The 230686-nt window shown below is 62.6% G+C and carries 184 protein-coding genes and 1 tRNA gene (2 of these 185 running past the window's edge); 62 read left to right on the plus strand and 123 right to left on the minus strand.

The features are described from left to right. The 4 genes in view from RHP72_RS16060 to RHP72_RS16075 are tightly spaced (at most 5 nt apart) and all read left to right on the plus strand, a layout consistent with a single transcriptional unit that may run on beyond the window. Positions 1-1304, plus strand: partial view of a branched-chain amino acid ABC transporter permease gene (locus RHP72_RS16060; RefSeq protein WP_037126618.1) — the 3' portion only. It extends 7 nt beyond the left edge of the window; only the last 1304 of its 1311 coding nucleotides appear in the window; its start codon lies off the left edge, out of view; the stop codon is at positions 1302-1304. Positions 1305-1309: 5 nt separating this feature from the next. Then, positions 1310-2299, plus strand: coding sequence for a branched-chain amino acid ABC transporter permease (locus RHP72_RS16065; RefSeq protein WP_283306880.1), 990 nt, complete (start codon positions 1310-1312; stop codon positions 2297-2299). Continuing rightward, positions 2292-3320 carry an ABC transporter ATP-binding protein gene (locus RHP72_RS16070; protein ID WP_054781295.1) on the plus strand — a complete coding sequence of 343 codons (1029 nt, stop codon included), beginning with the start codon at positions 2292-2294 and terminating at the stop codon, positions 3318-3320. Before RHP72_RS16065 ends, RHP72_RS16070 begins: the two co-directional genes overlap by 8 nt. Beyond that, complete coding sequence (locus tag RHP72_RS16075) at positions 3317-4123, plus strand: ABC transporter ATP-binding protein (RefSeq protein WP_007728720.1); 807 nt, start codon at positions 3317-3319, stop codon at positions 4121-4123. Before RHP72_RS16070 ends, RHP72_RS16075 begins: the two co-directional genes overlap by 4 nt. Positions 4124-4194: 71 nt before the next feature. Here RHP72_RS16075 and RHP72_RS16080 read toward each other — a convergent pair whose 3' ends face one another. Continuing rightward, a complete protein-coding gene (locus RHP72_RS16080; protein ID WP_003944031.1) occupies positions 4195-5526 on the minus strand; it encodes an ABC transporter substrate-binding protein in 1332 nt (443 codons plus the stop codon). Positions 5527-5734: 208 nt separating this feature from the next. After that, positions 5735-6352: an ANTAR domain-containing response regulator gene (locus RHP72_RS16085; protein WP_003944029.1), complete on the minus strand. Its 618-nt coding sequence runs from the start codon at positions 6350-6352 to the stop codon at positions 5735-5737. A 107-nt stretch (positions 6353-6459) separates the two neighbouring features. On the opposite strand from RHP72_RS16085, the gene RHP72_RS16090 reads away from it, so the two are divergent. Further along, a tRNA-Leu gene (locus tag RHP72_RS16090) sits at positions 6460-6536 on the plus strand. Positions 6537-6611: 75 nt separating this feature from the next. Next, entirely contained in the window at positions 6612-7244 is a 633-nt protein-coding gene (locus RHP72_RS16095; protein ID WP_007728715.1) for a hypothetical protein, read from the plus strand. Between the two features lie 111 nt (positions 7245-7355). On the opposite strand, the gene RHP72_RS16100 is transcribed toward RHP72_RS16095, so the two are convergent. Next, positions 7356-8327: a bifunctional 5,10-methylenetetrahydrofolate dehydrogenase/5,10-methenyltetrahydrofolate cyclohydrolase gene (locus tag RHP72_RS16100; protein ID WP_058037523.1), complete on the minus strand. Its 972-nt coding sequence runs from the start codon at positions 8325-8327 to the stop codon at positions 7356-7358. Between the two features lie 277 nt (positions 8328-8604). Between RHP72_RS16100 and RHP72_RS16105 the strand changes: the two genes are divergently transcribed. Continuing rightward, a complete protein-coding gene (locus RHP72_RS16105) occupies positions 8605-9108 on the plus strand; it encodes an SRPBCC domain-containing protein (RefSeq protein ID WP_042923025.1) in 504 nt (167 codons plus the stop codon). Positions 9109-9141: 33 nt separating this feature from the next. Here the strand turns inward: RHP72_RS16105 and RHP72_RS16110 are convergent, their stop codons facing one another. The 12 genes from RHP72_RS16110 to RHP72_RS16165 form a co-directional block, all read right to left on the minus strand. After that, entirely contained in the window at positions 9142-10023 is an 882-nt protein-coding gene (locus tag RHP72_RS16110) for an acyl-CoA thioesterase II (RefSeq protein ID WP_003944096.1), read from the minus strand. Further along, a complete protein-coding gene (gene pyk / locus RHP72_RS16115) occupies positions 10024-11442 on the minus strand; it encodes a pyruvate kinase (protein ID WP_003944038.1) in 1419 nt (472 codons plus the stop codon). It lies immediately after the preceding gene. An 82-nt stretch (positions 11443-11524) separates the two neighbouring features. Beyond that, positions 11525-13027, minus strand: coding sequence for a glutamate synthase subunit beta (locus RHP72_RS16120; RefSeq protein ID WP_058037524.1), 1503 nt, complete (start codon positions 13025-13027; stop codon positions 11525-11527). Next, a complete protein-coding gene (gene gltB, locus RHP72_RS16125) occupies positions 13020-17519 on the minus strand; it encodes a glutamate synthase large subunit (RefSeq protein WP_311093588.1) in 4500 nt (1499 codons plus the stop codon). Before gltB ends, RHP72_RS16120 begins: the two co-directional genes overlap by 8 nt. 133 nt (positions 17520-17652) lie before the next feature. After that, positions 17653-18480 carry a TM2 domain-containing protein gene (locus tag RHP72_RS16130; protein WP_047272252.1) on the minus strand — a complete coding sequence of 276 codons (828 nt, stop codon included), beginning with the start codon at positions 18478-18480 and terminating at the stop codon, positions 17653-17655. 125 nt (positions 18481-18605) lie between these two features. Further along, complete coding sequence (locus RHP72_RS16135; RefSeq protein ID WP_030536756.1) at positions 18606-19031, minus strand: TM2 domain-containing protein; 426 nt, start codon at positions 19029-19031, stop codon at positions 18606-18608. Continuing rightward, positions 19028-20101: a prolipoprotein diacylglyceryl transferase gene (gene lgt / locus RHP72_RS16140; RefSeq protein ID WP_180279703.1), complete on the minus strand. Its 1074-nt coding sequence runs from the start codon at positions 20099-20101 to the stop codon at positions 19028-19030. Before lgt ends, RHP72_RS16135 begins: the two co-directional genes overlap by 4 nt. Further along, a complete protein-coding gene (trpA, locus tag RHP72_RS16145; RefSeq protein WP_003944010.1) occupies positions 20098-20901 on the minus strand; it encodes a tryptophan synthase subunit alpha in 804 nt (267 codons plus the stop codon). Before trpA ends, lgt begins: the two co-directional genes overlap by 4 nt. Beyond that, on the minus strand, positions 20898-22247 hold the full coding sequence (gene trpB / locus RHP72_RS16150) for a tryptophan synthase subunit beta (protein WP_007728699.1): 1350 nt from the start codon (positions 22245-22247) through the stop codon (positions 20898-20900). The genes trpA and trpB overlap by 4 nt, the downstream gene beginning before the upstream one ends. 74 nt (positions 22248-22321) lie before the next feature. Beyond that, positions 22322-23131, minus strand: a complete 810-nt coding sequence (trpC, locus tag RHP72_RS16155; protein ID WP_003944016.1) for an indole-3-glycerol phosphate synthase TrpC — start codon at positions 23129-23131, stop codon at positions 22322-22324. A gap of 125 nt (positions 23132-23256) precedes the next feature. Further along, positions 23257-23961, minus strand: coding sequence for a TIGR02234 family membrane protein (locus RHP72_RS16160; protein WP_162114712.1), 705 nt, complete (start codon positions 23959-23961; stop codon positions 23257-23259). Then, a complete protein-coding gene (locus tag RHP72_RS16165) occupies positions 23958-25544 on the minus strand; it encodes an anthranilate synthase component I (RefSeq protein ID WP_058227001.1) in 1587 nt (528 codons plus the stop codon). Before RHP72_RS16165 ends, RHP72_RS16160 begins: the two co-directional genes overlap by 4 nt. Before the next feature lie 57 nt (positions 25545-25601). On the opposite strand from RHP72_RS16165, the gene RHP72_RS16170 reads away from it, so the two are divergent. Further along, positions 25602-26060, plus strand: coding sequence for a peroxiredoxin (locus RHP72_RS16170; protein WP_007728696.1), 459 nt, complete (start codon positions 25602-25604; stop codon positions 26058-26060). 40 nt (positions 26061-26100) lie between these two features. Here the strand turns inward: RHP72_RS16170 and RHP72_RS16175 are convergent, their stop codons facing one another. Further along, on the minus strand, positions 26101-26883 hold the full coding sequence (locus RHP72_RS16175) for a dioxygenase (RefSeq protein WP_003944012.1): 783 nt from the start codon (positions 26881-26883) through the stop codon (positions 26101-26103). A gap of 174 nt (positions 26884-27057) precedes the next feature. On the opposite strand from RHP72_RS16175, the gene RHP72_RS16180 reads away from it, so the two are divergent. Next, the gene (locus tag RHP72_RS16180) at positions 27058-27567 is read left to right on the plus strand and encodes a MarR family winged helix-turn-helix transcriptional regulator (RefSeq protein WP_030536759.1); all 510 of its coding nucleotides are present in this window, start codon (positions 27058-27060) and stop codon (positions 27565-27567) included. Positions 27568-27595: 28 nt separating this feature from the next. On the opposite strand, the gene RHP72_RS16185 is transcribed toward RHP72_RS16180, so the two are convergent. After that, on the minus strand, positions 27596-29134 hold the full coding sequence (locus RHP72_RS16185) for an FAD-binding protein (RefSeq protein ID WP_064689623.1): 1539 nt from the start codon (positions 29132-29134) through the stop codon (positions 27596-27598). Between the two features lie 209 nt (positions 29135-29343). On the opposite strand from RHP72_RS16185, the gene RHP72_RS16190 reads away from it, so the two are divergent. After that, complete coding sequence (locus RHP72_RS16190) at positions 29344-29934, plus strand: TetR/AcrR family transcriptional regulator (protein ID WP_003943994.1); 591 nt, start codon at positions 29344-29346, stop codon at positions 29932-29934. Here the strand turns inward: RHP72_RS16190 and RHP72_RS16195 are convergent. The 20 genes from RHP72_RS16195 to RHP72_RS16290 all read right to left on the minus strand — a co-directional run bounded on the left by RHP72_RS16195 (position 29931) and on the right by RHP72_RS16290 (position 49433). Continuing rightward, on the minus strand, positions 29931-30398 hold the full coding sequence (locus RHP72_RS16195) for a hypothetical protein (RefSeq protein WP_311093590.1): 468 nt from the start codon (positions 30396-30398) through the stop codon (positions 29931-29933). The two genes, RHP72_RS16190 and RHP72_RS16195, sit on opposite strands and share 4 nt — an antisense overlap. Further along, complete coding sequence (locus RHP72_RS16200) at positions 30395-30931, minus strand: hypothetical protein (protein ID WP_234552473.1); 537 nt, start codon at positions 30929-30931, stop codon at positions 30395-30397. The genes RHP72_RS16195 and RHP72_RS16200 overlap by 4 nt, the downstream gene beginning before the upstream one ends. Continuing rightward, positions 30898-32217: an MlaD family protein gene (locus tag RHP72_RS16205; RefSeq protein WP_311093591.1), complete on the minus strand. Its 1320-nt coding sequence runs from the start codon at positions 32215-32217 to the stop codon at positions 30898-30900. Before RHP72_RS16205 ends, RHP72_RS16200 begins: the two co-directional genes overlap by 34 nt. Next, positions 32214-33347, minus strand: coding sequence for an MCE family protein (locus tag RHP72_RS16210; protein ID WP_225320043.1), 1134 nt, complete (start codon positions 33345-33347; stop codon positions 32214-32216). The genes RHP72_RS16205 and RHP72_RS16210 overlap by 4 nt, the downstream gene beginning before the upstream one ends. Continuing rightward, positions 33344-34606, minus strand: a complete 1263-nt coding sequence (locus RHP72_RS16215) for an MCE family protein (protein WP_047272239.1) — start codon at positions 34604-34606, stop codon at positions 33344-33346. The genes RHP72_RS16210 and RHP72_RS16215 overlap by 4 nt, the downstream gene beginning before the upstream one ends. Then, positions 34606-35628 (minus strand): MCE family protein, encoded by a 1023-nt coding sequence (locus tag RHP72_RS16220; RefSeq protein WP_030536766.1) that lies wholly within the window; start codon positions 35626-35628, stop codon positions 34606-34608. The genes RHP72_RS16215 and RHP72_RS16220 overlap by 1 nt, the downstream gene beginning before the upstream one ends. Next, positions 35625-36647 carry an MlaD family protein gene (locus RHP72_RS16225; RefSeq protein ID WP_311093593.1) on the minus strand — a complete coding sequence of 341 codons (1023 nt, stop codon included), beginning with the start codon at positions 36645-36647 and terminating at the stop codon, positions 35625-35627. Before RHP72_RS16225 ends, RHP72_RS16220 begins: the two co-directional genes overlap by 4 nt. After that, the gene (locus RHP72_RS16230; RefSeq protein ID WP_311093594.1) at positions 36644-37813 is read right to left on the minus strand and encodes an MCE family protein; all 1170 of its coding nucleotides are present in this window, start codon (positions 37811-37813) and stop codon (positions 36644-36646) included. Before RHP72_RS16230 ends, RHP72_RS16225 begins: the two co-directional genes overlap by 4 nt. A 9-nt stretch (positions 37814-37822) precedes the next feature. Continuing rightward, positions 37823-38695 carry an ABC transporter permease gene (locus RHP72_RS16235; protein WP_003944051.1) on the minus strand — a complete coding sequence of 291 codons (873 nt, stop codon included), beginning with the start codon at positions 38693-38695 and terminating at the stop codon, positions 37823-37825. Then, a complete protein-coding gene (locus RHP72_RS16240; protein WP_030536769.1) occupies positions 38692-39432 on the minus strand; it encodes an ABC transporter permease in 741 nt (246 codons plus the stop codon). Before RHP72_RS16240 ends, RHP72_RS16235 begins: the two co-directional genes overlap by 4 nt. A gap of 34 nt (positions 39433-39466) precedes the next feature. Continuing rightward, positions 39467-40720: a cytochrome P450 gene (locus RHP72_RS16245; RefSeq protein ID WP_030536770.1), complete on the minus strand. Its 1254-nt coding sequence runs from the start codon at positions 40718-40720 to the stop codon at positions 39467-39469. Between the two features lie 53 nt (positions 40721-40773). Next, on the minus strand, positions 40774-42411 hold the full coding sequence (locus RHP72_RS16250; RefSeq protein ID WP_030536771.1) for an acyl-CoA synthetase: 1638 nt from the start codon (positions 42409-42411) through the stop codon (positions 40774-40776). A gap of 26 nt (positions 42412-42437) precedes the next feature. Beyond that, the gene (locus RHP72_RS16255) at positions 42438-43685 is read right to left on the minus strand and encodes a hypothetical protein (RefSeq protein ID WP_081557939.1); all 1248 of its coding nucleotides are present in this window, start codon (positions 43683-43685) and stop codon (positions 42438-42440) included. A 5-nt stretch (positions 43686-43690) separates the two neighbouring features. Then, on the minus strand, positions 43691-44242 hold the full coding sequence (locus RHP72_RS16260; RefSeq protein WP_007728648.1) for a hypothetical protein: 552 nt from the start codon (positions 44240-44242) through the stop codon (positions 43691-43693). Positions 44243-44279: 37 nt separating this feature from the next. Then, the gene (locus tag RHP72_RS16265; RefSeq protein ID WP_020907945.1) at positions 44280-44471 is read right to left on the minus strand and encodes a ferredoxin; all 192 of its coding nucleotides are present in this window, start codon (positions 44469-44471) and stop codon (positions 44280-44282) included. Between the two features lie 2 nt (positions 44472-44473). Further along, positions 44474-45868, minus strand: coding sequence for a cytochrome P450 (locus RHP72_RS16270; RefSeq protein ID WP_058037532.1), 1395 nt, complete (start codon positions 45866-45868; stop codon positions 44474-44476). Continuing rightward, positions 45865-46671 (minus strand): SDR family oxidoreductase, encoded by an 807-nt coding sequence (locus tag RHP72_RS16275; protein WP_003944110.1) that lies wholly within the window; start codon positions 46669-46671, stop codon positions 45865-45867. The genes RHP72_RS16270 and RHP72_RS16275 overlap by 4 nt, the downstream gene beginning before the upstream one ends. Beyond that, the gene (locus tag RHP72_RS16280; RefSeq protein ID WP_003944019.1) at positions 46671-47876 is read right to left on the minus strand and encodes a cytochrome P450; all 1206 of its coding nucleotides are present in this window, start codon (positions 47874-47876) and stop codon (positions 46671-46673) included. Before RHP72_RS16280 ends, RHP72_RS16275 begins: the two co-directional genes overlap by 1 nt. Continuing rightward, positions 47873-48439 (minus strand): helix-turn-helix domain-containing protein, encoded by a 567-nt coding sequence (locus tag RHP72_RS16285; protein ID WP_311094869.1) that lies wholly within the window; start codon positions 48437-48439, stop codon positions 47873-47875. Before RHP72_RS16285 ends, RHP72_RS16280 begins: the two co-directional genes overlap by 4 nt. 136 nt (positions 48440-48575) lie before the next feature. After that, positions 48576-49433: a mycofactocin-coupled SDR family oxidoreductase gene (locus RHP72_RS16290; RefSeq protein WP_047272231.1), complete on the minus strand. Its 858-nt coding sequence runs from the start codon at positions 49431-49433 to the stop codon at positions 48576-48578. A 217-nt stretch (positions 49434-49650) separates the two neighbouring features. On the opposite strand from RHP72_RS16290, the gene RHP72_RS16295 reads away from it, so the two are divergent. The 5 genes from RHP72_RS16295 (at position 49651) to RHP72_RS16315 (ending at position 54871) form a co-directional block, all read left to right on the plus strand. Next, complete coding sequence (locus RHP72_RS16295; protein ID WP_311093595.1) at positions 49651-51117, plus strand: aldehyde dehydrogenase; 1467 nt, start codon at positions 49651-49653, stop codon at positions 51115-51117. Positions 51118-51177: 60 nt separating this feature from the next. After that, entirely contained in the window at positions 51178-51927 is a 750-nt protein-coding gene (locus RHP72_RS16300) for an SDR family oxidoreductase (protein ID WP_007728639.1), read from the plus strand. After that, positions 51924-52859, plus strand: a complete 936-nt coding sequence (locus RHP72_RS16305) for an NAD(P)-dependent oxidoreductase (RefSeq protein ID WP_007728637.1) — start codon at positions 51924-51926, stop codon at positions 52857-52859. Before RHP72_RS16300 ends, RHP72_RS16305 begins: the two co-directional genes overlap by 4 nt. After that, positions 52856-53317, plus strand: a complete 462-nt coding sequence (locus tag RHP72_RS16310; protein ID WP_003944075.1) for a carboxymuconolactone decarboxylase family protein — start codon at positions 52856-52858, stop codon at positions 53315-53317. The genes RHP72_RS16305 and RHP72_RS16310 overlap by 4 nt, the downstream gene beginning before the upstream one ends. An 87-nt stretch (positions 53318-53404) precedes the next feature. Continuing rightward, positions 53405-54871, plus strand: coding sequence for an FAD-dependent oxidoreductase (locus RHP72_RS16315; RefSeq protein ID WP_058037534.1), 1467 nt, complete (start codon positions 53405-53407; stop codon positions 54869-54871). Positions 54872-54881: 10 nt separating this feature from the next. Here RHP72_RS16315 and RHP72_RS16320 read toward each other — a convergent pair whose 3' ends face one another. From RHP72_RS16320 to RHP72_RS16330, 3 genes are all read right to left on the minus strand, one after another. Beyond that, complete coding sequence (locus RHP72_RS16320) at positions 54882-55703, minus strand: GNAT family N-acetyltransferase (RefSeq protein ID WP_311093597.1); 822 nt, start codon at positions 55701-55703, stop codon at positions 54882-54884. A gap of 102 nt (positions 55704-55805) precedes the next feature. Then, a complete protein-coding gene (locus RHP72_RS16325; protein ID WP_311093598.1) occupies positions 55806-56828 on the minus strand; it encodes an alpha/beta hydrolase family protein in 1023 nt (340 codons plus the stop codon). Positions 56829-56914: 86 nt separating this feature from the next. Further along, entirely contained in the window at positions 56915-83707 is a 26793-nt protein-coding gene (locus RHP72_RS16330; protein ID WP_311093599.1) for a non-ribosomal peptide synthase/polyketide synthase, read from the minus strand. A gap of 259 nt (positions 83708-83966) precedes the next feature. On the opposite strand from RHP72_RS16330, the gene RHP72_RS16335 reads away from it, so the two are divergent. The 3 genes from RHP72_RS16335 to RHP72_RS16345 are packed head-to-tail and all read left to right on the plus strand — an operon-like array spanning position 83967 to position 88449. Next, positions 83967-84791 carry an FAD binding domain-containing protein gene (locus RHP72_RS16335; RefSeq protein ID WP_311093600.1) on the plus strand — a complete coding sequence of 275 codons (825 nt, stop codon included), beginning with the start codon at positions 83967-83969 and terminating at the stop codon, positions 84789-84791. Further along, on the plus strand, positions 84788-87481 hold the full coding sequence (locus RHP72_RS16340) for a molybdopterin-dependent oxidoreductase (RefSeq protein ID WP_054828039.1): 2694 nt from the start codon (positions 84788-84790) through the stop codon (positions 87479-87481). Before RHP72_RS16335 ends, RHP72_RS16340 begins: the two co-directional genes overlap by 4 nt. Continuing rightward, positions 87478-88449 (plus strand): antibiotic biosynthesis monooxygenase, encoded by a 972-nt coding sequence (locus RHP72_RS16345; RefSeq protein ID WP_311093601.1) that lies wholly within the window; start codon positions 87478-87480, stop codon positions 88447-88449. Before RHP72_RS16340 ends, RHP72_RS16345 begins: the two co-directional genes overlap by 4 nt. A gap of 85 nt (positions 88450-88534) precedes the next feature. On the opposite strand, the gene RHP72_RS16350 is transcribed toward RHP72_RS16345, so the two are convergent. Together RHP72_RS16350 and RHP72_RS16355 are read right to left on the minus strand one after the other, a co-directional pair. Next, positions 88535-89773 (minus strand): DUF222 domain-containing protein, encoded by a 1239-nt coding sequence (locus tag RHP72_RS16350; RefSeq protein WP_311093602.1) that lies wholly within the window; start codon positions 89771-89773, stop codon positions 88535-88537. Between the two features lie 117 nt (positions 89774-89890). Continuing rightward, entirely contained in the window at positions 89891-92995 is a 3105-nt protein-coding gene (locus RHP72_RS16355) for a multicopper oxidase domain-containing protein (protein WP_311094870.1), read from the minus strand. Positions 92996-93312: 317 nt separating this feature from the next. Here RHP72_RS16355 and RHP72_RS16360 point away from each other — a divergent pair, with 317 nt between their 5' ends. Further along, a complete protein-coding gene (locus tag RHP72_RS16360; RefSeq protein WP_021333651.1) occupies positions 93313-93924 on the plus strand; it encodes a glyoxalase in 612 nt (203 codons plus the stop codon). A 34-nt stretch (positions 93925-93958) separates the two neighbouring features. Here the strand turns inward: RHP72_RS16360 and RHP72_RS16365 are convergent, their stop codons facing one another. Together RHP72_RS16365 and RHP72_RS16370 are read right to left on the minus strand one after the other, a co-directional pair. Beyond that, complete coding sequence (locus tag RHP72_RS16365; RefSeq protein WP_007732228.1) at positions 93959-94972, minus strand: cation diffusion facilitator family transporter; 1014 nt, start codon at positions 94970-94972, stop codon at positions 93959-93961. Continuing rightward, complete coding sequence (locus RHP72_RS16370; protein ID WP_003942406.1) at positions 94969-95391, minus strand: metalloregulator ArsR/SmtB family transcription factor; 423 nt, start codon at positions 95389-95391, stop codon at positions 94969-94971. The genes RHP72_RS16365 and RHP72_RS16370 overlap by 4 nt, the downstream gene beginning before the upstream one ends. 109 nt (positions 95392-95500) lie before the next feature. Between RHP72_RS16370 and RHP72_RS16375 the strand changes: the two genes are divergently transcribed. Next, a complete protein-coding gene (locus RHP72_RS16375; RefSeq protein ID WP_029255500.1) occupies positions 95501-95926 on the plus strand; it encodes a nitroreductase/quinone reductase family protein in 426 nt (141 codons plus the stop codon). 60 nt (positions 95927-95986) lie between these two features. Here RHP72_RS16375 and RHP72_RS16380 read toward each other — a convergent pair whose 3' ends face one another. From RHP72_RS16380 to hisI, 4 genes are all read right to left on the minus strand, one after another. Further along, positions 95987-96373 carry a DUF2784 domain-containing protein gene (locus RHP72_RS16380; protein WP_003942402.1) on the minus strand — a complete coding sequence of 129 codons (387 nt, stop codon included), beginning with the start codon at positions 96371-96373 and terminating at the stop codon, positions 95987-95989. A gap of 73 nt (positions 96374-96446) precedes the next feature. Next, the gene (locus tag RHP72_RS16385; protein WP_228232681.1) at positions 96447-96707 is read right to left on the minus strand and encodes a hypothetical protein; all 261 of its coding nucleotides are present in this window, start codon (positions 96705-96707) and stop codon (positions 96447-96449) included. Between the two features lie 62 nt (positions 96708-96769). Beyond that, complete coding sequence (locus tag RHP72_RS16390) at positions 96770-97063, minus strand: DUF1905 domain-containing protein (protein WP_042449548.1); 294 nt, start codon at positions 97061-97063, stop codon at positions 96770-96772. Positions 97064-97069: 6 nt separating this feature from the next. Beyond that, on the minus strand, positions 97070-97417 hold the full coding sequence (hisI, locus tag RHP72_RS16395; protein WP_003942390.1) for a phosphoribosyl-AMP cyclohydrolase: 348 nt from the start codon (positions 97415-97417) through the stop codon (positions 97070-97072). A 289-nt stretch (positions 97418-97706) separates the two neighbouring features. Between hisI and RHP72_RS16400 the strand changes: the two genes are divergently transcribed. Next, positions 97707-98039, plus strand: coding sequence for a universal stress protein (locus RHP72_RS16400; RefSeq protein ID WP_311094871.1), 333 nt, complete (start codon positions 97707-97709; stop codon positions 98037-98039). A 21-nt stretch (positions 98040-98060) separates the two neighbouring features. Here the strand turns inward: RHP72_RS16400 and RHP72_RS16405 are convergent, their stop codons facing one another. Beyond that, a complete protein-coding gene (locus RHP72_RS16405) occupies positions 98061-99542 on the minus strand; it encodes an NAD(P)/FAD-dependent oxidoreductase (protein ID WP_166502356.1) in 1482 nt (493 codons plus the stop codon). Between the two features lie 104 nt (positions 99543-99646). Between RHP72_RS16405 and RHP72_RS16410 the strand changes: the two genes are divergently transcribed. Beyond that, positions 99647-100264, plus strand: coding sequence for a TetR/AcrR family transcriptional regulator (locus RHP72_RS16410; protein ID WP_030537064.1), 618 nt, complete (start codon positions 99647-99649; stop codon positions 100262-100264). Here RHP72_RS16410 and hisF read toward each other — a convergent pair. From hisF to RHP72_RS16465, 11 genes are all read right to left on the minus strand, one after another. After that, positions 100261-101034 carry an imidazole glycerol phosphate synthase subunit HisF gene (hisF, locus tag RHP72_RS16415; RefSeq protein WP_003942380.1) on the minus strand — a complete coding sequence of 258 codons (774 nt, stop codon included), beginning with the start codon at positions 101032-101034 and terminating at the stop codon, positions 100261-100263. The genes RHP72_RS16410 and hisF overlap by 4 nt on opposite strands. Further along, complete coding sequence (locus RHP72_RS16420; RefSeq protein WP_003942414.1) at positions 101031-101864, minus strand: inositol monophosphatase family protein; 834 nt, start codon at positions 101862-101864, stop codon at positions 101031-101033. Before RHP72_RS16420 ends, hisF begins: the two co-directional genes overlap by 4 nt. Positions 101865-101873: 9 nt before the next feature. Then, positions 101874-102608, minus strand: a complete 735-nt coding sequence (priA, locus tag RHP72_RS16425; protein WP_003942371.1) for a bifunctional 1-(5-phosphoribosyl)-5-((5-phosphoribosylamino)methylideneamino)imidazole-4-carboxamide isomerase/phosphoribosylanthranilate isomerase PriA — start codon at positions 102606-102608, stop codon at positions 101874-101876. A gap of 19 nt (positions 102609-102627) precedes the next feature. After that, positions 102628-102879 (minus strand): hypothetical protein, encoded by a 252-nt coding sequence (locus RHP72_RS16430; RefSeq protein ID WP_042449550.1) that lies wholly within the window; start codon positions 102877-102879, stop codon positions 102628-102630. Further along, positions 102876-103511 carry an imidazole glycerol phosphate synthase subunit HisH gene (gene hisH, locus RHP72_RS16435; RefSeq protein WP_003942389.1) on the minus strand — a complete coding sequence of 212 codons (636 nt, stop codon included), beginning with the start codon at positions 103509-103511 and terminating at the stop codon, positions 102876-102878. The genes RHP72_RS16430 and hisH overlap by 4 nt, the downstream gene beginning before the upstream one ends. 9 nt (positions 103512-103520) lie before the next feature. Continuing rightward, positions 103521-104642 carry an MFS transporter gene (locus RHP72_RS16440; RefSeq protein WP_042923080.1) on the minus strand — a complete coding sequence of 374 codons (1122 nt, stop codon included), beginning with the start codon at positions 104640-104642 and terminating at the stop codon, positions 103521-103523. A 92-nt stretch (positions 104643-104734) separates the two neighbouring features. After that, complete coding sequence (locus tag RHP72_RS16445; RefSeq protein ID WP_007732248.1) at positions 104735-104884, minus strand: hypothetical protein; 150 nt, start codon at positions 104882-104884, stop codon at positions 104735-104737. Beyond that, positions 104881-105495, minus strand: a complete 615-nt coding sequence (hisB, locus tag RHP72_RS16450; protein ID WP_209447507.1) for an imidazoleglycerol-phosphate dehydratase HisB — start codon at positions 105493-105495, stop codon at positions 104881-104883. The genes RHP72_RS16445 and hisB overlap by 4 nt, the downstream gene beginning before the upstream one ends. Next, on the minus strand, positions 105492-106634 hold the full coding sequence (locus RHP72_RS16455; RefSeq protein ID WP_311093604.1) for a histidinol-phosphate transaminase: 1143 nt from the start codon (positions 106632-106634) through the stop codon (positions 105492-105494). The genes hisB and RHP72_RS16455 overlap by 4 nt, the downstream gene beginning before the upstream one ends. Further along, positions 106631-107953: a histidinol dehydrogenase gene (gene hisD / locus RHP72_RS16460; protein WP_007732254.1), complete on the minus strand. Its 1323-nt coding sequence runs from the start codon at positions 107951-107953 to the stop codon at positions 106631-106633. Before hisD ends, RHP72_RS16455 begins: the two co-directional genes overlap by 4 nt. A gap of 153 nt (positions 107954-108106) precedes the next feature. After that, positions 108107-108589 carry a hypothetical protein gene (locus RHP72_RS16465; protein WP_231917356.1) on the minus strand — a complete coding sequence of 161 codons (483 nt, stop codon included), beginning with the start codon at positions 108587-108589 and terminating at the stop codon, positions 108107-108109. Between the two features lie 117 nt (positions 108590-108706). On the opposite strand from RHP72_RS16465, the gene RHP72_RS16470 reads away from it, so the two are divergent. From RHP72_RS16470 to RHP72_RS16480, 3 genes are all read left to right on the plus strand, one after another. Next, positions 108707-111976 (plus strand): arabinosyltransferase domain-containing protein, encoded by a 3270-nt coding sequence (locus RHP72_RS16470; protein WP_397517590.1) that lies wholly within the window; start codon positions 108707-108709, stop codon positions 111974-111976. 140 nt (positions 111977-112116) lie between these two features. Then, positions 112117-113370, plus strand: coding sequence for a glycoside hydrolase family 1 protein (locus RHP72_RS16475; RefSeq protein WP_082920640.1), 1254 nt, complete (start codon positions 112117-112119; stop codon positions 113368-113370). A 46-nt stretch (positions 113371-113416) separates the two neighbouring features. Beyond that, positions 113417-113866, plus strand: a complete 450-nt coding sequence (locus RHP72_RS16480; RefSeq protein WP_125051204.1) for a hypothetical protein — start codon at positions 113417-113419, stop codon at positions 113864-113866. Here RHP72_RS16480 and RHP72_RS16485 read toward each other — a convergent pair. After that, entirely contained in the window at positions 113844-114647 is an 804-nt protein-coding gene (locus RHP72_RS16485) for a helix-turn-helix domain-containing protein (RefSeq protein ID WP_064075678.1), read from the minus strand. The genes RHP72_RS16480 and RHP72_RS16485 overlap by 23 nt on opposite strands. Positions 114648-114739: 92 nt before the next feature. On the opposite strand from RHP72_RS16485, the gene RHP72_RS16490 reads away from it, so the two are divergent. Further along, complete coding sequence (locus RHP72_RS16490; protein WP_311093605.1) at positions 114740-115543, plus strand: sulfite exporter TauE/SafE family protein; 804 nt, start codon at positions 114740-114742, stop codon at positions 115541-115543. Here RHP72_RS16490 and RHP72_RS16495 read toward each other — a convergent pair. Next, positions 115540-116145, minus strand: a complete 606-nt coding sequence (locus RHP72_RS16495) for a dihydrofolate reductase family protein (RefSeq protein WP_030537073.1) — start codon at positions 116143-116145, stop codon at positions 115540-115542. The genes RHP72_RS16490 and RHP72_RS16495 overlap by 4 nt on opposite strands. Further along, positions 116139-116795: a nitroreductase family protein gene (locus RHP72_RS16500; RefSeq protein ID WP_003942413.1), complete on the minus strand. Its 657-nt coding sequence runs from the start codon at positions 116793-116795 to the stop codon at positions 116139-116141. The genes RHP72_RS16495 and RHP72_RS16500 overlap by 7 nt, the downstream gene beginning before the upstream one ends. 110 nt (positions 116796-116905) lie before the next feature. Here RHP72_RS16500 and RHP72_RS16505 point away from each other — a divergent pair, with 110 nt between their 5' ends. Continuing rightward, positions 116906-117535, plus strand: coding sequence for a LysE family transporter (locus RHP72_RS16505; protein ID WP_037130153.1), 630 nt, complete (start codon positions 116906-116908; stop codon positions 117533-117535). Between the two features lie 21 nt (positions 117536-117556). Here the strand turns inward: RHP72_RS16505 and RHP72_RS16510 are convergent, their stop codons facing one another. The 5 genes from RHP72_RS16510 to RHP72_RS16530 all read right to left on the minus strand — a co-directional run bounded on the left by RHP72_RS16510 (position 117557) and on the right by RHP72_RS16530 (position 124032). Next, positions 117557-118228, minus strand: a complete 672-nt coding sequence (locus RHP72_RS16510) for a DUF1345 domain-containing protein (RefSeq protein WP_030537075.1) — start codon at positions 118226-118228, stop codon at positions 117557-117559. Positions 118229-118281: 53 nt separating this feature from the next. Continuing rightward, positions 118282-119601 (minus strand): lipase family protein, encoded by a 1320-nt coding sequence (locus RHP72_RS16515; protein WP_311093606.1) that lies wholly within the window; start codon positions 119599-119601, stop codon positions 118282-118284. 20 nt (positions 119602-119621) lie between these two features. Then, the gene (locus RHP72_RS16520; protein ID WP_054187182.1) at positions 119622-120953 is read right to left on the minus strand and encodes a cyclopropane-fatty-acyl-phospholipid synthase family protein; all 1332 of its coding nucleotides are present in this window, start codon (positions 120951-120953) and stop codon (positions 119622-119624) included. A 127-nt stretch (positions 120954-121080) separates the two neighbouring features. After that, positions 121081-122637 carry an aminotransferase class V-fold PLP-dependent enzyme gene (locus tag RHP72_RS16525; protein WP_007732275.1) on the minus strand — a complete coding sequence of 519 codons (1557 nt, stop codon included), beginning with the start codon at positions 122635-122637 and terminating at the stop codon, positions 121081-121083. A 3-nt stretch (positions 122638-122640) separates the two neighbouring features. Continuing rightward, entirely contained in the window at positions 122641-124032 is a 1392-nt protein-coding gene (locus RHP72_RS16530; RefSeq protein WP_311093607.1) for an MFS transporter, read from the minus strand. Between the two features lie 124 nt (positions 124033-124156). On the opposite strand from RHP72_RS16530, the gene RHP72_RS16535 reads away from it, so the two are divergent. Next, positions 124157-124810, plus strand: a complete 654-nt coding sequence (locus RHP72_RS16535) for a GNAT family protein (protein ID WP_311093608.1) — start codon at positions 124157-124159, stop codon at positions 124808-124810. A 95-nt stretch (positions 124811-124905) separates the two neighbouring features. Continuing rightward, positions 124906-125475: a DUF5655 domain-containing protein gene (locus tag RHP72_RS16540; RefSeq protein WP_073513049.1), complete on the plus strand. Its 570-nt coding sequence runs from the start codon at positions 124906-124908 to the stop codon at positions 125473-125475. Positions 125476-125825: 350 nt separating this feature from the next. Here RHP72_RS16540 and RHP72_RS16545 read toward each other — a convergent pair whose 3' ends face one another. Continuing rightward, entirely contained in the window at positions 125826-142052 is a 16227-nt protein-coding gene (locus tag RHP72_RS16545) for a non-ribosomal peptide synthetase (protein WP_311093609.1), read from the minus strand. Between the two features lie 192 nt (positions 142053-142244). On the opposite strand from RHP72_RS16545, the gene RHP72_RS16550 reads away from it, so the two are divergent. Both RHP72_RS16550 and RHP72_RS16555 read left to right on the plus strand, forming a co-directional pair. After that, on the plus strand, positions 142245-144104 hold the full coding sequence (locus tag RHP72_RS16550) for a DUF4012 domain-containing protein (RefSeq protein WP_311093610.1): 1860 nt from the start codon (positions 142245-142247) through the stop codon (positions 144102-144104). Between the two features lie 182 nt (positions 144105-144286). After that, on the plus strand, positions 144287-145318 hold the full coding sequence (locus RHP72_RS16555; RefSeq protein WP_311093611.1) for an iron-siderophore ABC transporter substrate-binding protein: 1032 nt from the start codon (positions 144287-144289) through the stop codon (positions 145316-145318). A gap of 36 nt (positions 145319-145354) precedes the next feature. Here the strand turns inward: RHP72_RS16555 and RHP72_RS16560 are convergent, their stop codons facing one another. The 6 genes from RHP72_RS16560 to RHP72_RS16585 form a co-directional block, all read right to left on the minus strand. Beyond that, complete coding sequence (locus RHP72_RS16560) at positions 145355-145858, minus strand: GbsR/MarR family transcriptional regulator (protein ID WP_003942377.1); 504 nt, start codon at positions 145856-145858, stop codon at positions 145355-145357. 61 nt (positions 145859-145919) lie between these two features. Beyond that, positions 145920-147176, minus strand: coding sequence for a hypothetical protein (locus tag RHP72_RS16565; protein ID WP_311093612.1), 1257 nt, complete (start codon positions 147174-147176; stop codon positions 145920-145922). Between the two features lie 34 nt (positions 147177-147210). Then, positions 147211-149202, minus strand: a complete 1992-nt coding sequence (locus RHP72_RS16570) for a glycosyltransferase family 39 protein (protein WP_311093613.1) — start codon at positions 149200-149202, stop codon at positions 147211-147213. A gap of 93 nt (positions 149203-149295) precedes the next feature. After that, entirely contained in the window at positions 149296-149808 is a 513-nt protein-coding gene (locus RHP72_RS16575) for a GNAT family N-acetyltransferase (protein ID WP_311093614.1), read from the minus strand. Positions 149809-149931: 123 nt separating this feature from the next. Further along, positions 149932-151248, minus strand: coding sequence for a DUF222 domain-containing protein (locus tag RHP72_RS16580; RefSeq protein WP_311093615.1), 1317 nt, complete (start codon positions 151246-151248; stop codon positions 149932-149934). Between the two features lie 48 nt (positions 151249-151296). Continuing rightward, positions 151297-152190, minus strand: a complete 894-nt coding sequence (locus tag RHP72_RS16585; RefSeq protein WP_311093616.1) for a dihydrodipicolinate synthase family protein — start codon at positions 152188-152190, stop codon at positions 151297-151299. A gap of 71 nt (positions 152191-152261) precedes the next feature. Here RHP72_RS16585 and RHP72_RS16590 point away from each other — a divergent pair, with 71 nt between their 5' ends. Next, entirely contained in the window at positions 152262-153170 is a 909-nt protein-coding gene (locus tag RHP72_RS16590; protein WP_070160579.1) for a LysR substrate-binding domain-containing protein, read from the plus strand. Between the two features lie 6 nt (positions 153171-153176). Here RHP72_RS16590 and nadC read toward each other — a convergent pair whose 3' ends face one another. The 3 genes from nadC to nadA are packed head-to-tail and all read right to left on the minus strand — an operon-like array spanning position 153177 to position 156654. Continuing rightward, the gene (gene nadC / locus RHP72_RS16595) at positions 153177-154049 is read right to left on the minus strand and encodes a carboxylating nicotinate-nucleotide diphosphorylase (protein WP_003941805.1); all 873 of its coding nucleotides are present in this window, start codon (positions 154047-154049) and stop codon (positions 153177-153179) included. Then, positions 154049-155620 carry an L-aspartate oxidase gene (locus RHP72_RS16600; protein WP_311093617.1) on the minus strand — a complete coding sequence of 524 codons (1572 nt, stop codon included), beginning with the start codon at positions 155618-155620 and terminating at the stop codon, positions 154049-154051. Before RHP72_RS16600 ends, nadC begins: the two co-directional genes overlap by 1 nt. Then, positions 155617-156654, minus strand: a complete 1038-nt coding sequence (gene nadA, locus RHP72_RS16605) for a quinolinate synthase NadA (protein ID WP_003941702.1) — start codon at positions 156652-156654, stop codon at positions 155617-155619. Before nadA ends, RHP72_RS16600 begins: the two co-directional genes overlap by 4 nt. Positions 156655-156756: 102 nt before the next feature. On the opposite strand from nadA, the gene RHP72_RS16610 reads away from it, so the two are divergent. Continuing rightward, positions 156757-157485 carry an NUDIX domain-containing protein gene (locus RHP72_RS16610; protein WP_007733069.1) on the plus strand — a complete coding sequence of 243 codons (729 nt, stop codon included), beginning with the start codon at positions 156757-156759 and terminating at the stop codon, positions 157483-157485. Between the two features lie 14 nt (positions 157486-157499). Here the strand turns inward: RHP72_RS16610 and RHP72_RS16615 are convergent, their stop codons facing one another. Continuing rightward, on the minus strand, positions 157500-157832 hold the full coding sequence (locus RHP72_RS16615) for a hypothetical protein (protein WP_003941794.1): 333 nt from the start codon (positions 157830-157832) through the stop codon (positions 157500-157502). Positions 157833-157941: 109 nt separating this feature from the next. Beyond that, the gene (locus tag RHP72_RS16620) at positions 157942-158544 is read right to left on the minus strand and encodes a TetR/AcrR family transcriptional regulator (protein WP_193595233.1); all 603 of its coding nucleotides are present in this window, start codon (positions 158542-158544) and stop codon (positions 157942-157944) included. An 83-nt stretch (positions 158545-158627) separates the two neighbouring features. Here RHP72_RS16620 and RHP72_RS16625 point away from each other — a divergent pair, with 83 nt between their 5' ends. Further along, positions 158628-159458 carry an SDR family oxidoreductase gene (locus tag RHP72_RS16625; protein ID WP_311093618.1) on the plus strand — a complete coding sequence of 277 codons (831 nt, stop codon included), beginning with the start codon at positions 158628-158630 and terminating at the stop codon, positions 159456-159458. A gap of 11 nt (positions 159459-159469) precedes the next feature. On the opposite strand, the gene RHP72_RS16630 is transcribed toward RHP72_RS16625, so the two are convergent. Genes RHP72_RS16630 through bioB form a run of 3 tightly spaced genes read right to left on the minus strand, consistent with a single transcriptional unit; the run spans position 159470 to position 161306 of the window. After that, positions 159470-160060: a DUF2567 domain-containing protein gene (locus tag RHP72_RS16630; protein WP_058226961.1), complete on the minus strand. Its 591-nt coding sequence runs from the start codon at positions 160058-160060 to the stop codon at positions 159470-159472. An 11-nt stretch (positions 160061-160071) separates the two neighbouring features. Continuing rightward, entirely contained in the window at positions 160072-160296 is a 225-nt protein-coding gene (locus tag RHP72_RS16635) for a hypothetical protein (RefSeq protein WP_054186694.1), read from the minus strand. Continuing rightward, positions 160293-161306 carry a biotin synthase BioB gene (gene bioB / locus RHP72_RS16640; RefSeq protein WP_218694920.1) on the minus strand — a complete coding sequence of 338 codons (1014 nt, stop codon included), beginning with the start codon at positions 161304-161306 and terminating at the stop codon, positions 160293-160295. The genes RHP72_RS16635 and bioB overlap by 4 nt, the downstream gene beginning before the upstream one ends. A gap of 164 nt (positions 161307-161470) precedes the next feature. Here bioB and RHP72_RS16645 point away from each other — a divergent pair, with 164 nt between their 5' ends. After that, positions 161471-162127: a TetR/AcrR family transcriptional regulator C-terminal domain-containing protein gene (locus tag RHP72_RS16645; RefSeq protein ID WP_007733086.1), complete on the plus strand. Its 657-nt coding sequence runs from the start codon at positions 161471-161473 to the stop codon at positions 162125-162127. On the opposite strand, the gene RHP72_RS16650 is transcribed toward RHP72_RS16645, so the two are convergent. Both RHP72_RS16650 and RHP72_RS16655 read right to left on the minus strand, forming a co-directional pair. Next, a complete protein-coding gene (locus RHP72_RS16650; RefSeq protein ID WP_007733089.1) occupies positions 162113-162433 on the minus strand; it encodes an AzlD domain-containing protein in 321 nt (106 codons plus the stop codon). The genes RHP72_RS16645 and RHP72_RS16650 overlap by 15 nt on opposite strands. Then, complete coding sequence (locus RHP72_RS16655; protein ID WP_311093619.1) at positions 162430-163143, minus strand: AzlC family ABC transporter permease; 714 nt, start codon at positions 163141-163143, stop codon at positions 162430-162432. The genes RHP72_RS16650 and RHP72_RS16655 overlap by 4 nt, the downstream gene beginning before the upstream one ends. 64 nt (positions 163144-163207) lie before the next feature. Between RHP72_RS16655 and RHP72_RS16660 the strand changes: the two genes are divergently transcribed. From RHP72_RS16660 to RHP72_RS16670, 3 genes are all read left to right on the plus strand, one after another. Beyond that, positions 163208-163780: a helix-turn-helix domain-containing protein gene (locus RHP72_RS16660; protein ID WP_047270126.1), complete on the plus strand. Its 573-nt coding sequence runs from the start codon at positions 163208-163210 to the stop codon at positions 163778-163780. A 101-nt stretch (positions 163781-163881) separates the two neighbouring features. Further along, complete coding sequence (locus tag RHP72_RS16665; RefSeq protein WP_003941719.1) at positions 163882-164295, plus strand: VOC family protein; 414 nt, start codon at positions 163882-163884, stop codon at positions 164293-164295. A 29-nt stretch (positions 164296-164324) separates the two neighbouring features. Next, entirely contained in the window at positions 164325-164699 is a 375-nt protein-coding gene (locus RHP72_RS16670; protein ID WP_030537100.1) for a VOC family protein, read from the plus strand. A 5-nt stretch (positions 164700-164704) separates the two neighbouring features. On the opposite strand, the gene RHP72_RS16675 is transcribed toward RHP72_RS16670, so the two are convergent. After that, complete coding sequence (locus RHP72_RS16675) at positions 164705-164869, minus strand: hypothetical protein (protein ID WP_003941708.1); 165 nt, start codon at positions 164867-164869, stop codon at positions 164705-164707. A gap of 288 nt (positions 164870-165157) precedes the next feature. On the opposite strand from RHP72_RS16675, the gene RHP72_RS16680 reads away from it, so the two are divergent. The 7 genes from RHP72_RS16680 to RHP72_RS16710 all read left to right on the plus strand — a co-directional run bounded on the left by RHP72_RS16680 (position 165158) and on the right by RHP72_RS16710 (position 172089). Continuing rightward, positions 165158-165286, plus strand: a complete 129-nt coding sequence (locus RHP72_RS16680) for a hypothetical protein (protein WP_003941742.1) — start codon at positions 165158-165160, stop codon at positions 165284-165286. 46 nt (positions 165287-165332) lie between these two features. After that, a complete protein-coding gene (locus tag RHP72_RS16685) occupies positions 165333-165785 on the plus strand; it encodes a tail fiber domain-containing protein (RefSeq protein WP_311093620.1) in 453 nt (150 codons plus the stop codon). A 10-nt stretch (positions 165786-165795) separates the two neighbouring features. After that, a complete protein-coding gene (locus RHP72_RS16690; RefSeq protein WP_311093621.1) occupies positions 165796-167769 on the plus strand; it encodes a GAF domain-containing protein in 1974 nt (657 codons plus the stop codon). Between the two features lie 106 nt (positions 167770-167875). After that, complete coding sequence (locus tag RHP72_RS16695; protein WP_311093622.1) at positions 167876-169168, plus strand: hydroxymethylglutaryl-CoA reductase, degradative; 1293 nt, start codon at positions 167876-167878, stop codon at positions 169166-169168. A 5-nt stretch (positions 169169-169173) separates the two neighbouring features. Then, positions 169174-170142 (plus strand): hydroxymethylglutaryl-CoA lyase, encoded by a 969-nt coding sequence (locus RHP72_RS16700; protein WP_082931393.1) that lies wholly within the window; start codon positions 169174-169176, stop codon positions 170140-170142. 76 nt (positions 170143-170218) lie between these two features. Continuing rightward, positions 170219-170710 (plus strand): hypothetical protein, encoded by a 492-nt coding sequence (locus RHP72_RS16705; protein ID WP_003941716.1) that lies wholly within the window; start codon positions 170219-170221, stop codon positions 170708-170710. After that, complete coding sequence (locus tag RHP72_RS16710; RefSeq protein ID WP_047270124.1) at positions 170707-172089, plus strand: tripartite tricarboxylate transporter permease; 1383 nt, start codon at positions 170707-170709, stop codon at positions 172087-172089. Before RHP72_RS16705 ends, RHP72_RS16710 begins: the two co-directional genes overlap by 4 nt. Before the next feature lie 61 nt (positions 172090-172150). Here the strand turns inward: RHP72_RS16710 and RHP72_RS16715 are convergent, their stop codons facing one another. The 3 genes from RHP72_RS16715 to RHP72_RS16725 all read right to left on the minus strand — a co-directional run bounded on the left by RHP72_RS16715 (position 172151) and on the right by RHP72_RS16725 (position 175576). Next, positions 172151-173563 carry a diguanylate cyclase gene (locus tag RHP72_RS16715; protein WP_311093623.1) on the minus strand — a complete coding sequence of 471 codons (1413 nt, stop codon included), beginning with the start codon at positions 173561-173563 and terminating at the stop codon, positions 172151-172153. A gap of 187 nt (positions 173564-173750) precedes the next feature. Further along, positions 173751-174434 carry a dethiobiotin synthase gene (gene bioD / locus RHP72_RS16720; protein ID WP_007733117.1) on the minus strand — a complete coding sequence of 228 codons (684 nt, stop codon included), beginning with the start codon at positions 174432-174434 and terminating at the stop codon, positions 173751-173753. Beyond that, positions 174431-175576, minus strand: coding sequence for an 8-amino-7-oxononanoate synthase (locus RHP72_RS16725; protein WP_007733119.1), 1146 nt, complete (start codon positions 175574-175576; stop codon positions 174431-174433). Before RHP72_RS16725 ends, bioD begins: the two co-directional genes overlap by 4 nt. A gap of 38 nt (positions 175577-175614) precedes the next feature. On the opposite strand from RHP72_RS16725, the gene RHP72_RS16730 reads away from it, so the two are divergent. The 5 genes from RHP72_RS16730 to RHP72_RS16750 all read left to right on the plus strand — a co-directional run bounded on the left by RHP72_RS16730 (position 175615) and on the right by RHP72_RS16750 (position 183587). Then, complete coding sequence (locus RHP72_RS16730) at positions 175615-176907, plus strand: adenosylmethionine--8-amino-7-oxononanoate transaminase (protein WP_311093624.1); 1293 nt, start codon at positions 175615-175617, stop codon at positions 176905-176907. A 57-nt stretch (positions 176908-176964) separates the two neighbouring features. Continuing rightward, positions 176965-179304, plus strand: a complete 2340-nt coding sequence (gene glgX, locus RHP72_RS16735; RefSeq protein ID WP_003941662.1) for a glycogen debranching protein GlgX — start codon at positions 176965-176967, stop codon at positions 179302-179304. A 13-nt stretch (positions 179305-179317) separates the two neighbouring features. Next, positions 179318-181684 (plus strand): malto-oligosyltrehalose synthase, encoded by a 2367-nt coding sequence (treY, locus tag RHP72_RS16740; protein WP_311093625.1) that lies wholly within the window; start codon positions 179318-179320, stop codon positions 181682-181684. A 94-nt stretch (positions 181685-181778) separates the two neighbouring features. Continuing rightward, on the plus strand, positions 181779-182591 hold the full coding sequence (locus tag RHP72_RS16745) for a mycofactocin-coupled SDR family oxidoreductase (RefSeq protein WP_007733124.1): 813 nt from the start codon (positions 181779-181781) through the stop codon (positions 182589-182591). 66 nt (positions 182592-182657) lie between these two features. Further along, positions 182658-183587 carry an NADP-dependent oxidoreductase gene (locus RHP72_RS16750; protein ID WP_285182773.1) on the plus strand — a complete coding sequence of 310 codons (930 nt, stop codon included), beginning with the start codon at positions 182658-182660 and terminating at the stop codon, positions 183585-183587. A gap of 18 nt (positions 183588-183605) precedes the next feature. On the opposite strand, the gene RHP72_RS16755 is transcribed toward RHP72_RS16750, so the two are convergent. Beyond that, the gene (locus RHP72_RS16755; RefSeq protein WP_230587613.1) at positions 183606-184025 is read right to left on the minus strand and encodes a PaaI family thioesterase; all 420 of its coding nucleotides are present in this window, start codon (positions 184023-184025) and stop codon (positions 183606-183608) included. A 55-nt stretch (positions 184026-184080) separates the two neighbouring features. Between RHP72_RS16755 and RHP72_RS16760 the strand changes: the two genes are divergently transcribed. After that, on the plus strand, positions 184081-184674 hold the full coding sequence (locus RHP72_RS16760) for a TetR/AcrR family transcriptional regulator (RefSeq protein ID WP_003941729.1): 594 nt from the start codon (positions 184081-184083) through the stop codon (positions 184672-184674). 34 nt (positions 184675-184708) lie between these two features. On the opposite strand, the gene RHP72_RS16765 is transcribed toward RHP72_RS16760, so the two are convergent. Then, the gene (locus RHP72_RS16765; protein ID WP_064689172.1) at positions 184709-185617 is read right to left on the minus strand and encodes a DMT family transporter; all 909 of its coding nucleotides are present in this window, start codon (positions 185615-185617) and stop codon (positions 184709-184711) included. Positions 185618-185700: 83 nt separating this feature from the next. Here RHP72_RS16765 and RHP72_RS16770 point away from each other — a divergent pair, with 83 nt between their 5' ends. Further along, entirely contained in the window at positions 185701-186591 is an 891-nt protein-coding gene (locus tag RHP72_RS16770) for a LysR family transcriptional regulator (RefSeq protein WP_042921818.1), read from the plus strand. Position 186592: 1 nt separating this feature from the next. Here RHP72_RS16770 and RHP72_RS16775 read toward each other — a convergent pair whose 3' ends face one another. The 3 genes from RHP72_RS16775 to RHP72_RS16785 are packed head-to-tail and all read right to left on the minus strand — an operon-like array spanning position 186593 to position 187882. Beyond that, on the minus strand, positions 186593-186949 hold the full coding sequence (locus RHP72_RS16775) for a PLD nuclease N-terminal domain-containing protein (RefSeq protein WP_003941757.1): 357 nt from the start codon (positions 186947-186949) through the stop codon (positions 186593-186595). 57 nt (positions 186950-187006) lie between these two features. Next, positions 187007-187630 (minus strand): TetR/AcrR family transcriptional regulator, encoded by a 624-nt coding sequence (locus RHP72_RS16780; protein WP_311093626.1) that lies wholly within the window; start codon positions 187628-187630, stop codon positions 187007-187009. Between the two features lie 57 nt (positions 187631-187687). After that, a complete protein-coding gene (locus RHP72_RS16785; RefSeq protein ID WP_003941743.1) occupies positions 187688-187882 on the minus strand; it encodes a DUF1918 domain-containing protein in 195 nt (64 codons plus the stop codon). A gap of 179 nt (positions 187883-188061) precedes the next feature. Between RHP72_RS16785 and RHP72_RS16790 the strand changes: the two genes are divergently transcribed. The 3 genes from RHP72_RS16790 to RHP72_RS16800 are packed head-to-tail and all read left to right on the plus strand — an operon-like array spanning position 188062 to position 190851. After that, complete coding sequence (locus tag RHP72_RS16790) at positions 188062-190074, plus strand: MFS transporter (protein ID WP_165638794.1); 2013 nt, start codon at positions 188062-188064, stop codon at positions 190072-190074. A 58-nt stretch (positions 190075-190132) separates the two neighbouring features. Beyond that, positions 190133-190723 carry a TetR/AcrR family transcriptional regulator gene (locus RHP72_RS16795; RefSeq protein ID WP_003941800.1) on the plus strand — a complete coding sequence of 197 codons (591 nt, stop codon included), beginning with the start codon at positions 190133-190135 and terminating at the stop codon, positions 190721-190723. Then, positions 190720-190851 (plus strand): hypothetical protein, encoded by a 132-nt coding sequence (locus tag RHP72_RS16800; RefSeq protein WP_256519392.1) that lies wholly within the window; start codon positions 190720-190722, stop codon positions 190849-190851. The genes RHP72_RS16795 and RHP72_RS16800 overlap by 4 nt, the downstream gene beginning before the upstream one ends. Before the next feature lie 21 nt (positions 190852-190872). Here the strand turns inward: RHP72_RS16800 and RHP72_RS16805 are convergent, their stop codons facing one another. From RHP72_RS16805 to RHP72_RS16820, 4 genes are all read right to left on the minus strand, one after another. Further along, positions 190873-191286: an arsenate reductase ArsC gene (locus RHP72_RS16805; RefSeq protein ID WP_007733138.1), complete on the minus strand. Its 414-nt coding sequence runs from the start codon at positions 191284-191286 to the stop codon at positions 190873-190875. After that, entirely contained in the window at positions 191283-192386 is a 1104-nt protein-coding gene (arsB, locus tag RHP72_RS16810) for an ACR3 family arsenite efflux transporter (protein WP_165638795.1), read from the minus strand. The genes RHP72_RS16805 and arsB overlap by 4 nt, the downstream gene beginning before the upstream one ends. Next, on the minus strand, positions 192383-192769 hold the full coding sequence (locus tag RHP72_RS16815; RefSeq protein ID WP_165638796.1) for a metalloregulator ArsR/SmtB family transcription factor: 387 nt from the start codon (positions 192767-192769) through the stop codon (positions 192383-192385). The genes arsB and RHP72_RS16815 overlap by 4 nt, the downstream gene beginning before the upstream one ends. 64 nt (positions 192770-192833) lie before the next feature. Continuing rightward, complete coding sequence (locus RHP72_RS16820; RefSeq protein ID WP_054187266.1) at positions 192834-193718, minus strand: metalloregulator ArsR/SmtB family transcription factor; 885 nt, start codon at positions 193716-193718, stop codon at positions 192834-192836. A 96-nt stretch (positions 193719-193814) separates the two neighbouring features. Between RHP72_RS16820 and RHP72_RS16825 the strand changes: the two genes are divergently transcribed. Together RHP72_RS16825 and treZ are read left to right on the plus strand one after the other, a co-directional pair. After that, the gene (locus RHP72_RS16825; RefSeq protein WP_165638797.1) at positions 193815-195176 is read left to right on the plus strand and encodes an NAD(P)-binding domain-containing protein; all 1362 of its coding nucleotides are present in this window, start codon (positions 193815-193817) and stop codon (positions 195174-195176) included. A gap of 69 nt (positions 195177-195245) precedes the next feature. After that, positions 195246-196967 (plus strand): malto-oligosyltrehalose trehalohydrolase, encoded by a 1722-nt coding sequence (gene treZ / locus RHP72_RS16830; protein ID WP_311093627.1) that lies wholly within the window; start codon positions 195246-195248, stop codon positions 196965-196967. Positions 196968-196988: 21 nt separating this feature from the next. Here treZ and RHP72_RS16835 read toward each other — a convergent pair whose 3' ends face one another. Next, positions 196989-198533 (minus strand): MFS transporter, encoded by a 1545-nt coding sequence (locus RHP72_RS16835; RefSeq protein WP_311093628.1) that lies wholly within the window; start codon positions 198531-198533, stop codon positions 196989-196991. 128 nt (positions 198534-198661) lie between these two features. Between RHP72_RS16835 and RHP72_RS16840 the strand changes: the two genes are divergently transcribed. Further along, positions 198662-199183, plus strand: a complete 522-nt coding sequence (locus RHP72_RS16840) for a TetR/AcrR family transcriptional regulator (protein ID WP_007733148.1) — start codon at positions 198662-198664, stop codon at positions 199181-199183. A gap of 13 nt (positions 199184-199196) precedes the next feature. Here the strand turns inward: RHP72_RS16840 and ilvA are convergent, their stop codons facing one another. The 3 genes from ilvA to RHP72_RS16855 all read right to left on the minus strand — a co-directional run bounded on the left by ilvA (position 199197) and on the right by RHP72_RS16855 (position 202938). Continuing rightward, entirely contained in the window at positions 199197-200552 is a 1356-nt protein-coding gene (ilvA, locus tag RHP72_RS16845) for a threonine ammonia-lyase IlvA (protein WP_007733150.1), read from the minus strand. A 78-nt stretch (positions 200553-200630) separates the two neighbouring features. Then, positions 200631-202406 carry a pyruvate dehydrogenase gene (locus tag RHP72_RS16850; RefSeq protein ID WP_042452851.1) on the minus strand — a complete coding sequence of 592 codons (1776 nt, stop codon included), beginning with the start codon at positions 202404-202406 and terminating at the stop codon, positions 200631-200633. Positions 202407-202503: 97 nt separating this feature from the next. Then, on the minus strand, positions 202504-202938 hold the full coding sequence (locus RHP72_RS16855) for a nitroreductase family deazaflavin-dependent oxidoreductase (protein ID WP_003941666.1): 435 nt from the start codon (positions 202936-202938) through the stop codon (positions 202504-202506). 186 nt (positions 202939-203124) lie between these two features. On the opposite strand from RHP72_RS16855, the gene RHP72_RS16860 reads away from it, so the two are divergent. Further along, positions 203125-203358 carry a hypothetical protein gene (locus RHP72_RS16860; RefSeq protein ID WP_003941759.1) on the plus strand — a complete coding sequence of 78 codons (234 nt, stop codon included), beginning with the start codon at positions 203125-203127 and terminating at the stop codon, positions 203356-203358. A 92-nt stretch (positions 203359-203450) separates the two neighbouring features. Here RHP72_RS16860 and dnaE read toward each other — a convergent pair whose 3' ends face one another. From dnaE to lspA, 5 genes are all read right to left on the minus strand, one after another. Beyond that, positions 203451-206987, minus strand: a complete 3537-nt coding sequence (dnaE, locus tag RHP72_RS16865; RefSeq protein WP_007733155.1) for a DNA polymerase III subunit alpha — start codon at positions 206985-206987, stop codon at positions 203451-203453. 99 nt (positions 206988-207086) lie between these two features. Further along, complete coding sequence (gene rarD, locus RHP72_RS16870) at positions 207087-208025, minus strand: EamA family transporter RarD (RefSeq protein ID WP_042453573.1); 939 nt, start codon at positions 208023-208025, stop codon at positions 207087-207089. A gap of 11 nt (positions 208026-208036) precedes the next feature. Further along, positions 208037-208720 (minus strand): hypothetical protein, encoded by a 684-nt coding sequence (locus RHP72_RS16875; protein WP_054828008.1) that lies wholly within the window; start codon positions 208718-208720, stop codon positions 208037-208039. Beyond that, entirely contained in the window at positions 208717-209643 is a 927-nt protein-coding gene (locus RHP72_RS16880) for an RluA family pseudouridine synthase (protein WP_007733161.1), read from the minus strand. The genes RHP72_RS16875 and RHP72_RS16880 overlap by 4 nt, the downstream gene beginning before the upstream one ends. Next, a complete protein-coding gene (gene lspA, locus RHP72_RS16885) occupies positions 209640-210326 on the minus strand; it encodes a signal peptidase II (RefSeq protein ID WP_003941684.1) in 687 nt (228 codons plus the stop codon). The genes RHP72_RS16880 and lspA overlap by 4 nt, the downstream gene beginning before the upstream one ends. A 68-nt stretch (positions 210327-210394) precedes the next feature. Between lspA and RHP72_RS16890 the strand changes: the two genes are divergently transcribed. From RHP72_RS16890 to RHP72_RS16900, 3 genes are all read left to right on the plus strand, one after another. Further along, positions 210395-211321, plus strand: coding sequence for a hypothetical protein (locus tag RHP72_RS16890; protein WP_003941753.1), 927 nt, complete (start codon positions 210395-210397; stop codon positions 211319-211321). Next, positions 211318-212085 carry a sensor domain-containing protein gene (locus RHP72_RS16895; RefSeq protein WP_228401058.1) on the plus strand — a complete coding sequence of 256 codons (768 nt, stop codon included), beginning with the start codon at positions 211318-211320 and terminating at the stop codon, positions 212083-212085. The genes RHP72_RS16890 and RHP72_RS16895 overlap by 4 nt, the downstream gene beginning before the upstream one ends. 142 nt (positions 212086-212227) lie before the next feature. Further along, a complete protein-coding gene (locus RHP72_RS16900) occupies positions 212228-213619 on the plus strand; it encodes a glutamate decarboxylase (protein WP_042921836.1) in 1392 nt (463 codons plus the stop codon). 83 nt (positions 213620-213702) lie between these two features. Here RHP72_RS16900 and RHP72_RS16905 read toward each other — a convergent pair whose 3' ends face one another. From RHP72_RS16905 to murD, 16 genes are all read right to left on the minus strand, one after another. Then, entirely contained in the window at positions 213703-214194 is a 492-nt protein-coding gene (locus tag RHP72_RS16905; protein WP_245361455.1) for a hypothetical protein, read from the minus strand. Positions 214195-214325: 131 nt separating this feature from the next. Then, a complete protein-coding gene (locus RHP72_RS16910) occupies positions 214326-215654 on the minus strand; it encodes a DNA polymerase IV (RefSeq protein WP_397517615.1) in 1329 nt (442 codons plus the stop codon). Between the two features lie 72 nt (positions 215655-215726). Then, positions 215727-216065, minus strand: coding sequence for a TfoX/Sxy family protein (locus RHP72_RS16915; RefSeq protein ID WP_073512221.1), 339 nt, complete (start codon positions 216063-216065; stop codon positions 215727-215729). Between the two features lie 68 nt (positions 216066-216133). Continuing rightward, positions 216134-219247, minus strand: coding sequence for an isoleucine--tRNA ligase (gene ileS / locus RHP72_RS16920; protein ID WP_073512233.1), 3114 nt, complete (start codon positions 219245-219247; stop codon positions 216134-216136). A 281-nt stretch (positions 219248-219528) separates the two neighbouring features. Further along, on the minus strand, positions 219529-219843 hold the full coding sequence (locus RHP72_RS16925; protein ID WP_007733197.1) for a hypothetical protein: 315 nt from the start codon (positions 219841-219843) through the stop codon (positions 219529-219531). A gap of 49 nt (positions 219844-219892) precedes the next feature. Further along, complete coding sequence (locus tag RHP72_RS16930) at positions 219893-220720, minus strand: DivIVA domain-containing protein (RefSeq protein WP_003941722.1); 828 nt, start codon at positions 220718-220720, stop codon at positions 219893-219895. A gap of 141 nt (positions 220721-220861) precedes the next feature. Further along, complete coding sequence (locus RHP72_RS16935) at positions 220862-221140, minus strand: YggT family protein (protein ID WP_003941780.1); 279 nt, start codon at positions 221138-221140, stop codon at positions 220862-220864. 189 nt (positions 221141-221329) lie between these two features. After that, entirely contained in the window at positions 221330-221980 is a 651-nt protein-coding gene (locus RHP72_RS16940; protein ID WP_003941752.1) for a cell division protein SepF, read from the minus strand. A gap of 85 nt (positions 221981-222065) precedes the next feature. Further along, positions 222066-222815, minus strand: coding sequence for a YggS family pyridoxal phosphate-dependent enzyme (locus tag RHP72_RS16945; RefSeq protein ID WP_073512220.1), 750 nt, complete (start codon positions 222813-222815; stop codon positions 222066-222068). 6 nt (positions 222816-222821) lie between these two features. Then, entirely contained in the window at positions 222822-223589 is a 768-nt protein-coding gene (gene pgeF, locus RHP72_RS16950; protein WP_051649556.1) for a peptidoglycan editing factor PgeF, read from the minus strand. Positions 223590-223697: 108 nt separating this feature from the next. Next, positions 223698-224885: a cell division protein FtsZ gene (gene ftsZ / locus RHP72_RS16955; protein WP_003941788.1), complete on the minus strand. Its 1188-nt coding sequence runs from the start codon at positions 224883-224885 to the stop codon at positions 223698-223700. 239 nt (positions 224886-225124) lie between these two features. Beyond that, positions 225125-225763, minus strand: a complete 639-nt coding sequence (locus RHP72_RS16960) for a cell division protein FtsQ/DivIB (protein WP_007733212.1) — start codon at positions 225761-225763, stop codon at positions 225125-225127. Between the two features lie 164 nt (positions 225764-225927). Further along, complete coding sequence (gene murC, locus RHP72_RS16965; protein WP_030537033.1) at positions 225928-227436, minus strand: UDP-N-acetylmuramate--L-alanine ligase; 1509 nt, start codon at positions 227434-227436, stop codon at positions 225928-225930. Then, positions 227433-228602: an undecaprenyldiphospho-muramoylpentapeptide beta-N-acetylglucosaminyltransferase gene (gene murG / locus RHP72_RS16970; protein ID WP_003941767.1), complete on the minus strand. Its 1170-nt coding sequence runs from the start codon at positions 228600-228602 to the stop codon at positions 227433-227435. Before murG ends, murC begins: the two co-directional genes overlap by 4 nt. Beyond that, entirely contained in the window at positions 228599-230077 is a 1479-nt protein-coding gene (gene ftsW, locus RHP72_RS16975) for a putative lipid II flippase FtsW (RefSeq protein WP_007730088.1), read from the minus strand. Before ftsW ends, murG begins: the two co-directional genes overlap by 4 nt. Further along, positions 230074-230686, minus strand: the final stretch of a protein-coding gene (murD, locus tag RHP72_RS16980; RefSeq protein ID WP_047270101.1) for a UDP-N-acetylmuramoyl-L-alanine--D-glutamate ligase. Its footprint extends 911 nt past the window's final position; only the last 613 of its 1524 coding nucleotides appear in the window; its start codon lies off the right edge, out of view; the stop codon is at positions 230074-230076. Before murD ends, ftsW begins: the two co-directional genes overlap by 4 nt.

A 230686-nucleotide genomic window follows, 5' to 3' on the forward strand; every position in this document is an offset into this window, starting at 1 on the left:
TTGCATTACTGACGTTCTTCGCATTACTCAGCCTGGCCGGAATTGCTTCGGCTCAGGAACCGACCACTTCCCCTACACCGCCGACCCCGACAGCATCCGCAACACCGACAGCACCGGTTCCCGACAACGCTGTCCCCGTCAGCGGCAATCTCAACAACGGCGGCACACGCCTCGAGGGCGTCACCGTCCGTGCACTCGATTCTTCCGGCACGGAAGTCGCCACCGGAGAATCGGCATCGAACGGCCGTTGGGAACTGGCCGTGGCACCGGGCACCTACACCTTCGAGATCGTTGCCGACACACTTCCCGACGGGGTCAGTGTGCAAGCCGCTGTCGAACGCGAGGTGGTGGCCGGCCGCGCGAACACCGTGATCTTCTCGTTCGGCGAGGTACGTACCGCCTCGAATGTCAGCTTCGGCGAGAAGCTGATCCGCACGACGGTCGACGGTCTGCGGTTCGGCCTCGTGATCGCGATCGCCGGTGTGGGTTTGAGCCTGATCTACGGCACCACTGGCCTGACCAACTTCGCTCACGGCGAGATGGTGACGTTGGGAGCCGTTGCTGCCTGGGTGATCAACACGTCCTTCGGCGTTCCGCTGATTCCCGCCACGATCCTCGCGATCTTCGTCGGCATCGGCATCGGCCTGCTGACCAACGGAATCGTCTGGAAACCACTGCGTAAGCGCAAGACCGGGTTGATCGCGCAATTGGTGGTCTCGATCGGTCTCGCGATTTCATTGCGCTACTTGATCCTGATCTTCTTCTCCGACCGCGCCGAACCGTTCGACGACTACCAGGGCCAGGTCGAGAAGAACTGGGGCCCGATCGCACTGACCGACGCCAACGCGATAGTCATGATCGTCAGTCTGGTCGTCCTGGTCGGCGTCGCACTGCTTCTGCAGAAGACTCGCATCGGAAAGGCCATGCGTGCCGTCTCCGACAATCGTGACCTCGCCGCTTCGTCCGGTATCAACGTCGAGCGCGTGATCATGTTCGTCTGGGGTCTCGGCGGCGGATTGGCCGCCCTCGGCGGTGTGCTGTTCGGTATCTCCGAGCTCGGCGGACGCGTCCAGTGGGAAATGGGCTTCAAACTGTTGCTGCTCATGTTCGCCGGAATCACCCTCGGTGGTCTGGGAACCGCGTACGGGGCGCTACTCGGCTGCGTCATCGTCGGACTTCTGGTCCAACTCTCGACGCTCATCATCAACCCAGACCTCAAATACATCGGCGGACTTCTCGTCTTGATCGTGATCCTCGTGGTTCGCCCCCAGGGCATCCTCGGATCCAGACAAAGGATCGGGTGACGAACATGGACATCATGGGAGCTTTCCAGGTTTCCTTCGCCCAGCTGATCGGGCCGTCGGCAATCTTCTACGCACTGTTGGCAATCGGGTTGAACCTGCACTTCGGCTACGCCGGACTGCTCAATTTCGGTCAGATCGGTTTTGCCCTTCTCGGCGGCTACGGCGTCGGCATCATGACCGTGACCTACGACCAGCCGCTCTGGCTCGGCATCCTCGTCGGACTCGCCGCAGCCGGGCTCCTCGCGCTCGTGCTCGGTATCCCGACGCTGCGTCTGCGCGCCGACTATCTCGCCATCGTGACCATCGCCGCTTCGGAGATCTTGCGTCTGATCTTCCGCTCGACCGCGTCGGATTCGGTGACCGGTTCCACTAATGGCCTGTTCGGTTTCGCAGACCCGTTCACCGCACTGAGCCCCTTCGACTCGGCCAAGCAGTACTCATTTCTCGGCGTGAAGTTCTACGGAGACGACCTCTGGTCGATGGTCGTGGGGTGGACGCTGGTCTTGATCTTGTGCGGATTTGTCTACCTGTTGACGCATAGTCCGTGGGGGCGCGTCCTCAAGGCGGTTCGCGAAGACGAGGACGCAGCGCGATCGTTGGGCAAGAACGTGTTCGTGTACAAGATGCAGGCGCTGGTTCTCGGCGGCGTGATCGGTGGTCTGGCCGGGGTGTTCAACGCTTTGCAGACCAAGTCCATCAACCCGGACTTCTACTCGACCGCGCAGACGTTCTTCGCGTTCGGCGCACTGATTCTGGGCGGGGCGGCAACGGTATTCGGCCCGGTGGTCGGCGCAATGTTGTTCTGGTTCCTCCTCGCCATCCCTGATGCCTTGCTGCGTCAGGCGATCTCCGGCGAGAATCCGCTGCTCTCGCTGACCGAACAACAGGTCGGGGCCACCAGGTACGTCCTGCTCGGATTGATGATTGCTCTCCTGATGGTCTTCAGACCGCAGGGAATACTGGGTAACAAGCGGGAGGTGCAACTCAATGCTTGACGCCGATACCAGAGCACAGATCTTTGCCGACGTTCCTCACCTTCCCGGATCGGCGAAACCCGACCCGGTGTTGGTCGCTGACAACGTCTCGCGGACGTTCGGCGGTCTCAAGGCCGTCGACGTCGATCACCTCGAGATTCAACGAGGGTGCATCACGGGTCTGATCGGTCCAAACGGTGCCGGAAAAACGACGCTCTTCAACCTCCTTACCGGATTCGACCGGCCGGACACCGGTACGTGGTCGATGGACGGTCAATCGCTGGGCCGCATGTATCCCCACCAGGTAGCCAGGAAAGGAGTGGTACGGACGTTCCAGTTGACCAAGGCGCTCTCCAAACTCACCGTGCTGGACAACGTACGTCTCGGTGCCACCGGCCAACGTGGTGAACGCATTTTTGCATCTCTCGTCCCGTGGATCTGGAAAGGCCAGGAACGCGAGATCACCGAACGCGCCAACGAACTCCTCGCACGATTCAAACTCGACACCAAGGCCGACGACCTCGCCGGTTCACTCTCCGGTGGGCAGCGCAAACTGCTCGAAATGGCTCGCGCACTCATGACCTCGCCCTCGGTGGTGATGCTGGACGAACCGATGGCGGGGGTCAATCCTGCTCTGACGCAAAGCCTGCTCGGACACATCAAGTCATTGCGCGACGACGGAATGACCGTCGTGTTCGTCGAGCACGACATGGACGTGATCCGAGACATCAGCGATTGGGTGGTGGTCATGGCGCAGGGCAGCGTCATCGCCGAATCCACCCCGGACGAACTCTCGTCCAATACAGCCGTCGTCGACGCATATCTGGGCAGCCACCATGACCAGGCCCTCGAGTTCGACGACAACGGAAATCCGGTGGGCGAGACGGCCGTTCTGGCCGCCGCCCTGGCTGAAGCCGAGGTCGAAACCCTCGAGACGGGCGGGGACCTGTCGGAACCCGACATCGACAACCTTCCGGCCGATCTCGCCGCGACGCTGGAATCGAGTCCCGAGGAACCGCGCGGAAGGCACGAGAAGCCATGAGCGAGAACCACGCACGTTCACTCACGCCTGCAGAGTTCGCCGCGACGGCCGAGGAGCATCAGCGACTGTCGGCAGGTGCCCTGCTCCGCGCCGACAGCCTCGTCGCGGGCTACATTCCCGGCGTCAACATCCTGCGTGAATGCAACTTCTTCCTGAAGGAAGGGGAAATCGTCGGGATCATCGGACCGAACGGCGCAGGCAAATCGACACTCCTGAAATCACTGTTCGGACTGATACCGGTACGCGAAGGGTCGGTCACCCTACGCGAGGACAACATCACGTCTGCGCCCGCTCACGTCCTCGTTCAGAAGGGAGTCGGGTACGTCCCTCAGACACAGAACGTCTTTCAGACTCTGACCATCGAAGAAAACCTCGAAATGGGCATTTATCTGCGGCCCAAGGCATTCGCGGAACGATTCGCCTTCGTGAGTGAACTGTTCCCTCTTCTGAGTGAACGACGAAAGGTGAAGGCCGGCGCACTCTCCGGCGGCGAACGCCAGATGGTCGCGATGGGCCGGGCCCTGATGATGGATCCGTCGGTGCTGCTGCTCGACGAACCGTCCGCGGGCCTGTCCCCCATGTTCCAGGACGAGGTGTTCATCCGCTGCAAGAAGATCAATGCTGCCGGTGTCTCGGTCATCATGGTCGAGCAGAACGCGCGCCGCTGCCTTCAGATCTGCGACCGCGGTTACGTACTCGATCAGGGTAAGAACGCGTACACCGACACCGGCGCCAATCTGATGAACGACCCCAAGGTGATCGAGTTGTACTTGGGAACGCTCGCTGGAAGCAAAGAGAAGTAGGACAGACACGAGAATGGGCCAGGGTCGCGAGACCCTGGCCCATTCTCGTTGGCTGCTTACCTGCCCACGACTTACTTGCCCACCACCACGAATCCTTCTGTGGTCAGGGTGTTCTCAGGGCCGAACTTGAGCTTTCCGTACGAACCGATGGACGGCTCCCCCGAATCGTTGAAGTCCAACTCACCGGTGATGCCGTCGTAGTCAATGTCGGTTCCCGCCTTCACCAACGGCAGGCACTCGACGTAGGACGTGCACTTGGTGCCGCCTTCGGTGACGCTGTTGATGTTGGCCGCGATGTCGGTACCGGCCGTCGACTTCGCCTGCTCGGCAGCGAGCGCTGAGATCACCACCGCGTCGTATGACTCTCCGGCGTAGTTGAAGTCGATCAGAGAGGGGTTCACAGCCTTCAGACGATCCTGGAAGGCAGCTCCGACGTCCGTCAGGGGCGTCGTTCCCTGCATGGTGTCGAGCAACGGCTTCGCCACGGATTCGCCGAGAGCGTTACCCATGTTGCCGTCGACGCCGTACATCGCCATTCCGTCCGACGGGCCGATGCCCACTTCGTGCATGCGCGTGATGATCTTCGCCGACTCTTCGAAGCCCACCAGTGCCACTGCATCCGGATTGAAGTTCTTGACTTGATCGACTTCGGAGTTGAACGACTGCGCGTTCGGGTCGTAGATGATCTTCTCGATCTGATCGGAGGGGACACCCGAATCGATCAGATTCTTTTCGATGTTGTCCGCCAGACCCGTCCCGTACGGGTCGTTGAGGGCCATGATCGCTACGCGCTGACCACCGTCGTCCGAAATGAGCTGTGCGACGGCCTGAGCCTGCAGTACGTCCGTCGGAGCGGTGCGGAAGTACATGCCCTTGTCTGGGTAGCAGACGAATTGGTCCGAGGTGTTGGCAGGCGAGAACATCACGACGCCTGCGCTGGCGATCTTGTCGATCACCTTGAGCGAGACCGAAGACGACGCGGCGCCGACGATGACCTGAGTGCCTGCAGCCAATTCGCGGTCGACGGTGGTATTGGCGGTGTCCGTTGTGGTGTCACCCGAATCGCCGGGAATCAGCTGGACCGGTTGGCCGAGAACACCTCCGGCTGCATTGACGTCGTTGACTCCCAGCTGGGTGCCCGCGACCATCGGCGGCCCGAGGAACGACAAGCTGCCTGTATCGGGAAGAAGCGTGCCGATGCGCAGCGCTTCCGTGGACGGGGTGGCGCCGGCCTTGGCCTGCTCCGGGGTGCAATCAGTCGTGACGGATGTCGTCGCGGCAGAAGCGCCGGACGTAGAGCCACTCGAAGACGAGTCATCCGACTTGTCCGAGCTACAGCCTGCAAGTGCCAGTGATGCCGCGCCGAGAACTGCAGCAGTACGCACAAGTGTTCGTCTAGCCATCCCACGCTCCTAAGATCAGCCGGTGCTCGCGCCACCCGAACTGGCGCTCGCTGTGGGATCAGACGCTAGACCTTGGAACCGTTTCGCGATCCTTCAAGAAAGCCCTGTGACCTGACTGTTATCTGAAGGTGCACAGTGTTTACACGGCTGTAGCGCTGCGCGACGTTTCGACGGTCGACGCAGCAACCGGGTAACCCGGACACTTTGCTCAAGCGTCCGGTTCACCGCCCAGAGTTTCCAGTACGACCTGTGCGACCGCCTTCATCGTGGAGCGCCGATCCATCGCGGCGCGCTGAATCCACTTGAACGCCTCAGGTTCGGTGAGCGCTTGGCGAACCATCAGAACACTCTTGGCTCGCTCGATCAGCTTGCGTGCTTCGAGCCGGTCCGAAAGATCAGCGACCTCACGCTCGAGCGCCGTCACCTCGCGGAAACGACTGACCGCCAATTCGACAGCGGGAACGAGGTCACTGATCGAGAACGGCTTGACCAAGTAAGCCATGGCGCCGGCATCGCGTGCGCGCTCGACCAACTCGCGCTGACTGAACGCTGTGAGAATGACAACAGGAGCGATGCGTTTGGCGGCAATCTCCGAAGCGGCGTCGATGCCGTCTCTCCTGGGCATTTTCACGTCCATGATGACCAGATCAGGCTTGAGCGACTCGGCCAACTCCACCGCGACCTGCCCGTCACCGGCCTCACCGACGACGTCGTAGCCCTCTTCGCGGAGCATCTCGACCAGATCCATGCGGATCAACGCCTCGTCTTCAGCGACGACAACACGACGGGGTGCGAGCTGATTGCCTTGCGGCTGCGGCGAATTCATGGCCACCATCCTCCTCCATCGAACCGCCCCGACACGAGACGCGAACGATTAGAGGGTACCGGTGTTTGACATTGAAATCGCATCTTCTAATGTAGTCATCGCAACAAGCCCTCGTATCCCAATTGGCAGAGGAAACGGATTCAAAACCCGTCCAGTGTGAGTTCGAGTCTCACCGAGGGCACCACCTGCCGCAGCTGGCCGCACCGCAAGGTTTCGGCATTCGGCTGTACCCCAGATCGACCGCCGTTAGATTCGATCCATGAACGGTCACCGGCTGATTGCTCTGCTCGGAGCCATATCGATTCTCGCGCTGCTCACCGGGTGTCAAACAGACGGCCAATCCAATACTGCCGGCGAATCCAGCACTGCCGGCGAATCTTCCACCCAGGCCGCGCTCGATGCTGCAACACAGACCGGCACCCTTCAGGTCGGCTCTCCCCCTGTCGATGCCCCATCCACCGAGATCTCCATGCCTCCCCCGTTCCCGAACGACACGGAGGTCCCTTCACCGACTCCGCGCGTCGATGTGACCGAGATCGACGTGATCGATCACGATGGTTTCACCCGCATCACCTATCGCTTCGACGGAAGCGGATCTGTGTTCTGGAAAACCGAATACGTCAGTGAAGCAATCCGAGCGGGTGACAGCACAGTCGTGGACGTCGGAAGTCGATCGATACTTCAAGTCGACCTGATGGGAGTCCAATCGGATTCGTCGCTCAACTCCGTATCTCACGAGGGCGAAAACATCACGCGCATAGACAGTGCAGCCAGGAACAGTGCGATCCTGCAGTCGTTTGTCGGCACGGTCGACATCCGTCCGGCATACACCGTATCGACATCCGATTCACCGTCCCAGTTGACGATCGACATCCCCAAGGCAGACAGCTGACTGTCGAATACCCAATTGCGCGCTCAGCTCAGCCATTCCAGCGCAGCGGTGCTCGACGCGGTAATTCGGTTATCGCGGGGCGGATGAATACTCCGTCTCGAAACCGAGGTCTCACAATCGATCCGAGGCGATTGCGGGGTCCGGTTCAACACGACTGTCATGATTCTCACTGCATGCCCGAACGTCCGCTGCTCGAACTGCTGCTGCCAGTGTTTGTTCCAGCAGGACTGCCACCGTCATGGGGCCGACGCCACCCGGCACCGGTGTGATCGCACCGGCATGTGGGAGCGCAGCGGCGTACTCCACATCTCCGACGTTGCCCTCGTTGTACCCCGCATCGATCACCACTGCCCCAGGCTTGATCCACGTCCCTTTGATCAGTTCCGGAACACCGACGGCCGCGATGACGACGTCTGCCGAGGCGACGTGTGCGGCCAGGTCGACGGTGCGCGAATGGCAGTATGTCACCGTTGCGCCTCGACGCAGGAGGAGCATTCCCATCGGCAATCCGAGTATCGGGCTTCGGCCGACCACGACGGCATGCTTTCCGGAGAGTTCGACGCCTGTGGCGTCGAGGAGGCGCAGGATGCCACTCGGTGTACATGATTCGAATCCCCCACCGGTCAACGCCATTGCCGCGAACGCTGCCGAGGTAACGCCGTCAACGTCTTTGTCGGCCGAGATGGCATCGAACGCGGCCCGTTCGTCGATGTGGCCTGGCACCGGGTGTTGCAGCAGTATGCCGTCGATCGAAGGGTCCGCCGACAACGCTCTCAGCACGTCGACCAGTTCTTCGGTGGTTGTACTCACCGGGAGTTCGACCGTCCGCGACGTCATTCCGACGGCGACAGATCGTTTGGCCTTCATCTGTACATACGCCTTCGAGGCCGGGTCCGCTCCCACGATGACGGCGGCCAGGCAAGGAACGTGCCCCGCCTCATCACGAAACTGCCTGGTGCGCACCGACAGGTCCGCGAGCGCAGCATCGGCAATTGCGCGTCCGTCGATTATTCGAGCGGCCACGTTCTGGCTGGGCAGATTTTCGGTAGACAGATTTTCGGTGGGCCGATTCTCGATAGACATGGATCCCCTTCACACAAGATGTGTGAAGCACCCAGGCGGTCGATGCCTCGCGATGTGCACTCCCCGGTGGTAATTCCCACCCGCGCCAGTCGTGCGTGGTCAGCGTACCGCGCGGTTGCTTCACCGCCACGAAACGCGTCGAGAACGCCACTCACAAAACGAGACAAATCGACATAACCTATCAATAGGTAACGATCTGACCTGCAGTTATTCCATCCTGTGCAATTAGATGGCACGATGGGGGCAACCGCACGGGCACCAAGCATTGGAGGCACCGATGGACAACGGCAAGATAAACCTGACCTATGACGGTCGGGTGTCACTGAGCTTCCAACTGGCGATTCCGCACGCACCGGACAAGGTCTGGAAAGTGATAACGGAACGCGAGTACCTCGACGCCTGGTTTCCGGCGGACGTCGATTTCGATCTCACTCCCGGCGCGGATCTACTGTTCAAGGTGACACCGGAACAAGTCGAGCGTTTCGGACTGCCCGCAGATCACGTGACGCGCGGGACGGTCATCAGCGTCCACCCGCACCGAATTCTCGAATTCCTCTGGGACGCAGACACTCTTCATTGGGAACTGGCACCGGACGGCACCGGCGGCTGTTGGCTGACTCTCACCCACACGATGGAGGACGAGGAGTCCGCGTACGCGCACGCCGCCGGTTGGCACGCGGGCTTGGAAGTTGTTGCGGCCCAACTCGATGGACGCGAAGTCGACTGGTCTCCGTGGGACCGCGCCGACGAACTCTCACCGCAATATCGCAAGTCTGCTTGATTCTGGGCCCGAGTTCGGTCTCGGGCCCGCATCTCATTCCCCTTTACGCGGGAAATGCCTGATCATTCCTTCTTGGACCACCGTCGCCAACAGCAGTCCTTCCACCGAGAAGTACCGTCCGGTTGCCAGACCGCGCGAACCTGCGGCGACCGGCGATTCGGTGGCGTACAGGACCCAGTCGGTGAACCGGAACGGGCGATGGAACCAGATCGAATGATTGACCGTCGCCGCGACGATACGATCATGACCCCAGGACAAACCATGAGTGGTCAGAATCGAATCGAGCACGGTGGTGTCGGACGAATATGCCAGCGTCGCAGCGTGAATGAGCGAATCGTCCGGCAGATCACCGTCGGGGCGCATCCACACCCGATTGTGGTTGAGTTTCTCGCCGGTGCCCTTGAGGATCCACGCCGGATCGTTGGCGTACCGCATGTCGATCGGCTTGAGCGCCGCACTGAAATGCGGCAGTTTTTCCTCGTACCCCACCAGATGATCGCCGATGGGAGGCAACGACTCCGGAAGTGGAACATCCGGGATCTCGACAGCATGGTCGAGCCCCTTGCCGGAGTCCTGGAACGCCGCGAGCATCACGAACAATTCGTTCTCACCCTGATAGGCAGTCACCTGACGGTTGGCGAACGCCCGCCCGTCGCGATGACGATCCACCCGATACTCGATGGGCGCCTTGACATCTCCGCCGCGAATGAAATGGGCATTCACCGCATGGATGGGGCGATCACCGTCGACGGTCCGCCCGGCGGCCATCAGTGCCTGAGACACCAACTGACCGCCGAACGTCCGCGAACCTACCTGTTTCGGGTGGTATCCACGGAACGCGTCTTCACCGATCTGCTCCAGATCCAACAAACCGAGGAGAGTACCGAGGTCGGTGGACGCGTTCGCGTGGGTCACTCAGTGGTCCTCTTCACCGATGCGGTGGACGTGAATGAGGTTGGTGGAACCGACAGTTCCCGGAGGGGACCCGGCAACGATGACCACGAGGTCGCCCTTGACGTACCGCCCGAGGGAGAGCAACGCACTGTCCACCTGACGCACCATCTCGTCGGTGGTGGCCACCGCATCGACCAGGAACGTCTCGGTTCCCCACGTCAGCGTCAGCTGACTGCGCACCGCGGGCAGCGGTGTGAAGGCGAGCAACGGCAGCGGCGTGTGCAGACGAGCCAGTCGACGCACCGTGTCACCGGACTGAGTGAACGCAACCAAGGCCTTGGCGTCGAGACGTTCGCCGATGTCGCGTGCTGCGTACGAGATGACACCGCGCTTGGTGCGCGGGACGTGGGTCAACGGTGGGACACGGGTCGATTCGTTCTCGACGGCCTCGACGATGCGGGCCATGGTGCGAACGGTTTCCATGACGTACTTGCCCACCGAAGTCTCGCCCGAGAGCATGACTGCGTCGGCGCCGTCGAGAACGGCGTTGGCGACATCGGATGCCTCTGCGCGAGTGGGACGTGAGTTCTCGATCATCGACTCGAGCATCTGCGTCGCGACGATGACCGGCTTCGCGTTCTCACGAGCAATCTGGATTGCGCGCTTCTGAACGAGCGGGACCTGCTCGAGCGGCAACTCGACACCGAGGTCACCGCGGGCGACCATGACGGCGTCGAACGCGAGCACGATGGCTTCGAGATTGTCGATGGCCTCGGGCTTCTCGAGCTTCGCGATGACGGGAACGCGGCGCCCGACTCGATCCATGATGGCGTGAACCAATTCGACGTCCGCCGGTGAGCGAACGAAGGAGAGTGCAATGAAGTCGACACCCAGCTTGAGAGCGAACTCGAGGTCGGCGATGTCCTTGCCCGACAGGGCTGGAACGGAGACGTTCATACCGGGCAGTGAGAGGCCCTTGTTGTTGCTGACCGGACCGCCTTCGGTGACCCGACAGACGACGTCGTTGCCGTCGATGGACGTGACGACCAGGCCGACCTTTCCGTCGTCGACCAGCAGTCGATCGCCGGCCTTGGCGTCGCGCGCCAATTCCTTGTACGTGGTCCCGACGCGATCGTGCGTTCCCTCGACGTCGTCGACGGTGATACGAACCTCTTCACCGTTGGCCCAGGTGGTCCGCTCGTCCTTGAATCGGCCGAGGCGAATCTTGGGCCCCTGAAGGTCGGCGAGAACACCGACGGCCTTTCCGGTGGCGTCCGACGCGGCGCGGACGCGAATGTAGTTTTCTTCGTGATCGGCATGCTCGCCGTGGCTGAAGTTGAGGCGCGCCACGTCCATGCCGCTCTCCACGAGCTCACGGATGCGGTCGCCAGAAGCTGTCGCAGGTCCAAGTGTGCATACAATTTTTGTCCGTCGGTTCACGGCTCGAGCCTAGTCGCTACCCCACCGCACTTCTATCCGGCATTTGCGACCTGCACTTTCTGTACTTACTCGATTCAGTTGGTCAGCTCACGAACAGCGGAAATGCCTTTGGATGAACCGGAGCCGGAAGCGCCGACTCGCCTGTGAGAAACATGTCGACGGCACGTGCGGCCGACCGTCCCTCGGCAATCGCCCACACGACCAGCGACGCCCCGCGATGCGCGTCGCCGCAGACGAATACGCCGGGTGTCCGGGTCTGCCACCCGACATCACACTCGATTCTGCCGAGTGGATCGGTGCCGACATCAAGGTCGGTGAGCAGCGGGGCGGTTTCGACGCCGTCGAAACCCAGAGCGAGCAGGACCATCTCGCACACGAGATCGATCGTGTCTCCAGTCTCCACCAAGGTTCGTTGTCCGTTCTTCGCTCGTGACACGGCTACCGGAACCATCCGGATTGCACGGACCGCACCCTTACCGTCGTCGAGAAATTCCTGCGCAGCCCATCGGAACCGTTTGTCACTGCCCTCCTCATCCGCCGGCGAGCTGCGTAGGACCCGCGGCCACAACGGCCATGGGTCGCGATCTCGATCGCGGTGTGCCGGAGGTGGGACGTGGTAATCCAACTCCGTCACTGCGTGCGCACCCTGGCGATGCACCGTGCCGAGGCAGTCGGCGGCCGTGTCGCCGCCACCGATGATCACGACGTTCTTACCTCGCGCCGAGATGCTCGACGCACCATCACCCTCGCATTCGTGGTTGGCCGCACGCAGGTACGTCATCGCACGATGGATTCCGCGAAGACTACGACCCGGTACGTCGGTGTCTCTGGCACGATCAGCCCCGACCGCCAGGACTACCGCCTCGAAATCCGTCGAGAGGTCGTGCGCGCTCACGTTCACTCCGACGGCGCAGTCAGTGACGAATCTGGTCCCCTCGGCGGTCAGTTGGTCCAGCCGCCGGTTGATGAGGGCCTTGGGCAACTTGAATTCCGGAATTCCGTAGCGAAGCAGTCCCCCGATCCGATCGCTCCGCTCGAACACCGTGACACTGTGTCCGGCTCGTGTCAGTTGTTGAGCCGCGGCCAGCCCCGCCGGTCCCGAACCGACAACCGCAACACGGTTTCCGCTGTGAACTACCGGTGCCTGCGGCCCCAACCAACCCGATTCCCAGGCGTTGTCGACGATCGCCTGTTCGATGCGCTTGATGGTGACACCCCCCGACGTGTGCTCGTCGTCGAGTGCGAGAACGCAGGCCGTTTCGCACGGTGCGGGGCACAGATGTCCGGTGAACTCGGGGAAATTGTTGGTGGAATGCAAATTCTCCGAGGCTTCGGACCACCGTCCACGCCGAACCAGGTCGTTCCATTCCGGAATGAGATTGCCGAGCGGACACCCCACGTCGGCCGAATGGCAGTACGGCACAGCGCAGTCCATGCAACGCGAGGCCTGTGCAGATACGTCTCGATTTCGCACGACGGGATCCAGCGACTCGTATACCGACGCCCAGTCGCCGACACGCACATCGGTCGATCTGGTCGGTGAGCCGGATCGTTTCACGTTGAGGAACCCGCGTGCGTCAGGCATGAGCCGGCTCCACCAGTTCGTTCTCTTCCACGACCTTCCGGTAGTCGACAGGCAAAACTTTGGTGAATCTCGGACTCTGGCCAACCCAGTCGTCGAGAAGTTTTGCCGCCACCGGCGAGCCGGTCGCAGCCAAATGCTCGCCGAGAATTTCGACCAGCTGACTGCAGTCTTCCGCCGAAGGCCGCTCCAGAACGACCATGTCGCCGTTGACCTTCTCTGCCTTCACGTCGAGTACGAAGGCAATTCCGCCCGACATTCCCGCAGCAAGGTTCCTACCAGTTGGGCCGATGATGACGACGCGACCCCCGGTCATGTACTCGCACGCATGGTCGCCGACGCCTTCCACCACAGCGACCGCGCCCGAGTTGCGCACCGCGAATCGTTCCCCGACACGCCCCCTGGCATAGAGCGCACCGCTCGTAGCGCCGTACAGCAGCGTATTGCCGGCAATCACCTGATCCTCCGCCACGAAGGGCGCGTCCTCACTCGGCCGAAGCACAATTCGTCCACCGGAGAGCCCCTTCCCCACGTAATCGTTTGCATCGCCGACGACGACCAGCGAGATGCCGGGCGGCAGGAACGCACCGAGTGACTGGCCTGCCGTTCCACGGAGCACGACGTCGATGGTGCCTTGAGGTAGCCCGACGGCGCCGTAGCGTCTGGTCACCTCTGCGCCCAGCCTCGTCCCCACCGCCCGATCCGTATTGTGTACTGGCAGTTCGATATGCACGGGTCGAGCGTCCTCGAGTGAGTTCGCGGCGCACTCGATCAGGGTGCGTTCGAGTTCGCTCGAAACAGGTACACACGGCGGGTAGGCCGCGCCGGTCGGCGCGGCCGGAACGTCGAAGAGTGGTGAGAGGTCCAACGTGCGGCTCTTCCAATGCGCCACCGCCGGAGACATTTCCAATACGTCTGCGTGCCCCAGCGCATCGTCGATACTTCGAAACCCCAGTTCTGCCAACAACCGTCGTACGTCGGCGGCGATGAAGCGAAAGAAGTTCTCGACGTACTCGGGCCGGCCGGTGAATCGCTCGCGCAGTTCGGGATTCTGCGTCGCTACTCCGACGGGGCAGGTGTCGAGGTGACATACCCGCATCATGACGCACCCGGCCGCGATGAGTGGCGCCGTGGAAAACCCGTACTCCTGCGCCCCCAGCAACGCGGCGACGACGACGTCCCGCGCCGTGCGCACACCCCCGTCACACTGGACGACGATCCGATCGCGTAACCCGTTGAGCACCAGGGTCTGCTGAGTTTCGGCCAGCCCGATCTCCCACGGCGTACCCGCGTGGTGGATGGACGAGAGTGCCGCAGCACCCGTCCCACCGTCGTGACCGGAGATCAGCACCACGTCGGCGTGCGCTTTGGCCACACCTGCCGCAACAGTCCCGACTCCGACTGCGCTGACCAATTTCACGTGTATCCGCGCACGATCGTTTGCGCATCTGAGGTCATAGATCAATTGGGCGAGATCCTCGATCGAATAGATGTCGTGGTGCGGGGGCGGAGAAATGAGCCCGACCCCAGGCGTCGAGTACCGGGTTTCCGCGATCCACGGGTACACCTTGGACCCCGGAAGCTGCCCTCCTTCACCGGGCTTGGCACCTTGGGCCATCTTGATCTGAATGTCGGTGGCATTGACCAGGTAATCGCTGGTCACCCCGAAGCGCCCACTCGCGACCTGCTTGACTGCGCTTCGACGCTTGTCGTCACGCAACCGCTCCGGCGACTCTCCGCCCTCACCGGTGTTGGAACGCCCGCCGAGAGCATTCATCGCAACCGCCATCGTCTCGTGCGCCTCCGCAGAGAGGGAACCGTAGCTCATCGCACCGGTGTTGAATCGAGCGAGAATCATCTCGATGGGTTCGACCTGATCGAGCGGAATCGGCGGACGAACCTCACACCGAAATCGAAACAATCCCCGCGGTGTTCCGCCCTGCGCGCTCAGTCGATCGACTTCATCGCTGTAGCGGCGAAAGATTTCACTTCGCCCCGTCCGGGTCGCATGCTGAAGGAAGAACACGGATTCGGGTGTGAACACATGCAATTCACCATCGCGGCGATACCGGTACTGTCCGCTGTCGGTCAACTGACGATTGTCGAACTGACGATGCTGCACTGCGGACGACGAGAACGCAGCCGTGTGGCGCATCAGAACTTCGCGCGCGACTTCGGTGATACCGATCCCGCCGATCCGGCTCCGTGTGTTGCAGAAGTATTCGTCGACCAACTCTCGACCCAAGCCCACGGCCTCGAATACCTGTGCGCCCGTGTAGGAGTGAACCGTAGCGATTCCCATCTTCGACATCACTTTGAGCACGCCGAAATTTGTTGCTCTCAGGTAGTTGTCCGACGCAGTCTTCGGATCTATCCCGGGAAGTTCGTCCTGCTCGCTGAGGGCTTGGACAGATTCGAGAGCAAGATACGGGTGGACAGCCGCCGCACCGTAGCCGATCAGCAGCGCGATGTGATGAACTTCGCGCGCGTCACCCGAGTCGACGACAAGGGAAACCTTGGTCCGCAGGCCATGACGAACCAGATCGTGGTGCACGGCTGATACTGCGAGCAATGACGGAATGGGAGCCTGCTCAGGGCCTGATCCACGGTCGGAGATCACCAGAATCTCGATTCCGGCTGCGGCGGCTGTTCGGGCGGACTCACGAAGCCTCTCGACGCCTTCGGTGAGACTGCCCCTCGGATCGAAACCTGCGCGAAGGACAGCGCTTCTCGGAGTTCTTGCGCCGTATAGTTCGGCAACCTTCGCCATCTTCCCCGGTCCGATCACCGGTTTGTCGAGAACAATCCTTCGGCACGACAGCGCCGACGCTTCGAACAAGTTCTGCTCAGCGCCGAGGGTGACACCAAGCGTAGTGACGACTTCCTCGCGAATCGCGTCCAAAGGCGGGTTGGTCACCTGAGCAAAGAGCTGAATAAAGTAGTCGTACAACAGCTTCGGCCGATCCGAAAGAACGGCGAGAGGCGTGTCGACACCCATCGATCCCAACGGCTCCGATCCTGAGCTTGCCATCGGGACAAGAATGTCCCGCACGTCCTCGGCGTGGTATCCGAAGAGCAACTGCCGTTGCAACAGCGGAGCCGGATCGCCTCGGGCAGGCGCAGTCTCGGGGATTTCCTCGAGGTCGACCAATCCCCCGTCGACCCAGTCCCGGTAGGGGGCTGTGCTCGCGAGTTCGGACTTGATCTCCGCATCGGAAACGATCCGATGGCGAGCGGTGTCCACGAGAAACATGCGTCCCGGTTCGAGGCGCCCCTTCTCCAACACCTCGGACGTGGGAGCGTCGAACACACCGCTCTCACTGGCCAACACGATACGGTCGTTCTTCATCCGCCACCATCGCCCTGGGCGAAGACCGTTGCGATCCAACACGGCCCCGACAACAATGCCGTCGCTGAACGTCACGGACGCCGGACCGTCCCACGGTTCCATCAGACAACCGTGAAATTGGTAGAAGGCCTTTATCTCGTCGGGCATCGAAGAATCGTTCTCCCAGGCTCCGGGAATCATCATCGCGATGGCGTGTTGCACACTGCGGCCCCCGAGCGTCAAAAACTCCAGTACTTCGTCGAACGACGAAGAGTCGGATCCTCCCGGGGTGCAGATCGGAAACAGGCGATCGATGTCCCCACCTAAAAGTGTGCTCCGCAGCATCGGCTCGCGAGCGCGCATCCAATTCCTGTTTCCCACAATCGTATTGATCTCGCCGTTGTGGGCGATGCAGCGATACGGCTGAGCGAGTGGCCACGACGGAAATGTGTTCGTGGAGTATCGACTGTGCACGACTGCCAACGCAGTTCGCATTCGGTCGTCGCGTAGGTCGGTGAAGTAACCGGATAACTGCGTCGGCGTCAGCATGCCCTTGTACACGATGGTTCGGGCGGACAACGAGGGGAAATACACTGCAGTGTTGGCACAGTGAATCCGCTCGACCTGTCTCCTGAGCGCAAACACTCGTCTGTCCAAGGCAATTCCGCCCACACTACGATCTCGCGACTCGGCGCACGTCACAAAACACTGACTGACGTGCGGAGCGCACTGCGCGGCAACGGTTCCGACGCAGTCTCGGTCGACCGGCACCTCTCGCCACCCGATAATCCGCAGTCCTTCTGCCGCTGCGTACCGGTGTATCCGAACTACCGCGCGCCAACGTGCTTCCTGATCCACCGGGAGAAAGCAGTTTCCGGCCGCGTAGGTGTTCTCACCCATCGCGTTGGGTGGTGGAAGCTCGAACCCGGTCACCGCGTCGAAGAACTCCGTCGGCAGCTGAATCAGAATGCCCGCGCCGTCTCCGCTGTTGGATTCGCGCCCAACTGCGCCGCGATGGGAGAGATTGCCCAGGACCGCGAGCGCATCGTCGACAATGGAATGCAGGTGGCGTCCAGAGGTGTCTGCTACCACGGCTACACCACACGAATCGGTTTCCTGATCGGGGTCGTACAGGCCCCGAGGTTCAGGTATTCGAGAAAACAGCACTCGGCGACCTCCACGCGGACATGCAGCCGACGTGCGCTAGTTTATCAGCCCATAACCGCAGGTCGCGAGAGCAAAACGGTGACCCCCTGATACCGAGGCATCAGGGGGTCACACTTGCCGACGGTCGTTTCGATCAGCTACGCAAAGGGCGGTTGTACTGATCGCGCACACTGCCGGTCAACATCATGATTCCGTCGATGAGCGGCCAGATGCCACCGATTCCACACGTCAACCAAGTGACCGCGATCTGTGCGACAGCCATGCCGGGCTGGTTGAGATAAAAACGTCCTGCACCGAATCCGCCGAGCAGAATGCCCAGCAATCCGGCAGTCGTCTTCGACTTGTCCGAGTACGGTTCACCGGTCATCGGGTCACGTCCGTATGGTGCGGACGGGTCGACCAGGCCGTAGCCAGGCTGAGGATAACCCTGAGCTTGTGGGTACCCCTGAGGCTGACCGTAACCCGGCTGTGAGTATCCCGGCTGGGGGTAGCCCTGCGGCGGAGCCGCGTAGGGATTCGGAGTCTGATCTGCCGGTGCACCGTAGACGGGACCGTCCGTCGGGGTTTGGGTCGGGCTCGAGTAGTCAGGCGCCGGATAGTCGGTCGCCGGATAGTTCTGGGCGGCGTAGCTTTCCTGCGACGTGTACGGCGCTGTCGGCTGATTCGGGGTGGAATCAGAATCGGCAGCGGGAAACGCTGTGGTCGATTCGGTTCCGGTCGGCGGCGGGTAGATGGGGTGGTTTCCCCACCCCGGACCGTTTCCGACTCCCGAATACGTGTCCCAGCCTGGACCGGTGCCGGTGGTCTCCGTCGACGGCGTCTTTTCGGTGGGTGCCGAGGTTTCCGTCAACGACGCATCCGCCGTCGCGTCGTAGTCGAACGGCGACCCGAACTGCGGTGGAACCGGCGGCTGTGATCCAGACGAGTCCCCCGACTCGGAAGGTTCCGGATTCTTGTTCAAGTTAGGCAACGTACTTTCCTTCGATTCGACGACGGTACGTAATAGCTTTTGTATCGGACTTCGAGAAGGTTCGACCTTCTCGAGGCCAGTCCCCCACACATGTTTCCTCGGTTCGCGCTCGCGACTCATCCTCGCAATGGCCGGCGAGCACCGTCCCGCGCATTGCCCGAAAGTATCACGATGCCGTCGACGAACGCCCAGATCCAGATTCCGATCGCAAATGGAATTCCGATGAGGAACGCCGACATGAACAGCGCGAAGAACATGCCGAGCAGTTGGCACAATCCGATGCCGACACTTCCGATATAGAGGCGCCCGACTCCACAGATTCCGAAGAAGCCCAGCAAGATCTGCAACAGTCCAGCGGTGGCCTTCGACTTGTCGGAATACGGTTCCCCGGTTACCGGGTGCCGACCGTACGGGGCGTAGGGATCTCCGAACCCGTACATCGATGGAGGCGGCAATGGCTGCTGATATCCGTACGGATTGGGCGCGCCGTAGACCGGTCCCTGATCCTCGGGGAATCCCCCCTGCGAATAGGGACCTGTCACGGCTTGTCTTTCTTCGACAGCTTCACCGCGTCCGACGACTCATCCGACGCTGCCGTGGAGGCGCTTGCCTCACTGGAAGCGGATTCAGCAGCATCGGATTCAGAATCTTCAGCGTCGGCGACTTTCGCGTCGGCCTTCGCCGAATCAGTTTCGGTAACTGGCGCCGCGACTCCTGCTTCGCCGGCAGCTACCGCAGCGACGTAGTCCTTCGACTTCAAATCAGCCGGATCCTCACGACCCTTCTTCGCCAGGAAGAAGTAAGCCAGTGCGGCGAAGAACACGATCCCCGAAGTGAATGTGTTGACGCGAATGCCGGCGATCTCGTAGGCGAAATCGTCGCGCATCAGTTCGACGACGAACCGGCCCAGGCAATAGCCCGCGACGTACAGAGCAAACAGGCGTCCGTGGCCGATCTTGAATCGGCGGTCGACGAGGACCAGCAGGATCACGATCAGGACGTTCCACACAGCTTCGTAGAGGAACGTCGGGTGAACGACCCGAATGACTTCTCCGTTGGAGACACCTGCCAGTTGATCGAGCTGGCCGGAAGAGTTCACACGCTCGAAGATCTCGAGGCCCCATGGGACGGTGGTCTCGCGACCGTACAACTCCTGGTTGAAGTAGTTGCCGATACGACCGATGGCCTGCGCGAGCAAGATTCCGGGCGCAATCGCATCACCGAGCGCGGACACCGGAATGCCGCGTCGACGGCAGCCGATCCACGCACCGATGCCGCCGAGGAACACTGCTCCCCAGATTCCGAGGCCTCCCTGCCACACCTTGAGTGCGTCGAGTGGCTGACCGTTCTCGCCGAAATAGGCGGGCCAGTCGGTCAAAACGTGGTAGAGCCTGCCACCGATCAGACCGAAGGGAACGGCCCAGATCGCGATGTCGAGAACGGTCCCCTTCTCGCCGCCGCGGGCGACCCAACGACGATCTCCCCACACGATCGCGACGATGATGCCGAGGATGATGAAGAGCGCGTAGGCGCGAAGCGCCACCGGTCCGACGTACCAGACGCCTTGGGGCGGGCTGGGGATATAGGCCAGCAGGTCCACAGTTGAGGTCACGACGCCACGGTAGCCGAGCGGACGCCCTCGGCGAGTTCTTCGGTGAGCGAGCGAACCGCTCCCAGGCCGTTCTCGACCGCGGAGACCAGAGCCGAGCCGACGATGACGGCATCGGCGTATGCCGCGATTTCGGCAGCCTGTGCGCCGGAGCGAACTCCCAATCCGACGCCGACGGGAATGTCGGAATGCGCGCGGATTCGTGCGGTCAGTTCCGGAGCCATCGAAGACACGGCGTCGCGAGCGCCGGTGACACCCATCGTCGAGGCCGCGTAGATGAATCCACTACTCGCATCGAGTGTCATCGCGAGTCGTTCTTCCGTCGAGGACGGAGCGACAAGGAAGATCCGGTCGAGGTGGTGCTCCTCGGATGCTTCCATCCAGGCGCCAGCTTCTTCCGGAATGAGGTTGGGGGTGATCAGTCCGAGCCCGCCGGCGGAAGCGAGGTCTCGTGCGAACTTGTCGACGCCGTACTGCAGTACCGGGTTCCAGTACGTCATCACGACGGCCTTGCCGCCGACCGAACTGATCTGCTCGATCACGGTGAAGATGTCGCGAAGGCGAACGCCGTTGGTGAGTGCAGTTTCGGCTGCACGCTGGATGGTCGGACCGTCCATGACCGGATCGGAATACGCGACACCGACTTCGATGATGTCGCAGCCACCGTCGACCATCGCCTTGAACACGTCGATCGATTCGGGAACGGTCGGATAACCGGCAGGCAGGTAACCGACGAGGGCGGCACGCTTGTCAGCCTTGCAGGCGGCAAAGGTGGGTGCGAGGCGTGATGGTCGTTCGCTCACTTGTCCGAGCCTTCCGTGTTGTCGTTCTCGTCTGCTGCATCATCCGGAGCGGCTGCCTGACCTGAGGCGCCGTCGAAAAGACCGAACCAGCTTGCGGCGGTGTCCATGTCCTTGTCACCGCGACCGGAGAGATTGACGACGATGATCGCGCCCTCACCGAGTTCTTTGCCCAGTCGGAGTGCGCCGGCGACGGCGTGGGCCGATTCGATGGCCGGGATGATGCCCTCGCGGCGCGAGAGCAGCAGCAGCGCATCCATGGCTTCACTGTCGGTGACGGGTTCGTAGGTCGCACGCCCGATATCGCTCAGGTAAGCGTGCTCGGGTCCGACGCCCGGGTAGTCCAGACCAGCAGAGATCGAGTGCGATTCGATGGTCTGACCGTCTTCGTCCTGGAGGAGGTAGGAGTAGGCACCCTGGAATGCACCAGGGGTACCGCCGGCGAACGTTGCTGCATGCCTTCCGGTTTCGACACCGTCGCCGGCCGCTTCGTAGCCAACCAGCCGTACCGACAGATCGTCGATGAACGGGTGGAAGATTCCGATTGCGTTGGAGCCGCCTCCGACGCAGGCTGTGACTGCATCGGGCAGGCGGCCGGTCAGTGCCTGAACCTGGACGCGTGTTTCGAGGCCGACCACTCGCTGGAAGTCCCGAACGATGGTGGGGAACGGGTGCGGGCCTGCCGCGGTACCGAAGCAGTAATAGGTGTTGTCCGCGTGGGAAACCCAGTCGCGCAAGGCTTCGTTGATCGCGTCCTTGAGCGTGCGCGAACCGGTCTCGACCGAAACGACCTCCGCGCCGAGCAGGCGCATGCGTGCGACGTTCAGTGCTTGACGTTCGGTGTCGACAGCACCCATGTAGATGACGCACTCGAGACCGAGCAGTGCACAGGCGGTTGCCGATGCCACACCGTGCTGGCCCGCTCCGGTCTCGGCGATGATGCGGGTCTTGCCCATACGCTTTGCCAGCAGAACCTGACCGAGAACGTTGTTGATCTTGTGAGAACCGGTGTGGTTCAGATCTTCACGCTTGAGAAGGATGCGCGCACCGCCGGCGAACTCGCTCATTCGCGTTGCCTCGAAAATCGGCGACGGGCGCCCGGTGTAATCGCGCTGCAAGCGGTCGAGTTCGTTCAAGAACGTGTCGTCCGCTCGAGCCTTTTCGTACTCCGCAGTGACTTCGTCGATAACCGCCATGAGGGCTTCCGGCACATGCCGTCCGCCGTAGACGCCGAAATGGCCTCCGGCGTCGGGATCGTGGGAGCGCTCGGTGAGTCCCGCGCTGGCCGGCGGCAGATTGCCGCCCTTGAATATTGCACCGGAGCCTGGTTCCTGAGTACGTGAAGTCACCCCACCAGTCTGCCCCAACGGTGTCGCTGGTCACCGCCCGGGTGCATCAAAGCACGCCGGGCGGGTGAAGCGATTTATCGAGACGGTTTGGGGCAGGACGGGTGCGCACCTGCATTGACCAGATCTGCGACGGCCTTGCGAGGGTCGCCGCTGGTCACGAGGCCTTCACCGACGAGCACTGCGTCGGCGCCCGCCCCGGCGTACGCCAACAGATCGGCAGTTCCGCGAACACCGGACTCGGCAATCTTGATCGTCTCGGTCGGAAGACCGGGAGCGATGCGACCGAAGGTGTTCTTGTCCACCTCGAGAGTCTTGAGATTGCGGGCGTTCACACCGATCACCTTGGCGCCGGCTTCGAGCGCGCGGTTGGCTTCTTCCTCCGTGTGCACCTCGACGAGGGCAGTCATTCCCAGAGATTCGGTGCGATCGATCAACGAGGCGAGCGCCTGCTGCTCGAGTGCCGCGACGATCAGCAAGATGACGTCGGCGCCGTGAGCGCGAGCCTCGTGAATCTGGTACGGCCCCACGATGAAGTCCTTGCGGAGCACCGGAATGGTGACCGCTTTACGGACTGCGTCCAGGTCGGCCAACGAGCCGTGAAAACGGCGCTCTTCGGTGAGAACACTGATGATGCGTGCGCCACCGGCTTGGTACGCCGCGGCAAGCTCAGCGGGATCGGCAATGTCGGCCAACGCACCCTTTGACGGGCTCGCTCGCTTGACCTCGGCGATGACGCCGATGCTCGATTCCAGAAGTGCTGCTGCAGCATCGAGTGCAGGCGGTGCAGCGGCCGCAGCAGCCTTGACTGCAGCGAAGTCGAGTACGGCTTCGCGGGCGGCGACATCAGCGCGCACCCCGTCGAGAATCGAGTCGAGTACGGTCATCGTGGCCCGAATCCTTTCTGGGCAAGAGCCCGATGTGAGATACGTCATCAGGGTGGTCTCAGCCTAGTGGGACGAAATTTTGCTACTCCGTCGGGGTACCCACGCAGGTGAGGGTTCAGTCTTACTCAGTGGGACGACCCCGGTTTCGCGCCGTTGTCTCCCCCAACTCCGTCGTCCCCGTCAGTCGCTGTCGGGTCCTCTCCGGCGTCGAGCGCATCCCACAACATCCGTTGTGTCACAGGCTCGTCCGATGCGGGTTTGTCTCCCTGACCGAGCTTGGCTGCGGCCTCGCGGCGCGCGGCAGGGTTGTCGTATTTCGACGACAACCCGCCTCGCACTGGAGGTTTGCGCATCAGAAGTACCGCCGCGCCGAGCGCCGCCACCGCTCCGACCAACGCAAGCAAGGCAGGCAATACCGAAACAGTCGTCGAGAGATCTTCCGGGTGACCGGACAACTCGGCCAAGTCCACCGCTCGGTCCGCAGAGGCTCCGGACACCAACAACTGCACTGCCGGAACCGCTACCGCGATGGCGACGAGGGCAACCAACAGTCCGACTACCCGAAGTGCCCAACCTCGCACCGCAAACGACGCCGCGATCGCCGCCAGAAGCGCGAGCGCGAGCGGAGTCATCGCCGCCGCCCAGGTGCTGCCGTCGAGATCCGTCGTCCTCTCCAGCGTCTTGCCGTCGCTCGAGGTCAGATGAACCCACGTCATTCGTGAGCTGCCCCACAGAGCTGCTGCCGACAACGCCAGCAGAAGCGTTCTCGGCACGGCGGTGCCACGAGAAACGCTTGTAGGCTCCGCTGCACTCGACTCGTTCTCACTCACTGATCGTCACCTCCGATGGTGCGCAGGGTGTGCGCCGACGCAATCGCGCTCAGCACTGCCATCGCCTTGTTGCGGGCCTCGGTGTCCTCGTAGACCGGATCCGAGTCGGCGACGACGCCGGCGCCCGCCTGGACGTATCCGATCCCGTCCTTGATCAATGCCGTTCGGATCGCGATCGCGGTGTCGGCGTCGCCGGCGAAGTCGAGGTAGCCGACGATGCCGCCGTAGATACCGCGCCTGGTCGGTTCCAGTTCTTCGATCAGCTGCATCGCTCGGACCTTGGGTGCCCCCGAGAGGGTTCCAGCGGGGAAGCATGCGGTGACGGCGTCGAGAGCGTGCTTTCCCTCGGCCAGATGTCCGGTGACCGTCGATACGAGATGCATCACGTGGCTGTACCGCTCGATGTGCCGGTAGTCGTGCACCTTCACCGTGCCCGGGCGACAGACACGACCCAGATCGTTTCGCCCCAGATCGACGAGCATGAGGTGCTCGGAGTTTTCCTTCTCGTCGGCGAGGAGGTCCTTCTCGAGCAGGATGTCGTCCTCCTCTGTGGCACCGCGCCATCTGGTTCCAGCGATCGGGTGTGTTGTCGCGACGCCCTCGGCGACGGTTACCAGTGCCTCAGGGCTCGAACCGACGATCGAAAACGCCGTCTCTCCATCACCGTTCGGCACGTTGAGCAGATACATGTACGGGCTGGGGTTCGACGCTCGCAGCATCCGGTACACGTCGATCGGTGCTGCAGTGCAATCGATCTCGAATCGCTGCGAGAGAACTACCTGGAATGCCTCGCCCGCTTCGATGTCGCCGATCAACTTGTCGACATCGACACCGAAGCTCTCGGTGGTGCGCTGACGACGGTAGTTCGGAGTCGCTTTCGAAAATGTCGACACCGTCGATTTCGCCGGCGCCGCGAGAGCACGAGTCATCGCGTCCAACCTGGCGACTGCGTCGTCGTACGCCGTGTCGACGCGCTCGTCCGTGCCGTCCCAGTTGACGGCATTGGCGATGAGGGTGATCGCCCCTTCGTGGTGATCGACTGCGGCGATGTCGGCGGCAAGCAGCATGACCATTTCGGGGATCTGCAGGTCGTCGACCGCGGAGTCACCCAATCTCTCGAGGCGCCGCACCGCGTCGTAGCCGAGGAATCCGACCATTCCGCCGGTCAGCGGGGGCAGGTCGGGCAGCCGCTCCGAACGAAGCAGCTCGAGGGTGGCACCGAGCGCGTCGATCGGGTCGCCGCCGGCCGGAGCGCCGGCCGGAACGTTGCCGTACCAGGCCGCCTCTCCGTCCACGACGGTCAGTGCAGCCGGACTCCCGACGCCGATGAACGACCACCGCGACCACGAACGACCGTTCTCGGCCGACTCGAGCAAGAAGGTGCCGGGACGATTGCCGGCCAACTTCTCGTACGCCGAGAGCGGAGTTTCGGAGTCCGCCAACACTTTCCGAGTGACCGGAACGACCCGGTGCTCAGCTGCGAGAGCTCGGAACTGCTCCCGGGTCGTGGTGGAATCGGACGCGTCACCGACGATCGCGGTGTCGGACGACCGTGCGGACATGGAGGTGGGCTCGCCGTGCATGCCTCCATCATCCCAGGCTCCCCCACACGGTCGTCGTGCGCGGGTAACCTCGGCCGAATGAAACCAGGCCAACTCGCTCCCGATTTCTCACTGCCCGACCAGGACGGGACTCCGCGCTCGCTGACGAGCCTGCTCGAGAACGGACCCCTGGTCCTCTTCTTCTACCCGGCAGCCTCGACGCCGGTGTGCACCGCCGAGGCGTGCCACTTCCGTGACCTCGGCAGCGAATTCGCCGCGGTGGGCGCTTCGCGAGCGGGCATCAGCACCGATACGGTCGAAGCTCAGTCCACCTTTGCCACCGCACAATCCTTCGACTACCCCCTACTCGCCGACACCGACGGCAAGGTAGCCGAACAGTTCGGCGTCAAGCGCGGACTCCTGGGCAAGTTGGCTCCGGTCAAACGCTCGACCTTCGTGATCGACACCGACCGCACCGTCCTCAAAGTCATCTCGAGTGAACTACGCGCCAACACCCACGGCGACCAGGCGCTCGAGTTCCTTCGCAATCGAAGCTGACCCACCTGGGCGACCTGATTCTCTGCGCGATTTGAAATCTCTAGGCGACCTGAATCGAGCGCTTCGCAAGCCCCATCCAGAATCCGTCGATCACCTGGGTGGGCACCTGTTCCGGATCGGATGACGCACCGAGCGTGACGAACAACGGGGCGAAGTGCTCGATGGTCGGATGCGCGTACGGCATCCCGGGAGCTTGAGCGCGGAAGTCGATCAAGGAATCGACGTCACCGGCAGCGAACCTCTCCCCTGCCCACGCGTCGAATTCCGCCGACCATCCCGGGGCCTGCGCCTCCGGTGACGGATCGCGCAGGAACGGTAGCCCGTGCGTGGTGAATCCGGATCCCACGATCAGTACACCTTGCTCACGGAGTGGCCGTAGGCGCTGTCCGAGATGGAGCAAACGCTCGGGATCGAGGGTGGGCAGCGAAATTTGCAGTACCGGGATATCTGCGTCCGGGTACATCACCGTGAGCGGCACGTAGGCACCGTGATCCAGGCCTCGATTCGGCTGCTGAACCACGCGTTCGTTGTCCGGCATCAACGCGGCAACCTGGGCGGCGAGTTCCGGAGCGCCGGGAGAGTTGTACTTCGCGCGGTAGAACCTCTCGGGAAAACCACCGAAGTCGTAGATGAGCGGGGTGCCCGTGGTCGTCGATCCGATCGTCAGCGGTGCTGATTCCCAGTGCGCCGATACGACGAGGATTGCCGTCGGCCGCGGAAGGTCGCCGGCCCACGCCCCCAACTGGTCGACCCACAACGCGCTGTCCACCAGCGGCGGAGCACCGTGGCTGAGATACAGCGCAGGCATGGTTGTGGTGGACATACGGACTCCTCGGGATAGACATTCGTCGCAAGTTGAAGATTCAACCTAATATAGAACTCAACACTTGCGTCCCGCAACTATTCCCCGCAGGATTCTTCTGGACATGCGTCTGAGACGCTGTACACAAGCACGCTCCGTGCACGAAGAATGCTCGACCCGAAGGAGAAGTCACCGATGAGTGAACCGACCGCGCAGCCCGACGCGCAGTCTCAGACGAAGTGGCTCACAGCCGAGCAGCAAGAAGCATGGCTGACACTGATCGCTCTCGTGACACGGTTGCCTGCCGCACTCGACACTCAACTACAACGCGATTCGGCACTCACACACTTCGAATACTTCGTACTCGCGGCACTCTCGGACGCCCCCGACCACAAGCTCCAGTTGTCGGTACTGGCCCAGCGCGCGAACGCGTCCCTGTCCCGCCTCTCGCACGTGATCACGAAGATGGAGAAGGCCGGCTGGGTGAAACGGGAAGTCATTCGTGGCAGCCGCGGCTCCAACGCAGTGCTCACCGATGAGGGAATGGCAAAGGTGGTCGCGGCCGCACCGCCGCACGTCGCCTCAGTTCAAGGTCTCCTCTTCGAGGGCCTCGACGATCGCCAGGTCGCCCAGCTTTCGTCGTTGGGTACAGCAATGCTCACCCAACTGGACAAGGGAATCGCCGCCGGACTCGGCAAGGCCTGACCACATCCCCGAGACGAGCGACTGATGATCAAGACGGCAGCTTCGCGAGGTCGAGTGCAGCCAAGTGACTGAACAGCATGCTCGCTCCGATCGGGTTTCCACCGCCGGGGTACGTAGTCCCGCTGGCCGCTGCCATCGTGTTCCCCGCCGCGTACAACCCGGCAATCGCCGTACCGTCGGCTTTGAGCACCCTCCCGGTCGCGTCGGTCCGTAGACCACCTTTGGTCCCGAGGTCGGAGATGCCGAAAGCGGCAGCGTGAAACGGCCCTTGATCGATCGGTACGAGCGGCGAAGCCCCCTCAGAGAAGGCGCGGTCGTACGCAGTGTCTCCTCGACCGAAGTCCGTGTCGACGCCAGTCGCCGCAAACGCGTTGAATCGCTTCACGGTCTCCACCAGTTCCGCTGCGGGAACATCGATCTGGGCAGCGAGGTCTTCGAGTGTCTGTGCACTCTTCCACAACCCCGCAGCCACATACTGCTCCGTCTGTGCCATGGGTACGTTGGGTGCCTTCACCGGCGGCACTGCGCCTTCTCTGTTGTCGTAGATCATCCAGTACGGCGTGGTTACTTTCCCTGCCCGCATGTGTTCGATGACAGCGCGACCCAAGCGGTCGTACGGCGCTGATTCGTTGACGAATCGACGACCGTCGTCGTCCACGAAGATTCCGCCGGTGAACCACAGCGCAAACGCGGAGCGCCCATCTGGATGGGTGAGTCCCGGCGACCACCAGGCCTCGCCCATCAGGTCGGTGTCGGCACCCGCGGCGACCGCCGCCTGGTGCGCCTTCCCGAGGTTGCCGGGGCAGCCCATCGTGTCGAGAGCGGATCCGGGGACACCGAATTCGGCACGCATGGTCTCGTTCTGCTCGAATCCACCGGCGGCGAGGATCACTCCTCTGCGTGCCTGAATGGTTCGACGCCGACCATCTCGGTCGACGACGGCTCCGACCACCACTCCGTCCTCGACAACCAGTTCCTCGAGAGTGGTCTTCAGGTGCATGGTGGCGTTCGGGAGTTCCGCAAGAGCCAACAGGAATCGACCGATCAACGACTGGCCGCCGACGAGGTACTTCGGCAACTCCTCCCCCAGCCGTTCCGTCGCCAGCGGCGGACGAAGCGAATCACGAAGGGCACCCAGCTTGTTCGCGTTCATCGGCTTGGGAACAATGTGCCGTCCACTCGCTCGAGCCTTGGGCTCTTCACCGAAGTAGTCGGGCCACGGCAGTATCTGAAACTCGAAGTTCGAGTCCTCTTCGAGGTAGTCGATCAACCCGGCGCCACCTCGAACGTAGGCTTCCTGAACGTCGGCGGGCGTACGATCACCCACCACTGATCGGTAGTACTCCAGCGCATCCTCGATGGTGTCGTCGTCCCCGCCCCGACGAAGAACGGCGTTGCACGGGAACCACATTCCGCCGCCGCCCGAGTACGCCGTTGTTCCGCCGTACTTGTCGGTTGCTTCGATCGCAATGACGTCGAGGCCTTCGCGGGCTGCCGTGTACGCGCCGGTGAGTCCGCCGCCTGATCCCACAGCGAGTACGTCGCACGTCTCGTCCCACTTCGTCATCGTCAGCCTCTCTGATTCTGGGCACAGTTTCCGAACATGTTCTAGAAATCGTTCTAACACATGGACTTAGCGATCGCGGGGGTTCGAAATTCTGTCCCACCGAGCGGGAGCGAGACATGACGCCGAGCGGGAGCGAGAACGAGAACGAGAACGAGCAGCGATAGCGCACACTTTGCTCGCACGGGTCCGATCCCGTAGTGTCTGGACACATGTCTGGTAAGACCAAGTTCGAGTCCACTCGTCGACGGCTCACACAGCAGCAAGCCGAAACCGTCGATCGATTGACCGCGGCAGCGATCACGGTCCTGCGCGACAAAGGGTTTGCGGATCTGACCGTGCGGATGGTGGCAGCGGAAGCCGGTGTCGCCGCGGCTACGGCGTACACCTATTTCTCGTCCAAGAGTCACCTTGTGGCAGAACTGTTCTGGCGCCGACTCGACGCGGTACCGCACGAGCCCTCCCCCGAGGCGGAACGAGAAGCGCAGGTCTGCTCGGTCCTTCGAAGCGTCGCACTCCTCGTTTCCGACGAACCGGAGCTGGCCGCGGCCGTGACCACGGCGATGATGGGCAACGATCCCGACGTCGAACACCTTCGGGGACGTATCGGCAAGAACATCCGCGAGCGGCTCATCGAGGCGCTGGGGCCGTCATACGATCCCGACGTACTCGAAGCACTCGAAATCTCCTGGTCCGGAGCGCTTGTCCGAGCCGGCATGGGTTACGAGTCCTATTCGCAGATCGCAGACCGGCTCGAAGTCACTGCCAGGCTGATCATGGCGGGCCGCGACAACCTTCACTAGATGGGGGTCATGGCACTCACCAGCCATGTGCCGTCGACTCGATCGAGTGTCACCTCGACTCGGCTCGACGTCGACGCTGGTGCCGGCCGCGCGATACTCGTCGTGATCTGATCGACGAACAGGACCAATTCCGCTCGGTCTGCAGCAGCGGAGAGCACTCCGACATCGACTACTCGCGCCTTCGTGCTGATTCCTTGCTCCTTCGACTGGGGCGCAACGGTTTTCGATCCGAATTCAGCGAAGCGGTCCTGAAATGTTCCACTTGCGCCCTCGGCAGCATGTGCAAGATCCTCGTCCACCGTGTCGCTGTTGTAGCTCAAGAGATTCTCGACGAGCATCGGCGCCACACCGATCACCTCGGCACGTGCGGTTTCGGCGGCTGCCGAACGGTGGTGACTCCAGAGCAGAGTCCCGCCGGCTCCCACCAAGATCAGCACTGCAAACGCCAAGACCACGCGCTTCACGGGACGAACTCCACACTCGACATCAGTATCCGCCCGCCAACTTCATCGACACCGACGCGAAGACGGTAGGTTCGCGCCGAAGACTCTCCCGCCGAATTGCCGACCTGAGCCGATGCCGCGATCAGTACCACCCCCGAGGTTCCGGATTCCGATGCCAGGGCTGCGGTGTCGACACGACCGTCGGAATCGACGGCGAAATCACGGATCGATGCGACGAACGCAGATTCACCGGACTTCAGTTCGTCTGCAAAAGTCCCCGTAGTCAGCGACTTCAGCGCCGCGAGATCCTCGTCGAGCGTGGCAGAGTGAACGTCGATCAGAGCAAGGGTTCCTGCGACAGCACCGTCGACGAAGTCTTGACGCTGGGTCTCGCGCGCCCGGTCGGATCGAACTGCCAGAGCACCGAAGACCACAACGACGCTCAGAGCCGCGAGTGCAATCCAGACCAGGGCAGTGAGTACACCGCGCTTCCCTCCGACCGGATCCAGCACCTCACCTCTCAGCGATTCGTCGGCGTCAGCAACTGTTGCCACGGCTCACCCTCCCCCGGACCGGAGTCAGCCGGAGCCAACTCCGTGTGTTGATAGTCGACTCCGTCAGGCCCGGTGTACAACTCGCCGGGCGCATTGGTCCCCGACGGCACGTACGCTTCGGGGCTCCGGCAGATCTCCGGGCTCGGTGCTCGTTTGCCCGGTACCTCCATGCAGGGAATGTTCCGAGATCCACGAACGGCGAAGACCGAGTTCTGTGGCACTTTGCAGTACAGATCAGCCGGGGTGTCCGGCACACTCATCTGGGTCGGGTCCCGTCGCTGATCGGCCGGAAGGTAACCGGTCGAGCACGCCGCAGGGTCCTGCGCTTGGAGATGGAAATTGACATTCGCGGCGCCGTCCACCTGCCCGCGTTGTACGACGGTTTCCTGTGCCGCGACCAGTGGCGGCAAGATGACGAGCACCTGCTCCAACCCGGCGTTGTACGTCAAAGCCACCTGAGCGGTGCTGGTGAAATTGGCAAGCAGCACAGGCAAAGTGGGTTTGAGGCCTTGAAACAGCAAGTCGGCCTCGGTCGCAAGGCCCGGTCCGGTCTCGAGGATATTGCGCACGGACCCGTCGGCGACCTCCAACTGTCCACTGAGTTGAGCGACACTGGACGCCCACCGGCGAATCTGATCGCCCGTCACCACCTGTGTCTGCAGGAGCGGATCCAACTGCTGTACGAGCGTCGTAGCCGGCGTTGTGGCAGCGGACATCTGATCGACGAACGAAGTGGTCGAATCCAGCAGACGAGCCAGATCCTCTCCCCTGCCTCCGAAAGCTGCCGCGGACTCGTCGATCACCGATCGCAACTTGTCCTGCGGTACGGATGCGAGCATCGCCTGCGCCTGATCGAGGACCGGTCCGATCTCGGTCGGGATCGTGACAGCGTCGGGGCCGATCACGTCTCCGTCGGTCAGAAACGGTCCGTCCGCGGTGCTCGGTTGCATGTCGACGTATTGCTCGCCAATGGCCGACACGCTTCGCACCGCTACTGCGAGCCCGCTGGAGGGAACGGGAACCGCACTCTCCAAAGATAATTCGGCGCGTACCACTCCCGGAGACAGACGCACCGACCTGACCTGACCGATGGTGTCGCCGCGATAGGTCACGTTCGCGTTCCGATACAGGCCGCCGGCGTCCGGCAGTTCGACTGTCACCGAGTAGCGCCCGATGCCGAGCACGGTCGGAACTCTCAGGTACGAGATAGCCGCTGCGCTCATGCCTATCACCGCCAGGATCGCGAAGATCGTCAATTGCCTTCGCACCAACTTCGTGAGAATCATCGTCCACCTCCCTGGGCGGGTTGCGCTGTGCCAGGTGGGCCGGGCTGCCCTGTGCCGAGTGGGGCGGTCAAGGGATCGACCAGTACTCCGTTCTCCACGGGGGTTTGCGGCGCCCCGAACGGAGTGCCGAAGCCGAGCCCCGACTGGAGACGATTACTCGTGAGGTCGATCAGCGCCCACAGATTGGTGTAATCGCCGCGCATTCCGTCGTCGATGGTCGTCTGAGGGAAGGGAAAGGTACTCAGGTTGCCCAAATTGTTGATCAGGTCCGGCCCCGTTTCGACCACCTTCTGCAGCGTCGATTCCAAGGAGCTCAAATTGGCTTTCAGATCGTCGCGGGTCCGATCGACCAGATCGGTCCCGATGTCCCCGAACCTACCGACCGCATCGAGCGCGGTGGTCAGGCTCACGCGCTGGGCGCTCAGTTCCGCCAAGGCAGGATCGAGCATCTCCAAGGCCTGACCGAGAACATCTCTCTGGGCCGTGATTTCACCGGCGAAGACGTCGAGATTCTCCATGGTCGTGACCATCGCATCACGTTGGCGGTCGAGTGTTTCGGTCACGGTATCCATCTGACTCAGCAGGTCGCGCGCCGCGTCGGTCCGTCCGCCGAGCGCCGTGTTCAGCTCCGTGGTGATGCTGTGAATCTGAGCGAGCCCGCCGCCGTTGAGGACCAATGACAGTGCCGTCAACGCTTCCTCGGTGGTGGGATAGACGCCGGCCGACGCGAGGGGGATCACCGATCCCTCCGACAACCGCCCTTCCGGCGCAACATCGGTAGGCGGCGCAAGCGCAACGTGTTTGGACCCGAGCAGACTGGTTTGGCCGATCTTGGCAGTCGCGTTGGCGGGCAGCGACACCGAGCCGTCGAGCGCAACCGTCACTCGTGCGTGCCAGTTGTCGGTCTCGATCGCACTGATACTCCCGACTGTCACGTCGTTGACCATGACCGGAGAGTTCGGACTGATCGACGTGACGTCCGGCATCTCGATCACGACCGAGAAACTTCCCTCACCGCGGCCGGCCGCGCCTGGCAGCGACACCGAATTCAGCCCGCTCCATTGACAACCCGTCAGAACGAGCACGGCGCTCGCCGCCACACACACTGTGCCCCACCAGCGGGCAGTCATCGTGATCCTGTCGACGGCATGATCAGTCCGGTCAGACTCGACGCAACCGGTACCGTCGGAAAGCCCAAGGCGCCAGTCGGTTCCAGATCAGGCTCGCTGTACACCAGTTGGTCCGGAAGAGCGCCGAGCGCCCGGGTCGGATTGATGCTCAGGTCCGGGTAGTTGGCCTTGATCGTGTTGAGCAACGGGCCGAGGTATTCGATGCACAAATCCGCGCCCTTCTTCGAGGTGTCGTTGGCCAGGCCGGCGATTCCGCCGCAGATCAAGTCGATCGGGTTGCCGACGTTCTGGAATGCGGGCACACCCACCATCGCTCCTTGGGCCGGCCGGTAGACGTTGTAGTAGTTCGACAACGCTGTCGGAGCCAGATGCAGTACCTTCTCGAGACCTGCGCGCTTGTCGACCAATACCTGGGACACGTCGGCCAACTTCGCGATCTGCTCCGTCAAGCCGGTTCGGTTCTGTTCGACGAACCGCTGTACGTCGACGACGGCGGCGTCCAGATCGGCGAGAGCCGGAGCCAATTGCGTCCGGCTCTCGGCGAGCACACTCGAGACATTTGCCAGTCGTCCTTGGAACTGAACGATCTGTTCGTCGCTTGCGGCGAGTGCGGTCGTGAAGGTCTGCAGGCCGCGGATGGTGCCGAACAGATCGGCTCCGCCTTCGTCGAGTGTGCTCATAGCCTCCGAGAGTTCGGTCACCGAGCGCCCCAGCGCTTCCCCGTTGCCAGCCAGTGCGGATCCGGCACCGTCGAGGAAGTTGGCGGCGGGACCGCGATCGTCCCCGACGGGGCCCAAAGCGTCGGCAGCCCGGCCCAGCTGTTCCTTGATCTGGTCCCACTCGACCGGGACGGCCGTTCTGTCGAGTGGGATCTCCGCACCGTCATTCAGTGCGTCGGCGCCGTCCGTCACCGCCGGCGTCAACTGCACGAAGCGGGCCGAGACCAGCGACTGGGCAACGATCACCGCTTTCGCGTCCTCGGCGACGGGAACCTCGCGCGCCAATTTCAGTTCGACGCGCATTCGATCTCCCTGTGGGGCGATCGCGGTGACGCGGCCGACGTCGACTCCCACGACACGAACGTCGTCACCGACATACAGACCGGTCGTCGAGGTGAAGTAGGCCGTCACGTTGTAGTAGCGCAGATGTTGCACCGCAAGGTATCCCGACACGACGACGATCGCCGCACCGATGACGCTTCCACCAACGACGGCGATTCGACGCCAGTTCACCGGTTTGCGAACTCGTAAGGCACCCATCATCGAACCTCCGGAATCGGTAGCGGCGCAGGTGGTAGCCCGAACATCGCGTTGATCAACGGTTGGGTGTATTGCGCTGGCACCAGGTTCTGGACGTAGGCGTAGTAGAAGGGGCCGCTGGCCACGGTGTCACCGAGCGTGCCCACGTACGTACCGAGACCGTCGATTCCCTGAGAAAGGTTGTCCTTGTTGTTCTGCAGAATTCCGACAACCGTGTCGAGTTTGCCGAGGACCGGCTGCAATTGCGCCTCGTTGTCGTGGACGAGTCCGCTCAGCTGGGTCGACAACGCCGAGATGTTCGTGATCACTTCCCCCAGCGCCGCCTGTCGCCGATCCAGTTCTCCCAACAAGGCGTTGCCGTCGACGAGTAGCGCGTTGACCTGTGGTCCACGCTCGGCCAGCGTCCCGGCGACGTCGTTTGCATCGGACAGCAAGGTGCGCAACATGTCGTCGCGTCTATTGACGCTGTCGGAGATCCGTGCGACACCGTCCAGCGCCGGCCTCAGGTTCGGCGCACTGTCGGACATCACCTGCCCCACTGCGTCGAGCGATTCGGAGAGTTGGTCGAGATCGATGTCCTCGACCGTCGTGGTGAGGTCACCGAGCACGTCGGGCAGCGAGTACGCCGATCTTGTTCGCTCGACCGGGATCTCGCCGCCGACCGCGATCCTTCCCGGACCGTCCAGATCGAGCGATACCGCTCGCTTGCCGAGCAACGACATCGTGGTGACGGCCGCCGATGTGCTTTCTCCCAAACCGATCGAGCCTTCCAGTGTGAAATCCACGCGCGCGAGTCCGTGCTCGACCTCGATCCGATCCACCGTTCCGATCTTCACTCCGGCGGCGTTGACTTCGTCTCCCGGCGCGAGACCGCTGGCGTCGGCGAACACCGCGCTGTACCCGACACCCGATTTCAGGAACTGCAGATTCTGATACTGGAGCGATGCCAATACGACGGCGGCCGTGACGACCAATCCCACGACCCCCACGCGTACGGCCTGGCTCTGTGCCATCTCTCTCATCGTGGTGCGCACCTTCCGGTCGTCTGATCCACCAGGTCGACAGTGAGCGGCGTACCGTCGGCACCGTCGACCTTCAGTGCGATTCCGCACAGATAGAAGTTGAAGAACGACCCGTACGAGCCGACTCGGATCAGCTGCTTGTAGTTCGAGGGCATGGACGCGAGAATCCGATCGAGCTCACTTTGTTGCTCGATCAGCGGATTCAGGCTTGCGTCCAGCTTCGACAGGTTTCCCGCGATGTCCGGGCGAACTCCGGCGAGGAGATCGGCGAAGGTGCCTGATGCGGCGTTCACACTCTCGACGGCAGTCCCGATCATCTCCCGGTCCGCCGCGAGCCCGCTGACCAGCTGTTGTAGGTGATCGAGAGTGTCACTGAACTGACCACCGCGGCTGCGCAATTCGCTGAGCACACCGTCGAGGTTGCCGATCACTCGACCGATCAGTTGGTCGCGGTCTGCGAGAGTGTTCGTAATCGATCCGGTGTGCGCCAGCACCGATGCCACAGTTCCGGACTGGCCTTGAAACACCTCGAGCAAGGACATCGACAACGCGTTGACCTGCTCCGGGTGCAGGGCTTGAAACAGCGGCTTGAAACCACCGAGTAGCGCATCGAGGTCGAGTGCCGGTGCGGTGCGATCGACAGGGATGCTCTCGCCCTCCGGTTGCGGTTCCGCGATCCCCGGATCGTCGAGCAATTCGAGGTATCGATTACCCACCAGATCCTGATATCGAACAGCGGCTCTGGTCGATACGGTCACGGTGTCACCCGTATCCACACTGAAACTCACGTGGGCACGGTGATTCCCACCGAATTCGACGGAGCCGACAGAACCGACCGGCACACCGGCGATGCGCACCTTGTCGCCGGCTCTGAGCCCGGAGGCGTTGACGAACTCCGCCGAGTACGACCTCGCCTCGCCACCTCGCATCTGGCCGAACACGAGGATCAGCCCGGCGTTGACGAGGATCATCACCAGAACAAAAATTCCGAACTTGACGGTGTACCCACGAACTTTCATCGGATCTCCGTCCCGAACAGGTAGCTCATCAGATCCGGAACCGTGTTCATCGGTTGCCCACCATTCGGCTGACGCTCGGGCGCAAACGGATTCACCCCGGTATCGGTCACCAGGTACGGCGCATTGATGTTCGGGTCGCGCAGTGGAAGGCCCATACACTGCGGGCCACCGGTTGCCGCGACCTTCGGGAGGTCGTCGGGATATCGGTACGGTTCGGTTCCGGCGATCAGACCGATCGACATCTTGATTCCTGGTTGTCCGTTGTAGGCGCCGTCGCCGATCTTCTTGCTCTCCTGAAGTCCGTGGAACATGCAGGGAATCACCGGGGAGTATTCCTCGAGCAGTGCGGTGGTCGGCCGCAGTAACGACAGAACGGTGTCGATACCGTCGGCGTTTTCTCCCAGTACGTCTTCTCCGGTGCGGGCGACCCCGATCACGTTGAGCAAGAGGAGATCAAGATTCTGCTGCTCGTCGAGAACAGTGGTTCCCGTAGTCGTGAGCGAGTCGAGGGTGTCCATCAAGTCGAGAACAGCGTCGCGGTAGGTCTGCGTGACGGCTGGCAGGTCAGTCAACACGTGATCGAGAGCCTCACGTGCAGTGTTGAATTCGAGCAAGGAGGAATCTGCTTGTTCGAGTGCGACCCCGAGCCGTTCGCCGCGTCCTTGCAGAGCAGTCGAGAGGGCACCCAATGTCGAATCGAGTTTGCCCGGGTCCACCGTCCGGAGCACGGCGGTGAGTTTCTCGAACACCGTGTTCAGCTCGACAGTAACCCGGGATGCGTCGATCGTCGCCCCGGCGGCAAGTCGCGCGCTGCTCGGCTGCTCCGGCGAGGACAGGCTGACGACCTTCGCGCCGAAGGCCGTGTTCGACGTGATCGCCACATCCACGTTTGACGGAATCGATTCGAGCGCTTCGGGATCGATCGACAACGACAGTTGTGCGGTGGCGTCGTCAGTCGGCGTGATGGACTCCACCGAGCCCACGGTCACCCCGGCCATCTTCACCCGCGCGCCCGGATCCATCACGAGCCCCACGCGCTCCGCGATCACCGTGATCGGGACGCGAGCGACAAACACCTGGTTGAAAGACGCGACCGACAAAGCGATGACCCCGACGATCGCCGCAGCCAAGCCCAGAGCAGCCAACTTGTAGCCGTATCTGTGCACGCAGTCCCCCTAACCGGACAGATTGAAGTTGCCGGAACCGCCGTAGAGCGCGAGTGAGACGAGCAGGGTCACCGCCACGACGCAGATCAGCGAGAGCCGAACCCCGCGGCCCACTGCAGTTCCCACGCCCGACGGTCCCCCGGACGCGTTGTATCCGTAGTACGTGTGGATCAGCATCACCAGTAGTGCCATCACGAGCACTTGAACGAAGGACCATGCGACGTCGACCGGATCGAGGAACGTCGTGAAGTAGTGGTCGTAAAGACCGGAGGACTGACCGAACAGCACGACCGTGGTGAATCGTCCGGCCAGAAAAGATCCTACGAGCGCCAATGAGTACAGCGGCAAGATCGCGATCATCCCTGCGGTGACGCGGGTGCTGACGACGTACGGGACCGAACTGATCGCCATCGATTCGAGGGCGTCGATTTCCTCACTGATGCGCATGGCACCGATCTGCGCGGTCGAACCTGCGCCGATCGTGGCCGACAGGCCGATTCCCGCGATGACCGGCGCAGCGATACGAACATTGATGAAGGCGGAGAAGAATCCGGTGAGCGCTTCGACTCCGATATTTCCCAGTGAGCTGAAACCTTGGATCGCAATGGTGCCGCCCGAGGCGAGAGTCAAAAATCCTACGACCGCAACCGTGCCGCCGATCACTGCCAAAGCTCCGGTGCCCATGCTGATCTCGGCTACCAGCCTCAACACTTCTTTCGGGTGTTTGCGAATTGCCCACGGGATGTGAGCGATGGCGCGCGCGAAGAAGACAGCTTGTCGCCCGACGTCGTCGATCGAGCGTGACGTTCGAGCCACCCGCGCCCGCGTGCGTCCGAACTTGCCGATTTGTGCCAGCGAATCCGACAGCGTCACCTCGATCACCCCGCCGTCAATCGGATGCCGACCGCGGTGACGATGGTGTTGACGACGAACAACGCCATGAATGCGTACACCACCGTTTCGTTGACGGCCTCCCCCACGCCTTTCGGCCCACCCCGTACCGACAGTCCGCGATAGCAGGCCACCAATCCCGCCAGCATCCCGAACAGTGCAGCTTTGACCATCGACAACGCCACCTCGGGCAGGCCGGTCAGCAACGTGATTCCCTCGACGAAGGCGCCAGGGTTCACGCCCTGGAGAAACACCGAGAAGGCGTAACCGCCGGCGATGCCGATGACGCAGACGAGTCCGTTGAGCAGCAAAGCCACCACGGTCGACGCGACCACCCGAGGAATCACCAGCCGAGTGATCGGATCGATCCCGAGCACCTCCATGGCGTCGATCTCTTCACGAATCGTTCTCGATCCCAGATCGGCGGCGATGGCAGTCGCGCCCGCACCTGCCACGATCAGCACCGTCACCACCGGACCGACCTGAGTCACGGCGCCGAGCGCGGCCCCGGCGCCGCTGAGGTCGGCGGCACCGATCTCACGGAGCAGGATGTTGAGCGTGAAACTCACCAGGACCGTGAACGGCACGGCCACCAATACGGTCGGCACGATCGACACCCGGGCGATCATCCAACTCTGCTCGAGAAACTCCTGCACCTGAAAGCGGGTGCGGAACAAGCCCACTGCGACATCGGCGCCCATCCGGTAGAACTGGCCGAGTTCGCGCATCGGGCCCGCAAGTGCAACTCTTCCGCTGTACACGTCAATGCCCCGAAGGACATGACGTGGAGTTGCCGTAGTCGACCTTGAATTCCTTGATCCCGTTGAGCCAACCGGACGAGAGCCTGCTCGGATCGCCGAGCTTGCTGATGTCGGGCATGTGATCGGCGATCTTGCCGAAGATCAGATCGACCTCCATTCTGGCCAGGTTGGCGCCGACGCAGTAGTGCGGCCCGGTTCCTCCGAACGCGAGGTGCGGGTTCGGGTCTCGGGTGATGTCGAAGACGTCGGGGTTCCCGAAGACGGTTTCGTCGAAGTTCGCCGAGCCGTAGAGCAGTACGACGCGCTGCCCCTTCGCAATCGCAGTGCCGGCAATCTGTGTGTCCACCACTGCTGTTCGTTGCATCGACGTCAGTGGCGAAGCCCAGCGGATGATCTCGTCCGCGGCGGTGCGCGGACGCTCGCGCTTGTACAGTTCCCACTGATCCGGATGCTCGAGAAATGCCATCATGCCGAGTGTCGTTGCGTTTCGCGTCGTTTCGTTGCCCGCGACAGCCAACATGATGACGAAGAAACCGAACTGTTCCGGGGTGAGTTTCTGCCCGTCGATGTCGGCATGCACCAAGCGCGAGATGATGTCGTCGAGCGGTTCCTCCCGTCTCGCCTCAGCCAGTTGATAGGCGTAGCCCAATATCTGCGCCGACGCCATCCGAGACTCGCCGGCGAGTGACTCGTCGTCGTATCCCGTCATCTGATTCGACCATTCGTACAGCTGACGGCGCCCGTCCTGCGGTACACCGATCAGCTCCGAGATCGCCTGCATGGGTAACTCGCTGGCGACCTGGCTGACAAAATCACCGCTACCTTCCGCCACGGCAGCCGACGCTATGTCTTCTGCCCGCGCTTCCAACCCGGCCCGCATCGCTTCCACCGACCGCGGAGTGAACAAGCGTGCCACCAACTTGCGCAGCTGTGTGTGCTCAGGGGCGTCCTTGTTGATGAGGACGTGTTTTGTCGCCTCCAACTCCTCCGCCGAGATGTTGTCTTCATGCCGCGGAATGCAGCCGTTGACGTTGCTCGAGAACTCCTCGCTGCGCAACGAGACGTCGCGGACGTCTGCGTGGCGGGAGACAACCCAACAACCACCGTCGTGAAATCCGCCGGTACCCGGTTCCTGGGCGTTCCACCAGACCGGAGCGCATCGTCGTAGTTCGGCGAACTCGGCAAGCGGGACGCGCTCGCCGTACAGATGTGGGTCGGTCACGTCGAACCCGTCGGGAAGGTCGATCTCAGGCATTGCAGATGCTCCTTTACGGATGGGTGCCGGGTGCCGGGTGTTGCGTGTGAGCGCTAGTCGATCCGGTGGACCGGGTCGCTGTTCTGTGAGAACTCCTTGGCCCAGCGGTAGTCCGGCTTGCCGCTCGGCGCTCGAACGACCTCGTCGGCGATCCAGAAGGAACGCGGAATCTTGTAGCCGGCGAGGTGACTGCGGGCGTGCTTCTCGATGGATTCGAAATCCGGTTCCACACCGTCGCGGATGCGAAGCACTGCCGCCACCCGATTGCCCCACCGCTCGTCCGGAACACCGATCACTGTCGCGTCGTAGATGTCGGGATGGGCCTTCACCACGGCTTCGACTTCTTCCACGAAGACCTTCTCGCCGCCGGTGTTGACCACCATGTTTCCCCGTCCGAGGAGGGTGACCGAGCCGTCGTCCTCGATCCGCGCCCGGTCTCCGGTCACCACTGCCCGTGCGCCGTTCACCTCGCGGAATATCTCGGCCGACTTCACCGGATCCTTGTAGTAGCCGAGTGGAACGTTTCCGAGTTTCGCCAGCCATCCTTCGGCGCCCGAGCCCGGCTCCAACACACGGTTGTCGTCGTCGACGACGACCGTGAATCTGTTGGCACCCACTTTGGGTCCGCCACGCTGCTCGAGCCCTTTGGTTGCGAATCCGATTCCGCCGAAGCCTGTTTCGGACGATCCAACCGAATCGGAGATCATCAGATTCGGAAAGACGTCGAAGAACGCATCTTTGACCGATCCGGAGAAGAGCGCAGCGCCAGAGGCGAGCACAGCCAGGCTCGACCCATCCGGTTGCAATTCGTGATGGGCTTCGACCAGTGGACGGCCCATGGCGTCGCCGGTGATGACCATGACCTGCGGCCGATACTCGGCGACGACTTTCCAGACCTGTGCCGCATCGAACTTCGGTTCGAAGATGACGGTGTTTCCGGAGAACAGAGCGTTGAACGTCGGCATCAGTGCCGAGGTGTGGATCAGCGGTGGAAGCATGCACCACCGCATCGGTTCGGCTGCCGCGGCGCCACCGCGCGACTGCTGGTACTCGTCGGCGATCGGCTCACCCGAATAGAAGTCGTAACCGCCGGCCAATACGCGCCAGATGTCTTCCTGCCGCCAGACGACGCCTTTCGGTCGTCCGGTTGTTCCGCCGGTGTAGAGAACGTAGACGTCATCGCCGGAACGCTCGGGAAATGCATGTTCACCTGTGCGAAGCGAGGATTGGTTGCCGAGCGCATCCTCGTACGCCACTGCCCCCGGAATCGACGGTTCGTTCCCGAGAGCGAGTTCGTCCGCCGCCTCGATCACGTACTTGACCCGCGGCGTGGCCACCAAGGCCTCGGCGACCCGCTCAGCGAAACCACGATGGAAAACCAACGCCGTGAGATCCGCGTTCTCGTACAGATAAACCAATTCGTCGCTCGTGTAGCGGTAGTTCACCGTGATGGGAACGCCGCGGATCTTGAAGGCCGCGAGGACAGCAACCATCGCCTCGATCGAGTTGTGCAGCTGAATACCGATGTGCGAACCGACACCCAACCCGACGGACTGGAAGTAATGCGCCAATCGGTTGGCCCGCTCGTCGAGCTCACGGTATGTCACCTCCTCGCCGGAAACGATCAGCGCGAGGCGATCGGGCATCACATCGACGGAATGCTCGAACAGGTCTGCAAACGTGTACGCCATAGGTTGAGTCCTTCGGGTTCGGCCGGTCAGACGACGAAGAGAGGCAAGGGGATTCCGCGATCTTCGAATACGAATGCCGCGCCGGTACTGACCTTCGTGATGGCGACTTCGACGCATTCCGGAGCGGGAGCTTCGGTGATGTCGACGGCCAGAAGAAGCCCCGCGGCATCTTCGGCCACCACTCTCACGGTGAAGTGCGGATTCACGCCGCGGACCAAAGCTTGGAGAGGATCGAGGTGCTCGCTGCCGAGCAAGGTCGGCCAACCGCCGTCGCGGTCGACAAGAGCTTCTCGCGAGATCCGCAGCTCCAGAGCACCGCCGTCCTGTCGAATCTCGCTCTCCACATACTGCTTCGGATTCAGCAAGGGATGCACGGACAGGACCAATGCCAACGATTCCAGCGTCGAAGGAAGCCCGAGCGCATCTCGAATACGCTGTGCCGCAACTCCCGCGATTCCGGTCAATTGCTTTCGCGTGATCTCGCGAGCCTTGTCTTCGTCGGCACGGCGGCGAACCGCTGCCAGAAAGCCCAACGCCAACAGATGATGCTGCACGCAGATCTCCTCTGCGATACGAACCAAGGCTGATCGCGAGAAGTCGGAAAACCTCAGGTCGGACAACAACGGACCCGAGTAGTCCGCCCTACCGTCCCCACCGTGATCGATCGGGCTCAGCTCGACCGTCACCGCGGCGGTGCTTCCGATCTGCTCGGTGTGCGCGGTCATCACGGGAGGCGTGTGCGACGGGTCGATGGACACGGTCCAGGCGCAGTGCGGATGTCGGTCGGCGGGCCTGCGCGGTGGTCGGTGAATCGGCCGGATCTGGGCGCGCGGGTTGGTCGCGATGGCCGTTGCATCGAAAGTCGGATCCTCGATGTCGTGACACATCGAGGTCACGAACTCATCGCCCAACGGCTCGACGTCCATGAGTGCTCCGCAATGGTCGAGCCAGAATTCACCGTGCAGCGGATCGTCGACCCGGTATCGGAAGTCCATGAACTGTGGAGGAGCGCCGATGTCGAGTTGTAATCCTTTGAAGATCGTCACGACGTCGTCGCCCTCGTATCCGAGAGCCTTCTGCATGCGGCGGGTGTACCAGGGGCTGGCCGACTCCCACTCCTCGACGGCCACCTGTGCCATACCCTCGCGTCCGAATTCGACGATCAGATGCGCCATGCCCGAGCGATCGATCAGCTGCCCGCACAGGAGCAACTCGGGCACCAGCACGGCAAGGTCGCGCTGCGAGAGTGCCTCGAAGGAATCGCGCACCGACATCGGACTCACCACAGCGAAACCGGCGCGGTGCCCACCGGATACCAGCCCGGTAGCGGGTCGCCCGAGATCGATCGCTGGATCCGGCCCTGCATCCCCTTCGAGAGAGCGTTGTTGCCGATCATCTCCATGAACAGTGCCGACACGTTCCCGAAGTCGAAGAAGTCACGCTGCCACGACCATTGGAAATCCCCGCCGTAGCGGAACCAACTACCACCGATACCGTAGACGGAGTAGTTGCTACCGTCCTCACGCTTGGCATCGGAAATCTGCTTCCACAAGCCGATCACGTTTCCGCTACGGTCGTCGATCACAAAGTCTTGATACGGATACTCCCAGCCTTCGAGGCCCTTCATCTCGAGACCGAGCGCGACTTCGCGAATCTCCTCGCGCCCCACCGCCATGAAATCCTGCTTGGGGCCGTAGTTCCACCCGTACGTGGCGTCCTCGGTATACATGTCCGCCAACGGTTTCCAATCGCCGGCGGCTTCGGCCTTTTTGTTCGCCTCGATCCAGCGTTGGACCATCTCGTCGAGCTCTGCGCGGTCGAAACCCGTCATCTGAACTTCCTCCCTCGAGCACATGAATTCGCTGCAATCAATCGACAATTCTCAGGGCGCCGGTCGGGCAGTACCTGACCGCCATCTCGGCTTCACCGCGGAGCGACTCGGGTGGGTCCGAGTCCAGAAGACTGACCTTCCCCCGCTTCGGGACGACAAAGATCTCCGGTGCCTCCAGCTCACACGCCGCATGGCCTTGGCACAGGTCGAGGTCGACTTCGACGTGCATGATCACCCCTCACGCCCGGGACGTGTTCGGCGCCGGTACCTCACCGCGCACGGCTGCTGCAACTGGACGACCATCTTGCTGTGGTCGTTTCGGTAGGATTCCGACGGCTGCGCCATCTCGAACTCGAAGTCCCGCAGCAGGATCGAGAAGATCGCTTTGAGCTGCATCTGGGCGAACGCAGCGCCGACGCAGCGATGCCGGCCGGCTCCGAACGGAATCCACGTCCAGCGGTTGACGATGTCCTCTTGATTCGGGTCGATGTACCTCCCGGGATCGAAGGTGTCCGGCCGGGGAAAGTCCTCGGCGATTCGATTGGAGATCGCGGGTGTCGCGGCGACAAGATGGCCCTCTCGGATCTCGAAGCCGCCCACTTCGAAATCTCCACGTGCCACCCGCAACAGGATGATCAACGGCGGATGCAGTCGAAGGGTTTCCTTGACCACAGCCTCGAGAACCGGAATCTGGCGCAGGGCATGAAAACTGATGTCGGCGCCGTCGGAGTACAGATTGTCGAGTTCGTCGACGACGTCCGTCATGGTGTCGGGATGCCGCAACATCTCGATCAGCGACCACGCTGCCGTGCCGGAAGTCGTATGGTGGCCGGCGAACATCATCGAGATGAAGATTCCGGTGATCTCGTCGGCACTGAACCGGAGGTCGCCGTTCTCGTCCTTGACCGAGACCAACACGTCCAACATGTCGCGGTCATCCTTGCCATGCGGAGGATTCGCGATGCGCCCGTTCATGATGTCCTGTACCAGAGCGACCAACGCCAACCGGGCCTCGTCGCGGCGGCGGAAACTATCGATCGGCGCGTACGGATCCACGAAAGCCAATGCATCCGTTCCCTGTTCGAGCTCGTGATACAGCTTGGCGAAGCTATCATCCAGTTCGTCGCGGAACTTCTTGCCGATCAGGCACGCCGACGAGGTATAGATGGTCAGCTCGGCGAAGAAGTCGAGCAGATCGATCTCGCCTTCGTCTCCCCACTGCGCGACCATCGCCTCGACTTCGCGGCCGATCGTGGCGGCGTGCCCGCGCATCTGTTCGCCGCGCAGAGCCGAGTTGTGCAGCATCTCTTTACGCCGCTCCGGGCTGGCGTCGAAGACGACGCCTTCACCGAATATCGGCTTCATGAAGGGGTAAGCCGCTTGTTGGTCGAGATCCTCGTCGGTGGAGCGGAAGAAGAACTCGTTTGCCTCGGCTCCGGACAGCAAGATCACTGTGCGGTCGGCAAGTTGAAAGGCGCCGACGTCACCACATTCCTCACGCACCCGGCGCATGAGCGCTATCGGGTCGGTTCGCAGTTCCTCGAGATGCCCGTGCGGGAGATCCCCGCCGGACACCCGCGGCGGCTCTGGCAGTGTTCGCGACGTCTCTTGCACTCCGTGCGTCATGTCGTCTCCTGTGAGTTCGCAGTGGGAAGTTTGTCCAGTGGCGCCTCGGGCTGAACTTCGACGAGCACGATGTGTGCTCCTCGCGGCGCCGACACAACGGCGACGATGGCATTGGCGATGTCCGAGGCGCGCAGAAAGTAACCATGGCGGGCGAACCCCCACTTGCTCCACGATTCCCCGACCGGTCCGATGATCTCCGGCGTCGTGTCCATCCCCATGCCGGTCAGTGTCGGCCCGGGTCGCACGATCGACGCGCGAATGCCTGTTCCCTCGAGCTCCATTCGCATCTGACGCCCCATTGCCTCGAGCCCGGCCTTCGCCGCGTCGTACGCACCCATGAGTGGACGCTGGCGCTCGGCACAATCCGAGCCGATCAGTACGAAGTCACCGCGCTGTCGTTGCCTCATGCCGGGGAGTACGCGATGCGCCAATCGCTGCGCACCGACGAGGTGAACTTGGATCTGCCGTAGAAACGCCTCAGGATTCATCTCGTCTGCAGCCCCGAATTCGAGGTCTCCGGCACCGGAGACGACGATTTCCGCGGGGCCGTGGACTGCCTCTGCGGCCGAGACGAACCCGTCGACCGAATCACCGTCCGTGACGTCGAGGAAGTGGGCGAACGCTTCACCACCGTTGCTGCGGATCTTCTCGGCGATGGCTTCGCATTCGGCGACTCGACGCGCACCGAGTGCAACCGGATGCCCGAGTTCGGCCAGGGCATACGCGGTGGCTGTGCCGATTCCCGACGACGCACCACTGATCAGTGCCGGCCGGCGAACAGGATTGGGTTCGAAACGAGGCATCAGCGCACCTGCACTTTCACCGGCAGGGCCGCAAAGCCCCGGACATTTGTCGAATGAACACGCTCGATTCCGGACTCGACGACTTCGTAGTCGCTGACCCGACGCCCGAACTCCGCCAGGGCGATCTTGGCTTCGAGCTTGGCAAGGTGGGCACCGAGGCAGAAGTGCACGCCACCACCGAAACTCGCGAGTTTTCCCGACGAACTCCGGCCGATCTGGAAGCTGTCGGCATCGTCGAAGACGTCGGCGTCTCGGTTGGCCGATCCGATCAGGAGCAGGACCTTCTCCCCCGCTGGAATGGTGCGCCCGTGGTATTCGAGGTCGACAACCGAAGTCCGAGCCACGATCTGACTCGACGTGTCGTAGCGAAGAGTCTCTTCCACCCATTCCGAGGCTCGTTCGGGATCGTCGAGGACCGGTGCGATCTGCTCCCGGTGGTGCGAACCCCAGTACAGAGCGTTTCCGAGAAGCTTGGTCGTGGTCTCGTTTCCGGCCACGACCATCAGAAACATGAATCCGAGGATCTCCTGGTCCGAAAGCTTGTCTCCGTCGATCTCGGCGTCGAGCAAGGCCGAGGTCAGATCGTCCGTCCGCGATCGGCGACGCTGCGCGATCATCTCCTTGTAGTAGCCCATCAAACTGATCGAAGCCTCCACCGCAGGTTGCGGCACGTCGAGAACACCCGCCTCTCGATGCACCACCAGATCCGCCTTGCGCCGCAGTTCGGCTCGGTCGGGTTCGGGGACACCCATGAGTTCGGAGATGACGTCCATCGGCAGCTTTCCCGCCACCTCCGTAATCCAGTCGAACTCCCCCGCGCCCAGCGCGGGTATCAGATGTTGCTTCGTCAGTTCGAGTATCCGGCCGTCGAGCTCCGCAACACGCCGCGGTGTGAATCCGCGAGAAACCAACTGGCGCAACCGCATATGGCGGGGATCATCCATAGCGAGAAACGACATCACATAATGCGCGTGTGGACCGTATGCAGCGGGGTCGAGTGATACTCCGTTTGCGCTCGACAGACGCTTGTTGTCCTTGAATCCGTCGACCACGTCCGCATATCGCGACAATGCCCAAAAGCCCACGTCCGGATTGTGATACAGGGGTGATTCTTCGCGCAGACGCTTGTACGTCGGATACGGATCGTCGTGAAAGTGGTAGTCGTACGGATTGAAGACCACCGGATCGATCAAAGCTTCTGTCATGATTTCTCCAGGATCAGTAGAGCTGAGGCCTCGAGGCGTCCAGCGATTTGCGCGTAGGTTCCGTAGCCGATCCCTGCCCGCAGAAGCGCCCCGGCATAAAGCATTTCGAGCGCTTCCAACACTTCGGGTTCGCCACTCGGATCCAACGCCGAGGCGAGTCGTTGATGGATCTCGAGCCCGATCCGGCCGCGAAGATGTTCCACTTCAGGGTCGGATCCGAGCAGTGCATTGGTCACGGCGGCCGATACCTCCGGTTCGTCCGCGAGAAGCAGCGCGATATTTCGAAGTACAGACAGCACGTGCGCGGTGCGATCCAACCCTGAGCCATCAGGCGCCGACGAGTTCTGAAGTCTTCGCCAGAAAACCTCTGCGACGAGATGCTCCTTGGACGCGAAATACGTGTAGGCGGTCGCAGTTCCTACGCCCGCTTCGGCCGCAACCGAACGGACAGTCAGTCCGGAAAACTCTTGTTTGCGTAGAACTTTCACTGTTGCTTCGGCAAGCCTGGCCACAGTTTCCGCCTGTTTGCCCGTGAGGCGCCTGCGAGTGGATTCGTAGACAATCGATCCCCCGCCACTTGAATCGCCCCGTTTTCTGGACACGTGTCTGGACGTTACTACAGCGTCCTGTCCAGGGCAACGAAATGGGGAAACTTGGAAAATTCACCACGAACAGGCAGCAGCGACGCGAAAAGTTCTACTACAGACCGATCTTCATCCCGGCACCAGCGTCCACGCGCAGTTGCTGGCCGGTGACGAATCGCGACTCGTCCGAGGACAGGTACACGACTGCATGCGAGATGTCCGCGGGTTCGACCCACGGGATCGGCATCGCCTGCATGAACGGGAACGTCACAGCCGCATCCTCGGCGGTCGGATTCTCGAGGTCGGGACGGAACGTCCGGTACATCGGCATGCTCTGCAACATGTCGGTGTTCACATTGGTCGGATGAATCGCGTTGACGCGAATGGAACTCGGCCCGAGGGTCAGCGCCAACGAACTGGTGTAGGCCTGAATCAGCTTCTTGGCCAGGCCGTATCCGTCGCCACCCGGACCCTGGAGCGCCTGTTGCCCGTTGAATCCGGTCTGCGGCACCAGACCGGCAACAGAGCCGATCGCGATGATCGAACCCCCTTCGCCGAGGTATTCCATCGACGCGTGCACTGTATTGACGACACCGAGAAAGTTCACATCGAAGGCGTCGACGAAACCGGCGGTCGACACGTGTTTGCCCAGCGGACAGATACCGGCGTTCGCCACGACGACATGCAATCCGCCCAACTGCCCTACCGCCTCGGCAAGTGCTGTTTCAAGTCCGGCGCGATCACGGACGTCGACACGCGCCGTCACCACCTGCTGCCCGGCCTCCTTTACCAGGCGAGCGGTTTCCTCCAGATCGGCTGGACTGGCGAGCGGGTATTCGTTGCTGGCGATGTCTGCGCACAGATCGAAGGCGATGATGTGCGCGCCCTCCTGCGCGAGACGGACGGCGTGGCTGCGCCCCTGACCTCGAGCAGCGCCGGTCACCAACACCACTTTTCCGTCAACTCTGTTCATTTCGACCTCTCTCCTGTGGATGTGAAGACGTGGTTGTGAATGTGCGGTGAACCGTAGCGGCGCCGCACCGGACACGAGGCGCTTTTCGTCGAAGCAGATCCGAGACCCTCTCGAGACCGCTGGGCTCTCGAAATCTCTTATGCCCCAAAAACCATTGCCTCAACCACAAGTGTGAACTAGAGTCCAGACACATGTCCAGAAAGAGAGGGTTTGCGCTATGACGCTTCGACCCGCAGACAGTTCTGCACTTCTCGTCGACGGAAAACTGGTTCCCGGATCCGGCGGAACCTTCGAAGTTTTCAACCCGGCGACCGAGGAACTGATCGGCCGTGCGGCCGAAGGCACCGCCGCGGACATGGACGCGGCCATCGCCGCTGCGCGCCGTGCGTTCGACGACACCGAATGGGCACGCGATCACGGGTTTCGCGCTCACTGCCTGCGCCAACTGTGCGATGCACTCCAGTCCCACATCGAGGAGTTGCGTGAGATCACCGTCGCCGAGGTCGGCGCACCGGTCATGCTGACGAGCGGTCCGCAGCTCGAAGGCCCGATCGAAGATCTTCGCTACTGGGCCGATCTGATCGAAACCTATTCGTGGGAACAAGATCTCGGGCACGCGTCTCCCATGGGGATTCCGACCCATCGCCGACTTCTCAAGGAAGCCGTCGGCGTCGTCGGCGCAATCACACCGTGGAACTTTCCGCACCAGATCAATTTCGCCAAGCTCGGTCCCGCCCTCGCAGCCGGCAACACCATCGTTCTCAAACCCGCGCCGGACACGCCCTGGTGCGCCGCGCTGGTCGCCAAGGTGATTGCAGAAGAGACCGAGATCCCGGCCGGCGTAGTCAACGTCGTGACGTCGACGGATCACTCCCTAGGCGCGCAGCTGTGCAGCGATCCGCGCGTCGATCTCGTGTCCTTCACCGGTTCCACCGCCACCGGACGCACAGTGATGGCCACGGCCGCGCAAACTCTCAAGAAGGTCTTCCTCGAACTCGGGGGTAAGTCCGCATTCATCGTCCTCGACGATGCGGACATCAAAGGTGCATGCTCGGTTGCCGCGTTCTCCGTCTGCGTTCATGCCGGTCAGGGATGCGCGCTCAGTACCAGACTTCTGGTGCCGCGCGCTCGGTACGACGATGCTCTGGCCGCGGCATCTGCCGCGATGGCGGGTATCCGAGCCGGCGACCCCAGCGCGCGCGGAACGGTGTGTGGCCCGGTCATCTCGGCGCGCCAGCGCGCCAGGGTGGAGAGCTACCTCGCCCTCGCGGTCGAAGAGGGCGGCACGATCGTGACGGGTGGGGGCCGTCCCGACGATCGCGAGAGGGGTTTCTTCGTCGAACCCACTCTCATTGCCGGGCTGGACAACTCGTCTCGCGTAGCGCAGGAGGAGATTTTCGGGCCCGTCCTCGTGATCCTTCCGTACGACAACGACGACGACGCTATCCGGATTGCCAACGATTCCCCCTACGGCCTGTCCGGGTCGGTGTGGGGCACCGATCCCGATCGCGTCGCGCACGTCGTTGCCGGTGTCAGAACCGGAACGCTGAGCGTCAACGGCGGCGTCTGGTATTCGGCCGACGCACCGTTCGGCGGCTACAAACAATCCGGGATCGGCCGCGAAATGGGCCTCGCGGGTTTCGAGGAATACCTCGAAACCAAGCTCGTCGCTTCACCTTCCTGACATTCCACACCCTCACCCCACACCCTCACCACAGAATGATCACCACGAAAGTAGGTCGACATGGGACGTTTCGACGGTCGCACCGCGATAGTCACCGGAGCAGCGCAGGGTATCGGAGAGGCGTATGCCCGCGCTCTGGCCGCGGAGGGGGCCAACGTGGTCGTGGCGGACCTCAATCGCGAACTCGGTGAAGCTGTCGCCAAGCAGATCACGGCAGACGGTGGAAGTGCCGTGTTCAAGGACGTCGACGTCGCCGACGGGGAGTCGACTGCGGCACTTGCCGACTTCACGATCGAGCAGTTCGGCAGCATCGAGCATCTGGTGAACAACGCTGCCATCTACGGCGGAATGAAGATCGATTCCCTGTTGACGGTGGACTGGGACTACTACCGAAAGTTCATGAGCGTCAACATGGACGGCGCACTGCACGTGTGCCGGGCGGTCGTACCTCATATGCGAGCGAAGGGCGGTTCAATCGTCAACCAGTCCTCCACAGCAGCCTGGCTGTACTCGAACTACTACGGACTCGCGAAAGCCGGTGTCAACAGCCTGACACAACAACTCGCGACCGAACTCGGCTGGTCGAACATCCGGATCAACGCCATCGCTCCCGGTCCCATCGACACGGAGGCGACTCGAACCGTCACCCCCGGCAACATCGTCAAGGACATGGTGAAGCGAATCCCGTTGCAGCGCATGGGAACGCCGGAGGATCTCGTCGGCATGTGCCTGTTCCTTCTCTCCGACGACGCAGGCTGGGTGACCGGGCAGATCTTCAACGTCGACGGAGGCCAGGTGTACCGGTCATGACGCAATCGGCGCCGAAAGCCAGCGCTTCGAAAACCAGACTGGGATACATCGGCCTAGGCAACATGGGCGCGCCGATGGCGCAGCGCCTCCTGGACTGGCCGGGCGGACTGGTGGTGTGTGATGCCCGCGCAGAAGCGCTCGAACCGTTCACCGCTGCGGGCGCGAGCGCAGCATCGACGCCCGCCGACGTTGCAGCGCAGGCGAGCATCATCTCCGTCACGGTGCTCGACGACGCGCAGGTACGCGAGGTTGTGTGCGGGCCGCACGGGATTCTGTCGACCGCACAGCCAGGCACTGTCGTCGCGATTCACTCCACTATCTCGGACACCACGGCGGTGGAACTCGCTGACATCTGTCAACAGCGTGGTGTTCTGCTGGTCGACGCGCCGATCAGTGGCGGTGCCGGCGGCGCAGCGCAGGGCAGGCTGGCAGTGATGATCGGCGGCTCCGACGAGGCGTTCGAAGCCGTCCGCGAGCCCTTCGGATCCTGGGCCGAGCTGGTGGTTCACGCCGGTGACGTCGGCGCTGGAACGCGAATGAAGCTCGCACGCAACCTTCTTCACTTCGTCTCGTTCACCGCCACGACCGAGGCCGCGCGACTCGCCGAAGCAGCAGGACTCGATCTCCGCACGCTCGGAAAGGTCGTCAGGCACACCGATGCGATCACTGGTGGCGCGGGCGCGATCATGCTCCGCGACACCACCGCACCGGTCTCGGAGGACGACCCGTGGTTCTCGATACTGCGGCATGTTCGCAATCTCGGGGAGAAGGACTTGGCCTTGGCCATCGACCTCGGTGATCGGCTGAATCTCGACCTGCCGCTCGCGCACCTTGCGCTCGCCGGACTCGGTGCCGGTCTGGGCGTCGGGAATGACAGCGAAGACAGGCCGGCCGAACCTTCAACGGCATCTACTACTCGGGAGCACGCATGACCGACACCACTCACATGACCGATGCCGGTGGAACCGACGAAAGCCGCATCTCCGAGGCCCGTGCTCGTGGCGTCGCGAAGATGAACGAGGTGTACGGCTGGGAGCTTCCCGCCGACGTTCCCGGCGACTTCTTCGCGGTCACCGCCGACCACCTCTTTGCCGACATCTGGACGCGACCGGGACTGTCGGTACGTGATCGACGACTACTCCTGATCGGTGCCATCACCGCCCAGGGGCAGAACGATGTGGCGAAGATCCAGATCAACGCTGCTCTCCACAACGAGGAGTTGACCGAGCAGCAGTTCGAAGAGGCCGCAATCTTCCTGTGCCACTACGTCGGCTGGCCGCTGGCCACCGGGCTCAACAATGCGCTGATCGCCGTGAAGGCCGACAGACGTAAGGCCGCGCGCGCCAAGGAGAAGGCCGCGGCCGATTCCGCGAAAACGGACACCGACTGACTTTCGGTCGAGATACTGCCATCAGGGCATCGATCACACCCACCGATTCCCCCACCAACCAACCAGAAGAACGAAGGATCCGAATCCATGGCCGAGGCCAGCTCAATCCGTCCGCAGTCCTCCGCAAACATCGAGCAGTGGCACTTCGAGGCTGACGTCGTCGTCGCCGGCTACGGCATTGCCGGAGTGAGTGCTTCGATCGAGGCCGCGCGAGCGGGCGCCGACGTGTTGGTGCTCGAGCGCACGAGCGGCTGGGGCGGCGCTGCGGCGCTGGCAGGCGGATTCATCTATCTGGGCGGCGGGACCCCGTTGCAGCAGGCACTCGGGTTCGAGGACTCCCCCGCCAACATGAAATCGTTCATGATGGCCGCACTCGGTCCCGGCGCCGACGAGGAGAAGATCACCGACTACTGCGAAGGCAGCGTCGAGCACTACAACTGGCTCGTCGACAACGGTGTGCCGTTCAAGGAGAGTTTCTACGGCCAACCCGGCTGGGAAACACCCTTCGACGACGGACTCATGTATTCCGGCGGCGAGAACTCGGCACCGTTCAACACGATCGCGACACCGGCCCCTCGCGGGCACGTTCCACAGATGAGCGGCAAGCGCACCGGGGAGAAGGGCGGTGGTTTCATGTTGATGAAGCCACTGATCGAGACGGCCGAAAGCCTCGGCGTACGAGCAGAATACGACATGCGAGTCCAGCGCCTGGTCGTCGACGGAGATCGAGTGGTCGGCATCATCGCCAAGCAGTACGGCAAGGAAGTGGCAGTTCGAGCACGCACGGGTGTCGTACTGGCGACGGGAAGCTTCGCCTACAACGAAGCGATGATCCAGTCGTACGCCCCACGGCTGATCGGGCGCCCCGGTGCGGCTATCGAAGAGCACGACGGAAAGTCCATCCAGATGGCGCAGGCTCTCGGGGCCGACCTCGCGCACATGGACGCCACCGAGGTCGCATTCTTCGGCGACCCCCAGTTGATGATCCGCGGCATTCTCGTCAACGGACGCGGCCAGCGCTACGTCAACGAGGACACGTACCCGGGAAGAATCGGCCAGGAGACGCTGCTGCGCAACGAGAATCAGGCCTACCTGATCATCGACGAAGCTTCCTACGAAGAGGGCTGCGCCGCCGACAGTTCCACACCGTTCTTCAGATTCCAGCCCAAGTGGGTGGCCGAGACCGTCGAGGAACTCGAATCCGACATGGGTCTGCCGGAAGGCACCCTCCAGTCGACCGTAGAGGTCTACAACCGCCACGCCGCCCGTGGTGAGGACCCGGTACTGGGAAAGAAGAAGGAGTGGGTCAAGCCGATCGGCTCACCCGTCGCTGCGCTCGATCTTCGCAATTTCACCGCCGGATTCACGCTCGGCGGTCTGCGCACGTCGATCAACTCGGAGGTCATGCACGTCTCCGGCGAACCGATCCCGGGTCTGTTTGCCGCTGGACGATGCACCGCCGGTGTCTGCGCTGGAGGGTATGCCTCCGGAACGTCCCTCGGAGACGGCAGCTTCTACGGGCGACGCGCCGGAATCAGCGCTGCCAAGGGCTGAGCGTCTCTTCTCAGATGTCAGCGTCCTCGCTGCGACGTTCGAGGAACAACGTGTCACGCCACCGCCCACCCAGTTGAGCGATGCGCGAGCGAGTGCCGACGACTCGGAATCCGACGGCCTGGTGCAAGGCGACGCTTGCCCGGTTCTCCGGGAAAATCGACGACTGCACTGTCCAGATCTCACTGGCGTCGGCGGCTTGCACCTGTCGGCGAAGCAGCAGCTTGCCCACGCCGCGCCCGCGAGCGCCGCTACCGATGTAGATGGAGTTCTCGGCGACCCCGCGGTAGCAGTCTCGCGAGGACACCGGGCTGAGGCTCGCCCAGCCTTCGACGCGGCCGTCGATCTCGGCCACCCATCGATGATCGGGTAACCATTGCGCGTCGAGCTTCTCGGCGGATGGCACCGAGGTGGTGAACGTCGCGGTTCCGGTGTCGATTCCTTCGCGGTAGATCGAGCGGACGGCATCCCAGTCGCCGGATTCCATGCGGCGCACCACCACGTCATCGGGAAGAACTCCCAGTGTGTCTTCGACCGGACCACGAGCAGCCACGACGGCGGCCGCTGCCATCAGATCGGAGTATGCCGTTCCGGCAACACTGACAACCGAAGTGCCTTCACGCACCGAAGCCTCGACAAAACCGACCTCGATCAAGGCCTCGAGGTGGGCACGCAACGCCGACGGCTCGAGTGATGCGGCGTGTGCAATCGTGTCGACGTCGATCGGACCGCCGGCAGCAAGTCGGAGCACTCGCAGCCGCGTCGGATCACCCAGGCACGCAAACCTGCGCGCAAGTACGTCGGTGTCGAGGGGAGCGAGTGTTTCTGAACTCATGAGGCGACTATAACGCCGCTGACCTGCAGTTCGGTCGGCTAGGTTCGGCAAGAGTGTCCCGGAGTGAGAAACAACTCAGCCACCGACCCCAGGGTTCGCCGGCTAACGCGCACCGATCGACGCGGCAATCATCGACCACGAGTTGTGAAGATCGTCCTGCCAGTAACCCCAAGAGTGAGTGCCAGTTGCCCGGAAATCATAGGTGGCCGGGATGCCCAAGGAGTCGAGCCGCTCGGCCAAACGCTGGGTGCACTGGTTCGTCCCAGCCTCGATGACTCCACCCACGATCACCTGGTTCGCCAGAACGCCGAGGTCGCCGTCGACCATCGGTCCGCCCAGATTCTCGTGTGGGCCGGGCAGGCCCGATCCATTGCTGATGTAGAGGTCGACCCCCCGCAATCTCTCGGCGTTGACCACAGGATCGTTGGCTACCCAGCCCGGACCGCCGGGAGGACCCCACATGTTGTCCACGTTGCCGCCGCGGAATCCGACCACGAATCTCACGTAGTCCTGACCGGGTTGAGTACTCGTCTCGGCACACCCGCTGAAAGCACCGACGGCACGGTAAACGGATGGCGCCGCCTCGGCCAGGCTCAGAACCGAGGTACCTGCCATCGACAATCCGGCAACGGCATTCGTACCCGTAGTCCCGAGCGTGGCATCGACGATCGGTGGCAACTCCTGGGTGAGAAATGTGGTCCACTTGTTCAGTCCGAGAACAGGATCGGGCTTCTCCCAGTCGGTGTAGTAGCTGTAGGCACCGCCGATCGGGTTGACGACGTTGACGTTCTTGTCGCCGAAGAAGTCGACGACGTCTGTCCGTGTCTGCCACGTCGCCGTGTCCTCGCCTCCGCCGGCGCCATTGAGTAGATAGAGGGTCGGCCGGGGCGCACTTGTGTCTGCCGGCCGAATCACCTCGAGCGGAATCACCTTGTCCATCGCAGCCGAGTAGACGTACATAGTCAGCTGACGGGCGTTGATCTCCTCGACGTGATCGAGAGCTGAACCGCCTGAAGGGGATGTCGGGGCCGGGTCAGCCGAGGCCAACGCTGATTCGCCGAACAGTCCCGTCCACGCGACGAGGGCGACGACAAGCATTGCCCGAGTACGTCCGATTCTTCTCATTGCCGCTCCTCGTGCTCGATTGCGGTGCCCGGCAACAGCTCGGTGGCGCTCGCTTCGCGGGCGTGCGGCTTGGTGGCTTGAAGTTGTCATGCCCGTTCGGGGTATCCGGAAAACATCGAGAGCACCCGGGCGAACTCCGGTCCGATGACCGCCATGGCCGGAGGTTCGATCATCTCGTTGTGTTCGCAGCGCACGGGCACCTCCACGATCCGGCCCGTCACGAGTGGGCTCCATTCCTGCGGCGACCTGTCGCGCGGAATTGTGTCGTCTTCTCCGGATGCCAGGAAGATCAGCAGATCTCCTTCGTAGACCTGGGGAACGAACTGGTGCGTGATTCTCTGTGAAGTCTCGTACCCTCGGGCAATCCGTTCGAGGTCCCGACCGTCGACTCCCGTCTCGGGCCCGAGCCTCCGGGCCAACACGGCCGCCGCCTCGTCGAAGGTCAGATCTCGGTCGGTCTGGGGTTCGAGGCCGAGTCCTCGCAGTAGGTCTCGGACGTCGAGTTCGGCTGACGCAGGGGCATCGCCGTTGTCGGGGTAGCTGTCCATCATCGCCAGTGTGGCGACGTCGCGGCCGGACGATTGCAATTCGACGGCCATGGCGTGCGCGATGACTCCGCCGAGGGACCAACCGAGCAAGTCGTACGGCCCGTCCGGCGAAACGGCCTCCATCTCTTCGACGTAGCGATGGGCTAACTGTTCGATCGACTGATAGTCACCGTCGTCGCTGAGTGCGGGGAGCTGAAGTCCGTACACCGGTCGGTCCTCGGGCAGATACCGCACCAAGCCGGCGTACCCCCAGGACAGGCCGATACCGGGGTGCACACAGAACAGCGGTCGCCCAGTCCCTTTCGTCCGCAGTGGAACAACCACGGCGAGAAGCTCTTCCATACCGGCGTCGGCTGTCGGCATGTCGAGGCGTCGAGCGATTCCAGCGGGTGTCGGGTCGAGGAACATCCACTGAAGCGGGATTCTCCGTTGGAAACGAGAGTGCAGTGCGCTGACGATTCGGGTGGCCACCAGGGAGGACCCGCCCAGGTCGAAGAAGCTGTCGGTAGTGCTCACCCGGCTGACACCCAGAACCTCGACGAACGAGTCGACCACGGCACGCTCGGTGTCGGTGACCGGCTCGCGGAACTCGGCTGCAGCCGAACCGAATTCGGGTTCCGGTAAGGCCTTTCGGTCGAGCTTGCCCACCGGTGTCATCGGAATCCGCTCGAGAAGCACCACTGCCGACGGAACCATGTGCGAGGGTAGTCGGTCGGCTGCGTACGCCCGTATCTCGTCAGTGCCGGTGGCGTCGGCAGCTGACGCACGCACGTACGACACCAGGACCGTTTCACCCGACGGTCCCGTGTGGCCGACAGTCGCGGCGAAGTCCACCGACGGATGGCGTGAGAGAACTGCATCGATTTCCCCGAGTTCGATCCGAAAACCACGGACCTTGACCTGGAAGTCGCTGCGCCCGATGTATTCGAGCGTGTGATGCACTCCATCGCCGGAGCCAACGATTTTGGCACTGTCACCGCCGGATTCACGCCAACGCACGACATCTCCGGTGCGGTACATCCGGCGCCCCGGCGACCCGTACGAGCACGCGACAAATCGTTCCGACGTGAGCGACGCCCGATTATGGTACCCACGTGCCATACCTGGACCGATGATGTACAACTCCCCCGGCACGCCCACCGGGACGGGCTGCAAACGCTCGTCCAGCACCAGGAAGCCGAAGCCCACTGCCGGCGAGCCGATATTCACTCCCGCACCGGGTTTCATCGAATCGCTGACGCTCGCCTGCACGGTGGTTTCAGTCGGGCCGTAGCCGTTGTGCAGCCTCCGACCCGGCGCCCATTGCGCGACGACCTCCGGCGGGCAGGCCTCGCCCACCAGATCGAGAACACGGAGCGCCTCGAAACCGTTGTCACCCAACGCCGCCAGCGCGGTCGGTGTAATGGTGGCATGAGTGACCTGCTCGCGCCGGAAAACATCGGCCAATTCGGCGCCACCGTACACAGCAGGCGGAACGATCACGACTTGCGCCGAGGCGCTGAATGCCATCGTCAACTCGAAGATGGAAGCGTCGAAACTCGGCGATGCCAACTGAGAGACATGAGAGTCGTGAGTGACCTCGAACCTCTCACGAGTTTCGGCCGTGAAGCTCGCCAAACCTCGATGAGTAATGTTCACTCCCTTGGGTTTCCCGGTAGATCCCGAGGTGTAGATCAGGTAGGCCGGATGATCGAGGTTCAGTTCACCGGTTCGATCGTCATCGGTGATCGGTTCCGGCGACAGCGCGGCTACCCGCCGGGCGAAGTGTGGGTCGTCGAGTTCCAGCCAGGGAACAACGTCGGGTAGGTGAGTTCGGCTGGTCTGAACAGTCAAACCGAGCGAGGCTCGGCAATCGGCGAGCATGTATTCGACGCGCTCGCGCGGATAGGCCGGATCGACAGGCACAAAAGCCGCTCCGGCTTTGGTCACCGACCAGATCGCCACCACCGATTCGATCGAGCGAGGCATTCCCAGTGCCACGAAGGTCTCCGGGCCCACACCGCGACCGCACAACTCCCGGGCAACACGATTCGACCACTCGTCCAGGTCGCGATAACTGAGCTGCCGGTTCTCGAGCGACAGGGCCACCGAGTCAGGATCGATCGCCACGGCGTCCGCCAACAACTCAGGCCACAATTTCGGAGGTACTTCGGGGAGCCCATGCGCCGGCGTCAACTCGCGACGTTCGAGATCGCCGAGTAGGTCGATGTCACCGATCGGTACCTGCGGATTCCGGGTCACGGCCTCGAGCACACGAACGAACATGTCGGCAAAACCGCCGACCGTACCGGGGTCGAAGAGATCAGTGGCAAAGTCGACGGCTCCGCTCATCCCTCCCGGTTCACCGCGATCGTCGTACTCCTCGGCCAGAAGGAATTCCAGGTCTACCTTCACTACCTCGAGTTCAGGGTCGATCCCGCGGACTTCCAGTCCCGGTAGCTTCAGAATCGGTCGTTTGTTGTTCTGGAATTCCAGCGACACCGAGGAAATCGGTGCATAAGCGCTCGACCGTTTCGGCCCGACCGCGTCCACTACCCGCTCGAAGGGCACGTCGGAATAAGCGAACGCGGCGAGGTCGACTTCGCGGCAATGCTCAACCAACTCGCGGAACGATCGAGCCGGATCCACCTGTGTGCGCAGTGCGAGCGTGCCGACGAACATGCCGACCAGATCATCGAGGGCACGATCTCCCCGGCCGGCGATCGGCGTGCCGATCACGATGTCGTCGGTGCTGCCCAAACGTGCCAGCAAGAGCGCGAGCGCTGCATGCACAGTCATGAATGCAGTGGACTCGTGCTGCCGCGACACGTTCAGAATACGGCGGTGAAGATCACTGCTGATCGAGAAGTGAATCCGCGAGCCGTGAAAACTCTGTTGCGTCGGCCGGTCTCGATCGAGCGGAAGTTCCAAGAGGTCGGGAGCACCTGACAATGCACGTCGCCAGTAAGCCAACTGCTCACTGATCACCGACCCGGGGTCGTCGACTGAGCCCAGAATCTCCCGTTGCCAGAGCGCAAAGTCGGCGTACTGGACTGGAAGCGGCGTCCACTGGGGATCCCCGCCGTACGCGTGGGCCTCGTATGCAATCATCACGTCTCGGGTCAACGGAGACATCGAGAAGCCGTCAGCCGAGATGTGGTGCACCACTACGGCAAGCACGTGTTCGCGCTCATCGATGGTGAACAACGCTGCCCGCAGGGGAATTCGTGCGGCGACGTCGAAACCGGCCGAGACCATCCGGGCAAGCTCGTCACGGAGATGATGTTCGTCGGTCACCGATGTCTCGGTCAGTTGCGGCAGCTCGGCGCTCTCGGTGGGCAGGATGTGCTGGACCGGTCCGTCACCGTGGACCGGGAACATCGTTCGCAGCGATTCGTGGCGGGCGATGACATCGGACATCGCTGATCTCAAGGCCGGTTTGTCGAGTTCACCGCTCAACCGCACCACGAGCGGAATGTTGTATGCAGGAGAACTGGTGTCGAGTTGATTGACGAACCACATCCGCTGCTGAGCAAACGACAAGGGGATGTTGTCGGGTCGGGGGCGCGGTCCCAGTCGCTCCGCCCCTTCGGCAACCGACTGGCCGATCACCGTAGCCAACTCGGCCACCGTCGGCGTCTCGAACAGATCCCGCACGCCTACGGTAGCTCCGAGCACCGCCCGTAGCCTCGCCGCGACCGAAGTGGCGCTCAGAGAATTTCCACCGAGCTCGAAGAAACTGATGTCGGTACCGACTCGTTCGAGGCCGAGCACCTCGCCGAACACGTCCGACACTGCCTGTTCGACCGGGCCGACCGGGGGACGGAAATCCCCTGTGGTCGTCTCGATTTCGGGTCTTGGCAACGCCGAACGGTCGACTTTTCCGACAGCGGTCAACGGAATGTTCTCCAGCACCGTGAGAACGGCAGGCACCATGTGCGAAGGCAAGCGCCGGGCCACGGCGCGACTCAGGATCCTGGTGTCCAGTCGACCCGCCGTGGGCACGACGTACGACACGAGTCGGGTGTCTCCGGTGGGGGCGGAATCGGCAACCGTAACGGCAAAACCGACGTTGGGCTCCGACATGAGCACACTGTCGATCTCACCGAGTTCGACACGGAAGCCTCGAACCTTGACCTGGAAGTCGCTTCGCCCGACGTACTCGACACACATGTCCGCCGTCCATCGCACGATGTCGCCGGTGCGGTACATCCGCGTTCCTGGGTCAGCCGGGTTGGCAACAAAGCGTTCTGCCGTCAACCCCGCCCTTCGGTGATATCCCCGTGCCACGCCTGGTCCGGCCAGGTACAGCTCGCCGGGGACCCCGACGGGAACCGCTTGAAGTCGAGTGTCGAGCACCAGTTCGCTGACGCCCCTGACGGGTCCACCGATGGTGATTGGTTCTCCGGCGGTCATCGGCGGGCTGACGTTGGACATGATCGTTGCTTCGGTCGGTCCGTACGCGTTGTACAGGCGGCGGCCAGGTGCCCAGCGAGCGACGAGGTCGGGCGGGCACGCCTCGCCCCCGAATACGACTTCCGAAAGTTGTTCCAGCCCAGCCGGGTCCACCGATGCCAATGCCGCCGTGGTGACGAACGCGTGCGTGACGGCGTGCTCTGCCAGAAGTTGCGCCAGGTCCTCGCCCCCGTAGATCCCGGGTGGAGCGATAACCATCGTCGCCCCGGCTCCGAAAGCCTGCAGATATTCGAAGAGCGACCCGTCGAAACTCGGAGTGGAGAAGTGCAGCATGCGTGATTGTGGAGTTGCGCCGTAGCGTTCGAGCTGGTCTCGGGCGAAGTTGTCGAGCCCTCGCTGCGTGACCACGACGCCCTTGGGCACGCCGGTCGACCCCGAGGTGTAGACCACGTAGGCAGCTGAATCCAACCCGATCGGACGGAGTCGGTCGTTGTCGGTCAACGGGCTCCCCGAGAATCCCTCGCACTTCTTCGTGAAATGCGGATCGTCGATAATCAGCCACTCCGCGATATCGGGCAATCGATCTCGGCCCGCGGTGGTGGTCAATCCGAAGCTGACCTTCGAATCGATGAGCATGTGATTGATCCGCTCGTCCGGATAGTCGGGATCGATCGGCACGAACGCAGCGCCTGTCTTGGCGACGGCAAGTATCGACACCACGGACGCGAGAGAACGTGGGATACCGACCGCTACATAGTCCTCGGTTCCCAGGCCGTGCGAGACGAGCATGCGAGCAATGCGATTGGAGAGGATGTCCAGCTCGCCGTAGTTCATGCTGCCGTCCGCCGATTCCACGGCCGGTGCGTTCGGATCACGCTGGGCTGCCTCGTCGAAGATCTCTGGGAAGACGCGCGACGACCCGCCGGCCGTGCCACGGACTGGCACCAATTCAGCATGTTCGGAGACTGCGAGCACCGACACCATAGCCAAGGGGCGATCCGGCTGGGTACACGCTTCGAGTACGCGCCGCAGTCGTCCGGCGATCTCTTCGATGTCGGCGGCACCGAAAACCTCGGGTATGTACTCGAATTTCAGGCGGAGCCTGGTGTCGACCGATGCTACGAGGCTGAGCGGGTAGTGGGCAGCGTCCTTGGCTTCGACATCGGTGATCCGGACCCCCGCAAGATCGGCATCGGACGAAAGCCCCTGACGGTCAACGGGATACGATTCGAAGACAGTCAACGTGTCGAATCCGATCTCCGGCCCCGCGCCTACGTGGATCTCGGAAAGCCCGAGACAGTGGTGATCCGACAGCTCTGCTTGCTCGGCCTGGATCCGCGCGAGGAGTGTGCCGATACTTTCACTCGGGCGCAGCGTGATTCGGACCGGAATTGTGTTGATGAACAGCCCGACCATGGTTTCGATCCCGGTCAGCTCGGGAGGTCGACCCGACACCGTCGCTCCGAACACCACATCGTCTCTCCCGGTCAGTGCAGCAAGGACGATCCCCCACGATGCCTGAACAATCGTGTTGATCGTCAGCCCGAGTTCACGCGCCATTCCGCGAAGTGAGGTTGTGAATTCCTCGTCCAGATCGAACACCCACTCGGCCGCCATGGTCGAGAGTCGACGCGATCGAACCGCTGGAGCCAACAGCGTCGGTCCTTCGACTCCGCTCAGCGTCCTCGCCCACACTGCTCGGGAAGCTTGCTGATCGCGGCGGCTCATCCAGGTCAGATAGTCGCGATACGCGCGCGCGTGAGGCAAGGCCGCCACTTGACCGTCGGCGGCATAGAGCGTCGCCAATTCCCGGATCAGCAGGGGCATGGACCAGCCGTCCAGAAGGATGTGATGATTGGTGAGCACGAGCGTGAACTTTTCGGGGGCGAGAGCGATCAGGGTGAATCGGATCAACGGCGCCCGTGCCATGTCGAACGGGCGCGCTCGGTCCTCGGCCAGCGCTCGATCAATTTCCTGATCTGGTGCACCAGTGAGGTCGATTTCCTGCCACGGCGCTGCCACGTTGCTTCGGACCACCTGGACGGCACGGCCGTCGGCGCTGTGAAGGAAGGCGGTACGCAGGTTCTCATGCCGGCCGAGCAGCGCGTCGGCGGCGCGGCGCAGGCGCTCCGAATCGACTGCGCCGGCTAGATCGAGAGCCACTTGTACGAGGTATGCGTCGACCGATCGTTCGGCCAATTCGGCGTGGAACAACAACCCCGCTTGCAGTGGAGAGAGTGGCCAGACATCGCTCAGGTCGGGACACCGACTTTCGAGGTCGTCGATCGCCTCCTGTCTAAGATCGACCAGATCGAAGTCCGAGGGTGTGAATCCGCCGCCGCCCGCCGCGAACTCTGCGAGCCCGGCCAGTGCGTCGAGCCACCACTGCCCCAGTTGCCGAACGTCGTCCGCACCCAGAATGTCCGGTGGGAACGTCCAGCCGGCAACGAGCTGCGGACCGTCCTCGGTATCGCTGTCGACCGTCATCACGTTGACCTCGAGGACGCTGGCGAGTGGAAGATCGACGGCCGCAACCGTCCGCAGGTCCTCGTCACGGATCGGTACCCATCCCGCTGTAGCGTCGGCCTCGGATCCACCGACGCGTCCGAGGTAGTTGAAACTGATCTGGGGCTCCGGAAGTTGCGAAAGAGTGTGTGCCGTTTCGCGGTTCAGATAGCGCAGCAACCCGAAGCCGATGCCGCGGTCCGGCACCGCCCGGAGTTGTTCCTTGACGGCCTTGGCAGCGACGCCCGCAGCCGGGCCGCCGGCGAAGGCGTCGCTCGGATCCACTCTGCTCAGATCGATCCGCACCGGGAAGATCGACGTGAACCATCCCACCGTGCGAGCGAGATCTGCCCCGGGAACCACCTGTTCCTCGCGTCCGTGCCCCTCGAGACTGATCAATGTCTCCGGATTGTCGATGCCGCGGTCCATGCGCCAGCGGACCATCGCAAGTGCCAAAGCCGTCAACAATCCGTCCTCGACGCTCCCGTGAATCGCCTGCGGAACTGTCGTCGACACGGCCTCGGTCAATCCCGTGGGAACTCGTACTTCGATGTCAATGGTGGCCGAGGCGGTGTCCCTCTTCGTCAGGGCGCGCACACCCAGAGTCGGATCCGGGCCCTCGAGCACCTCTCGCCAATAGTCGATTTCAGCGACCCGATCCGGCTCGCGCGCGGCGTCGACGAGGCCATGTGCCCATCGACGCATCGAGGTTCCGACCGGAGCAAGTGACGGGTCGACGCCTGTCTGCACCTGCGCACAGGCAAGTGCAAGATCGGGGATCAGGATTCGCCAGGAAACGCCGTCCGTCACGAGGTGGTGCGCCACGATTAGCAACTGTTTCCGGCTCTGCCGGTCCTTTTGAATCTGTCCGTCGGTGTCGAGCAGGACTGCCTGCACCATCACACCTGCCTCCGGGTCGAGCCGCCCCAGAGCTGCGTCGAGTTCTGTCGAGACCGTCTCCGCGGCAGAACCCCCGAGGCTCCCGTGGCGTACGACGGTCTCCGCCCGCACCGTACCTACAGGCGCAACGTCCATCCGCCGAGCGGATTCAGGATGATGCGTCGCCCGGATGCCTGCGCGGAGGATGTCGTGGTGGTCCAGCACAGCCTGCATGGCCAGTGTCAGCGTGACCTCGTCGAGCGTGGCAGGAACCGAGAGCAGAACAGATTGGGAGTACCGGCGAAAATCTCCACCACGGTCAAGCATCCATTCGACGATCGGCGTCAATTCGATCTCACCGACGCCGCCGCCAGGTAATTCGTCGACGACGACACGGTTGCCAGCCGTTCCGGCCGTCTCGGACAGCGCCGCAACAGTTTTGCGTTCGAACACCTCGCGCGGTGTGATCAGAACTCCGGCAGACCTGGCGCGCGTCACCAACTGGATGGACATGATCGAGTCACCGCCTAGAGTGAAGAACGAATCGTCGACCCCCACCTCCTCGAGTCCCAGAACTTCGGCGAACAGACTCGCAAGGATGTTTTCCGTCGCGGACGCGGGGCCACGACTTACGGTTGCCCGTCGCCCGAAGTCAGGTTCAGGCAATGCATTCCGGTCGAGCTTTCCGTTCACCGTCAGCGGCAAACCCTCGAGAACCGTCACGACAGCGGGGACCATGTGGGGCGCCAACCTCTGTGAGACATACTCGAGCAACGCCGCCGGAGAGATAGTGGCACCGGACTCCGGCACCACGTAGCCCACCAACCGGTCTCTGCGGGCTACCACCGCCGACTGAGACACGCCCACTCCGGAGAGCAGTGCAGCCTCCACCTCGCCGAGTTCGATTCGGTACCCCTTCACCTGCACCTGCAGATCGTTTCGTCCGAGGTACTCCAGCTGCCCGCTGTCGTTCCAGCGCCCCAGGTCACCGGATCGATACATACGCGCACCACTGACCGCGAGGTCGGGAATGAACCGCGCGGACGTCAGACCGAACCGGCCGAGGTATCCGCGTGAAACCTGATCACCGGAGACATACAGTTCACCCACCACACCGGGCGGCACCGGGTGCAACCGCTGATCCAACACATACACACGCAATCCGGGTAACGCCCGACCAATCACCGAGGCCGATCGTTGACGCACCAGCACACGATCGAGCGGTAAATGGCTGACGTGCACAGTGGTCTCCGTGATGCCGTACATGTTGACCAGATCTGGTGACGAAGTCCCGCGACGGGCGTACCAGCGCGTTAACTGTCCGAAGTCGAGCGCTTCTCCGCCGAAGATCACGTAGCGCAATGACAGGGCCGCACCCCCGGTAAGCCGGTCGGCTTCCGCCAATTGATAGAAGGCGGTGGGAGTTTGATTGAGCACCGTGACACGTTCGTGCCGTAGCAATTCGAGGAATGCCTCTGGTGAACGGGCCGTGAAGTAGTCGACCAGTACCAGTCGGCCACCGTGTGCGAGTGCGCCCCACATTTCCCAGACCGAGAAGTCGAATGCCTCCGAATGGAACATCGTCCACACATCGCCGCTGCCGAAGCCGAAGAGCGCTCTGGTGTTTGCCAGCAACGTCACTACGCTGCGGTGAGAAACCTGCACCCCCTTCGGGCGCCCGGTGGACCCCGAGGTGTAGATCACGTAGGCCACCGATTCGGGTCGGAGCGGTAGCAGCCGATCTCGGTCGGTCACCGCAAGCGGAGAAAACCTGTGCAGTGCATCGAGAATCACCGGGTCGTCTACCGCAATCACTGGAATCTCGCTGTCTGCGATTGCGTCACTGTCTCGTATGTAGTCGCCGTCGGCCCGGGTGGTCAACACACACTTCGGCCGGGCGTCACGCAGCACGAAGTCCACCCGGTTTACCGGAGAAGTCGAGTCCACCGGTACGTATCCGCCACCCGCCTTCACCACCGCCAGCAATGCCACCATCAGGTCGATCGAGCGGGCCATCGCGACTGCCACCAAGGTTTCCGGCCCCACCCCCTGCGCCACCAACAGTCGAGCAAGGCGGTTTGCTCGCTCGTCGAGTTCGCGGTACGTAACCGACAATCCGCCGCAGCGCACCGCCACGGCAGCACCGGACGTCCGCGCCGTGCGATCGAAGAGATCCGACAACGAATCCTCGTCTGTTCCGGCGCCAGAGGGCGTGGGCGCAACCAGCAACCCGCTGAGTTCGCCGGCCAGAATCATGTCGATATCACCGACGACCACCGACTGGTTCTCGGTCACGGCGCCGATCACTCTTTCGAAGCGCGCCGCGATGCGCGCCACCGACATTCGATCGAAAATATCTGTTGCATAACGGAAACCGGCGCTGATACCAGCGGGCTCACCGTGCTCGTCGACGTGCTCCATCACACTCAGTTGCAGATCGAATTTCGCAACCGCGAGATCGACGTCGAGCGAGCGAACCGTCAGTTCCGGCAAGTCGAAGCGCAGTCCCGTATCGGTCTGGAATTCGAGGAGAACCTGAAACAGAGGTGAATGCTCGGTGGAACGGTCGGGCGAGAGGTAATCCACCAACCTCTCGAAGGGGATGTCTGCATGGTCCAGAGCACCGAGATCCGTTGACCGCACCGCGGCCAACACCTCGGCAAAGGTTGCTCCGGGTGAGACAGGTGTGCGAAGGACGAGCGTGTTGACGAACATCCCGACCACATCGTCGAACACCGATGCACCGCGACCTGCGACCGGAGTCCCGATCACTACGTCGTCCGCTGTAGTGAGCCGTGCCAGCAATACCGCCAGAGCCGCATGCATCACCATGAACAGAGACGAACCGTTCTGGTGTGCGAGTTCGTTCAAAGCTCGATGGATCTCGGGCGAGAAGTCCATCGAAACCACCGCGCCCTCGGCAGACCGTTTCGAGGTTCGTGGTCTATCGAGAGGGAGCGGCAAGACGTCCGGAATACCCGACAGCTTCGCTGTCCAATAATCGAATTCGGCCGAGGGCGAAGTTTCCGGACCAACGTCTGCGTCGACGATCTCACGCTGCCAGAGGGTGTAGTCGGCGTACTGAATCGGCAGCGGCACCCAGTCCGGGCTCCGACCTTGCGTGTGCGCGGTATATGCACTCATCAGGTCGCGTGCCAGTGGTGCCATCGAGAAGCCGTCTGCGGCGATGTGGTGAACAACGATCGCGAGTACATGCTGCTCCGGTCCGGTTCGGAGTAACCTCACGTGCAGCGGGAACTCTTCGGACACATCGAATCCGATGTCGAAGAACGCGCGCAAGTCCGTGAAAAGCCCCTCGCCGGGAATCGGCACGGGGTGGATTCGAGGAGCAGCGACCGCGGGTTCGGCGATCACCTGGTAGGGCCCGTCTGCGGACGCAGGAAAGATCGTTCGAAGGGATTCGTGCCGTTCCACCACATCACCCAGCGCGGCTTGGAGCGCACCCGAATCCAGGAACCCGTCCAGTTGTAGTGCGACGGGGATGTTGTAGAGCGGAGACGACGTGTCGAACTGGTTGACGAACCACATCCGCGATTGCGCGAACGACAGCGGAATACGTTCTGGCCGTGCCCTACTCGTGAGGGGCACACGAGTAGCTTCCTCGAGTCCAGGCTCGCCCGGCGCGGAGTCGATTGGATCTATCGAGGCCGCCAGGTCCGCGACCACGGGGGCGTCGAACAGTGCATTGACCCCCATATTGGTGTGCAATGCGGCGTTGATGCGGGCGATGACTCGAGTGGCGCTGAGGGAATCCCCGCCGAGTTCGAAGAAACTGTCGTCGGCACCCACCTGGTCGAGACCGAGAACGTCGGCAACAGCACGGGCGATTCCGATTTCGGCAGGAGTGGCGGGAGTCCGAAACGCAGCGCTCGCAAAATCAGTGTCCGGGAGGGCTTTACGGTCCAACTTCCCATGCACCGTCACCGGAAACTCCCCCAACACCACCACCACCGACGGCACCATGAACCCCGGAAGAGACCTCCGCACCCCCTCCAACACCACCACCTCATCGACCACCACCCCCACCTCACCCACCACAAACCCCACCAAAAAATCCCCACCCACACCCGACCGCAACACCACCACCGCACCAGCCACCCCCACCTGAGCAGCCAACACCGCCTCCACCTCACCCAACTCCACCCGCTGCCCCCGCACCTTCACCTGAAAATCCGTGCGCCCCACAAACTCCAACACCCCACCACACCCCCACCGCACCACATCACCCGTCCGATACACCCGAGCACCCACCACCCCCGACACCGGATCCGCCACAAACCGACCCACCGTCAAATCCACACGACCCTCATACCCCCGAGCCACCTGCACCCCACCCACATACAACTCCCCCACCACACCCACCGGAACCGGCCGCAACCGCGAATCCAACACCAACACCCGCGTATTCCACACCGGCCGACCAATCGGAACACCCACCCCCACAACACCCTCCACCACATGAAACGTCACATCCACCGACGCCTCCGTCGGCCCGTACAAATTCACCAACTCCGCACCACACACCCCCGCAAACCGCCCCGCCAACACCGACGACAACCCCTCACCCGACACAAACACCCGACGCAAACCCGAACACCCCACCCCCAACTCCCCCACGCTCAACTCCCCCACGAACACCTCCAACATCGACGGCACAAAATGCACCACCGACACCCCCCACCGCTCGATCACACCCACCAAATACACCGGATCACGATGCCCACCCGGATCCGCCACCACCAACCGCGCACCCACCATCAACGGCCAAAACAACTCCCACACCGACACATCGAACGACACCGGCGTCTTCTGCAACACCACATCCCCCACACCCAACGGAAACTCCCCCTGCATCCACAACAACCGATTCACCACCCCCGCATGCGACACCACCACCCCCTTCGGACGACCCGTCGACCCCGACGTGAACATCACATACACCGCATGCTCAGGCAACAACACCCCCAACCGATCCCCCACCCCCACCGGACCACCCGAAAACCCCGAAACATCAACACAACCCACATCAACAAACCCCACCCCCACCGGCAAACACCCACCATCACCAACCCGCGACAACACCACCACCGGATCCACCACACCCACCACAAACCCCACCCGCTCCACCGGCGCACCCACATCCACCGGAACAAACACCCCACCAGCCCGCACCACCGCAAACACCGCCACCAACAACTCCACCGACCGCGACAACGCCACACACACCCGCGACTCCGGACCCACCCCCAACGAAATCAACAACCGCGCAAAACGATTCACCCGAACATCGAACTCACCCCACGACAACACCACCCCACCACACACCAACCCCCCACCACCCACACCAGCAAACCGCCCATCCAACACATCCACCAACGTCAAACCCCCCACCACAACCCCCACACCATCCCAACCACCCACCACCAACCCACGCTCACCGGCGACAAACACGTCGACCTCACCGACCGGTGTATCCGCGTTCGCTGCGAAGGCGGCAAGAATCCGCGACATTCGCTGTGCAATGGTGTCGACCGCGGCGCGGTCAAATGCCGCCGGCTGGTACCGCAGGCTGACCTGCAGCGTCGGTTCCGCGACCGACAGCACGGTGAGCGGGTAATGCGTGGCGTCGCGGGCATTCACAGCGGTGACGCGCATACCGGCAATGTCGGTGTTCCCGCCCATCCCCGAGATATCGATCGGATACGACTCGAAGACCGACAGTGTGTCGAACAAATTGCCTGTCCCTACGACAGATTGAATCGCGCCGAGTCCGACATAGTGATGATCGAGCAGAGCTGTCTGCTCGCTTTGCAGTCGAGCGAGCAGCTGCGTACACGTCTCGTCCGGATCCAGTTGCACTCGGACAGGCAACGTGTTGATCAGCAGCCCCATCATGTTTTCCACACCAGGCAACTCGGGTGAGCGGCCCGAAACCGTGACGCCGAAGACTACGTCGTCACGGGAAAGCATCCGAGACAGTAGGACACCCCACGCCGCCTGGATCACCGTGTTCATCGTGATCCCGCTCCGTTGGACCAGCGCACCGAGTCCGTCGCGCACCGAATCGGGTAGATCGACGGCAACCTCTTCGGGCACCAGCTGCTCCGCGATCGGCGTCGAAGGCGCCAACAACGTCGGCTCGTCGACGCCTTCCAAGGCGTCCTCCCACGCCGCGAGCGAGGTCTCCATATCGCGGTGCATCAACCATTCCAGATAGGTGCGGTACGACGGAGTCTCGGGAAGATCGGCCGGGGCCCTCTCGACCGAGAGACTGTCGTCCGCGTATCGCATCAACAGTTCGCGAACCAGCAACGGCATCGACCAACCGTCGAGAACGATGTGATGGTTCGTCACCACCAACACACACCTCGTCGGCGAGGTTCGCAGCAACGTCAGCCGAAGCAGTGGCGGCGAAGCGAGGTCGAAGGGTGCACTGCGATCCTCGGCGAGGCGGCGCTCCAGATCTGCGTCGGTTGCCGATCCGCGATCACTCAGGTCGACCTCGGTCCAGGGAATCACGGCATCGTCGACAATCAACTGCACCGGTAGGCCGTTCACGTCGTAGACGAACGCTGCACACAGATTCGGGTGGTTTGCCAATAGTCCGGCAGCAGCGCCGCGCAAACGCTCGGAATCAACCTCTCCTTCGAGCTCGACGAACAACTGCGCTGTGTAGACGTCCGTCGACGTGGCCGCCAGTGAGGCATGGAACATCAGCCCGGCCTGAAGGGGCGACACCGACCAGACATCGTGCAATCCGGGGAAGTCGTTCTCCCAGCGTTCGATCTGTTGTTGGTCGACCGAGACCAGGGGAATGTCCGACGGCGTCAGACCGCCCGCATCAGGTCGCGACGCGTGCGCGGTGAGTCCGTCGAGCGCACGACGCCACAGTTCCGCGAACTCCGCGACGTCAGACCTGTCGAGCACTCCGCGGGGAAAGGTGAAAGATGCTGTCAGGCAGGGCCCGTCGACATGGTCCTCAACCGCCGCGTTGATGTCGATCACGGACGCCACAGGCATGGACGGGTTCTGGGTTCCGCCAAGCCTTCGATTGCCCTCCACCGGCAGCCAGTCCTGTGTTCCGTCAGAGGAGCTGATCCGGCCCAGATAGTTGAAACTGATCTGAGGAGAACGGAATCGGCCGAGTGGGTCGCTCTCGCCCGACAGGTACCGCAACATCCCGAATCCGATTCCATGATCGGGGATCGCACGCACGTACTCTTTGACAGCTTTGAGAGCCCGCCCGGCGTCGGCGCCACCGGCCAGTGCGTCGTCGACGTCGATTGCGCCGAGGTCCACGCGCACCGGGTAGAGCGTGGTGAACCAACCAACGGTGCGACCGAGGTCTGCGCCAGGAACCACCCCTTCCTCGCGGCCGTGTCCTTCGAGAGTGATCAGGGCGGCAGCGGTGTCCGAACCGCGGCGTCGTCGCCACCCGATCGAGGCCAACGCAACAGCGGTGACGAGTCCGTCGTTCACGCCGGCGTGGAATGCCGCAGGAACCGTGGTGAGAAGGTTTCTGGTCACCGAAGGCGAGATGTCCACTGTAACGGTGTCGACCGTGTCGTCGACGTCGATCGTGGGATCGAGTGGGCGCGAACCGATCAACGGGTCATCGCCGTCCAGGATCGTTATCCACATGTCCAGTTCGACGCTCCGGTCGCCCACGTGCTCGACAAGCCCATGCGCCCATCGCCGGAACGACGTTCCGATCTGTGGCAGTTCGGGCGTGACACCGGCCTGGAGTTGTGCTGTCACGGACGCCAGGTCGGTGACCAGAATGCGCCACGAGACGCCGTCGACAACCAGGTGATGAATCACCACAAGTAGTCGGCCCCGCCCGGTCGACACGTCAGGTTTGTCGGCCAGGTCGAACCAGATCACGCGCACCATGTCAGCCGCGGCGGGATCCAAGCTGTCGGCCGCGGCCTCGAGTTCTCCCGACGCCAAGTCCCTGAAACCTTCGTCGTCCACCGAATCGACAGCTACGCGGTGGATCAGTCCTTCGGCCGAGATCGAGCCGGGTGGTAAGACTTCCATGACCCGGTCACTCTCAACCAAGCGAGCTCGAAGCATTCCGTGGCGGTCCAGCAACACCTGGAGACCACGGACAAGGAGGTCCTGGGTGAGATCAGCGGGAGCTGTCAGCAAGAGCGCCTGGGAGAACCGTTTCACTCCGCCGCCACGTAGCCCGCCACTGCTGCGGTCGAGCATCCACTGCGCCACCGGGCTCAGTGGAACAGTTCCGACAGCGGATCCCGGTAGCTCCGCGAGTACATCAGGCCTGTCCTGCTCAAGGTGCGCCGACTCGGCAAGCGCGGCGACGGATTTGTGGTCGAAAACATCTCGGGGTGAGACGATCACACCCGCATCGCGAGCGCGGGCCACCAATTGGATGGACATGATGCTGTCTCCGCCGAGCTCGAAGAAGGAATCGTGCACTCCTACCGCATCGAGACCGAGAACCTGCGCGAAAAGAGCGGCAAGAAGATTCTCGGTTTCCGTTCGCGGTGTCCGGTCGGGTGTGGCCGTGGACGAGAAATCGGGTGCGGGAAGCGCTGCGCGGTCCAGTTTTCCGTGAACCGTCAGCGGAAGTGCGTCGAGCACCACCACCGCCGCCGGCACCATGTACGACGGCAGACGCTTGCCTGCATGCGCGAGGACGTCTCGCGGATCGACACTCGCTCCGCGATCGGGAACCACGTATCCGATCAACCGATCCCTGCCATCGCCGTTCCAGACGCCCGTCACCGCCTGGGCCACGCGCGGGTGCGTCTGCAGTGCCACCTCGACTTCCCCGAGTTCGATGCGGAACCCACGGACTTTGACTTGGGCATCGGAGCGCCCGAGATACTCCAGCTGTCGGTCGGGCGTCCACCGCACGCGATCACCCGTGCGATAGATCCGCGTTCCCGGCGCACCGAAGGGATCTGCGACAAACTGCGTGGAGGTCAACGGGGATCGCCGGTGATAGCCGCGAGCGAGAGCCGGTCCGGCAAGATACAACTCTCCGGCGACACCTACCGGTACCGCTCGCAGACGCGAGTCCAGCACTACCTCGCTGAATCCGCGAGTAGGTGTGCCGATAGTGACCGGGTCGTTCGGAGCCAGTGCCGCACTGATGCTCGACACGACAGTTGCCTCGGTAGGACCGTAGGCGTTGAACATCTTTCTGCCCGGAGCCCAGCGGGCCACCAATTCCGGCGGACACGCTTCCCCACCTGTCACGACACAACCGACAGTGGTGAGACCGTCTGGGTCGACGGACGTTAAGGCCGCCGGAGTCACAAAACAATGGGTGACGCGCTCGCGCTCCAGTAACGCCGCCAGTTCCGACCCGCCGTAGACGGTCGGTGGCACGATCACCATCGTGGCTCCAGCACCAACGGCCATCACGAGCTCGAGAACCGACGCGTCGAAACTCGGCGAAGCGAAGTGCAGAGTTCTGGATCGGGTCGTGGCGGCGAAGGTCTCACGCTCCTGGAGCGCGAAGTCGCTCAACCCGCGATGTGTGACCGTCACGCCCTTGGGTGTTCCTGTCGACCCCGACGTGTAGATCAGATAGACCGGATTGTCGATGCGAATCGGTGCCTTCCGATCCGCGTCGGTGACTTTCGATGGCGAGTACGCCCGCAGCCGTTCCTCGAAACCGGCATCGTCGAGGACTAGCCACGGCACGAGGCCGGACAATGCCGCGTTGTGAGCTCGAGACGTTATCCCCCACCCTGCACCGGAGTCGCCCAGCATGTGCTCGATACGAGCAGCAGGATGTCCCGGGTCCACGGGAAGGAATGCCGCACCTGTCTTGGCAATGGACCACACCGCCAGAACGGACTCGATGGAGCGTGGGAGACACAACGCCACCACCGATTCGGGACCCACTCCGGATTCGATCAGCATGCGGGCCAATCGGTTCGACTGCGCGTCGAGTTCGAGATAGGTCACTTCACATTCCTCGAACACCAGCGCAACGGCGCCGGGATCCTGGGCAGTCGCCATATCTGTTGCTGCAGTCAGCAAATCCGGAAGGGTCTGAACAGCGGCGGAAATCTCACCTCGCACGGGTACCAGTTCGGCTGACTCATAGGCGTCGAGGATCTCGATATCTCCGATCCGTGATTGCGGATCCGTGATAACGCGCTCGAGAATCCGTTGCAGGCGGTCGGCGAAGCCCGCTACCGTTTCCTCGTCGAAAATATCTGTGGCATATCCGAATTCGGCGCGAAGACCGTCCGATTCGCCGGCTGCGCCGGCGTTCTGCGTCACCGTCAACTGAAGATCGAAGTTGATGGTGTCGATCTCGACGCCCACGTCGGTCACCTGCAGGTCGGGGAGTTCGAGTGCAGGCCGTTCGATGTCTTGGAACTCCAACATGACTTGAAACAGGGGCGAGTACGCCGTCGAACGTGAAGGATTCACGATCTCGACGACTCTTTCGAACGGCACGTCCGCGTGAATGAAGGCGCTCAGATCTACGTTTCGGACCTGGTCGAGGAAGTCTCCGAAAGTTGCGCCGCGGTCCACTGCAGTGCGCAACACCAAAGTGTTGACGAACATGCCCACCAGGTCGTCGAGTTCGCGCTCCCCACGCCCGGCGATGGGAGTTCCGACGGCTACGTCGTCCTCATCACTGAGCCTCGCCAGCAGCACTGCCAAGGCTGCGTGCACAACCATGAAGACCGTGGCGTTGTGTTTGCGCGACAGGGCAACCACACCGGCATGCAGCTTCGGACCGAACACGAACCTGATCCGTCCGCGTCGAAGCGAACGCACATCACCGCGCGGTCGATCGGTCGGAATGTCGAGAACCTCCGGTGCGCCCGCAAGATTCTCGGCCCAATAGCCGAGCTGTTTCGAGATCAGAGACCGAGAGTCCGATTCCGAGCCCAACCAACCAAGTTGCCACAACGCGTAGTCGGCATACTGGATCCCGAGCGGCGCCCACTGCGGTGCCTCACCGTTCACACGGGAGGTGTATGCGCTCATGAGATCTCGGGCCAGCGGTACCGTCGAGAATCCGTCGGCGGCGATGTGGTGAATCACGATCACCAGGACATGCGAGTGGACCTGGTCGTCTCGCCGCAACAAGGTGGCGCGCATCGGGACCTGCTGCATGACGTCGAAACCATCCGAAACGATCTGCCGGCAACGCTCGCGCAGCTCTTCCTCTCCCTGCACAAGTATCGGTGCAAGATCCGATACCACCTGTGAGGTAGACATGATCACTTGACGCGGGCCGTCGTCAGTGAGAGGAAAAACAGTGCGCAAGGACTCGTGCCGCTCGACGACGTCGACAAATGCCGCGTGAAGTGCACTCAGATTCACTGTGCCGTCGAGCCTCAACGCGCACGCGACGTTGTAGGCGGCGGACTCGGGGGCGAACCGATTCGCAAACCACATTCGCTCCTGCGCCGGTGAAAGTGGGATATCTGTCGTCATACCCCGCGGCGTCAACGCCGGCTTGGCCCCCTCTCCTCCGCGACACTGCGCCAATTCGGCCAGCGCTGCAACGGTAGAAGCATCGAAGACGTCACGAATGTTGATCCGTTCGCCGAGAACAGAATTCACTCGCGCAACCAACCTGGCCGCACTGAGAGAGTTCCCACCCAGGGCAAAAAAGTCGTCGTTCACGCCCACCGTCGACGTTCCCAGCAGATCATCGAAGATTGCGGCAACCGTCTCCTCGACCGGCGTTCGTGGCGCAACATACTGCAGCGCTTGAGGTTCGAAGGTGACGTCCGGGAGGGCTTTACGGTCCAACTTCCCATGCACCGTCACCGGAAACTCCCCCAACACCACCACCACAGACGGCACCATGAACCCCGGAAGAGACCTCCGCACCCCCTCCAACACCACCACCTCATCGACCACCACCCCCACCTCACCCACCACAAACCCCACCAAAAAATCCCCACCCACACCCGACCGCAACACCACCACCGCACCAGCCACCCCCACCTGAGCAGCCAACACCGCCTCCACCTCACCCAACTCCACCCGCTGCCCCCGCACCTTCACCTGAAAATCCGTGCGCCCCACAAACTCCAACACCCCACCACACCCCCACCGCACCACATCACCCGTCCGATACACCCGAGCACCCACCACCCCCGACACCGGATCCGCCACAAACCGACCCACCGTCAAATCCACACGACCCTCATACCCCCGAGCCACCTGCACCCCACCCACATACAACTCCCCCACCACACCCACCGGAACCGGCCGCAACCGCGAATCCAACACCAACACCCGCGTATTCCACACCGGCCGACCAATCGGAACACCCACCCCCACAACACCCTCCACCACATGAAACGTCACATCCACCGACGCCTCCGTCGGCCCGTACAAATTCACCAACTCCGCACCACACACCCCCGCAAACCGCCCCGCCAACACCGACGACAACCCCTCACCCGACACAAACACCCGACGCAAACCCGAACACCCCACCCCCAACTCCCCCACGCTCAACTCCCCCACGAACACCTCCAACATCGACGGCACAAAATGCACCACCGACACCCCCCACCGCTCGATCACACCCACCAAATACACCGGATCACGATGCCCACCCGGATCCGCCACCACCAACCGCGCACCCACCATCAACGGCCAAAACAACTCCCACACCGACACATCGAACGACACCGGCGTCTTCTGCAACACCACATCCCCCACACCCAACGGAAACTCCCCCTGCATCCACAACAACCGATTCACCACCCCCGCATGCGACACCACCACCCCCTTCGGACGACCCGTCGACCCCGACGTGAACATCACATACACCGCATGCTCAGGCAACAACACCCCCAACCGATCCCCCACCCCCACCGGACCACCCGAAAACCCCGAAACATCAACACAACCCACATCAACAAACCCCACCCCCACCGGCAAACACCCACCATCACCAACCCGCGACAACACCACCACCGGATCCACCACACCCACCACAAACCCCACCCGCTCCACCGGCGCACCCACATCCACCGGAACAAACACCCCACCAGCCCGCACCACCGCAAACACCGCCACCAACAACTCCACCGACCGCGACAACGCCACACACACCCGCGACTCCGGACCCACCCCCAACGAAATCAACAACCGCGCAAAACGATTCACCCGAACATCGAACTCACCCCACGACAACACCACCCCACCACACACCAACCCCCCACCACCCACACCAGCAAACCGCCCATCCAACACATCCACCAACGTCAAACCCCCCACCACAACCCCCACACCATCCCAACCACCCACCACCAACCCACGCTCGGGCACGCCCAAAATTTCCGTATCCCCTACTGGCACTGTTGGATCCGACACGACCGACCGCAGGAGGCGGACGAAACGCTCGCCGAACTCGGCGACTGTGGTGCGCTCGAAGATATCGGAGGCGTAGGTAAAGGCGGCGTCGAAACCCACCGGGATTCCGTCCTTGCCACGCTTTTCGGAGAGCGACAATTGCAAGTCGAATTTGGCGACACCGATGTCGACTGAAACAACATCGACACCGAGTCCTGGTAGTTCGAGGTGGGGATCTGCGGTGTTCTGAAATTCCAACAGAACCTGGAAGAGCGGTGAACGAGATGGTGAACGCTCCGGAGCAACTGCATCGACGATTCGCTCGAACGGCACCTCGGTTTGCCCGAACGCTGCCAGATCAACTTCGCGAGTTCGTGAAAGGATTTCCTCGAAAGTCGCGGCGGTGTCAACGGCGGTTCGCAGGACGACCGTGTTGACGAACATCCCGACCAGGTCGTCGAGGACTTGCTCCGCGCGCCCTCCCACCGGAGTGCCGATCGCTATGTCCGGCGAGGCGCTCAGCCGTGCCAACAGAACCGCCAGCACTGCGTGCATCACCATGAACGGTGTCGCGTTGTGATTCCGAGCGAGTTCGAGGAGGTCACTGTGCACGTCTGCGGGCACCGAGAATAGGACCGATTCACCGCGCATGGATCGTTCCGCCGGCCTCGGTCGATCCAGCGGAAGGTCGATCACGTCAGGTAGACCGGACAGGGTGGACGTCCAGTAGTCCAACTGCTTCGCCTGGAGCGTGTCCGGATCGGCGTCACTGCCGAGCAGTTCGATCTGCCATTGGCTGTAGTCGGCGTACTGCACAGGCAAAGGCGGCCAGTCCGGTGCCCGACCGGCAGCCCGCGCCGCGTAGGCGCGGGTCAGGTCGCGGGCCAGCGGCTCGAGAGATGCTCCATCCGCCGAAATATGGTGAACCACCAACGCGAGGACATGAACTTCCGGAGTGATTCGAAAAAGAGAGCCGCGCACGGGCACGTTCGCGCTCACATCGAACCCCTCGCGAGCGAGATCGGCGACGCGCCTGTCCAAGGCTTCCTCGTCAACGGATACTTCCCACGCCATCTCCGACGTCACACGTTCCGAAGGAACCACGACCTGATGTGGACCGTCGACCGACGCCGGGTAGACGGTGCGAAGCGATTCATGTCGATCGACAACATCTCCCATCGCGAGTTTCAGCGCAGCCACATCCAACGCCCCTGACAGTCGGACCACCATCGGGATGTTGTAAGCCGGGGACGAAGTGTCGAACTGATTGACAAACCACAGGCGTTGTTGCGCCACAGACACCGGAATCTTGTCCCTGTACGAATGTGCCTGCAGGATTGGACGCTTCGAACGCGAGGGATCGACGCCGGAGGACTTCGCGTCACGCACGTGGAGGGCCAGTGATTCGATCGTCGGTGCTTCGAACAAAGTCCGCACCCCGAAATCGATTGCTTCAGCGGCATTGACTAGTGCGATCAGCTTTGTGGCGATCAGTGAGTTCCCACCCAGCTCGAAGAAGTCGTCCCCCGCACCCACCGTCTCGACGCCTAGAACGTCGGCAAAAATCTCGGCGAGCACTAGTTCCTCAGCGCCCTCGGGCGGTCGAAAGTCGTCCGACCGAGCATCGAACCGAGGTGCAGGTAAGGCAGCGCGATCGACCTTTCCCGCCGGAGTAACCGGCAACTCGTCGAGTAGAACAAATGCCGCAGGAACCATGTACGACGGAACACGGCTCGCGACGTACCGCGTCAGCTCGGCCGTCGAGAGCGCACTTCCGCCGGCAGGCACGACGTACGTGGTAATCATCGCTGTCCCGGAGGGAGCCGCCCGCGCCACGGTGACTGCATTCTCGACCTGCGGACACGCCCGCACGATGCTGTCGATTTCCCCGAGTTCGATACGAAATCCGCGAACTTTCACCTGGAAGTCACTACGACCGACGTACTCGAGTCCACGGCCACGGCGCCACCGCACCAAATCCCCCGTTCGATACATCCGCTGCCCGGGGAGGCCGAAGGGGTCTGCCACGAATCGTTCTGCCGTCAACGCATACTTTCGGTGGTAGCCGCGTGCGAGCGCGTCTCCCGAGATGTACAGCTCGCCCACAACACCGTCGGGGACGGGGTGCAGCCGCTGATCGAGCACGATCTCCTCGAAACCGCGGAGCAGACCGCCCACTGTGATGTTCTCCGACGAGACCATCGGCTCTCCGATGTTCGACATGACGGTGGTCTCGGTCGGCCCGTAGGCATTGCACAGCCGTCGGCCGGGAGCCCACCGCTGCACAAGATCCGGCGGACAGGCCTCACCACCGACCACCACGTCGCCGAAGTCCGAAAGGCCCTCGGGAGAAACTGTTCCGAGCGCCGCAGTAGTGACAAAACCATGCGTGACACGCTGGGATTCGAGGAGGTGAGACAGCTCGTCACCGCCGTAGATCGTGCTCGGTGCAATCACCATGGTCGCTCCGGCACCGAAAGCCAGCAGGTATTCGAAAATCGAGGCGTCGAAACTCGGGGTCGAGAAGTGCAATGTTCGCGCACCCTGGGTCGCACCGAACCGCGAACGCTGTTCGGCAGCAAGCGCTTCCAGTCCACGATGCGAGACCGTCACCCCCTTGGGGAGTCCGGTGGAACCCGAAGTGTAGATCACGTATGCAGGATTGTCGGGCCGGATCGGGTGCACCCGATCGACATCGGAGATGGAGCGCACGGACAACCGTGCAAGTCGGCCACGGAACTCAGCGTCGTCGATTGCTATCCAGGAAATCGAATCCGGCAAACGATGAAGTTCGGAAACGACCGTGAGCCCCAGTACGGCGCCGGAATCGGTCAGCATGAAGCGAACACGTTGACCCGGATAGGTCGGATCCACCGGCACGAATGCCGCGCCGGCTTTGGTCACCGCCAACATCGCGACAACCGATTCGATCGAACGCGTCAAACCCAGCGCCACACTGTTTTCCGGACCGATGCCGCGGTCGATCAAGACTCGGGCCAACTTCGACGAACGCTCGTCGAGTTCTCGATACGTCAACTCGGCATCGAGATACGACAGGGCCACGCCGTCGGGGTGTGTGCGCGCCGCACCGTCGAACAGTTCGGCCAGGGTGCGGTGCGAAGCGCGAGGGTCACTGCGTACAGGCTGCATCGCGGATCGCTCGTCGTCGGACAAGATGTCGATGTCGCCGACCATCATTGTCGGATCTGTGGTGACGGATTCCAGGACGCGCGCGAACCGCAAACCGAGGCCACGTACCGTCTCGGCGTCGAACAGGTCGGTGGCAAACGCGAGCGTCACCGTGATTCCGGACGGCGTACCCACCTCGTCGAAAGTCTCGACTGCAGACACTCCGAGATCGAAGCGGCCGATGTCGCGAGGGTGCTCGTCAGCGCTGGCGACGGACTCGAACGTCACCTGTATTACCGGCGCATACGCAGGTACATCCTCCACCTCGAGCGACTCCGCCACCTGCTCGAGCCGTATCCCACTGTGCGGCAGCGCATTACTTCGGACCTCGACGACACTGCCCAAGAGTGCCGTGAACGGCGTCTCCAGATCGATGCGACTCCGGATGGCGACGATGTTCGCGTCGGATCCCGCGGGCGTACCGATCACAACATCCGAAGCACCGGACAACCGGCTCACCAGGAGAGCAAAGCTTGCATGTAAGACCGCACGAGTGTCCGTCCCGAGATCACTCGCCATCGCCGTGATCCGCGCGTGGGTGTCGGCGGCGATCACGACCTCAACCCGTCCGTTCTCCAGCGATTGCGTTGCAGGCCTGGGTCGATCGAAGGGAAGTTGCAACAGTTCGGGCGCGCCGGTGAGCTCGTGTGTCCAATATTCGAGGTGCCGCACTTCGCGTTGTCGTCGCTCGCCCTCCCGGGCCGTCGGGCTGTGAATGTCTGCGAGCTCGGCACCGGAATCAGACGCGATCAACTCTTCCAGCAAGCCGACAAAATTCCGGTGGTGCTCGCGTAAACCCACCTCCTCGTATCGGATCGGGTTTGCCCGGAAGTCGACACGCAGCCTGTCGCCGCTCGGATACACGTTGACCAGAAGGTCGTCCACCGGCCCGGAGGTGACGATGTGATACTCCCCAACCACCTCGCCCAACTGCACCTCCTGGCGAAACAGCATGACGTTGACCATGGGCCCGGCATATGAGTCTTCGCCTTCCAGACCGCTCGTCACGCCTGCGTCCCGACGGATGTCGTCGAGGCTGCAGCGCTGGTGCCGCAATGCACCCATGAGCTCATGCTGGACCTGGGCGAAGAGTTCACCGACGGTGTCGACCGCTGCGACACGGATGAGCAGTGGCGTGACGTTCACCATCATGCCGCCCGAGTCCCGCAGCACCGCCGTAGTACGTCCGGACATCGGAACATGAATCTGGACAGTCTCTTTCGCCGTCATCCGCGCGAGGTACAACGCGAGCGCAGCGATGACCGGTGCAGCGTGGTTCTCGGATTCGTAGAGAAGGGCACAACTTCGGTCCGACATCAGTGTGCTTTCGAGTCGGCTCTCGGTTTGCGCGGGCCCAGAAGCCTCCGCCAGGCTGGATCCGGCGAGGGTGGTATTGCGCTCAGCCCAGTACTCCCGGTCGGCGGCGAATCGATCCGACATTCTGTACCGCTTGTCGATGTCGTACAGCGTGCGCAGTGTCGCGGCACGACTCGGCTGCGAGTCCTTTCTCGCCGCCGAGGCCGAGTACCGATGCGCAATGCGGTTCATCATGGTCATGGCGCCGAAACCGTCGAGCGCAACATGATGGATGCGGCTGTACCACAGATAGTGCGCGTCACCCACGCGCAGCACAGCGGTCGCGACGATTCCGTCGACTGCCAGGTCGAGCTGCGTCCGGCAATCTCGGCGCATCCACCCGAGGGCATCCTCGATCGGATCGGGGGACCCACGGAGGTCGACCAAACCGACCGAGATTTCGGCCTTCTCATCCACGTACTGCATCGGTTGACCGTCGATCTCGATCACTTTGAGCAAAGGAGATTGAAACTCGTATGCCACCGCTCGCGTTTCGCGATCCAGCAGTTCGACGTCGAGTTCGCCGCGCAGCTCCACGTAGTGCGCTATCAGAATCGGGACTTCGGGATCGAATTGCTGAGCGAACCAGGTTGCCCGTTGGGCGGCCGAGAGCGGAAAGAGCGTCTCATCAGAAGGGTCGGTCCGACTTACCTCGAAGGGTTTCACAGCGCCCCGCCCCGCATGATCTCCGCGGCCGCCGAGTGCGTAGCCGCGTCCGAATCAACAGCGCGAAAGCAAGAGGCTGATCGCGCCTCTCAAGCAGTCGTACCCAGAATCGGCAAGCGCATGCACCGCCCCACCAGTCGATGTCACGTACGTATCGCTCATGTTTCGCGTGCCCGATATGTACTAAAAGTGTGAATGTGACTCGTCACCTCGGTAATGTCCCACTCCGAGAAGACACATCCCCGAGGGGAGCAGGCGCATGGACATCACCACCATTACCGACGTGATACGCCGACCACCGGATCGCCCAGGGGACGTGTGGCGTCCCGGCGACGCCTGGCTCGCGGGAGGAACGTGGCTGTTCTCAGCGGAACAACCCGACACCCGTCGACTCGTCGACCTCAACGCGCTCGGCTGGACATCACTGGAGGTCGGCGCGACTCATTTCGGTGTCGGGGCCACGTGCACCGTTGCCGAACTGTATGCGTTTGTCCCGCCGAACAATTGGCGTGCGAGCCCACTTATTCGCGTCAGCTGCGAGTACTTCCTCTCTTCCTTCAAGGTGTGGAATTCGGCAACCGTAGGCGGCAACATCTGTATGTCACTTCCAGCCGGACCGATGATCACCCTGGCAGTTGCACTCGAGGCTTCGTTCACACTATGGGCTACCGACGGAACAGTGAGGACCGTCGACGCGTGCGACTTCGTGACCGGTGACCATCAGAATGTCCTGGAGCCGGGCGAAGTCCTTCGGAGCATCGAGTTCCCGGTGCACTCACTCACCAAACGGCACGCCCACCGCCGCTTCAGTCTCACGCACCTCGGCCGTTCGACGATCTTCATGATCGCGACGCAGACTCCTGGCGCCGACGACTTTCACCTCACCATCACCGCCGGCACCACCCATCCGATCCGGCTGACGTTCGACGCGATGCCGGACGAGCACTCTCTGCGACGAGCCGTCGACTCCATTTCGGCCGACAGTTGGTTCGACGATCCCAACGGAACCCCCGACCACCGCCTCCACCTCGCCCGCCACTACGCCGACGAGCTCCGAAACGAACTCACGGGGAGCCAGTCATGAGCTACACGGTGAACGACCGGCAGTTCCACGAGGAGCCGTTCCCGGGACAGTGTCTCCGGACGTTTCTTCGGCACCTCGGACACCACGGAGTGAAGAAGGGATGCGACGGCGGGGACTGCGGGGCGTGCACAGTGTGGCTCGACGGAACACCGATACACAGCTGCATCACGCCCGCCTTTCGCGCCGACGGTCGCGCGGTAACCACGATCGAGGGACTCGGCACGCCCGAAGATCTCCATCCGATTCAGCAGCAGTTCCGGGATGCACCCGGCTTTCAGTGTGGGTTCTGCACCGCCGGGATGATCATGACCTCGGCGGCGCTCACCGACGCGCAGAAAGAAGACTTGCCGCGAGCGCTCAAGGGAAACCTGTGCCGCTGCACCGGTTACCGATCCATCGAAGACGCGGTCAACGGTGTCGGTGCTGTCGAAGTTGCCCTCCCGGGACAGGCCGTCGGAACCAGCGTCGGGGCGCCGGCGGCCACCGACGTGGTGACCGGCCGAGCCGAATACACTATGGACACCGCGATCGACGGCATGCTGCACCTGAAAGTGCTGCACTCGCCTCACGCACATGCCCGCATCACCTCCATCGACACCACCGAGGCGCTCGCCGTCCCCGGTGTCCATCGCGTCTACACCTGGAAAGACGTGCCGCGCAAGCTCTTCACCACGGCAATACATACCGACCACCTTGTCGATCCGGACGACACCTACATTCTCGACAACGTCGTGCGGTTCGTGGGTCAGCGTGTAGTGGCCGTCCTCGCCGACTCCGTCGTCGCTGCGGAAGAAGGCCGTCGGAAGGTGAAGGTCGATTACGAGATCCTGCCTTCCGTGTTCGATCCGGAAGAGGCCATGGCCGACGGCGCTCCAGCCCTGCACGGATCCGACGATCCCTTTGTTCGAGATCCCGAGCACAACATCCTGCTCGAACTTCACGGTCATGTGGGCGACGTCGAGGCAGGGTTCGCCGAGGCCGACGTCATCCACGAAGGCACCTACTTCTCGCCGCGGGTTCAGCACGCGCACCTCGAGACGCACGGTTCGATCTCCTGGATGGAAGACGGACGCCTTCACGTTCGCACAAGTTCGCAGTCCCCCTCCATCGCCAAGGTCAAACTCGCCCATCTCTTCGACCTCCGCCCGGATCAGCTACGCGTGTTCTGCAAACGCGTGGGCGGCGGGTTCGGAGGAAAACAGGAAGTGATCAGCGAGGATCTGGTGGCGCTCGCCACCCTCGACACCGGTCGTCCCGTCTGCCTCGAGTTCACCCGAGAAGAAGAGTTCACCACCGCGTCGCCGCGTCATCCGATGAAGCTCACGATCAAGCTCGGTGCCAAGTCGGACGGAACCCTCACAGCCTTTCAGTATCGCAACGTATCGAACACCGGTGCGTACGGAAACCACGGTGGAGAGACACTCTTTGCCGGCGGCGCGGCAGTATCGCTCTACCGCTGCGCCAACAAGAAGTTCGATGCGTATTCCGTGTACACCAATAACGTCCCGAGCGGCGCTCTGCGTGGGTACGGGATGACGCAACCGGCCTTTGCCGTGGAATCGGCCATGACCGAATTGGCCGTCGCGCTGAACATGGATCCGCTCGAACTGCGTCGACGCAATATCGTCCGACCGGGCGATTCGCTGATCGCACTCGAAGACGGCCCAGACGACGTGATCTTCACCGAAGACGGACTGGGGCAATGCATCGATCTGATCGACACCGCGTTGAAGCGGCAACAGGTTCCCTCGCTCGGAGACGATTGGCTGATCGGCACCGGTACCGCCAGTTCACTACATGAGACCGCGCCACCCACCGAGCACATTTCCGAGGCTTGGCTCACCCTCGGCGAAGACTGTGTATACGAACTTGCCATCGGCACAGTCGAATTCGGTGAGGGAACTTCTACGGCCCACGTGCAGATCGCCGCAAATCAGCTGGGCACAACTCCGTCGCGTGTACGAATCATTCAGTCGGACACCGACCGAACCGGTTTCGACACAGGCGCTTTCGCCAGCGCCGGCCTGTTTGTCGCTGGGAACGCGGTACTTCGCGCGTCGAATGCGCTCCGCGATCGCCTACTTGCCTTCGCCGCGCACCACACCGGCGTGTCGATTGACCAGTGCTCGATGGACGACGACAAGATCGTCTGCGGTAGTACTCGATTAACACTGCAAGAGATACTCGAGGCCGCACGCCCGCGCGGGATCCGATTCACCGAGGCGCGGAAGGCATACGGATCTCCGCGCAGCGTGGTGTCCAACACTCATGGCTTCCGGATTGCCGTCCATCGCATCACCGGCGAGATCCGCATTCTCTACAGCGTCCAAGCCACCGACGCTGGGGTGATCATCAATCCGGCGCAGGTGCGGGGACAGATCGAAGGTGGCGTCGCCCAGGGCATCGGCTTCGCACTCACCGAGAACTTCCACGTAGACGCAAACGGCGCGATGATGAACCCGAATCTACGTAACTACCGGATCCCGACATATGCAGATATCCCACGCACGGAGGTGATCCTCGTCGAGTCATCAGACTCCGTCGGTCCTCTCCGCTCCAAGGGCATGGCGGAGTGCTGCATCAATCCGGTTGCCCCTGCATTGGCGAACGCACTGCAGGATGCAACCGGGTCACGATTCCGGTCGCTACCGCTCACCCCGGAACGCATCTACACAGGCCTGAACCGATGACCGCGCACACGTCGGCGGACAGCGCCGCGACGGTCATCATCGGCCAGCGAGTGCGTGCCGGACTGGAGAAAGAATTCGAGGTATGGCAGAAAGATCTCAACCGGGCGGCCGCAGATTATGCAGGCTTCCTCGGGGCAGAAATCGCGGCTCCGACGCCCACCCAACCTGATTGGGTGATCGTGTACCGATTCGACTCCATCGCTCATGTTCAAGCGTGGATCAACAGCGCGACGAGGCAGGACTACCTCGACAGCGGTCGTCAGTTCTTCGACGGCCCGGCCACGCAGCAGGTAGTGAGCGGCGGGATCAGGCCTCCGGACCCACTGCTGACCGTCGTAGTGACGCACCGAGTCGGTGACGACAGCATCGACGAGTTCCTTGCCTGGCAGGACCGCCTTCGCGAGGTGGAGAGTGCTTTCGACGGATTCCGCGGCACCGAACTGTTTCGCCCCGTCGACGGTGTGCAGGATGAGTGGACCCTGCTGTACCGCTTCGACAATGCTGCCCATCTCGATACGTGGCTGACTTCCCCTGAGCGACAACAACTCCTCGCCGAGGGCCGCAAGTTTCACGACTTCGAACTGCGAACCGTGGACAATTCGTTCGGCAGTTGGTTTGCCTTCGACGAGAACGGAAACGAGGCCCCTCCACCTTCGGAGCCAAAAACCTCGATCGCGGTCTGGGTCGGTCTCTACCCGACTGTCGTCTTGCTTACTTTGGCGCTGTCACCGCTGAAGCTGCCACTCTGGCTCGGATTGTTGATCGGCAATCTGCTGTCGAGCTTCATCATGAGTTTCTTCACGATGCCGTACTACGTGAATCGACTCCTGCGCCGTTGGCTGCGTCCGCCTCCGGGGATTCCTGTCGCAAAAACCAACGCACAAGGGGTGGCAATCGTCGCCGCTGTGACCTTGTTCTGGGTTATCGTCTTCTACCTCGTGACTACTCAGTTCTGGTCGCTGCCCTGAACTCTCCGGAACACGAAAAGCCAGCGCATGTAACGGGGCATGATTCTTCCCCGGTGCGTACGCTGGCATTTTCAGTTATGTCCGTTCACGCGGCCGTTGGTGGGCTGTTCCCGCCGATCGGCTGCTGGAACGGATCGATCGACATCGGTGGATAGAACACCGATTTCCGATCCGGACCGATCTCCACCCGCCACTCCGTGTGATGCAGCGTCCGATGATGATGACCACACAACAGAACCAGGTTGTCGAGATCCGTTGGGCCACCATCACCCCAGTGAACAATATGATGAGCATCGCACCACCCCGACGGAGTCCCGCACCCCGGAAACGCACACCCACCATCACGAACCGCCAACGCCCGCCGCTGCGACACCGTCGCTGTTCGCGCTTCCTTACCGCAGTCGAGCGGAACACCACTCTCATCCAACAAAATCCGCGTGACCGTGCAGTCGCACGCCAACATCCGCGCGGTATCGATACTGATCGGGCCCACCCAATCCGCCCACGCGAAACCCAACTCCTCAGTGGACGGCAGTAGATCTTTCAACGCCTTGAGGTCTGTCATGTCTTTTGCACTGGCGGTGACCGTGATGTGCGGTTTCACCCCGCCCTCGAACGGACCCAACCCCGCCCGCTCGTACCGGCGCAACAACTCACAAAACCCATCCGCCCGCCGCAGCGCCGGCGTACGCGTGTCCTTGACCCCGTCCTTCTCCGGCGTCGGCGCCGACAGGCTCGACAACAACGTGATCAGACGCGCCCCGTTCACAGCATCCAAGTCACCCTTCACCGACACGCGCCCGTACAAACCTTTCGAGGCGTAGAACTCGTTACGCTCCGAATCCTCGCCGACCGGAACGCCGTCCTCGCGCTTGCCGTACTGCTTCTCGATCCGCCGGATCGCCGCCCGCACCGCATCACAATCCGCAATATTCTGCGACGCCAACCCCAACAGAATCCCGCGAGCCTTGTCCACATCCGCCAGGGTCATGTTCTTCGGCGGATGCTGACAAAACGACGCCACCTGACGGGCTTTCAACGCATCCACATCACCACGATGAAACGCATCCGCGACAACAGGTTCGAGCATCAACAACCGCGCCAACCCGACCAGCAGACTGCACTCACCGATCTCCAAATTCGTCGAACCATGCAACCACAGCGCGATCGCCCGAAAACCCTTCCCACCGAGAACCTCACGGGAAAACATCTCCACGATCAACAACACCATCCGCGACTGCAACTCGTGCCGGACACGCACCAGACCCAGAACCTCACCCTTGAGGCCCTCACCATCCAGCTGCCACGCTCCCCGACTGTCCATACCGAAAGTTTAATCGAACACACTTTCGATAACCAGAGACAAACCGGACAACTTCGAGAACAGGAAGGCTCGAGACACGTTGATATGAAACTACTTTCAGCAACTCTCAAAACCGGATCATCGGCCGCCGAGCGGCAGAACTCCCCCGCCGACGGGATAGGGCGGCAGCGTTCCCACAAGCGTCGGTGTCAATGTGGTCGCAGACGGATCGGCACGACCGAGAGTGAATTTCCGAACTTCGGCACCCGTTCCGTTGCTGCCGCTGACGAGGAGATCCGCGCCGGTAGTCGTGCTCGTCGTGGCCACTCCCACACCCGACTCTAGAGCGGTGAACGGGTCGAAAGCTGCAACCTCCCGAAATGCCACGTCCGTCGAATGGTGATCTGGACTCTCGAGGTACATCTCGGGTGCACCGTCGAGCCTGGATCCACTCGAGAAGACGCGGATTGATCCTTCTCCTCCGAGCATGCCTGCCACTATCGACTTTGCGCCGCCCTCGGCGCCGGCCACCCAACCCGTCGACAGAGACACCCCGTCGCGGTAGCCCTGATCGAATGCCAAGAACTGCGACGTCATTACAGGACCAGCCGTATGACCTGCGTGTTCATCGGAGCCGCCCTGCGCAGCCGCCGTCGGTTCGTACAGGTCGTAGCGGAACGTCTTGATCAACGGCTCCTCGCCCGCACCCGGTGCGGTCACGATGCTCGCTCGACCGGAGTGACTGTCAACCATTCCGGTTGCGAACGTGACTCCGCTACTCGATCCCGGGTACGGCGAGAACGAACCGAATTCTGCGGGTGCGGACCTCTTGTCCGCCGGAAGGTCGGTGGAGTAAATCTTGACCTGCGACTCCATCCCTGGGCCCGAGGCAACGATGATGTTGTCCGCCAGTGCGTTTCCGTCGATATCGACGCCGCCGATGTTCACTCCGCCACGAAAACCCACATCGAAGGGGGCAAATCTTGCCAACTCGTCGGTGAACGGCACGCCGCCGACTGCGTTGTACGCCACCACTTCCGGAGCCGAGCCTGCACCTGTTCCAGCGACCAGATCAAGCACCATGTCTCCGTTCACGTCCGCCATCGCAACACTCGGGGTGCCTTCGAACGACGGGAAGGGCGTCACAGCAGTGATCAGTTTGTCGCCGTTGGCATCGAATATCTGCACCTTGGCGGGCACGCCGGCCGAACCAGGTATCGCGACGGCATATGTCGATACCTCGGGAATCACGTTGACAGTCGCCATCAAACCGTTGTCCTCGTGATTGAGTCGGTGGCAGTGAATCACAAAGGTTCCGGTGTACTCGGTGAACTTCGTTCGCAACGTCACTGACGCAGGCTCGAGAGCATTCTCATTCTCGTCAGTCACCGGAGCGGGCACGTTCACGTTGTCGATTCCCCAGGGCTGAACGCCCGTCGTGGTACCTGCGACGGGATCCACAACTTCCGTTACCTGGAAGTCGTTGACGTGAATATGCATCGGGTGTTCGTCGTTGTTGAGGTTCGTGATCTTCCATTCCTCAACGGAATTCAGTCGCGGTTGAATCAGCGGAATGTTGGGGAACGTGTTGTCGGCGAATTCGTAGGTGAAGGCCTTCGGATCGCTGTTGCTGGCCTTCTCGTTTCCGAACCCACCGGACACTGTGAGATTGCGGGTCACGTCGGGCGTCATCGCTGCGGTATCCACGAACGAGGTGTAGGTATCGAGCTTCTGTCCGAACTCGAAGGGAGTCGTCTTTCCTTCACCCTCGTCTGGCGTCGCACGGATCAACTGCTGAGTCGGGAACGTGAAGAATCCGTCCGCGTAACTGATCACCGACGGGTCGACGGTGACGGTTCCGAGTTCGGCGGGCGGATTGTCGGTACCGTTGTTGGTGTAGAGAATGCCTGGATTGCTCACCGGCTTTGCACCTTCGAGCGGTGGCATCTCCAGCACCAGATCGCCGGACTCCGGCATCGTCACTGCGATTGCGTATCGCGAGGCCGGCGGAATCACCAGCCTGGTTCCGTCCCCATCCACGGGTGGCCTGACCTCGTCGAACGGGTTTCCGTCCTGCCCTACGATGGCGAACTTCGGATGGGCGCCGGTTGCGGTTTCCGTCAACGTGACCGGCATGTAGGCAAAGTCGCTGATGTTGGCAAGCACCCAGATCTCGGTCTGCCCCGGCTTCAGTTTCAGCGACGGCTGGAACTGACCGTTCACGGTGTACTGCACATCGCGTTGGTTGTCCGGCAGTGAGGGATCGGCCGGTACAGTCGTCGATTCACCCACAAAGCTCTGCAGATTGCCTGGAACGAATTGATTCTGTCCACGATGATTGGCCGGGGACAACGGTCCGGTATACCAGTTGGTGAAATACTGCGCGCCCTCGGTGGTGTCCGAGAAATTCACCGGAGCAAGGCTCGGACGGTACGTCCCGTCGGCTAGTTCCGTACCGGCGGGTGGCGTCAACGTACTGACGAATTGGGGCCAGTTCGCGTCGTTGAGCTGTCGGCCCTTTCCTTTGCGGTCGAATACGAAGTTGTACTGCAGTGCCATATCGCGAATCGGAACGTCGTTTGCCGTCACGACAGGCAGATTGCCGTCCGGCCGGCCGATTTCCAGTAGCCCGGCCAGGCCCATGTACGTCTGCTGGGCGGTGAGGGTGTGCCGGTGACTGTGATACCAGTACAGACCGTTCGGCATCGTCCCCGGAATCGCGTAGTCGTACACGTTTCCCTGGCCGGCGGGAATGTTGAGCAACACGTTGTCCGCATTGCCGTCCGGACTCACGTGCACTCCGTGCGTGTGCAGATTCAGCGGAGCCGACGTCAGCGCCGGCGGATAGATCGGCACGTCCCCGCCCGCCGGTGTGAATGCCGGATCGTAGAAGTCCTGGATCGTGAGATCTTGCAAATCGTTGTCGTAATGAATGATCAATCGCTCTCCGGGATTGACGCGGAGAGTCGGCGCCGGATAGACGTCACTCGCCGAGGTCGATCCGTCCGACGCCGTACCGCGGATGACCTCGTACCCGAAGAGCAGAAAATTCGACACGGGCGCCGAAGCGGTATCGAGCGGAATCACTCCCTGATGAGCGGACAAGCGCACCTCGAGAACACCATCTCGGCTACTCAGTTTCACCGGCTCCCGATAGTCGACGGCGGTTCCGCCAGAGCCGTAATTGCCGCCCACCTCGGGCGCCGATTCACCGGAGGTACACGCGGCCAACGCCATAGTCATGGACACCACTACTGCTGCGGCTAACGACTTTCCTCGCAGTGTGATCACTGGTTTCCCCGTTCCATGGTGGCGTGAGGTACGTCCGATCAGCGCTCACCAGCCTATCGAGAAAACATCGGCTGAACAGGATATTCACGACAAATCGCCCACCTAAGGCCTGCGTGAGTGCTGCACCTTGCAAGCAGTCTCAGCAAACCGATCAGAAATCGAGAAGCACAGCCACGAGACCCGCAATTACGTTGAAACACATGAACACACCACAGAAGTCCACTTCCGACCACACGTCGCCAATCCACACATCAGCAGGGAACGCCCAGATGACCACCGCGAAATCCGTGATACTCGACGTTCCCGACCTCGCGGCAGCCGAAGCCTTCTACAACGCTCTCGGCGTCGGAGATCGAATCCAGCTACGCGAATCGAACGAACCGACAACAGGGTTTCGTGGGTACACCCTTTCGCTCGTCGTCTCCCAACCGAACATCGTCGACGCCTTCGTCGGCGCAGCACTCGCAGCCGGTGCCACCGCCTTGAAGCCTGTCAAGAAATCCCTCTGGGGATACGGCGGAGTCGTCCAGGCTCCAGACGGTTCGATCTGGAAGATCGCCACGTCGTCGAAGAAGAACGACGGGCCGGCCACCCGCACGATCGACAGCCTCGTGCTGCTGCTCGGCGCCGAAGACGTCAAGGCCAGCAAGCAGTTCTACCTCGACCGCGGACTCGAGGTGTCCAAGAGCTTCGGTCGCAAGTACGTCGAATTCACCAGTGCAGCAAACAATGTGACACTCGCACTGTATGGTCGCCGCGCTTTGGCGAAGGATGCCGGGGTTGCTCCGGAAGGCACCGGATCACACCGTCTGACCGTTGCCGGCGCGTCTGAAACCTTCACAGACCCAGACGGTTTCGCCTGGGAAGCCGCCTGCGCTTGACATCAAGCACAGATCACCGGGAAGGCGGCCGGTATCAGACTTCGGAGTTGGCCGCGTCATGCGCCGGGTACGCATGCACCAAGGCAGTAGCGAGTTTGGGCACCGCGTGAGTGAGCGAATGCTCGGCGCTGTGTGCAATCGCATGAGCTTCGGCAAGTGTTGCCCGGGGATCGATGTCGAGTTCTGCATCGGCATGCAGTCGGTGTCCGATCCACCGCATCTTCAGATCACGAACACCGAGGACTCCAGGTTCGTGCATCAATGCATGCTCTGCGTCGTCCACCAACTCAGGTTCGACGCCGTCCATCAACCTCCGGAAGACGTCTCGCGCTGCAGTCCTGAGCACCGCCACGATGGCAACGGTGATGACAAGGCCGATGATCGGATCTGCCAACGGGAAACCCAGCGCAACTCCCCCCGCCCCCAGAAGGACTGCGAGCGAAGTGAATCCGTCGGTCCGAGCATGCAATCCATCGGCCACCAGGGCCGCTGAACCGATTTGCCTGCCGACCCTGATCCGATACAACGCCACCAATTCGTTTCCGATGAAACCGATCAAACCTGCCGCCGCTACCCAACCGAGGTGCTCGATCTCGACCGGGTTGATCAATCGCCTCACCGCCTCGACACCGGCGATCACTGCCGACAGTGCGATCATGGCGAGCACGAACAGTCCGGCCAAATCCTCCGCACGCCCGAAACCATAGGTATAGCGCCTGGTCGCAGCGCGCCGACCGAGCGCGAAGGCAATCCAGAGTGGGACTGCCGTGAGCGCGTCGGAGAAGTTGTGAATGGTGTCCGCCAGCAGCGCCACCGAACCCGAGATCGCCACGATCGCAACCTGAGCAACTGCGGTGACTCCGAGCGCGACAAGACTGATCTTGACCGCCCGGATGCCGATTGCGCTCGATTCCAATGCGTCGTCGACACTGTCGGCAGCGTCGTGACTGTGCGGCGAGAACACTTCGCGGACTGCCGATCGAAATCCCTTCGGCCCGTGGCCATGGGTGTGGCCGTGGCCGTGGGACGTCTTGGGTTCGTGCGTCACGACGCACCTTCTTCTTGATCGGTCCGATCGACGTTCGCCGAGCGCTCCGGGTGTATCTCCCGAAGCTCACCTTCACTACGGTGATGCCCCGGCAATCCGGGTCCGGCATGCTCCGCATTGAAGACCGCGTCCGTAACCAGTTGGCGCACATGGTCGTTCTCCAGGCGATAGAACACCGTCGTACCATCGCGGCGGGTTCGTACCAACCTTGCCATGCGCAATTTCGCCAGGTGCTGCGACACCGAGGGCGCCGGCTTGCCGACGCGTTCCGCCAGTTCGTTCACCGAGCACTCGCGGTCGACCAATGCCCACAAGACCTGCACACGGGTTGCGTCGGCCAGCATGCGGAACACCTCGACGACGAGGTCGACTTGATCATCGGGAAGCTTGCGGCGACAAACACCACTATCTGCGTTCATACGTAGATAGTAGATCATGCTGGACGCCGAAGATGACCTCTCGTCGATTCACCAGTTGTGCAAAGCTTGGCGGCAGAGCCCTTCGCCACTCGTAGACCGGGAGACAACGATGAGTACCGACGATTGGAACGCAGGAATCATTGCGGAATTTCGGGAGAACGAGGGCAAGGTAGGTGGCCCCTTCGAAGGTGCGCCCATGGTGTTGGTCCACCACACAGGACGCAAATCCGGACGCGATTTCGTGAGTCCCATGATGTATCTGGCAGACGAGCAGGATCCGAAGACCATCTACGTTTTTGCATCCAAGGCCGGTGCCCCGACCAATCCCGACTGGTACTACAACCTCGTTGCCACCGACCAGGCAGAGGTCGAGATCGGCACCGAAACATACCCGGTCTCCGTCAGCGAAGTAACCGGCGAGAAGCGTGACCGCATCTACGACGAGCAGGCCAGTCGATACCCGGGATTTGCCGAATACGCGGAGAAGACCGCTGGGATCCGCACAATCCCGGTGGTAGCCCTGACTCGCGCGTAAATCCTGGTAGCACCTCCCAGTCGTTTCCATTCAGAAACGGCTGGGATCGTTTGTACGGAATCAGGTCGCTGAAGAGGCTTTGACCTCACCCTTCGCATGCCGTCCGAGCAGCACGTATCCGACCCAGGATCCGACAACCACTGTCGCCGCGAGCGCCTGTACAAGGCCTTCGATACTCGCCGGATAGAACACGCCGGTGATGTAGTGCGAGATGAATCCGGTGGACGGCAACTCCGCGATCCCGGCCATCCGGCGGGCCCAGTTCTCGAGATTGGTCAGCGGGCAGTCATATCCGACCGCTATCGAACCGGCTCCCCAGACGACTGCAAGTAGGTGGAAACCGATGGTACGACGCCACTTCCACGCCACGAACCCACCCAGCACCACATAGAGGACGAACCCGAAGTGAACGAACACCGTTACTACTTCGATGAGCCGATACACCATCGTCGTCTCCGCTCGTGGCGCGGAAGTCCCGCAACAACCAGACTAATCCGATGTTAGTCCTCGTAGAGGTGATCTACCCGGTGTATGCAGCGGTCGTGCGAGCAGCGGCGGCTGCAGCCGCATCCGGGTCGTCGCCCGATGCGATCGCAGCTTCGGCCCACAGTTCACTGCTTCCCGCGATGAATGCCTTGGCCTCGTCGCTCGCCGACCACTCGGGTGTCTCGAGTGGCGTCGCGATCCCCAGTTCCACGTGTCGAGCCAACCCGAGCAGTCCCATGTCCCACCCGACACCGACGGCACCTGGACCGTACTCGGCCCACCGATCCGGCGCCACGTCCGCGGCGTGTGCGAAGTCGAACAGAATTGCACGACGGCGCTCCTTGGTTCGGGAAAACTTCAGCTCAGGCGCTGCTGTAGATGTACCGCTACCTCTTCTCCAGCGGCGCTCTTGCCGATCGCCTTGCACAGCGCCACGCGCAGCGGAAGCCAGTGCGGTCCGTCGCCGGAGGGCATCAGCGTCGCCTCGAAGGGATGCTCACCATCGAGGGTTCCGAGCACCTTCACAGCGCGTCTGGTTCCCAGAAGTTCCGCCGAGCCGGGCACGGTCAAGAATGTTGCGAACGCACCGTCTTTCTCGATGGGAGCGGTGAACGAGTAATCGAGCGGTTGTGGAGTCTTGTCAGTGGCCATCTCGCGTCACTGCTCAGCAGCGAGCAGGACGTCGGTGTCGAAACACGTGTGAGTGCCGGTGTGGCACGCGGCGCCCTCCTGATCGACGATCAGCAAGACGGAATCGCCGTCACAGTCGAGGCGCACCTCGTGCACGTACTGGGTGTGCCCCGACGTCTCACCCTTGACCCAGTACTGCTGCCGCGAGCGCGAATAGTACGTCCCCTTACGGGTTTCCAGTGTTCGCGCGAGCGCTTCGTCGTCCATCCACGCGACCATCAGCACATCACCGGTCGACTTCTCCTGCGCAACCGCGCTGAACAGTCCGGCGTCGTTTCGCTTCAGCTTCGCCGCGATTGCGGGATCAAGACTCATATGACGTTTATACCTTCCACCTGTGACTTCCGTGGAATTCCCCTGCACGGCCGCCCTAGAATGGAAGTTCCTTCGCTTCTCGCTCTGGAAGAAGATCCGACATGAACCATCAGCATCATGACGGTCCGCACCCGGAGTACATCTGCCATCTCGCGAACCCGAGTACCGATCGCGTCCGAACCCGCCACGTCGTTCTCGGCATCGGCCCAGGTGCTACCAGCAAGAATGTACTCAGCTACGCACTGACGCTTGCCGCCAAGGGGATTCAGCCCTCCACGTCGTTCACTGCATCACGTCAGAGGACCTACCTGTCGAAACCGACTCACCAGAATTCGAAACGCGTCTGCACGACGAGATGGTGTCGCAACGCGAGCAGACAACCTCGGCACTTGCCTCGCACGCCGACACCTGGACGTACGACTGCACCTATGGAGACCCGGCCGGTGTCATTCTCGCAACCGCGGACAAATACGACGCATTTACCATCGTGATCGGATCTCCGCGAAAAGGCGCTGCCTCCGCGGTGAGCCGACTGATGCACATCTCGGTCACTTCCCGACTGAACCGGCAGAACCGTTATCCCGTGATATCGGTTCCGACCGGAGTCAGCTCGGCAAGATAGCCGAACGCGGGACAAGCCCGCCTAGATGATCGAATAGTCCTCGAGCGGAAAGCGTTTCGCTTCGACGAACGCATTCCGTGTAGACGTGGGCCGCAGAATCGCAGCCTCGCCGTGCTGATTGAAGTAATAGCTTCGTGCAGTCTGGCAACTACCGCCGTAGAAGACGGAGTCCGCCAGGTTCTCGGTCATCCGGTCGAGGAACTCGGCGTTGGCAGTTTCGGTGACCTCGAATGTTTCCGCGCCGCGCCGTTTCACCTCGCCGAACAGTCGATCCATGTGCTGCATCTGGGATTCGATCGTCGTGAAGTAGGACAACCCGCTGTACGAGTACGGACTGGCGAGCGTGAGGAAGTTGGGGAAATACGGAACCGCGACCCCTTCGTAGGCCTGGAAACGGTTGTCGCGCCACCACTTACCGAGGTTTCGTCCCTCGCGACCGATAACCTCGATGGCTGGAAAGTTCACATCCCAGAGGTTGAATCCCGTTGCCAGCACCAAGGTGTCGATCTCGGTCTTGCGACCGTCGGCGGTGACGATTCCGTCGGCAGCGATGTGGTCGATCGGCGTCGTTTCGAGATGCACGTTGTCCTTGGTGAACGTACGGAAGTAGCTGTTGGAAAATGTGGGACGCTTGCACCCGAAGTCGTAGTCCGGTGTGAGTTGTTTGCGAAGGCTGGCGTCGCTGACCTGGGACCGCAGAAACGCACGTGATGCGGCCGCCGCACCCTTGTTCAACAGTTTGACCTGCTTGTAGTGCAGGACCGCGCTGACCATGATCATTTCTAGGATCGACGAACTGACAGCGCGCGCGATTCGCTGGGTGAGCGGAATACGCGAGAACAGCTTCTGCACTGCATTCGGAATGGGGACGTCGATCTTGGGAACCACCCAGATCGGGGTGCGTTGGTAGACGGTCAACTCTGCGGCCTGACGCGCCACCTCGGGGATCAACTGCACAGCGGTGGCGCCGGTTCCGATGATTGCGGTCTTGGTGCCGGACAGATCGTAGGAATCGTCCCAGGCCGTGGTGTGGATGATCTTGCCGGCGAAGTCGTCGATACCGGAGATGTCGGGCCGATGCGGTTGCGAGAGGAAACCCGTCGCAGTCAGGAGGTACTTGGCAGTGATGTCCGGCGCGCCTTCGACGGATACGACCCAGTGCGAGCAATCCTCGTCCCAGCGGGCTCCGTTGACCACGGCACCGAACGTCATGTGCTTCCGCAGATCGTACTTGTCCGCGACGTGATCGGCGTACTTCTTCAGTTCCGCGCCCGGTGCGAAAAGCCTGGACCAGTTCGGATTGGGCTCGAACGAATACGAGTAGGTGACCGACGCGATGTCGACAGCCAGACCGGGATAGCGGTTGACGTGCCAGGTTCCACCCAGATCGTCCTCGCGCTCGAGGATCGCCAGGTTGTTCAGGCCCAGCCGCTTGAGTTGAATGGCCGCACCCATTCCGCCGAAGCCCGCCCCCACTACTACTGCGTCGTACTGCACTGCCATCGGAGAATCCCTCTCGTGAACTGCACATCAGAAAAACTGCACATCAGAAACTGACACGTCATTCCGTTATTGAGAACGGTATCATTCCTGATGTGACGAAGGCCATGACCAGAGCGGAACGAAAAAAGGCGGAATTGCGCCGCGAGATCATCGACGCATCATTCGAGTGCTTCGCCCAGCGCGGCTATCACGCAACCGGAATTGCCGACATCGCAACAACTCTCGGAATCGGCCATGGGACCTTCTACCGGTACTTCGAGAACAAGCGCGACATCATCGATCACGTCATCGACGACCTCGTCGCAAAGATCATCAGCGCACTGGCCACCGAGAATGCTCCCGACGCCGCCAGCACACTGGACGAGTACCGCGCCCAAGTGGGACGGATCGCCGAGGCGCTCCCCCGCATCTTCTTCGACGACCCCCGCATCCCGCGGGTTCTGCTGTTCGAGACGACGGGCGTCGACGCCGATCTGACGGGCCGGATGCTCGATCTACTCGACCAGTCGGCATCGTTGACCGCGGCGTACCTGCACCACGGAGTCGAATGCGGCTATCTACGCGCCGACCTCGATGTCGACAACACTGCCCACGCCGTCAACGGCATGATGCTGGCAAGTGCGATTCAAGGATTGCGAGCCGGTTCGTCCGTCGACTGCACGGCGTTGAACCAAGCCATCAGCCGCCTCATGTTCGACGGAATCCGCGCCGAGAACGCCTAGCGAACGACGATTCCCTCGGCACGCATCGCATCCTTGACCTCCGGGATGCTCAGATCGCCGAAGTGGAAGACACTTGCTGCGAGAACTGCGTCTGCGCCCGCTTCGACTGCAGGGGCAAAGTGCTCGACCAGGCCGGCACCGCCACTGGCGATCACCGGTACGTGGACTGCCGCCCGGACAGCGCGGATCATCAGAAGGTCGAAGCCCGCTTTGGTGCCGTCGGCATCCATCGAGTTGAGCAGGATCTCCCCCACTCCCAACTCTGCACCACGCTCGGCCCACTCGACAGCGTCGATCCCGGTGCCGCGCTTGCCCCCGTGCGTCGTGACCTCCCACCCCGACGGTGTGTCCGGCTGCCCCTGGGGAACGGTGCGGGCATCGACCGAGAGGACGATGCACTGCGAGCCGAAACGCTCACTCAGTTCCTTCAGCAGTTCCGGGCGCGCAATCGCCGCGGTGTTCACGCTGACCTTGTCGGCACCGGCACGCAGCAGACGATCGACATCCGCGACCGTGCGCACTCCACCGCCGACGGTCAGAGGAATGAAAACCTGCTCGGCAGTGCGACTTACGACGTCGAGCATCGTGCCGCGATCCGACGTGGAGGCGGTCACGTCCAGGAAGGTCAGTTCGTCGGCGCCCTGAGCGTCGTACGCTGCCGCGAGTTCCACCGGATCTCCGGCGTCGCGAAGATTCTCGAAATTGACACCCTTGACCACTCGCCCGGCGTCGACGTCGAGGCACGGAATCACACGAACTGCGAGGGTCATGACTGTGGTCCTCCTGAGGACGAAGCGCGCGGATCACCGAGCGCGTTGAGGATATCGAGAATCTCACCGTGGATGCCCGGAGCGGCAGCGAGCACCGACTCCGATTCTACGGTCCACGGGCGGCCGGCCAGGTCGGTGACCACCCCGCCCGCACCGCGAACGAGCGCGACCCCGGCCGCGTTGTCCCACGCGTTGCGGCCGTAGACGATCGCACCGCCCAGGATGCCGGCCGCGGTGAAGGCCAGATCGACTCCGGTTGAACCGTGTATCCGGATCCGCGAGGACACCTTGCTGATCTCGGCGAGGAGGTCGAGACGGAAACTGCCGGGGATCCGCCCTCGACTGTTGACGTTGAGCGCACCCAAGCCGACGATCGACGACGCCAGATCGGTTGGCTCCAGCGGCGGTACGGCGATTCCATTGACCAACAACGGACCGCCGGCGCGAGTCGCGTACGTGTGACCGATCAATGGAAGCCAGGTCAATCCGAGCACCGGGACACCGTCGTCGAGAAGCGCCAACAACGTTCCGGCAGTGGGCAATCCGGCCGAGTAGTTGAAAGTACCGTCAACGGGGTCGAGAACCCAGACGAGCCCGGAACCGACGTCGGGACCGCCGAATTCCTCGCCGTGCACCTCGATGCCGGTCTGCTCGAACAACTCCGCGGTCAACCGCTTCTCGAGCGCAAGATCGACCTCGGTGGCAAAATCACCCCAGCCCTTGCGGACCGCACTCGGGGCGCCGACACCGGAGACGAACTGATCGTGGACGCCGTCGAGAAGCCGACCCGCAATCGCGAGAAGTTCGTCGAGGTCACGCGTCGGAGTCATCTGGAAAATCTATCCGGAAACTGCTGCCAGTGCTTCGGGGAGAGTGAAGCGACCGGCATACAATGCCTTGCCCACGATCGCGCCCTCGACACCCTGATCAACCAGGCTGGAAATGGCGAGTAGATCCTCGATGGTCGACACACCACCGGAGGCGACGACGTGCGCGTCGGTGACCGCGCAGACCTGGCTGAGAAGTTCGAGATTGGGACCGGTCAGGGTGCCGTCCTTGGAGACGTCGGTGACGACGTAACGAGTGCAGCCGTCACGGTCCAGACGCGCGAGGGTCTCCCACAGATCGCCGCCGTCGGTGACCCAGCCGCGACCACGGGTGCGGTACTGACCGTCGACGAGACGAACATCGAGGCCGACAGCGATCTTGTCGCCGTACTTGGCCAATGCACGCGCGCACCACTCGGGATCCTCGATAGCGGCAGTACCGAGATTCACGCGAGCACAGCCGGTGGCCAGTGCGGCTTCCAGGGAAGCGTCGTCGCGGATTCCACCGGACAGTTCCACCTTGACCGTCAGGTCGCCGATGACGCCGGCCAACAGTTCACTGTTGGACCCACGCCCGAAAGCAGCGTCGAGGTCGACAAGATGCACCCATTCGGCACCGTCGTTCTGCCACGCAAGAGCAGCGTCGCGGGGCGACCCGTAACCGGTCTCACTTCCCGCCTCTCCTTGCACGAGGCGAACAGCTTCACCGTTGACGACATCTACAGCAGGCAAAAGGACCAGGCTCACGTGCGGTAACCCTAGTAGGTCAGGACCTCGAACCGTCTTCCGGGTCACCGAACGCTTTTCGGGTCATCCGCTTGGATACGACGCCCATTGCCGCAATCGCAGCGACGACCCCCACGAGACCGATCACGAGGCCGACGCCCGGCGATGGTTTGAGAACAACGATGACGACGGTTGCGACCGCCAGCGCAGCCACAGCGGCGCCGAGCGAGAACAACGCCAGACGGGCGAGGGAGAAATCGTCACCGCGGTTCGGTCCGGATCCCCCGGTCACAAACTCTGCACCCAGTTGCTCAGCAACTCGGCGCCTGCGTCACCGGATTTCTCGGGGTGGAACTGCGTTGCCGACAACGCACCGTTCTCGACGGCAGCGAGGAACTTTCCGCCGTGATCGGCCCATGTCAGCTTCGGGGGTGCAATGTGCTCGGACGGCGCGAGCTCCCAACTCTGCACACCGTAGGAGTGGACGAAGTAGAAGCGGGTATCGGCGTCTATGCCCTTGAACAGGGTGCTGGACTCCGGCGCCTCCACGGTGTTCCAGCCCATGTGCGGCAAAACCTCTGCTTGCAGCCTCTCGACGGTGCCGGGCCATTCGCCACAGCCCTCCGCCTCGACACCGAATTCGACTCCCCGGTCGAACAGAATCTGCATGCCGACGCAGATGCCCAGCACCGGTCGGCCACCGGCCAGGCGTCTGCCGATGATTCGGTCACCCTGCACTGCACGCAGACCTTCCATGCAGGCCGCGAACGCGCCGACGCCGGGCACCACGAGACCGTCGGCCGCCAGTGCAACCTTCATGTCGTTGGTCACCTCCACCTGCGCCCCGGTGCGCGCCAGTGCGCGAGTGGCCGAATGCAGGTTGCCGGAGCCGTAATCGAGTACAGCAATCGTGGAAGCGCTCATGCCCCAACTCTATCGGGCAACCCTGCTGCCGATCACTTTGCCGCCCGCGGCCAGTGCCGGGAGGAGCGCGACAACTACCGCGGAGACCGCGAACACCCATGCGTAGCCGGCAGTCGTGGCCACGAATCCCAACGCCAGTGCACCGATTCCGGTGCCGGCGTCGTAGCCGATGTTCCAGATCGCGCTGGCGGATCCGAGTTGCCTCGGGCCGGCAGCCTGAAACGCCATGACCAAGGACTCGTTCTGCACCGCCCCGAACCCCAGCCCGAAAAGGACCGCCGCGCAGAACAAGACCGGCGTCGACCCGCCGTCGACGTTGATCGCGAACAGCACCAATCCGATGGTCGACGACGCCAATGCCGGCGCGAGTGTCCGACCACTGCCGAGACGATCGGCGATCAGGCCCGCCGAGTACCGGCCGACCAACATCGACCCACTGGCGGTCGCCAACACCACTCCAGCAACGGCCGCACGCTCCGAGATTGCGATCGGCAGTAGAGACGACAATCCGCCGAACGAGGCGGACACACACGCCAGAGCGAGCACCGGAACCAAGACGGCGAACACACTCAGTCGAACGGATTCCCCGGTCGGCTGGGCGAAGATCTTCGGCAACCCGGCAATGGCCACCAGCGCGAGCGCCGGGATCAGCGCACCGAGGACGAACACCGGTGTCGCCGACCACCGTTCCATGATCGCAAGCCCCAGCGGAAGCCCCGCCATTTGTGACGCTGCGATCGCGATTCCCTGAGCACCGGTGGCACGGCCCAGAATTCGTTTGGGCGCCAACTCCGCCACCAGTGCACTGCCGGCCACCGTCAGCATGCCGAAACCGATGCCACGCACCGCGGAAACCGCCAGGACAGGGCCGGCGTCGGCCGAGATCAACAGCACCAACGACGGTGGGCCGAGGAGCAGACACCCGACCGCCAGCACGCGCCGGTAGCCCTGCGTCCGCAACAACCGAGGCACGAGCAGTTGCGTCAAGACCGTGGCCGCCATGAAGACACCGGTCACCGATCCGGCAAGCGCATCCGATCCGCCGGACTGCGCAACCAGCAACGGCACCACCGGCAACAGCAACGACCAGCCACCGAAAGCTGCTGCCGCCATGATCAGGACACCGATCATGCCCGGTGTGCGAAGCAACCCCGGCGATGGAGCAGGATCTTGCGTCTCAGATACAGTCACTTTTCGCGTCTCAGACACAGTCACTTTTCGCGTCACAGACGCAGTGCGCCCGCTACCGCCGCCAGAACCGCCAACGCCAGAAGGATTCCCGACGCAAGCTTGTTGACCTTGAACATCGAGTAGGCGCCGCCCACGGCAATACCCGCGCCGATGAACAGCAAGTAGGTGAAGAGGACGCTCACAGTGTGCCCTTCGTCGACGGCACGCCGCTCACGCGCGGATCCGGCTCGACCGCCTCACGCAGAGCTCGCGCAACGGCCTTGTACTCCGCCTCGGTGATGTGGTGCTGATCGCGGCCGTACAGAACCCGAACGTGCAGTGCGATACGTGCATTCAATGCGATCGACTCGAACACGTGGCGGTTGATCACCGCGTGATACGGAACGCCCGGGTACCCGCCGATGACGGAATGCACCATGTAGTCGGGCTCACCGGTGTGCACGCAGTACGGGCGACCGGAGACGTCGACCGACGCGTGCGCCAGCGTTTCGTCCATCGGGATGAAGGCGTCACCGAAACGACGGATGCCCTTCTTGTCGCCGAGAGCCTGGCCGAGTGCCTGGCCGAAAACGATCGCGGTGTCCTCGACGGTGTGGTGAGCGTCGATCTCGACGTCGCCCTTCGCCTTGACGTCGAGATCGAAGCTGGCGTGAGTACCCAACGCGTTGAGCATGTGGTCGAAGAACGGAACGCCGGTGGAGATGTCGACGATGCCGGTCCCGTCCAGATTCAGTTCGACGACGATGCTTGATTCCCGAGTTGTTCGTTCGATCCGCGCGATGCGATCGCTCATGCCGTCTCTCCTGAGTTCGTGTCGACCAGCTGGGTGCCTGCGATTTCGTCACTGGCCTTGATGAACGCGTCGTTCTCGGCTTCGAGTCCCACGGTGGCCCGCAGATATCCGGGGATGCCGATGTCGCGGATGAGAACCCCGCGGTCGAGGTATTCCTTCCACGCCTGTGCACTGTCGGTGAACTGACCGAACAAGATGAAGTTCGCGTCACTGGGAATCACTCGGAAACCGGTGTCCGTCAGCGCCTTCGACACTCGATCGCGCTCGGCGGACAAGGCGTGCACACTGCCGAGGGTCTCGTCGGCGTGACGCAGGGCGGCACGTGCCGCCGCTTGCGTGACCACCGAGAGGTGATACGGCAAGCGCACCAACAACAGTGCGTCGATGAACGCGGGAGCGGCGGCGAGGTAGCCGAGTCGGCCACCGGCAAACGCGAAAGCCTTGCTCATGGTGCGGGTCACAACCAGCTTGGCCGGGAACTCGTCGATCAGCGTCATCGCGCTGGGGGCAGCGGAGAACTCCGCGTACGCCTCGTCGACGATCACGATGCCCGGCGCCACGTCGAGGATGCGTTGCAGTTCCGCAATGCCGACGCTGTGTCCGGTCGGGTTGTTGGGGCTGGTCACGAACACGACGTCGGGTCGGCGTTCCGCAATCACGGTGACGGCAGCATCCACGTCGAGTGCGAAGTCGTCCCGACGGAAGACCTCGACCCACTCGGTATCGGTACCGTCGGCGATGATCGGGTGCATCGAGTACGAAGGCACAAAACCCATCGCGCTACGTCCCGGACCTGCGAACGCCTGAAGAAGTTGCTGCAGAATCTCGTTCGATCCGTTTGCCGCCCACAGATTGTCGACGGTGACCGGTACACCTGTCTGCTTCGCCAGGTACGCAGCCAGGTCCGTCCGCAACGCCACAGCGTCACGGTCGGGGTAGCGGTGCAGTTCCTTCGCGGCTTCGCGCACGGATTCGGCCACATCGTCGATGAGCGCCTGGGTCGGCGGATGCGGGTTCTCGTTCGTGTTGAGCTGAACCGGAACCGTCAACTGCGGTGCGCCGTACGCCGACTTTCCACGCAGGTTCTCGCGAATCGGCAGGGCGTCGACCGAAATCGACTCTCCAGGAGCACTACTCATCGCAGAGCCTCGAATCGCAGACGCACAGCCTCGCCATGAGCCGGCAGATCCTCCGCATTGGCCAGCGTGATGACGTGTCCGGCAACGTCTTTCAGTGCAGACTCGGAGTAGTCGATCACGTGGATTCCACGAAGGAACGTCTGCACACTCAGACCGGAGGAGTGGCGTGCACACCCGGCCGTCGGCAGAACGTGGTTGGAGCCGGCGCAGTAGTCGCCGAGACTGACCGGCGCCCACGGGCCGACGAACACGGCACCAGCGCTGGTGACCTGAGCTGCCACCCCGGTTGCATCCTCGGTCTGGATCTCGAGGTGCTCTGCCGCATACGCATTGACGACACGCAGACCAGCGGAAACATCAGAAACGAGCACCGTGCCCGACTGGCTACCGGTCAGTGCCGTGGTGACGCGCTCGCGATGCTTGGTGATCTCGAGCTGCGCAGCCAGAGCCTTGTCGACCGCGTCGGCCAAGTCGACGCTGGTCGTGACAAGAACGCTGGCGGCCATCACGTCGTGCTCGGCCTGGCTGATGAGATCGGCGGCAACGTGGACCGGGTCAGCGGTGTGGTCGGCGAGGATCGCGATCTCGGTGGGACCGGCTTCCGCGTCGATGCCGACCAGTCCGCGGCACAGACGCTTGGCGGCAGTGACGTAGATGTTGCCGGGACCGGTGATGAGGTCGACCGGGACAAGCTCGGTTCCATCGGTGTCGGTTCCGCCGTAGGTAAGGAGGGCGACGCCCTGCCCGCCGCCGACGGCCCACACCTCGTCGACGCCGAGCATGGCTGCTGCGGCAAGGATGGTCGGGTGCGGCAATCCGCCGAAGTCGGCTTGGGGCGGCGAGGCGACAACAAGTGATCCGACGCCGGCCGTCTGAGCCGGCACGACGTTCATGACAACGCTGGACGGGTACACGGCATTGCCGCCGGGCACGTACAGCCCGACGCGCTCGACCGGAACCCAACGCTCGGTGACCGTGCCACCCGGAACGACCTCGGTGACGGTGTCCTTGCGACGCTGATCGGCGTGCACCTTGCGGGTGCGCTCGATCGCAACCTCGAGGGCTTCCTTGACTGCGGGGTCGAGTTCACGAAGTGCGCGCTCGAGCTCGGCCGCGGGTACACGAACCGAAGCCGGACGAACGCCGTCGAACTTCTCGCCGAATTCGAGGGCGGCTTCTGCCCCGCGATCACGGACGGCTTCGACCATCGGGCGAACCTGATGCAGTACCGCGTCCACATCCACTCCACCTCGGGGAAGCGCGGCGCGAAGTTCGGCCGTGGATGGGGTACGACCACGCAGGTCGGTGCGGGCAAGCATGAGAGTTCCTCTCGTACGCAAACGGGGTGCCTGTGCAAGCGGCAGCAAACCGGTCCGGCATCACAGGCCCTGAACAGCGCGCCTGAAACACAGAACTGATGTCAATTATCCAGGATAGGCGCACCCCGTTTTTCACCGGTCCACCTGCAACGCTCACTGCAGGTCCGGCGCCCGCCGCCGGGCGAGTTCGATCAGCTCGTCCCTTCGAGGTGTTGCCACCGAGATTTCACGGCCGTCATGCAGACGAAAGCGGACGCCGTCGCCGGGAGATGCGAGAATTACCCGCATACCTGGGCCGGTCATTCGATAACCGATTCCGGAGCCCATCCCGATATGTACTGCAGTGGCAGACACAACTTCGTCCCACCGAAATACCTGACGCAGCCCCGGAGACAGCGCGATCGACACTCGTTCGACGTCTGTGGTGATGATCACGCGCACCTTCCACATGTACGCGGCCAACCCGAAGGACAGGACCGCGGACAACACGGCGCCGACGTAGCCCGCCGAGTCGCGATCCACGATTGCCGCGAACCCGCAGACAATTACCAGGACAATTCCGAGGACGACGCACAATGCGACCGCCGACCGCCGCAGTAGTGGGCTCAGGGGAATGGACTCGTGAAATTCGCGCACAGCACCCCCGCCTCGATCGCCGACAACCCCACCCCGAGGAATGACACCGGGAACACGACCATCCCATTACTCGCGCTTTTATAACAAACACGTCACGCACAGCTAGGGTCCAAAGTCGTGACAGACAGTGACGTGGCCACGACCGCACCTCCGGCCTTGCCGACCCCTCAGCGATCCAGCGGACCGAACCGAGCACGGATCGTTGCGATTGTCGCATCGATCCTCGGCATAGTTTTGTGCGGATCAGTGCCGTTCCTGCCGATCGAGCAGGACACCGCCGCCGTCAACTGGCCGCAGGCCGGGTCGACGACAAGCGTCGAGGCGCCATTGGTCTCGTACACACCGTTGCGCATGGAGGCATCGATTCCGTGCGCGTCGATCAGCGAGTTGGCCGCCACCGGCGGAACACTCGTCTCGACTGCACCTCCGGGTGCCCCCGATGCGCGCCGCTACGGATTTGTTGCCACCGTCTCCCCCGAATCCGCCGACGCTCCCGCTCGGGTCGACGTTGTCCTGCGTGATCAAGTGTTGCTCTCGACACCCGTTGCTGATCTGCAGACTGGATGCGCGCTCACGCTCGCCGCCGAGCCGACCCGAACCACCTTCAGCGCCACCGGTTCCGAACCGCGCGTCATCGAGGGCGACAGCCGACCACAGGTAGTCGGCGTCTTCAGCGACCTCGATTCGGCGGCAGCCGGTTTGAACGTCTCGATCGAGGCGGACTCTCGCTTCACGTCGAGCCCGTCGGTGATCAAGACTCTCGCCATGATTCTCGGGGCACTCACGGCTGTCGTGTCCCTCTTCGCGCTGCACCGCCTCGACAACCGCGACGGCCGGGGCACACGCAAATTTCTGCCCGCCCGATGGTGGAAGTTCACCGTCCTCGACGGGGTCGTCGTCGGAACTCTGGTGCTGTGGCACTTCATCGGCGCTACCACCACCGACGACGGCTACCAGTTCACGATGGCAAGAGCCTCCGAGCAATCGGGCTACATGTCCAACTACTTCCGGTGGTTCGCGGTCCCCGAAACCCCGTTCGGAACGCCGTATTACAACATCCTCGGACTCCTGGCCCACGTCAGCACCGCAAGCCCCTGGGTCCGTCTGCCTGCTCTGTTGGCAGGCATCATCACCTGGCTCGTCATCAGCCGGGAGGTTGCGCCTCGGCTGGGCGCCGCCATTCGCGGAAATCGACTCGCCCTCTGGACCGGCGCGCTTGTCTTCCTCGCTTTCTGGCTTCCGTTCAACAACGGACTGCGCCCCGAACCGATCGTTGCCCTCGGCGTACTGCTGACCTGGTGCTCGATCGAACGCGCCGTCGCGACGAGACGACTTCTGCCGGTCGCAGTCGCGATCCTGATCGCCGGATTCACCTTGACTGCCGGCCCTTCCGGCCTCATCTGCTTTGCCGCACTCATCGCCGGAATACGCCCGATCATGCGCATCATCATCGAACGTGCGCGCACCACCGGTTACGTCGCGGCTGTCGGGCCACTGCTAGCTGCCGGACTCTCGATTCTCATCCCCGCGTTCGGCGATCAAAGTCTGGCCGCCGTCATCGAGATGCAACGCGTTCACTCGATCTCACCGAATCAGCCCTGGTTCGACGAGTACCTCCGCTATCAGTACCTCTTCAACATCTCCGTCGACGGTTCCCTGACTCGCAGATTCGGTGTGTTCGTCATGGTTCTGTGCCTTGGCGTCTGCACCGCGATGATGCTGCGCAAGGGGGGCCGGATTCCCGGTTTGGCCGCCGGCCCGTCACGCCGCGTCGTGGGGCTGACGATCGGCGCACTGCCACTGCTGATGTTCTCGCCGACCAAGTGGACGCACCACTTCGGAATCTTTGCCGGACTCACCGCCGTTCTGGCGATGATGACGGCCGTCGCCGTAGGAACGAAACTCCTGCGCTCGCCGCGCAATCGGGCCCTCTTCGCGGCGGCCGTCCTGTTCCTCCTCGCGGTGGCATTCACCGGCAGCAACAGCTACTACTACGTGTCCAGCTACAGCGTTCCGTGGTGGGACAAGCCTGTGTCCATCAGCGGACTCGGCGCGAGCACCGTCCTCCTCGGGCTGACGGTGCTGATGCTCGGCGTCGCCGCGTGGTACTTCTTCCGTGAGCCGTACACCGCGGGGAAGGAACCGTCCGCGAAGCACGCTCGACTGCTTGCCATCTCGCCACTGACGGTTGCCGCAGGTGCCATGGTCCTCTTCGAGGTGCTGTCCATGGCCAAGGGCGCGGTCACCCAGTACCCGGCCTATTCGGTGGGCCGTGCAAACGTCGACGCCGTTCTCGGCCAACATTGCGGTCTCGCCAACGACGTTCTGCTCGAGACCGATCCGAACGCCTCGATGCTGACGCCCCTCTCGGGCAGCGTCGCCACAGGACTGTCCGCCGGTGGGGCTACGGGATTCGATCCGAATGGCGTCGCCTCCGACCTTCGAGCAGACAAGGAAGCCACGGCTACCGGCGGCGCGAACACCGTCGACACCTCCGAGGACACCGCCGGCAACTCGGCCGGAACCGGCGGTGGCGCCGGACAGACCGGAGTCAACGGCAGTTCGGTCGCGTTGCCGTTCGGTCTCGACCCGGCGACAACACCCGTCATGGGTAGTTACGGTCAGCCCTCCCCCGGCACTCTGACCAGTGACTGGTACCAACTCCCCGACGTGGGCGAGAACGCCACGCGTGGCGACATCATCTCGATTGCCGCGGCTGGTCGTGTTCGGTCCGTCGACAAGGACGGAATCGTCACCTACGGCCAGAACGTCGAGGTCGAGTACGGCACAGCGCGTGGCGTCGACGATGCCGAAACAGACGCTGTCGAAACACTCGGAAAGATCGCGCCCCTCGACATCGGCCCGGCGCCGTCATGGCGGAACCTGCGTGTGCCGTTGGATCAGATTCCCGTCGAAGCCAACAGCATTCGACTGGTCGTCAGCGACTACGACAGCAAGCCCGACCAATGGGTGGCCGTCACCCCGCCGCGGGTTCCGAAGACCCAGAAGCTCAACGACGTCGTCGGTTCACAGGCGCCCGTCATGCTGGATTGGGCTGTCGGACTGGCATTCCCATGCCAACGCCCCTTCGATCATCGGGTCGGTATCGCCGAGGTCCCCGAGTATCGGATCCTTCCCGACCATTCCGGTGCGCTCGTGACCAGTGCCTGGCAGGACCACTACGGTGGTGGACCGTTGGGGTGGATCGATCTGCTCCTGACCGCGCAGACCATTCCGTCGTATCTCGACAACGACTGGGCTCGCGACTGGGGTTCGATCGAGAAGTACACACCGATCGATCCGAGTGCAGTACCTGCCCAGGTCGACGAAACGACCGTTCAGCGCTCCGGGACGTGGAACCCGGGATCGATGACCATGGTTTTCTGAGCGGAATTTCTGAGCGGCTGGGTCACTGAGTGACACGGTCCAGCCGCGGGCGGATCGGACGAAACGCCTGCGACTGGACACTTGTATGACTTAGTCTCCCAGGCATGGGAGCCCTGTCACGGTCTATTGCGCCTGCGCTGATGGCACTGACGTGCCTGTTCGGGGTGCTGGCCCTTCCCGCTCACGCCTCGGCTGAGGTACCGGATGACTTCCTCTGGGGCGTTGCCACCTCCGGGTTCCAATCGGAAGGTTCGTCGCCGGACAGCAACTGGTCTCGATACTCCGATTCCGGACGAACCCACGACAAGATCGGTGACTCGGTCGACTTCCGTCATCGCTACGCCGAGGACATCGACCGGGCGGCCGATCTGGGATCGAAGGTTTTCCGATTCGGCGTCGAGTGGGCGCGAGTTCAGCCCGCCGCCGGGAGCTGGAACGAGACCGAATTCGCCTACTACGACGACGTGGTAGCTCACATCCGCGCGCGGGGCATGACTCCGATGATCACACTCGACCACTGGGTGTATCCGGGATGGGTTGTCGATCAAGGCGGCTGGACAAATCCGAAGACGGAAGCCGATTGGCTGGTCAACGCAGAGAAGGTAGTCGAGCGGTACTCCGGAATCGGGGCGCTCTGGATCACGATCAACGAGCCGACTGTGTACGTTCAGCGCGAATTGACCTACGGCGGAATCGCACTCACCCAGGCGCCGTCGATGTTCGACTCATTGGTCCGAGTCCACCGGGCGATCTACGACCGCATCCATGTTCTCGATCCCGGTGCCCGCGTAAGCAGTAATTTCTCCTTCATTCCCGGCGTGTCCGAGGCGATCGATTCGGTATTCACGGATCGAGTGCGCGACAAGCTCGACTTTCTCGGCATCGACTACTACTACGGTGTGGCCCTGAACAATCCGACTGCCGCGTACGCCGCACTCGACGAGTTCTACAACGTCACGCCGCAGCCCGAAGGCCTGTACGACGCATTGATGCGGTACTCGGGCAAGTATCCGGAACTCCCCCTCTACATCGTCGAGAACGGCATGCCCACCGACAACGGAGCGCCGCGCGCCGACGGATACACACGCGCGAATCACTTACGCGATCACATCTATTGGATGGAACGCGCCCGAGAAGACGGTGCCGACGTGATCGGCTACAACTACTGGTCCATCACCGACAACTACGAATGGGGTTCGTACCGACCTCGATTCGGCCTCTACACGGTCGATGTTCTCGGCGATCCCACTGCGGCCCGAATCCCGACCGACGGCGTCGACGCCTACCGCCGGATCATTCACGAGAACGGCGTCGGGGCCGACTACGTGCCCGTCATGGCCCCGGCTTTCTGCTCGCTCGTCGATCCTCCCCGCAGCTGTACGGCTACTCGATGACGGCCGTTTTCCGAAATTCCTCCACTCCTCGTCGTTAGGATGTCCCATGCGAACACTGCGAAATATCGCCGGAACTGCCGCTGCCACGGCTGCCCTGATCCTGGTTGCCGGAGGCGCTGCGACAGCAGCCCCCAACCCGGCCGATTCACCCCGCGAGGCGCAGGCGCGTGCCTACATCGACGCCCTCGTCTCCCATGACGTTTCCGATGTCCATTTCGCCCCGGATGCGACGCGCGTCGAAGCCGGACTCAAGACGGGTTTCTCCGGACCACAGATGTCCGCCGACCTCGAAAACGGTATTCAATACCGCGTTATCCAGGGCGTCCGAGACCTCGAGATGTCGGAAGCCGGGGACATCGTCTCGACCACCTACCTGCTGGACGCGGGAATCGGCGGCACTCGCCTCATGACCGTGGAGATTCGTGAAACCTTCGAAGTCCATGACGGTCTCATCCACGACGTCGTCGCCGACATCATCCCTGTGTCTGTGTCGTGACGCGCGCCCGATAGCTACTGGGCGGTGCACCCGAGACTCGGGTGCACATCGCCGCGAATGCAGCCGGCGTCGAGTATCCGAGTTCAGACGCAACGGCCGTCACACTGGCCCCGGCAGAAAGTTTCGGAAGCGCGTGAAGAATGCAGGCACGCTGCATCCACGACGACGCGCTCATCCCCGTTTCCGAGATCAGCAAGCGGTGCAGTGTCCGTTCACTGACGTGGAGTCGGTCAGCCCACCGCGTGGGCGAGTCATGGATCGACGGGGCTGCGAGATACTGCGCGCACAACGCCCGCAATCCCGGGTGCCGAGGCAGCGGGAGTTCCACAGGTAGGGGCGCAAGATCGCGAAGTTCGTGCAGGATCAGCTGAAATACCGCGGCGCTGCGTCCGTGTGCGGGGAAGTCGTCCTCCACATTCAGCTCGACATCCACGTCGACTGCAGCGACAAGTAACTCACGCAGGAGCGACGATACTGCGACGACTCGGCACCTGACCGGGAACCACGGCGCTGCGGACGGTTCGATGTAGAGGCTTCGAGTGCTGACGCCGTCCATTGTCACGGCATGAGCGACACCGGCGGGAATCATGACCGCATTGGACGGCAGAACAGTCCACTCACCGTCTTCGGTTTCGACGTTCATCGCACCGTTCACAGCGAAGAGAAACTGGGCTCGTCGATGTTCGTGGGCGGCCAGCACGTGACCGGGTGGGTAGTCGGTTCCGAGTGCGAGAACACCGCGGGGTGAGTGATCGACGTCGTTGATCGAGATGTTGCGCACCGGAGGAACCTACCGAGTCCGTGTCTGATTGACAATGGAACCTGGCGAACCTTCGAATGTGCGCCAGCGGAGAAATCGCTACCGTTCATCGAGTGCTTCACTACGCCCTCATCCTTCTCGCTTTCGGCGCCTTGACCGGAGTCACCACCGTTCTGTTCGGATTCGGTGGCGGGTTTGTCACTGTCCCAGTCGTTTACGCTGCATCGACGCTGAGGCCGGACGTCATCGATCCGATGCATGTCGCCGTAGCATCCTCGGCGGCCGTGATGGTGGTCAATTCACTCGGTGCCACAGTCGCATTCAGGAAGTCAGGACGGCTTCGGACGGAGTACATCGGACCTCTGATCGGCCCCGTCGCACTCGGAGCCGGGCTCGGAGCGGTTGCGGCGGGCCACGTAGACGACGGCGTCGTCCGGATTCTGTTTGTGCTCTACCTGCTGGTGACAATCTTGGACAGTCTTCTGCGACAAGGGTTTCTGACACCATCTGAACCTCGCGAACATCTTGACCGTCACGGCGTCCGCGCTGTCGGGATAGGCATCGGTGCCGTCGCAAGTTTCCTCGGAGTCGGCGGGAGCGTCATGACGGTTCCGATGATGCGACGCCGCGGAGTTCCGATGGCCGACGCCGCCGCGAGCGCCAACCCGTTGAGCTTGCCTGTCGCCGTCGTCGCGACTGCGGTGTATGCGGTCTCATCAGGGCACAGTTCAGCCTCGGATCTGTCGGCGGGCAGAGTCGGCGCTGTCGACCTTCTGGCCGTCTGTGCACTACTCGCCGGTTCCCTACCGGCGATCGCGCTGAGCCGACGAATCGTCGGTGCCATACCGGACCGAGTCCATGCCGCCGCCTACATCGCTCTACTCGGCGTCGTCACGGCAGTGATGGTGATTGCTTAGCGAACGGCGTATCGCAGATAGATGACGCCGCCGTCGAAGGTTTTCTCCTCGAGCAGTTGCAGATCAAGCCGGCTTTCCGGGAGAGCTCGCAATCCGCCACCGATATTGACCGGACACAGGAACAGTCTGACTTCATCGACCAAACCCGCCGCGAAAGCACTAACCGCAACCGTCGGTCCACCGATCGAGATATCTTGTACCGCTTCACTCTCGAGCAAACGGATGAAGTCTTCATCGAAGCTCGGGACAATCCTGGTACGTGCGGTCGACACCTCGTTCAGCGTCGTGGAGTACACGATCTTGTCGATTCCACGCCAGATCTGAGCGAACTCGGCGGTCGCCGCCTCGATACCGGCAAACTCGCCCGGAGCCGAAGGTCCTCCTGCCACCGAAGAACGCTCGAGATCCTCGGACGCCATTGTTTCCCAGGGAATCATCGTCTCGTACATCCGGCGCCCGAGCAGGTACGTGCCGACTCCCCTCTCTAGCTCGTTGACGAACGCGTGGACCTGCGCGTCGGGAACCGCCCAGTCGAAGTTCCCCTGCTCATCGGCCACATACCCGTCGATCGAGCAGATCGCCGAGTAGATCAGGCTCACCATCGGTCCACGTGCAGCACGTTGTCGACCGGTTCACGGGCGGCGGGTTTGAACGTCTCGCCGGTGAAGTACGCCGTCGGGATGAGCGCAGCCTGATGGAATCCGGCCGGAATGCCCAGCAGCTCGGCAACTTCCGCTTCACGCTGCAAATGCAATGTCGTCCACGCCGTACCGAGCCCACGTGCCCGCGCGGCCAGCGCGTAACTCCACGCAGCCGGGAGTAGCGAACCCCACAGGCCGGCTTGGTTCCCCTCCGGCAGCGTCTTGCCCGCCTTGATACACGGAATGAGAAGGACCGGCACCTCACCCATGTGCTCACCGAGCCACGCGACGCTGGTGCCCACGCGTTGTTGAATCGGCGCGCGATCGGGATCATCGGCGAAGAGTTTTGCCGCCGAACCGTGAGAGGCAAGGTACTCGTCGGTGACTTCCTTGTAGATCTGCCCGACTGCTGCACGCAGTGCCGGATCGGTCACCACCATCCACTGCCAGCCCTGGCGATTCGAACCGGAGGGCGCTTGCAGGGCGATCTGGAGGCATTCCTTCACCAGGTCCAACGGCACGGGACGGGTCAGATCCAGACGCTTTCGAACGGTCCGCGTTGTGGTCAGCAATTCGTCGGGTGTCAGGTCCAGTACGGGATACGACGTCATCTCCCGATCATTGCACTGTCGCGAGCAGTGAGCAGGACTGTCCGTCTACACTTTTCTGATCCCGTGCGTGCTCGTTGTCGGGAGTATTTCCCGATCAAAGGACTTTCGACATGAGTTGGCACGTCTGGTTGGCGTTCTTCGGAGCAAGTTGGGTGATCAGCCTGTCGCCGGGGGCCGGCGCCATTGCGTCGATGTCGTCGGGACTTGCCTACGGCTTGCGACGCGGATACTGGAACATCTTCGGGCTGCAGTTGGGATTGTTGCTGCAGATCGGAATTGTCGCGGCGGGGGTCGGTGCAATTCTCGCCAGTTCGACCGTGGCCTTTTCCTTGATCAAGTGGTTCGGTGTCGCATACCTCGTCTACCTGGGGATCAGGCAGTGGCGATCGGCGCCCACCGAGGTGGAGACCGACGAGGCAGCCGCGAGCAGCTCCGGTCCGATGATGATGCTTCGCGGATTTCTCGTGAACGCGAGCAATCCGAAGGCCGTCGTTTTCATGCTCGCAGTGCTCCCGCAGTTCCTGGACCCGTCGGCGCCGCTGCTGCCGCAGTATCTGATCATCGCCGCCACGATGTGCGCAGTCGACGTGATCGTGATGACCGGATACACCGGCCTGGCCGCCCGGGTGCTCACCTTGATGCGCTCCCCCAAACAGCAGCGAACCACCAATCGAGTGTTCGCCGGTCTGTTCTTCGGAGCCGCCGGCTTCCTCTCGAGCATCGGGCGTGCAGCGGCTTGATCGGTCACACGGCTCGAGAGATCACAGGCCCGCAATCAAGTTGACGACGGACGCCACGATCACCGAACCGAACAGGTACGACAGCAATGCGTGGCCGAGTGCCATCGCGCGCATGTCCGACGACTTCAAGTTGGTGTCGGAAATCGCGAAGCTCATCCCGACCGTGTACGCCACGTAGGCGAAATCGCTGTACCTCGGCGGTTCTTCCTGATTGAAATCGATTCCGCCGTCGGGGCCGGAGTAGTACAGCCGTGCATATCCGAGGGCGAAGAGCGTGTGGACCGCCAGCCACGAGATCACGACGCTGCCGACTGCAACCGATGCCGCCACTACTTGGTAGTGATGTCCGTCGGGTGCCGCCAGGAGCAAGAACGCGATACCGACCAGGCTCGCGACGGCGGCACCGAGAATCAGCAGGTGCGCGACGTTTCGGGCCGGCTCTTCGCGCGTTGCGTGGCTTGCGGTGAGCGTCGCGTCGAAGGGCCAGACCAGAATCCACGTCCACACCGTGAACACCATCGCCGCCACATCCCAGCCGATCAGAAACGCGAATCGGGGATAGCCGACCAACGCCGTGACGACACCGGCGGCCACACCGAGCAGCAGACCCGTCGACACTCTCAGCGCCGGCCCGGCACCCAGGGCGCTCCGTGGAACCGGGTTGATCGGAAGGTCGTGCGGTCGATCGTTCACGGGCTCAGTCAACCACTGTTAGAAGTGAGACGGTGGTTACGTGACACGGCGACTCAGGCGTTGCACGCACCGACTATCGGCTTGCCGTTGAATCTGTCCAGCACGTACTGCAATCCGACGCCGAAATCCGCTACGGCCGGCGCGAGGTGGTTGTTGCCGCTCCCCGGATTCACCGCAGGCAAAGTGTCGGTGAACAACGTCGCCTCGGCCCCGCGCGCGCACCAGTCCTGAACCAGGCGCCGGGTTTGCTCGTACGGGATGAAATCGTCGTTGAGCGCTCCGTTGACCAGAATCGGCGAGGCCGGGGTTCGCCACCCGATGCGTTGTTCCTCGATCACCTGTTGGATCTCCGGTACCGATTCCACCACGTCGGCGAGTGGTCGTCCGTCTGTGGTCCACGACGCCGTCGACTGCTTCCCGTACTTGGTTCGGGAATCGATGAGGCATTGCCCGGCGACGTCGGCGAGCACGGACCGGCCGTAGTCGTTGAGTCGAGATTCGATCGGCTCTCGGGCGGCGGGATAGCGGTCGAGGACGCCGTTGATCGTGTAACCGATCGCGGCCATCAGGCCGGTACCGTCGATATGACGCAGAACGCTTGCCAGGTCTGCCGGGGGCGCGCTCGCGTAACTCCCGACCAGATTCAACTCAGGCGCGTATTCGGGTGCCAGTTCGGTTGCAGCGGCAGTGGCGCCGCCGCCCTGCGAATGGCCCCACAGCGCTATCGGATCGTCCTCTCCTGCCTGCGCGAGGGCTCGGGCAGCGCGTGCACCGTCCAACATCGCATGGGCTTCCTCGGCGCGATTGACGTAGGTATGGACGCCGGGTGTTCCGAGTCCGATGTAGTCGGTGACGAATACACGAACGCCCTGGGCGAGGAAAGCAAAAGCAAAAGCTGACTCGTAGTTGACACCGACACTGTCCACACCGGCACCGTAGTTCGACGGATTCCCGGGTTCCGCCAGGCGGAGCTGACCGGCAGTGGGAAACATCCTCGACGGCGCGCACTGATCACCTTGGCCCTGCGTACCCGGACCGATCACCACCGTCGGGCGGGGGCCCGCTCCTGACCACGGGGCAGCCGGCTCCAGGTACGAGCCCGACACAGCAACCTTGGATCCGTGGGTGTCGGTACTCGAATACAGGATCCGGGTCCCCACACCAGGCACTCCGCCGACGGCACCGGCCAGAGCCAGCGGTTCCGTCCGAATCACCGAACCCGGATCACCGACGTCGCCCGGAATCGCGTCGTAGAAATCGTTCACGGGTTCGGCGTTCGACATCGGTGTGAACAGCAGCGAGGTCGGCAACAGCGCCGATACCGCAACGGCCGAAACCTTCAGTGCCGCGAGGACAACCTTCCGGGTGCTCATGGAAATCCAACGTATAGGCCTCAGTCGACGCGCGGACCGGTTTCGATCTGCGGGACTTCAATCGATCGATACCAACTGTCACGCGAGCGGGCCATGCCGCTGGCCCCCCGATCCCCTGGTTTCACGGCCAGAACCTGATGAATCGTAAGCCTGTGCGGCTCCTCGAAACCCAGGGCACTGGCAGCGAGATACAGCAACCAGGTACGCACCCGGGGAGCACCGACCTGTAAGACCGATGCGTCCCAGTTCTCGCGGAGGTTCTGCACCCATGCGCGCAGTGTCAGTGCGTAATGCTCGCGCAACGCTTCGCTGTCACGCGTCTCGAAACCCGAAAGTTCCAGCGCATCAATGGTTTTACTCAACGGAAGGATCTCACCGTCCGGGAAGATGTACCTGTCGATGAAGCTGGGACCGTCATCGACGTTGTCCGACAACGACTTCACCGCGGCGATGGCATGATTGAGCAGACGACCCTGCGGCACGAGCAGGTCGTAGAGTTTTGCCGTGTACACCGGCAAATTGACCAGGCCCACGTGCTCGGACATGCCGATGCTCGAAATCGCGTCGTAAGGGCCGTCGTCGACGTCGCGGTAGTCCTGCACCCGAATCTCGATGCGATCGGTCAAACCCGCGTCGGCAACTCGCCCCTTGGCGTATTCGACCTGCTCGTTGCTCAGCGAGACTCCGACGACGTCGACGCCGTAGTTCTGGGCGGCGTGTAATGCCATCGATCCCCAACCGCAGCCGACGTCGAGCAGTCGCATTCCCGGCTTCAGATCGAGCTTGCGGCAAATCAAGTCCAGCTTCGCGTACTGAGCAGCTTCGAGGGATTCGACACCTTCCGGCCAGTATCCGCACGAATAAACCATGCTCGGCCCGAGGAACAGTTCGTAGAAGCGATTCCCGACGTCGTAGTGATGGGAGACAGTCGCCGAATCGCGTGATCTACTGTGCCGCTTGCCTCGCTTACTACGCATCTCGATCGCCGGGGGTGACGGTGGTGGACCCACCGCTCCCAAGCCGGCGAAAGTACCGGCGGCGCGAACAATCGAGCGCAGCGGCAACGTCGACAAACGATTCTCACCGAGCCGCGTGACCAGTTCCGGAACGTCGAGGAGCGCGAAGATATCGCCGTCTACGTCCAGATCGCCGGAAACGTACGCCCTCGCCAGCCCTAATTCGTTGGGAGAGTAAAGGACCCGCCGTAGGGCACGCCGATTCCGGAAGTGAACCTGCGCAGCGGCGTCCGGTGGCCCTGCCTCCGAACCGTCCCAACATCGCACGCGAACCGGAAGCGGAACCCCGATCACTTCCTCGAACACCGTCAAAATCTTGGCCGCGGCACCAGTCACTGATCAACCCTCCGACAAAAGATGGTTAGCCGATGACAGAAAACTTACGCCCGATTCGCGAATCTTTCGCGCCATTTGTCCGAGTTTTGGACAGTGTTCATCGCGGTTTCGGTATTCATCGCCGAGTTCAGGGCTCCACCATTCCGGCGAGGAATTCCACCAGCAGTCTCTTCGTGACCTCACGTGGCAGCGATTCCACTGCCGCGAGGACGGCCGCCATGTCCAAGGGAGAATCGGAAGAGCCCCGAGGATCCAGCCCCGCCGACGTCAACGCTGCCGCGACGGCGTCACTGGGCAACGCAAGAACATCGGCGACGGTGACATCGCCACGTTCGAATGCTCCGGCCAACTCTGCCAGGGCCGGCGGCGCCTCGGCTGCCGCCGAGCCGCGAACGTCGTCGGCACCGAGGACGAGTGCGCTGGTCAACTCGCCGAGCACAGATTCCGTCACCGGGGTGACGGTGAGGTGGGTTGTTCGAGGCAACGTCGTCCCGTCAGGTTGCGTCGACGCCGGCTGCCCTTGAAGGACGAAGCCGCGAGCACCGACAGCGCTCACCCAGCGATGCGGATCCACTCGCCGTTCGAGCGGCACGGAATCGTCGGTAGCGACCGCGAACAGTGGTCCCACCGGCGAGCCCACGACGCGAAGACCCTCGATTGCCTCGACCGTGCCGATCAGTGCACGAGTGGCCCGCTGCGCCCGGGACACCAATTCGGCGTACCCGGATTGCCCGAGGACTTGCGAAATCGCCCAAGCACCGGCAAGAGCAGCAACGGATTTGGAACCGAGAAGCGTGGGATTGACCACCGGGTACCCCGGCCAGTCCGTGAGTCCGAAATACTGCTTGCGATGCAGATCTCGCCCTCGGTGCAGCAGGACCGAAACGCCTTTGGGCGAGTATCCGTACTTGTGGAAGTCGACGGACATGCTGGTGACCCCGGGCACCCGGAAATCCCAGGGTGGCAGATCACCCCACCACGGCAACGCAAGCCCACCGATGCAGGCGTCGACATGCAGTGGAATCGAATGTGCACGAGCAACTTCCGCGACATCGGCGATCGGGTCGAGCGCCGCGAACGGGTAGCTGGGCGCGGAGACGACGATCAAGACCGTGTCTTTCCGAACTGCCGTCGCAATATCTTGTGCGCCGACGCGCCCCGACGTGGGATCTACTGGTACCAGGATCAGTTCCAGTCCGAGCAGGTGAGCTGCCTTGTGGAAAGCGGCATGCGCGGTGGTCGGAAGAACCAGCGAACCCTCACCCGGCGGGAGCCCACGGAAGTCGCGAGCTGCCTTGACGGCCAACACACAACTCTCCGTTCCGCCGCTGGTGACATTGCCGACGACTACGCCTCCGGCGTCTGTATCTGAGGCTGGGTCTGAAGCTCCATGGAGGAACTCGCGTGCGAACGCAACCAACTCACGCTCCATCACCGCGGTGGACGGGAACACCGTCGGGTCGAGACCGTTGACCGGCTGAACCAATCGAGCTGCGTCCGCTGCCAACTCGTCGAGCGCTGCGAGGCCGCTGTCGTACACGTACGACAGAACCCGGCCTCCGTGCGTCGGAGCGTCCTGCTCGCGAAGCGAACGCAACCGACTCAAGATGTCGGCCGCCCTCTTCTCGAGGTTTGCGCTCTCGACGATCTTGCCCTGAAGTTCCTCGGCCCGAGTGGAACTCATCGTTCACCTTTCGTTCTCGTGAGTGGATTCTTGTTCGGTGCGGTAGTTCCGCAATACGACCAGGCTGATCGCAACCAGGATCGCCGGCACGACCGAGAAGCCAAGGGCAATTCCGGTCAGCGCCGATTCCGGTTGCACGACAGTCTCGCCCGCAGTTTTCGAAACGAAGCCGGTCACCGCGAGTACACCCAAGAACACCGCGGGTCCCAGGGCAAGGCCTGCGGTTTCCGCGGCGGTCCAGATACCACTGAGCGAACCACCGCGTTGGCGCCCACCGATTCGCGCGTCGTCCTCGATGACGTCCGGAAGCATCGCCAGCGGGAACACCTGCATGCCGGCGTAGCCGACGCCGGCAAGCGCGACGGCACCGTAGATCCACGAACCCGCGTCGACAGCCGCAAGCGTCAACAACGCCGTGGCGACGACGAACAGAACCGAAGACACCACGTAACCGCGAAGCTTTCCGTACCGATGCGAGAACCAGTACCACAGCGGCATGACGACGAGAGCTGGTCCGACGAGTGCAACGAACAGACCGGTGAGCGCACCTTCGTTGCCCATCACATAGGTCGCCAGATATTGCGCACCCGCCAACATCACGGCGGTGGCAAGAGCTTGGAGCACAAAGACGATGACCAGCAATCGGAACGCGCGGGTACGTCGTATCGCGTCGAACCCGTCCCGGTACTGCGAGAGCAACGAGCCGACCGGCGCGTCCGCGTGAGTCACCGTGTGGCGCGCGGCTCCGCGAACTGCCCAGATCATTGCCCCGCACATCAGCGCCGACACCCCGATCGCCATGACCAGATAACCGCGTGCTCCGCCCCCGGCAGCGTCGCGTAGCTCGGGTCCGCCGGCGCCGATGACCAGAATTGTCAGGGCCAACACCGCAATTCGAACCGATACCAACCGGGTGCGCTCGTGGTAATCGCCGGTCAACTCGGTCGGCAACGCGATGTACGGCACCTGAAAGAGGCTGTAGGCACTCGCCGCGAGCAGGAAGAAGACGAGCACCCACATCGCCCCGACTCCGGGGCCGGCCGACACCGGGGCCGAGAACGTGAGAATGAAGAGCAACGGCAGTCCCAGAGCGCCTGCGAGCATGAGTGGCACTCGCGTACCAGTTCGATGAGAGCTTCGGTCGCTGATCGACCCGATCAGCGGATCGATCAGGACGTCGGCGATTTTCGGGACAATGACCACAAGCGACGCGAGCGCCGCGGCAACGCCGAGCGTGTCGGTCAGGTAGTACGCCAGTACCAGACCTGGCAGAACACCGAATCCACCCGTACCGACACTTCCCGCTGCGTATCCGGCCACCACACCACGCGAAAGCCTGTCAGGCGATCTACCTTCACGAAGACGTACCGGTTTGTCTGTAGTCACCGTCCACACACTAATGTCACGACTTCGTACCGCGAGGGCAAAAGAATCCCGATGACCAGAAGTCGCTCACTCGGACGTGCCTGGCATGCCAGACTGTGACCCGATTCGCACACGAAACGAAGGTCTGAAGACGATGGTTGACCCACTGCGAGAGATCTGGCCTCCGTACGGAGTCACGATCACGTGTGGGCCCATCACCTTGCTCCCTGTGCGCGACGATCATTTCCCCGAACTCACTGCGCTGGTCCGAGCCGGCATTCACCCTGCCGAACAGATGCCGTTTCTCGTCCCCTGGACGGTGGGCACTCCCGACGAAGTGTCGCGAAGATTCATCCAATACCACTGGTCGGTCCGCGGAGCGATGACCATGACCGACTGGAAATTCGAAACAGCCATTGTCGTCGACGGAGAAATCGTCGGCTGCCAGGCGTTCGCCGCGACGGACTTTCCTACCAGTCGTACCGGTGAAACCGGCTCGTGGATCGGACGCGGGTTCCAAGGCCGGGGTGTCGGCACTCTCGCCCGACAGGCAATCTGCGCATTCGCATTCGACTCTTTGGGTGCACGAAGCGTGGTGTCATCGGCATTCACGGACAACCCCGACTCGATCACGGTGTCCACCAAAGTCGGGTACCGCGCAGACGGCACAGTAGAGGAGTTGGCTGCCGACGGTCGCATGACCGTGCGTCGTCTCTTCACCCTCAGCCGCGAAGATTTTGTCGCACCGCCGTATCCCGTCGAAGTGACCGGCGTGCGCGCGTTCAAGACGATGCTCGGCATCGACTGAGCGAGCTACCCGTGCACCGTGAGAACCGAGAGAGCAGCGACAACCGGAAGACCAGTGACAACCGAAAGACCAGCGACAACCGGTAGAACAGACACATGGAACCCTCCGACATGATGGCCGCAGTCACCTCGTCCATGCGCGACCGTACCGGGCGCACCCTCGAAGAATGGGTTGAGGCCGTACGGACGTCCGGGGTCGACCCGCTCGATCAGAACGAAGTGCGCAAGTGGCTGAAAGCAGAGCACGGTGTGCCGCAGAATTCGCAGTGGGCAATTGCATTCGAGACTGCCGAACAGTCCGGATGGGTGGAGCCGACCGTCGAGCAATACATCGACCAGCAGTACAGCGGCCCGAAGGCAGCACTGCGGCCGATCTTCGATGAAGCCCGACGTCTGATCGAAGAACTCGGAACCGATGTTCGGGTCGAAGGCCGCGGAACCTACACGCCCTTCGTTCGCGCTCGCCAATTCGCCGCCATCGCAGCGGCCACCAAGGCCCGAGTCGACCTCGGACTACGTTTTGTCGAGGCCCCCGAATCCGAACTTCTTGTCCCGGCCAAAGCTCCCGGGCAGTCGACCCACAAGATCGGGCTCACCAGCACCGCAGACGTGAACGACGAAGTCGGATTGCTGACAGCGATCGCGTATCAACAGAACGGCCGGTAGGTCACTCACTCACCGCCACGCAAACGCTCACCGGCAGGCTGCACGAAAGTCCCTGTTCTCCTTGTCGGAGAACAGGGACTTTCTTCACCGCGGGGGAAGGTCGCTGCGACGTGTCAGCTCAGGCCGAAGAGCGCGCCGATGATGGTCCGAGCAGCCTCGAAGAGCGCGTCGACGGACGGAACACCGATTTCAGAGCTGATGGAAAAAAGGGAACCCAACATACGATCCTCCGGAGATAGTTTCTGAATGGCTTACTGCCACAAGGGAAATGCTACCGATTCCACTTGCGGAACTGAAGCAAGGGGACCACGGGAGTGACAATTCCGGACCAAAGTCCCGGCCCGTTAGATCTACTGCACCCCAGTATGATTGCGATCCTTCGAATCCGAATCGACACCTTCGAGATAGCCGACGAGAACTTGGGCGACCTCCGCCAACACCTCAGTGCTCGACATTTCCGAGTGGGAGCAGTCGACCAGGTACGCCCGCAACGGCCCCACCAGTTCGGACCACCTTTCGACCAGGTGACGATGTTCAGGCAGATCATGCTGCGCCACAAACAGTTCCACTGACCCGAAATAGTGCCTCGGCGTGTGGTCCCGAACGATTCGCGACAGTTTTTCCACCCGACCCACTACGGATTCGAGTACCGTATCGGAAAGGAAATCCATACCGGTCTGCCTTCGGATCTCTGTCGCAACGTCTGTGAAAGTCAGTGCTGCAGTTTCAGTTTCAACCTCGGATAGCCCGATCTGCGCGAACAGTTCGGAAGGTTTCGGAGCCGCTTGTACCGATGGCATCATCTCCGGTAACAGCGCGTCGAGCATGACAACCGAACCGACCAGATCGCCGGCCTCTTCGAGCTGGCTCGCCATCTCGAGCGCGATCGTTCCGCCGGCAGACCAACCCAGTAGATGGTATTCACCCGACGGCTGCACCGTCCGTACGGCATCGACGTACCCCGACGCCAACTCCGCCACCGTGCCTGGCAATTCACCTGCTCCCGTTGCCTGGATGCCGTACACCCGTCGACCCCGCAGCTGACCGACGAGTCCGGCGTAGCACCAGGCGATTCCGCTGACCGGATGCACACAGAACAACGGCGGCCGTTGGTCATCGGGGTCGCCGCCGAGCATGACGACCGTGTCCAGCGGATCCGAACGAAGCGAATCACCCTCGAAGACATCGGCATGAACGAGATCCATCCGAGAGGCAAGCTCCGCCACAGTTCGGTCGGTGAAAATCCATTGAACCGGGAATTCCCTGTTAAGGCTCTCACGCAAGCGCGTAGCCACTCGAACTGCACCCATCGATGTCCCGCCGAGCTCGAAGAAGTCGTCGTAGCGGCCGACCGATTTCGCGCCTGTCACGCCCTCGAATGCCTGTGCCACGTGACGTTCGGTATCCGAGATGGGTCGATCCACACTCGACCCCGGCTGCGGTGAAGGAGCAGGAAGTGCCGCTGCGTCTATCTTCCCCGAAGCGAGCAACGGTACCTCGCCCACTATCGTCACCGACGAAGGCAGCAGGTGCTTCGGCAGCAGGCCGGAGACGAACCCGCGAAGCTCCGATTCCGTCGCCGAACCGTTTTCCGCCAACGTCACATACGAACGGAGCTCAGCGGATCCGTGCCCGTCGTCACAGACAACGGTTACCGAGAAGGCCACTGCTCCATGGCTTGACAGAGCCGCGTCGACCTCCGCCGGTTCCACGCGGACACCCCGCACCTTCACCTGCGCGTCGTTGCGACCCAGGTACTCGAGCGCTCGGTCGTGACGCCTACGACGCACGAGGTCACCCGTGCGATACATCCGGGTCCCCACCGCATGAGGATTGGCAACAAAGCGCTCGGACGTCAGAGCCGGGGAAGCGACGTACCCCCGTGCCACATTCTCACCGGCGAGGAACAGTTCTCCCGCAACGCCATCCGGAACCGGTCGGAGCCTCTGATCGAGAACAAATGCTGTCGTACCAGGGACTGGAGTGCCGACAGTGACGTCCGCGTCAGTGATCCGTGCGGAAATCGATGCCGCGATCGTTGATTCGGTCGGTCCGTATCCGTTGACGATGCGATGTCGGGGTGACCACGCCGACGCAAGGCGCGCAGGAAGCGGCTCCCCCATCGATTCGACGATCAACGGTTGCACTGCATCCGGATCGACTGTCGCCAGGACCGTCGGCGTCACGATCAGATGTGTTACGTCAGCGGCTATCAGCAGATTCGTGAGTTCTTCTCCCCCGTAGACGAAGTCGGGAGTCAGAATCAGCGTTCCACACCCTGCAGCCGCGAGAAGGATCTCGATCACCGACGCGTCGAAGGTCGACGACGCCAATTGCAGGACTCGGGGGCCACGCTCGAGCTCGGCGATCTCGGCGTGGGCGGTGCAGACGTTCATGATTCCGCGATGTGAAACCTCCACGCCCTTGGGTCTTCCCGTGGAACCCGACGTGTAGATGACGTAGGCGAGGTTGTCGGGGTGAGCCGGCGTTGCCGATACCTCGGCAGCGCCACCAGCAGTGCGGGATTCGTCCATCGCCACCCACTCGACGCACTCGGGCAAACTCTCGGATGCACCTCCAGCTGTCAAACCGACAACCGAACCGCATTCCTCGACCATCGTCTGCCGGCGCGCTGTCGGCAGCGCCGGATCGAGCGACAGCCACGCTGCGCCTGCACGCGCTACTGCCCACAACGCAACGATCCACAGATGCCCGCGCCCGAGCGCAACGGCCACCACGTCGTCGGGTCCGATTCCTCGGACCACCAACTCGCGTGTCCAGTGCGACGACTCCTCGTACAGGTCGCGGTAAGTCCAGCGTCTGCCGTTCTCTTCCAGCGCTACGCCGTCGGGCGCCTGACGCAGAGCGCGTTCGAAAATGTCGGCAATCGTCAGAGGTTCGACGTGGCGAGGATTCGCAGCAGTCAGCGCCGAGCGTTCGAGTCCGGACAGCAGTTCGATCTCCCCGATCACAATCTCGGGTTCCGCGGTCACTGATTCGGCGATACGTCTCACCCGCTGCATGAACAGTTCCGCGGTCGACTCGCGGAACTTGTCCGTCGCATACAGCAATCGAATAGTCAGACTGTCACCGGTGTCGACCAGGTCCCACGTCAAGTCGTAACCGGTCGACGCCCCTGAATTCTCGATGTCGAAGACGGTAATGCCGTCGATCTGCGGCAACTCCAGCGCTCGCCGGTACGCCAGCATGACCGTGAACAGCGGATGCTCGTTCATCCTGCGCGGCGGATCGACCTTCGCAACGACGTCGTCGAACGAGACGTCCGCGTTCGCCATTGCTTCCAGATCGACACGGCGAACCTCGTCCAGAACAGCAGCGAAGCGATCGGTGGAGTTGATCCTCGTGCGCAATGCGACAGTACCCACCATCATTCCGGCGACGCTCAGCAGCGCCGGATCGTTCCGCAGACTCACAGCTGCTCCCACCACGACGTCGTCCGTGACGCACTCGCGAGCGAGCAGCACGGCAATCACGCTGTGGACGACCATGAATACCGTGACGCCATGCGAACGAGCCAACGCCGACAACGCGTCGTAGGTGGCGCCGTCGAGGACTTCCGTCACCATCTCCTCGGATCGTGAAGACACGGGACTCCGGGGGTTGTCGACGGGTAGAGCCAACACATCCTCGACGCCACAAAGTGCGTCCGACCAATAGTCGAGTTGCCGGTGAGCCATGCTGAGAGAATCCTCGGGGTCACCCAAGCTCTCTCTCGCCCAGAAACTGTAGTCGCCGTAGCTGATCTCCCCCGACGAGCGATCCCAGGGAAGACCTGCCGACCTGGCCTCGAATGCTGCCACGAAATCGGTCAGGATCGGGCCCATCGACGCTCCGTCGATCGCGATGTGGTGAACAACGATGACCAGGACCGTCAGTCCTGCAGAGTCGACTCCTGCCTTTTCGGCGAACACACGCACACGGAACGGAACATCTCGTTCGAGATCGAACGGCACAGTCGCGAATGCCGAAGCGCTCGCACGGATATCGCCGACGTGTACCGCAGTGAGATCGAATGCAACAGAGTCCATTTCAAGTTGTTGCGGACCGAATTCACCCGGAACACAGACAGTTCGCAATACGGCATGGTGATCGACGACGTCGCCGAGCGCGCTGCTCAAGACCGAACGATCGACGTCGTCTGCAAGGACCGCTGCAAACGTCAGGTTGTACGCAGTCGATTCCGGCTGAAGCTGATTGATCAGCCAGAGTCGTTGTTGCGAGGGCGCCAGCGGGGCCGGCTTGCCGGGATCACGTCGAGTCAGTTCGCGGCGTTTGCCATCGGACGCGCTCGCCGACAGCCACTGAGACATCGCTCGCGGCGACGGATTGTCGAAGACGGCGCGAACAGGCACATCTCGCGCGAAGATCGAGGCGAGTCGACCTGCCACCGCTGCCGCGGCCAACGAATCACCACCTGATTCGAACAGGTTGTGCAGAGCGCCGAAACTTCCGGACACGTGTTCCGACATGACAGCGGTGACGAGTTCCTCCGAAACCGTCACTGCTGCATCGGGCGCCTGGCTCTCGAACACATGGCGCCGCAACGCATCTGCGTCCAGTTTTCCGTTCGTCGTGAGCGGGATCGACTCCAATACGACCACGCGGCCGGGCATCAGATACGCAGGCAACATCGCGGCCAACTCGATTGTCAGCTGATCCGCCTCCACACCATCGCCGACCGCGCACGCAACGGCGATGTCGTCGACGAGGACAACCGCCGCAGCCTCGACGCCCGTGCACCGACGCAGAGCTGATTCGATTTCGGCGGGCTCGACGCGGATTCCTCGCACGCTCATCTGACGGTCGGAGCGTCCGACGAATCCGAGCCTGTCATCCGTGCGGCGATGAACCAGATCACCGGTCCGATAACGGCGGTGCCCACCGGGTGCTGCGATGAACGACGTGGCGGTGCCGGCAGGATCTCCGGCATAGCCCATCGCAAGCCCGGGCCCGCTGACGTACAACTCACCGATCCCGGCCCACGGCACCGGACGCAGTCGCGTATCGAGCACCTCTGCACCGATTCCGGCGAGCGGGACTCCGATGGTGACCCGATGATCCACCTCGGCGACAGTGGTGACCACCGTGCATTCCGTCGGTCCGTACGCATTGAGCATTCGCGCGCGGCGACTCCACGCACGCGCGGTGGAAGGTGAGAGCACATCGCCACCGACTGCCACCACCTCGAGCGAATCGAACCGCTCTGGAGCCATCGTGTCGAGTACGGCTGGAGTGGACAACATGTGAGTGACGCCGCGTTCTGCGACGAATTCTTCGAGTGCCCTTCCGCCGAAAGCCTCCCGAGGAGCGACCGCCAAGGTAGCCCCGGCGCCGATCGCCAACATCATCTCGAGGATTGCTGCATCGAACGTCGGTTTGTAACCGTGCAGCACAACCGAGTCCGAGGTCACGCCGTACTTGCGGACAGCATCGTCGGTCAGCAGGCCCAGTCCTCGGTGGGTGACTGCAACGCCTTTCGGTTCACCGGTCGACCCGGACGTGTGAACAACGTACGCGACTGAATCCGGATACTGCCGACCGGGAACAGGGCTGCGATCGGAGAGGACTGTGCGCAGCTGCTTCAGACGTGCCGGTGGCAGGTCGGGGTCGATCGGCACGAATGCCGCTCCCGTTTTCGAGATCGCCAACATTCGGACCAGGTACGCGATAGTCCGCACCGCCGGAATCTCGTACACAGCACCCGGTCCTGCTCCCCGAGCCACCAGTTCCCAGGCTTGGGCATCCGAGGCAGAGTCGAGTTCGGCATACGTCACCGTGCGGTGTCCGTCGTCGAGAGCAATGTTGTTCGGGAATCGCGCCGCGGTGGCGGCGAAGATCTCGGTCAGTGTGCGGGACGAATCGACCTCGGCAGCAGTCCAACTGGGCGCCGCGCCCACCACGAGATCCGAAACGAGTACTGGTACATCCTCGGCAATCGAGGTGAGCACGATCGACAGCTGTCGGGTAACCGCGTCGGCGCTCGAAGGATCGAATGCGCTCGCGGCATAGATGAGCGCTCCGGTCAATGAACCGTCGTCAGCGGGTGCGAGCGAGACATGCATGGGGAACTTCGTTGTCGCGGTCTCGATTTCGCGAGCCTCGATCGTGAGGCCGGAAACCTCCACGGCAGGGATCGCGAAGTTCTGCAGACCCAGCGCAATCTGGGGAGTTCGTCCACCGAGCAGCTCACCAACCAACTCGGCAGGAACAGAGCTGTTTTCGAACGCTGCCACATCAGCATCGAAAGCTGCACCCAACAGAAGATCGATCGGCACGTCCCCGTCGATCCGAAGGCGAAGAGGCACCGTATCCACGAACATGCCGACCACGCCGTCGAGCTGAGGCGCCCGCCGTCCGTCGACAGCTGTCGCGATCACGACATCGGGATTTCCACTCAGCTTGGCAAGCACCACCGACAACGCCGCATGAACCACCGCGAACAGCGAGACCTTCAATCGGTCGGCTCGCGCCTGCAGTGCCGAGGTGATGACGGCTGGTATCACGAAGTTCACTCGCTGCGCTAAGGTATCCGGCCCGCCATCGGAGTGATCCACCGTCAGCGGAGACACAGATGTCACACCGTCCAGCGTTCGGCGCCAGAACTGCTCGACGACAGGGGAAACGTCACGTGCTGCCTCCCACGCGGCAAAATCCCCGTACTGGATCGGCAACGGAGACCATTGCGAATCCAGTCCAGCTCGTCGCTTGCCGTACGCGGTCAGCAGGTCGCCGACCACCGTTCGCATCGACACCCCGTCGACTGCGATGTGATGAAAGCTCACTGCCAGAACGTGCCTGACCGGTGACACCTGGAGCAGCATCCAGCGCACCGGCAGGTCTGCCGCTACATCGAAACCACGCGAGCCGAACTCTCGCAGCAGCACCTCGACCTCGATGTCGGCGACCAGCCGCGTTTCCATTGTCACGGAGGTCGGAGGATCCACGACCTGAACCGGTGGAGTGCCCGGATACCGGGTTCTGAGGACATCATGACGACCGACAAGATCAGTTGCTGCCTGACGCAGCGCGGCCGCGTCGAGTTCACCGTCGATCTCGATGCAGATCGGCAGGTTGTACGCGCCGCTCGCCGTGTTTCGCTGATTCAGTACCCACATCGCACGCTGGTTTCGTGACAGGGGTGCGGGCGTGGGGTCGCGGCGCGGTTCCAGTCGGACAAGATCGGTCACCGAGTCGTTCTGCTCGAGCGAATCGAGCCGGGCTGCCAATGCCGCAACTGTTGGATGCTCGAATACGGTCCTGAGCGGAACAACCAGCCCCAGAGTACTACTCAAGAGCGAGGTAACCTCCGCGGCCGACAGCGAGTTGCCCCCGAGCGAGAAGAAGTCTGCGTCGCGGTCGTCCTCATTCCCACCGAGGACGGAACCAAAAGCTCCGGCTACAACACGTTCGGTGGCGGTGGCCGGCCCCTCTGCACGGGAAGCATCCAGTGTCGGCGACGGGAGACGGGCGAAGTCGACCTTGCCGTTCCGCATCGGAAGCTCGCCCTCGATGTCGACGATGGCATGCGGAACCATGTACGTCGGAAGGACTTCTGCGGCGGCAGCGCGAAGTTGACCAGTGTCAACTCTTTCGGCACCTGAACTTCTCACGTAGGCGACCAACAGAGGACTTCCACCTTCGGCCGACCGAACCCCGACGACACAGAAGTCGACGTTCGCGACAGACTGAATGACTGCCTCGATCTCACCCGGTTCGATCCGGACACCGTTGACCTTCACCTGCACGTCGGTTCGCCCGAGATAATGCAGGCGATACGTATTTCCCTCGGATTTGGGGCTTTCCGGCTTCCACCTCACCAGATCGCCCGTCCGGTACATCCGGGCGCCTGAACCGGTTGCCACGAATCGTTCCGCAGTTCGGGCCGGTTGGCCGGCGTAACCGCGAGCGAGCATTCGACCTGAGAGATACAGTTCGCCGACGACTCCCGGCGGCACCGGTTCGAGTCGATCATCGAGTACGACGGCGTCGACCCCGGCCAGTGGATACCCGATCGATCCGTCGTGAGTGTCAGCCGACAGTTGTTCGATCGACAGTTGTTCGATCGACAGTGGTTCGGTAGCAAGCGAATACATCGTCGACTCGGCAGGTCCGTATCCGTTGATGACTCGGCGTCCGGCTTGCCAGCGCTTCGCCAACGCGCCGCCGAGTCGCTCGCCCCCGAACATCACCGTGGAAAGGTCCGGCAGCGAAGGATCGCCGATCGAGGCGACGACAGTAGGTGTGGCGCACAGATGAGTAATTCGCTCGCGCCTCAGTGCTGATGCGAGTCCCGAGCCGAACAGTTCTTCGTTCTTCGCCAGAACGAGCGTGGCCCCGGACGCACTCGCGATGAGCACCTCGAGCAACGTCATGTCGAATCCTGGCGCTCCGCGATGGAATACGCGAGAACCTGGCCCAGCCGAGAATCGACCGGGCAGGTCTTCGGCGATCACACCGAGCCCGCCGTTGGTCACGACCACAGCCTTGGGGGTTCCGGTCGTTCCTGACGTGAAAACTACGTAGGCCGCCAGGTTCTCGGAATATTCGCGCACCGAGTCGGTGACTTTCTCACCACCAGCGTCTTCAGCACCAGCGTCTTCACCACCAGCGTTGCGGCCGCCGATCGCTCCGGTGCCCAGTGTTTCGAGGACATCGCGTACTCGCGCCTGCGGCTGTTCCGGGTCCGTCAATGCCGGAGCTGCACCGACCTTCGCGATTGCCCACAGTTGCACGATCGACGCAATCGACCGATCTGCAGTCCAAGCAGCGACCTGGTCGACTCCAACTCCCCGGGAGCGCAACTCGTCGGCTGCGACATCCGACTGGGCATCGAGTTCCCGGTAAGTCAGTGTGTTGCCCTCACCCTCGACCGCCACAGCGTCCGGGGCGGATTCGACGCCGAAGCGCAGCATGGAGGCAAGTGTCGTACCGGAAAGTCGAGATCGATCAGGCCGGTCGACCGCGCCGTGTGCGGGGACGAGAAGAGCTCGTTCCGCACTGTCCAACAGGTCGATTTGCCCTACGGCGACATTCGGGTCGACAGACACTTGATTCAGGAAGCGCTCGAACCGGCCCGCAAAGCTCGATACCGTCAGATCATCGAATAGATCAGCGTTGTAGACGAATTCGAGACCGAGTTCGCCCCCGACCCCCTCGTCCGTGACGTTGACCTGCAGATCGAAATTTGCGTGCCTGACTTCAGGAGCAATCTGTGTGATGTCCAGCCCTGGTATCGACCACGCGGCGGTCTCAGCAGTTCGGAACGAGAGCGCCACCTGGAACAACGGATGTCGCGAACGCGATCGCGGTGGGTCGATCAGATCGACCAGCGATTCGAAGGGCATCTCTGCGTGCGCGAACGCCGCTACGTCACGCTGACGAACCTGCTCGACCAACCGGCCGAACGAGTTCGACGGATCGACTTCGGTTCGAAGAACAATCGTGCCGGCAAACATGCCGACCAGCTCGTCGAGTTCAGGTGTGACGCGTCCGGACACAACAGTGCCGACAGCTACGTCATCGATACCGTTGTACCTCGCCAACAGCGCCGCGAGAGCGGCGTGTACAACCATGAACATGGTCGCGTTGTTCGATCGTGCGAGTGTCTGAAGGCCCGTTCGTACCGAACCTGAGATCTCCACCCGACAGCTCGACGCACGGGCGAACGTCGAACGTGGACGATCGAGGGGAAGCGTCACCTGCTCGGGAAGTCCTTCGAGAGCCTGCATCCAGTAGCTGCGTACCGTCTCGGGAATCCCCGATTCCCTTTGCCATGCACTGTAATCGGAGTATTCGAGCGCGAGCGGCGACCACTGCGGAGCGTGCTGCGCCGAGCGGGCGATGTACGCCGCAGTGAAGTCGCGGACCAACAATTCGAGTGATCGAGCGTCGGCGGCAATGTGATGGACGACGACAGCCAGGATGTGCTCGACAGGTGAAACCTGGAGAAGTGCCGCACGTACGGGCGGATCAACGGTGACATCGAAGCCCGAACCCACCAGTTCTGCTACACAATTCTCGGCGTCGCCGCCGTCGAGTGCCTCGAGCTGAAAGGCCGGAAGCGCATCCTCGGCGTCGAGCACCGTCTGAACCGGGCCGCCGCCGACAACCGGGTACACGGTCCGCAGAGTGCGATGGCGATTGATCACGTCACGAATTGCCAGTTCGGCCGCAACCACGTCCAGCTCGCCTGCCAAGCGCAGCACGATCGGGATGTTGTATCCGGCGGAGTCTGTATCCAACTGATTCAGAATCCACATTCGATGCTGGGAAGCTGACAGGTGCACTTCCGTGTTGTCCGAACGAGGCCCCAAGGACACGTCAGACGCGTGCTCCGCGCCGGTTCGCCCTACACCTATCCGCGCAGCAGCGATGTCTGCGAGCTGATCGACGGATGGGTGCTCGAACACATCGCGGACGTCGAGGTTGCAGCCCAGGGCGGAGTTCAGACGCGACGAAAGACGAGTGGCGATCAAGGAATTGGCGCCTTGATCGAAGAGGTTCCGGACCGGATCGACATGCGGAACTTCCATCAAATCGCTCAGAATAGCTGCGACTGTCTGCTCGAAGAAGTCTCGCGACTGCCGAGTCGGCTGCGTGAGAGACACCGGGGTCGGCAACGATGCTCGGTCGATTTTGCCGTTGATCGTGACCGGTAATGACGCGAGCGCCATCAAAGCCGACGGAACCATGTGCGCGGGCAGCAACGAACGAGCAGTCCGCAAGACGCCGTCGAGGTCGTGTCCGCTCCCTGGGGTGATGTAACCGACCAAAGTCGGCCCGCTGCCGAGTTCTCTCACCACTACCGCGGCCTGCTCCACCGACGTGTGAGCCAACAGCGCGGATTCGACCTCGCCCGGTTCGATGCGGTAACCGCGCAGTGCCATCTGACCGTCGGCGCGGCGAACATATTCGAGTCGGCCGGCTCGCCAACGGACCAGATCGCCGCTGCGGTACATCCGTGATCCATCGAATCCGGGTTCAGGCACGAATCGCGAAGACGTCATCGCGGGTCGACCCAAGTAGCCTTCGGCCACCTGCGGACCCGCAACATACAGTTCGCCGACAGATCCCGGAGGGACGGGCTTCAACGACGCGTCCAGTACGTAGCTGCGCAACCCTGGTAGTGGGGACCCGATCGGCGAGACAGTCTCGTCACCGGGGACAAGATCGAAACTGGTGACATGGACTGTGGTTTCGGTGATTCCGAACATGTTGACGCCCCGCACGTCCGGGTGCCGATCGAACCAAGCCTCCACGCGCCCGGCGTCGAGGCGATCACCGCCGAAAACAATCGTCCGGAGCGGAAGCAGCATTTCCTGCGTGACTTCCGCCAACGCATAGAAGGCGGCCGGGGTCTGATTGAGAACGGTCACTCGTTCCCGCACAATCAGATCCGCGAATCTTTCGGGTGAGCGCGCGACATCACCGTCCACGATCACGAGGGATCCGCCAGTGGTCAACGAGCCCCACATCTCCCAGACCGAGAAGTCGAATGCGTACGAATGAAACATCGTCCACACATCTTCGGCGTTGAAGTCGAAGATCTCTCGGGTCGAGGCGAGCAGCGCCAACACGTTGTCCTGAGACACCACTACGCCTTTGGGAGCTCCGGTCGATCCGGAAGTGTAGATCACGTAGGCGGCGGACTCCGACTGTGCAACGGGCCAGTCGGCCGTAGCGTCAGTCGTCTCGTCCACGAAGATGACAAGTTGCTCGTACCCAACGAACCGCCCAGCAGATTCGTCCGTCGACAGAATCGCTTTCGGGCCTGCATCGGCAAGTACGTAGTGGATACGAGCGTCGGGATACTGCAAGTCGATCGGTACGTACGTCGCGCCCGCGCGAATGACAGCGATGATGGCTACGACGAGGTCGACCGATCGAGGCAGGGCGACCGCCACGCGATCACCGACTCGAATTCCTCGATCGATCAAGACAGCGGCAAGGCCCTCCGAACGAACTCGCACCTCTTCATAGGTGACGCGAGTATCGCCACTCGACACCGCGATTGCATTCGGATGCCGGGCTGCGACGGCCCCGAAGAGGTCAGGCAGCGACTGCGCGACAATCGACGGCGCCGGCACCCGAGTCGACAATTCTTCGCGTTCCGCAACACTGAGAACATCGATGTCACGCAGCATGATTGACGAGTTCTCGGTAATCGAGTCACATACTCGACGAAGCCGCTCGACCCAGCTCTGCACGGTGCCTGCATCGAACAGATCGGCGGCATATCGGAAAGTGCCGCGAATACCGCTCGCGTCGCCGTCAATCGTACGATCCTCGCGCACCGTCACTTCGAGGTCGAAGCGAGGGTGCACGGGGGGTAGCGGAGTGCCGTGCGCCGTCAGAGTTCCCATCGCGATCTCGGAGTCGGGCGCTACCGGATCGACAGCGAGAACAACTCGGAGGAAAGAATTCTTCTCACCTACGCCCCCGCCGACCGCACGGTCGACCACCCAGTCGAACGGAACGTCGGCATTGGACAGGGCCGCCACATCAACCTCGCGCACCCGAGTCAAGAACTCACCGAACGTGTCTCCGCCGCGAAGGAGCGTTCGCAGCGCGACGGTCCCGACGAACATACCGACGACGCCGTCGAACGAAGGATGCGTTCGTCCGGAGGTCGGGGTCCCGATGACCACATCGGACGCACCGGTGATCTTGCTCAGTGCGATCGCAAGGCAGGCGTGCAACACCATGAAGGTTGTGCAGTCGTGCGCGCGAGCGATCTCGTTCAGCGCCGCATGGATAGGTGAGGGCAACTCGAACGCCACGTCCCGCGCCGACGACGGTTGGTCCGGCCGGCGGGATCTGTCCACGGGAAGCGCCAGAGTCGGATCAACACCGGCGAGTGTGTCGGACCAGAATTCCAGCTGGCGTCCTGCCAAGCTCTGTGGATCCGCGGGATCACCGAGAATGGTTCTGTGCCAAGCGGAATAGTCGCGGTAGTCGAGAGCGGGCGAAGGCCAGATCGGCGAACTCCCAGCGGCGCGAGCGTCGTACGCCGCGATGAGGTCCGAGACGATCGTCGCGAACGAAAGGCCGTCCAGGGCGATGTGATGGGCAACCACGGTCATGCGGTGGTCGGCGTCGCTGCCGGAGGCGAGGATCAAGCGAAGAGGCGTATCGGTCGCCAGGTCGAAACCCGCCGCAACCAAATCCGCTGACGCAGCCTCGTAATCCTCGGACGCAACCTCGATCAGAGTCACCGGAGTCTCGGTCGCAACCTGGATCGGCCACGCGTCGTGATTCTGGTCGAACGAGAAAACAGTACGCAAGACGAGATGGCGATCGGTCAGGTCACCTACCGCCACCCTCATCGCCTCGATATCCAGAGCACCACTGAACGCGACCTCGAACGCAATGTTGTACGCCGACGACTGGGGATCCAGACGGTTCAGTAACCACAGGCGTTGTTGCGCCGGTGCGATTTCCACGACGAGGTCTTCCGAAATGCGCTGGGGTTCCTCCACCCACTCCGCCCGCCCCGCACGGATCACCCGGGCCAGGCGCGCCGGCGTCGGGGCACCGAACACATCCCTCACACCAACCCGTCTTCCGAGGGCGGAACTCACTCGCGCGGCGACATACACGGCGTCGAGTGAACTACCGCCCCAGGCGAACAAGTCGGAGTGCGGTCCGAGAACTCCGACGCCGAGGACCTCGGCCATCACCGAGGCAATCAATTCCTCGTCGTACCCGATCGGGTGGTTGACCGCCGCGCGCTGCTCGGCCGGCGCGGACGACGCCGGTTCGGGGAGCGCCGAACGGTCAGTCTTTCCATGGCTCGTGACGGGCAATGCTGCCAAAATGGTCACCGAACTCGGCAGCATGGAACGAGGAAGTCGGGAAGCCAGATGATCGAGCACCATCGTCTGGCTCAACGGATGAGCTGCGCCTTCGGCCACGGTCACATACGCCGCAAGCGACCCGGATCGCTCGACCACCGCTGCTTGCGCAACGCCGGGAGTCGACAGGAGCACAGCCTCGATCTCGCCCAGTTCGACGCGTACTCCACGGATCTTCACTTGTTGATCAGAGCGGCCCAAGAACTCGAGTTGACCGGCAGCGTTCCATCGCACCATGTCCCCGGTGCGGTACATACGCTCACCAGCGCCGGCAGCACCGAAGGGCGCAGCGACAAAACGCTCCGCGGTGAGCGTCGGAGAAAGGTACCCTCGCGCCAGTCCGTGTCCCATCACGTACAGCTCCCCCGCGGCGCCGACCGGAGTTAGCCGCAACGACGAATCCAACACCACAGCGGAAACGCCGTCGATCGGGCGCCCGATCGGAGTATCACCACCAGGCTCGAGCGGCTCGCTCATGAATGCCGCGACGGTTGCTTCACTGGGCCCGTACGAATTCACGATGTCGACGTGACTCGACCACGCATCCACTAGCGCTCCCGGCGGTCGCTCGCCGCCGACGTTCAAGACTCGAAGTTCCGGCAAAGCCCGAGGATCCATCGTCAACGGAACCGATGGCGTCGAGTTCAGGTGCGTGACACCTTCGAGCCGCAAATAGTCTTCGAGGTCCACTCCGCCGATCAATCCGGGAGGAACGATCACTGCGGTCGCGCCGCAGCCGTGTGCAAGCAGAATCTCGAGGATCGCCACGTCGAACGATGTGTTTGCAAGGAGCGCGACGCGGGAGGAACTATCGATGTTCAGACGCCGTGCGTGAGAACGCAGCAACGGCACAATGCCTCGGTGCGTGACCGCGACACCCTTCGGTCGCCCGGTAGAACCAGAGGTGTAGACCACGTAGGCGGTGTCGTCGAGAGACAGATCGGCGATAGATGAACCCGCCCCCACGCGTCGATCCACCGGCCCTTCGACGGTCTCGTCGCCACTGGGATCAACGACGCACACCCAAGCCGGCACGTCCACGAGTTCGCCACCGACCACAACCGACACGTCGGCGTCGTCGAGAATGAAAGCGACACGCTCGGAGGGTGTTTGAGGATCCACGTAAAGAAGGACAGCACCAGCCCGCACTACCGCGTGGAATGCAACTACGGAATCGGTCGAGCGCTCGGTGAGGATCCCGACGACGTCGCCTCGTCCGACTCCGTTCTCCACGAGCAAGGCGCAGAGTGCATCCGCGCGAGCGCCGAGCTGGTCGTAAGTGACGTCCACACCTTGCTCGCGGATCGCGACAGCACTCCCCTGCCCTGCGCCGCCTCTGATGACCGAATCGAGCGTCGCGAATCCGTCCGTCCGCGGACCCAGCGCGGGGACCAGATCCTTCACTTCATCCGTCGAGAGGATGCGGAGGTCACCGAGCGCACGGGTAGCCGAGTCGAGGAACCCTTCGAGTAGCCGAACGAACTGACGATGATGCATCGCCAGGTCACGTTCGCTGTAGAGGTGCGGATTGGCTTCGAAGGACAGGCGAACGTTCTCCCCCGCGATCGACGGATAGATGCTGAAGAACAGGTCTTCGGTGGGTCCGGATGTGAGGACGTGAAATTCGCCGACGACGTCACCGAGCCGAATCGCTTCGTGAAACATCATGACGTTCACGGCCGGGCCCGCCGCCTCACGGGATCCGCCCTGCCCCTCCTGGAAGCCCATGTCCTCGTAGCGGAATCGCTGGTGGCGTAGTGCACCGGTCATCTGAACCGAGATCTGACGCACCAGTTCTCGTGGCGACAGATCCCGTTCGAGTTGCGCACGAACAGGCACGATGTTGGACAGCATCCCACCTGAACGTCTCGACGTCGCCGTGGTGCGGCCGGACACCGGCAAGCTGAGGACTACGTCATCGGAATCCGTCATGCGACCGAGATAGGACGCGAATGCACCGACGAGGACCGCCACCTCGGAGGTAGTCCACTCGGTCGCGACATCCGAAAGCTGTTTTGCAAGAGTTGGATTCAGTGTCCGCACCATCATGCGCTGCGGCATGGACGTCAGCCCGGCGCCGTCGGCGAGGCGAACCGGGCGGGGCAGGCCTTCGGACATCTCCGTCCAGTACTGCTCGTCCGATCGATACCGCGACGAGGATCGGTAATCGACGTCGAGGTCATGCAGTGCACGTACCCCGAGACAACCGAAAGGAGTCAGCGTCTTGCCATGAACCAGATGCGAATAGCGCTCGGCCACCCGAGCGGTGAGTGTCATCGCCGCATGTCCGTCGAGCACGAGGTGATGGGCGTGCGAGTACCAGTAGTAGTGCTCATCTGCCAGGTGAAGCAAGGTCGCCGAGATCAGGCGGTCAGACATCACGTCAAGTGGCCGTGAGTATTCCGCTGTCATCCACTCGTTCGCGCGCCGAACCGGGTCGCCATCGCTGCGTAAGTCGAGGTATGCGAGATCGTCGACGATCGAATGATCGACGACCTGCGCCGGCTCGGCATCGGTAGCGACGAGGCGAACGAACGGCGACTCCAATTCATGACATGCCGTATTCGTTGCCTCGATCAGCGCGTCGACGTCAACCGGTCCGCGTAGTTCCACGTACTGAGCCACCACGAACGGAGTTGACGGACTCAATTGCTGCGCGAACCACAGCGCGAGCTGAGCCCGAGACAACGGAAAAGCACTCAACCCGTCACCTCACATTTCACCAGCCTTGTTTTTCACGAACGTTCGGTGGCTGATCACGTGAATCCATGGGAGCGAACACCACGAACGGCCGAACCGAACCCTACTGTCTCGTCTAAGTTTTCACCACTGGGCCAACACTGCTAGACATGTCGACGCAGCTTTCACGCACTCAAACGTCAGGAGCTTCAGCGGATGAACAACGACACGGTGGGACCAAAGTCCGACGACGATTCCGGGGCTGAACCGAGCGGCTCCAACACCATCCCACCGAGGGGCCCGGAGCGCGAAACCAAGGGGGCGGCCGCTTTTCTCCGAAGCCGTAGAACGGCAGTCGCGATCACCGCAACGACGCTGGTAGTGGGCGGTTTCGTGGCATGGCTCGGGTACACGGCATACGAGGCGAAAGACAACCTGGAGGCGGCTCGCGACCACGCACAGTCGGCGAAGAGCGCTCTCCTGGCCGGAGATACGGGAGTCGCAGAGTCTGCCGCGGCGGAAGCCGATCGCGAAGCATCGGCCGCATACGACAACACCCATTCACTCCCCTGGAACATCACCGCCGCAATTCCCGTCATCGGGTCGCCGTTCGAGTCGACGCGCCGGATGACCGAGGTCGTTCAGGGGCTTACGCGTGACGTTCTCGGTCCTGCCGTGACTACCGGAACTTCACTCGCACCAACGGAATTGGTGCAGCCCGGTGGGCGCTTGGCACTCGCACCGTTACGCGAAGCGGAACCGAAACTGGCCGAAACAGCTATCGCCGCGGAATTGCTGTCGTCGCAGGCACAGGAAGTTCCCGAATCGAAGTACCTGGGCCGAGTTAACGATGCCAGAGCAGAATTACAGTCGCAGACAAGCGAACTGGCTACCCTCCTGACGAACACCGCCACCGCGGCGCGCATCGCACCGGCGATGCTCGGCACCGACGGACCGCGCAACTACTTCATCGGTTTCCAGACCAATGCGGAAGCGCGAGGAACCGGCGGCCTGTTGGGTGGATACGGCATCGTCCGAGTCGACGACGGCGCCACTCGGGTGGACACACTCTCCCCCAACTCCGAACTAACACTGGACAATCAACCGATAGACCTTGGTCCTGACTTCAACCAGCTGTACGGAAACAGTCGACCGACCACCGATTTTCGCAACAGCAACCTCAGCTCGCACTTTCCCTACGCAGCGCAGATCTGGCAGTCCCTGTGGTCACAGGAGTCCGGGGGTGAGCTGGTCGACGGCGCGATAGCGACCGATCCGATAGCACTGAGTTACCTCCTCGAGGCGGTGGGACCAGTAGAGATGCCGGACGGAGAGTCGGTCACCGCCGACAACGTCGTTGAGTTGACCGAGTCGACCGCGTACGCACGCTTTCCCTCCGACAACAAGGCACGAAAGCAGTATCTGCAGACAATCGCGGCCCGTGTCGTGGCGAAGATGACCGGGAACATCAAGTCGCCGAGCGCATTACTGGAGGCTCTGGGCAGAGGTGTCAGCGAGGGCAGAATCGCAGTGTGGAGCTCTCACCCCGACGAACAATCGGTTCTTGCCGACACCGTCCTCGGGCACACCATTCCCGATGATGCGGCTCCGTATGCCGGTGTGGTGATCAACAACCAAGCCGGTAACAAGCTCGACTACTACCTCACACGAGAAATCGACTACACAGCCCAGACGTGCACCGGCGACACCCGAAAGACAACGGTCACCGTTCGACTGACCAACAACGCGCCCGACGCCGACCTGACCGAATATGTCAGCGGGATCGTCGACAACCCCGGACGACTGCCCAATGGCACCAATGTGGCTGCAGTCACTCTGCTTGCGACAGCCGGCGCCAAACTCGATGCCGTCTCCGTGGGTGGACAGATTTCGTTTGCCGTCAACGGAACTGAACAGGGTCACCCGGCCTACATGACCAGGGCCGTCATTCCGCGAGGCCAGACGGTTGAGCTGAAGTTCGATCTGACCGAGCCCACAGCCGAGGGCGAAGCTCGCGTACCGGTCCAGCCGCTGGTCGACGACCCGAAGATTACCGTCGACGTGCCTACCTGCTGAGCTTGACCGGCAAACGTCGACGAGGCCCCTGGCATGTCGCCGTTTGTCGGGCTCGTGAACTTTCAGCAGATTTGAAACTTTGGCGAAGGCTAGCCTATGCTTCCTGACGCGCCTGGAACCGGCCGTCGGCTGCGATCCGTCGGAGTCTCACTCCTCGGCGCATCGACAACGGAAGGTTCCCCATGCGATACGCCCGTGTGCGCTCACTTCGCCGAACTGTGGCGCTGAGTGGATTGGTCATTGCTGCCCTGGTAATCGGCGGATGCAGTAACAACGACACCGCAACCCAATCGAGCAGCAGCGACTTCGAAACCGTCACCATCGAAAGTGCGCTCGGAAACGCCGTCATCACCGAAAAGCCCGAGCGAATCGTGACTCTCGGCATGGGGTCGGCGGAGACCGTAATCGCGCTCGGCACGATCCCCGTCGGCGTCGAAAAGTACGCATGGGGCAGCGACGACACCGGGTATCTGCCGTGGGTGCACGAAGCGGTCACGAAGCAAGGTGGCGAACTGCCAGAGCAGTTCACCGGCGGAACCGATCTCAACATCGAGGCGATCATCGCTCTCGAACCCGACCTGATCCTCGCCCCCTGGTCCGGCATCACACAGCAGCAGTTCGACTCACTCAACGCGTTCGCGCCGACCGTCGCCTACGCCGAGAGCCCCTGGACCATCACGTGGGAAGACCAGATCAACGTCATCGGCAAAGCCATGGGCGAATCCGAGAAGGCGACAGCCGAAATCGACAAGATCAAGTCGCAGTTCGCGGAATCGACTGCAGCACATCCGAACTACGCCGACGTCAGCTTCTCCTTCATCTACAACACGGGCCCAGGAACCCTCGGCGTCTTTTTCGCCGAAGAGCAGCGTGTGGCCATGGTCCGCGCACTTGGCCTGCAGGTGGATCCCGTCGTCTACACCTTGACGGAATCTGAAGGAACAGACTCCGCCGTCATCGGCCTCGAGAACGCAAACCTCCTCGACAAGTCCGACCTGCTCTTCACCTTCTACTCGGACCCGGCCAACCGGGCCGAGATCGAAGCGCAGCCCGCTTACCAGGCAATCCCCGCTGTGGCTCGGGGAACTGTCATCGCTCCGACCGAACAGCCCTTCGTCACCGGTTCCTCGATGATCAACCCTCTGACCGTGCCCTGGTCGCTCGAGCGCTACGTGCCGATGATCGACAAGGCAATCGCGAAGCTGAACAAGTGATGTAGATCAGCATCGTGCGATCGAGAAACCCGCGTCCTATTCGGACGCGGGTTTCTTGCCGTCGCGTTCAGCTTTGAATCGCATCCACTCACTGCTCAGCATGCGATTGTCGATGATCCACCCCATGTAATCGCGCATGTTGAGCACACGAATGTACGCGGGACCGTTGGGATTTGCGTACTGCAGGGCCTCGGTCGCAAGCTTGCGTTGATTCTCGAGATACACGTGCTCTGTTTCGAGGAATCCGCCCCACACGTCGGAATCCATGACGTAGTAGTGAGTCCGATCCCGAGGCTTGCGCGTGAGCTTGACGAACCCCCGGTCGATCAACCGACGAATGTAGGTGGACACCGATCCGCGACTTGCTCCGAGTGCCTGCGCCAACTCTTCGGCGCTGACCCCTGGCGACTCGCTGATCAACAGATAGCCCGCAATACGTCCTTCGATGCGGGCCCCACCGCCGGACTGCCAGTACACGGAGAACTGATCGATGAACCAGGTGGAGAAATCGTCACCGCGAGCAGGGCTGGCATCGCCCATTCGTTGAGCCTCCGACGTCTCTAGGTACGAACAATTCGCCACTATTGTGCCAGCACCACCGTCACCGAGCCGAAATCACCAAGCCTGGAGTGGTTGCAATGAACTCGAGCTGTTCGATCGTCAAGGGTGGCGCTGTAGTGGTGTCGGCCGATTTCACGAACTGGGTAATCACCACGGTTTCGCCGGAGGGCTGGACAACCCGGACCGTGTCATCGCCCGAGCCATCGGGATCGACCAGGCGAGTCACGGTCGTGGAGCCTGGCAACGTCAGTGTCTCACCCGGTTCCGGCACAGCGGTACCAACTGATATTTCGACATCGCTGCTGCCGTCCGCTGTCGAGGCGACGATCCGCTCGCACACTCCTCCCTGTCCGTAATCATCTGGAACCAACGAACCGAGCGGGCGCTCCAAAGTGACGCCTGCCGCGCCGAGATCCTTCCAACGTGCATCGAGCAATTGATTCAGTCGGTCGATATCCATGCGCGACGCAGGTGGACCGGCATTCACAGAATCGGTGTAGCAGGATGCCATCGGCGGCGGCGTCGAGTCTGGAACCGGCGCAGTCACCGCAAGCCCCGGCGCGGTCGCTAACGCGATCAGTTCGTCCATCGTCAAGAGCGGGGAAGCATCCGACGAAGTTCCGGTCGACGTGTCGACGCTGGCAACAACCCGGGATCCATCACCGAGATACGCGACGACTCCGCGCTCGCCCCCGACTTCCGAACCGTCTTTGTCTTCGAAATCGGCTCTGTCCTCGAAATCGGCGATGTCGAGCACTGTTCCGTTTTCGAGATGCTCCCGCCGATCCACCAGACCCTCCAAGCACGGCGGCACCGGCTGATCCCATGCACGCACCTGAACCGAGATATCCGCAGTCCGCCCGACGCGAGTCAAGGTTCCCTTCGCCGACGTAGAACCGCTGAACTCGATCGGGTCGACCCCGTCAGGAAACGAAGCCCCCCGGTAATTCTGGATCGGCGCAAACTCGAGCGATTGCGACGGACTCGCAAATACAACCTCCACATCGGAAGGCAACGATTCGAGTAGTGCATCGCTCATGGCGGTGGCCTTCGGACCCGAGAACCACGGATAGTCCGGGTCGCCATAACCGGGCTCACCGGCAAAACCGTAGTTGAATCGCACCGGCGGACCCGGCGATTCCACAGACTCGCATCCGGGAATCGACGCGCCCGTGTCCTCGTTCGTCACCGCCGCGACAACAGTTCCCAAGGCGACGATCGAGACGATCACCAACCCGTCGCGCCAGGTCCATTGCTCGCGGCGACGGTTCGACTCGTGTGCGGTGCGCCCAGACATTTCTCGATCATTGCCTACGGCAACAACTACGTCACTATCCGACATACCCAGTGAGGTCGTAAACCGTGGAATTTCCCACGGTCGTCGATGCGAAATTGGCTTCGACCCATTCCTGGATGGCACTCGACGTGCTGTCCCCGCTTTGGCCCTCTCGCTGGCTTCCGCCCTGGCCACCGGCAATGTAGTAGTGAACTTTTCCGTCTGCCACGTACTGGATGAATTGATCCAATGTCGGTGCGGGATCGGAACTCCAACCGCCGATCGCCATGACCGCGGTGTTGCTGGCCAATTCGTAGGTTGCTGCGCTTTGCGAGCCGTTGGTCGCGGCCGTCCACGTGGTGCCCGCATTGACCAGCATTGCCGTCAGCTCGGAAGCATTTTCGCTACCGCTACTCAGTTCTTGCCCGTTCGACGTCGGATTTACAGTCGCGTCAGAAGAATTCGGTGGAGCGTCGCCGTTTTGCAACTCTGGACCCCCACCCATACCTCCTCCCCCGCCCATTCCGGAGTCGGACACGGCGCCGGTCGGTCCGGCCGTCGGGATGGACCCACCGTGCGCTGTTGCGGCAGTGGCAATCGCGTAAGACGCAGAACCGGTTATCCCTGCCAACGATCCAAGAATCAATCCAGCGACAGCGAGCTTGCGAAATCGATCCTTAGCTCCCACGAGAACCAGGATCGCGCCGACGACAGTGCCCGCCAACAGAATCCACTTCAGCATCGGCAGCCAGTCGGCATTGCGGTGCAACAACACCCAGCTCCAGATTCCTGCGGCCAGCATCGTCGCAGCCAACCCGCAACGTCCGATCCAACGGGCACGGACCAACCACAGAGCGTATCCACCGGTCCCGATCATCCCCGCGACGGCGGGCGCCAGCGCAACTGTGTAATAGGGGTGGATCGTGCCGGACATGTAGCTGAAGATCAGGCCGGTAACGAGAAACCAGCCACCCCAAAGGATCAGCGACGCACGGACAAGATCTGTGCGCGGTGCGCGCCCACAGGCGAGTAAGCCGAACACCAACGCAATCAAAGCCGCAGGAATAAGCCAGGAAATCTGGATACCCATCTCGCTGCCGAACAGCCGTTCGAGTCCGGCACTTCCCCCGAAGCTCGAACCTGCACTGCCACCGGCCATTCCGCCACCGCCACCGGTGCTCCCGAAAAGTCGACCCAATCCGTTGTATCCCAGTACCAAGTCCATGACGCTGTTGTTGGTCGATCCGCCGATGTACGGGCGAGAATCAGCGGGCCACAGCCACACTGCCAACACCCACCACCCAGCCGATATGACAACGGACGCAGCACCGATCACCAGGTGGACCAGGCGAGTCCGCAAGCGCACCTGTCCGGCGATCAAATACGCGGCACCGAATGCAGGCAACACCATCAGCCCTTGCAGCATCTTGGTGAGAAAGGCAAACCCCAGCGCTACTCCTGCGAGCGCCACCCACATCGCGGCTCGACGACCGATCGCCGTGCCCATAGCCCGAATCACGAAGTAGCCGGCAAGAGTCATGAGCAGAACCAACAGTGCATCAGGATTGTCGAACTTGAACATCAGGGCGGCAGCGGGCGTAGCTGCCAAAACAGCTCCCGCCACCAAACCCGCAGCGGGCGACGCCACTCGTTTGACGGCCGCATACACGAGCGCAACTGATCCGACGCCCATCAACGCCTGCGGAACTAGAAGACTGGCACTCGAGAATCCGAAGATTCGTCCGGACACACCCATGACCCACAATGAAGCGGGCGGTTTGTCGACCGTGATGAAATTCGAGGTATCGAGGGACCCGAAGAACCACGCTTTCCAATTCTGGGAGCCGGCCTGCGCCGCTGCAGCGTAGAAGGTGTTGGCGTAGCCACTCGCGGTCAGATTCCACAAATACAGGACTGCCGTTGCTGCCAACAGGATCGTCAGCGCCAATCCTGTACTGCGCGTGCGGAACCACGACGGCGAGGGCTCCGCGCGATGGGCAGTTGGTGCCGGCCGCTGACGCGGGGCCGGATGCAGAACGGCGGTCATCAGGAAGTCCCTTCACGAGTTACTGTCCTGCCAACGATCGCGTCTCCAACCCTGGCGGCACTGGGAGCCGGCTGGAAAGTTGCTGTGAATGGCTCAGGTCAGGGAGCGCTCGAATAGCACGACGCTGAACCAACCGTTGTCGGCATCGTCTCCGAAGTCACGACGCCCTACCTCGGCGAAACCCGCGTCTCGGTAATAGCGGCGCAACCGCACGTTGGTTTCTACACAATCGAGCCGCAGGTACTGCGCGCCCTCGTCCGCGGACCGTCGATGGGCCCAGACGAGTAAGCGTTCGCCCAACGAGGTGCCCGAGAATTCTCGATCGATGACCAAACCGTGCACGTAGCCGGCAGGATCGTTCGAATCGGGCCAGACCACAGGGTCCGACCAGATCAACCGCAGGGCGCCGACAATCCTCGACTGCTCCCGGTCTCGCGCAACAAAGAACTCCCCTCTCGAAATCTGCTGCTCGACCTGCTCGACAGACACTTCACGCGGGCGCCACTGGATGATTCCGCGTTCTGCCAACCAGTCTTCTGCCGCATGCCGCAGCGCCAGAATCTCCGGCCCATCGGTCTCGACCGCTTGCACAACGTCCACAACCATATGACCTCCCCCATATCTGCGGCCGTTCACAACAACACGGCCTCCAGGCCCCAACCCGGGTGTATCTCCGAGTTGAAGCCTATCGGCGTGAAGTTGTGCGCCTGAACGGGTGTCACCACTCAGTCAGGTTTTGAATGTGGTGTTGGCCGGTCGCGGGTGCTGGCCGGGGTCGATCGAGGGCGGCGGGATGAACCACGGTTTGTTGTCGACCCCGATCCGGATCACCCACTTCCCGACGAACTCTGATTTGCGGTGCATCAACCGATGATGTGAACGGCACAGCAGGACCAGGTTGTTCATCACCGTCGGCCCGCCGTTCGCCCAGTGCCGGATATGGTGCGCATCCGTCCAGGCGGGCACGCATGTGCAGCCCGGGAACGCGCAACCCTTGTCCCGGGCGATCAACGCCACTCGCTGTTCGGCGGTGACCAATCGTTTTCCTGGTTGCGCATCCAAGGGCGCGCCGTGATCGTCGAGCAGAACGGTCGACAGGAAACAATCACACCCGAGAAGCCTGGTCTGCGATACGGACAGTGGTCCGAGCCAGGGCATGTGCCCGACATCGAGATCCGACAAGTCCAGATCGGGTGAGCCTTCGTCGTCCACATCAGAAGGCGACGCGGCGCAATCCCGATGCTCCGCCAAATCACGAGCATTGATGTGCACGTTCACATGCGGACGCTGACCACCATCGATTCCGGTCTTGGCGCAATCGAGATAACGCCGGATCAGTTCCGTGAACCCATCCGCAGTCCGCTTCGCCGCCGACCGAGCATCCGGGGTTCCATCGGGTGCCGGGGTCGGCATCGTCAGATTCGACAACGCCGACAACAACATTTCCCCGGTGAGAGCATCGAAATCACCACGCACCACCACTCGACCGTTCAATGTCGACGCGATCCGCAGCTCATTCCGGTCGACGTCTTCGGCGGGTGGAATCTCATCCGATTCGAACAACCGCTCCAAGGTCGCGATCACGTTCCGCACCTTCGTCGTCGTCGCTTCCACGCCCGACGCAGCCGCAAGCAGTAGGTCGATACAGCGAGGGAGCGCCTCCTCCGGCATGCCCTTCGGTGGTGATTCACAGAACGCCACGATCAACACAGCATGCTCGAACGAACAATCCCCGCCATCGAACCGAGCCGCCACCGCCGGAAACGGCCGCAAAGCAGCACCCAACGCGGCGATCTTCTTCCCGTCCCGAACCTGCAGCATCGTGTTAGCCGCCAACCACGCACCCACACCGCGGCTGGCAATCACCTGATCATCCGGGCGCAACGACAACTCGTCCACCACCGCCACCCGCACAGCCTCGAGACGCAGAATCTCCGCACTAGCCTCGACAGCAGCAGCACGCAACTCAGAAGCAGACAACCGCCACAACCGTCCGCGCAACCCCACCGCAGAACCAGACACCACATCCGACAACAAGACACTCATTGAATCCCCCGATCCCCTCCCCACACAATACTCGAACATGCGTTCGAGTCAAGAGTGGTAGACCTCGAGCGCCCGCGCTACCGATTCGTCACCCGCAGGTAGCAACGGCAGTCGCACATGGGGAGTCGGAATCTGTCCCAACGCATGCAATACGCCCTTGATCACAGTCGGGTTCGGTTCGGAAAACAGAGCTCCGGACAGCTTCGACAAACTCCGCCCGAGGTCACGGGCGCCGTCCACATCGCTACTGTCCCAAGCTTTTACCAAGCGGACGAACTCAGCGGTCGACACATGAGCGGACGCCAAGATGCCACCGGCCGCACCCAAGGCCAGAAGAGGCGCGAGAAATAGATCATCCCCCGCCAGTACGGCGAAGTCGCCTGGAAGATCCGCGAAGAGTTCGACGGCAGCTGCGTCGATACCGCCCGCGGCATACTTCACACCAACAACCCCGGGCAAAGTACCCACCTCCTGCAAAGTGCCGCTGTCCAGATCGCACGCAGTCCGGTACGGCACGTGATAGACGATCAGCGGCACTGGGCTCGACGACTGCAGATGCGCGAAATGCGCCACCACACCGGCTTTCGACGGCCTCGTGAAGGAGGGAACCGGCACCAACGCCGCCGAGACCTCAGGCCACCGAGCCAGCCTCCCGAGCGCCTGCGCACTGGCCGCCGTGTCGTTACTGCCCGCGCCGACGATCAACGTCGCGCCTCTCGCACGGCACACATTCGCACAGATATCCAGAACGGTCACTCTCTCCTGTTCGGTGAGTGTTGCGGCTTCCGCTGTAGTCCCCAGCGCAACGAGTCCGACCGCACCCTCGGAGAGGACCTGGTGCGCAAGCTGTTCGAGTGCACCGATTGCAATACGACCGTCGCTCTCGAAGGGCGTGATCAGTGGAACATGGATTCCGGCCAGGTCAACTCGAGTCGTAGTCATAGAACTCAGCCTCACCGAACAAACCTTGTAGGTCTAGTTCGCATTTCCATCGTCGAGCGTAAGCTGAGCTGATGCTCGATGTTCGCCGACTGAAGCTCTTGCGCGAACTAGCGCTGCGCGGAACCATCGTTGCCGTTGCCGAGGCGCTGTCGTTCAGTCCCTCCGCGGTGTCGCAGCAGTTGGCCGTCCTCGAACGTGAAGCCGGCGTGCCGCTGCTGGAACGAACAGGCCGTCGCGTCCGACTCACACCCGCCGGTGAGAACCTCGCACGTCATGCCGAAGCCATCCTGCAACGCCTGGAGCAGGCGTCAGGTGAATTGGTCGACGCACGTCGTGGACTGGCGGGGCCGCTGCGCATTGGAACGTTCCCGACCGCGGCACGGGCGATCCTCCCGGCGGCATTGATCGCCCTGTCTCGCGAGCATCCCGGGTTGGAACCGATGGTTTCGGAGATCGACCCGGCGGACGTCGCCGACGACCTACGAGCTGGGACTCTGGACTTGGCGTTGATTCACGACTACGACTTCGTCCCTCGCCCCACCGAACCGGGCCTGACGACATTGCCGCTGTGCAGCGAAGCCGTGTACCTCGCTTCGAGTGACATCGAGTCAGATCCCCACGACGCTGTCGCATCACTGACCGACTGCGTAGAACGTCCCTGGATTACCGCAATTCCCGGAACTGCTTGTCATGCAATGACTATTCGCGCATGCCAGGCAGCTGGATTCACCCCGAAAGTGCGACACCACATCGACGAATTCGCCACCGTTCTCGCCCTCGTCGCTGCGGGACAGGGTGTTTCGCTGGTTCCTGAACTCGGAGCAATCCATCCGCCGCTAGGTGTGCGCCTGACGCCGATGCACATTCGACGAAGGACGAAGATTGCACACCGAGCGGGCTCCGACGCTCACCCGGCGGTCGCAACCGTGACAAACGCGCTTCGCTCGGCCGTCCCGCAACTGCTGGACGCCGAGCAATAGCGACACCTACATGTCGAGCCCGAGGTCGAGGACCGTCACCGAGTGCGTCAAGGCACCGACAGCGAGGTAGTCGACGCCGGTTCGGGCGTACTCTGCGGCAACGTCGATGGTGAGACCACCGGATGACTCGAGTTTGGTTTCTGGAGCAACAGCGTCTCGGCGCTGGACCGCGATCTGCGTCTGCCACAGCGGGAAGTTGTCCAGCAGAACAAGTTCCACGTTCTCCGCCAGCACCTGATCGAGCTGAGTGAGGTTGTCGACCTCAACTTCGCACTCGATGTCCGGGGCGAGCTCACGGACCGCACGAAGTGCTGCGACCACCGAACCGGCAGCAGCAACATGGTTGTCCTTGATCAACGCCGCGTCGCCCAATCCCATACGGTGGTTGACGCCTCCGCCCACGTGGACTGCATATTTCTGCAGAGAACGCAGTCCGGGCAGCGTCTTTCGGCTGTCCCGCACTTTGGCATGAGTGCCGGCAATGGCGTCGACCCACTGTGATGTCGCCGTGGCGATTCCCGAGAGATGGCAGACGAGGTTGAGCATCGTGCGCTCTGCCGTGAGAAGTCCGCGGGTGGGTGCGACAACGGTGAGCACCGATTGACCTGGCGCAACCCGAGTTCCGTCGGCCACCCGATCAACGACCTCGTAGTTACCCGCGCCGATCACCTCGTCGAGAACAAGCAGTCCGACGTCGATGCCGGCGACAGTACCCGAGGAGCGTGAGACGACCGACGCCTTCGCGACCGCATCGGCGGGAACCGTTGCGGTAGAAGTGATGTCGGGTCCATAGCGCAGATCCTCGTCCAGAGCGAGCCTGACCAATGTGAGCAGCTCGTCACGGTCGAGCGGCGCGGGCAGGATCTTCTGCTCGGTCATCAATGAACTCCTGTCAACAACATGTCGGGTATTTCGAGCGCTCCGTCGGCACCCATCTTGATCCGAGTGCTGCGACGCTGATTCGGATCTGTTTCAGGATAGTCGGTGCGGGTATGGCAGCCACGGCTCTCGGTTCGCGCCACGGCCACGTCGACCAATGCAGTCGCGGTCAACGTGAGCGCCGCGTCTTCGAGGTCCGGAGCAGCCACCGCCACTGTCTGTTCGGCGTCGGCAAGCGCGGCTCGCGCAATCTGGAGACCGCCTCCGTCGCGAACCACTGACGCGTGTGCCGTCATGACGGACTGCACGGTCTCTCGCGGCAGGATCGGCATCGGCTTGCGCACCACGTTGACCACTTCGGCATGAACCTCGCGACGCTCGGCAGCTGCGATTCCTGCACGCTCCCCGACTACCAAACCCTCGAGAAGGCTGTTGGACGCAAGACGATTCGCGCCGTGCAATCCCGTGCGAGCCACTTCGCCTGCTGCGTAGAGACCAGGCACTCCCGTTCGTCCATGGACGTCGGTGGCGACTCCGCCGCACGAATAGTGCGCGGCCGGGGCGACCGGAATTAATTGGGTGCGTGGATCGATGCCCGCTTCGAGGCAGGACGCCGTGATGGTCGGGAATCTCGAATCGAAACCGTCGAGCTTGCGAGCGTCGAGATAGACGTGATCAGTGCCGAGATCGCGTAGGCGTGCTGCGATTGCCCTCGAGACCACGTCACGCGGGGCGAGATCACCCAGCGGATGAACACCTGCGGTGACCGAATCACCGTTGGTGTCGACAAGAATCGCGCCCTCGCCGCGGACCGCCTCACTGATCAGGGGTCGGCGGCCTACCCCGCCCGGAGTGAAGAGCACCGTCGGATGGAACTGAACGAACTCCAGGTCCGCAATCGCCGCACCGGCTTCGAGTGCCAACGCGATTCCGTCGGCAGTCGCTCCGGGCGGATTTGTGCTGCAGGCATACAGCTGACCGAGTCCGCCGGTAGCGAGCAGCACCGCGGGCGCATGGATCACTCCGAGGCCTTCCGGCGAGGAGACGATGAGTCCGCACACCCCACGCCGGTTGGTCACCACCTGGACTGCCGCTGCACCGAACAGAACGGGGAGCCCGGCAGCATTGAGAGCCCGCTGCACTTCCGCGCCAGTGGCGTCGCCGCCGGCATGGATGATCCGACGCGTGCTGTGCCCACCCTCGCGGGTGCGCGACACCTCGCCGTCTCGCCCGCGATCGAAGACCGCTCCCAACGCGGCCAGCGCAGCAACAGCGTCGTGACCAGCTTCGACGATGGAATCGACGGCTTCCTCGTCGCACAAACCGACGCCGGCCTCACACGTATCCGAAACGTGCGACTCGACGGAATCCGTATTCAGATCGTCGACGACCGCGATGCCGCCCTGCGCGTACTGAGTCGCGGTGTCCGTCGGACCGCCCTTGCTGACCGTGAGTACTTTCAGTCCCCGCAGGGAAGCGGTGCGCGCAGCGGTGAGGCCCGCGACACCGCCTCCCACGACGACCAGGTCGGCATGAGCCTCCCAGGCGAAACGCCCGGCAGGGCTGGTCACTCGCCGCCGCCCGGATTACCGATCTCGATCATGCGCTGCACCGACTTCTGTGCACGCTTGGCCATCTCGAGATCGACGTGGACCTCGTCCTTGCCCTCGAGAAGGCAGCGAAGCAACGCGGCAGGCGTGATCATCTTCATGTACGGGCACGACGCGCGGTCGTTGACGGCCTGGAAATCGACGTCGGGCGCTGCCTTGCGCAACTGGTGCAGCATCCCGATCTCGGTCGCGACCAGAACCTGCTTGCTCTTGGTGACGCGGGCAGCGTCGAGCATTCCGCCGGTGGAGAGAATCTTGACCTTGTCCGCGGGGACCGCGCCTTCACCGGCTAGGTACAGAGCCGAAGTAGCGCAACCACATTCAGGGTGCACGAACAGCTCGGCGTCTGGGTGCGACTTGGACTTGGCCGTCAGCTCGTCACCGTTGATGCCGGCGTGCACGTGGCACTCACCGGCCCAGATCTGCATGTTGGTACGGCCCGTCACGCGCTTGACGTGAGCTCCCAGGAACTGGTCCGGCAGGAACAGAACCTCGCGGTCGGGATCGATCGAGTTGACCACGTCGACGGCATTGGACGAGGTGCAGCAGATGTCGGTGAGACCCTTCACCTCTGCGGTTGTGTTCACGTACGACACCACCAGCGCGTTCGGGTTGTCGGCCTTCCACTCACGAAGCTGCTCGGCATTGATCGAGTCGGCCAGAGAGCAGCCGGCTCTCTCGTCCGGGATCAGCACGGTCTTGGACGGCGACAGGATCTTCGCGGTCTCGGCCATGAAGTGCACACCGCAGAAGACAATCGTGTCCTCGGGCGCCTCGGCAGCGATTCGCGACAGCGCCAGGGAGTCACCGACATGATCGGCGACGTCCTGAATCGCAGGCAGCTGGTAGTTGTGCGCAAGAATCGTCGCGCCGCGTTCGCGAGCCAGACGTTTGATCTCAGCGGCCCACTCGGGGGTCGCTTCGACTCCGTTGTATCCGCCGGGGCCGTCGTGAATCTGCGAGGCCGATCCCTCCCATAACGTCGTGGTCGTCATGGCGTTCTCCTTCACCGTGAACCCGGGCTCGTCACCCAGTTCAAATCCGGACGGGCTGGCCCGGATTTCCGTATTCGAGGTTTTCGACTTAGGATCGAAAACGTGCCCAATAGTAACACCACCCACGAAGTGCTTGCAGCGGTGTTCCAAGTTCGCACCTTCCCCGCAAGCATCGCCGCAGGTGACGGCGATCACTGCCCGCAAGGGCGTGAAGAGTTGGCCGTACTGCTGTGGCAGCGTGCACTCAACCCACAGAAGGGCACGTGGTCCCTGCCCGGGGGCACTTTGCGCGACGACGAGGACCTGACGACCTCCGCTCGACGACTCCTCGCCGAGAAGGTCGACCTACGAAAGGTCGCCCACCTCGAACAGCTCTCCGTCTTCAGTGATCCACAGCGCGTGCCGGGTCCGCGCCGCATCGCGTCGACCTTCCTCGGACTCGTTCCCCTCAGCGCCGACCCACAACTGCCACCGGACACAGCCTGGCACCCCGTTTCGAAGTTGCCGGAGATGTCGTTCGACCACGGAACCGTCGTACGGCACGCGCGCAATCGACTTGCCGCGAAACTCTCGTACACCAACATCGCATTCGGGCTGGCCCCGGAAGAGTTCGCGATGTCGACACTGCGCGAAATCTACTGCGCTGCCCTCGGTTACCAGGTCGATGCCACCAACTTGCAACGCGTGCTGGGGCGTCGAGGCGTTCTGACTCCCACCGGCAACACCGCACCGTCCGGCAAGTCGGGTGGACGTCCACCCGCCCTGTACCGTTTCACCGACTCCACCTTGCGGGTCACCGACGAATTCGCCGCACTACGGCCGCCAAGCTGACACCGATCGCACTGTCAGGCAACAGCTTCGAGACTTCCGCGCTGCAACCACACCGAGGTCACGGCGCCGGCCGGATCGATGACCCGGTTGATTACACCGAACCGAGTCGTCACCCGATCGAGAATCCGATCGGCCTGCCAACGATCCGTCGGATCGGCGACAATCGCAAAGAAGCGATGGGCAGGTTTTCCCGCCATGACGCGAACCAATTCGGTGACCGTCCGCGCCGTGACTGCCACGCTCCAACCAGCGTCGAGAAACTCGGCGGCCGTGCGCGCACCGTGCTCGAATCCGATGTCCGTGACAAGTACAACTCCCCTGTTGGGGGCGATCTCTGAAACACTCATTGCCGAACCTCCACTCGGAATCAAACTTCTTGACTCCTATGTAAGTCCGCAATCTTGTGCTTCCCTTGTGCTGGTTCTGTGAGAACTCTGGGGAATTGCGCGCCCCACCTCAGACTGCCCTGGAAAGGCCCGCCCAGAAGACCGTCGAGGCCGCGTTCACGACCTCGCCCACCGGCACGTCGCCCAACATTCCGCCCGCAGCAAGCGTCGCGACGCCGTGGAACGTCGCAAAGGCAACCAGCGCAATACTTTCCGGATCACCGGCGGCAATGTCACCTGCGGCCTGAGCTTCCGAAACGAGCCGGACGGTCAGGTCCATCGTCGCGTGCCCCGCGTTGACGACAGTTTCGGCGGCGCCCGGCGCATGCTTGTTGCTGTACATCAGAGAGAGCAGGCCCGGATGCTCCAGCGCAAAATCCACGTAGGCATTGGCGAGCGAGGAGAACCGGGCCCTCGCGGTCGGTGGAGCATCCGCGACTGCCCGCTCGAGCTCACCGGTCATCCGATGGAATCCACTTTCGGCCAAGGCATCGAGCAAAGCCTGGCGATCACGAAAGTGCTTGCCCGGAGCCGCGTGGCTCACGCCCGCCTCACGCGCGAGTTGCCTCAGCGACAACTTGTCGACGCCATCTCGTTCGAGTGTTGCTTCGGCCGACGCCAGGAGTTCCTGTCGCAGGCTGCCGTGATGATACGGCTGTTCGTGGGCGGGCATGGTGGCACCATATCAAAATGTTGTCATTGACAACTATGGTGTCAGTGCCTACATTTGGGATCACCCGAACCGAAGGAGCCACCATGGCCATCGACGTAGCCGGAACCACCGTCCTCATCACCGGAGCCAGCGCTGGGCTCGGAGTGGAATTCGCTCATCGCTTTGCCGCTCGCGGCGCAAACCTGGTTCTGGTCGCCAGGCGGGCCGACCGCCTCGAGGCACTCGCCACCGAACTCCGTGGCGCCCACGGCATCATCGTGACAGTCCTGCCCGCCGACCTGGCCGCACCCGGCGTCGGTGCATCGCTGCACCAGGAGCTGACAAACCGTGGCATCACCGTCGACTCGCTGATCAACAACGCCGGATTCGGAACACACGGGGCATTCGTGGACGAAGATCTCGAGCGCGTCACGTCCGAGATTCAGCTCAACATCGCCACGCTGGTCGAGCTGACACACACATTCCTGCCCGACCTTCTCACCGGCCGCGGAGCACTGGTCAACATCGCCAGCACAGCGTCGTTCCAGCCGACACCGGGCATGGCCGTCTACGGCGCGTCCAAGGCGTTCGTACTCAACTTCACCGAAGCACTCTGGGCCGAAGCTCGCGGCAGCGAATTGACTGTATTGGCGGTGTGCCCCGGTCCGACGCGCACCGAGTTCTTCGACGTAGTCGGCTCCGAAGACGCGGCGGTCGGGCGAATGCAGACGGCAACTCAGGTGGTGGACACCGCTTTCCGAGCACTGGATCGACGCTACGCGCCGCCGACCGTCGTATCGGGACTGCCGAACTGGGTGTCCTCGATCAGCACTCGCTTCGCAACCCGCCGGTTGGGCGCGCTGATTTCCGGGCGACTGTTGGGTGACGTGCGAATGAAAGCCGAAACCAAGCGCTCGTCGACCTCTGCGGCGTAGCGACGCAACAGTTACGGAAGTTTCGGCTGGCTTTCGACTTCGGCCTGTTCGGTGTCGGTGGCCGGATCCCCAGATTCCGGATCCCCGGATTCCGGGTGGTCCCCCACCCCGAGGTCGTCGTACGGATTGAGCACTGCAAGAACCAATGTCACGACGCACGCCGCGAGCGGCTGAAACAGAAGCACGAGCAAAGTTCCGACGTTCGGGGCCCGCGCAATGATCTCCCCGACCGCCGGATTGTCGGCCGTGGGGAAACGCAGTTTTGTCACGCCCGAACCCACGAGTGCCATCAGTCCGGTACCTGCCACTGAACCGACTATCAACCCGCCCAGGGCATAAGGACCTCGACTCAGGCGTGCCAACCAGGCCGCCACCGCCGACAGCACACCGACGATCAGTGCCAGCCAGATGAACACGGCGCTCGCGTCGAACTGATGAAGGCTCTCACCCGTCAACGCGACGCCGCGCCCCTCGGACACCACCAACAGGTGCTCGGCCGGAGCCAAGAACGCCCACAGCACACCGACGAGCACGCTCACGCCCGCAATGGTTGCGGCGATCACGATCGCGGTGCGCAGACGAGTCTGCCGAAGAGAGATCACACAGAGTGACGCTACCTGCGGGCGACGTCGATCGAGTCGACGACACCGTGTCGGGAGCATTTCGCCCACCATCCGTCAGGGCTGACCTGAACGATCATGCGGCGCCCGCACTGCTCGCAGAAGCGAGGAGGCTCGAGCCCCATCGACGCCGCAGTCGGCGTCGGATCGTCGACGCCGTCGACGATCCGACGCCCGGTGAACGGGTTGTACCGCTCCTCGGTCACCGGAATGCTCACAGAGTGTCGTTCAGTGCTTTGATCGGCATCTGCAGATCCACCAACAAATCCAGATCCTTCTCGGTGGGACGTCCGAGGGTCGTCAGATAGTTGCCGACGATCACGGCGTTGATTCCGCCGAGGATGCCCTGCTTGGCACCCAGGTCGCCGAGAGTGATTTCGCGTCCACCCGCGAAGCGCAGGATCGTGCGAGGCAGCGCGAGTCGGAATGCCGCCACGGACTTGAGCGCCTCGCTGGCGGGCAGCACGTCCAGATCACCGAACGGGGTACCCGGACGCGGGTTGAGGAAGTTGAGCGGGACCTCGTCCGGCTCCAGTTCAGCCAGATTGGCCGCAAATTCTGCACGCTGCTCCAGCGATTCGCCCATGCCGAGGATTCCGCCGCAGCACACTTCCATGCCTGCTTCGCGAACCATCCGCAGGGTGTTCCAGCGTTCTTCCCACGAGTGCGTGGTGACGACGTTCGGGAAATGCGACTTCGAGGTCTCCAAGTTGTGGTTGTACCGGTGCACACCCATGGCGGCCAGTTGGTCGACCTGTTCCTGAGTCAGCATGCCGAGCGAGCAGGCGATCTGGATGTCGACCTCGTTGCGGATCGCCTCGATGCCTGCGGCAACCTGAGCGAGCAACCGGGCGTCGGGTCCGCGGACGGCGGCCACGATGCAGAACTCGGTAGCGCCCGACTTCGCAGTCTGCTTGGCAGCTTCCACCAAGCTCGGGATGTCCAACCACGCCGCGCGAACCGGCGACTGGAAGAGCCCGGACTGCGAGCAGAAATGGCAGTCCTCAGGGCAGCCGCCCGTCTTCAGGCTGATGATGCCCTCGACCTCGACCTCCGGTCCACACCACTTCATACGCACATCGTGGGCGAGAGCCAGCAGGTCTTCGAGCCTGTCGTCGTCGAGTCGGAGTACGTCGAGCACCTGGCTTTCGGTCAGGCCAACTCCTCTTTCGAGAACTTGCTCGCGCGCCTGGTCGAGGATGTCGACCGTCGCAGGGGCCGTGCTAATCGGGGGCGGGGTCACAGACGTCTCCTTCGAAACCAGCAAAATTGAACACCGTACAAGTTGAACGGTGTTCACGTTAGAGACGTGGTGGAATACTGTCAAAGGCGGGTCCGATCGACATTCGATCGAAAGCGCTCCACAGCGGGACGAAACGAGGGGAACAACAAGTGCAGTTGCGACGCGGCGACGTGCTGGACGGCGCCATGGCGATACTCGACGAGTTCGGACTTGCCGACCTCACGATGCGCAGGCTCGCAACGTCACTGGGTGTCCAACCCGGCGCTCTCTACTGGCACTTCCCGAACAAGCAGACCTTGCTGGGCGCGGTCGTCGACAAGATCCTCGAAGACCTCGACGCCCCCGTCGACGCAGACACGTGGCAAGAAGCGTATTCCGAACTGGCACACAGACTTCGGTCTGCCCTACTGGCGCACCGCGATGGCGCCGAGTTGGTCAGCGCCACCTTCGCTTCGCGGATGACGAACAGCAAGGTGCGCGAGCATTTCGTACAAGCCGGGCAAGAATCCGGTCTCTCACGCGAGCACGCCCAACTCGCGGCGTACGCCCTGCTGTATTACGTACTCGGCCATACCGTGGACGAGCAGTCCCGAGCGCAGATGGAAGAAATGGGGGCACTGACCCGAGCGCCCATTTCCCCCGACTCCCCCGAGGTGATCGGCGGCGGTTCCGACGAGGACCTCCTCGACGGCGATCCGACAGTGCGCTTCCAGTTCGGCCTGGACCTGTTCATCGACGGCATTCGCACTCGCCTGAATTCGATCCCCGATTCAACGCCCATCGAATCGGCTCTACGACACTCCTGACAGTCGGAGTACTGCAGTAGTGCCGGCCGCGACAATCACCACGACCACCAACGGCGCCTTGAACCAGGCGCAGATGCCTCCGGCCACCACGCCGAGCATCCGCGCCGGCCCCGCAACGTCATGCCCGGTGAAGACCGTCGATGTCACAACCACTGCGAGCAGCAGCACCACGACAGCACGATCGAGGGTTTTCTCGGCGAAGCCGGAGAGCTTCACCCGAGCGCGGAGCAGAACGCCACTTGCCCGCAAAGCGTAAGAACCGCAAGCGAACACGACGATACCGATCCAGACCGACGCGGTATTCATCGAACCTTCTCCCGGAACGGTATCGTCACCGCGATACTCAGCAGCGCAACGAGCGGAGCGGTACCCGACGGCAGGAACGGCGACGTGGCCACCGCGACTGCTGCACCGATCAGGGCGGCAAGCAGCGTCACCTTCTCCTTCAGCGCAGGAAAGACAAGGGCCAGAATGACAACCGGAAACGCGGCATCCAATCCCAACGCGCCGGGGTCTCGGACGACTCTGCCGAGCAGTCCGCCCAGGAGAGCTCCGATCGGCCACGACACCGCGATCCCGATTCCACAGAACCAAAAAGCCGCACGCTTGCGCTCCACCGATTCCTGCGCCATGGCGACCGCGACGCTTTCGTCGTTGACCAGGTGCGCGCCGACCAACTTGCGCCAGCCCGAGCCCCTGCGCCAGCCTGAATCTTTGTAGCGATCCCTGCCGAGGAATGATCCTGCCGACATCCCATAGGCGAAGTTACGGGAGTTGATCAACAAGCCCGCCACAACAGCAGCGGTGGCACTGCCTCCGGCTGCGATGATTCCGATGAACAAGAACTCCGAAGACGCTCCCAGAACGAGTACAGCCAACGCCAAAAGCTGCCACAACGAGAATCCAGCCGATCCTGCCGTCACACCGTAGGACACACCGACGATGGCCACGGAGAGACAGATCAGCACGCTCACCCGAACCGTGTCTCGATCAACTGTTCGCCATAAAGAACGCATGTATTCTATGTTGAACGAAGTCACACCGTTCGTCAAGTAGAACGATCGATCGGAGAATCGAACGATGCCCAGTAATGAAACGGATACAGCGGAGACTCCTCAGAAACTGGTCGCCGTCGCACTCAAACGCGAACGTGCCCGAGCAGGCTTGAGCCTTTCGGAGGTCGCCCGGCGCGCCGATATCGCCAAGTCCACACTCTCCCAACTCGAATCCGGACTCGGAAATCCGAGCCTCGAAACACTGTGGGCACTCGGAAACGCATTGGGCGTGCCGTTCTCACAACTCGTCGACTCTCAGGCACAGACCGTTCAGTTGATTCGAGCCGGAGAAGGTCCGGCGATTGCGTCGGCAAACGCGTCGTACATCGCGACACTCTTGGCGCCGAGCCCACCGAACGCACGACGCGATCTGTATCGGATAGTCGCCGAACCGGGCGAGCCGCGTATTTCGACTCCGCATGCACGCGGCACCACCGAACACGTCGTGATCGGCACCGGACGGGCGCAGGTCGGGCCCACTGCAAATCCGATCGAACTCGGACCGGGCGACTATCTTGCTTATCCCGGCGACGAGGAGCACATCTTTCGGGCGCTCGAACCAGGGACGACAGCGATCTTGGTATCGGAACACACCTGAGCCGCGATGAGTTTCGCCGCTGCGGGAAGTCTGTATCTGGGAGGTGACGTGGCCAGAGCCTCGATTGCCGACGACAGTAACGACCGACAGCAGGAGGACCCATGTCCGGATCCAGCATCAGCAGCATTTTGCTCTCGAGCACCGACCCCGAACGCTTGCGCGACTGGTACGCCGAGGCGTTCGCCCCGAAGGTCGACCGGACTCCCGGCGAACCCGGCTACGACGTGCTCGACTTCAACGGTTTCTACGTGATGCTCGACAGACGCGACGACGTCGGCGAGACCAACCCCCAGCCGGGTCGCATGTTCCTCAACGTCGAGACCGACGACGCCCGGTCGATCGCACAGCGCATCGATGCGCTCGGCGGAAACTGGCACGCTCCACTCGAAGACCGCGGGGGCAGTTTGTTCGCCACCGCGATCGACCCCGACGGAAACTACGTTCAGATCATCGAGTTCAGCGAGGAAGCCAGGGCCGAGATGGAATCCGGAATGACGGATTCCCAAACCACCTAGTCCGGCAACCGCTGGGAACGGAGATAGTCATGCTTACAGACACGAAAGCATTCAGCGGATTTTCGGTGACAGACATCGACTCTGCAAAGAAGTTCTACGGCGAAACACTCGGGTTGAAGGTAACCGACGGAGACATGGGACTGATTCGCCTACATCTTGCCGGCGGAACCGAGATCCTCGTTTATCCGAAGCCGAATCACGAAGCGGCGACCTACACGATTCTCAACTTCGTCGTCGACGACATCGACACAACCGTCGACCAACTGACCGCGCGTGGCGTGGAGTTTCTCAAATACGACGGATTCCCCCAGGATGCGCGAGGCATCATGCGTGGCAACGGCCCCGACATCGCCTGGTTCACCGATCCCGCCGGCAATGTTCTGTCGGTGATCAAGGAGTCCTGACGCGCTTAACCGCTGAACAGCTGCGACTGCCGCTGTTCAGCGGTGTCGGTGTTGGAGCGTTCTGCTGCCGCAGTTTCGCGCTCGGCAGCCAGTTGCTCGGCGCTTTTTGCGTCGACAACGGGCTCCGACGCGCTGAGGTCGGAAAACAAGCCACTGCTCGATTCGTTCACATGCCACCCTTTTGCCTGGTCATCGTTGCCGCGCGCAGATAAACCTGCGTTAGAGATCGGTCGATGGCTACTCAATTACTGCCGCCCGTACGGCGCCGACAAGACGCCGATGACTCAGCAGTTCTTCACCCAGTGTTGCACGCCTGTGTTTTCCACGAGAAATTCGGTCCAGACGGGTTGTCATCGCCCGCACGGCGGAGCAATGTGAAAGATGAGCGCGGAGCAGGTCGGCAGCACTTTCGTCGGACACCTGGCCCCTCAATTCACCGCACAATTTTTGGAGGAATCATGTTGGGAATTGCTTTGGGCCTCGGCAGCGCCGCTGTCGGAATCGGCCTCGGACTGCTCGGCGCAGGAGCGGGAATTCTGCTGAGCGACAAGACCGTCAAAACCGCACGACGTGAACTCACCGCCTGACGAGGGCGAGCGCACTGAATTTTTGGGCACTCGGGTCGGTGTTCGGGTGAACGCCGCGATGCGACACCCCGCGCAGTGGGTGTTCGCACGGGCCGCGCATCGACGTGGCGTGCATACCGGCGTAGATGTTCCGACGAGCGTGCAGGACGTGCTCGACCGGTTGACGGCACTCCGAATAAGTACGTGGAGTTACGGATTCGACCACAAGTCGGTCCGTCACCTGGGTCCGATGGCGCAAGACTTTGCGGCGATTTTCGGCTTGGGATCCAACGCCCGCCGGATCTCCGCCGTCGACGCGAACGGCGTCTGCATGGCGAGCATCCAAGCGTTGAACCGCAAAATCAGTGCCCTCGAGACAGAAGTCAGCGCGCTCGAGAAGGACGTGAACAGACTGAGACGGGAAACGGGAGACACGAGCACGACTCGGAATGCATTGGAAACAAACAACAATCACATATCCACACCGCTCGACGAATTCGGTGGATCCACCGGTCTGTAGTTTGTTCGGTGTGACCGCCCCTGATTCAGACTCCGACTCGGCGCCCAACGTGATTGCCGCGCTGTTCGACGTGACGTCCGATGCAGTCGGCGACGAACATGTCGAACAGGTACTTGCCGAATTCGGCTTTGGCGCAATGGAGGTCGCGGAGACCGCGGCCCGCATCCGGGCCAGTCGGTCGGAATTTCGGCGACTTCGCCGTCGCGAGAACGAATTGGCGGTTCTCTATTCGAGTGCACGTGAGCTCGCGCAGGTTCGCGACGTGGACACACTGCTGCAGAGGCTGGTCAACCGCGCACACGACATCATGGGCACCGACGTCACATACCTGTCCGAGTTCGACGTGATCACTCGTGACCTGAATGTTCGAAAGACGGCCGGCGCGGTCTCGCCGGAACTCCAGCATCTGCAAGTTCCTGCCGGCGCGGGACTGGTCAGCGCGATTGCCGAATCTCGAGCAGCCCAATGGGTTCAGAACTACAGCGACTACACGCAGTCGCGCCATGACGAAGTGGTCGATGCCGCGATCGTCGCCGAGGGTCTGGTGGCGATTCTCGGCGTGCCGATGCTCTCCGACGGCCAGATCCTCGGAGTCCTGTTTGCCGCCGACCGTCGGGAACGGCGTTTTACCGCAGATCAGATCGCCCTGCTCTCGGCGCTGGCTGATCACGCCTCGGTGGTCCTGCAAACCGCGCGGGCACTCGACCGCGCCGAGGAATCCGCTGCCGAGACCGGGCGAGCACTCGACGAGCTGCGCGAACACGTGTCCGCGCGGGACAAATCGAACGTCGTCCACCAGGATCTGATCCACGCCGTTCTCCGCGGCGGCGGATACGCCCAGGTTGCACGAACTCTCAGCAGCTCTCTCGAGCGCAGCACCGTCGTCGTCGACAGTGAGCTACGCCCTCTCGTGAAATCCTCTGGCGAGCAGATCACGACGGTGCCGATGTCTCTTCCTCCCGCCGTGTCCGAGGCCATCGACCAGAGTCGCCGAAGCGGCCGATGCACGTTTGTCGCCGATGACAGTGAGACCGTGATCCAACTCGTCAGCGCCGTCACCGCCGGAGAATCGTTCCTCGGGGCCATCTTGCTGAATCGTTCGGACGCGCCGATCGGCCCCGTCGAACTCCGGACCGTGGAACGGGCAGCTCAGGTCACTGCCATCCTCGTGTTGCAACACTCGGCGGCGGCAGCAGCGGACCGGCGTGCACGTGACGAACTGGTCGCCGACTTGCTGAGCACTGCCCCCGAGCGCAGGCGCGATCTCGAACGTAGGACCCGAAACCTCGGCATCTCACTCGGCGAACTGGACACCGTCCTCGTGGTGTCGGTCGCTCCGGAACTCCGCACCGCCGCGCTCCGCGCAATCGGGCAGTCTCTGCCGGTAGCGGGGTTGGCGGCGCAGCATGCCGGATTGATCGCGGTGGTCTCGCGCTCGGGAAACCCGGCAGCCGCGGCGACGGTCATTCACCGTCAGATCACCGGTTCGGTAGGACCGCACGCAGTAGTCATTGCGCCGGCGACGGCGGAACGCCCCGAAGAGCTCCCGGCGCGCTTCACCTCGGCGCTGCGCACGGCCCGCCTACTCACGGCATTGGGCAAGACCGACGGCGCGGTCACGACGGCGTCATATCTGCCGTACACCGTTCTGTTCGGCGAAAATCCGGAATCACTTCATCAGTTCATCGACGAAGTAATCGGCCCGGTACTCGCGTACGACCGCGACAAGGACACCGATCTCACCGCGACCCTTCGTGCCCTGGTACGCAACGACGGGAGCCCGACCAAGGCTGCCCGCGCACTCAACTATCACCCCAACACCGTCGTTCAGCGTCTCGACCGCATCCGTACGCTCCTCGGTCAATCGTGGCGGGAAGACGAGAACTTTTTCCGGGTGTCCATGGCGACGAGGCTCGACGAACTTCGGGACGTGGGAACCGAAGAGGCCGGAAGCGGCATCACCGACAGCACCGATGGTGCATGACACTACAATTTCGACCGATCGATGTGTCGTGAGCACGTGGCCTGGCAAGCATCGACCTCCCTACTGTGAAGCGGAGCACAGAACCACTTCAGGAGGACGACCCCCCGTGTCATCAACCAGCAGCCGATCAACCAACAGCCGCATCGCCGATTTCCGGTCCTACGACGTCGCCGCACGGCGCGCCGAGATCGTTCGCCAGACCGACCTGACCGAAGCAGACATCGCGGTCTACGACGCTGCCGACGGCCTCACCATCGATCAGGCCGATCGCATGGTCGAGAACGTCCTCGGCGTCATCGGCATCCCGGTCGGCGTGGCCACCAACTTCACGATCAACGGCACGGACTACCTGATCCCCCTCGCCACCGAGGAGCCGTCGGTAGTCGCAGCCGCGAGTAACGCTGCTCGCATCGCACGCGGACTCGGGGGCTTTCACGTCTCGAGCACGCAGCCGATCATGCAAGCCCAGATTCAACTCGTCGACGTCGTGGATCCGGCAGCTGCCCGCATCCGACTCCTCGAGGCACGTGAAGAAATCATTGCACTCGCCAACGAGCAGGACCCGAAGCTGGTCAGCGTCGGGGGTGGCGTGAAGGACATTTCGGTTCGCATCGTGTCCTCGGACAAGGCCGCCTACGTCGTCCTCCACCTTCATGTCGACGTACGAGATGCCATGGGCGCCAACGCAGTCAACACGATGGCAGAGGCAATCGCGGATCGAGTAGCCGAGATCGGCGGCGGGCACGTCGTTCTTCGCATTCTCACCAACAAGGCAGATCTGCGGCTGACGCGCGTTCGTGCCGTGTTCGACGCCCAATTGATCGGCGGTGCAGAGGTAGTGGACAACCTGATCCATGCCGCACGCTTGGCGGAGCTGGATCCCTACCGCGCCGCGACACACAACAAGGGCATCATGAACGGCATCAGCGCCGTGGTGTTGGCAACCGGAAACGACACGCGCGCAGTCGAAGCCGGGTGCCATTCCCATGCAGTCAACGCCGACGGAATCTACTCGTCGCTCTCGCATTTCGAGAAGAATGCCGACGGAAACATCGTCGGCACCCTCGAACTGCCCATGCCGGTCGGCCTCGTCGGCGGGGCCACCAAAGTGCACCCCGTAGCGCAGGCCGCAATCAAGATGCTCGGCGTCGAGAGCGCCGAGGAACTCGCCGGCATCATCCTGGCAGTCGGCCTGGCGCAGAACCTGGCTGCGGTCCGCGTTCTGGCCAGTGAGGGTGTCCAGCGCGGACACATGGGGCTGCACGCCCGCAACATCGCTGCCACCGCCGGAGCGCAGAAGAACGAGATCGACGCCGTGGTGGCACGCCTGATCGCGGACAAGAGCATTCGCGTCGAGCATGCCGAGAAGGTTCTCGCCGAGATCCGCGGCGGAAACTGACGACAATGACCGAAACAGTTGCAGGATCACCGGTGTGGAAGCCGGCGCCTCATCGAGTGCCGGCGCCGGGGCTGCCGACCTCGGTCCGGATCTACGAAGTCGGGCCACGCGACGGACTTCAAGCGGAAACAGCGGTGATCCCGACCGAGACGAAAGCCCAGTTCATCGAACGCCTGGTCGCGGCCGGCTCCCGCACTGTCGAATTGACGAGTTTCGTCTCACCTCGATGGATCCCGCAACTTGCGGACGCGGAAGAATTGATGGGTCGGCTGCACCTGCCGGACTCGGTACGTACGGTCGTTCTTGTCCCGAACCGCAAGGGTCTCGAGCGGGCCGTCGCCGCCGGAGCAAGCGAGGTTGCAGTATTCGTCAGCGCCACAAAGGAATTCGCGAAACGCAACCTCAATTCCACGGTGGACGGCGCGATCGCCGCGGCTGCCGAGGTCACTACGGCCGCCCGAGCCCTGGGACTTCCCGTCCGCGGCTACATCTCCATGTGCTTCGGCGACCCCTGGGAAGGCTCCGTGCCCGTCGAGCGTGTCGCCGACATCGCAAAGACCCTGATCGACAGCGGTGTCACGTCACTCTCACTCGGCGACACCATCGGCGTCGGCACACCTGGCCATGTACTCGCTTTGCTCGGCGCCCTCCGAGAACGTGGCATCCCCACATCGCAGATCGCCATGCACTTTCACGACACCTACGGCCAGGCGCTGTCGAACGTCTATGCGTCGTTGACCGCTGGGGTATCCGAATTCGACAGTTCCGCAGGTGGTCTCGGACGGTGCCCATATGCCAAGGGCGCGACCGGAAATCTCGCCACCGAGGATCTGGTGTGGATGCTCCACGGCCTCGGGATCGACACCGGCATCGACCTGGATTCGCTCACCGACACAAGCAGCTGGATGGCCGAACAGGTCGGCCACTCGAGCCCGTCCCGAGTTGTCACCGCCCTCCGCGCAGCACGCACCTGACACCCGCAACGCAAGCCCCTCATCTCGCAAGCCCCTCCCTGTACGACCCCGCCATGCATGACACTGGAGAAGACTGATGTCACCACCTCAGCCGGCAACGACGCCGACCACCACGACCGAGCCGACCGAGCAGCAGACATACCTCGAAGTCTGGGGTGACACCGTCAACGGTCGACACCTCGCGATCTCCGTTGCAGTCGGCAGTGTCGTCGGCGCCTCGGCCCTTCTCGCGGCCCAGGCACTGTTCGAACGGGTCGTCAGCGAACCGTCGTTGGCCCAGGCGTACAGCCTTCTGGTCGGCATCGCGGCCTGCCTGCTCGCCGGCGTGGTCTGCGGAATCTTCATCAAGCCGAAGCGGATAGTCGCCTTGGCCGCCGCCGACGCGGAGTCGATCGACGGTGTCATCACGACGATGAGTGAACAGCGCCAGGGTCTGGGCACTCTCGCCGACATTCCGGAGCAGAGCCGACAGGAACTTCGCGAGCTGGGTCTGTACGACCACTTCGCCGCTGCCGAGGCCGAGCACGCACGGGTCTCGAACACACCGAAGGACGGTGGGCGCGCATGAGTTCGGTTCTGACCAACGAAATTCTGATTGCCGTTCTCTTCGGCATCATCGGTGCGGTCGCGTTCACGTTCATCGGATTGATCTCCGGCACGGACGAGACCGCCACGATCGCACCGCTGACTCTGCTCGTGATTCTGCTCGGCGCTCCCCCGGCGGCGGTCTTCACGTTCTTCCTCTCCGGTGCGATCGCCAAACACATGACGCACGCGGTGCCGACGATGCTGCTGGGCATTCCCGGCGACACGATGGCGATTCCACTCTTGCCGGAAGCGCAGATGATGCGCTCACTCGGCATCCCGCACATCGCACTCCGCAAGGCGATCTCGGGAGCAGTGATCTCGGCGTTCGTCGCTGTGCCGGTTGCCGTTTTGTTCGCGACCATCCTCGCGCCGTTCGCGGACACCGTTCAGTCGATAGCACCGTGGCTGTTCCTGGTCGCCGCCATCGGCATCGCCTACGCCTCACCAGGCCGCTGGGCCGGGGTTGTCGCCCTCGTTCCCTTCGTCATCTTGATCCTCGGCGCCCGCGCGTTGACGTCGAATTACGATGTGTCGCTGAACATCAGCTACTTCCTTGCGATCGCAGTCGGGCCGCTGATCGCGGACCTCGCATTGACCTTGGGCCCGTCGAGCCGTAAGGACATGGAACGCAGTGAACCCAAAACCGTTGCATTGGCCCCGGACATCAAAGGATGGAAGGGATACTTCCCCAATCCTCTGAAGGTCCTCGATCGCAAGCAGATCGGTTACACCGCCGCCGCTTCCACGGTGTCGAGCGCAACATTCGTCTTCAGCCCGGTCGCCATGACTGTTCTGATGGGTGAGCTGGTAGGTGCGCGGATCAAGAACGGCTATCACCGACTGACCACAATGGTCTCGGCGAAGAACGGTACGACGGAATCCACCTACATCGCGGAAACCCTCATCCCACTCGTCGCTTTCGGCCTTCCGCTCAGCCCGCTCGCGGCAGGCCCCGCAGCCCCTCTGTTCAACGCTCCACCGGTGTTCGAGACCAATCAGGAAACCGGAGTGATCAACAATCTCTCCACGTACCTGACGCAGTGGGAGTTCCTGCTCTACGGACTGCTCGCAGTGGTCACGGCAACGGTCATCGCATACCCGTTTGCCATGAACTACGCGTACCGCGCTGCGTCAGCGGTGGTCAAGCACATCAGTCACGAAGCTGTGATCGCGGTGTTCACGGGACTCGTCGTCGTCATCAGCATCTGGGAGGGCGGCGTCCTCGGGCTTCTGATCACCGTGACGGTCGGCCTGGTCGGTGGCCTTCTCGGGCGCCTGTTCAAGATTCACGGCGGAGTTCTGTTCATGGGTTACTACGTAGCGCTGTTCAGTGTTCCTGCCCTGATCAATCTGTTCTGAATCGGTCGACTCCACCACCACGTGCGGACCCGCAACAAACTGCGGGTCCGCACGTATTTCTTCAGCTACCGACCGTGAGCGCCACGGTTCGATTGCGGTCCAACTTCTTCGCTCGATACAACGCCTCGTCAGCGCAATCGACCAATTGCGTCAGGTCTGCGTCGCCGTGGGGTGAACACGCGACACCGATGCTGACCGTCGGCCCGAATTCACCCAATACTGCCGACGAATTCTCCGCTTGCGCGCGTCGAATCATCTCGGCTGTTTCGGTCGCACCCTCGAGATCGACACCGGCCATCAGTACGACGAACTCCTCGCCGCCCAATCGGGCGAAGAGATGCTTGTCATCGAGGTGCCGCCGCACCTGATCGGCAAAACTCACCAACGCTGTATCGCCGGCACGATGACCGAGGTTGTCGTTCACCATCTTGAAGTGATCCAGATCCATCATCAGGACGCTGACCGGACGCCCAGAGTGGCGACGCGGATCGGTCGCACCCGTCACGCTGCCGCCTCGCCGCAAGAATTCGTCCCGGCGCAACGCACCGGTGAGATCGTCGTGGGTGACGGCCTGGGTGAGTGCCTCGAGCGCGCGGCGACGCTCGAGGATCACGCAGGCCACCGCGATCGGCGCTACCGCCAGCAGCGACAATCCGATCTGGACCGACGCGCTGACCGGCGAGACGCCCTCGCTGGACAATCCGAGATGGCCGTCGGCCGTCAGTACCAACGTCCAGGCAGTTGACACAGCGGTGAGCATCGACGTGACAAATACATTGGTGAGCAAGGCTGCAGTCACCAGCGCCGGCATGGCAAACGCGATCGCTCCGGCACCGCCTATCACCCACTCCAAGATGATGCAGACGGCCAGCAGCGCCGTCGGAACGACTGATCGACGCACAAGCGTGGCAACAGCTTTCGGTTCTCGATCCACTCGTCGAAGCGAAGGGAATGTCAGCACCAAGGGGACGATGGTCATGTAGTTGACGAACTCACTCGAGAACCAGAGCAACCAGCCTTCCCACCACTGCCCGCCGAACAGCACGCGGTTCGCGATTCCGCCCACGAGCGCCGCCATCGACGCGGCGGCGACAGTCATCGACACGAGATAGCCGACGGACTGAATACTGGTCAGTCGACGGTCCTCACTGTCGACCCAGCGAAAGGCGTAGAAGCCGCTCGCAACCCCGACGATGTTGGCCGCGTTGAGCCACACCGTGGACTCCCATGCCCCACCGGTGATCAGGTCGGCTCCGACATAACCGACTACGACGCAGATCCAGGTGAGCAGTGTGGCGGAACGCGGCGACCGAAAGAGGATCCCGAGTAGCAGCGCGTTCGCCGGCCAGAAGACTGCAAGCGTGCCCGGCAGACGGCTCAGAATTCCGACCAGGCACGAGACGAAGACGACTACGCCGATAAGCAGTGCGCGACGTACGGCCGATGACGACAACGACTTTTCGACCGTGCTCACCACCTACATTCGACTGACCTACTCACAATTCGACAACCACTGTCGGTGACCAAGGCGCCCCGGATGCAGGGTCGCCGCAAGACACCCGTCGAAATATACCGACCGGAATCGTACGCGAGGGACGTCGAAACCCAAGGCGCCCCACTGTGCCTTGGCTATCGATGCGGACAAATCGGATGTTACGTCGTCAGTTGGTCAAATGAAGTTCACCGAGCGTGATCGAAGCGGTGCGAGCAAACTCTCGGACACTCGCGCCTCCACTTCCGGCAGGCATTACCCCGAGAAGGGGAACACCGCTGACTGAAACCAGATCCTCGCGATTGCATCTCTCGGCGAGGTCCGGTTCCTGCGGCCACGAACCGATCACCAACCCGGCGCAGTCCACGCCGGATGCACGTAGGGCTTCCACGGTCAGTGCGGTGTGATTGAGCGTGCCCAGGCCGGACGCAACCACCAGCACCACTGGCACTGCCAGAGCCGCGGCAAGATCGCGAGCGGTGAACCCGTCGACGCCCAAGCGGACCAGCAAGCCGCCGGCGCCTTCGATCAGGGTCAAGTCGTGGGTGGTGTCCAGGTCGCGAGCAACTCGGACTACTTCGTCGAGCGCCAACAACGGCAGACCACTTCGACGGGCAGCAGTATCCGGCGCCAAAGGTTCGGGATACCGCGCCAACTCGACCAGCGTCACGCCGCCGCCGGTCAGACGCTCGATCTCGGCCAGATCACCCGCACCGTCCACGTCGACGCCGGTCTGGGCCGGTTTGAGCACTGCAACCGACTTTCCCGACTGCAAGGCCACCGATGCCAATGCGGCTGTCACCACTGTTTTTCCGACGTCGGTCGACGTTCCGGTCACCAGGAAAATGCTCATGCTCGGGCTCCGGCCAATACTTCGCGCAGTACGAGAGCGATCTGCTCCATCTCGGATGCGGACAGCGTCGCTCGTGCTGTCAGACGCAGCCGTGACGTTCCTTCCGGAACCGACGGCGGGCGGAAGCATCCGACGTGCAGTCCCTGGTCCCGGCACGCGGACGCGGCATCGAACGCCCGCTGCGGATCACCGAGAACGACTGAGACGACAGCAGATTCAGGCGACGGAGCACCGGTGACGTCCGCCAGTTCGGATGCCCGGGCCAGAACGTCGAGCGCTCGCGTCGGCTCACGCTGGAGTACGGCGAGTGCAGCCCTGGCCGCGCCTACGGCGGCCGGTGCGAGCCCGGTGTCGAAGATGAACGTTCTTGCCGCGTCGATGAGATGCGCGCGGATCTTGTTGTCACCGAGCACAACTCCGCCCTGGCTGGCGAGCGACTTGGACAGTGTTGCCGTCACGACGACGTCGGGTTCACCGGCCAGGCCCGACTCGTGGACGAGTCCACGTCCACCGGCACCGCGCACACCGATGCCATGCGCCTCGTCGACCAACAGGATCGCCCCGTACTCGCGGCACACCTGATGCATCTGCCGCAGTGGCGCGAGGTCTCCGTCGGCACTGAAGACCGAATCGGTGACGACCAGCGCTCGCTCTTCCACTCTGCTGCGCAACGTGTCGGCGAGAAAGCCCACGTCCGAATGCGGAGCAACGGCAACCCGAGCACGTGACAGGCGGCAGGCATCCACCAGCGAGGCATGCGATCCCGCATCGGAGACGATCAACGACCCTGGACCCGAGAGCGCCGTCACCGCGCCGAGATTGGCTGTGTAACCGGAGGAGAAGACAAGTCCGGAGTCCGCCCCGACGAACTCGGCCAGTTCGACTTCGAGCAGTTCGTGTTCGGTGGTGGTGCCGGTGACCAGACGCGAGCCCGTGGCGCCCGCGCCCCAACGGCGCAGAGCCGCCGCGGCACCCTCGATCACATCGGGGTGCCGCACGAGTCCGAGGTAATCGTTCGACGCCAGGTCGATCAACGGGGAGTCGACCGTGCGAGGACGGAGTTCGCGACGCAGTCCGGCGGCCCTGCGGTCCGCTTCGACGGCCGTCAGCCAATTCAGCGAGGTGTTCACTTTTCCGACCATACTTGAACACCGTTCAACTCAATGGTTAGGGTGCATCCGTGCTCACAACCGGACTTGATCCCCATGACGTCTCCGCCATCGATGCCGATGTCCTCTGGCATCCGTACGGATCATTTCCCGCGTCGACTCGTCCGCTGATCGTCGACTCTGCGCAGGGGGCTACACTCACGCTCTCCGACGGCCGCCGATTGGTCGACGGAATGAGCTCGTGGTGGGCCGCCATTCACGGATACCGCAATCCCGTGCTCGACACTGCTGCTGCACGGCAGCTGGGCAAGATGAGTCATGTCATGTTCGGCGGACTGACGCACGAACCCGCCGCTCGCCTCGGGCGACTACTCGTCGACATCACACCGCCTCACCTCGACAAGGTGTTCCTCTCCGACTCCGGTTCGGTGGCCGTCGAAGTAGCAGTCAAGATGTGCCTGCAGTACTGGCGGAGCCTCGGAAAACCGTCGAAAAATCGTTTGATGACCTGGCGCGGCGGATATCACGGCGACACCTTCACCCCCATGAGCGTCTGCGACCCCGACGGCGGCATGCACTCTCTCTGGACCGACGTCCTTCGCCCTCAGGTCTTCGCGCAGACTCCCTCGGCGGACTATCTCCCCGAATACGTGCAGGAGTTGGAATCGCTCTTGGCCGAGCATCACGAGGACCTCGCCGCGGTGATCGTCGAACCGGTAGTCCAAGGCGCCGGCGGAATGCGTTTCCACGATCCCGCGTACCTGATCGACCTGCGTAACCTCTGCGACAAGTACCAAGTCCTCCTGGTCTTCGACGAAATCGCGACCGGATTCGGACGCACCGGAGAATTGTTCGCCGCCGATCACGCCGGCGTCAGTCCCGACGTCATGTGCGTCGGCAAGGCACTGACCGGCGGGTACATGAGTCTGGCGGCAACGCTGTGCACCACGGAGATCGCGGAGACCATCACTGCCGGTGAGGGCGGCGGGCTGATGCACGGCCCCACCTTCATGGGCAATCCACTCGCGTGCGCCGTCGCGGTGGCGTCGACCGAACTTCTGCTTGCGATGGACTGGCGGCGTGACGTCGCAACCCTCGAACGTGGCCTCGCTCGAGGCCTCGCCGAAGCCGTCACAATTCCCGGGGTCGTCGACGTCCGCGTCAAAGGCGGAATCGGAGTGATCGAACTCGAACAGCCGGTCGACATGCAGAGCGCGACCGATGCAGCCGTCGACGCCGGCGTCTGGCTCCGGCCGTTCCGCAACCTCGTATACGCGATGCCTCCGTACCTGTGTTCGGAGGCAGAGGTGGAACAGATCACAGCCGGAATGCTTGCAACCGCCCGCAGCCAGGCGAAACGGTGATCGGCACCGTAGACAGTCGACGAGATTCGATCGGCTGCACCCGATAGGGTCTGATTCATGGATCAACCGCCGAGCGAGACCTCAGCCACTCCCATCCCGGTATGGCCTGGCAGTGCGTACCCACTCGGTGCCACCTACGACGGCGCGGGGACCAATTTCTCGCTCTTCTCCGAGGTCGCCGAGGCCGTCGAGCTGTGCCTGATCGCCAAGGACGGAACCGAAACCCGCATTCGGATGGACGAGGTCGACGGTTACGTCTGGCATGCGTACCTTCCGTCGGTATCCCCCGGCCAGCGATACGGCTACCGCGTACACGGGCCGTACGATCCGGCTGCAGGTCTGCGATGCGATCCGAGCAAACTCCTGCTGGACCCGTACGGAAAAGCGTTCGACGGAGACTTCGACGGAGACCGTTCGCTGTTCTCGTACGACGTCGAATCGGCGGCGGACCCCGAACCTTCAGGAGACGACGAATCTCCCGCCGTGGAGCCGCAAGAGGCTACCGACGAAACGAGTTCGGAAGCCGAATCGGACGAGGTGGGCCTCGAAGACGACTCGCCCACGGGCGATCAGGAATCGGACGAGATCCTCGAGCCCGAACCCTTCGAGCCGGAACCACTCGTCGACGAACCCGCCACCATCCCTTTCCCCCAACATGATTCGCTCGGCCATACGATGTCGACCGTCGTCATCAACCCGTTCTTCGATTGGGCGTCCGACCACTCGCCGAAGCGTCCGTATCACGAGACGGTCATCTACGAAGCGCACGTCAAGGGTATGACCGCGACGCATCCCGGAGTTCCGGAGGAATTGCGCGGCACGTACGCGGGGCTCGCTCATCCGGTGATCATCGAGCACCTCACCGATCTGGGTGTCACGGCGATCGAACTGATGCCGGTCCACCAGTTCATGCACGATCAGGTGCTTCTCGACCAAGGTCTGCGAAACTACTGGGGTTACAACACCTTCGGCTTTCTCGCTCCGCACACCGACTACTCCTCGGCCACGAAACCCGATGCGGCCGTAGCGGAATTCAAAGCCATGGTGCGCAGCTTCCACCAGGCGGGTATCGAAGTGATCCTCGACGTGGTCTACAACCACACCGCCGAGGGCAATCACATGGGGCCGACCATCAGCTTCCGCGGTATCGACAATGCCGCCTACTACCGCCTGGTCGACGGCGACGAAGAGCACTACATGGACTACACCGGAACGGGCAACAGCCTCAACGCCCGTCATCCGCATACGCTGCAATTGATCATGGACTCTCTGCGGTACTGGGTCACGGAGATGCACGTCGACGGTTTCCGCTTCGACCTCGCCTCGACACTCGCCCGTGAACTGCACGACGTGGACCGCCTTTCGGCCTTCTTCGATCTCGTGCAACAGGATCCGATCGTCAGTCAGGTGAAGCTGATCGCCGAACCGTGGGACGTCGGCGAAGGCGGTTACCAGGTCGGCAACTTCCCCGGCCTGTGGACCGAATGGAACGGCAAATACCGCGACACCGTCCGCGACTACTGGCGTGGTGAGCCGGCAACGCTGGGGGAGTTCGCCTCCCGTCTCACCGGATCCTCTGATCTCTACGAGGCCACCGGACGTCGCCCTGGCGCGAGCATCAACTTCGTCATCGCTCACGACGGTTTCACCCTCCACGACCTAGTCTCGTACAACGAGAAGCACAACGAAGCCAACGGCGAGAACAACAACGACGGCGAATCGCACAACCGATCGTGGAACTGCGGGGTCGAAGGCCCCACCGACGACCCGGAAATCCTCGAACTGCGTGGCCGTCAGAGCCGGAACATACTGGCTACGCTGATGCTCAGCCAGGGCACCCCGATGCTTGCTCACGGCGACGAGATGGGCCGAACTCAGCAGGGTAACAACAACGTTTACTGCCAGGATTCGGAACTGTCATGGATGGATTGGACTCTCGCGGAAACCAACGCCGACCTCGTCGAGTTCACCAAGCGCGCAATTGCCTTGCGCGCCAAGAACCCGGTCTTCCGGCGTCGTCGATTCTTCGAGGGGCGACCTATTCGAAGCGGCGATCAGAGTCGCGACATCGCCTGGCTCACGCCGTCTGGCGAAGAGATGACTCCGGCCGACTGGGACAGCGGTTTCGGCAAGTCGTTGGCTGTCTTTCTCAACGGTGACGCGATCCCGGAACCGAACTACCGTGGCGAGCGCGTCACCGGAGATTCGTTCCTTCTCTGCTTCAACGCCCACTACGAAGATCTCGAATTCTCCACCCCCAACGCGGACTACGCGTCGGAGTGGACCGTCGTACTCGACACCTCGGTCCCCACCGGTGAGAGCGATACCGTGATCAAAGCCGGAACAACATTGGATGTAAAAGCGCGAGCATTGACGGTACTTCGCAGAACCGCTTGAGGGAGACGTGCACATGGCCCCGATAACCAGCACCTACCGACTGCAGTTGCGACCGGATGCATTCACTCTTCGTGATGCGGCCGCACAGGTGGACTACTTCGAGGCATTGGGGGTCTCACATCTCTATCTCTCCCCCATCCTCACGGCAACGTCCGGATCGACGCACGGCTACGACGTCACCGATCCGACAACCGTGTCCGAAGGACTTGGTGGCCGCGAGGCCCTGGTGGAGCTCTCGCGCGCCGTTCGATCACGTGGGATGGGCCTGATCGTCGATCTGGTCCCCAACCATGTCGGTGTCGCCAAACCTCGCGAAAATGCTTGGTGGTGGGACGTTCTCACGCACGGGCAGTCGTCGGAGTACGCGCATTTCTTCGACATCGATTGGGCCGAGGACAACGGAGCCAACGGCGCCGACGGCAAACTCTCACTCCCGGTACTGGGCAGCCCGGACGATCTCGACGCACTGACTGTCGAGAAAGATGGCGAGGAAACACTTCTCGCGTTCTACGAGCACCGCTTCCCCATCGCTGCCGGTACTGAATTCGGATCTCCACAGGAGGTGCACTCCAGGCAGTCGTACCGACTCGTACCGTGGAACGCCGGGATCGTCAACTACCGACGGTTCTTTGCCGTCAACGAACTCGCTGCGCTGCGCCAGGAGGACCCCCAAGTCTTCGAACTCTGCCATCGGCAAGTGAAGTCGTGGGTCGACGAAGGACTGATCGACGGCGTTCGCATCGATCATCCGGACGGACTCGCGAATCCGGCGGAATATCTCGGGCGCCTGCGAGAACTGATCGGACCAGATCAGTGGCTCGTGATCGAAAAGATCCTCGGCCATACGGAACCACTCGATCCGATGCTCCCGATCGACGGCACCACCGGATACGACGCCCTCAATCAGCTGGGCGGCATTTTCGTCGATCCCGCCGCCGAACTCGAATTGACCGAACTCTCGGCAGATCTGACCGGCGACGACGGGGACAGTACGTGGTTGCATCACACCGAACGTCAGTTCAAACGCGACACCGGGCGCGGTGACCTGGCACCGGAGGTTCGCAGGCTCGTACGTGCAATCCGACGCGAAACCGGAAGTCGTTGCAGTGAGACCGAACTGAACGACGCAGTTGTCGTCGCGATCGCTCGGATGCCGGTGTACCGATCCGACTACAGTCCCCTCGCCGGTTTGGCCGCTCGGATCGTCGGCGACATGCACGAATTGGCTCCCGGACATGAACCATCGTTCAACGTGTTGGCGCAATCCCTGGTGAACAGCGGTGAAGCCTCAGTTCGCTTCCAGCAGGTGTGTGGCGCTGTCATGGCCAAGTCCGTCGAAGATCGACTCTTCTATCGGACGGCGCGCCTGGTCTCACGTCAGGAAGTCGGCGGCAACCCGGCATCGCTTGCCGTCTCCGTCGCCGAATTCCATCTCCATAACGCGGACCGAGCGAAGCGGTGGCCGCGCGCGATGACGAGTCTGTCCACTCACGACACCAAACGCGGCGAGGACGTGCGGGCACGGATCGGTGTTGTGTCTCAGGTGCCGACGCTGTGGGCCCGGCTGATTCGCGAGTGGGAAGACGTGTGCCCCAGCCCTGATCCGCTTACCGGATTGTTCTTGTGGCAGAACATCATCGGTGTGTGGCCGGCGGACGGCCGCTCGGCAGCCTCGGCTCCAGAGCTGCGCGAGCGTTTGCACGCCTATGCGGAGAAAGCCGTCCGCGAGTCCGGCGCCAGAACTTCCTGGAACGATCCGGACGTCGACTTCGAGTCGGCAGTGCACCGCTGGATCGACGAGGTGATCGACGGCCCGGTCGGTGATTCGGTCAGCGAATTCGTCGGCCGGATCGCGCGTCACGGCTGGTCGGACTCTCTGGGCCAAAAGCTGCTCCAACTTCTCGGGCCCGGCGTTCCCGACGTCTACCAGGGCACTGAGCTGTGGGAGGACTCGTTGGTCGATCCGGACAACCGGCGGCTTGTCGACTACGGAACGAGGCGATCACTGCTCGATTCCGGCGCCGCGCCGATCGACGCAACAGGAACCGCAAAGTTGCACCTCGTTCGCACGGCACTGACACTGCGGCGGGAGAACCCCTCGTGGTTCGATCACGGTGAGTACCGGCCGGTCTTCGCTTCAGGTTCCGGATCCGGTCATCTGGTCGGCTTCTCGCGCGGCCCGGCAGGTGATCCGCCTATGGTCGTTGCTCTGGCGACGCGACATTCGCTCAGACTCTCGTCGCACGGTTGGAGAGATACGCGAGTGGACCTGCCAGATGGCGAATGGGTCGACGCACTGAGCGGACAACCCGTCTTGTCTTCGGATGCGCGGGACATCTTCACTGCCGGGCCATGTGCCCTGTTGACCAGGGTGCGCTGAGCGGTTTCCGCTGACTGGGCATTCACCCCCGAAAAGAACTTCGTCGCGCTAACTTCCGAAGAGCAGATCATCACCACTAGTCGGAGGTTTGAGCATGGCCGCCAGTCGATTCACCGGAAAAGTTGCCTTCATCACCGGAGCCGCCCGTGGTCAGGGGCGCGCCGAAGCTGTCCGGCTGGCAGAAGAGGGCGCAGACATCATCGCCGTCGACGCGTGTGTTCAATTCGAATCCACCTCGTATGCCGGCGCCACCGACGACGACCTGGCCGAGACAGTCGAACTGGTCAAGGCCCTGGACCGTCGAATTGTCGCTACCAAGACCGACGTTCGCGACTTCTCTGCGCTGTCCGCGGCGCTCGCGGCCGGCATCGACGAATTGGGGCGACTTGACGTCGTCGTCGCGAACGCCGGAATCTGTTCTGCCAACATGTCCTGGGAAATCACGCCCGAGCAGTGGCAGGAAACGCTCGACGTCAACCTGACCGGCGTCTTCCACACCGCCAAGGCAGCGATCCCGCACCTGATCAAGCAAGGCACCGGTGGCTCGATCATCTTCACCAGCTCCGTCGCCGGCCTGCGCGGCCTCCCCTTCCTCGGCCATTACGTCGCGAGCAAACACGGCATCACCGGTCTGGCCAAGACGATGGCCTCGGAGTTGGGGCAGTACAACATTCGGGTCAACACCATCCACCCACACGGCGTGGAAACCGGAATGCAGATGACGGACATGCGGCCGCTCATCGACGCCAACGCCCACACACTCGGTCCGATCTTCATGCAGACCTTGCCCGACCCGGTCAGCCAGCCGGAGGACATCGCCGCCGCCGTCGCGTTCCTCGGTTCCGACGAGGCCCATCACATCACCGGCATCGCGATGCCGCTCGATCTGGGCACCCTGATCCGCTGATCGAATCTTCTCGAGTTTTTCCCGTCCTCGGGGAATATCGCTTCCCCGAGGACGGTTGCGCGAGACATGACCAAAACTGTTGTAGCGCAGACGTACGGCACGCCCGAGGTCCTGAAGCTGGTGGACGTCGATTTACCGGCACCGAAATCAGGTGAAGTCCTGGTCGACGTGAAGGCGATCGGCGTCAATCCCTTCGACTTCAAGCTCTACAGCGGCGCTTTCGGCACCGACCCCGAGAAACTTCCCATCCGCCTCGGCGGCGAGGCAGCGGGCGTCGTCTCGGCCGTCGGCGACGGCGTCACAAATGTGAACGTCGGCGACGAAGTGATCGTCAGCCCCGGCAACGGCCTCTACTCCGAACAAGTAGTCGTGCCGGTCTCCTCTGTCACCGCGAAGCCCGCAGGCATCAGCTGGGAACAGGCAGCCGGCCTCCTTCTGGTCGGCGGAACTGCAGTCGACGCCCTCGACACCATTCGGGTCGGCTCCGGCGACACCGTTCTCATCCACGGCGCGTCCGGCGGCGTCGGCGCGATCGCTGTTCAGCTGGCAGTTGGTCGCGGAGCTACGGTGATCGGCACCGCGGGAGCCTCGAATCAGGATTACGTGCGCTCGCTCGGCGCCACGCCTGTGCTCTACGGCCACGGCCTCGAAGCGCGTGTTCGTGAACTCGCGCCGAACGGCGTCGACGCCGCCTTCGACACCGCCGGAACAGATGAAGCCGTCGATACTTCGCTGGCTTTGGTCTCCGACAAGAGTCGCATCGTCACCATCGTCGCGTTCGGACGCGCCCAGACCGACGGCTTCGCGTCCGTCGGCGGAGGCAATCCGGCAAGTGCGGAAGCGCGTTTGAAGGCTCGATCCGAACTGGTCGAACAAGCCGGTTCCGGACATCTCACCGTGAAGATCGCCAAGACTTTCCCACTAACGGACGTCGCGCTCGCTCACACCGAGTTGCAGAGTTCGCACCCCGCGGGAAAGTTCATCCTCGTTCCGTGACCTTCAGCTCTGTCTTGCCTAGGCCTTAGGGGCGAGTGGAACCAACAGGGTGGTGCCGAACGCGACGAGCACCGATTCGCCTTCGCGTTCGGCATGTACCTCGGCAGTGACGAACACCTGCTTGCGCCCGGCCTTGACCGAGCGCGCCGTAGCGACAAATGCGGTTCCGACGCCCGGACTCACGAAATTGACCGCGCAGTTGGACGCCGCCACGACACCTACCTGGGTGAAGGCAGCAAATCCGCACGCGGTGTCGACGAGTCCCGCCACGAGCGCAGCGTGCAGGTGTCCCGAGTACTGGCCCAGATCCTCACGCCATTCGAGCCGCAGACAAACGCGACCCGGTTCGGCCTCCGTGACTTCGAATCCGGCCCACCGGTTGAAGGCCGCCGAGGCGTTGACCGCGCGCAACTGTTCGAGCATTTCAGAATTTCCCATGTAGACCAGTCTACATAGATTGTGGTGGATCGCTGGGGTGTTTAAGCTCCAACTCGTGGCGACTCCCCCGAAACACCGCGAAGCACTCGTACGAGCTGCGGCCGATCTGTTTCGCCGCCAGGGGTATGCGGCAACGGGCCTCAACGAGATCCTCAAGTCGAGCGGGGCGCCGAAAGGTTCGCTGTACCACTACTTTCCCGGCGGCAAAGAGCAGATCGGCGAAGAGGTCGTCCGCGTCGGCGGGCAGTTGGTCACCGACACCCTGACCGAACTCGCCGACAGCCAATCGGACGCCGGGTCGCTGCTGCGCGAGTACGCGCGGTTGCTCGCCGGATGGGTGAGCGATTCGGATTTCCACGAAGGCTCGCCGATCACGACGGTGTTGTTGGAACTTGCCCCCGATTCGGAGAGCGTGACAGCCGCCGGACAGGCGGTGTATCGACAGTGGACTTCGCTACTGCGCGACACACTGATCGCGTCCGGGGTCGGACGTGCGCGAGCGGAACGGCTTGCCGTCCTGGCAGTGTCCGCGCTCGAGGGCTCGCTGGTGCGGGCTCGCGTCGAACGATCCGGTCAGCCGATTCTCGATTCCCTCGGCGAGGTCGCCGACGTGTTCGACGGAGCAATCGCCGCGGCGCACTCGCACTGAGCGAACGCGACCTGAGCGAACGGCACTCTCGGTCTCATGAAGGCGCCGAAAGGTACGTTCGCTCGGAATCGGAGGGTGGCTCAGTCGGCTTCCGGGCGCCATCCCGAGCACCATCCCGAGCACCACCGCGGGCCGCGCCGATTCCTGCGACGACGACGCACGCGATACCTGCCACGGCCAGAACACTCGGAACCTGTTGCAGCACAACCAGACCGATAAGCTGCGCGAAAGCAGGCTCGAGACTCATCAGCGTGCCGAACGCCGCCGTGGACAGCCTTCGCAACGAGACCATCTCCAGAACGAACGGCACGACGGGCAGCAAGATCGCGAGTCCGAGGCCCACGAGAATCAGATGCGGAGTCAGCCGCCCGATAGCCGAGTGGCCTACGGCAATTGTCGCGGCCAACCCGGCTACCGCCATCGACACCGCCAGCCCGTTGATACCGGCAACCTCGTCGCCGACGCGCTGGGTGAGCAAAATGTACATCGCCCAGCAGAGCGCCGCACCGAGTGCGTACGCCACACCGACCAGATCGACTGTCCCGGCCCACGGTTCGGTGAGAAGCACGACGCCCACGCCTGCCAGAATCGGCCACAGAACGCGGCCACGCCCCCGGAGCAAAGCAACCGTCAGCGGACCCAAGAATTCCAATGCGCTTGCTGTTCCCAGCGGAAGGCGCTCCACCGCTGCCATGAACAGGAGCGTCATGCCTGCGGTGACCACACCCAGAACCACGCAAGCCAGAAACGCCTTGCGAGTGAACGCCGAAGGGCGGGGCCTGACGATGATCAGAAGAATGATGCCTGCCCAGGCGAGTCGTAGCCACGCCGCTCCGTCTGCGCCGAGCTGATCGATCAGGCCCACCGACACGGCGAGCCCGAGCTGCACGCACAACATCGCCAAAACAGCCAGGCCCACTCCGGCCCGCGCTTTCGTATCCATAGCTGAATTGAACGGGAGGCCAACCGTTCGTGTCCACGCGATTTTGACCTACATTATGTTCACGATTAGTGAATGATCGAAGGATGGAAACCCGTCGACTCCATCTCCTCCTCGAACTCTCCCGCTTGGGTTCGATGCGTGCGGTCGCCGAAGCGCACAACCTCACGACGTCGACAGTGTCCCAACAACTCGCGGCCTTGACCGCGGAGACCGGTACCGCACTGATCGAGCCCGACGGTCGCCGGGTGCGGCTGACGCCGGCCGGTCAACGACTGGCCGATCATGCCGTCACCATCCTGGCAGCCGTCGATGCAGCTCGCCTGGACCTCGATCCGGACGCGGAACCGGTGGGGACCCTGCGAGTCGGCGGATTCGCAACTGCGATCAGAACCGCGATGCTCCCCGTCGCTCGAAGCCTGCAACGCAGTCACCCGCAGGTGGACGTGATGATCTACGAATACGAACCCGTCGAGGCTTTTGCACTCCTCGAACGCGACGATCTAGACCTCGCACTGACGTACGACTACAACCTTGCCCCCGCGTCGCCGAGCCCACTACTCGAAGCAATTCCGCTCTGGTCGACGCCCTGGGGACTGTGTGTTCCCGACGACGCCAAAGCTCCCGACAAGTCCACAGAATCCGGAATCGATCTCCGCGCCTTCGCCGACACGTCATGGATAGTGAACTCACGCAACACGGCAGACGAGCGCGCTGTGCGAACCCTCGCGTCGCTGGCCGGGTTCACCCCTCGGATCACTCACCAGATCGACAGTCTCGACTTGGTCGAACTCTTGATCCTCAGTGGTTACGGCGTGGGGCTGATGCCGCTCGAACGCAAGACTCGCGAAGGCGTGCGCGTCGAACCACTCGTCGATCCGCCCGTCATCCTCACTGCCTATGCGGTGACGCGTCGCGGCCGATCGTCCTGGCCGCCGCTTCGGCTCGTGTTGGACCGACTCACGGCCTACCGATAACTCACATCCGATCAGCGTCGCCGTCGCGGCGCTGCTGCTTGGCAATTCGACGCTGCTCTTCCGCCCGCTCGCGGCACTGACGCAAGAAGGCTTCGTCCGCCGCCGGATCCTGCGCAACGGCACGTCCCGGGCGCTCGTATTCGCCGTAACCGGTTGGGCCGACGTAACCGCGGGGCGCGTTCTGTCCGCGCCCGACCACCAGCCACAGAACCGATCCCAAAGTAGGAAGGAAGATGATGATCAGAATCCAGACGACCTTGGGTAGGTACTGGATGTAGGCGTCATCTCTCGTGATGGCGTCGACGATGCAGAAAATCCACAGCAACATCGTGATGAGGCCGAACAAGGCATAGGGCACGCTGGCGATTCCTCCCGAGAATAAAAAACCCTCGCCATGCTAACGAAAACAGACCAATTAGTACATTAGATTCTGGCGAATGTTGAACTCGAGCCATCCTCGGTACGCATCGACGTCCCATCCACAGACCCGACGCAATTGCTGATGAAGCTGAGGCGAGACGAAAGCGGCAAGTATGCCCGCAGCTTTCTCGAGCGAAATCTCAGGCCTCAACAAGCCATGCTCGGAGAGACCCTCGGCTATCGACATCGCATTGACGGCCGACTGATCCGACGACTCCTCGGATAGTCGACGCATGTCGGCATCCGCACCCGAGGATTCGACCGCGACCATCATCAGAGCGCCTGCACGTTCGAGCAGTCCGATGCCCTGAGCCACGATCTGGGAGACGATCCGGCGAACGTCATCGGGGTCCGAGGCCAGGTTCGGCGCGCCGAGTGGAACCTCTTCGGCATCGAGCGCCGCAGCGAGGGCCGCTTCGAAGATCTCGAGTTTCCCGCCAGGGAAGGCTGTGAACACCGTCCGATCGGCGACGCCGGCCGAGGCGGCAATCTGCTTGACGGTGGCTTTGACATACCCGTCTCGAATAAACAAGGCCGTCGCCGCATCACGAATGAGTTCACGCGTTCGCTGCGCGGAAGCTTCACGCACGCGGGAGTGGTACTGGCGTCTGCCCTCCATTGCGCACACTTTAGCCGCATTCGATGCAACGACCATGCATGGAAAGAATCGTGCAGCTCAGGAGCCTTTTCCGGGGTGATCTATCCAGCCGTCGCTACCGGGAAACACCAACGCCTCGTGGCCATTGTCGTACCTGACCAGATACGGAGGACCGCCGTCCTCGCCGTGCACCTCGAGAACCTCGGCAGTTACCTCCGCCTGCCCCACCACGCGCCCCTGGACGTGGAGACGGTCACCCACTTCGGCATGCATCACTCCTCCTCGCTGCCCGCTCGCGCAGGCGCAGACCAACCACTGACGTTGTTCCCGCCATGCCGACTCGGAAACCCTGGGGCGAGTTGCCGTCGTGAGAAATCGCATATTCACCGAAGGTGACAGCGACGGGTGAACAGTGGTTCACTCATGGGTGAATTCCTGTTCACCATCGCCGCGTGAAGGACCGTCTCTTGGCATTGCACTCGTCTCCGACCACTCGCCATTCAAGTCGGCTCATTACCGCAATTCTCTGTCTTTCCGGCACCGTGGTCGCGCTGCAACAAACGATGGTCATTCCGTTGTTGCCCGATTTCCCGAAGATCCTCGGCGTCAGCGCTGACGACGCCTCCTGGCTCGTCACCGTCACGCTCCTCACGAGTGCCGTCGCCACTCCGATCGTCTCCCGCCTGGCAGACATGTTCGGAAAACGACGCATGATGCTGATCTCGATGACGATGATCGTGGTCGGATCACTGGTCGCGGCGATCGGCGGCAACTTTGTCGCCCTGCTGATCGGACGTGGTCTCCAGGGCTTCGCGATCTCGATGATCCCCGTCGGAATCAGCATCATGCGGGACGAACTGCCCAAGGAGAAGGTGGCGTCGGCAACAGCGTTGATGAGTGCCACTCTCGGAATCGGCAGCGCACTCGGGCTCCCGCTGTCCGGGTTGATCTTCGAGCATCTGGGCTGGCCCGCCATCTTCTGGCTCTCGGCGATCGTGGGCGTCCTGCTGATCATCGCGGTAGCCGTCGTCGTCCCGGAATCGAGTGTTCGTACCCGCGGCAAATTCGACTTCCTGGGCGCGGTCATGCTCTCGACAGCACTCACGGCGATCCTCCTCGCCATCTCCAAGGGCGCCCGTTGGGGATGGACGAGCGAACTGACATTGCTGATGTTCGTCATCGGAATCGTGACTCTCGCATTGTGGTTCCCTTACGAACTCCGCGTCACCCAGCCGATGGTCGATCTACGAACGTCGGCCAAGCGGCCTGTTCTGCTGACCAACGTCGCCTCGATCCTCGTCGGCTTCTCGATGTACGCGAACAACCTCTCCACCACCCAACAACTTCAGATGCCGAAGATCTCCGGCTACGGCTTCGAACTGGGCGTGATGGCGGCCGGACTGTGCATGATTCCGGCAGGCCTCGCGATGGTCTTCTTCGCGCCCGTCTCCGCGAACATCACGAAGCGATTCGGAGCCAAGATCACCCTGATCGTCGGCGGCACGGTGCTCGCGCTCGCCTACATCGCGCGAGTGTTCCTGACCGGTTCGATAGCACTGATCATCATCAGCGCGGCGGTGGTCAGCATCGGAACCGCAATCGCCTACTCCGCGATGCCGATGCTGATCATGCGATCGGTTCCGATTACTGAAACCGCGTCGGCAAACGGCCTCAATTCGCTGCTCCGCTCAGTCGGTACTTCCACGTCCAGCGCGGTGGTTGCCGCCATGCTCACTTCGATGGTCATCCCGTCCGGGCCGGGCGAGGGCCTTCCGTCGATCGACGCCTTCAAGAACATCTTCTGGCTGGCCGCCCTCGCCGCCGTGGCTGCTGCCGCTGCCGCTGCGTTCATTCCTCGCCGCGGCGCAAAACCGGAAGCGGCACTTCGCCCGGTGACCCCGGAAGGGTTCGAGCTTCCCGACGCCGCCGTGTCCGAAACGGAAATTGTGGTTGCCGGTCGTGTGATCCGGGCCGACAGCCGACCGATCCGGCAGGCCGTTGTCACCGTGATGGACATGGAGGGTCGACCGATTGACTGGAGTCGCGCCGACAACGAAGGCAACTTCTCCCTCGCCCTACCCCGGCCCGGCCGGTACCTGGTGGTCACGAGCGCCGACGGTTGGTCCCCGAGATCACAGGTAATCAGCTTCGACAGCGCGCAATCGACGCACACCGTCGAACTCGGTGACCGCCTCACCATCTCCGGCAAGGTCGGAGTCGGCGGCCGAACAACCTCGGGAACCGTCGTCACACTCACGAAACCGACCGGCGAATTCGTCGCATCCACGGTCACCGACGGAACCGGGCACTACGGAATCGCACTTCCCACATCCGGCCGGTACATCCTGACCGCGCTGACCGAGAGCGGACACGGCACATTGGCTCGTCAGATAGCGGTCATCGCGCAGTCCACCGTCGTCGATTTCGACGTACCCGTCGATGCCGAGCCGTTGACGACAGTATGAACGCCAGTATGAGCAACCGAACGCATGGCGATCGGGTATCGAGGTGGAGGCGAGCGACATGAGCAGCGGCGAAGCCAGCATCCTCACAGCAGCGAAAGCCTTGTTCGCGGAACGAGGTTACGCATCGACGACCATCAAGGACATCGCGGTCGCAGCCGGCTACTCCCCTGCCCTGGTCATGAAGATCTACGGCAGCAAAGCTCGGCTGTACTCGGCTGCGATCCCGTCCGCACCTCCGATGGACGAGGATCCGAATGCCGACGCCACCGGAGACATCGGCTGTCAACTGGTCGAGAAACTTGTCGCTCGTAGAGAATCCGATGAAACCGATCCGTGGGCAATGCTCGCAGTACACGTTCACGAGGCGCCAGATCCGGCCGCCGCTCGGGCCGAGATCAAGCAACGATACGTTCACGGGATCGCGCGCCGCATCGGCGACACGGAGCCCGGTTTGGTACGCAGCCAGATCGTCGTCTCACTGCTGCTCGGACTGGCCACCGGCATGCGGACGCTCGAACTCCTCGGTGAGGATTCACTGTCGTCGGAGGATCTGATCCGGCGCTACGGAAGGCTGATTCAAATAGCCGTCGACGAAATCGAACCGGTATCCGAGCACGAATCGTTCATCAGTGACACGGTGGAGGAATGACTACTTACCGATACCTCGACGCCGACCGGAATCTCCTCGAAGAGAAAGATTTCGAAACCGAGCAGGACGCACAGGAATACCGACTCTCCGTCCTCGGTGCCGAACACATCGAGCCCACCGGCGAATGATCCTGTCGATTCCCGGATCGGTCAGGGAGACTTCGCTGCAGTGGTGAGTTCAGCGATCAAGGCTTGAACGCGCCGCTCGATTTCGTCACGGATCGGGCGAACTGCTTCAAGGCCCTGTCCGGCCGGGTCGTCGAGAACCCAGTCTCGGTAACTCTTGCCGGGGAAGATCGGGCACGTGTCGCCGCAGCCCATGGTGATGACGACATCCGAATCCTGGACGGCGTCGACAGTGAGGATCTTCGGAGACTGCGCTGAGATGTCGATACCGCGCTCTGCCATCGCCTCGACCGCTGCCGAATTGACGGTCTCGGCGGGTGCGGATCCGGCGGAACGGACCTCGATGGCGTCGCCTGCGAGATGGCTCAGAAATCCCGCGGCCATCTGAGATCGACCGGCATTGTGGACGCAGACGAACAACACCGATGGTTTGCTCATGACCTCGCTCTTTCTCGACTGGATGAAACCTCTTCGACTGCAAAGCGTTTGCGTAGAGCAAGGGAGACATAGACCAGCCCGACGAGCACCGGTACCTCGATCAGTGGGCCGACGACACCGGCAAGAGCTTGCCCCGAGGTGGCGCCGTAGGTGGCGATGGCTACCGCGATCGCGAGTTCGAAGTTGTTGCCCGCGGCGGTGAACGCCAGGGTCGTGGTGCGTTCATAGCCCAATCCGATTGCGGCGCCGAGGATGTAGCCTCCGCCCCACATGAGCGCGAAGTACGCGAGCAAGGGCAGCGCGATCCGGACGACATCCCAAGGCTGGGAGGTGATCTGTTCGCCCTGCATCGAGAAGAGCACGACGATGGTGAACAGCAGACCGTAGAGCGCCCAGGGGCTGATCTTGGGGATGAACTTGTTGTCGTACCAGTCGCGGCCTTTGGCGCGTTCGCCGAAGAAGCGGGACAGAAAACCTGCCAGCAGCGGGATACCGAGGAAGATCAGAACGGATTTGGCGATCTGCCAGGGCGAGGTGTCGATGGTGGTCTGTTCGAGGCCGAGCCACCCGGGCAGGACCGAGAGGTAGAACCAACCGAGCACGGCGAACATGATCACCTGGAACACCGAATTGATGGCGACCAGCACCGCGGCGGCTTCGCGGTCTCCGCAGGCCAGGTCGTTCCAGATGATCACCATCGCGATGCACCGAGCGAGACCGACGATGATCAAACCGGTTCGGTATTCCGGCAGGTCAGGCAGAAACAGCCAGGCGAGGGCGAACATCAGCGCCGGGCCGAGAACCCAGTTCAGGAACAGGGAGCCGGCGAGGAGTTTCTTGTCCCCGGTGACTGTGTCGAGGCGGTCGTAGCGGACCTTCGCCAGGACCGGGTACATCGTGATCAGCAGACCGAGGGCGATCGGTAGCGAGATGCCGTCGATCTGCACCTTGTCCAGGGCAGTGTTCACACCGGGGATCCAGCGTCCGACCAGCAGGCCGACGACCATGGCCACGCCGATCCAGACCGCCAGATAGCGGTCGAGGGTGGAGAGTTTTCCGACGACTTCGGGGTGTTCGGTGGTGGCAGCGGTGTTGCTCATGCGGTGACCTCAGCGCAAGCGTCCGCGGCACTCACGCTCGCACCTTCTACCAGCAGAACGGCGGAAAGCTGTTGCAGCGCAGCCGGAATAACCCAGTAGTACACCCAGGTCCCGCGTCGTTCACAATCGAGCAGCCCGGCCTGGCGCAACACCTTCAGGTGATGCGAGATAGTCGGCTGAGACAAGTCGAACGAGTCGGAGATGTCGCAGACGCAGGCTTCACCACCCTCGTGACTTGCCACCAAGCTGAGCAAGCGGAGACGAACCGGATCGCCGAGGGCCTTGAACATCCGAGACAAGTCGCCGGCCCAATCCTCGGTCAACGGTTCACGAACGAGCGGGGTGCAGCAAGCCTCGGAGCCCGGCAGCTCTTGATTCGACATTCTTCGATATTGACAGATATCGAATCAACGCGCAATCGGGCATCCGGTCAGCCGGATCCCGGACTCATCCCTCGGCGATCGCCGTTCGACGCTCGAGCAGAACAGTGTCGCGCCACACGCCGTCGAGTTCGGCAATCTTCTCGCGAAGGCCGACCGTTCGAAACCCGGCCGAATGATGGAGCGAGATGGAGGCACGGTTCTCCGGGAACATCGACGTCTGCAGAGTCCAGAGTCCGTCGGCGTCGGCGGCCATGACTTGCTTGCGCAACAACGCCTTTCCGACGCCACGACCACGCATGCCGTCCGCAACGTACACGGAGTTCTCGGCAACCCCGCGGTAGCAGTCACGCTCGGAAACCGGACTCAACGCAGCCCATCCGACAACAACACCCCCGATAGTCGCCACCCATCGATGCTGCGGCAGCCACCGTTCGTGGAGATGCTCACGCGAGGGGACCTCAGCGGCAAAGGTGGCATTTCGGGTGTCGATACCCTCGCCGTAAATACGGCGAACCGCATCCCAGTCATCGTCGATCATGGCCCGGACAGAGACATCGTCGGGCAGATCACTCGGGCAGCACGGACGCGGAGCAAGGACTCCCATCACCACATCCGCCGCCTGCGGCAAGGCAACGCAACACGTCGGACTCATCGCGACGACCGTGCTCGTCCCTTCCTTACGCATGGTCACAAAACCCACATCGGCGAGCTTGCGCAGGTGGTGCGACACCGTCGGTTGCCCGATCCCCAACGCCTCGGCGAGCGCTCCGACGGTAATACCACCGACCGCGCTCGCTACCCGGTGAAGCAATCGGACGCGCATCGGCTCGGCAAGGCAGGCGAACCACTGCGCGTAGGTATCGGCATCGCCCTGCGCGAGGACGGAAGAACGGATCTGATCCGAGTCCGAATCTCCGACTCGCACCGTCGGAGTCTGCAGCGAAGTCATCTCTCCACTATATCGACAGCTGTCGATGGTTGCCTACATTGATGATCGTCGATACAGTTCCCCGTAGATCGATAATCGTCGATGAAAGGCGCGAAAATGAACCCCCTACCCGTTGTCGTGATCGGGGCCGGCCCGATCGGCCTGGCAGCCGCGGCAGAACTGCGCGAGCGCGGACTCACACCCCTTGTATTCGAGCGCGGAACCACAGCCGGTGCTGCGATCTCCGAGTGGAATCACGTTCGACTGTTCTCCCGGTGGTCCGAACTCGTCTCCCCCGCCGCGCGGCGGCTCCTCGACCAGAATGGATGGAGCTCACCCGACGGGCAGACCTATCCGACCGGCCGGCAATGGCGCGAGCTCTACCTCGAACCACTCGCCTCGGCCCTCGCCGACCTGGTCCAGTTCGACACCGAGGTGATCGGCGTAGCTCGACGCGGACGTGACCTGGTCGTCGACGCCGGACGCGACAGCGAACCCCTCTCGATTCACCTGCGGCGCCGGGACGGAACCGAGGATCGGATGTTCGCCCAGGCCGTTGTGGATGCGTCCGGCACCTGGGGCACCCCCAACCCGCTCGGTGGTGAAGGTCTTCCTGCACTCGGCGAAGGCGCTGTGGGTACTGCGATCCGGTACCGGGTTCCTGATCTCGACGATCCGGCTGTGCGGGCACAGTTCGCCGGAAAACACACGGTCATCGCAGGTAGTGGCCACTCCGCGCTGACGGCGATCGTTGCGCTGTCAGGGTTGGCGGAGCAGGCTCCGAGCACCCGCATCACCTGGGCGGTCCGCCGAGGAAACATCGGCTCTGCATTCGGAGGCGGCGACGCTGACGAACTGCCCGCGCGCGGCGCCCTGGGATTGCGCGCAAAGAAGGCCGTCGAGGATGGCCTGTTGAGAGTCGTCACCGGCTTCCGCACCGCAGACGTGACAACTACCCCTTCGGGACAACTCATACTTGCCTCCGATGCGGGTGATCGCATCGAGAACGTGGACAACGTCATAGCGCTGACCGGCTTCCGCCCCGATCTGTCCTGGCTCTCGGAAATTCGACTCGGCCTCGACCCGGTCTTACAAGCACCGGTCGAGCTTGCTCCGCTGATCGATCCGAACGTCCACTCGTGCGGCACCGTTTACCCGCATGGCGCGAAGGAGCTTCGCCATCCGGAGCCGGGGGTGTACTTGGCAGGAATGAAAAGCTACGGCCGAGCACCCACCTTCCTGGCGATGACCGGCTACGAGCAGGTTCGCAGCATCGCGGCCGAGCTCGCCGGCGATCACGAAGCAGCGGCCCGCGTCGAGTTGATCCTTCCGGAGACCGGAGTCTGCGGCGGCGCAGGTATTTTCGACGAACCTGACACAGCAGAAACCGACACAGGGAAAGCCGAGGGCGGATGCTGCAGCGCCCCCGCTCCGAAACTGATCACGCTGTCTGCACCGTCCGGCAACACCTGCGGATAGAAACAGTCCTTGACGACGGAACCAGCCCGCCGGGCTGCCACATCCGGCCGAACAAGGCATGCTGATCGTGTGCATACTTTCGAGGTCTGGGCGCCCACACCGGAATCGGTCCGGGTCGAAGTCGACGGCATCACGCACGAGATGGACCGGACCGACGACGGGTGGTGGCGCGCCGAGGTCGACTGCGACAACCGCGCTCGCTACGGCTTTGTCGTCGACGGTCAAATACTCCCGGATCCGCGTTCACCACGCCAGCCCGAAGGCGTGCACCTTCGCTCCCAGTTGCATCAGCTCGACGAGGCGTCCTGGACCGACTCTCAGTGGACCGGACGACAACTCCCAGGATCATCGGTCTACGAACTGCACATCGGAACGTTCACCCCCGAAGGAACATTCGACGCCGCGATCGAACGTCTCGATCACCTGGTAGACCTCGGCGTCGGCTTCGTGGAAATCATGCCGGTCAACGGCTTCAACGGAACTCACAACTGGGGCTACGACGGTGTGCTCTGGTACACGGTCCACGAGATCTACGGTGGCCCGGACGGATTGCAACGCTTGGTGAATGCGGCCCACGAACGCGGACTCGGCGTGATTCTTGACGTGGTCTACAACCACCTGGGCCCGTCGGGCAACTACCTCGAAAAGTTCGGCCCCTACATTGCCGATGGAGCGAACACCTGGGGCCGAACGATCAACATCGGCGGTCCGCAGTCGGGCGAGGTTCGCGAGTACATCATCGGGAATGCCCTGCGATGGATGCGCGATTTCCACATCGACGGTCTACGCCTCGACGCCGTCCACGCGTTGGTCGATCACACCGGAACGCACATCCTCGAGGAACTCGCCGTCCGAACGGAAACACTGTCGGCCCATCTGGGCCGACCGCTCACGTTGATTGCCGAAAGTGATCTCAACGACGCCACTCTGATCACGCCACGAGCGGCCGGCGGGTTCGGCTTGGACGCGCAGTGGGACGACGACATCCACCACACGATTCACACGGCCGTGTCCGGCGAACGCCAGGGTTATTACGCCGACTTCGGATCCTTGGAATCCCTTGCAAATACATTGCGGCGCGGTTTCTTCCACGCCGGAACGTATTCCTCGTTCCGTGGACGGGTTCACGGCCGGCCGATCGACATCACGCATCAGCCCGCCAGCGCCCTGCTCGCGTACACGTGCACCCACGATCAGATCGGCAACCGCGCGATCGGGGACCGCCCGAGCGCCTATCTGACGCCAGGACAATTGGCGATCAAGGCGGCGCTGGTCCTGCTATCGCCGTACACGCCGATGCTGTTCATGGGCGAGGAATGGGGAGCGACCACGCCGTTCCAGTTCTTCACCTCGCATCCGGAACCGGAACTCGGCGAGGCCACTGCCAAAGGCCGCAAAGCGGAGTTCGCGGCGCACGGCTGGAACAGTGACGACATTCCGGATCCGCAAGACCCACAGACATTTCTGCGATCGAAACTGGACTGGGACGAGCGAGACGACGAGACACGCGCTCGCGTCCTGGCCTGCTATCGCGATCTACTTGCCCTGCGCAGGAAGCGAATCGAGATCACCGACCCTTGGCTGGGGCACCTGCACGTCGACTACGACGAGGACGACCAGTGGATCACCCTGCGCCGCGGCGCATTACAGATCGTGTGCAATCTGGGAACGGACGCGGCCTCGGTCCCGGCCGGCGGAACCCCCATCCTCTGGTGGGATCCGCCGACACAGGACGAGACCGCGTCCGCAACAGTGGTGCCGGGGCACTCGTTCGTCGTACTCGAAAGCTGACTAACTCTCGAGATTCCGGTATTAACGCTTCGCGTTCTCTGGTGTACTCCGCAGCATCCTCAACACCAATGCGGCACTGACGAACAGAACCAAAGCTGTTGCACCGGCAGCAACGTGCATACCGTCGACAAACGCCGACTTCGCGGAATCGGCAAGCACCGAACCGAGTTCACCAGGTAGGTACGTTGCTTCCTGCAGGGCACCGCCGAGTGTGCCCTGTGCAGCGTGCACCTGATCTGCTTCGAGCATCGAGGTGTCGATTCCCTTGCGGAAGATCGCCATCACCACGCTGCCCAGGATCGCCACGCCGAGCGCGATGCCGAGTTCGTACGCGGTCTCCGACACAGCGGACGCAGCGCCGGCGCGTTCGGGTTCCACCGAGCTGACCACGAGATCCGATGTCAACGTCAACGCGACACCGACACCAGCACCGGCCAGACCGAAGCCGATCACGAACATCAACGGGCCGCTGTCGACGCCGAGCGCGAGCAGCATCGCAGCACCGATACCGGCAACCGCGAGGCCCGCGCTGAGCACGTGAGACACCGACCATCGGCGAATCAACCAGGCCGCCGCAACCGCGGTGAATGCGCTGAGCAACATACCCGGGAGCATCAGCAGGCCGGCGTCGAGCGCCGAGTTACCGAGCACCAACTGCAGGTACTGCGAGCCGAAGAACAGGACACCTGCCAGCGCGAAGATCGAGAGCAGGTTGGTGATGACGGCGGTGGAGAACGACGCGTTGGCAAACAGCTTCAGATCCAACATCGGATCCTTCAGCATCCGCTGACGACGCACGAACACGTAACCCGCCGCGAGACCAACAAGGCCGATCACCAGCAACGTGATGCTGACGCCGTGCACCACGGATTCCTTGACCGCGTACACCAGCGGCAACATGGTCGCCATCGACAGACCAGCGCTGATGAGGTCGAATCGACCCGGATTGGGGTCTTTCGACTCCGGGATCAGGATCGGGCCGAGTACAACCAGCGCGATCATGACCGGAATGTTGATCAAGAAGACCGAACCCCACCAGAAGTGCTCGAGCAACCAACCACCGACCAAAGGGCCTGCCGCTGTACCGCCACCGGCCATCGCGCCCCAGACACCGATTGCCTCGGTGCGCTGACGCGGGTTGACGAAGATCGTGCGGATCAGACCGAGGGTGGCAGGCATCAGCGTTGCGCCGGAAATACCCTGCAGCACGCGGGCGGCAATGAGCATCTCGGGACTGACAGCGAGAGCGGCGATGATCGAGGCGAGACCGAAGCCGACTGCGCCGATCAGGAGCAGTTTTCGCCTACCGATCCGGTCACCGAGCGTACCCATGGTGATGAGCAGACCGGCGAGCACGAACGAATAGACGTCGATGATCCACAGCAACTGCGTGCTGCTCGGTTCGAGGTCGGCGCTGATGAACGGAAGCGCAAGATCGAGCACCGTGCCGTCGACTGCGATGAGCAACACAGCAAAGGCAAGGACTATCAAGCCCGCCCAGTCACGCTTTGTCGCCCGAACCTCGTCGGGATTGATTGCAGACGTGTGATCTGCCGACACTGACATTGCTCCCCTGCGACTTTCTCTGAGTTCTTTCGAAAAGACTTCACTGCACCGTCCAGCCGGTACAGTAGGTCTACGGTAACAGTGAACCGTCCGAGCGGTAAAGTTATTTCCGGGTAGGGTCACATCACATGGCTGCCGACACTCGCGATCGAATTCTCGACGCACTGGAGAAGCTGCTGCTGGTCAGCGGCGTTGCCCAAGTCACGCTCGAAGGCGTTGCCGCCGAAGCCGGGGTTTCCAAGGGCGGACTTCTCTATCACTTCCCCAGCAAGGAAGCACTGCTCGCGGCGATGGTCCGCAGACTCGGAGAACGCTCGGATCAGCAACTCGAAGACGCCGTAGCAGGCGGTACGACGGTCACCGAGTTCTATCTGCAGATCCCCGATGCGAACGAAAGCGAAGAACTCTCACTCTTCCGGTCGATCATCGCGGCACTGAGAACAGTCGACGGACAACACGACGAAATCCAGAAAGCCGTCACACATGTGATGCGGAGCTGGGACAAGGGCCTTCAGACCGAGATCGCCGACCCTGTGCAGGCCGAGATCATCCGACTCGTCGGCGACGGCCTGTATCTGGCGGCTATGCTCGGGCTCCCCCAGCCGGATCCCGAATTGCATCGACAGGTGGTCGAGCGACTGCGGCCCTGACCGGGGGCGTCTCTTACGTCAGATAGCGGTACGCCGGGCTTCCCGGCTCGAGCCTCTCGGACTGCATCGGCGCGCGCTCCATCCGCTCGAGTAACGCCGCCAACCCGTCGGCGGAACCGAGTTCGATACCCACCAACGCGGCACCCGTCTCGCGATTGTTTCGCTTGACGTACTCGAACAGCGCGATGTCGTCGTCCGGCCCCAGCACGTCCGAAAGGAAGCGACGCAACGCTCCCGGTTCCTGCGGAAAGTCCACCAGGAAGTAGTGCTTGAGCCCGAGGTGAACGAGCGAACGCTCGAGAATTTCGCCGTAACGGGAGACGTCGTTGTTGCCACCGGAGATCAGGCACACGACGGTCGAACCCGGCTCGAACGTCAAATTCTGAAGTGCCGCAACGGAAAGCGCACCCGCAGGTTCGGCGATGATGCCCTCGCTCTGATACAGCTCGAGCATCGCCGTGCAGATAGCGCCCTCGTCGATCTGATTGACGACAAAGGATCCCGAACCGGACCGTGTCTGAAGTTGACGAGCCACGAGCGGCAACGACGCGTGCGACACCACGGCGGCACCCAGACGTGAGACGACCTCGTAGGGAACATCGCCGATCCTCTTGACCGCTGCTCCGTCGACAAATGGATCGACGTCGGGAAGAGTCACCGGGCCCCCGGCAACAAGAGCGGCCGTCATTGACGCCGCACCGGACGGCTCGATCCCGACGATCGACGTCTTCGGCGACCGTTCGTGCAGGTAGGTGGCGATGCCCGCAATGCAACCGCCGCCGCCGACCGGCACGACGATCGTGTCGAGAGGGGCGTCCAATTGCGTGAGAATCTCCGCTGCAATGGTTCCTTGCCCCGCAGCGGTGCGCACGTCGTCGAACGGCGGAACCATGGTTGCGCCGGTTTCGGCTACGTCCTCCGCGGCCGCAGCAGCGGCGGCGTCATAGGTCTCACCGATCATGAACAGTTCGACAAACGCTCCACCGTGCGCGCGGATGCGATCACGCTTCTGCTTGGGGGTATTGGCCGGAACGTAGATCCGACCCTTGATCTGCATCGTTCGGCACGCGAAAGCAACACCCTGCGCATGGTTACCGGCACTGGCAGTCACTACGCCGGCACCGCGTTCGGCCTCGTTGAGCTGAGCGATCAGGTTGTACGCGCCACGAATCTTGTACGAACGAACGCCCTGGAGGTCCTCACGCTTGAGATACACGTGTGCCCCGGTCAACGCCGAAAGACGATCGCTGTACTGCAGGGGCGTCGCCGCAATGACGTGCTGAATTCGCTCGATGGCCGCGTCGATCTCCTGCGCGTCGAGCGCGGGGACGGTGGACTTCGTTACTACGACATCGGGCGAGTTAGACACCCCGCCATTTTCGCACGTCGGAGATCAACCTTCCCACCACCCCGCCCCGCATGGTCTGCGAGGCAGGGTGGCGGTAGGTCAGCCGCGCGGATCCAACTGTGAGGGACGTGGCACGTTCCGCAGATTCGACTTGGCCATCTGTACTGCCTCGCCGACGCCGCCGTTCATCACCATCTTCGACATCGCCAAAGCGAAGCCCTTCATCTGACCACCGGTGATGGTGGGCGGCAACGACAATGCCAACGGATCGGTCACCAGATCCACCAAGGCCGGACCGTCATGATCGAGCGCGGCGCGTAGGCCCGCTTCGATGTCCGCAGGATTCTCGATTCGGCGCGAGAAGATACCGAGCGCAGCAGCAACCGCCGCGTAGTCGACCGCGGGCACGTCGACCCCGAAATCCGGAAGGCCGTCGACCAGCATCTCGAGCTTGACCATTCCGAGCGTCGAGTTGTTGAACACCACGATCTTGACCGGCAACTTGTACATCGCGACGGTGACCAACTCACCGAGCAGCATCGACAATCCACCGTCGCCCGACACCGAGATGACCTGACGCCCCGGACTCGACCATGCAGCACCCATCGCATGTGGGAGCGCATTGGACATCGATCCGTGCAGCGCCGAGGAGATGAAGCGTCTCGATCCGTTCGGATTGAGATAGCGCGCCGTCCACACGTTGCACATCCCGGTGTCGGCGGTGAAGATTGCGTCGTCGGCTGCCAGATCGTCCAAGATCGAGGCCGCATACTCGGGGTGAATCGGCGTGCGCTGCTTGACCGGATCCGTGTATGCACCAACCACTTTGGTCATCAGAGTGTTGTGCTTGGCGAGCGTGTCCTCCAGGAACCCGCGGTCGGTCTTTCGATCGAGCTGCGGAATCAGTGCGCTCAAGGTGCTCGCGACGTCGCCGTGCACAGCCAGGTCCAGGCTGGTTCGACGCCCCAACCGCTCGGCCGCGATGTCGATCTGAGCGGTACGAACGTCGTCGGGCAAGAACTGATCGTAGGGAAAGTCCGTACCGATCAGGAGCAGGAGATCGGCGCCGTGGATACCGTCGTGCGCCGCACCGTAACCGAGCAATCCGGTCATCCCGACGTCGTATGGATTGTCGTACTGGATCCATTCCTTGCCACGCAGTGAATGCCCGATGGGAGCGCCGACGGTTTCGGCCAACGCCAGAACCTCCGCGCGCGCATCTCGCACGCCCGCGCCGGCGAAGATCGCAACTTTGCGTGCGCCGTTGATCACGTCTGCCAACGCCTTGACGTCACCGGCATCCGGAACGACTGTCGGCCTTCGAGTTTCGACGAGTGTCGGCGGGGTGCCTTCTGCCGGACAATCGGCGATGTCCCCGGGAAGCACGATCACCGAGACGCCGTTTCGAGCCACCGAATGCTGAATCGCCGACTGCACCACGCGTGGTGATTGGACTGCCGTGCTGACGAGTTCGGTGTAACTCGAACATTCGATGAAGATCCGCTCGGGATGCGTTTCCTGAAAGTAACCCATTCCGATCTGGGCGCTGGGGATGTGCGAGGCGATCGCGAGGACCGGCGCGCCCGAACGATGAGCGTCGTACAGGCCGTTGATCAGGTGAAGGTTTCCGGGACCGCAGGATCCGGCACACACTGCGAGTTTTCCGGTGATCTGGGCATCCGCTGCGGCCGCAAAGGCGGCTGCTTCCTCATGCCGGACGTGTATCCAATCGATTCCGCCCTTCTCGGAACCACCGGTGCGACGAACCGCATCGACGATGGGATTGAGACTGTCACCGACAATGCCGTAGATCCGACTGACACCCGCGTCAACGAGCTGCTGAACCAATTGATCTGCAACGGTTTTCGGACTCATCAGACCTCCATGACACACTCACGGGAGTCGGGATCGCCGACCCCCGGGAGTGACGATTTACTTGTGATTGATGCAGCGCTTCTTGTGGAATGCGGGGTTACTTGGGTTCGAGCACGAACACCGGAATCTCACGATCGGTCTTCGTCTGATAATCGGCGTAGTCGGGGTACGCAGCGACAGCGCGCTCCCACCAGACCGCCTTCTCGTCGCCGGTGACTTCTCGAGCAACCAGGTCGAAGACCTGCGTCGCGTCACGCAGCGTGACGTGCGGGTCGGCTTTGACGTTGTAGTACCAGACCGGATTCTTCGGGGCGCCACCGAGCGAAGCCACAACGGCATACGAACCGTCGTGCTCGACCCGCATCAGCGGCGTCTTCCTGACCTTGCCGGACTTTGCCCCGATGGTCGTGAGAACGACGACGGGCATGCCGTTCATGTCGTTTCCCTCGGTGCCACCGGAGTTCTCGATGCGTGCGACCTGATCGGCGGCCCACGACGCTGGACTGGGTTCGTACTCACCTGTGATTGGCATGTGTACCAGTGAACACCCACTCGAGCACCTTGGCCACCGAACCACGCCGACCAGGCCTGTCGCCCGCGCACTCCCCTGGTTGATCGATTAAGTGAGCTGCCGATCAATAAAGTTCGCTTGCCCGAACTCTCATCTCTGGCTACTCTGAAACCACAGCTTCGAACAGCCGTATCGGAAAGGGACGAGATGACCACCGCAGATATCTCCACTCGCGAATCACGCCCCTCCCCCGACTATTGCGTCGATCTGGCCGGAACTCGGTGGCCGCTGTACAAGATCGAAGCTCTCGTGGTCGGGTTCGTGCTGTTCGTCGTCGCCGGTGCCGTCACGCAGTCGATGCAGGTGGCCGTACTGACTGCCGCAACGGCCGCTGTAGTCACGTGGTGGGTACGGCGCGTGCACTACTCACGCACCACCTGATCACCGCACTCCCCCGAACTCCCGCGAACCACGAAGGGACCTTGCTGCATCAGCAGCAAGGTCCCTTCGTTCGGTTCAGGTCCGCTCGGCGGTCAGACCGTCAGGCAACTCGGTCCGAGCAATGCCTTCAGGTCGCCCATCAGTGCCGAGGACGGTTCGACCCGAAGGACGTCGTCGACCTTCCACAAGCTGATTTCGGTTCCACCGATCAGCCGAACGTGAACGTCGGATGTTCCGGGGTGCCTGGTCAGCACCTGCTTGAGAGCACTGAGCTTGTCCTTGGTGCATTGGCGAAGCGGCAGCGAGACCGACAGGGGACGCGCGACCCCGATCGCCGAAATATCAGGCACCGCAAGGTCGTTGCCGATCAGCGACATCCGATCGTCTCGGATCGAAACGCGAGCCTTGACCAACACGATGGCATCCTCGGCGATGTCCATCCCGTAAACGGCGTACGCCTGCGGGAAGAACAGCACCTCGATTCCACCCACGAGATCTTCGAGCTGCACGATGCACCAGGTCAGACCGTTCTTGTTGACCCGGCGGTCCACCGAGGCAATGATGCCGCCGAGAGTTACCTGGGCACCGTCCTGAACGCCGCCTTCGAGTATCGCAGCGATGGACGTGTCGGACTGCTGGCGAAGAATGTGCTCGACACCGTTGAGCGGGTGACCGGAAACGTACAGCCCCAGCATCTCTCGTTCGAGTGCCAGGCGATGCTTGGAGTCCCACTCCTCCTCGGGAATCTTGACGTCGAACACCGAGGTGATCGACTCGTCCGCCTCGGCACCGCCGAAGAGGTCGAACTGTCCGATCGCCTCTGCCTTCTTGGTGCTCATCACGGAATCGATGGCGTCGGCATGAACCAACATCAGGCCCTTGCGCGGGTGACCCAACGAGTCGAAAGCACCGGCCTTGATGAGAGATTCGGTGACCTTCTTGTTGCAAGCCATCGCGTCGATCTTGCCGAGATAGTCGGAGAAATCGGTGAACTTCGATTTCTCGGTGCGCGCCTTGATGATCGAAGCGACGACGTTGGCGCCGACGTTGCGCACCGACCCCATACCGAAACGGATGTCGTCGCCGACGGTCGCGAAGTCGACGCGTGACTCGTTGACGTCCGGTGGGAGAACGGTGATGCCCAACTTGCGGCAGTCGGCGAGGTAGATCGCGGACTTGTCCTTGTCGTCACCGACGGAGGTCAGCAGACCCGCCATGTACTCGGCCGGGTAGTTCGCCTTGAGGTACGCAGTCCAGTACGACACGAGTCCGTAGCCGGCGGAGTGCGACTTGTTGAACGCGTACCCGGCGAAGGGAAGGACCGTGTCCCACAGCGCCTTGATGGCGGCTTCGCTGAAGTTGTTGTCCAACATGCCCTGCCGGAAGCCGGCGTAGGCCTTTTCCAGCTCGGACAGCTTCTTCTTACCCATGGCGCGACGCAGCAAGTCGGCCTGACCCAGGGTGTAACCGGCCACCTTCTGCGCCAGTTGCATGATCTGCTCCTGGTAGATGATCAGGCCGTATGTCTCCGAGAGGATCTCCGCTAGCGGCTCCTCCAGCTCGGGGTGAATCGGCTTGACGTCTTCCAAGGCGTTCTTGCGCTTGGCGTACGAGATGTGGGCGTCCACACCCATCGGTCCCGGTCGATACAGCGCCAATGCGGCGACGATGTCGCCGAATCCGGTGGGCTGCATCAGTTTCAGCAACTCGCGCATACCGCCGCCGTCGAGCTGGAACACACCGAGAGTGTCGCCGCGGGCGAGCAGTTCGTATGTTGCCGCATCGTCCATCGGCAACGTGTCGAGGTCGAGGTCGATGCCGCGGTTGGCTTTGATGTTCTCGAGCGTGTCGCCGATAACCGTGAGGTTTCGCAGACCGAGGAAGTCCATCTTGAGCAGACCGATGGCTTCACACGAGGGGTAGTCCCACCCGGTGATGATGGCGCCGTCCTGGGCGCGCTTCCAGACCGGGATTGCGTCGGTGAGCGGTTCGGACGACATGATGACCGCGCAGGCGTGCACACCGGCGTTACGGATCAGCCCCTCCAGACCCACCGCGGTCTTGTAGATCTTCGCGACGTCCGGGCTGGAGTCGATGAGTGCTCGAACCTCGACTGCCTCCTTGTACCGCTCGTGCTTCGGATCGGTGATTCCGGAAACAGAGATGTCCTTGGCCATGATGGGCGGCGGGAGTGCCTTGGTGATCTGATCGGCGATGGCGAAGCCCGGCTTGCCGAACTGGACGCGAGCCGAGTCCTTGATGGCAGCCTTGGTCTTGATGGTGCCGAAGGTGATGACCTGGGCGACCTTGTCGTTGCCCCACTTGTCCGTCGCGTAGCGAACCATCTCGCCGCGACGGCGATCATCGAAGTCGATATCGATATCGGGCATGGACACACGCTCGGGGTTGAGGAATCGCTCGAACAGCAACCCGTACGGGATGGGGTCGATGTTGGTGATACCCATCGCGTAGGCCACCAACGAGCCGGCAGCCGATCCACGGCCGGGCCCGACACGGATCCCGACGTCCTTGGCGTGGTTGATCAGGTCGCCGACCACGAGGAAGTAGGCCGGGAAGCCCATTTCGTTGATGACGCCGATCTCGTAGTCGGCGCGGGCGAGGTACTCCTGCGGCGGTCCGCTCGGGAATCGGCGATCGAGTCCGCGCATCACCTCGGCGCGCAGGAAGGTCTGCTGCGTGTGTCCCTCCGGGACCGGGAAGATCGGCATGCGGTCGTGGAACGCCCACACGTCCTCGTACGACTGCACACGCTCGCCGATGGCAACGGTGTTGTCGCATGCCCCCGGTACCTCGTTGTCCCAGATGGCGCGCATCTCGGCAGCGGACTTGAGGTAGTAGCCGTCGCCGTCGAACTTGAAGCGAGTGGGGTCGGAGAGCGTCTTGCCGGTCTGAATGCAGAGCAGCGCCTCGTGATTCTCAGCGGCGTCCTTGGTGACGTAATGGCAGTCGTTGGTGGCAAGTGGCGGAATACCGAGTTGCTTGCCGATGTCGAGCAGACCCTCTCGCACACGGCGCTCGATCGAGAGACCGTGATCCATCAGTTCGAGGAAGAAGTTGTCCGGGCCCCAGATCTCCTGCCACTTCGCGGCAGCTTCGAGAGCCTCGCGATCGTGACCGAGACGAAGGCGGGTCTGGATCTCACCGGACGGGCAACCCGTGGTCGCGATGATGCCCTCGGCGTGCGCGGCGATGAGCTCCTCGTCCATGCGTGGCCATTTACCGAGCTGGCCCTCGATGGACGCGAGCGACGACAGCTTGAAGAGGTTGCGGAGTCCGGTCGCGTTCTCGGCCACCATCGTCATATGGGTGTACGCACCGCTACCGGAGACGTCGTCGGACTTCTGGCTGCGATCGCCCCACAGAACTCGCTTGGTGTTGAAGCGAGACTCGGGTGCGATGTAGGCCTCGATGCCGATGATCGGCTTGATGCCGGCGCTCTTTGCCTCGTTGTAGAACTGGCTGGCGCCGTACATGTTTCCGTGGTCGGTCATGCCGACTGCGGTCATTTCGAGACGAGCGGCCTCCTCGAACATGGCGCCGACCTTGGCCGCACCGTCGAGCATCGAGTACTCGGTGTGATTGTGAAGATGTACGAACGAGTCAGCCACGTGCGCCTCTCTGAAGGTCTGGGAGCGAGATCGAGTGTATGCCGCGCTGCCGACACGACCGGCGACCGACGTAGCGGAGTCGCCGTGCGCCGCCTCCGGTCACGTGACCGGAACCTCGGGTTCGGCGCTCGACCTCACCGAACGCCGCGAACGTCGACCGGCGACGAAGGTGTCTGTCGTGAAGATCACCAGTGCAGCCCAGATCAGAACGAAGCCGATCCAGCGTGAGGCCGGCATGTCCTCGTGCATGACGGCCACACCCCACGCCATCTGGAGCGCCGGGGTGAGGTACTGCAGCATGCCCATCGTCGCCAACGGAACTCTCTGAGCGGCGACGCCGAACAGGAGCAGCGGCAGCGCGGTGACCGGGCCGGCGGCAAGCAGCAACAGGCTGTGCCCGGTACCGCTGCTGATGAATGCACCGGCCCCGGTCAGGCCGAGAAACACGAGGTAGCCGACCGCGAACGGTGCGGCAACGACTCCCTCGGCAGTCAAACTGGTTCGAGGATCGAGCGGAACCACCTTCTTGACCAACCCATAGGTGGCAAACGAGCCGGCGAGCAGCAAAGCGACGATCGGAGGTTTCCCGAAGTCGACCGTGATCACCACAACTGCCGTGGCAGCGAGAACGAGCGCGGCGATCTGGGCGGGACGCAGTCGTTCGCGGAAGATCACGACGCCGAGCAGAACGGTGACCAGCGGGTTGATGAAGTACCCGAGAGCCGCCTCCACGACGCGGCCTGACACCACGGCATAGATGTACGTCCCCCAGTTCACGGCGATCGCCGCTGACGCCGCGGTCACCAGCAGCCAGGTGCGTGCGCTGATTCCGCGAAGCGATCCGAGGCGGCCGGCAAAGGCCAACACGATCAGCATCAACAGAAGGGTCCACACCACCCGGTGCGCCAGGATCTCGACCGGATCGGCGAAGTCGAGTAGTCCGAAGAATGCCGGGAACGTTCCCCACAACAGGAACGCCGCCACACCGTAGAGGATCCCCGAGGACGAACCAGACCTAGCGCGTTCGTCCTTGTTCACAGAACCGGAGTTCACGGGACCGGGCCGTCGTCGGGGCCGGGAGCAACGACGTCCACGTACTCCGGCAGCAAGGGACGGACGGCTGCCAGCCACGGCGAGGCGTCGGACGGCAACGCTTCCACTGCACGGACGTTCGAGTCATGTTCGATCGCTTCGAGTCCTTCGGGAGTAGCTCGCACCAGCACGCCCACCGCGCAGGCGCACCCGGCGGACAATCGCTTCGCCGACGCGAGCGCCACCTGTTGCTGACGATCGGTGTCGCCGCCGAGCGAGACCAGTCGCGTGGCTGCAACCCCGGGCGATCTGCGCACTGCTTCGTCGTTGTCGGGCACGGGCACCGACATGAGCGGCGTCTGGACGCGTTCGATCGGAACTCGGAACATGACCCTGGACACGCGAACGCCCGAGACCTCAGCGCCCGGCACCTGAACACTGCTGGTCGACGTGATGACCTCGCCGACGGTGAGTGCCTTCGTGAACGAGACCAACGCCCACACCGGCCCGTCGACCGACGCAACAGAATCTCGCGCTCGGTCGAGGTAGTCCGGGACAGCTTCCCCGCTGTCCGGACCCAGAGTGTCCGTCCGGATCGGCGGGGTCGGCACGGGATTCGCGAACCCCACGCCCACCACCGCCGCCACACCGACCACCACCGCGACGACGGCCGGCGCGGGGGTAAGCCCGCGCGGTGTCATGAGGACCGGAGAACTTCGAGTGCGTGTTCGAGATCCTTCGGGTACTTGCTCTTGATCTCGACCCAGCGCCCGTCCGCCGGATGTGCGAATCCAAGAGACACGGCGTGCAACCACTGGCGCTCGAGGCCGAGCCTTTCGGCAAGTCGAGGGTCCGCGCCGTAAGTCAGGTCGCCGCAGCACGGATGGCGCAACGCCGAAAAGTGGACACGGATCTGGTGTGTGCGACCGGTTTCGAGGTGCACGTCCAGCAGACTCGCTGCCTGGAACGCCTCGATGGTGTCGTAGTGCGTGACGCTGGGCTTGCCGTCGGCCGTGACCGTGAATCGCCAGTCGTTCCCGTGATGGCGTCCGATGGGCGCGTCGATCGTTCCGCTGCTCGGGTCGGGGTGTCCCTGCACGAGAGCGTGGTAGCGCTTGTCGATGGTCCGCTGCTTGAAAGCGCGCTTGAGCAACGTGTACGCGCGCTCGGATGTGGCAACCACCATGACACCCGACGTTCCGACGTCCAGGCGGTGGACGATGCCCTGACGCTCGTGGGCACCGGACGTCGAGATGCGGAAACCGGCCGCGGCAAGTCCGCCGATGACGGTCGGTCCCGTCCACCCGACGCTGGCGTGCGCGGCAACTCCGACGGGCTTGTCGACTGCCACGACGTCGTCGTCGGCGTAGAGGATCTCCATTCCCTCGACCGGTGTCGCTTCGATGGTCAGGGGCCGCGGCGGTTCGGGCAGGACTACCTCGAGCCACGACCCTGCGGTCAGACGATCGGACTTGCCGACGGCCACACCGTCGACGAGTACCGAGCCTTCTTCCGCGAGTGTCGCGACCACGGTGCGCGAGAGTCCGAGAAGGCGCGCGAGGCCGGCATCGACGCGCATGGCATCGAGACCGTCGGGCACTGGCATCGAACGGGATTCCCTCACTTGGTTTCTCCCTCGGCTGCAGCCTTCGATTCGGTGAGCTTCTTGTCGTCCGCCTTGTGATCACGCAGGCGTTCACCGTTGGGTTCGAAGCCGAACAGTGTCAGGACGACGAGCAGAATCGCGCCACAGACGATCGCGGAATCCGCGATGTTGAACACCGGCCACCAGCCGACGGAGACGAAATCCACCACATGTCCGCGCATGATTCCGGGAGAGCGGAAGAATCGGTCGACGAGGTTACCCAGCGCGCCGCCGAGAACGAGGCCGAGACCGAGCGCCCACCACGGTGATCGGAGCGTGCGACCGATCTTGATCACACCGATGACCACACCGATTGCGACGAGAGTGAGGATCCACGTCATCGACGTCGCCATCGAGAACGCTGCCCCCGGATTGCGCACCATCGTGAATGTGACCACGTCACCGATGATTTCGATCGGCTGCCCCGGTTTGACCGCGGCGACTGCCCACACCTTCGTGAGAATGTCCGAGAGCAGGATGACAGCGGCGATGGCAATGAGCATGGTCAGCCGGCGGGGCTTTTCGACCGGCGCAACCGCCAGGTCACCGTCTTCCGATTTCACGGCTTCCGGTTTCACGGTTTCGGGCTCGTCGGCCTTCGAGATTTCGGTAATCGGCTGATCCTCCGCGTTGACATCTCGGTCTGGGTGGTCTGTACTCACGCAACCATCATCCCTCATGTTCACCGCACCGGGTCACGCACTCTGCAACTGCGGCTAGCCTGGAGCGCGTGCCACTGCTGTCCACGACCGGCCGACGCGTTCCGTTCGCCCTCGCTGCCCTCGCTCTCACCACCGTTCTCACCGCTTGCGGCGACTCGGATCAACCTCCGAACACCCCGACCTCCTCGCCGAGTGAGGTGACTGTTCCGGTGACCGCCGCGACGGTCGAAGTTCTCGAGGCGGGAAGCGAGCCGCGCGAGGTTTTGCGTACGAACTTGCCTGTCGGCACCACGCAGACGGCGACGCTCGTCACCCAGGCCGTCGTGAGTCAGCAGATCGATCAACAACCGGCGCAGGATTTCTCTTCGCCGGAGATCACGATCCCGCTCTCGGCAAACGTGACCGCTGACGATCCCACCGCAGTCGTTGACCTCACGCTGTCGTCGATGACCTCGCCCGATGCAACGCTGCAGGCTGCGCTGAGCGGGGCCGACGGGTCTGCGGCCGGATTGTCGGTCACGGATTCGGGCGCCATCACCGCCCTACGGTTGAAGCCCTCCGCCAACTCGGCCAATGCTGCCCGCGCTGCAATCGAACAAGCGCTGGGCCAAGCGGTCTACCGGACCGTTGCACTCCCCGACGCTCCGGTCGGTGTCGGCGCACGTTGGGTGGTTCGGCAGCAAGTCAGCAGCGAAATCCTGCTCGATCAGACAACCACCGTCACGCTCACCGCGCGCGAGGGCAATCGGCTTTCGCTCGCGGTGGACGTATCGCAGACCCCGCAGAGCCCGGTCTGGAACCTGGCTGGTGACGCCGGAACGCTGAACATCGATCAGTACGTCATGGCCGGCTCCGGAAACCTCACCGTCGACCTCTCACTCCCCTTGCCGATCGACGGACAGATGACCGTCGGCGGCGACCAGGCATACGGCGACCCGGACAGCTCCTCGGTGATCCGGCAGACCATCTCCAACAGCATTCGGTGGGAATCGTGACACGCCGGTCGCTTCTCGCACTTGGTCTGACCGCAACGGCGGCACTGTTCGTCGTGACCGGTTGCGGCTCGGACGACTCGCCTGGTGCCGACACGACTACGCAGGTTTCCGCCCCACAGGTCGGCTTGGCGCCGTTCACGGCTGCTCCGGCCGCACCGCTGAGCGGGGCGCCTCTCGACCGTGACGGCCTGCAACGAGCCGCGCTCACCCTGTCCGAGCTACCTGCCGACTTCGACATAGTTCCCGACCCGGTCGACGACCTCGGCCTCGCACCGGCGCCGGAGAGTTCGGAGGCGGACAAGTCGAGCACCGACCCCGCCGTCTGCGCCCAGGTTCTGGCGCCGATAGCCACCCAGGCTCCCGGATCGGTCGCCGACCTCTCCGACATGTTCACCGGCCCCGATTTCACGAGCATCGATCAGGACTCTGCTTCGTACGCCGACGGCACCGCGGCAGCAGCAGCTTTCGAGAAACTTCAGACCACGCTGGCCGGGTGCGCGGAATATTCAGGAACCGATGCCGACGGAACGACAATCACCTATCGCGTCGGCGGAGCGTCGGACCCGAACGTCGGCGACGCGTCTTTCGCTTTCCGAATCATCACGGAGAGTGGCGGTTTCACCTTGGTCGCCGATGCGATCGTGGCCGCAGTCGGGACCACGTTGACCCAGGTGTCCGCAACTGCGCCGAGTCCGATCGCCCCCGACGTGCTGCACTCGATGGCATCGGCCGCCGCCGATCGCCTGCGCGCACAAACGCCCTGACAACGAGCGGATTGGTCGCGTCTCGGCCTTTCGCGAATGATTCGGGACCACAGACCCTTTGACAACTGCCCGTCCACACTGAACGGTGAGAGTAGGTACGAAACAGACCAACGCGACACACTGATGTGAGGAGCCAGAGTTCATGCCGGAACCCAGAAGGTCAGATCACACCGATTACGTAGCCGTCAATCCGATCTTCTCGAGGCCTGGCGAGGATTCGGTTGCATCGAAGTACACACTCGAACCCGACGGCATGCTTCCCGAGACCGCGTATCAGATCGTCCACGACGAAACGATGCTCGACGGCAATGCGCGGCTCAATCTCGCGACGTTCGTCAGCACGTGGATGGACGATCACGCCACCAAACTGTATGCCGAGTCGTTCGACAAGAACATGATCGACAAGGACGAGTATCCGCAGACCGCCGCGATCGAAACCTATTGCTGGCGCATCCTTGCCGACCTCTGGCACTCGCCCTCCCCCAAGGACGCAATCGGCACCTCGACGATCGGTTCGTCCGAAGCCTGCATGCTCGGCGGCCTGGCGATGAAACGACGCTGGCAGCACGCACGAAAAGCCGCGGGCAAGTCCACCGAAAAGCCAAATCTCATCATGAGTTCCGCGGTCCAGGTGTGCTGGGAGAAGTTCTGCAACTACTGGGACGTCGAAGCGCGTTACGTGCCGATCAGCGAGGAACACCGCACCCTCGACGGTCACGATCTGGACAAGTATGTCGACGAGAACACCATCGGCGTCGTCGCGATCATGGGCGTCACGTACACCGGGATGTACGAGCCGGTCCTGGAAATCTCGAAGGCACTCGATGCGATCCAGGCGAAGACGGGACTCGACGTCCCCATCCACGTCGACGGCGCTTCCGGTGCGATGATCGCACCGTTCCTTCAGCCCGAACTCGAATGGGATTTCCGACTACCGCGCGTCCACTCCATCAACACCTCGGCGCACAAGTACGGGCTCGTCTACCCCGGCCTCGGCTGGGTGGTCTGGCGATCGCAGGATCTACTTCCCGACGACCTCGTCTTCAAGGTGAGCTACCTCGGCGGCAGTATGCCGACCTTCGCACTGAACTTCTCGCGTCCCGGCGCTCAGGTGATCCTGCAGTTCTACTTGTTCCTGCGTCTCGGCCACGACGGCTATCGCGCGATCCAGCAGTCCTCACAGGACGTGGCGAAATTCCTCGCCGAAGGAATCGGGAAGCTCGACGCCTTCGAATTGTGGAACGACGGTTCCGACATCCCGGTCTTCGCGTGGCGCCTCGCCGAGGGCCACACGTCCAACTGGACGCTGTACGACCTCTCGGACCGGTTGCGAGGCAAGGGCTGGTTGGTGCCGGCCTACCCCATGCCGGACGATCTCGCGGATCTGACAGTGCAGCGCATCGTGGTTCGTAACGGACTGAGCATGGACCTGGCGGCCAATCTGCTGCGCATCATCGAAGAGGAAACCGCGTTCCTCGACGAACTGGACAGCCCGATGCCGCGGCCGCGCGTCACCGAGGGATTCCATCACTGACGTCGCTTACCACGTGAAGAGCGGCCGCCCACTCCACTTCGGGAGTCGGCGGCCGCTCTGGTGTTTCAGGTGTTACCGAGAGATCAAGCAGCGCAAGCCGGCGAGGTCAGACCTGCAACGCCGACGATCTGGCAAGCGGTGGTCTTCGAGAGCTTCCAGACGCCGTCTTCGTAGACGAACGACGCCTGCAGGCCCTGCTGCAGCGGCTGGCCGTTGACGACGATGTTCAGCGAAGCTGCTGCCGTCTCGCTGCCCGTGTCGGTGACCGGGTCGAGGATCTCGACCTGGGCGCCGGCAGCCTTGGCGGCAGCGGCGACCTGGTTGATCAGCTCGGGATCCTGCTCGGCGCCCTGGACGAGGTTGACCTTGTCTGCGGCCGGAACGCTCTCGTCGAGTGCCTGAGCGACCTTGGCGTTGAGCTCAGCAGAGGTCGGGAGCTCGGGAGCGGGATCGCCGGAGGGCGTGGTGGTAGCCGTCGTGGTCTTCGATGACGTGGTGGGTGATGCTTCCTTTTCACCCGAGCTACAAGCGGTCATCGTGAGGGCTGCTGCGATCGCCACTGCTGCAACGGTCATCTTCTGAAGCTTCAACTTCTCAGTCCTATCCATTCGGGTGTTCACATTCGAGCGTCAGTCGAACATCGTGCTTGCTCGAGGATCGTCGACAACATTACCCAACGGTAAGCGGAAAAAGTCTAAGGACATCCTCAGAGAAGGCTGTCGACCGCATCTGCTACCTCGAGCACCTCATCCGATTCGGCGAAGGTTTTGGCGATTCCCGTTCCGCTGGAACGGGTTTCGAAGCGAACGGTGACCACACCGTGCCCGGCGCCCTGCACCCAACCGTGTCCGTATTCTGGATGCTTCACGTCCAAACCAGGGTGCCAGTAGCGCTGAGGGACGCGTGCGGCCACCGGAACGTCGAGTTCGGCCTCATCGAGGGCGCCCGTGAGAGTCTCGACCGGATAGCCGGGAACATCCTGATCCAACTCGGGAAAAAGTGATCCTTGCCGAACGGTGGACAAACCGGCGAATCCCACACCGACCAGGCGAATCGGCCCCAATTCCTGTGGATCGATGACCTGTTTCTGCGCAGTCGCGATGAGGATTTGGCGGTCGATGGTGGCAAACGGCAGCGTCACGGATCGAGTCAAGATACTCATATCGGACTTCTTGAGCTTCAGTACGACGGTGCGAGCAGCTCTTCCGTCCTTCTCCAGCCTGGAAAATGCTGCACGACCACTACTTTCGACGGCGGCGCGCAGTTGCGCCATCGTGACGATGTCTGCGGCGAACGTGGATTCCGCGCTGATCTGCTTGGATTCGGCACGCTCGGCGACCGGCCGATCGTCGATCCCCTGTGCGAGCCGATGCAACCCCGGTCCGACAGTGGTTCCCAGTATCGACGCCACCTCCGCTATGGGAGTGCGGGCAAACCCTCCGATGGTTTCGATGCCGAGACGCTTGAGCTTTTCCTCGGCAACAGGGCCGATCCCCCAGAGCTTTCGCACCGGCAGTGGATCGAGCAACTCGTGCTGCATCCCGGGAGGAATCACTGCGACGCCGTCGGGCTTTGCCAGTCCCGACGCGATCTTGGCCACCTGCTTACCTGCGCCGGCCCCGATCGAAGCGACCAACCCGGTCTCGGCTTTGATCAACGCCCGCAGGTCCTCGCAAAACGCGCGGACCTCGTCAGCTCCGGCACCGGCCAACTCCACCGGTTCCCCGAAAGCCTCGTCCACCGACAGTTGCTCGAGGATCGGCATACGAAGGCGCAACGCGTCGAACGTGCGTTTACTGAGAACCGAGTACAGGGACATCCGTGGCGGCAATACCACCGCTCCACCACCGACCATCCGGCGTGCTTGATGCATCGGCATTGCCGATCGCGCACCAAAAACTCTCGCTTCGTAACTTGCCCCGGCCACCACCCCGCGCCCGCCCAAGCCGCCGACCAGCACCGGGCGACCTCGCAGAGTGGGACGCGTCAACTGCTCGGCGGAAGCGAAAAACGCATCCATGTCGAGATGCAGCACCCACCTACGACTTCGTGTGGGATCACCTTGATTCATCGGGCGTTACGGTTCTCTCAAAAGTAGGTGCAGAATTTACGTCCGCGCCTTCTTCTTCGGCGACTTCTTCTTCGGCAGGGGCAATACGTCGGCAGTCCGTTGAATGAAGGCGTGCAGGTGATCGAGGTCCTGCAACCGTTCCTCCGTCACCCGGTAATAATCCTTCGCTCCCGGGTACGGCGGAGCCAGATCGGCCTCTGATCCGAACTCCGTACTGACCTCGGTGGGTTTGACGAACAGAACGTCTCCGCAGATCAAGCCCACGATCTTCTCGTCGCAATACACTCCGTACTCGCCGAACATCGCCCTTGCCCGCACGTCGAGCGGTTCCAACTGCTCGAGAATGCGCGCCACGGTTTCCTTGCTCGTACTCATGAGAGCAAACTACTCCGGCACCCCGACATACAGACATTCATCGGAGAGCCGGAGTAGTCGCGTCGGTACTAGACCTTCGTGATTGCGGCGCGGATACCCTCACCGAGATCGACGGCGTCGTCTCCCGCTTCACCCACCGAGAAGGAGGTGGCCAGAACCTCACCGGCGATCAATTCGCGATGACGCTCTGCCCACTCCTTGCAGTCCTGCGGAACCTCGAGCACGACGTTGATCCGGTCCGAGACGTCCAAACCGGCGGCACGGCGCGCATCCTGCAACTGACGGATACGGTCCTTGGCCCATCCCTCGGCTTCGAGTTCCTCCGTCACAGCGGAATCGAGTACGACCAGTCCCGCACCGTCCGGCAGAGCAGCCGTCGAATCCGGCTCGGCCGCAACCAGTTTCTGCGTGTACTCCTCGGGCAGCAGTTCGATGCCCGCCGCAACCACGACGCCGTCCGCGTTCTCGGTCCAGTCGCCCGCCTTGACCGCCTTGATGACAGTCTGAACGGACTTGCCCAGACGCGGTCCTGCAGCACGCGCGTTGACCGCGATCTCGAAGCGCCCGTGCACGTCGACGTCATCGGTCAGATCGACCTTCTTGACGTTGACCTCGTCGGCGATCAGTCCGAGGAACGGACGCAGACGCTCGGCATCCGGCGCCGCAACCGTGACCTCGGGCAGCGGAAGACGAACACGCAGATTCTGTGCCTTGCGCAGGCTCAGCACCGTGGAGCACACGGTCCGGACGTCGTCCATCGCCGCTACCAGGTCGGGGTTCGCGGGGAGCTCCGACGCCTCGGGCCAATCAGCCAGGTGAACCGAGCGCTCCCCGGTCAACCCTCGCCAGATCACCTCGGACACCAACGGCAACAGCGGCGCAGCGAGACGCGTCACGACCTCGAGCACGGTGTGCAGGGTGTCGATCGCGTCGCGATCCTCGTCCCAGAACCGCGAACGAGACCGTCGCACATACCAGTTGGTGAGCGCATCACAGAACAACCGAAGCTCGTCGCACGCACCGGCGATGTCGTTGACCTCGAGGGCCTCGGTGATCACGTCGCGGGTGGTAGCGAGCTTGGCCAGGATGTACTGATCGAGGATGTTCTCCGAATCGGTACGCCACACCCCGGATTCCGGGGCGTACAACTGCAGGAAGCTCCAGGCGTTCCACAGCGGGAGCAATGCCTGACGCACACCTTCGCGGATGCCCTGCTCGGTCACGATGAGGTTTCCGCCGCGCAAGATCGGCGAAGACATCAGGAACCATCGCATCGCATCGCTGCCGTCGCGGTTGAACACCTCCTTCACGTCCGGGTAGTTGCCCTTGGACTTGCTCATCTTGAGTCCGTCGTCGCCGAGCACGATGCCGTGCGCAGCAACGGTTTTGAACGCCGGACGATCGAAGAGTGCGGTGGCCAGCACGTGCAGCGTGTAGAACCAGCCGCGAGTCTGCCCGTTGTACTCGACGATGAAATCGCCCGGGAAATGGCCCTCGAACCATTCACGGTTCTCGAATGGGTAGTGCACCTGCGCGTACGGCATCGAACCGGATTCGAACCAGCAGTCGAGCACCTCGGGAACGCGGCGCATCATCGACTTCCCGGTCGGGTCATCGGGGTTCGGGCGGACCAGGTCGTCGATCATCGGGCGATGCAGATCGGTCGGACGCACACCGAAGTCTGCCTCCAACTGATCGAGCGATCCGTAGACGTCCGTACGCGGGTACTGCGGATCGTCCGACACCCACACCGGGATCGGGCTGCCCCAGTAGCGGTTTCGGCTGATGTTCCAGTCGCGTGCACCTTCGAGCCACTTGCCGAACTGGCCGTCACGGATGTGCTCGGGCACCCACGTGATGTCCTTGTTCAGCTCGACCATGCGATCGCGGAACTTGGTGACCGCGACGAACCACGAGGGAACCGCCATGTAGATGAGCGGCTGCCCACTGCGCCAACTGTGCGGGTACGAGTGCTCGATCGTCTCGTGCCGCAGCAGCTTTCCAGCGGCCTTGAGGTCCTTGATGATGACCGGGTTGGCGTCGAAGACCATCAAGCCCTCGTACGGCGGAACCATCGAGGTGAACTTTCCACCCGGATCGAGCGGCTGCACGACCTCGATACCGTTGGCCGTGGCGACATCCATATCCTCCTCACCGAAAGCCGGTGCGAGGTGGACGATTCCGGTTCCGGAATCGGTTGTCACGTAGTCGGCCGAAAGCACGACGTGCGCGTTCGGATGTCCGAGGAAGAAGTCGAACGGCGGTGTGTACGACAGTCCGACCAGCTCGGCGCCCTTGTGACGGGAAACGACCTCGGGGTCCTCCCCCAGCTCACGTGCGTAATGAGCAACCCGTGCTTCCGCGAGCACGTACCGCTTTCCGTCCTCGCCGAGCACCTGGACGTAGTCGACCTCGGGATGAACCGCAGTGGCCAAGTTGGACGGCAGTGTCCACGGAGTCGTGGTCCAGATGATCGCGTTTGCGCCGTCCAATGGTGAACCCGGAGCGACCAGCGGCATGTCGACCGTGACTGCAGGATCCTGACGCATCTTGTACGCGTCGTCGAGACGAGTCTCTTGATTGGACAGCGGAGTCTGCTCGTACCAGCTGTAGGGCAGCACGCGGAAGCCCTGATAGATCAGGCCCTTGTCGTGCAGCTCCTTGAAGGCCCACATGACGGACTCCATGAAGTCGACGTCCAGGGTCTTGTAGTCGTTGTCGAAGTCGACCCAACGTGCCTGGCGGGTGACGTAGTCGCGCCACTCGTCGGTGTACTTGAGCACCGAGGCCTTGCAGTACTCGTTGAACTTGGCCAGACCCATGACTTCGATCTCGGCCTTGTCCTTGATGCCGAGTTGCTTCTCCGCTTCGAGTTCTGCGGGCAGTCCGTGGCAGTCCCAGCCGAAGCGTCGCTCGACCTTGCGTCCACGCATGGTCTGGAAGCGCGGCACCAGGTCCTTGACGTACCCCGTCAGCAGGTGACCGTAATGCGGCAAACCGTTTGCGAAGGGCGGTCCGTCGTAGAAAACGAACTCTTCGCTGCCGTCCCGATTGGAAACCGACGCACGGAAGGTGTCGTCGTCGTCCCACTGTTTCAGGACTTTCTGTTCCAGTTCGGGGAACTTGACTCCGGTGTCGGCGGGGACACCGTAGTCGACTTTGGGATACCCGTTACTCGCCATGGCGATCTCCTCGTGCCAGTCGGACTCGGCACGGGGACGACGTGGCGCTTGTGCGCCGACACCGCGGTACCACCCCGTTTGCACCCCGTAGATCCGCGCTTGGATCCCGAGGTGCCACTCGATCGAGCTGTGACGGGCTCACCCGTTCGGTTCTACTGAGTTCTGGGCGCCTGAAGCGACAAGAACCGTTCTTCCGAAAGCTCCCCGGTGATTGCCGGATCACAGCCTGGTATTCGTGTTGGACAGTCTAATACTCGTCCTGGACCTTGTCGGAACTCGCCCTAGGACTTGTCGGGGCCACCCGGCGACTCGCCATGATTTCTCTGATTGTCATCGTTGGCGGTGGCTGCATCGTCGATCGACGAATTCGAGGAACTCTCGACTCGACCGTAAGGCGACGACATTCCGCTGCCCGATGCCGGGTCATCCAACGAAGGAACCGCCTTCCTGCTGGTCAGCGCACTGACCAGCAGGAGGACGGCACCTGCTACACAAATCGCGATACATGCCCACGCCCAGATCAACGACCCTGTGGTCAGGGCGACGATCAGGAGAGCGAAACCAACTCCCGCGAGAACCAACGTCACGACCAGCACGTATCAACCTTTGTCCGGTCCGATAGCTGAGCCGACGGGGCGCTCTCGGTCAGCTGTTTCCCTTGGCGAAGGACGGGCTGTAGGAATCCTGTCCACCGTCGACCGGAACGGCCGAGCCGCGCTGTTCGAGCTCTTCGAGCTGCGATTCCAGGTAGGACTTCAGGCGCACCCGGTACTCGCGTTCGAACGTCTTGAGCTGCTCGATACGGCCCTCGAGGACCGAACGCTGCTGGTTGATGGTCGCCATGATTTCGGTGTGCTTCTTCTCGGCGTCCGCCTTGAGAGCGTCTGCCTTCTCCTGAGCCTGGCGAAGCTGGGTCTCGGAGCGAGTCTGAGCGTCGGTGAGCATCGCCTCCGACTTGTTGCGCGCATCCGCGATCATGCCGTCAGCCTTGCTGCGAGCCTCGCTCATGAGCTGCTCGGAGTTGGTGCGGGCACTGCCGAGCAGCTGCTCGGACTCGGTCTTGGCATCGTTGGTGAGGCGATCCGCCATCTCCTGAGCCAGTCCGAGGACCTTTGCGGCCTGCATGTGGGTGTCGCCGCTCTGCGGCGCTGCAACGGCAGCGGCGGCGGGAACCGGCGCTGCAACAGGTGCAGGCTTGGGCGGTTCGACGACCCGAGCGGGCTCCGGCTTGGGCTGCGCTGCGACGGGTGCTGCCTGCTGAGCAGGTGCCGGCGACTTCTTGGCAGCCGCGAGCTCCTGATCCAGCTCACCTACGCGCTGGCGCAGGTCCGCATTCTCTTCGATGAGCTGCGACAGCGCCTGCTCGACGAGGTCGAGGAATGCGTCGACCTCGTCCTCGTTGTAGCCACGCTTGCCGATAGGCGGCTTGCTGAACGCAACGTTGTGCACGTCAGCTGGAGTCAGTTGCGGCATGGAAGGATCCCTTCACGCGTCATTTGGCGGTCTAGCAAGCATTCAGTTGCAACACAGTCTACGTAGTGGCGAACTACGTAGTGGCGAACCACTGGATGAGTTATGGCATCCATTCTGGCACACCACTCACTCGGACTGCGCTCAGCGAACAACCGACATCAGGATGATGACGATGAAAAGCAAGACCATGATGGATAGATCCAAGCGAACTCCACCGAGGTTGATCGGGGGGATCAACCTGCGGAGCAGTTTCACCGGAGGATCGGTGATCGTAAAAATGGTTTCGAGAATGACTGCGACCAATCCGGTCGGTCGCCAATCTCTGGCAAACGAACGAACGAACTCGACGATCACTCTGCCGATCAGCAACAGCCAGAAGACAACCAGCACCAGATAGATCACAGAGAGAAGCGCGTCCACACCCTCACTCTGCCTGACTTCTGCGGTGTGTCCAAAACAGACACACCGCAGCAATTCCGGAACCGGTCCGCATCGAGTCCGTCTTGTAACGGCCGGCGATGGGTCCGAATGCGGCGTCCGCCGAGACGGGCCGCCGTTCGAATGTGCTCACGTCACCCCTGCTCAGGGGCCGGACTGCGGTCGAGACCATCATTTCTGGCTGTAGAAACCCGTCTCGGCGATCCGACGGCGCTCCTCGGCGGAAACGTCGATGTCGGCCGGTGAGAGAAGAAACACTTTGGTGGCTACCTTGTCGAAAGAACCACGCAATGCGAACGCCAGGCCGGCCGCGAAATCGACCAGACGCTTCGCGTCGGCGTTGCTCATGTCGACCAGATCCATGATGACGGGAGTGCCGTCCCGGAACCGCTCACCGATGGTGCGGGCCTCTGCGTAGCTCTGCGGACGCAGTGTCGTGATCTTGGCGAGCGGGCCGCCGTCGTCGACAACCGGCGCACGTCGCGCTTCGGGTCGCTCTGCGCGCGCGTCGACCGCGAGGTTGCCACGGCTTGCCGGGCGCGGCGCCATCGCCGGGCGGCTGCTGCGGCTGGGAACGGTGTCGACGCGGGGCCGGGAGTCGTAGCGATCGAACTCCGCGTCCTCTTCGTCACGACGACTGGGCGCATAGCTCGCCTTCGAGAAGGCAGGTTCGACGAACTCGCGGTCGTCGCGCTCGGCATAGCCGTCGTGACTACGACGGGGTGCGCGGCGAGCCTGATCGGGCTCCTCCACGTATTCGTCCTCGTAGTCATCGAGGGGAACCATGCCGAAGTAAGCCTTGAACTTATGCAGGTTGCTCATTGATCGACCTTCCTTGGCGCGGCGGAATCAATCCGACTGCGACCGGTCGCAGCGGTGTGGACGGGTTGGGCGATCACCTGAGCGATCACCTCGAGATTACTGGTCGTGAGCCGAGCAGTGCGGTTCCGACACGCACGCAGGTTGATCCGTGGCGCACTGCAGCCTCCAGATCGCCGGTCATACCGGCCGAGAGTTCGGTTGCCCGGGGATGCGATTCGAGGATCAAAAGATGTGCCCTGCGGAGGATTTCGAACTGCTCGTCCGGATCTGATCCAAGCGGCGGGACGGCCATCAGTCCCGCGAATTCGAGACCTTCGGCTGATTCGATCCGCTCGGCGAGAGGCGTTAGCTCGCCCGTCGGAACTCCGCCACGCGCGGGGTCTCCGTCGAGACTTACCTGGATGAGCGCCCGGAGCGGCTTCGTGCGCTCACCGTCCGACAAAGCACTCAGCGCAGCCCGATCGAGTGCATCGACCAGTCGCGCACTGTCCACCGAGTGAATTGCATAGGCCCACTTCGCTACCGATCGAGCTTTGTTGCGCTGCAACTGTCCGATCATGTGCCAGCGAACCGGATCATCGATCGCGCCCGTCTGTGCAGCGCCGTCGAAGTCCGCGACCTTCTCCACTGCTTCCTGCTCACGCGACTCACCGAATTCACGGCAACCCAGTTCGTACAGAATTCGAGCGTCGGACGCCGGAAAGAATTTGGTCACCGGCAGCAGTGCTACGTCGGAAACCTCGCGACCGGCGGCAAGGCAGGCGGCCGCCAATCGCGCCCTCACCGAGTCGAGTGCCGTCGATATTTCTGTCAGCCGCATTTCCGTCTCGCGCATTTCTGCCTAGACGGTTTCCTGCGCTGCGGGCGCTTCCATCCAGATCACTGCAGCTTGACGCCCGGTCAGAGATTCTCGGCGATGACTGAACAACGCGCGATCCTCGATCGTGCACCGCGGGTCCTCGGCGACACCGGACACACCCGCGGCGAGCAACTGCTTACGCAGTCCCGCACGCAGATCGAGCCCCGGCGTGCCCTTCTCGGTGCGAGTTGCACTGCCCGGCAAGTGCTTTTCCACGTCCGCGCGCATCGCAGCGGGAACCTCGTACTGGCGTCCGCTCGCAGCCGGACCGAGGAAGGCGCCGATACGCGAAACGTCCGCGCCCTGACGCACCATCTCCGCGAGGACGCGCGGGACGATACCGATGCGGGCACCGATCCGTCCGGCATGAACGGCCGCGATCACACCGGCCTCCTCGTCGGAGAGCAGAACGGGAACACAATCTGCACTGAGGGTGGCGAGCGCCAGGCCGGGAACAGTGGTGACCAGAGCATCCGTCGCCGGAATCACTTCGTCGGTCGGTTCCGTCACGACAGTGACGTTGCGCGAATGGATTTGTTCCATCCACACGAGATGGTCAGGCTCGACGCCTATTTCGCGTGCCAGACGTCGGCGATTCGCATCGACGGCTGCCGGATCGTCTCCGACGTGATCGCCCAGATTGAACGACTCGTACGGTGACGCGGAAACACCACCGGCTCGGCTGGTCACGACGCGGCGAATGCGGGTGCGGGTGGTCGACTTCTCGGTACTCAAGATAAGTGTGCTCACAAACGTCGAAAGTTGTCGTCCGGCTCAGACGTGACCGGACATCCAGTCAAGAACAGGGTACCCAGAAATTCCGGGCACCCTGTTCTCGAAACTGTTTGTAGCCCTACGTCAGCGACGCATGAAGACCGGCACGTCGACGTCGTCGTCGCCCTCGTCTTCCTGGACCGGCGCATGGCGGGGGCCACCGATCGGAGGCAAGCTGCCCGAACCGGTGGTCTCGCGCGCTGCGGAAATCGGCTGCTCGCCAGCAGGTTCGGCGGCCACCGGCGACCGGCCGACCTCACCCGCGCGCCCGGCGCCGATAGCTCCACGTCCCTGCGCGGTCGACTCCACGGGACGACGAGCCGGAGCTCCTCCGTCGAATCCCGCAGCGATGACCGTCACACGAACCTCGTCACCGAGTGAATCGTCGATGACCGTTCCGAAGATGATGTTGGCGTCGATGTGGGCAGCTTCCTGCACCAGCGAAGCCGCCTCGTTGATCTCGAACAGACCCAGATCGCTACCGCCGGCGATCGACAGGAGCACGCCGCGGGCGCCTTCCATCGAAGCTTCGAGGAGCGGGGAATTGATCGCGGATTCCGCCGCCTTGATCGCGCGTCCCTCACCCCGCGAGGAACCGATTCCCATCAACGCACTACCGGCACCGGACATGACACCCTTGACGTCCGCGAAGTCGACGTTGATCAGACCCGGAGTGGTGATGAGGTCGGTGATGCCCTGGACGCCGTTGAGGAGAACCTCGTCCGCGCTGCGGAACGCGTCCATCAGGCTGACGGCCGCGTCACCGAGCTGGAGCAGGCGATCGTTGGGAATGACGATCAGCGTGTCGCAGGACTCGCGGAGCGCCTGGATTCCGGTATCCGCCTGTCCCCCACGACGCTTGCCCTCGAAAGAGAACGGTCGCGTCACGACACCGACGGTGAGTGCGCCCAGCTTCCGGGCGATGCTTGCCACGACAGGGGCACCACCGGTTCCGGTGCCACCACCCTCGCCTGCGGTCACGAACACCATGTCGGCGCCCTTGATGACCTCTTCGATCTCGTCCTTGTGATCTTCGGCTGCCTTGCGACCCACTTCCGGGTCGGCACCGGCGCCGAGGCCACGGGTCAATTCACGACCGACGTCGAGCTTGACGTCGGCGTCACTCATCAGAAGGGCTTGCGCGTCCGTGTTGACCGCGATGAACTCGACTCCCTTGAGTCCCTGTTCGATCATGCGGTTGACTGCGTTCACGCCGCCGCCGCCGATGCCGACGACCTTGATTACGGCGAGGTAGTTGTGCGGGGGCGTCATCGGCTCTCGCCTTCCGTGTCGTGTTTCACGCTGCTTGTCAGTGCTGCTGTCTTTGTTACTGCTGTTTTTGTAGCTTCATGCTCTTCGAGAACAACCCTAAACCTCAACCACAGGGTTAGAGTTATGTCAAGTATTCGATCTGAAACGAAACGCTATGCACCGTCGTCGCGTTCCGCCATTAGGCGCGCCGAGACACACCGAAGTATTTGCTGCGCACTGACGCACGGCTGCACCGGGCGCTATCGCACCGTCGGCAGATCAGGACTGGACACGTCGTACGTCTGCCCCGGTTGGGTCAACAGCGGAAGCGTCACAGCAGCCTTACGATCCGAGTGCTCGACACCGCCCCAGTTTACGACGCGACCGTCGAGCAGAGTCAGCGTGACACTCGAAATCGACCGAGCGGCAACCTCTCCCACCTGAAATCTCAGATCCGGCGGCAACACCGACAACACCTCGAGCGCGGCAAGCGTCGGCTCGTCGTTCCACCCGGGCGTCGGTGTCACCAGACGCGGAACCCCGGGCGGCGGGACGCCCATCTCGAAGTCGACGCCCTTCTCGTCCAGCAGGTGTGCACCCTCAGGTGAGTCGACGAAGACGACCGGTACCCGTTCGGTGACGGTGACGCGGATAGTCGACGGATACATCCGCTGCACACGAGCCGAGGCCACCTTCGGAATCGTCGCCACACGTGCGGCGGCGGCGCCGGTGTCTACCCGCATCAACGGCTGACCGGTCGGTACGGCCAGGAGCGAAAGGATCTGTTCCTCACTGACGGTCGTCGCACCGAGAACTTCGGTGCCCCGGACCGAGAGCACCGGAGACAACCAAGCCGTCAACGCAATTCCCACCACCAGCACGATTGCCAGCGGTGCCACGATCAGCGGTCGCTTGAACCACTTACGAGTCGGTGTGGGTTCGGGAGCCGGCTCCGTCGACCGCGTCGAGTATCGCGATTCGGTGCGAGTACTGCGCCGACGCGTACTGGTGGCTTGTCTGGCTCGAGGATCTCGACGCCCGCGCCGACTTCGTGCGTCGGGTGTCATCGCGGCGCGGGATGCGGCGCCGAACGCAAAGCATCGAGGATCTGTTTGCCGAGCATGGTCACGTCACCGGCACCCATCGTGATGACGATGTCGCCGGGGTGAGCCAACGCCGCCACCTGCTTCGGCGCCTGTGACAGATCCGGTTGATAGTGAACAGGTTTCGTGACCGACTGAGCGACCAGCGCACCACTGACGCCCGGCATCGGCTCTTCGCGAGCGCCGTAGACATCGAGAACGACAACCTCGTCGGCCAAGTCCAGCGCCTGCGCGAACTCCTCGGCAAACGCGGCGGTGCGTGAATAGAGATGAGGTTGGAAGACCACGATCACGCGTCCGGCTGCCGAATTGGTCGACGACGAATCGTCCTCCGGTCGAACCAGATCCGCCGCCGCGCCGAGAACCGCACGAACTTCGGTCGGATGGTGGGCGTAGTCGTCGAACACCCGGACACCACGCTCGCGGCCGGTGAACTGGAACCGGCGGTGTACGCCACCGAATCCGGCGAGCCCCTCGACGATCTCCTCCGTCTCGGCGCCGGCGTCACGGGCAGCCAGTAGAGCCGCAAGTGCGTTGAGCGCCATGTGACGACCCGGCACTGCCATCCGCACGGTTCGCGCGGCGCTCTCGCCCGCCAGGTGGAACTGCAGGACTCCCCCGACGTCGTGCGCATGGAAGCCCAGTAGTCGGACTCCGACCTCGACACCGTCGACAGGCTCGAAGGCGGTGCCCGCCTCCACTTCCTGCGCGTCTGCCGATCCGTAACCGAGTACCCGGATGTCCGAACGGCCCGAGGCCACGATTCGCTTCGCGAGATCCGCCGATCCCGGGTCGTCGAGGCAAGCAATCAAGAGCCCACCCGGACGCAACTTGTCGACAAAATCGTCGAACACCTTCACATACGCTTCGACACTCCCGAAATAGTCGAGGTGATCGGCCTCGATGTTGGTCACGACGATCACGTTGGGGTCGTACTGCAGCAGCGACCCGTCACTCTCGTCCGCCTCCGCGACAAAGACGTCACCGCTGCCGTGATGGGCATTCGTTCCCGCTTCGTTGAGTTCGCCGCCAACGGCGAACGAAGGGTCGAAACCACAGTGCTGCAGGGCGACCACGAGCATCGACGTTGTCGACGTCTTGCCGTGTGTACCCGAAACCAGGAACGTGCGATTGCCCTGCATCAGTGATGCAAGGACAGCCGGACGAAGAATCACCGGGATTCCACGGCGAGCGGCCTCGACGAGTTCCGGGTTGTCCTTCGGGATAGCCGCGTGCGTCGTGACGACGACGGTCGGACCACCCGGCAGCAGGTCGAGAGCATCGGCGTCGTGGCCGATCCGGACCTGTGCCCCGCGTGCACGAAGCGCCAGGACTCCTCGGCTCTCCTTGGCGTCCGAACCCGAGACAAGGCCCCCGCGGGAAAGCAGAATTCGAGCGATGCCGGACATACCGGCACCGCCGATTCCGACCATGTGTACTCGCTCGAGGTGGGCGGGCAGCGCGGTCATCGGTTTCCCCTTGCGTTTTCCTGGACGGCGTTTTCCTTTGCCGCGATGTCGAGCACGATCCGTGCGATCTCGGTTGCCGCGGTGCGGTGCCCGACGTTGGCAGCACCACTGCTCATCTTGTCGAGGCGCGCGCTGTCGCTCAGCATCGGGACGACGGTACCGGCGACGAACGTCGGCGTGAGCTCGTTGTCGGAGACGATGATCGCACCGCCCGCTGCGACAACGGGTTTCGCGTTGAGTTCCTGCTCACCATTGCCGTGCGGCAACGGAACGTAGACGGCCGGAAGCCCGACCGCCGAGACCTCGGCGACCGTCATCGCGCCCGAACGACAGATCGTCGCGTCGGCTGCGGCATACGCGAGATCCATCCGCGAAAGATAGGGAACAGCCACATACGGTGCCGTCTCCGAGTACTGCGTGACTTCGAGAGAGTTCTTGGGTCCGTGTGCGTGAAGGACCGAGATCCCGGCCTTCGCCAGTTCTTCCGCTGCTCCGGACACCGCGTCGTTGAGCGACTTCGCGCCTTGCGATCCGCCGAAGACGAGCAGAACGGGACCGTCCTGAGGTAGTCCGAAGTACTCGCGAGCTTGCGAGCGGAGTCCCGCTCGATCGAAATTGGCGATCGACGCGCGAACCGGGATGCCAACGATCTCGGCGTCCTGATCGCCGCGGTTCTTCACTCCGGAACCCGGAACAGCAGCAAGCACCCGCGTCGCCAGGCGAGCACCGATCTTGTTCGCGATGCCGGCACTGGCGTTCGCCTCGTGGATGACGATCGGAATCTTGCGGCGGCGCCGAAGAACACCGCCACGTGCGGCAAGATACGCCGGAAGCGCGACGTAACCACCGAAACCGACGATCACGTCGGCGTCGACGGAATCGAGTACCTCACGGGTCTTGCGCACCGAGGCGAGGATGCGTGTCGGCAGTTTGACGAGATCCATCGTGGGCTTACGAGGAAGCGGAACCGGGGGAATGAGCTCGAGCGTGTACCCGCGAGCCGGCACCAAGGTGGTTTCGAGACCACGCGCCGTCCCGAGCGCAGTGATTCTGGTGTCGGGCGCAGCGGCCTTGACCGCGTCCGCGACAGCAAGTGCGGGTTCGATGTGACCAGCCGTGCCTCCCCCTGCCACCACTACCGACAGAGCCGATTTGTTGCCGCTCACCTACGAATTCCTCGCTCTCGAACTTCTCGTGGATCTTGTGCCCTACGTGTCGGCGCCTGCCGACGCTGACCATTCTGCCCTCCCGCGGTGCGCTTCCGTGACCCAGCGGCCGCACCTCGGTTGGAATCCGAGGAAGGGCGAGCACCTTGATCTGCCCGCTTGCGTCGATCGCCCGTCTCGATCGCGCGCCGGCCGTCGCGTCCGCGTGCCGGTTCGATCTGCCGTGCGGGCTTCGGTCGACGGATCGGCCGGCCCCCTGACGGCGGGTGGTACAGCACGGGCTTCGGCAGTCTGAGCAACTTCGAGATCTTGCCGTCCTGCCCGGAGTTCAGAGCGGCAACTGCTTCGGGCTCGTGGCGCGCTGCATTGGCGATGACACCGAACATGAACAATGTGATCGCCAAGGACGAACCGCCGGCGGAGACCAAGGGCAACTGGAGTCCGGTCACCGGCAGCAGTCCGATGACGTAACCGATGTTGATCATTGCCTGGCCGACGATCCAGGTAGTTGCAGTGGCCGACAGGAGCCGCCAGAACGGATCGATGCTGCGGGCTGCGATCCGCAATCCCGTGTAGACGAATACAGCGAACAAACCGATCACCACTGCGCAGCCGACAAATCCCAACTCTTCGCCGATGATCGCGAAGATGAAGTCGTTGTGCGCGTTGGGTAGGTAGTTCCACTTGGCGACGCTCTGACCGAGTCCGCGTCCGAAAAGGCCCCCGTCGGCGAGCGAATACAAAGCCTGCTTGGCCTGATAGTTGTTGCCCTGCAGGTCGTCGCTTTTGTTGAAGAAGGCTTGAACTCGATCGGAACGATAACCGGCCGTCATCGCCAGCACGCCCGCCACGACGACGCCCGTCACCGCGATCGAGCCGAAGAGCTTCAGTGGCAGCCCACCGAACCACAGCAGGGCCCCGACGATGATTCCCAATGCGATGGTCGTACTGAGGTTCGGTTGCGCGACGACCAGCGCGAAGACCAGCATTGCTGCGGGCACGAGCGGAATCAGGATCGACTTCACGGATCGGTCGTCCGGCCGCCGCGAAGCCAACAGATGGGCGCCCCAGATCGCCAACGCGACCTTCATGATTTCCGAGGGCTGCACCGAGAACCCGCCGACGTTGAACCAGCGACGCGCGCCCTGCGCTTCTGTGCCGATTCCCGGAATCAGGACGAGTACCAGCATGATCAGCACGACGACGAACAGCGGAAACGAATACTGCCGGAGCACTCTCGCCGGGATCCGCAGCGCGACGTAGAAGAGCACAGCTCCGAGAATCGCGAAGATCAACTGCTGGGTGAACAACGAATACGCCGAGCCACCGGACACGTACTGCTCGACGCTCGACGCCGACAGAACCATCACGAGCCCCAAGACAGTCAACATCGTGGCAATCGTCACCACCAGGTGGAACGACGCCAACGGCCGCGCCAACCAGGCACCGATTCGGGTCTTGGGACCCTTGGTCATAGCAAGTTCCCGGCTTGGCCAGGCGAATCCGTGAACGGATCGGGTAATGCGGCGACGGCGGCGGCGAAGCTGTCACCACGATGTCCGTAGCTGGCGAACATGTCCAAGGACGCGGCGGCCGGGGCGAGTACAACTGCATCACCGGGGGACGCCAACTCGGCAGCTTCGACTACCACTGCGGCCATGACGGCATCCGCGTCGGCACCCGACGGCAGCCGGATGGTGAGAGTCGAGTTGCTGCTGTTTTCGCTCACCACTGCATCGTCCCCCGACATCACGTGCACCACGGGAACATCGGGCGCGTGTCGCGCGAGCGCGTCCTCGATCACACCAGCGTCACGCCCGAGAAGGACAGCGCCGGAGAGTCGAGGGCCGACTTCGCTCACCAATTGGTCGACGCTGGCTCCCTTGAGCAGACCGCCTGCAACCCAGACGACGCGATCGTGCGCGAGTATCGACGGTCGGGCTGCGTGCGGATTGGTGGCCTTGGAGTCGTCGATGTACACAACGGACCCGACACGGCCGACCAGCGCCCCTCGGTGTGGGCCGACCTTGTGTGCGGCCAGACCGCGTTCGACGACGTCTGCCTCGAATCCGAGTGCCCGCGCC

The sequence above is a fragment of the Rhodococcus sp. SG20037 genome, assembly GCF_031763325.1.
In the GTDB taxonomy this organism is placed as follows: domain Bacteria; phylum Actinomycetota; class Actinomycetes; order Mycobacteriales; family Mycobacteriaceae; genus Rhodococcus_F; species Rhodococcus_F qingshengii.

Coding starts and splice junctions, on each gene's coding strand:
- RHP72_RS16065 (WP_283306880.1), top strand. CDS start 1,310: ATGGACATCATGGGAGCTTTCCAGGTTTCCTTCGCCCAGCTGATCGGG.
- RHP72_RS16070 (WP_054781295.1), top strand. CDS start 2,292: ATGCTTGACGCCGATACCAGAGCACAGATCTTTGCCGACGTTCCTCAC.
- RHP72_RS16075 (WP_007728720.1), top strand. CDS start 3,317: ATGAGCGAGAACCACGCACGTTCACTCACGCCTGCAGAGTTCGCCGCG.
- RHP72_RS16080 (WP_003944031.1), bottom strand. CDS start 5,526: ATGGCTAGACGAACACTTGTGCGTACTGCTGCAGTTCTCGGCGCGGCA.
- RHP72_RS16085 (WP_003944029.1), bottom strand. CDS start 6,352: ATGAATTCGCCGCAGCCGCAAGGCAATCAGCTCGCACCCCGTCGTGTT.
- RHP72_RS16095 (WP_007728715.1), top strand. CDS start 6,612: ATGAACGGTCACCGGCTGATTGCTCTGCTCGGAGCCATATCGATTCTC.
- RHP72_RS16100 (WP_058037523.1), bottom strand. CDS start 8,327: ATGTCTATCGAGAATCGGCCCACCGAAAATCTGTCTACCGAAAATCTG.
- RHP72_RS16105 (WP_042923025.1), top strand. CDS start 8,605: ATGGACAACGGCAAGATAAACCTGACCTATGACGGTCGGGTGTCACTG.
- RHP72_RS16120 (WP_058037524.1), bottom strand. CDS start 13,027: ATGCCTGACGCACGCGGGTTCCTCAACGTGAAACGATCCGGCTCACCG.
- trpC (WP_003944016.1), bottom strand. CDS start 23,131: ATGACCGTACTCGACTCGATTCTCGACGGGGTGCGCGCTGATGTCGCC.
- RHP72_RS16165 (WP_058227001.1), bottom strand. CDS start 25,544: ATGCACGGCGAGCCCACCTCCATGTCCGCACGGTCGTCCGACACCGCG.
- RHP72_RS16170 (WP_007728696.1), top strand. CDS start 25,602: ATGAAACCAGGCCAACTCGCTCCCGATTTCTCACTGCCCGACCAGGAC.
- RHP72_RS16175 (WP_003944012.1), bottom strand. CDS start 26,883: ATGTCCACCACAACCATGCCTGCGCTGTATCTCAGCCACGGTGCTCCG.
- RHP72_RS16180 (WP_030536759.1), top strand. CDS start 27,058: ATGAGTGAACCGACCGCGCAGCCCGACGCGCAGTCTCAGACGAAGTGG.
- RHP72_RS16185 (WP_064689623.1), bottom strand. CDS start 29,134: ATGACGAAGTGGGACGAGACGTGCGACGTACTCGCTGTGGGATCAGGC.
- RHP72_RS16190 (WP_003943994.1), top strand. CDS start 29,344: ATGTCTGGTAAGACCAAGTTCGAGTCCACTCGTCGACGGCTCACACAG.
- RHP72_RS16205 (WP_311093591.1), bottom strand. CDS start 32,217: ATGATTCTCACGAAGTTGGTGCGAAGGCAATTGACGATCTTCGCGATC.
- RHP72_RS16210 (WP_225320043.1), bottom strand. CDS start 33,347: ATGACTGCCCGCTGGTGGGGCACAGTGTGTGTGGCGGCGAGCGCCGTG.
- RHP72_RS16215 (WP_047272239.1), bottom strand. CDS start 34,606: ATGGGTGCCTTACGAGTTCGCAAACCGGTGAACTGGCGTCGAATCGCC.
- RHP72_RS16220 (WP_030536766.1), bottom strand. CDS start 35,628: ATGAGAGAGATGGCACAGAGCCAGGCCGTACGCGTGGGGGTCGTGGGA.
- RHP72_RS16225 (WP_311093593.1), bottom strand. CDS start 36,647: ATGAAAGTTCGTGGGTACACCGTCAAGTTCGGAATTTTTGTTCTGGTG.
- RHP72_RS16240 (WP_030536769.1), bottom strand. CDS start 39,432: ATGCGCGAACTCGGCCAGTTCTACCGGATGGGCGCCGATGTCGCAGTG.
- RHP72_RS16245 (WP_030536770.1), bottom strand. CDS start 40,720: ATGCCTGAGATCGACCTTCCCGACGGGTTCGACGTGACCGACCCACAT.
- RHP72_RS16250 (WP_030536771.1), bottom strand. CDS start 42,411: ATGGCGTACACGTTTGCAGACCTGTTCGAGCATTCCGTCGATGTGATG.
- RHP72_RS16255 (WP_081557939.1), bottom strand. CDS start 43,685: ATGTCGGTGCGCGATTCCTTCGAGGCACTCTCGCAGCGCGACCTTGCC.
- RHP72_RS16260 (WP_007728648.1), bottom strand. CDS start 44,242: ATGACGGGTTTCGACCGCGCAGAGCTCGACGAGATGGTCCAACGCTGG.
- RHP72_RS16265 (WP_020907945.1), bottom strand. CDS start 44,471: ATGCACGTCGAAGTCGACCTCGACCTGTGCCAAGGCCATGCGGCGTGT.
- RHP72_RS16270 (WP_058037532.1), bottom strand. CDS start 45,868: ATGACGCACGGAGTGCAAGAGACGTCGCGAACACTGCCAGAGCCGCCG.
- RHP72_RS16275 (WP_003944110.1), bottom strand. CDS start 46,671: ATGCCTCGTTTCGAACCCAATCCTGTTCGCCGGCCGGCACTGATCAGT.
- RHP72_RS16280 (WP_003944019.1), bottom strand. CDS start 47,876: ATGACAGAAGCTTTGATCGATCCGGTGGTCTTCAATCCGTACGACTAC.
- RHP72_RS16290 (WP_047272231.1), bottom strand. CDS start 49,433: ATGAACAGAGTTGACGGAAAAGTGGTGTTGGTGACCGGCGCTGCTCGA.
- RHP72_RS16295 (WP_311093595.1), top strand. CDS start 49,651: ATGACGCTTCGACCCGCAGACAGTTCTGCACTTCTCGTCGACGGAAAA.
- RHP72_RS16300 (WP_007728639.1), top strand. CDS start 51,178: ATGGGACGTTTCGACGGTCGCACCGCGATAGTCACCGGAGCAGCGCAG.
- RHP72_RS16305 (WP_007728637.1), top strand. CDS start 51,924: ATGACGCAATCGGCGCCGAAAGCCAGCGCTTCGAAAACCAGACTGGGA.
- RHP72_RS16310 (WP_003944075.1), top strand. CDS start 52,856: ATGACCGACACCACTCACATGACCGATGCCGGTGGAACCGACGAAAGC.
- RHP72_RS16315 (WP_058037534.1), top strand. CDS start 53,405: ATGGCCGAGGCCAGCTCAATCCGTCCGCAGTCCTCCGCAAACATCGAG.
- RHP72_RS16320 (WP_311093597.1), bottom strand. CDS start 55,703: ATGAGTTCAGAAACACTCGCTCCCCTCGACACCGACGTACTTGCGCGC.
- RHP72_RS16325 (WP_311093598.1), bottom strand. CDS start 56,828: ATGAGAAGAATCGGACGTACTCGGGCAATGCTTGTCGTCGCCCTCGTC.
- RHP72_RS16335 (WP_311093600.1), top strand. CDS start 83,967: ATGGACATCACCACCATTACCGACGTGATACGCCGACCACCGGATCGC.
- RHP72_RS16340 (WP_054828039.1), top strand. CDS start 84,788: ATGAGCTACACGGTGAACGACCGGCAGTTCCACGAGGAGCCGTTCCCG.
- RHP72_RS16345 (WP_311093601.1), top strand. CDS start 87,478: ATGACCGCGCACACGTCGGCGGACAGCGCCGCGACGGTCATCATCGGC.
- RHP72_RS16350 (WP_311093602.1), bottom strand. CDS start 89,773: ATGGACAGTCGGGGAGCGTGGCAGCTGGATGGTGAGGGCCTCAAGGGT.
- RHP72_RS16355 (WP_311094870.1), bottom strand. CDS start 92,995: ATGACTATGGCGTTGGCCGCGTGTACCTCCGGTGAATCGGCGCCCGAG.
- RHP72_RS16360 (WP_021333651.1), top strand. CDS start 93,313: ATGACCACCGCGAAATCCGTGATACTCGACGTTCCCGACCTCGCGGCA.
- RHP72_RS16370 (WP_003942406.1), bottom strand. CDS start 95,391: ATGAACGCAGATAGTGGTGTTTGTCGCCGCAAGCTTCCCGATGATCAA.
- RHP72_RS16375 (WP_029255500.1), top strand. CDS start 95,501: ATGAGTACCGACGATTGGAACGCAGGAATCATTGCGGAATTTCGGGAG.
- RHP72_RS16380 (WP_003942402.1), bottom strand. CDS start 96,373: ATGGTGTATCGGCTCATCGAAGTAGTAACGGTGTTCGTTCACTTCGGG.
- RHP72_RS16390 (WP_042449548.1), bottom strand. CDS start 97,063: ATGGCCACTGACAAGACTCCACAACCGCTCGATTACTCGTTCACCGCT.
- hisI (WP_003942390.1), bottom strand. CDS start 97,417: ATGAGTCTTGATCCCGCAATCGCGGCGAAGCTGAAGCGAAACGACGCC.
- RHP72_RS16405 (WP_166502356.1), bottom strand. CDS start 99,542: ATGGCAGTGCAGTACGACGCAGTAGTAGTGGGGGCGGGCTTCGGCGGA.
- RHP72_RS16410 (WP_030537064.1), top strand. CDS start 99,647: ATGACCAGAGCGGAACGAAAAAAGGCGGAATTGCGCCGCGAGATCATC.
- hisF (WP_003942380.1), bottom strand. CDS start 101,034: ATGACCCTCGCAGTTCGTGTGATTCCGTGCCTCGACGTCGACGCCGGG.
- RHP72_RS16420 (WP_003942414.1), bottom strand. CDS start 101,864: ATGACTCCGACGCGTGACCTCGACGAACTTCTCGCGATTGCGGGTCGG.
- hisH (WP_003942389.1), bottom strand. CDS start 103,511: ATGAGCGCTTCCACGATTGCTGTACTCGATTACGGCTCCGGCAACCTG.
- RHP72_RS16440 (WP_042923080.1), bottom strand. CDS start 104,642: ATGATCGGTGTCCTGATCATGGCGGCAGCAGCTTTCGGTGGCTGGTCG.
- hisB (WP_209447507.1), bottom strand. CDS start 105,495: ATGAGCGATCGCATCGCGCGGATCGAACGAACAACTCGGGAATCAAGC.
- RHP72_RS16455 (WP_311093604.1), bottom strand. CDS start 106,634: ATGAGTAGTGCTCCTGGAGAGTCGATTTCGGTCGACGCCCTGCCGATT.
- hisD (WP_007732254.1), bottom strand. CDS start 107,953: ATGCTTGCCCGCACCGACCTGCGTGGTCGTACCCCATCCACGGCCGAA.
- RHP72_RS16475 (WP_082920640.1), top strand. CDS start 112,117: ATGGCACTGACGTGCCTGTTCGGGGTGCTGGCCCTTCCCGCTCACGCC.
- RHP72_RS16480 (WP_125051204.1), top strand. CDS start 113,417: ATGCGAACACTGCGAAATATCGCCGGAACTGCCGCTGCCACGGCTGCC.
- RHP72_RS16495 (WP_030537073.1), bottom strand. CDS start 116,145: ATGGTGAGCCTGATCTACTCGGCGATCTGCTCGATCGACGGGTATGTG.
- RHP72_RS16500 (WP_003942413.1), bottom strand. CDS start 116,795: ATGACGTCGTATCCCGTACTGGACCTGACACCCGACGAATTGCTGACC.
- RHP72_RS16505 (WP_037130153.1), top strand. CDS start 116,906: ATGAGTTGGCACGTCTGGTTGGCGTTCTTCGGAGCAAGTTGGGTGATC.
- RHP72_RS16515 (WP_311093606.1), bottom strand. CDS start 119,601: ATGAGCACCCGGAAGGTTGTCCTCGCGGCACTGAAGGTTTCGGCCGTT.
- RHP72_RS16525 (WP_007732275.1), bottom strand. CDS start 122,637: ATGAGTTCCACTCGGGCCGAGGAACTTCAGGGCAAGATCGTCGAGAGC.
- RHP72_RS16535 (WP_311093608.1), top strand. CDS start 124,157: ATGGTTGACCCACTGCGAGAGATCTGGCCTCCGTACGGAGTCACGATC.
- RHP72_RS16540 (WP_073513049.1), top strand. CDS start 124,906: ATGGAACCCTCCGACATGATGGCCGCAGTCACCTCGTCCATGCGCGAC.
- RHP72_RS16550 (WP_311093610.1), top strand. CDS start 142,245: ATGAACAACGACACGGTGGGACCAAAGTCCGACGACGATTCCGGGGCT.
- RHP72_RS16555 (WP_311093611.1), top strand. CDS start 144,287: ATGCGATACGCCCGTGTGCGCTCACTTCGCCGAACTGTGGCGCTGAGT.
- RHP72_RS16560 (WP_003942377.1), bottom strand. CDS start 145,858: ATGGGCGATGCCAGCCCTGCTCGCGGTGACGATTTCTCCACCTGGTTC.
- RHP72_RS16565 (WP_311093612.1), bottom strand. CDS start 147,176: ATGTCTGGGCGCACCGCACACGAGTCGAACCGTCGCCGCGAGCAATGG.
- RHP72_RS16570 (WP_311093613.1), bottom strand. CDS start 149,202: ATGACCGCCGTTCTGCATCCGGCCCCGCGTCAGCGGCCGGCACCAACT.
- RHP72_RS16575 (WP_311093614.1), bottom strand. CDS start 149,808: ATGGTTGTGGACGTTGTGCAAGCGGTCGAGACCGATGGGCCGGAGATT.
- RHP72_RS16580 (WP_311093615.1), bottom strand. CDS start 151,248: ATGAGTGTCTTGTTGTCGGATGTGGTGTCTGGTTCTGCGGTGGGGTTG.
- RHP72_RS16585 (WP_311093616.1), bottom strand. CDS start 152,190: ATGACTACGACTCGAGTTGACCTGGCCGGAATCCATGTTCCACTGATC.
- RHP72_RS16590 (WP_070160579.1), top strand. CDS start 152,262: ATGCTCGATGTTCGCCGACTGAAGCTCTTGCGCGAACTAGCGCTGCGC.
- nadC (WP_003941805.1), bottom strand. CDS start 154,049: ATGACCGAGCAGAAGATCCTGCCCGCGCCGCTCGACCGTGACGAGCTG.
- nadA (WP_003941702.1), bottom strand. CDS start 156,654: ATGACGACCACGACGTTATGGGAGGGATCGGCCTCGCAGATTCACGAC.
- RHP72_RS16615 (WP_003941794.1), bottom strand. CDS start 157,832: ATGAGTGTTTCAGAGATCGCCCCCAACAGGGGAGTTGTACTTGTCACG.
- RHP72_RS16620 (WP_193595233.1), bottom strand. CDS start 158,544: ATGCCCGCCCACGAACAGCCGTATCATCACGGCAGCCTGCGACAGGAA.
- RHP72_RS16625 (WP_311093618.1), top strand. CDS start 158,628: ATGGCCATCGACGTAGCCGGAACCACCGTCCTCATCACCGGAGCCAGC.
- RHP72_RS16650 (WP_007733089.1), bottom strand. CDS start 162,433: ATGAATACCGCGTCGGTCTGGATCGGTATCGTCGTGTTCGCTTGCGGT.
- RHP72_RS16655 (WP_311093619.1), bottom strand. CDS start 163,143: ATGCGTTCTTTATGGCGAACAGTTGATCGAGACACGGTTCGGGTGAGC.
- RHP72_RS16660 (WP_047270126.1), top strand. CDS start 163,208: ATGCCCAGTAATGAAACGGATACAGCGGAGACTCCTCAGAAACTGGTC.
- RHP72_RS16665 (WP_003941719.1), top strand. CDS start 163,882: ATGTCCGGATCCAGCATCAGCAGCATTTTGCTCTCGAGCACCGACCCC.
- RHP72_RS16670 (WP_030537100.1), top strand. CDS start 164,325: ATGCTTACAGACACGAAAGCATTCAGCGGATTTTCGGTGACAGACATC.
- RHP72_RS16680 (WP_003941742.1), top strand. CDS start 165,158: ATGTTGGGAATTGCTTTGGGCCTCGGCAGCGCCGCTGTCGGAATCGGC.
- RHP72_RS16700 (WP_082931393.1), top strand. CDS start 169,174: ATGACCGAAACAGTTGCAGGATCACCGGTGTGGAAGCCGGCGCCTCAT.
- RHP72_RS16705 (WP_003941716.1), top strand. CDS start 170,219: ATGTCACCACCTCAGCCGGCAACGACGCCGACCACCACGACCGAGCCG.
- RHP72_RS16710 (WP_047270124.1), top strand. CDS start 170,707: ATGAGTTCGGTTCTGACCAACGAAATTCTGATTGCCGTTCTCTTCGGC.
- bioD (WP_007733117.1), bottom strand. CDS start 174,434: ATGAGCATTTTCCTGGTGACCGGAACGTCGACCGACGTCGGAAAAACA.
- RHP72_RS16725 (WP_007733119.1), bottom strand. CDS start 175,576: ATGGTCGGAAAAGTGAACACCTCGCTGAATTGGCTGACGGCCGTCGAA.
- glgX (WP_003941662.1), top strand. CDS start 176,965: ATGGATCAACCGCCGAGCGAGACCTCAGCCACTCCCATCCCGGTATGG.
- treY (WP_311093625.1), top strand. CDS start 179,318: ATGGCCCCGATAACCAGCACCTACCGACTGCAGTTGCGACCGGATGCA.
- RHP72_RS16745 (WP_007733124.1), top strand. CDS start 181,779: ATGGCCGCCAGTCGATTCACCGGAAAAGTTGCCTTCATCACCGGAGCC.
- RHP72_RS16750 (WP_285182773.1), top strand. CDS start 182,658: ATGACCAAAACTGTTGTAGCGCAGACGTACGGCACGCCCGAGGTCCTG.
- RHP72_RS16755 (WP_230587613.1), bottom strand. CDS start 184,025: ATGGGAAATTCTGAAATGCTCGAACAGTTGCGCGCGGTCAACGCCTCG.
- RHP72_RS16765 (WP_064689172.1), bottom strand. CDS start 185,617: ATGGATACGAAAGCGCGGGCCGGAGTGGGCCTGGCTGTTTTGGCGATG.
- RHP72_RS16770 (WP_042921818.1), top strand. CDS start 185,701: ATGGAAACCCGTCGACTCCATCTCCTCCTCGAACTCTCCCGCTTGGGT.
- RHP72_RS16780 (WP_311093626.1), bottom strand. CDS start 187,630: ATGGAGGGCAGACGCCAGTACCACTCCCGCGTGCGTGAAGCTTCCGCG.
- RHP72_RS16785 (WP_003941743.1), bottom strand. CDS start 187,882: ATGCATGCCGAAGTGGGTGACCGTCTCCACGTCCAGGGGCGCGTGGTG.
- RHP72_RS16795 (WP_003941800.1), top strand. CDS start 190,133: ATGAGCAGCGGCGAAGCCAGCATCCTCACAGCAGCGAAAGCCTTGTTC.
- RHP72_RS16800 (WP_256519392.1), top strand. CDS start 190,720: ATGACTACTTACCGATACCTCGACGCCGACCGGAATCTCCTCGAAGAG.
- RHP72_RS16805 (WP_007733138.1), bottom strand. CDS start 191,286: ATGAGCAAACCATCGGTGTTGTTCGTCTGCGTCCACAATGCCGGTCGA.
- arsB (WP_165638795.1), bottom strand. CDS start 192,386: ATGAGCAACACCGCTGCCACCACCGAACACCCCGAAGTCGTCGGAAAA.
- RHP72_RS16815 (WP_165638796.1), bottom strand. CDS start 192,769: ATGTCGAATCAAGAGCTGCCGGGCTCCGAGGCTTGCTGCACCCCGCTC.
- RHP72_RS16820 (WP_054187266.1), bottom strand. CDS start 193,718: ATGACTTCGCTGCAGACTCCGACGGTGCGAGTCGGAGATTCGGACTCG.
- RHP72_RS16825 (WP_165638797.1), top strand. CDS start 193,815: ATGAACCCCCTACCCGTTGTCGTGATCGGGGCCGGCCCGATCGGCCTG.
- RHP72_RS16835 (WP_311093628.1), bottom strand. CDS start 198,533: ATGTCAGTGTCGGCAGATCACACGTCTGCAATCAATCCCGACGAGGTT.
- RHP72_RS16840 (WP_007733148.1), top strand. CDS start 198,662: ATGGCTGCCGACACTCGCGATCGAATTCTCGACGCACTGGAGAAGCTG.
- RHP72_RS16850 (WP_042452851.1), bottom strand. CDS start 202,406: ATGAGTCCGAAAACCGTTGCAGATCAATTGGTTCAGCAGCTCGTTGAC.
- RHP72_RS16855 (WP_003941666.1), bottom strand. CDS start 202,938: ATGCCAATCACAGGTGAGTACGAACCCAGTCCAGCGTCGTGGGCCGCC.
- RHP72_RS16860 (WP_003941759.1), top strand. CDS start 203,125: ATGACCACCGCAGATATCTCCACTCGCGAATCACGCCCCTCCCCCGAC.
- RHP72_RS16875 (WP_054828008.1), bottom strand. CDS start 208,720: ATGACACCGCGCGGGCTTACCCCCGCGCCGGCCGTCGTCGCGGTGGTG.
- RHP72_RS16900 (WP_042921836.1), top strand. CDS start 212,228: ATGCCGGAACCCAGAAGGTCAGATCACACCGATTACGTAGCCGTCAAT.
- RHP72_RS16905 (WP_245361455.1), bottom strand. CDS start 214,194: ATGACCGTTGCAGCAGTGGCGATCGCAGCAGCCCTCACGATGACCGCT.
- RHP72_RS16915 (WP_073512221.1), bottom strand. CDS start 216,065: ATGAGTACGAGCAAGGAAACCGTGGCGCGCATTCTCGAGCAGTTGGAA.
- ileS (WP_073512233.1), bottom strand. CDS start 219,247: ATGGCGAGTAACGGGTATCCCAAAGTCGACTACGGTGTCCCCGCCGAC.
- RHP72_RS16930 (WP_003941722.1), bottom strand. CDS start 220,720: ATGCCGCAACTGACTCCAGCTGACGTGCACAACGTTGCGTTCAGCAAG.
- RHP72_RS16940 (WP_003941752.1), bottom strand. CDS start 221,980: ATGAGCAACCTGCATAAGTTCAAGGCTTACTTCGGCATGGTTCCCCTC.
- RHP72_RS16945 (WP_073512220.1), bottom strand. CDS start 222,815: ATGCGCGAGACGGAAATGCGGCTGACAGAAATATCGACGGCACTCGAC.
- ftsZ (WP_003941788.1), bottom strand. CDS start 224,885: ATGACGCCCCCGCACAACTACCTCGCCGTAATCAAGGTCGTCGGCATC.
- murC (WP_030537033.1), bottom strand. CDS start 227,436: ATGACCGCGCTGCCCGCCCACCTCGAGCGAGTACACATGGTCGGAATC.
- ftsW (WP_007730088.1), bottom strand. CDS start 230,077: ATGACCAAGGGTCCCAAGACCCGAATCGGTGCCTGGTTGGCGCGGCCG.